The organism is Prosthecobacter sp. (assembly GCF_044222565.1).
Taxonomy (GTDB): Bacteria; Verrucomicrobiota; Verrucomicrobiia; order Verrucomicrobiales; family Verrucomicrobiaceae; genus Prosthecobacter.
Genome location: NZ_JBGANA010000006.1, coordinates 1 through 230,686, shown reverse-complemented (window position 1 = coordinate 230,686; position 230,686 = coordinate 1). Strand labels below are relative to the sequence as shown.

Sequence of the window (230,686 nt, the reverse complement as noted above, 5' to 3'; positions counted from 1 at the left end):
CCTTCATCGCAGGAGCTGTGGTCGCCGCGGTCGCCGGCTCATTCCCTGGTACGGTGGCCGGCGCTGTCGCATTCGCAGGTGCATTTGCTGGCACAGGCGCTGTCGCCGGGGGGGCGGCCGTCATGGTTTTGGCAGGTGCCTCAGGTGGGGGCGGCGGCTTCGTCTCAGGCTCAGGCGTTGGCGGCACCACAACCACCACTTCCGGCTTCTTTTCAGGCTCTTTCTTCTTCTTAGGCTTCGGCTGCTTTTCTGGCACCTCCGCTTCCTGGCCGGCGGTCAGCTGCTCCTTATTCGCAGCTTTTTCTGGAGCCGGCTCAGGCGCCCCCCGGAACATCCCGCTTAGCACCAAGCCTGTGACGAGCACAGCCGCACCCACCAGCACGAGATGCAGCGGCTTCACCCCGGCTCTTGCCTCTGGGGCATCCTCCACCACAGCCACCACGCTCACCGCCTGTGCGGACTGGTTGATCAGCATCGCGATGTGCGCACGAAACTCCCCCACCTCCTGAAAACGCTGGCCCGTGTCCGGATGAGTCGCCTTGTTGATCAGTTCATCCCACCGGGTGGACAACGGCGCAAACTCCGTCACGGATCTCCGCGGCTGCTGCGGCACGCGGCCCGTCAGCATCTCATAAAGCACCACCCCCGCCGCAAAGATGTCCGCACGCTGGTCCACCGCCCCTCTGCCCAGAATCTCCGGTGCTGCATAATCCGGCGTGCCAAAGGGGTTCTCCTCCGCCTCCCCGGTGATGGGGCGGGCCAGGCCAAAGTCCGCCACCTTCACCTGCTCATCCTCATTGATCATGATGTTCCCAGGCTTGATGTCCCGGTGCAAAATCTTGTGCTGATGTGCAAACGCCAGGGCATCACACAGCTGCATCGCCAGGTTCGCCGCCTTCCTCACCGGCACGCTGCCCTTCTGGATCATCGTGTGCAGCGTCTGCCCCTCCACCCATTCCATCACCAGATAGAGGTGCCCTTCCTTCGTGAGGCCAAAGTCATACACCGCCACGATGTGCGTGTGGTTGAGCTTCGCCATCGCGCGCGCTTCACTCTTGAAGCGCTCCGCGAAGTCCGCCTGCATGCCAAACTCCGGCGGCAGAATCTTGATCGCCACCGGCCGGTCCAGGCTCTCCTGCTTCGCTTTGTAAACAGCACCCATGCCGCCATACGCCGCCAGCTTCTCAAACGCGTACTGCGGCAGCAACGCAGCCATCTCTTCCACGCTTGGAACGTCGAACGGCGGCTGCTGCTGGGGGGAGGACTCCTGGGTCATGGGAAAAAGCGGCGGACTGTGACAGATACGTGCCTCAACGGCGAGTAAAATCAGCCTTACCGAGCCGCTCATCCACCAGCAGCCATCCAGCATGCGCGGCGCAAAAAGAGACTTCGCACGAAAAGCGTCGGCCCATTATGCCCCAGTCTGATACTTTTATCCCTCACTCAAATGCGCGAGCTGTTTTGGCGCAGATCATGCATAGGGAAAAAAACAGCGCCAAAATCCCCCCCGGTGCACGCCCGTCGCATATCCCTCACCCCCCGCACTTATGCCTCACTCACCTGTCTCTGAAGAGAAGCTCGTCGGCTTCCCCGCCCGCTGCGTATCGCTGCGTCAGAAGCTCCGCGTCTCCAAGCCCGAACTGGCCCACTGGCTCGGCGTCGGCCGTGGCTACGTCAACGTCATGGAAAAGGGCCGCCAGGCTCCTTCCTGGCCCGTGTTTCAACTCATCGAAAAACTCGAAGCTGCCGCCAATCTCAAACAGCTCGCCATGCACATGCCTCAGCCAGACACCACTCCCGCCTCGACCGCATTGGCAGGCCTTCCGCCCTCGGCCATCGAAGCCCTGGACCGCCTCGTTCAGCCAGAACCGGCACCGGCACCGGCTGCGGAACCAGATGCCACACCACCACCCGCCCTGTCCCTCGAAAAGCCCCTCATGCGCGAAAAAACCGCCTTCGCCCTCCGCGTTGCTTCCCTCCGCGAGAAAATGGGAGTCACCCGTCCAAAACTCGCCCAGCGCCTCGGAGTCTCCCGCCAGTACGTCACCAAGATCGAAAACGGCGCCCACGCCTCCCTCCCCGTCATCAAGCTCATCGAAAAACTTGAGGCCGAAGTCCTCGGCAGCGCCGAAGTCGCCGCCCCGGCCGCAGACACTGCCACCACCCCCGAGCCCGCCGTCCAGGCAGCCGCTGCGGCGCAGGAAGCCCACGCCGCTCCCTCACCGCAACAACCGCACCTTCACTCCATCCCGGTTGCCCCCGCCTCCGGAATGCCCCGCATCAGCGCACTTCCAGTCCTCACCATTCCTGCCGCGCGCGAACTTACAGCGCCGGGCCTCGCCGCGTTCTCTGCCATTGAGCACTTCGCCTTCAGCGTCACCGATCCCGATGCCTTCGCCATGCGCCTCGCCGGAGACGCCATGCTCCCCCAGCATCACGATGGCGAGCTCGCCATCCTCTATCCCAACAGCACCCCTCACACCGGCAACCGTGTCATCGCCCGCCTTAGCGATTCCCTCGGCGGCGATGTGCTTTTCCGCATCTACAGCACCGCGGATCACGGCCACTCCATCGTTCTCTCCAGCCTCAATCCCCTCTACCCACCCGTCACTCTCAGCCCGGACGAAATCGCCTGGATCTACCCCGTCGCCACCACCGTCCGTCAGATGCTCATTTAACTTTCCACCGTTCATCCATTCCGACCTGTCTGGATTCCGTCGCAAAAATCTCTGCCTCTCTGCCCCTCTGGGGCAAAACTGAACGATTCATCATCCTCATTCGCCGGCCCTTGCCCCCAGCATCTTCCTTGCCCTCCTAAGCGCCTAGCGCGAAGGAGTAGGCATGCTTTTCCGGACCACCACCGCCCTGCTCCTCCTATCTGCGGCCTCCCTCTCTCTCGCTACAGACATTCACCTCTCTCCCACCGGCCTCATCACCACCCCGCAGGCCGCGCGCGATGCCGCACGCTCCGCCCTCAAGCCCGTCCGCATCATTATCGATGACGGCATCTATCCCCTCACCGAGACACTCACCCTCGGTAAAGAAGACTCCCTGCTAACCTGGACCGCCAAAAACGCCACCTTCACCGCCGGTCGTCCCATCACCGGCTGGCAGCCCGCCGAAGGCGGCCTCTGGAAAGCCCCCCTGCCAGCCCAGGATAAAGACAAAGCAAGCACCTGGGTCTTCGAGCAGCTCTGGATCAATGGCCGCCGCGCCACTCTCGCTCGCTCGCCGAACAAAGGCTACTACCACATCACCGAAGCTGTCGGCGCAGGCGTGTTCCCCGACCTCAAGGAGAACATGAACTTCCACGCCTTCTCCATCGCGAAGGAGCAGTACGACGTCCTCAAATCCATCCCCCTCCCCGAGCGCGACTCAGTCCTCCTCACCGTCACCCACGCCTGGGCCGTCGCCCAGTGCCGCATCAAGGAGATGAACGACGACACGCTCGCCCTCCGCATCAAAGGCCGCTCCCGCTACCCCTTCGTCGAGTTTGAGCCCGACCAACGCTGGTGGGTCGAAAACTACCGCGCCGCACTCGACTCCCCCGGCGAGTGGTTCCTCGACAAAACCGCTGGCGAAGTCCTCTACTTCCCCCTCCCCGGAGAAGACATGACCAAGGCCACCGTCATTGCTCCCGTCACCGAAAAATTCATCTCCATCAAAGGCGCGCGGGATGTCCGCTTTGAAGGCATCTCCTTTCAGCACAGCCAGCACCTCTACCCTGCAGAGGGCCTCCACGACATGCAGGCCGCCATGACCACCGCCGGCACCATCGAGATCGAAGACTCCAGCAACATCCACTTCGCCAACTGCGACATCGCCCACACCGGCCTCCACGCCATCTGGTTTAAAAACGGCTGCTCAGACTCCACCGTCACCCACTGCCATCTCCACGATCTCGGCGGCGGCGGCGTCTATGTCGGCGAAACCGCACGCCCCGCAGACGAGCGCGTCAATCACCACATCACCATCACCGACTCCATCATCCAGCACGGCGGCCGCCTCCACCCCAGCGCCTGCGGCATCGTCTTCACTCACACACAACACTGCGCCGTCACCCACTGCGACATCGCAGACCTCTACTACACCGGCATCAGCGCCGGATGGAACTGGGGCTACGGCGACACCGCCTCCCGCGAGACCACCGTCGAAAACAACCACATCCACCACCTCGGCTGGGCCTACCTCAGCGACATGGGCGGCTACTACGGCCTCGGCACCTCTCCCGGCACCGTCATCCGTGGCAATCACGTCCACCACGTCGCCAGCCATCGCTACGGCGGCTGGGGTCTCTACAACGACGAAGGCAGCGCCGACACGCTCATGGAAAACAACCTCGTGCACGACACCTGGAACGCCGGCTTCCATCAGCACTACGGCTACTTCAATACCGTCCGGAACAACATCTTCGCCTTCGGCCACACCGCGCAAATCCAGGCCTCCCGCAACGAAGCCCGCCTCCGCTTCCGCTACCTGAACAACATCGTCGTCTGGGACCCCGAATCCCCGCTCCTCGACGGCGGCGAATGGAACTGGAAGTTCTTCGACAAAACCGAGCGTGGCGATCCCAAAGACAGCCTCGTCTTCCGCAAAAATCTTTACTGGCCCACCGACGGAAAAATCCCCGCCACCCTCACCAAAACCCACTTCACCTGGGAAGAATGGCGCAAGATGGGCCGCGACTCAGGAAGCATCTTCGAAGATCCCCTCTTCGAAAATCTCGCCGCCCGCGACTTCCGTCTTAAGACCGGTTCTCCAGCCGAAAAAATCGGCTTCAAGCCCTGGGATCTCACGCTCGCAGGCGTCAAAAAAGAAGACGCCCCATGGCGCACCCTCGCCGCCCAAGGCCACACCTACCCCACTTGGGAAACCGATGCCAAACCCTGGCCCGCCCCCGAGTATAAAGTCGATCAAGACTTCGAACACGCCGCCCTCGGCACCCTCGGCATCCGCGGCGCCAAATACACCCGCGAAGACAAAGGCGAATCCATCTCCGTCACCAACGAAACCTCCTCCCCCTTCCCCTCCATCTCCGCTTCCGGCTCTGGAACAACCACCGTCATCAACAGTCAACCACCGTCAACAACCGTAAACTCCCCCTCCGGCCCAACCACCGCAAACAACAGCAAACAACCGCCAACCACCGCAAACTCCCCCACATCCTTACAGCGCTCCCTCAAAATCCAAGACGCCCCCAACCTCAAACAATCCTACAATCCCGTCCTCGACATCTACCCCACCACCTGGGACGCCGGCACCTTCCACATCCAGTTCGATGTCATGGCCCAGCCCGGCGCCGACTGGTTCTTCGAGATCCGCGGCAAAAACAGCGACTTCGGCAACGGCCCCTACCTCCGCTGGCAGAAAGGCCAGCTCTCCGCCAGCACCGACGGCAAAGTCCAGCTCCTCAAAATCCCCGCCAACGAATGGTTCCGCGTCTCCCTCACCGCCACCACCACCGCAGGCAAATGGAGCCTGGAGATCACCCGCCAAGACGGCACCACACAATCCTTCCCCACTCTCCCCTGCAAACCCGCCTGGACCTCCGCCAGCTACCTCCTCTTCAGCGCCCTCGGCACCACCAAAACCGCCTTCTTCATCGACAACCTGCAACTGGAGCAGCTTAAATAACAGACTTGTTCTCGAACTGAAAAGTTCACATCTGCCGGTGCATGCGCGATCGCGGTCGTAGGACGGGTGTGGCGACAGCCCTCCCGTCCATCAGCGTATGGCAACGCCCATGACGCGCAGCCAACCAGAGTTAGCCCGTCTGGTTCAGCAGTCTACTCCCGACTCGAGGCCTCACGCCCCCGCTCAGTCTGCGGAAACTTCCACCTCAGCTCTAAACCGCAGCGCGTTGAACAACCATCACTTCCCTTTTTTCTTTGAGTTTGGCTGCTGCTGTTTTCCAACTGGCAGAAACTTCAGCACCGTTTTCTTATGCTGAAAGATTGGGATGTAAAGCGTTGGAGGGTACCCCGCCCCGTTGACCGGCATTGGCTTCGAGAACCCATACTCGACAATAAAAACATCCTGGCCCAAAAAATTCCTTCCATGCACTTCAGCGACCCGGACTTCCTCTGGCACTCGAGGTCTGAATACAGCGTTCATGATTGCTTCCGCTCTTTTTAAAGCGACCTCCGCTGTGAATTTTGGATCGGCAGCCTCATCACGGCTGACCTCCTTCAAGGTTATCGCGGCAGTATAATCGCCGCCAGCCGACATCATCGTCAGCAAAGGAATGGTGTCCCCTTCTTTAGCATCCCCCATCCTCTCAAAGAGAGACCGCAAGTCATGCCTTCTAAAGCTCGGCGGTCTAAATGGAAACTCCGGATAATCGTCTTGTGGCAGAGCAGCCACAAACGGTGATAACACCGTTATCAACACGATCAGAACACGAGTCCATTGCTTCGTATGTTCCATAAGCTTCTTCGCTTGTTGTTTGATCACTCTGCACCAATGGCCGCCGATAAAAATTGGTTTCTAGAGCCTCAGTAATGAATCATAACCATCCGTTAAGAAAATCACCAGAACTTTCGCACCCGGCCTGTTCTCATCCGTGGTGCTCTTCCTCTAAAATTCCGGTTTCAGTGTATTCAGTGTTTTCCGTGGTTCAAAAATCCGCCTCTTTCAGCATCCTCCCATTCCACTGCAAAATACCATCTCACCCTTTCGCCCTCCCCTCCCAAAACTTCTCCCCGGCACGCGTGTTATTCGCCCCCAACCCATCGCGCTCCGCATCCCCCCAACTTTAAACCTGAAACTTGAAACTTTAAACCTCCCCTGCCCGATGCTCCGCAAAATCCTCTTCTGGTCCCACCTCATCATCGGCCTCCTCACCGGCGTCTTCATCTTCCTCCTCTGCCTCACCGGCGCCATCCTCGCCTTCGAACTTCAGATCGTCGATTTCGCCGAACGCGACACCCGCGCACAGCCTTCCTCCCCCACCGCTGAACTCCTCTCCCCGCAAACCCTCCTCACCAAACTCGACCCCCAGACCGCCGGCGCCGTCCAATACGCCGAATGGTTCTCCGACCCCAAGATGCCCGTCCGCATCATCACCAAGAACCGCAGCGTCGCCCTCCTCAACCCCTACACCGGCACATCCCTCGGCTACGGCGCCGTCAGTCTCCGCGCCTTCATGCGTTGGGTGACAAATCTCCACACCGACCTTACCAGCGGCACCATCGGTCTCTGGCTCATCGCCATCGCAAACACCGCCTTCGCCTTTCTCATCCTCTCCGGCCTCTGGCTCTGGTGGCCCCGCCAGTGGCGCTGGAAAGCCCTCCGCAACTCCGTCGCCATCCGCTTCGATGTCAAAGGCAAGGCCCGCGACTGGAACTGGCACAACGCCCTCGGCTTCTGGTTCCTCATCCCCCTCCTCTTCATCTGCCTCACCGGCTTCGTCATGTCCTTCCGTTTCGCCGACCAATGGTGGCGCAGCTTCGGCGGCACCCAGGTCCTCGGCCCCTCAATCCCACCCAAAAAGCCCCTCGCCAGCTCAGAACCCGCCACCACCTGGCCCGCCTGGATGCACCGCATCCAGAATCAATACCCCGGCTGGCGTTCCATCCAGCTTCAAAACGGCGGCAGGCCAAACCCAAACGGCATCATCGCCCTCGGCGTCAAATACGGCACCTGGCGTCAGACCACCCGCTCCCTCGACATCAAATTCGACACCCACAGCGGCCAGATCATCGAAGAACGCGGCTGGAGCAGCGGCGACGGCTCAGGCCGCGCCCGCTCCATCGTCCGCCTCGGCCACACCGGCGAATTCTTCGGCAACTGGGGCCAATTAGTTGGCCTCCTCTCCTGCCTCGCCGGCCTCGTCCTCGTTTACACCGGCTTCGCCCTCAGCTGGCGCCGCTTCTTCCCCGCCAAAGCTTAGACCAACTCTCGAAAAGACTGTCAATTTGCCCTGCGGCGGAGCGGCCCCATGGGCTGCGTTGGTCGCTTGCCTGTTATGTTCCAATAGCAGGCGGCGCTCCCGCCTTGCCACTCGGGCCGCTGCGCACGCCGGATCAAAATGACATTTTTCTGAGAACTCTTTTAGCAAGCCGCCGATGAGGTCCCGCCCAAAAAATCATTCATCCCCCGAGCTCAATCCAGGCTCCAGCCCGCTGCCACTCAAGATCATCCGCGTAGCAGGCCGCAGCTCCACCCAACGACAATAATCATCCGCCCTTTCAAAACGAAGGAATACCACATCATAATATACTGCCACATAACGTTCCCCATTTTTTGGAGGCACGGTGGATACTCCTGTTTGCCGCCATCTTACACCCTTCATAAAGCCGTTATGCAGCGCCAGCTTTCGTGATGAACCCACTTCTTCATCCACCTCCAGAAAATTGGCGTCACCACAACCGCTGGGCGGCGTGAGGTTCAGGCAGCCGGGCTTGAGCGCGAACGCGGGCGTGTTTTTTTGCACTTGTTGACGGGCTGGCCTGCGCCACACCCATCCATCTTGCGGCAGAGCGCGGGCTACCTCTCCAAAGGCTTGGCGGCGGGGGCGAGGGCTGGGGCGACGAAGGCGTCGAAGACAAGGACGCCTTTCAGGGAATCAACGGCGCGTTCGAGCTGCTTGTCGCCGAGATTGGCAAGCTCGAGGGCGGCGGCTTCTCCGGTGCCGTGGGAGGCGCGCCATTTGGCGATGCGGAGTTCCTCCTCGGAAGTGAGGGCTGAAATGATGTTGGGCTCGACGCCGGCCTCGTGGATGGTGCGGTGGCTGGGGGTGTAGTATTTGGCGGTGGTGAGACGCATGGCGGCGCCGTTTTTCATGGGCAGGATGGTCTGCACGCTGCCTTTGCCGAAGCTGGTGGTGCCGACAATGATGGCGCGCTTCAGGTCCTGCAGGGCGCCGGCAGTGATCTCGGAGGCGCTGGCGCTGGCGTGATTGATGAGAACGGCGATGGGGTATTTGCGGGGTTCGCGGCCGTTGCGTGCAGGGGTGCGGAAAGGAGGAGGATTCTGCGAGGCCACGCGGCCCTCGGTGGTGACTACGACGGTGCCTTCGGGAAGGAACTCGCCGCAGACGGCGACGGCGCTGTCAACGAGTCCGCCGGGATTGTTGCGGAGGTCGAGGACGAAGGCCTGAATGCCCTGCTTTTCGAGTTCATCGAGCGCCTTGCTGAGTTCGCGGGCGGTGGGCTGGTTGTACTGGGAAATGCGGGCGTAGCCGATCTTGTAGCTGCCGGTCATTTTTGAGGACAGGAGCATGGGGTCATGCAGGGAAGTCTCGGCCAGGGTTTCGTGCTTCACTTTGAACTCCAGAAACTGCCGGGTGCCGGGACGGTGAACGGTGAGGGTGACCTCATCTCCGGTCTTGCCTTTGAGCAGCTGCATGGCCTCCACGATGCCGACAGAGTCTGTCAGCACGTCGTTGATACGGACGAGCTGATCGCCTGCCAGTACGCCTGCTGCTGCGGCGGGGCCGTCCTCCCGGACTGTGATGATGGTGAGATTGTTCTGACGTAGAGCGATGGTGATGCCGATGCCTTCGGAGGTGTCCTGCTGCTCCCGCTGCATGTCTTCAAAAACCGACTTGCCCATGTACTCGCAGTGGGGGTCCAGCTTGTGGAGCATGCCTTCGAGTGCGCCTTCGACGAGCTCCGCGTAGGTGATTTTGGATTCATCCACGTAGTTCTGCCGGACCATTTCCATGGCGCGGGTCAGCATCTCCATCTGCACGTAGGCGTCCTCAGGCGGTGGCTTCACTGGAGGTGAGGCGGGAGTTTTGGGCTCGGGCTTCGGAGCAGGCTTTGGCTCAGCGGGTTTGACCGCAGGCTTGGGTGTGGGCGTGGCCGCTGGAGCCGAAGGTGGCGAAACTGGGGGCGTGACAGGAGCAGGGGAGGGCGGTGCGGCGTGAAGACTCACGCTGAGGGCCAGAAAGGAAAGGAGTGCGGGGGCGCAACGCATGGCGGCATCCTGCATGATTTCGGGCGCTTGCGACAGAAGAAAATCCCTGCGGTGGATCACTCCAGCGTGATCCCACCCCAGTAGGCGAATTCCATATTCCAGCCGTTGGCGTGGGATTCGAGGCGCAGGGTGATTTCCTGGCCGGCGAATTTGGAGAGATCGACCTCGATGGTTTTCCAGCGGGGTTTTTCGTGGTCCACGGTGAGCTCTTTGATGACCTGGCCATTGACCACGGCTTTGGCGGTCCAGTCACCACGATCATCGGCGGCGACGGTGGCGGTGAGTTTGGTTTTGCCGGGCTCGACTTTGAATTTGCGCTCGAAACCGGCAGGCGTTTTTTTGTCGGGGAAGGGGTGGATGAGGAGGACGTTTTTGCGGCCGTAGTACTCGCTGAGTTTCATGGGGGTGCGCTCGAAGTCGGGGGCGGCGACTTTCCAGTCGGGGTTCCAGAGGCTGACGCTTTCCCAGTCGATGGCGCGGGAGCTGGGGCCTTTGGGTTTGGCGTTGGTGGGTTCTTCGACGCCTTTGATGAGGAGTTCTTTTTTCTCCTTGGTGAGGGGGCCTTCTTCGGGTGGGGCCAGGACATACCAGATGAGGTCGCGGAAGGCGGCGTCGGGGAGATTGCCGAAGCCCATGGGCATGAGGCTTTGCTTGGTGTTGGTGAGGGTGGCGACTTGATCGCGCGGGACGATTTGCGCGGCGCCGCCTGCGCCGAGGAGTTTGACGTGGCTGGGGGTGTCTTCGACGACGCGACCGGCGAGGGTGCGGCCGTCCTTGGTGCTGACGGTGAAGTTTTCGTAGCCGTTGCCGATGATCTGATTGGGGTCGATGACATTGGCGAGGATGGCGTCGAGATTGCTGCGACCGCTGCCGATGAGATCGGGGCCGACTTTTTGGCCGCCGCCGTGGAATTCGTGGCAGACCATGCAGGTGGCGGTGAAGAGGAGCTTGCCGTTGGCGAGATCGGGCTCGCCAGTGAGGCAGGCTTGTTTCTTTTGGGCGATGAGGGACTTCACGTCATCGGAGGAATCCTGCCAGGCGCCGAGGACTTTGAAGGCTTGATCGCGGATGGCCTTGTCTTTGCTGGTAGCAAGGGCGCGGCGGACGGGGGCTGGGAAGCCGGTGGCGCTGACTTTGCCTTCAGCGATGGCGCTGAGCATGGCCTGGGTCCAAGTGGTGCGGGTGCTGAGGGCTTCGATGGATGCGTTGTAAAGCAAGCCTCTGGCTTGCGGGCCGGACTGCAAGCCGGAGGCTTGCGCTACGGTCAGGAGCGGGGCGATGAAGTCATCGCCGCCGAGGTCTGCGGCGGCGCGGATGGCGGCGACGGCGAGGGCGGTAGAGGTTTGCGGTGTGAGGAGGGGCTTGAGGCCTTCCTTCACGGTGTCGGTCTTCACTTTGCGCAGGGATTGCAGGATGGCGATGCGCTCCTTTTCGGGCTTCTTGGTGTCGTGCAAGGCGGTGAGCATTTCCTTCACGGCGGCTTCATTGCCCCAGAGGACGGCGAGGGTTTGGGCGTGCTTGCGGACGTCGGCGTTGGAGTGAGAGCGCCATTTAGAGAGGCTGGCGGAGACGTCTGTCGTTGGCTTGATGACGCCGCCTTCCTGGCCTTTGACGAGGCCTTCGAGGGCGTGGGCGAGGAGGATGTCGTGGGTGGGAATTTTATCGCAGAATGCAACGGCGAGGTTGAGGTTTTCGGCCTTGCGGGTGTCGCAAAGACGGCGCATGGCTTTATGAGCAAGAATGCGTGAGAGAGGCTGAGTGGAGGGGGTAATATCGGCGAGCCATGGAGTCCAACGTGCGGGATTGCTGGCAAGTTTGGGCTCAAATGCAGACCAGATCATGAATGGTAGCAAGGTGTCTTCAGGGGCAGATGATGATTTGAACAAGTTTTGGAGCTCGACTTCCATCTCCACCGCAATTTGGGGGGCTTGGTCTACCGTCAGGCTTTCTGAAGAGTACTCTCGCAGCAATGTGGCCATCGCGAGCCTCACACTGGGATCAGCATCGCTTGCAAGGCGTTGCGAGGCGAGCAACCCGACTTCGGCTGGATCATTCTTGTCTGACCCCATCATTGAAGTCATGAAGCTGCCGGAAGCTTGGCGAATGATCCATGAACGAATTGCAGGATCTGAGGATCGACCTAGTGAATCGATCACTTGATGTGATAAGATCGACCAATCTTTGAGAGTGCGTCCGTCTTTTTCCACATCGGCTCGCACATCAATGAGTGTCCACAGACTTTCCATGCGTGTGGAAAGCGGCTTGTCGTTATGCAGGACCAGTTCCTCCAAAGGTTTTTGTGCGGCGACATCTTTCTTCTCCACCAGCATCCTTCTCGCCATTCGGCGCATCCAGTTGTTGGGATGCTCCAGGGTTTTGACGAGGTCGGAAGTGGGCAGCTTTTTGAGGTTGAGGTCGGTGCGCTCGCGGGTGGTTTTTGATTTGGCGTCGGTGGTGACAACGCGCCAGATGCGGCCGCGTTCGCGGTCCACGCCTTCGGGGTTGGCTTTGGCGTTTTGGTAGCAGGGGTATTTGTCGCACCAGTCCATGATCCAGAGGAAGCCGTCGGGGCCGGTCTGGGTGCTGACGGGGCGGAACCAGCCGTTGTTGGCGCGGAGGAAGTCGCGGCGGGGCTCGCATTTGAAGGTGGCGCCGACGGGGGTGAGGACTTCTTCGTGGATGGCGTTGTCGTGGATGTTGCCGATGAAGGCGTGGCCGTGGGTGTCGGCGGGGTAGCGGCCGCCTTGATATATTTGGATGCCGGCGTAGGCGGCGCGGAAATGTTTATGTTTTACGATACTGGGGAGGAGTTCGTAGGCGTAGGGGTTCTCAGGCGCGCCGCCCTGGCGCGTGTAGATGCCGCCGGGGGCCATGTGGAAGAAGTGGTCGATGACACAGGCGCTGACGAAGAAGTTGCCGGCGGCGTCGTAGTCGCAGCCCCAGGGATTGCTGGTGCCGTCGGCGAAGACTTCGAATTCCCACTGACCTTCTTTTTCACGAGATGTAGAGCGGGCGCGGCCGATGCCGGCGTCGAATTTGAAGCCTTCTTTTTCGGGCTGGCCGGGGCGGCGGACTTTGCTGTTGGTGAAGACGCCGTGGGTCATGTAGAGCCAGCCGTCGGGGCCCCAGGTGAAACTGTTGACGAGTTCGTGGGTGTCCTCGCGGCCGAAGCCGGTGAGGACGACGCGCCAGGCGTCGGGTTTGTCGTCGCCGTCGTCATCGCGGAAGTGGATGAGGTGGGGCTGCTGGCCGACGTAGATGCCGTTGTCTCCGCAGATGATGGCGCTGGCGAGGTTCAGGCCTTCGACGAAGACGGTGCGCTTGTCGGCGGTGCCGTCGTTGTCGGTGTCTTCGAGGATGATGACGCGGTCGCGGGGGATCTTTTCGCCGAGCTTCGGCATGGGGTGGTACTTATCGTCCTTGGCCTCGCCGCCGAAGGGGCGCTGGTCTTCGGGGAGGGGAGTACCTTCGGGGTATTCGTAGGCTTCGACGATCCAGAGGCGGCCGCGATGATCCCAGGTCATGGCGACGGGATTTTGCACCATGGGTTCATGGGCAAAGCAGCGGACCTCGTAGCCGTCCGGCACGGACATTTTGGCGCGGGCTTCTTCGGGCGTGGGGCAGATGGTGGAGGCGGCGGCGCGTTCGCCTTCGAGCTCTTTGCCGGCGGCGAAGAGATTGGAGGTGAGGAGAAGCAGAGGAAGGAAAAGGAACGGGCGCATGGTTGGTTGCGGTTGTAGCAGAAGCTACGGAGAAAGGACAACAGGGATGTCGGACGTGATTTGGGTGGAATCGGACGGGAGACTGATTTCGCAAGCGGGGCGACAGGGGATTCGTTTCGGCCGCCTAGGGGGCAGAGTTTAACCACGGAATACACTGAATACAGGGAGCCAGAATGGAGGGGCCGTGAAGAGAACGGCGGGAAACTGCGAGGACGATTTGACCGGGTGAAATCTGGCCTGTTAATGCGTGTGAATCTTGTTATTCCTATTTACCAATGGCTTCTGAAAATACTCCCACCCGCAAAACTCCTGAACAACTTCGATCCTGGCGCTGGTATGGCCGTGATGAACTGAGATCCTTTGGTCATCGCTCACGGGCGAAGCAGGCGGGGTGGGGGAGCGAGGACATCGTGGGGAAGCCGGTGATCGGGATTCTGAACACATGGAGTGATCTGAACTCCTGCCACATGCATCTGCGGCTGACGGCGGATGCGGTGAAGCGCGGAGTCTTGCAGGCGGGCGGGCATCCGATGGAGATTCCGATCATGTCGGCGGGCGAGATGCTGACGAAGCCGACGGCGATGTTTCATCGCAACTTTTTGGCGATGGAGACGGAGGAGATGCTGCGGGCGAATCCGATCGACGGGGCCGTTTTGCTGGGGGGCTGTGACAAGTCCACACCGGGGCTGCTGATGGGGGCGTTCAGCATGGACATCCCCGTCATCTACATGCCGTGCGGGCCGATGATCAAGGGTAACTGGCGTGGGGACACGCTGGGCAGCGGCAGCGATGTGTGGAAGTATTGGGATGAAAAGCGTGCGGGAAATCTGAGCTGGGAGCAGTGGTGCGAGATCGAAGATGGCATCGCGCGCAGCCCGGGACATTGCATGACGATGGGAACGGCGAGCACGCTGACGGCGCTGGCGGAGACGCTGGGGCTTTGCATTCCCGGTGCCTCATCGATCCCTGCGGTGGACAGCGCGCATACACGCATCGCGGCGGCGGCAGGAAGGCAGATCGTGGAGAATGTGTGGCTGGACCGCAAGCCCTCGGGCATTGTGAGCGAGCGTTCGTTTGAGAATGCGATCGCGGTGGATATGGCGCTGGGTGGCAGCACGAATGCGATCGTGCACCTGGTGGCGATGGCGGGACGGCTGGGGATCAAGCTGCCGCTGGAGAAGTTTGATGAGATCAGCCGGAAGATTCCGCTGCTGGCGAACATGCGGCCTGCGGGCAAATATCTGATGGAAGAGTTCTTCCTGGCGGGTGGTCTGCGTGCGCTGCTGAACGGTATGCGCGAACTGCTGCACACGGATGTGCCGACGATCACGGGCAAGACGCTGGGCGAGGACATCGAGGATGCGATCATTCACAATGAGGATGTGATTCGTACTCCTGCGACGGCGCTGCAGCCGGATGGCGGCACGGCGATCCTGCGTGGGAATCTCTGCCCGGACGGTGCGGTGATCAAGCATGCGGCGGCGACGAAGGAGCTGTGCACACACACCGGGCCGGCGCTGGTGTATGACAGCTATGCCGACCTGAAAAAGAACATTGACGACATGGAGCTGGATGTGACGAAGGACACGGTGCTCATCCTGCGCAATGCGGGGCCGGTGGGCGCGCCGGGGATGCCGGAGTGGGGGCAGCTTCCCATTCCGAAGAAGCTGATCATGCAGGGCATCCGCGACATGGTGCGGCTGAGCGACTGCCGCATGAGCGGCACGAGCTATGGCGCGTGCGTGCTGCACATCGCGCCGGAGAGTGCGATCGGCGGACCGCTGGCGCTGGTGAAGACGGGCGATCTCATTGAACTGGATGTGCCAAACCGGAAGCTGCATTTGCATGTGAGCGATGCGGAGCTGGAGAAGCGGCGCGCGGAGTGGAAGCCTGCGCCGGTGAGGTATCATCGCGGCTATGCGAAGCTTTATGTGGAGCATGTGACGCAGGCGGACCAAGGGGCGGACTTTGACTTCCTGCAGCATGGGCCTGCGGTGCCGGAGCCGGATATTTTTTGAGTTGGAGGCTTGAAGAGCGAATTAGCGGGAGGGACTTGGGCGGCGTTCGGCGGCGGGCCGGGCGCAGCACGCTCTACCGGCGCTGGGCGGCTGAGAAATATGGGCGTTGCCATACGCTGGTGGACGGGCGGGCTTGCGCCACGCCCATCCTACTGATAGCCACAAAAAAACCTCCCGGTTTGCACCGGGAGGTTTTGAAAACCTTGAAGGGTTGAAGCAGTCGTTCAGAGAACGATTGGATTAGAAGCGGACGCTCAGAGACACGCCCCAGTAGGCCACGCTGTGGAAAGCAGTGGCAGGGCCGCCAGGAAGGCCGGCGGCGTAAGGGGTCGTGGAAGAACGAGCGGCGTTGGAGAACGGACCCATTGGCAGGTTGAAAGCCACGTAGGGGGTCAGGGTCGCACGGCTGTTGAGCTTGATGGGGAAATCAAGGCCAACGTTCAGTGCGGTCCAGCCGCTGAAGCCATTACGAACAGCGCTGCTGCCACCAGCGAAGCCGCCGCCACCGATGAGGTTGCGGGTGCCCTGGGTGAAGCCAGCATTGTAGTTCAGGCCATAGCCGAGCCCAGCGTGTGGGACGATGCTGATGGCATCGGTCACAGCGATGGTGGACTTGGCATTGACGTCGAAGTACCAGCCGCCATTGAACAGGTCATAATTGGCGCTGGAGGACAGGACGACCGGGCCGAGGTTGGTGCTGACGCCTGCTGTGACCTGCTGGATGTCATTCATGCCGTAACCACCGGAACCGGGGATGGCGACCGAATTGAAACCGCCGCCGTTGGCGAGCAAGCCCATGTTGTGGATGAAGCTGTAGCCGAGGCTGAAGCTGACAGGTCCCAAGTCATGGGAAATGGCGGCACCGAGCTGCAGGCGCTGGAAGGAGGCGGTTTTGGAGATGGCACCGCCACCAGGAACACCAGTGAAGTTAGGGGAGAAGTGATCCTGGTCGCCAGCGAGGGAGCCGTAGTCCACGTTCCAGAGGAGGGAGGTGCTGCCTGCACCGTCTTCGGCGGCACCGCCGACGAGGAGGAGGGCGCCATTGAGGCCGGCACGGACCCAATGCTGGCCGTAGTTGATGCCACGCCACACGTAGTTGGAATCATAGCCGAGGGAGGCGGTGATGCCGAGGTCGTCGTTCGCGGGAGGTGGAGCGACTGGGTTCTTAACAGGGGCGGACGGGCCAGCCACAGCAGGAGCGGCGGCCAGAGCCAGGAACCCCAGTGTTTTCAGCAATGCGTTCAATTTCATGGTCTGATCAGGTTGGTACTAGGTTGGGTTGAGGTCGGACACTCGCATGGAAATGGAGCAAGACAGGAGTTTTGCGCCACCGTACGTGGGTCTTTCGGCGGCGATGGTAGCAGGTGCGTTGATCCAGCAAAGCTCTTTTTGTGTTATATTTGTTTATATTTAGCTTTACATACTGTAAAAATGGCTCTTTGCCAGAACGCATTTCCGCCCCTTTGAGCGGTGTCAAAACAGCAAAAAACCTCCCGGCCGGAGCCGGGAGGTTTTGCTATTTCAAGCAACCGTTTGAGGAACGATCAGAAGCGGACGCTGAGAGTCACGCCGTAGTAGGCCACGCTGTGGAAGGCGGTGGCCGGACCGCCGCCGATGCCAGGAGCGTAGGGCTGAGTGGAGGAGCGGGCCAGGTTCTGGAAGGGCCCCATGGGCAGGTTGAAGGCCACGTAGGGGGTAAGAGTCGCACGGCTGTTGAGCTTGATGGGGAAATCAATGCCGACGTTCAGAGCGGTCCAACCGGAGATGCCCTTGGTGTAAGCGCTGCCGCCGAAGATGCCGTTGACGCCACCGCCACCGATGAGGTTGCGGGAGGCCTGGGTGAAGCCTGCATTGTAGTTGATGCCATAGCCGAGGCCGGCGTGTGGGACGATGCTGATGGCATCTGTCACAGCGATGGTGGACTTGGCGTTGAGGTCGAAGTACCAGCCACCGTTGACGAGATCATAGTTGGCGCTGGAGGACAGCACGACCGGGCCGAGGTTGCTGCTGACGCCCAGGGTGAGCTGCTGGATGTCGTTCATGCCGTAGCCACCGGTAACGCCGGGAATGGAGTTGAGGCCGCTGCCATTGGCAAGCAATCCCATGTTGTGAATGTAGCTGTAGCCGAAGCTGATGCTGACAGGGCCGAGGTCATGAGAGACAGCGGCACCGAGGGAAAGGCGCTGAAAGGAAGAGGTGGTGGGAACGCCGACGAAGGCGGGAAGGCTGGGTGAGAAGCTGTCCTGGTCACCTGCGAGGGAGCCGTAGTTGACATCCCAAAGGAGGGAAGTGCTGCCAGCGCCGTCTTCCGCGGCACCGCCGGCGAGCAAAATGCCGCCATTGAGGCCCGCGCGGACCCAGTGCTGACCGTAGTTGATGCCACGCCACACGTAGTTGGAGTCATAGCCGATGGAGGCAACAATGCCAAGATCATCGTCCACAGGGGCGGGAGCGATGGGGTTCTTCGGGGCAGGGGCTGTTCCGGCGAGGGCAGGAGTGGAAGCCAGAGCCATGAGGCCCAGCGTTTTCAACAGTGCGGTCAGTTTCATAGTCTGAGTCGTGTGGTCTTGAGGTTGTTTTGTTTGAGGTCGGAGGTTCCAGATGAACTGGGGCAAAAACCGAAGTTTCGGGCCCAAGGCATGAGGGATTTGAGAACGGTTGCAATAGAGAGGGCGGCAATCAGGAGAAAGTGGTTTGTCCGCACCTGATGGGTGGATCAGGTGGCGACCTGATGCCGGCTGAACGGGATCTTCGGGCACAAAAAAACCTCCCGGTTTGCACCGGGAGGTTTTGAAAACCTTGAAGGGTTGAAGCAGTCGTTCAGAGAACGATTGGATTAGAAGCGGACGCTGAGGGTCACGCCGTAGTAGCAGATGCTGCGGAAGGCGTTGGAAGGGCCGCCTACTCCGGTGAAGAAGGAGGACGAGCGGGCCAGATTGGCCATCGGGCCCATCGGCAGATTGGCTGCCACGTAGGGGGTAAGGGTCGCACGGCTATTGAGCTTGATTGGGAAATCAATGCCAACGTTGAGTGCGGTCCAACCCGAGATGCCATTGGTGGTGGTGGAGCTGTTGCTGCCGCCGAAGGTGCCACCACCGAGGATGTTACGGGTGCTTTGGGTGAAGCCAGCATTGTAGTGCAGGCCATAGCCAAGACCAGCGTGTGGGACGATGCTGATGGCATCGGTCACAGCGATGGTGGACTTCGCATTGAGGTCGAAGTACCAGCCGCCGTTGAACAGGTCATAGTTGGCGCTGGAGGACACGTTGATGGGTCCCAGGTTGGTGCTGAAGCCCAGCGTGAGCTGCTGGATGTCGTTCATGCCAAAGCCGCCAGGAGCACCAGCGAGCTGGTTGACACCCATGCCATTGGCAAGGGAACCCATGTTGTGGATGAAGCTGTAACCGAAGCTGACGCTGGCAGGACCGAAGTCATGCGAGATGGCGGTGCCGAGCTGCAGGCGCTGGAAGGAGTTGGTGGATTTGATGGCAGCAGCACCAAAAGCGCCGTTGAAGTTGGGAGAGAAAGTGTCGTGGTCACCTGCAAGGGAGCCGTAGTCCACGTTCCAGAGGAGGGAGGTGCTGCCTGCACCGTCTTCGGCGGCACCGCCGACGAGGAGGAGGGCGCCATTGAGGCCGGCACGGACCCAATGCTGGCCGTAGTTGATGCCACGCCAGACGTAGTTGGAATCATAGCCGAGGGAGGCGGTGATGCCGAGGTCGTCGTTTGGCGGAGGAAGCGGGGCCGGGTTCTTAACAGGGGCGGATGGTCCGGCCACAACGGGAGTGGCGGCCAGAGCCAAGAACCCCAGAGTCTTCAGCAATGCGTTCAATTTCATGGTCTTGATCAGGTTGGTATTGGGTTGGTTGGTTTGAGGTCGGACACTCGCATGATCTGGCCCCAAAACCTGCGTTTCGGGCCAAAATACGTGAGCCGTTCAATCAGAAGCCTAGCATTTTAGATTCATGCAATAAAGACTTTTTCGAGATTCGAATAAACTTCTTCTACCTGCGGCACCAAGGTGAGCGCCACGGCGGTCGCAGCGGGAGGCGTGGCCATGTGGTGGCTCGCTCCCCGCCAATGGGCCCTCGGTCTTCGCTGGTTATTCAAAATGAAGTTCTCTTCGAGAACGGGTCCAGAAGGGCAGCCTGGAATCGGTCAGGGCTGCGGGGTCTTCTTGCGGCTGAACAGGGATTTTACTTTCCCGAAGAAGGTCTTTTTGGGTTCGGCGGCAGGGGCGGCAGCGGGGATGGGGGGCGGGAGAAGGTCATTGGGCTTCTGGCTGGCAACCGCAGCGGGACGGGGAACGGTGTTTTCAGGCATGCCGGCAAAAGCGGCGGTTTCATCGAAGTTGCCGCTGTAGTCACCAAAGCGTGCCTGCTCGAGCAGGAGGGAGTCGGCGTCAGAGAGGATGCGGGGCTGCACGAAGATCATCATCTCGCGGCGTTCCTTGGCCTGGTTGGTGCTGCCGACCAGATACTTGATGAGCGGAATACGGACGAGGAAAGGGAGGCCGCTTTTATTGTTGGTGTCCCGCTCAGTGATGAGGCCGCCGAGCATGGCGGTGGCGCGGTCTGCCACGATGAGATTGTTGGAAAGGCCCTGCTCAGAGATGTTGGGCACCTGGTTGCCGCTGATGGTGGTGTAGCTGGCGATGTCGTTTTTCTGCTGCCTGAACTCGAGCATAATCTCGGATTCGTTGAAGATGTGCGGCGTGATGTCGAGCTGAAGGCGGACGGGAATGTACTGCGTGGTGGAGGTGAAGCCGCCGCCGACGACACCGCTGGTGTAGCTCTGCCCGGCGATGGCGACCTGCTGGCCGATGTAAATGCGGGCGGACTGATGATTGAGGGTGGAGAGCGTGGGTTTCTGAAGGACGTGGAAGCGCTTGGTGCTTTCCAGAGTCTGGAGGAAGACGCTGAGGTTTTTGTTGATCTGGCCGTAGGCGGTGAGTCCGCCAAGGGCGGCAGGACCACCGGTGCCGAGGAAGCCTGCGATGTCCTTCAAATTGGAGGGATTGGCAAAGGCGGTGCCCTGAGTGTTGAGCACGCCGCCGACGAGGCCGTCATCGCCGACCTGCTTGAGGCTTTGAATCCAGTCGAGGCCGAAATTGAAGTTATCGGTGAGGGTGAACTCCCCGATGATGGCAGAGAGCAGGATCTGACGGGGACGGACGTCAAGTTCGTCTGCGAGCTCCTCCAGGGCCTTGAGCTGATCCGGCGGACCGCTGGCAAGGAATTTGGAGCTTGCAGGATCTGCAATGACCAGGGTGTTGGCGATGAGAATGCTGATGGGTTTTTTAGTGATCTGCAGGTCCAGGGAGCTGGTGCCGCCGCCGAGGCCCTGGCCGATGCCGGAACTGCCGCCGCCGAGCATCCCGGAGGAACTGCCTCCAAGTCCGTTGTTGAGGCCGGTGCCGAGGCCGCCGCCCAGACCTGAGGACCCCAGCGAGGAGCCGTTGTTGAACCCCTGATTGTTCCCAGTCTGCGATGTTCCGTTCTGCTGATTGCGCTGCTGAGCTGCGAGGGAGTTTTCCTGCCCCTTGAGGTCATTGCGCATGAGAGCTTTCTCGGCGACGCCGAGGAAGGTGGTGAGGTCCAGGTAGTTGAGCTTGCGCGAGAGGTAGCGGTTGGTGGTGGGTGCGGCGTCCAGCTCCTTGACCAAGGACTCGATTTTGAGCATGTCCGCAGGTCTGGCGATGACGATGATGCTGTTGGTGCGGGCCACGGCCTGCATGACCGGTTTGACGGTGTCCGCCGAGGAACCGCCTACCGAAGATGACTGAGAGGCGCCGCCGCCTCCCCCGGGAGGCTGAATGCCGCCGGGGTTGGGGCTGCCACTCGGCGCCGAAGGCCTTCTGCTGGGAGAGGAGCCGCTGGTCCCCAGCCCAAGGAGGGTGCCAAGCTGCTCGACAATTTCATCCGCCTCCGCGCGTTCAATGATGATGGTCTTCTGGACGGTTTCCATCGCCGGCTGGTCGATGCGTCTGGCGAGTTCGAGGTAAGCGCGAATGGTCTGCGAGGCCTCGGTGATGATGATGGAGTGCACATTGGGCACGGCGAGCATCTTGCCATAGGGATGAAGGGGGATGATGTCCTGAAAAGCGGTCTTGGCATCTTCGGAGCCGAGGTGATTGAGCTCCAGGACGAAGGTCACGATCTGGTCGGTGGCTGGAAGGTCCTCGGCACGCAGGATCATGGGCACATTCTGCGCGGAAGGCACGGTGCCCTGCTCCGTGGCGACGAGCTTGTCGAAATTTTCGCCGCTGGGGACCAGGGCGTAGCCGTGCATGAGAAGGCCCTTTTCAATGATGGTGCGGTATTCCTCATCGCTGAATTTTCCCGGCACGTCGATGGTGACGGTGGAGTTTTCCAGACCGCGGTCCTTGAGCACGCGGCGCCCCGTGACGCGGTGGTATTCGGCGATCACTTCCGCGAGCGGGGTGGCGACGAAGGTGATGACGTTTTTGCCGGTGTCCGTGGGGCTGGAAGGTCCGTCCGCGGCCGGGGCAGGAGCAGCAGGGTTGGCAGGGCCCGCAGGGTTCGTGGGGCCTGTGGGATTGGGAGGGCCGCCGGGTGTGGGAGGAAAGCCAGGGCGGCCAGGCTGCGGGGCGGGAAGGACGGCCGGCGGAACGCTCTGTGCAGCGGCCTGGAATGAGAATGCTCCCATGAAAACCATGGAGAAAATGAAATGAGGAAGGAGCTGTTTCATAGTTCTAGGAGCTCAGAGGATCACTGGGTGAATACTGGCGGATTGGTGACGGGGGCCACGACACGAATGCGTGCGGGGACTGCGGGAGCCGGTGCGGCGGGCTGGCCTGTCTGGGCTGGGTTGCCCCCGTTGTTTCTGGGCGGCTGGCCGGGGTTATACGTGGGCTGAGCGAAGGGGGCCTGCCCTCCGCCCTGCATGCCATTAACGCCGGGTGGCTGCCCTCCCGCTCCCTGGTTGGGAACGGGAAGAGCCGGAACAGGCACCACGGGCCGCTGATTCTGGGTTTGCGCGGCGGGATTTACTCCCTGATGCGGGCGTCCCTGCTGACCTGGTATGCCCTGCTGCTGCTGGCCAGCGGGAGGAACTTTGGCGGATTCGGCGGAGGCCAGCTGCTTGGTGTAGCTGTCGTTGAAATGGAGGGTGGCGGTTTCGGAGCCGAGAGTCACGTCGGCGGTGACATCCTTGCGGCTGGGGGCATAGCTGATGGAGTTCAACTTCATGCCGCTGGAATCGACCACGCCTTTCTTGAGGGGAATGCGTTTGTTGGTCTTGGTGTTGACGATGACCACGGTGGGATTCTCCTCATCGCCGTAGTAGGAACCGATGGCAAGATCGACAGCGAATGATGCGGCAGCCACCACCACGGGGGCTGTCTTCAAGGTGAAAGGGTTTTTGTTCCAGCCGGCTTCATAACGGTCCAACGGATAAGCGGCTGGAGGAACAAATGCCGCAGGCTCCTGCGCGAGGGCAGGGGCGCAGGGAAGCAGGAGCAGCAGCCAGCGAGCGAGGCTCATGACTCAGGTGCCTCCTTGGGTGGGGTGGCTGCTGTAGCAGGTGCGTAGAAGCGGCTGAAATGGACCGTGCAGACAACGGCAGACTTGTCTGCTTCATCGGGTATGATTTTCAGAAACGAGATGGCGCGGAATTCCGCGGGGTCGAGCATCTCATGCAGCCAGCGGAACATCGCGGGAAACTGGCCTTTCAAGGTGAGAGAAACGCCCACTTCGCGGTAGAAAGGCCGCGTCACGGGCTCCTGCAGCGCCCTCTTCTGCACCACAAGGTCGTTTTTGGCGGCGGCGGCGACCAAGGTGTCGAGGAGTTCGTTGCTGGCCTGGCTCTCGCTGGTCATCGAAGGCTGTGCGCTCTGCAGCCAGGTCTGACGTGCGTGCCAGAGATCTTTGTCCGCCAGCATGGCATCCGCCTCGACCTGACGGAGGGACAGAGTCTCTTCACGGCGCTCGATAAGGCGCTGCTTGCCGAGCAGGAACTGGCAAAGGATGGCGCTGCCGGCGACGAGGGCCAGCACGACGAGAATCGTCAGGAGTCTGCGTTCACTGGCCTTCATGACCGGGGGCGCCTCCTGTTAAAGTTCCTTGAGCGTTAAATTCAGCCCGATTGTCCTCGTCACGAATGCGAGGCTGGGGGACGCTCCAAGTGTAGCGCTGCAAGGGGACGCAGGCGACCAGCTTGTCCCTGAACATGGTGGCCAGATTGACGGAGGCAGCCTCGCCACTGATGACGACGCGGTCTGCATTAACCTGAAACTCCTTCAGGCGGATGCCTTCATCCGGGAGGAGGGAGACCACCTGATGAAACAGCTCCACGGGATAGAGATCAGGGTTGATGGCGGGCTCGACATCCATCCACTGCTGCTGGGTTTCACGCACGCTGTCGATCTCCGGCTGGGCGGCGGCGAGGGCGGTCTCGTGGCGCAGCAGGCGTGTCTCGCGCAGGCGCAGGCTGGCCCACCAAGCCCCGAAGAAAGCGACGTAGATCATAGCTGCGGCGGCCATCAGCAGCACCTTCTGACGGCGCTGCTGCTTCTGCTGACGGATGTGGACCATTTCCGCTGGAAGCATGCCGGAAGGCTGGTCGGGAAGCACGGGGGCGGGGCGCTGACCTTTGATGATTTCCGCCGCTTCAAAAAGGCAGGCCAGCTGAGGAGCGAAGTCGGGCTCGCTGTGGGTCCAGACATGCACGGTTTCAGCGTCGTCCGCGAAGCCATGGGCCTGGAGGGCTGCATGCAGGTCACGCAATTCAAAGGCAGCATCGGCATCCAGGCTGCGTGAGGTGAGGGTGCTGGCGTGCAGCAGTTTACCACTGCGGGTAAAGGCTGCGACAAAACGCCCCAGCTCCTTCCATACGGTGATGGCGTTTGGCGGAAGGGGCAGCAGGCAGGCGCTGGGCTCAAACCATTCCGGGGAAAGCCGCCGCCAGTCGGAGAGTGTTGATTCGCCGTTCAGCGCGACCGTGGCAATGAGCATGCGTTTGCCCGCCTTTACGACGGTCCAATGGACCCAAGGTTTGGCCTGGCCTTCACTGGCCAGACCGAGACTTTCCCAGCGGAGGGAGACGGCATCGGCCGCATCGGCATGGCCTTCATTCACCAGGAGCCAGAAAGGAGAGCTGTCAAAGGCCAGGGTCTCAATGGCCGTCATGCCACCGGTGGATGGAGGAGCATCCGTTGTGAGCTGAAGCGGCTGCCCGGCAGCTCCGGTCCATGTCTCCCAGGTGTCCTCCCCGGGGAAACGCAGGTGATGCTCCGTCTGGCGTTTCCATTGGAAACCACTCATGAGCGCCTCCTTTCGAGCATGAACTCACGCCATTCAGCGATGCGGGCGCCGCCGCCGCCATCGCGCACGACTGACACTGCGAGGCCGGCGCGTTCATCTCCCGCAGTGCCGATGCTTTCGATGCGCAAGGTGGAGCCGCGCAACGTCAGCAGTGGTAGAATTTGCGCCGCGCCCGGGCCGGCGATGCCAAGCATGGCGACGGCTTCATCAAGGCTGGTCAAGACGCGGTCATCCTGGGTGTGCGGCAGGCCATCGAGTCCATTGCGCAGGCTGACGAGATGCTGAGCATTGATCAAAGAAGCGCCGGTCAGCGCCGCCAGCACTTCTGCGGAGGCTTCATTCACATCCAGCTGGCCATTGCCGCGGAGGGTGAAAAGGGAGCGCCAGTCAGGGCGGACCTGACGCAGTTCTTCGCTGCGTGCCACGAGGTCCACTTCATCGAGGCTGGCCAGCGGACGGTTGGAGGGGCGGTCCTTGAAGCCGAGGAACTCATAGTCGGAGCGCTCAGCACTGTCGGGACGGATTTTGAGATCGTCCGCATCCGTCCAGTCCAGCAGGCTGGCGGCGACACCTTGGGCACCGGCGGGAGAGAGGCCCCAGGAGGTGAACATGCGTTCGAGAATGGGGAGCTGGTCCTGCGTGAGGAGGCGGTTCAGATTCAAACGGGATTCCTCCGTGGTCACCACCGCCGCAAAGGATTCCACCGGGGAGACGCTGGCGGAGAGGGCAGGATCTCCGGGCTGGATCATGGGATTGACCGCCACGGCCACACCCATCTCGGCAAGCTGTCGCGCACGCAGCAGTCCCATGCGGGTCTGCTGCATGCCGGAATGCTGCATGGAGAGGCCCATGGTGGAGATGATGATGAAGGAGAGCACCGTGACCAGGCAAAGCACGGCCAGCAGAGCCGAGCCAGCGGCAATGCGGATATGGCGATAAGCGTGGAGTGGGGGCGCGGGCCTCATCAACTACGTAGATTACCCTGTCTGGCGTTGAAGGCCATATGAATTTCGCCAAGGGAGCGGGGTTCTCCGTGGTAGGATCCGACGGGGGTCTGTGATGCATAACGACCGAGCTGCCTGCGAAGGTGCTGCGCGAGTGAGAGCGCAGGCTGAAAAGCGTGCCAATAATGTTGCATGAGGGAACTCTGTTATGGGAACGGCAGAGGGTGGGAATTTCTGAGAGGCACGAGAAGCTTTTGATCGCAGCTGATTTCTGGGGCGCTCATTAAGCTACGTGCTTAGCATGGTCTCGGGCGCAAGCGGATTTTCACGGGTTAATCAATTGCAGCTTAAGACTTGCTTTGAGCGTGCAATTCCGCGTTTATGAGATGGCGGACGCGCAATGCTTCGCGCCATTTCTGCCTGCGGCATGCCTGAATTTCACAACGATGCATTGGTCCCCCCAAAACATGGGGTGCTCTCCCCGTTTGCCATTTTCGTCTGGTGCGGTCTGATCGCGATCGTGCTGGGAGTGGGCGCCCTGTTTGTGATCAAGTTTGATTTGGAGCGGTTGCGCGGGACGGGGTATTTTATGGACAAAGCGCGCGAGGCGATCGCCCGCAAGGACTGGGTGGTGGCCGCGAACGCCATCCAGCACGTTCAAGGGCGGGACCGGGAGGAACCCGAATTTTTGCGAGTGGTGGCCGACTACCTTGAAGCCACCCGGGCCGAACCCTCGATGCTGCACACCATCCTCGACAAGCTGGAGGCGAAGGGAAAGATGCTGCCGGTGGACTACCTCTGGGTATGCCGTCTGCAGCTTGCCGCCGGCAAAATCGATGCTGCACGCCGGGCGCTGGAGAAGATTCCGCAGGCAGATCGCCGCAGTGCCGATGCGCTCAAGCTGAGCATCACCGTCCTGAACGCAGAGGGATATTCCAAGGAGGCGGCGGTGCAGCAGGCCGAGCTGTTCCGCCTGTTTCCCAAAGATCCTGAGGTGATCTTTCGCACCGCCTCCAGGGATCTGTCGGGAACATTTCCGGAATTCCAAGAGACGGCGCTGCGCCGGTTGTGGGAACTCGCACGCCAGCCCAACGAGTGGGGGCTGAGCGCCTTGCGGGTGCTCAGCCAGCAGCGCAATCTTACAGTGGGCGAGGCGCAGCAGCTGCTGGATCTGGCGGACAAGCTGCCCGGCCTCATGCCTTCGGAGAGGCTGCCCGTGGTAACGGTGCTGCTGAAGCTGGATCCTGCGCGCCGGGAAGAGCTGATCAATGCTGAAATCAAGCGCTATGCCAAAGGGACGAAGCTGGAGAAGGCGCAGCTGGGGCAGTGGCTGGCCGGTGAGAAGGAGTATGACAAGGTCATGGCGCTGGTTCCGGAAGAGGAACTGATGAAATCTCCCGAGCTCTTCCCCATGGTGGCGCAGGGACTGGCGGCGCAGCAGCGCTGGGCCGAGCTGGAGAAGCTGATTTCCAAAGACAAAAGGCTGCCCGTGTCCGATGCGCTGGCCGAGACGTGGCGGGCGATGGTGGCTAGACATTTACGGCCCGATGATGTCCGCGAGCCGCGCGCCCACCTCGAACTGGCGCTGCGCGAGGCTAGGACCGCCAGAGACCGCTTTGTGATCTCGATGGTTGCGCAAATGGCCGCCGAGGCCAACATGACGGAACTTGCATTGCAGGCGTATCTGGAATTGGCGGATCCTTCCTATGGGCAGGAAGCCGAGATGCTGGAGAAGTGCTGGCTGATGGCTCTGATGATGAAGGATTCGGGAGAGTTGATCAAAATTGCGGAGCGTCTGGCAGAGCTTCGCCCGGAGAATCATACGTTTGTCAGGAAGCGCGATTACATGCGTCTGCTGCGAGGCGAGCAGGTGGAGGTTACCCTTCCAAATGCCAAGGCGGCTGCCCCCGAAGGCGAGAAGAGCGATTTTCTTCATTTCCTGCGCGCTTTGAAAGCCTACCGGATGAATGACATGGCTAGCGTGGCCGACGATCTCAAAAAGATCCAATCGCTGGAGGGTTTTACCACGAACGAACTGGCGGTATGCGCTGGCTTGTTAGCCGTCAATGGAGAGCTGGGCCGAGCATTTGTGATTGCGGAGAAGATTCGACCGCAAATGCTGCTGGAAGAAGAGGAAGTGCTGTGGAGGAAGGCGCGGTAAGTGTAGCGAAGGGGGGCTCGGGCAATCCTAATAAATTTGCCGCGGATGGCGAACTGGGACCATTAAACGTGACATCCATTCGGGTGCTGCAAAGGGGGAGTCAGGAAGGGCAAAAGCTGCCGAAGAATGCCGCGAACGAACAAAAAAAACGACCACCCGGTCGGATGGTCGTGTATTTCGAAGAAGCTCGAGTTAAGTCGGCTTAGTTGCGACGGCGGCGACGAACCAGCATCAGTCCCGAGCCTGCGAGAATCAGGAGTATTTTGGAGGGTTCGGGAGCTGCTGATACGGTAGCAAGCTGAAGCGCATGATTGGTAGAGTTAAAGCCTGCACTCGTCAGGGATGCACTGGAGGTAGGAACGTAGGTGCCGGCAATAATCTGGCGGTTGGCATTAGAAAGGCTGGACAAGTCAATAGTGGTAGCTGAAGCGACATCCGAAGCGGGAAAGCGCCAGTTTGCATCGTTTGCGAATGGAACATACCCAATAGCTGTTTGCGTTACAGTGGTTAAGGCATTGGCCAATGAGGTATTATTGGTCGAGTCCAAGGCCCAAAAATAGACCTGGGAATTTGGGCTAAATCCAGGAAGCGATGAGTAGGTCGGGTTAGAAGAGACGTCAAATGCACCAGCGATAGGGATGCCTGTTCCAACCGTAGTATGTGCGAATTCTTTAAAATCCGCATTCAAAAGGGCAATACCTGCCAGGGTCGTGGCGTCAGCGGCAATTTGCGAATCTGTGAGTGTAGCAAAGTAGCCTATTCGAACATAGTTGCCGACGCTCAGCGCTGCTGCACTGGCGTCAATCAAACCAGTATCTGCGGATTGGGTGTTCCAAGCAACAGTAGCCGCGTGTGAAATTCCACTCAGGGAGAGAAATGCGATGAACAACGCTATTTTTTTCATGTAGATAAGGGATTAAAGATTAATTGAAGCTTGCTGGAGTTTGGGGGGAAACCCAGTTAAACGCAGATCCTGTGCGTTTAACAAAGAGTGCAGCTCCAGCAGGAATGGAGGTGGTGCTTGCATCGGTAAAAGGAGCTCCCGACAATCTCCAACCAGTTCCTCCAAAACCCGATGTTTGGTAGTAGTAAACATTGTAGCCTGTTCCATTCCAAAACATCACTTGATCCGCAGTTGAGGAAGTTCCTCCCGCCAAACCAGTATTGGCATCTCCAGTGTATAAATTTGAAGAAGCTAAAGTCATTGCTGCCGCATAAGCATTTCCGAGGAATGTATAACCGCTAGATACGGGGAGGGACGTCTGGCCAGTCTTGACTGCCCCCGAGATCGTTATGTTGACGGAGGACGATTGTTGACGTGCGATCAAAATTCCTTCGTCGGGGTAAAGTACCGTTGAGCTAGCATCTACAAAAGGTGCACCAGATTGCCTCCATCCTGTACCACCAAAACCGGATGTTTGGTAATAGTACACCACAAAACCTCCATTGTTGAATACCTGAATTGTATCTGCCGTGGAGGAGGTTCCGCCACTCAAACCAGCTTGGTTTGTCGCACCGAATACACTGGCCAATGTCCAATGTGGCCGAATCTTGTATGAGTCGCCAGCTGCGACGCCAGCAGAGAGCGGCTGGCTGAGGGTAAGCGCGTGAGTGCCTGCTGTGGTGGCGGTGATGTCGTAGGTGGTTCCGGCAGCAGCCCCAGAAGTGATCTCAACATAACTGGTTATTTGACCACTTGCACCATTGTAAGCATTGTCAGCCCATGTCGAGTTGGCGTCAGTAAGAGTGGTCGATCCACCCGGTGAAGTTGTTGTGGACTGGTAGGCGACTGCGTTCGTCATGCCGATCGACGTGAACGTGTAGGCGGGTTGCCCTGACCCACCATTTCCAGCAACAGTCAAAGTCACGAATCCGACGGGATCAGTCGTCACTTGTGCCTGAGCAAAACTGGCAAGCAGGGGCAGCAGAATCAAGGATGGGCGGAGGAATTTCATGGCAAGGATGGGCGGAGGTTAACAGATTTAGGGAAAGTGGGTAGCAAAAAATTGTCGATATTTGGTCAATTCTTGGGGCGGGGTGCATTTACCTTGCCATTTTCATACCCCGCCAGTGCTTGTTCGTTACAAAAAATATGCGGAATATCCCGGTTTTTCCCAAGGTGGGCGTTCGAGTGGGGCCAAGGCGGGCTGTCTTGGAGGATGCAGGGCAGTGGACGGGCATGGATTCCTAAGAATTGAGTTCGGTCGGACCGGATGTATAATAGATGAGACGTGCCGTATCAGTTGCTTGACGTCAGTTCGGCTTCAGCGTTCAATCATTCCTTTCTCCGCCCCTTTTTTCCACGATGACCACGCTCCTACAATCCAGCGCCCAGGCTGCTGGCGTGGACCCAGCTGACATGCACACCGCACTGGAGCACGCGGCCACTGGCGGGATGTCTCCGGTGCAGGCTCTTATTGAGAGCGGTGCCGTGGACGAGCGGCAGTTCACCCGACACCTGGCGGAGAACCTGCTCTGGGAATGGGTCGAAACTCCGCAGCCAGATCCCGCTGACACGGCAGAGCTGAAAAGGCTGATCCCGGCGCGGTTTGCCGTGCGGCATCAGGTGTTTCCGCTCGGGTTTGCCGGGCAGGCGCAGCAGAACAACCGCAAGCTGCTGCTGGCCTGCCATGACCCGTTTGACCTGACGACCAAGCAGGCAGTGGCGCGTGTCTCGCTGCTGCCAGTGAAATGGTGCCTGACGCCGCGGAGCGAGCTGCTGGGGGCCATTCAGCAGCTGTATGGCGTTGGCGCTGAGACGTTTGACGCTCTGATCGAGGCGCGTGGAGATGCCAGTGCGGACGGGCACCTGCGGGACGAGGCGAATGTGATCGATGATGAGGATGAGGACGCTTCCGTGGTGAAGTTCGTCAATCAGATCATCCGCGAGGCGCTGGCGCAGAAGGCCACGGATATTCATGTGGAGCCGCAACCGGACAGCCTGCGGATCCGCTATCGCATCGATGGTTTCCTGCACGAAATTCCAGTGCCGGAGAACATCAAGTCGCTGCAGGCCTCGGTGATCGCGCGCATCAAGGTGATGAGCAAACTGGACATCGCGGAGAAGCGCCTGCCGCAGGATGGCCGAATCAATCTGATGGCGGAGGGGCAGTCGATCGACGTGCGCGTGGCCTGCATCCCGAGTGTGGAAGGCGAGTCCATCAGCCTGCGTCTGCTGGGGCAGGAGCGGTTCACGCTGGACCGCCTAGGCCTGAGCCCTGAGCACCGCGAGATCATTGAAGGCCTGCTGGCGAAGCCGAACGGCATCGTGCTGGTGACGGGGCCGACGGGTTCGGGCAAATCCACCACGCTTTATACCTTCCTCTCCCAGCTCAACAGCGTGCACCGCCGGATTGTGACCATTGAGGACCCGGTGGAAAACAAGCTACCGGGCATTGTGCAGATTCCTGTGAAGAGCGAGATCGGCCTGACCTTTGCGAGCGGGCTGCGCAGCATTTTGCGCGGAGATCCGAATGTGGTGATGGTGGGGGAAATCCGTGACTTGGAGACGGCGGAGATCGCTGTTCGCGCGTCGCTGACGGGACACTTGGTCTTCTCCACGCTGCACACCAATGATGCGCTCGGAGGCATCACACGACTCATTGAAATGGGCGTGAAGCCCTTCCTGGTCAGCTCGTCCGTGCGTGCGTTCATCGCCCAGCGTCTGGTGCGCTGCCTGTGCTCCGCCTGCAAGTCTCCCTCCCGCTACACGCGTGAGGAGCTGGTGAAGCTGGGCTTCCCCGAGGCGAAGAGCAAAACGCTGTACCATGCCACGCCCGGAGGCTGCCAGCAGTGCCGCGGCACGGGTTATGCGGGCCGTATCGCGCTTTATGAATTTGCCATCATGAGCAATGCGATGCAGGCGCTGGTCTCCAAGCGGGCCTCGGAGGCGGAAATCATGGCGCAGGCACGCAAGGAAGGCTTTACCAACATCCGTGAATACGGGCTGAAAAAGGCGCTGGAGGGGATCACCACCCTGGAAGAAGTGGCGCGTGTGACGACGGATGAACTTTCCTGACCCTGCTCCACGTCATGCCTGCCTTTCAATATCAAGCACTGGCCGCGGACGGCACCGTCAAAACGGGCTCCGTGGAAGCGAATGATCGTGGCGATGCGGTGCGGATGCTCTCGCGTCGCGGCTGGCAGGCACGGTCTGTGCAGCCGGTGACGGGAGAGCGCCCCACCAAGGCTGCTGGGAAGACGGCGGCAGCCGATGCCCCGGCGGAGCTCCGGGTGACCAAGGCGGATGTGATTCGCTTCACCGAAGACATGGGCGACCTGCTATCCTCCGGCCTGCAGGTGGAGCAGGCGCTGCATGCAATGGAGAACCGCACGGCATCGGGCCAGGGCCAGATGGCGAAAAAAATCCGCGAACTCGTGCGCGATGGTGTGCCGCTGTCCGCGGCGCTGCGGCAGGTGTCCACCACCTTTGACGAGCTGTACTGCAATATGATCGCTGCCGGTGAGAACAGCGGATCGCTGCCGGACATCATGGACCGTCAGTCCCGGCACCTGCGGCTAATGGAGACGCTGCATGGGAAGGTGGTGGGAGCCCTTATTTATCCGGCCTTCCTCATCGTGTCCGGCGTGGCGCTGGCCATCGTGATGGTGACCTACCTGCTGCCAAAGCTGGCCGGCCTGCTGGGCGGCGGCGGCAGAGAATTGCCGGCGATGATCAAGGCGAGCCTGTGGCTTTCCGATATTCTCAGACACTGGTGGTGGGCCTTGCTCATCCTCCTTGGTGTGGTGGTGATGGCGCTGTTCGCCGTGCGCAAATCCACGGCTTTTCTTTCGGAGTGGCACAAGCTGCTGCTGACCCTGCCGGGCATCCGGGACATCACGCGCTCGCATTTTGAGCTGCTGTATTTTGAGACGCTGGGCAGCCTGCTGAGCGGCGGCGTGCCGCTGCTGTTTGCGCTCGAGCTGGTGAGAAAGGCGGTGACGAACCTGCACCTGCGGAAGGGGCTTTCCAAAGCTGAAGAACTGGTGCGCGAAGGTGCCTCCCTGAGCACGGCCATGCGCAAAACGGACGTGCTGGGGTCGCAGTCGATCGATGTCGTTCGCATTGGCGAAGACACGGGGCACCTGGCGGAAGTGCTGGGAAAGGCCGCTGGCCGCATGGACGTGCAGCTCACCCGGACCATCGAGCGCGTGACCGCGCTGATCCAGCCCTGCCTGCTGCTGGTGATGGCCGTGCTTGTGGGCGGACTCGTCTGGACGATGGTGAGCATCGTCTTCTCCACGCTCGGCCAGTTGAATCAACGCTAACCATCCATCCTATGAAACACATCCATCGCCAGCCGTTGCGCACCCGTGCGTTCACCCTTCTCGAAATGATGATCGTCCTGCTCATCATCGCCCTGATCATCGGCAGTGTGGCCGTGATGGTGGGCGGCATTGAAAAACAAGCCGAGACCGTCTCCGCCGGGGCCAAGATCAAGCAGCTGCAAAGCGCGCTGATCGCCTACAAGATTGCCAATCTCGTCCCGCCGACCCAGGAGCAGGGCCTCGAAGCACTGGTGACCCGCCCCACCGCAGCCCCGGTGCCGAAGCGCTGGAGCCAGCTAGTGAAGGCGGATGCGCTCGTCGATCCATGGGGGCGCAAATTTGCCTATCGCAATCCGGGCAAGCACAACAATGGCGGCTATGACGTGCTGTCCTTCGGCCAGGATGGTGTCGAAAACACCGACGACGACATCGGCAACTGGTAGCCTGCCACACCGATGGACCGCCGCGCTGGATTCACCCTGCTGGAGATGATCGTGGTGCTGCTCATCGCAGTCCTCATCATCGGCATTGGCGCGGGTGCCGTGCAGCGGATGTCGCAGGAGAATGAGCTGCGGAAGGCGTCTGTGGAAATGGAGGCGGTGTTTATGCAGGCGGCCCAGCGCGCCTACGCCACCTCCATGACACAAACAGTCGTGTTTGCTGAAGGCGGGCTGGAGCTGGCGGGTTCGAATCTCCCGTCCGGCGGCGCCAGCGTGAGTGTGTCCTTTCCCGAGGGCACGCGGTTTCAGGTGCGGCGCATGGGTTCGGACCGCTGGGCGCCTGCCGCAGGTCAGCGTCTGATGCTTCTGCCCGGTGGGTTGTGCGAGCCGCTGGGGCTGCGCCTCGACTGGCAGGGGTCCACCGTGCGTGCCACGCTGGATCCTTTGACCGGCGGAATGATCGATGTGGAGGAGGTGCTGAGATGAGGATTTCGATGACATGCTTTCGGCACCGAGTGCGCTGGCAGGCACCGGCTTTCACGCTGCTGGAAGTGCTGCTGGCCGTGTTTGTCTTTAGCATGGCTGCGGTCGCGCTGGTGGAGGCGGTGCAGCAGGTGGGGAACACCACGGTGCTGCAGCGCCGGGAAGCCATGGTGCAGGATCGCATGAGCTCCCTGCTGGTGGAGTACTCGCGGCTGCTGTGGAAACAGCCCGCGCCTGCGAGTGCCACAAGCGAAAAAGTGCTGGAGGAAGACGGAGTCACCTACACGCTGCAGGTGGCGCCGCTGGAACTGAAAAACAAGGACGGGCAGCCGCTGCCGGAGATGGTGCAGGTGGCGATCGTGGCGACGTGGAAGGAGGGCGCCGCCAAGCAGGAAGCCACCGCCAGCACATGGGTGTTCCGTCCGCTGTTTCGTCCTGTGCAATAACTCTTCCCGTGAACATCACCTCACATCGCTTCAGCCATTCCAAAAGGGGATTCACCCTGCTGGAAATGGTGATCGTGCTGGGGATCACCGCCATGCTTCTCACGGCGATGTACAGCATCTCCCAGGGGACGATCACTCTGGCGGACGACATCGAAAAACATCAGCGCCGCGAGCGCCGCCAGTACTCCTACCTTGATTTCTGCCGGCACCTGCTTTCCAACCTGCCTGCCACGGCCATCATGAATCTCAAGACGACGCAGGACGGCTCCTCCTACCTCAGCACGCTGGAGTTTCAAAACGTGCGCTCGCCATTTGATGGCGCTCCGCAGCAGATCGTGACCATGAAAACGGATACGGTGGCGGGGGGCGGCATCCGGCTGATCCTGACTTCCCAGCGTATGCCAGATCCGCAGGCGCAGGCGCTTCCTGGCGCAAACAAAAATCCGCTGACGCAGGTCGTGCTGCTGGAAAACCTGGCCCAGTACGAGTGGCGCGCGTTTGACACCATCAGCGGTCAATGGACATCGACCTGGCGCGAAGAAATTCCCAACCTCATGACTGCCCCGCCCACCCCGCCGGCAGGAGCGGTCACTGGAAATGTCAATGCCGGGACTGGTGTCGCTGGAGGCGTCACCGCCGGAACGGTCAATGCGGGGAACACCAACGCAGGAAACGTTGCGGCCGTGCCGGCACAGGGCGCGGCCATCCGCTCCATGCACCCGCTCATGCTGGAGCTGACGATGGCGGCCGGCATTGATCCTCCGCGCAGGTGGGTGTTTTGGATTCCGCCATCGGAGCAGCCGGCACGCTGAGACGTCGAATGCTTCAGGCACGGCAGGGGCGACGAATCAGCTTGCCCTCCAGGAGGGGAAACGCATAGTAGCGGGTGTTTGGCGGGCATCGGTGGAAGCCTGCTCCGACTTTTTCAGACTGATGTGAACGCCGGATGGTGGTCCGCGGTTTGTGAAAGTGGAGCTTGCAAAGCCAGTGTTTCCGCGAACTTTTGGGGCCTGCCGGATCCGCTTCAAATTCTTTGAGTAAATGAATGATTCGGGCTGTAGCGCAGTCTGGTAGCGCGCTTCGTTCGGGACGAAGAGGTCGTGGGTTCGAATCCCGCCAGCCCGACCACGGTTCCTGCGCGTAAATGAGTTTCAGAGGCTAGACATGGCGACTCCAACCCAACCGAAAAAAATATTGCTCGCGGAAGACGTGCGCGCGCTCTCCATGCGGCTTTCGCATGCTCTGGAAACCCATGGCTACATCGTGCGTGTGGCGGAGGACGGGGAGGAATGCCTGGAGCAGATGGAGGAGTTCCAGCCGGACCTGCTGGTGCTGGACCTGATCATGCCGAAAATGAACGGGCTGGAGGTGCTTCGGCATCTGCGCTCCCAGCAGGCGACACAGCACATGCCGGTGATCGTCTGCACGGCGAAAGATTATTCGACCGAGCTCAAGCACATCCAGCAGACCGGACCGGTGGATGTGCTGATCAAGCCGTTTGACCCCGAACTTCTGCTGGAAAAGCTGCAGCAGTATTTTCATGAGGCCGCCTCGACCAAGGGGATCACGCATCGGGATCATCTCCCGGTGACCGCGGAGCAGTACGCGCCGGTGCTGGACACCAAGCGTCCGCACGTGAGGCTGTGGGGGACGCGGGGTTCCATTCCTGTGTGCGGAGCGCGGTATGCTCAGCATGGCGGCAACACGACCTGCTTTGAGTACAACACCGGGAAGGAGCGCATCATGTTTGACGCCGGCTCCGGACTGCGGGACGCGGGGCAGTCCTTTCTGGCCGGAGGCCCCTGCCACATTCATCTTTTCATCACGCACACGCACTGGGATCACATCCAGGGCTTCCCCTTTTTCACGCCGATCTATGTGCCGGGATTTGAAATCACCGTGTATGGCGAGCGCGGTTTTGGCAAAAACATCGAGTCGCTCCTATGCGGCCAGATGGACCGGGACTATTTCCCCATCCAGCGCGAGGACCTGCGCGCCAAGATCAACTTTGTGTTTCTGGACGACGCGCCGGTGAAGATCGGAGACGTTTCGGTGACGCGTGAATTCACCCAGCACCCTGGAGCCACGGTGGGGTTCAAGGTGACGCACGACGGCTGGAGCGTGGCCTTCGTGCCTGACAATGAATTTTTGCAGGGCTACATGGGGGCTCCGACCCAGCTGACCCGGGACTCCAACCTCGTGGTGCCCTATGAACCCATGCTGGCCTTCCTGGATGGCGTGGACCTGCTGGTGCATGAGGCCCAGTACCTGCCGGCGGATTATCCAAAACGCATTGGCTGGGGGCACTCCAACCTGGCCACGGCCTGCGCCCTGACCAAGCTGGTGGACGCCAAAAAGTGGATCGTGGTGCATCATGACCCTGATCATGATGACACTGCGCTGCAGGCCAAGCTGAACCTGACGCGGCAGATTCTAAAGGAAGTGGGTCACCCCATCCATGTCGTGCATGGCTATGACGGCATGACGGAGTACCGCTGACTCAGATGCTGGGATCAAACGATGCAGTGAGGGCGTCTCCCAGCAGCGCGCACTCCTTTTTAAGCTGATCGTACATCAGCTGCGCGCCTTTCAAGTCTTCGGCGTGGGAGTACTCGCAGAGCTCGGCGGTGAGGTTGAGCGCCTTTTTGGCGGCATACACTCCCAGCATTCCCTTGAGGGAATGGGCGGCTTCATACAGCGGTTTGGCCTTGCCTGCCGCGAGCGCCTTTTCGGCTTTGCGCAGGTATTTTTGCGAGTCCTCGGAGAAGATGGCCACCAGCTTGCGCATGAGTTTCTCATCGCCGGTGGACTCACGAAACTCGGCGAGATCGAAAGGCGGTTCCTCAGTCTTCCTGCTGCCTGTGGTGGAGGCCTGATCTGCCGCAGCGGAGCCAGGCTCCTGCGCTGAGGCGCGACGGGCAAACTGCTCCACCACCTGGAACAGTTCCGCAGAACGCAGCGGCTTGGAAATGTAGTCGTCCATGCCAGCTGCCAGGCAGAGCTCGCGGTCTCCCTTCATGGCATTGGCCGTCATGGCGATGATGGGGACGTGCCTGCCGGTGTCCTTCTCTCCCTGACGGATTTTCGCTGTGGCCTCGTAGCCATTGATCCCCGGCATGTGCACGTCCATGAGGATGGCGTCAAAGGTCTCCTTTTTGACAAGCTCGATGGATTCCCGGCCCGTGGAAGCCAGGGTGACTGTGTGGCCGCGCTTTTCCAGCATCCGCGCGCCGACGAGCTGATTGATGTGGCCGTCTTCGACGATCAGCACCTTCATGGACGAATGAGCGGTAACGACGGGCTCGATGCGGGGGGATTTCGGTTTGATGGAAATGCCGCTGGTCCGCCCAAAAACGGCGTTGAAGTGGAAGGTGCTGCCGGCGCCGGGCTTGCTCTCCACCCAGATGCGGCCCTGCATGAGCGCAATGAGATCGCGGCAGATGGCCAGCCCGAGACCTGTGCCGCCATAGCGCCGAGAAGTGGAGGTCTCCGCCTGGGTGAACGCCTCAAAAATGCTCTCCTGCATCTCATCGGCGATGCCGATGCCGGTGTCGTTGATCTTGAAGTGCAGGGTGACGAGGTCGGCGGTCTCTGACTCGACGGAGACTTCGATGGTGACGCCGCCCTTGTGAGTGAACTTGATGGCGTTGCCGATGAGATTGATGAGGATCTGCCGCAACCGCCCGTCATCACCGATGAGTCTCGCGGGCACCTCCGGGCTGAGGTTGTGCAACAGCACCAGACGCTTCTGAAAAGCGCGCACGCCCATGGCCTGGGCCACCTCTGTGACGATCTCATTGAGATCAAACTCATGCGAGTCCAGCTCCATCCTGCCGGCCTCGATTTTGGAGAAGTCGAGGATGTCGTTGAGCAGTTCGAGCAGCGAGTCGGCGGAATGCTTGAGCATTTCGAGGTATTCGCGCTGCGTATCGTTCAGACTGGTCTCCAGCAGGAGCTCGCTCATGCCGATGACGCCGTTCATCGGAGTGCGGATTTCATGGCTCATGTTGGCCAGGAAGGCGCTCTTGGCGTGGTTGGCGGACTCGGCGTCGTGGCGCGCCTTGCGCAGCTCCTCCTCGTCGCGCTTGCGTTCGGTCACGTCCGTGTGCGAGCCGGCCATGCGGTAGGGCTTGCCGTTTTCATCCCGCAGCGCGCGGCCGCGGGCGAGGATCCAGCGCCAGCTGCCGTCCTTGTGGTGGAAACGAAATTCCACGTAATATCGGGGAATGCGGCTTTCGAGGTAATCGTTCAAGGTGGCCAGGACGCGGTCGTGATCCTCGGGATGAAGGAGATTTTCAAAGGCGCTGAAGTCGTTGGCTATCTCATCGTCCGCGTATCCGATCATGCTCTTCCAGGGGGGGGAGAAGAAGACCTTGTTGGTGCGGATGTCCCAGTCCCAGATGCCGTCGCTGGTGCCGCGCACGGCGAGAGCGAAGCGTTCTTCGCTCTCCGCGAGTTCTCGCACTGCCTCCGCGGGTGCATTGGGGAGGCGCAGGCGGCAGGCATGCAGCATGCCCTCCAGTTCTCGAATACGCTGCTTCAGCTCCGGTACGGAGTCTGTGGCGGCATGCTCATGAGTCTCTGACATGGGGTTGGAGGTGGCCTCGCCGCGGTTGGGGGACGGACACAGGGGGAGATGAATAGACACAAATCAGCGCAAACAAACTCAAAAGGTGAGGTCAAACACGCAAAGTGTACGCCCTCAATGCCCGCTGAACAGGCGCAAAATCCATCTGCGTGCGTGTTTGGCGCCGGTGGTGACGTTCTTGTCCCCGCATGAACCGCCGCCAACTACTCGCCTCCCTTCCTGCTGCTTTCACCGCCGCCGGCTTTGCCGCCGGGGCCGACTCCAAACTCCGCGTGGCCGTGATCGGCCACACCGGACGCGGAAACTATGGCCATGGGCTCGACACGATGTGGCTGAAAATCCCGGCCGTGGAGATCGTGGCCGTGGCCGATGCAGATGAGAAGGGGCTGGCGGCTGAACTGAAGAAACTGAAGGTGGAAAAAGGCTATGCTGACTACCACGCGATGCTGAAGGAGGTGAAACCGGACATTGTGGCCATCGGTCCGCGCCACCTGGATCAGCACCGCGACATGCTGCTGGCGGCGATCCAGGCCGGTGCCAAGGGAATCTACATCGAAAAACCTTTCTGCCGTAGCGTGGCCGAAGCGGACGAAGTGATCGCCGCGGCGGAAAAGGCGGGCACGAAGATCGCAGTCGCGCACCGCAACCGCTACCACCCGGTGCTGCCGGTGATCGCGAAGCTGATCAAAGAAGACGCGATCGGCCGCGTGCTGGAAATGCGTGGCCGGGGCAAGGAAGACCCGCGCGGAGGCTCGCTGGATCTGTGGGTGCTGGGCACGCACCTCTTCAATCTGGCCACCTATTTCGGCGGAGCGCCGCAGGCTTGCACAGCCACGGTGCTGCAGGATGGCAGGCCGGTGACCAAGGCGGATGTGAAGGAGGGGGATGAAGGCATCGGCGCTCTCGCGGGGAACGAAGTGCATGCGCGGTTTGAACTGGCCGGCGGCGTGCCCGTTTTTTTTGACTCCATTCAGAATGCGGGAACGAAGGAGGCGGGGTTTGGCCTCCAGATCATTGGCACCAAAGGCATCATCGATTTCCGCATCGACAAGGAGCCGGTGGCACACATCTGCGCCGGGAGTCCGTTCAATCCCGCGCTCAAGGAGCCGCGGCAGTGGCTGCCCATCACCACAGCGGGGATCAACCAGCCCGAACCCATCCCCAATCTCGGTGCACAGCTGGCCAGCCACGAAACCGCCGGGCTCGATCTGATCGCCGCCATCAAAGAAAACCGCGCACCCCTGATCGACGCGGTGCAGGGACGGGAGACGATCGAGATGGTGAGCGCGGTATTTGAGTCCCACCGGCTGAACGGCCAGCGGGTGGAATTCCCGCTGAAGACGCGAGTCAATCCGTTCACGCTGCTATGAAAACCGCGCCGCTGATCTTACAAAACGGAACGCTGGTGCTGCCGGACCGGCTGATCGAAGGCGGTGCGGTGCTGTGTGAAGGCGGGAAAATCAGGGCCGTGGGAAAACGTGTCGCGGTGCCGAAGAATGCGGCGGTGGTGGATGCGAAGGGCGGGTACATCAGCCCCGGATTCATCGACATCCACGTGCATGGCGGCGCCGGCGCGGACTTCATGGACGGCACGGTGGCTGCAGTGCGCACGGCGCTGAAGGCGCATGCGCGGCATGGCACGACCTCGATCTTTCCCACCACCACGACGGGTGCGCCGGAGCAGATCATGGCCATGCTCGCGGCCTGTGGCGAGGCGAAACGCACCTGGCAGCCGGCGCATGGCGCGCGCGTCGCGGGAGTGCATCTGTATGGGCCGTATTTTGCTGAGGACAAGGTGGGGTGCCACTCGCGCGAAGGACGGCGCGCTCCGGTGCAGGAGGAATACGCACAATGGTTCAAGGATGATCTGGTGCGCATAGCCACCTGCGCGGCCGAGCTGCCAGGCGCGGAGGATTTCTACCGCATGGCGCGCAAGAAGCGCTGCCTGATCACCTGCGGACATTCGAACTCCAGCTGGGAGGAAATGGCGCGTGCCTTCAAAAACGGCATGCGCCACGTGGATCACTTTTGGTGTGCCATGAGTTCGGTGGCCTCACTGCGCACGCGCTTTGGTACGCCCATGCAGGCGAGCATGGAGCAGTTCGTCCTGGCGAATGCGGAGATGAGCACCGAGGTCATTGCGGATGGCATGCATCTAGCGCCGGAACTGCTGGACTTCGCCTTTCGCATGAAAGGGCCGCGGAGGCTTTGCCTGGTGACGGACTGCAACCGCGCGCTGGACATGCCGCCGGGCAGGTATCGCTTTGGTACCGAAGAGGATGGCGCGTGGTTTGAGAGTGACGGGAAGGTGGGCTTTGTTCCCGGGCAGGGGCTGGCGAGCTCTGTAGTGGGGCTGGACCACATGGTGCGCCACATGAAGAAGAGCACCTCCGCCACGCTGCCGGAGGCCGTGCGCATGGCCAGCCTCACACCCGCGGAGCGAACTGGTGTGGCAAAGAGCTGCGGCAGCCTGGAAAAAGGGAAGCGAGCGGATGTGCTGGTGCTGAATCGCCGGCTTGAAGTTCAGCGCACCTTCATCTCAGGTGTCGAAGTGCCGCATGACTGACCTGACCCGCCGCAGCTTTCTCTTTTCCGCCTGCGCCGCCGCGTGCCACGCGCAGCAGAGCGCCGCCCCCTTTGCGGAGCGGCTGGTGCAGGCGGCGCTGGAACGCGTGAAACACACGGTGCGCTATGATCCTGCCTACGTGGTGCTGGATTATCCCAATGGGGACGTTCCCGCGGACACCGGTGTGTGCACAGACGAAGTCATCCGCAGCTACCGGGCGCTGGGCATCGACCTGCAAAAGCTGGTGCATGAAGACATGAAGCGGGCGTTTGCCGTCTACCCGAAAATCTGGGGGCTGCGCAGCACGGACAAAAATATCGACCATCGCCGCGTGCCGAATTTGCAGGCTTTTTTCAAGCGGCGCGGCGCCGCTCTGCCGGTGACGCAGAAGGCGGAGGACTACCTGCCAGGAGACGTCATCACCTGCACGGTTCCCCAGAACCTGCCGCATATCGCCATCGTGGTGCCCGCACCGGATGGGAGTGCCACGCCGTGGATCGTGCACAACATCGGACGGGGGCCGAAGCACGAGAACCGCCTGTTCGAGTTTCCGCTCACCGGCCACTACCGCTATCACCCGCGCTGAACGGCGGCGGAGGTGCGCACAGCCTCGAGCGTGAGCTGCCACTGCTCCGTGCCACGGAACCAGCCGCGCTGAATGCGCATGGCCACATCCCACGGGGCGGGGGGAAGATTGCCGATGGGCGCATTGAACCAGCGTGCCTCCATGGAGGCGCCATCCTGGGTGAGGATGATGCGCAGATGCTTCTCCTTCATCGTGCGGCCGGGCAGCTTGGGCTTCACATTGCGGCAGAGGAAGAGCGGCTCGGAGTTTTTCTGGCCGAAGGGTTCCAGCAGCTTGTAGCTGTCGAAGAAGCTCAGGGAAAGATCGCGCAGCTTGACCTCCGCATCGAGCTCGAGGACGGCGGTCATGGCCTCCTTGCTCAGGGCCTCGCGTGCCGCCACCTGAAAGGCGGTGCGGAAGGTGTCGATCTTGTCCTCATGCACGGAGATGCCCGCGGCCATGGCGTGGCCGCCGCCGCCGAGAAGGTGGGCGCGGCAGATGTCGATGGCCTCCACCAAAGAGAAACCTGGAATGCTGCGACCGCTGCCTTTGCCGATGCCATTTTCATCGATGGAAACGAGAATGGTAGGACGGTGGCACAAGCGCGAGATGCGGGAGGCGACGATGCCGATGACGCCCGGGTGCCATTTGCGCGAGGCCAGAACAATGGCGGAGACTTTTTCCATGTCGCCAAGGGCATGGAGCATGGCCTCGGCTTCCAGATGCACCTGCTGCTCCACATTCTGGCGGTCTTTGTTGTGGGCTTCGAGCAGTTCGGCCAGGGCCTCCCCTTCGTCCGAATCTGTCGCGAGCAAAAGCTGCAGCGCTGTGGCGGCGGTGTCGAGCCGACCGGCGGCATTGAGGCGAGGTCCAAGGCGGAAACCCACGTGATGGGTCTGCACGAGGCCTTCAACGCCCGCGATCTGCTTCAGGGCCTTCAGGCCATGGCGTCTGGTCTGCGCCAGCGCCTCCAGCCCGCGGCGCACCAGCAGGCGGTTTTCATCGATCAGCGGCACCAGATCTGCCACGGTGCCGAGCGCCACGAGATCAAGAGTCTCCTTCAGATCGTAGCTGCTGAGCATGCGCGTCTTCAGCAGCGCGTGGGAGACTTTGAAGACCAGGCCCGCGGTGCAGAAGTAGTGGTAGTCCTTCCCCAGCTTTGGATTCACCAGCGCCAGGCATTCGGGGCGGCCAAGCGGGGAGAGCTCGTGGTGGTCGATGATGACGCAGTCCACACCGTCGGCGCGCAGCTTGGCCACTTCTTTTAATGAGGTGGTGCCGCAGTCCAGCGCGATGAAGAGGTCCGGCTTGCCAAACTGCTCGTAGCATTTGGCGATGCCATCCATGCTCAGTCCGTAGCCTTCCTCCATGCGGGTGGGCAGGAAGAGATGGGTGGAGAGTCCATAGGCTTTCAGAATGAGATGCATCAGCGCCATGGAAGTGACGCCGTCCACATCGTAGTCGCCGTAGAGCACGACGCTTTGCTTTTCATCGACCGCGCGCAGAATGCGCTCCACTGCGGGTTTCATCTCCGGGAGCACGGTGGGATCTCCCAGAGTCGCGAGCTTTGGTACGAGGAAATCACGTGCAAGCTCCACGGTGCCAAGGCCGCGCTGCACCAGCAGCTGTGCCATGAGAGGGGACAGCCCCATGTCTGCCGCCAGCTCGGCAGCGCCCTCCACCGCAGGCTTCAGAAGCCAGCGTGGCGGACGAATGGAAACGGGGACGGGTTCAGACATGTGGATATTTGCGAGATGGACGCATCTCTGTATGGAACACGCGTGGAGTGTAGTCAAAGCCTGCTTCCCGAACGCATGTCGCAGAATCAAATTGCATCTCAATCAGGACGCTGGTGGCTGGGCACGATGGGAGTGTTCCTCATCGTGGCCGGATCATTTTTTGCGTGGCGCATGTGGCTGTCTTACAAAGAAGCGCAGATCACCCGGCAATGGCTGGAGATTCCATGCCGCATTTTGTCCTCCGCTGTGGTGAGCGAGCGTCCGACACCGCATTCAGATCCTGCTCACCGGGTGGCGGTGCGCTATGAATATGAAGTCAACGGGGTCAAGCACAGCAGCATGCGCGTCCGCAAAGTGGAGGCTGCGCCGACGCTGCATCTGGAAGATGCACGGCAGAAACAGCAAAAGTATCCACCGGGTTCGGAGCAGGTTTGTTTTGTGAATCCGGCGGCTCCGGATGAGGCGGTGCTGGAGCATGCCTCCCGGGCGGCGCTGTACTCCATCTGGTTTCCTCTGCTGTTTGTGCTGGGCGGGTGTGGAATGCTGCTGGGGGCGTTCAGGCAGGAAAAAAAGCCGGTGCAGAGCACTTCATGCAGCGCTTGAAGATCGAGAGGGGCGGGCCAGTTCCCGCGCACATGCCTCCCGGACGCAGTCCCGCAGCCAGCTATGCGCTGGATCTGCATCCAGCCGCGGGTGCCAGAGCAGTGAGACAACAAACGGAGGCGCGGGAAACGGCAGCTTGAAGCTGTGCATGCCTTCGCGCAATACTCCCGTGTGGAGCGCCGGCACGGTGGCAATGAGATCCGTGGCACGGGCCAGGGACAGCGCGGTGGCAAAGCCTCCGACGACCGCCGAAACCTGCCGCTGCAAACCGAACGGCTCCATGGCCTCCTCCACGAGGCCTTTTTCGAAGCCTTTGCGCGAGACTGAGACGTGCCGCCCTTCCGTGTAGAGAGAGCGAGTGATCTTCACCTTGCCCAGGGGATGGCCTTTTCTCACGACTCCTACAAAGCGATCCGCGAAAAGCGCCAGTGTCCGCACCTCAGGCCCGAGTGATTCGTCAACGACACCGGTTTCCAGATCCACCGTGCCTTCGCGCAGAGGGCGGCTGTCCTTGTCTGCCTTCGACATGAAGCACACCCTGGTGCGCGGGGCTTCTTTTTCCATGCGGGAAAGGAGGGCGGCGCCGAAATTTTCGACGAAGCCTTCGCTGGTGCGAATAAAGAAGGTGCGGCTGAGCTGGGAAAGATTGATCTGCCTCGCGGGACGCAGCACGGCTTCAGCCTCCCGCACCACCTGGCAGACTCGTGCGCGCAGTTGCTCCGCCCGCGGGGTGAGAACCAGGCCGCGCCCGGCCCGGACCAGCAGCGGATCTCCGGTGGTCTCGCGCAGTCGTGCCAGCGCCCTGCTCATGGCCGAAGTGCTGAGCCGAAGCCTCCGTGCGGCGCTTGCCACGCTGCCTTCTTCCAGCAGCACATCCAGTGTTGGAAGCAGGTTCAAATCCGCCGTGGGCATGTCGCAATCCTAGCGCATTGGGGCATGGCGTCAAACGCAACCATAAAGTGCAAACGGTGCGTCTTCCGCCATGTTTCAAACCGGCTTTGCTGCCGGCATGTGGAAAACAAATCTTCAATCTGCCAATGCTGCAGCCGTCAGCGTCCCGGCTTCGAAACAATCTCAGCGGGGAGGTCTTGCCGGTCTTTCGCTGGCCATGCTGCTGTCGTCCCTGGGCACCAGCAGCGCCAGCGTCGCACTGCCAGTGCTGACGCGTGAGTTCAGCACCCCCGCAAACCACGCTCAGTGGGTCGTTTTGGCTTATCTTCTTGCCGCCACTGCCCTCAGCGTGAGCGCCGGGCGTTTGGGAGACGTTTTTGGGGGCCGGAGGCTGCTCATGATGGGATTGGCGCTTTTCACCGCAGCGTCCGTTTTGGGAGGCATCTCTGCATCGCTGGGCATGCTTGTGGGGGCCCGGGTGCTGCAGGGAGCGGGAGCGGCCATGATGATGTCTCTTTCGGCCGCGCTGGTGGGAGAAAACTTTCCCAAAGAGAAAACCGGCAGGGCCATGGGCGTGATCGGCACCATGTCTGCAGTGGGGACGGCGCTCGGGCCTTCTCTGGGCGGCATGCTCATAGCGGCGGCCGGTTGGAGGGCAATATTTTTCGTGAACGCTCCGCTGGGTCTGCTGGCCTTTGGCCTCATTGGCTTTCATCTTTCATCAGATCATGCGCAGCCTCGTGCACAGTGGAGTCGCTCCGCCATGGACTTCGCTGGCAACTTCTGGCTGGCTTTGACGCTCGCCGCATATGCGCTGGCTATGACCACGGGGCGCGGACAGTTTGGCATGGGTCATTTTGTTCTGCTGCTGGCTGCGGCAGCGGGCGTGGTGCTTTTTCTGCGGACAGAAGCGGCTGCGCACTCGCCTCTGGTGCCGCCTGCGCTGTTTCGCAGTTTGCCCGGGCTGCCAGGAGCACTGACCGCCGGCGCATTGGTGGCCACGGTGATGATGGCCACGCTGGTAGTGGGACCGTTCTACCTTTCGATCTCGCTGGGACTGAAGGCGGCTGCCGTGGGGGTGGTGATGACCTTTGGTCCGGGAGTGGCCGCACTTGCAGGAGTACCGGCGGGGCGGCTGGTGGATCGCTTCGGCGCTCGGTGGACCGTCGTGACCGGGCTGAAGGGCATGACTGCGGGTTGCATGCTCCTGGCCATCCTGCCGGGGAGTGCCGGCATTGCCGGGTATGTCGCCTCCATCGTGCTGATCACTGCCTCGTACGCACTTTTTCAAACGGCGAACGTGACTGCCGTCCTGAAGAATGTGCCAGCGGAACGGCGTGGTCTTGTTTCTGGCATGCTCAATCTCGCGCGCAATTTTGGCCTGATCACCGGGGCGTCCGTGATGGGAAGCGTGTTCACGTGGGCGGCTGCGGCGGCAGGCGCACCTGCCACGGCGGGACCTGATGCCATCGCGCAGGGCTTGAAGGCGACGTTTGCGGTGGCCTCACTGCTGGCCATCATCGCTCTCGTGGTGATGTCTCAACAGCGGCACACGGAAATCGGAGACAAGCCAGGCGAATCACGGCGCACGCCATGAGGATTGCATGAGCTTTTCCAGCTCAGCCACGATCTGGGGATTTTCTGCGGCGAGGTTTTTTTCCTCGCCGATGTCAGCCTCCAGGTTGTAGAGGAGTTTTTCGAGCGGCTTGGGCTTGCCTTTGGCTTTGGCGCCCTTGGCTATGGCGCCGGTATTGATGTGAATCAGTTTCCACGGCCATTTGAGCACGGCGAGTTTGCCGCCCTGCTCGTCAAAGGCCCAGTAGAGATGGGAGTGCTGCTGCTGGCCCGGCTTGCCGAGGAGGGTGGGGGCAAAGGAGAGGCCGTCGAGCTTGGGGTCGCTGCTTAGTTTTGTGATGCTGACATCCGCCAGGGTGGGGAGAACGTCCTGGAATCCGCAGACGTGTTCGCTCACGCTGCCTGCTTTCACCTTTCCGGGCCACCAGGCGATGAAGGGCTCGCGGATGCCGCCGTCGGTCATGTCGCGCTTGATGCCTTTGAAATCGCCATTGCTGTTGAAGAAATCACTTTGGTGGCCGCCTTCCTGATGGGGTCCGTTGTCGCTGGAAAACATCACCAGGGTGTTTTCTGCGAGGCCGAGTTCCTTGAGGCGGCTCAAGATCTTGCCCACGTCGTTGTCGAGGAAGCGCATGAACTGGGCGAAGCCTTTCTCCGCATCCGGCCAGTCCTTGTCTTTGTATTCGCCGTAGTCGGGAGATTCCATGCCGTGGCCGAGCGGGGAAGACTTGCCGGCCTCGTTGTTGGCGTGGGGGATGTTGAAGGCGTAATAGAGGAAGAAGGGCTCTTTTTCCCTGGCGCGTTCGCCGAGAAAACGTTGCACATCGTCAGAGAGAAGCTGGGGCACCCAGGCTTTGCGGCCGTCCAAGGGAGCGACGCCGGTGCCCACGAGATCGCTGTCGGAGTAGTCCTGCGCATCTTTGAATGAGCCGGGAATGACCGTGTTGGGCAGGTCCACGATCTTGCCGTCTCGAATGAGGGCCTTGGTGTAGAAATTGTGCGCGTGGCTGGTGCCGACGTAGCCGAAGAATTCATCGAAGCCTTTGCGCTTCGGGTCATCCAGCGGCAGCGGCTTGCCCAGGCCGTATTTGCCGATGCAGGCGGTGTGATAGCCGGAGGATTTCAGCAGCTTGGGCAGCGTGAGGTCTTCATCGGGAATGTGGCCTGCGCCATTGCCGCGTACGCGGCAGTGGCCGGTGTGCAGCCCGGTCATGAGCACGCAGCGCGATGGCGCGCACACGGTGCAGCCGGCGTACATGCGTGTGAACTTCATGCCCTCGGCGGCCATCTTGTCGAGATTGGGTGTGGTGAGTGTCTTCTGCCCGAAGCATCCGGCATCGCCATAGCCCATGTCATCCGCCAGGATGAAGATGATGTTTGGCTTTTCCGCAGCATGCGCGAAGGCGCCGAGCAGGAGCAGGGTGAGGATGAAAAGTGACTTCATGAGTGGCATCAAAACGCCGGAACTCGCGGGTTGCTTCAGGAAAAGAGGCTCTTTAGCGTGCCGCACCATGAACCAGATCCTCGTCCTCTATGATTCCCGCAGCGGCAATGTCGCGAAGATGGCCGCGCTCGTCGAGGAAGGTGCAAGGCAGGTGCCCGAGACGGAGGTGCGGTTGAGGCATGTCAATGAAGCCACTGCGGATGACGTGGTGTGGTGCGACGGCCTCGCCGTGGGCAGCCCGACGAACATGGGCATCCTCTCCTGGAAGATGAAGCGTTTCTGGGACGAAACGATGGCCGACAAATGGCTGGAGGTGGATGGCAAAATCGCCTGCGCCTTCAGCAGCGCCGGTGGCTGGGGCGGCGGCATGGAAATGGCCTGCCAGTCCATTCTCACGGTGCTCATGAACTTCGGCTTCCTCGTCTTTGGCGTCACCGATTACTCAGGCAAGAAGATGACACTGCACTACGGCGCAGTGGCTTCCAAAGCACCGCGCGAGGAGGAGACGCAGGAGGCCTGTCGCATTCTAGGCCGTCGTCTCGCCGAATGGACGGCGCTCTATGTGCACGGGCGCAAGGATCAGAACCCGCTGACGAAGAAGGTGAAGCGGTTGTGCCCGAGTGATTTTGTGGAAACCAAACCCGATACGCCATGACCCGCCTCAAGCTCGCCCTCGCGCAAATGCCGGTGATCGGCGGACAGCGTGATGAAAACCTGCGCTGCGCAGCGCAGCAAATCGCCGATGCCGCGCAGGCTGGTGCCGAGATCATTCTGCTGCCGGAGGCGCTGGATTGCGGCTGGTGTCATTCATCGGCCATCAACGATGCTGGCACCATTCCGCATGGCGCTGCCTGTATGCGCCTGCGTGAGGCGGCCCAAACACACGGCATTTACGTCTGCGCCGGATTGATCGAGCGCTCGGGTGACCGGCTCTTCAACAGCGCTGTCCTTATTTCGCCCGAGGGCGAGGTGCTCTTGCATCATCGCAAGATCAACGAACTCGCCATGGCGCATCATCTCTATGATTGTGGCGACCATCTCGCCGTCGCGCACACACCGCTTGGCACCCTCGGGCTCATGATTTGTGCCGATGGTTTTGCGCCTGGGCAGGCCATAAGCCGTTCACTCGGACTCATGGGAGCGCAGATTATCCTTTCCCCCTGCGCATGGGCCGTGCCACCTAATCACGACAATGCCCGGGAGCCGTACGGCGGCCTGTGGCTCGACAACTACGGTGCCGTGGCAAAAGGTTTCGGCCTCTGGATTGCCGGGGCGAGCAACGTCGGTGTCATCACGGAGGGAGAATGGTCGGGGCATCCCTGCATCGGGTGCTCCCTCGTCATGAATCCCACCGGCGAAGCAGCTTTGCGCGGCCCTTATGGAGTGGGAGCCTCGGCCCTCCTCTTCGTCGATGTTGAATTGAACCCGAGACCGAGGATGTCCACGTGTTGAAACCCTCCAGAATGTAAATGTTGCGAAGGCCAGTATTCACTGACGAAGTAGGCACGGTGGTTGTGCCTTGGCGATTTTGTGGAAAATAAACCCCAACAGTCATGAAACCCACACTCTGCATTCTCGGGGGCTGCAATGGGACAGGGAAGACCACCCTCGCCCGCGAACTCCTGCCACGTCTTGGCCTCATGCGTTTTCTCAATGCCGATGAAATCGCGCGCGGCCTTTCTCCGCTTGATCCAAGCCTCACGGCCTTCAAGGCGGGGAGGCTGCTCATTGAGGAAGCGCGAGCCTTGATCTCGGCCAAGTCGAGTTTTGCGATTGAATCGACGCTGAGCGGCAAAACGTATGTGGCCATGATCCGTGAGGCGCAGGCGCAGGGCTACCGCTTTCTACTGCACTACATTCTCGTTGGGTCCGCTGATCAAGCGGTTGGGCGCGTGGGACTAAGGGTGAAGATCGGCGGCCATTATGTGCCGGAGGGGGATGTGCGCCGACGGTTTGAGCGGAGCCGAAAGCATTTTATAGAGGATTATGTGCCGCTTGCCGATGAGTGGGTGCTGTGGGACAATGAATCACCTCCGCATCGGCAGATTGCGGACAGCAGCACTCATAACCTAGAACAACTCCAGTCCATGCTTGCCTCCGCCAAAGTTCAGGAAGTTCCGCCGATGGAAATGTCGGAGATGGTGCGCATTGGCCTCGAAGCGAGCCGCGTGGCCACCGAGAAGATGCTCGACTATTACAAGCGGATGGGCATCAAGGTCACACCGCAGATGACGCTGGCGCCGGAGGAAGATGAAAAGGTCGAGTAGAAGCTGTGCATCGTAACCGCCTTTTCCAAACGATGGCTCTCGTGCTGGTTCTTGGCGCGGGTCTTCTATGGAGGTCTCGCTATCTTCCTCTAGCACCTTTTTTATCCAAATACGGAGGCGATGCACTTTGGGCGCTGGCCGTATTTCTCGGAGCGGGGCTGTGCTCACCGCGGGCTTCCACTTGGCGGGTAGCAGTCATAGCCCTTGCTTTTGCGTGGGGGATTGAGTTTTCGCAACTGTACCATGCTACCCGGCTCGACCAAATCCGCAGCACCCTGCCAGGGCGGCTCGTTCTGGGTTCCACCTTCAATGCTCCGGATCTGCTGGCCTACGTGCTAGGAATAGTCTTGGGCGCCAGCGGGGAATATCTTTGGCTCCGCCGGCGGCGGAAGTCAGGTGTCTGAAGAAAGGCTAAAAACAGAGCGCATCAGACAAGACCACTCATCCAGGGAGAACCGTATCATACCGCATGAGCGCGATAGACGCAGTTCACTCAACGCAGCAAGGAAGAGAGTCCCACATGGACGAATACCTGCCTCTGGCGGTCAGCGTTCTGTTATCCCTGCTGGCAGCGAGTGCCAGGGAGGTGGAGTTGCCCGGAGACACCTGGCAATGGATGGTCTGGATGCACGACTTCATGGGTGTCTTTTTGATCATGTTTGCCATGTTCAAGTTCTTTGACCTCTCGGAATTCGTGCGCCGGTTCCGAAGGTATGATCTACTGGCGAAACGGATGAGGGCTTATGCCTATGCCTATCCCTTCATCGAGCTGTCGTTGGGATTTGCCTACCTTGCGCATTGGCATCCGGGGAGTGTTTATGCAGCCACCATTGGCGTGATGCTCTTCGGAGCCGCAGGGGTGGCAAGGACGCTGATCAAGCATGCGCCACTTTCGAGCGTGGCGCTGCTGGAGAATTTGGGAATCGCGGCGATGGCGGCGGCCATGTTGATCAACGGTTTGTAGAAGCACACACCCTTGCAAAGAGGGGTAGATTTTGATTGTCACGGGTGACCGCTGAACTCATTCTTGCGGCCAAACCAGATGATCGACTTCCACCGATTGCTAGACTTTTACGTTCGCGGAAAACATCGGCTCGAATCACTCACGGCTCTCGCGCTGGGAAGCAAGGTGGCAGAGGCGGCCGAGCTTTATGGAGAGCCTCTGAAGTCGGAGCCTTCGGAGGATTCGCCGGAGATTGTTCAGCATACGTTTGCAGCAGGAGACTACCACGCGATCACCGCCAGTGAGTGGAAAGGCGTGATTCAGTCCATCACTTATTGGTCCACGAAGTCTGATCCCGTGCGGGATCTTCAGTTCATGCTGAACGCCTATCGCGGTGGCAGTGACTGGGAAGTCCTGGAAGAAGGCTACTGGTATCAGCGGCAGGACGGCGTGGTCAGGCTTTGGTGCAGCGCCATGCCGGCCATAGGGGTGGCATACACGGAATTTTTGCGCGCCAAGGGAGACCTCAAAACGGCGCACGAACTTTCCAAGCTGGATCTGCTGCCCGACTTCACGTGGGCTTCGAACAATGTCGTCTTCGAGCTCCAGCGCATGCACGTGGAGGACGGCAGCAGCGCGTTGGCAGGCTTTGCCGCACGTTCGGAATCGATCGCGGCTTCTCCTGATGGACGGACGGTTTTAATTGTCAGAAATCATCACGCATTCGACGAGGGGGAGGGGTTCAGAGAGCTGAACGCACCTCCAGAACAGGGAAATGGCTATGCATCCCAGGTGATCAATTGCTTCTGCTGGAGTGAGGACGGCTCGTCATGGTCCAAGGTCACCCTGCCCAGGGATGCCAGGGTGAAGCGACTGTGTTTTGCGGGGGAGCTTTGTCAGCTGGAGATCCAGCAAGCCGACGGCCCCCAAAGCTTGCGCTTTGAGGGGACACCCCGCGACATCTTACGCTTGGGTGCCTGCACCTCGATGTGTCATCCCCTCACGGACGAAGGTCTCTGGAAGGTGCTCAGGGAGGCAGAGTGCAGAAAGGACTGATGAGTTCACTTCTTCACAAACTCCACCTTACCCTTCTTCATCTCCGCAGTGATGTGATCTCCCTCCTTGAAGCTGCCCTCAAGAACCGCCAGTGACAGCGGATCAAGCAGATGCTTCTGGATGGCCCGCTTGAGCGGCCTAGCTCCGAATACAGGATCAAAACCTGCATCTGCGAGATAGCGGGTGGTATCGTCGGTGACGGTGAGGTGGATGTTCTGCTTCGCGAGGCGGTCGATAACGCGTTGAAGCTGGATCTTGACGATCTTATCAAGCTGGGCGGCATCGAGGCGGTCGAAGGTGACGATCTCATCAATGCGGTTGAGAAACTCGGGGCGGAAGAACTGCTTCAAACTGTCGCGCACCAGGGCATCGCGCTGCTCAGGATTGGTGACGTCCTGGATGGCGCTGCTGCCGATGTTGCTGGTCATGATGAGGACCGTGTTTTTGAAGTCAACCGTGCGGCCCTGGCCGTCGGTGATGCGTCCGTCATCAAGGACCTGGAGCAGCACATTGAAGACATCCGGATGGGCTTTTTCGACTTCATCAAACAGCACGACGCTGTAAGGGCGGCGGCGGACGGTCTCGCTGAGCTGGCCGCCTTCTTCATAGCCGACGTAGCCGGGAGGCGCGCCGATGAGGCGGCTGACGCTGTGCTTCTCCATGTACTCGCTCATGTCGATGCGGGTCATGGCGCTTTCATCGTCGAAGAGGAATTCCGCGAGTGCTTTGCAGAGCTCCGTTTTGCCCACACCAGTAGGTCCGAGGAAGAGGAAGCTGCCGATGGGGCGGTTCTCATCCTGAATTCCTGCACGCGCACGGCGCACGGCATTGCTGACGGCGCTGATGGCATCCTTCTGGCCGATGACGCGCTGGCTGAGGCGCTCCTCCATTTTCACGAGCTTGGAGCGCTCGCCTTCTTGAAGTCGTGAGACGGGAATGCCGGTCCAGTTCGCGACGACGCGGGCGATGTCGTCCTCCGTCACCTCTTCACGCAGCAGTGAATGCGCGGCGCGTGGCTGCGAGGCCTCCACCGGCGCGGCGCTGAGTTTCTTTTCGAGGTCGGGGATAAGACCATACTGAATCTCTCCCGCACGACCGAAATCGCCACGACGCTGGGCCTGCTCGAGCTCGGTGCGGAGACGGTCGATTTCTTCCTTCACCTTGCGACCAGCATCGACGGTTTCCTTCTCCTTCAACCACTGGGCTTTCAGAGCGGCGGAGCTTTCCTTCAGATCGGCGATTTCCTTGTCGAGTTTTTCAAGGCGGGATTTGGAAGCAGCATCCTTTTCTTTTTTCAGAGCTTGGCGTTCCATCTCGCCCTGCATGATCTGGCGTTCGATGACGTCGATCTCCGTGGGCATGGAATCGAGCTCGATCTTGATGCGGCTGGCGGCTTCATCCACAAGGTCGATGGCCTTGTCCGGCAGGAAGCGGTCGGTGATGTAGCGATTGCTCAGGGTGGCGGCGGCAATGATGGCACCGTCTTGAATGCGCACGCCATGGTGCACTTCATAGCGTTCCTTCAAACCGCGCAGAATGGCAATGGTGTCCTCCACGCTTGGCTCACCGACTTTCACGGGCTGGAAGCGGCGCTCCAGCGCGGGATCTTTTTCGATGTATTTGCGGTACTCATCCAGGGTGGTCGCGCCGATGCAGCGGAGTTCTCCACGGGCGAGCTGGGGCTTGAGCAGATTGCCCGCATCCATCGCGCCTTCGCCTTTGCCGGCGCCGACGATGGTGTGAAGCTCATCGATGAAGAGAATAATCTCACCTTCACTGGAGGTGACTTCTTTGAGGAAGGCCTTGAGGCGTTCTTCAAACTCACCACGAAATTTCGCACCGGCCATCATGCCACCGAGGTCCATGCTGATGAGGCGTTTGCCTTTGAGGGAATCCGGCACGTCGCCCGCAACGATGCGTCGAGCGAGCCCTTCCGCGATGGCGGTCTTGCCCACGCCGGGTTCGCCGATGAGCACAGGATTGTTTTTCGTGCGGCGGCTCAGCACCTGCATGACGCGGCGGATTTCTTCATCACGGCCGATGACAGGATCGATCTTGCCCTGCTTGGCGCGGGCAGTCAGATCAGTGCCGTATTTTTCCAGCGTCTGGTATTTGCCTTCGGGGTCCTGGTCCACCACGCGCTGGCTGCCACGAACGGCGGTCAGTGCCTTGGAGACGGTGTCATAGGTGAGGCCGGCCTGCTTCAGGAGATCGGAGAGTTCGGTCTTCGTTTTGAAGAGAGCGAGGATGACGTGCTCGACGCTGAGGTATTCGTCCTTGAGCTTTTTCTGCTCGTCCTCGGCCTTGGTCATCAGCTCACGCATATCATTGGAAAGATGCAGGCCGCTGGTGCCGCCGCTGACCTTGGGCTGGCGGGAGAGGAGGGCTTCGATGTTGGACTTGAGGCCCTGCGCCGCCGCCGGATTGACCGCAGCTTTTTCAAACAGCGGCGTGGCGATGCCTCCTTCCTGCTCGAGCAGGGCGAGAACGAGGTGGGAAGGCTTCAATTCCTGATGTCCATGGCGGGTGGCGATGGACTGAGAGGCATTGAAGGCTTCCTGCAGCTTAACAGTGAATTTTTCGGGAGACATGGTTGTGGGAGAAGGGTTGGTTTCTCTTTTCTCTGTGCTTGAAGCATGCCACAGCCAGGGCAGGGCCTGCTACGCCAGATTTGCCTAGTGTAAGGCCTCTTCTAATACGTTTGGCGTGCACGAATTGAGTGCATCGCTGTCACAGCGAAATGGCCGAAGTGGCACAGGTGTGCTCTGTGCCAAGGCCCTACTTCTCCCGCCCTGGAATCTCTGTGCTGGCCCCGCTGCCAATAGTCTCGTCATCGTTCAATTGCAGGTCATAGCCCGCCATCTCCACCTCGCCGTGGCGCACCTTCTTTTTCGCCATCGCGACGGAGATCCACTGGAACTCCGCGTTGTTGTCCAGCAGGACCTTGAGCACCATGGTCAAAGGCACGGCCAGGAACATGCCCAGCGGGCCCCACAGCCAGCCCCAGAAAATGACGGAAAGAATGACCACCAGCGGGGAAATGCCAAAGCGGTTGCCCAGCATGGTGGGCTGCACAAAATTATCGAGGAAGAAATTGATGCCGCCGTAGCCTATGGCGACAAAGACGGCGGTGGCAGGCCCGTGCTGCACCAGCGCCTCCACAATGGCGGGCACCGAGGCCGCCGTGCTACCCACGGCCGGGATGTAATTGAAAAGGAATGCCAGCAGCGCCCACAGCAGCGGGTAGTGCAGATCAAAGAACCAGCACCAAAATCCCGCCAGCAGTCCCGTCAGCGCACTGATGAGAGTTTTGACGCCGAGGTACTTTTGGATGTCATCCGCGCTGCGCAGCAGGCCGTTTAAATCAGGACCGCCGGAAAGCTGCACTGCCTGCAGTCGGCTCTGCGTCCCGTGCGCTTCCATGAGGATGAACATCATCACAATGATGACCATGATGAGGCTGGCAAGGAAGGTGGCCAGAGTGCCGAAGGTGCTGATCCCCAGCGAGCCGAGATTGCTCATGACATCCTGCTGGGTGGCCCAGCCGATGAGGTTGTTCCAGTCAAACAGCCCGCTCACGGTCGTTTTGGCATCTGGCACACCGTTTGCCTCCAGCCAGGTGGCGGCTTCATTGGAGTAGCGCTCCAGGCCGCGCAGGTAGTGGGGGAGGTCCCGCCAGAAGCTGATCAGCAGCCGCACACCGACGGTCACCAGACCCGCCAGCACGCTCAGATTGACCGCCATGGTGATGCCCAGCGCCAGACCTGCCGGCACCTTGCGGCGTCTCAGCCAGCGCACCATCGGGTAGCTCAGCACCGCGAGGAAAAAGGCGTACACAATAGGCACCAGCACATTCGCGGCGATCTTCATGCCCGTGAGCACCACAAACAGACACGCGAGCGTCACCACCGCCTGCGAGCCTTTGCGCCCCCAATCCACGGTCTGGTCCTGATCCTGAAACAATGACATGACCTGCAATGCCGCAAAATAGCTGCTGGCTCAAGATTTTTCCATGAAGTATAAGATCACACCATGATTTCCGTGATCTGCCGTCTGTCGAATCTCAATCGAAAATCCGCCTTCGGAGATGATCGCGGACGTGGTGGATTCGGCCTGAGTCCCCGCATCGTCATCGGCCTGCTCATCATGGCCGGCACGCTGCTCTACTACCAGTTTGGCACCACCAGCTACCACAACGAGTTTACCGGGCGGGATCAAAAGCTCGCGCTGCCCACCCCGGAGGATGAAATCGCCATGGGGCTGGAATCCGCGCCGCAGATGATTCACCAGAGCGGCGGCCTCTCCCGTGACTCCGCCGGACGTGCCATGGTGGAACGGGTCGGCGCGCGCCTGATCGCCTCCACCGCTGCGCGGGAGACTGCGTATCAGTTCAAGTTTCATCTGCTGGCCGATACTCAAACCGTGAACGCCTTCGCCCTGCCCGGCGGTCAGATCTTCATCACCGAAGCCCTGTTTCGCCGCCTGAAATCGGAGGATCAACTCGCAGGTGTGCTGGGCCACGAGATGGGGCACGTGGTGGGTCGCCACTCCAATGAGCAGATGGCAAATTCCCAAAAGTGGAGCGGTCTGGCGCAGGGATTCAGCGTGATGACCTCAGACGGCCACAACAACAGCGGCGCTTACCTCGCCAACTGGGTGGCCCAGTGGCGTTTGATGTCCTTCAGCCGCTCTGACGAATCAGAATCCGACGCCCTCGGTGTGCGCTTCATGTTGCAGGCTGGTTACAATCCGGAGGCTCTCATAGGCGTGATGGAAATCCTCGCCCAGGTGAGCGGCGGCGGGGGCAGGTCGGACTTCATGAGTTCTCATCCGAATCCAGACAATCGCATGGAGCACATTCGGCAGGTGATCGCGCAGGAGCGGGCGGCGCTCGGCGGCCGTTGAAGGCAGGCGAGACTCGCTACTACCTCACGGCGCCATTCCCAGCGGGCGGTTTTCGGAACCTTTGATTTTTAGCAGGCTGTCTCCCAGTTCTTTGCGGATGGGCTCAGCAAGTTTTTGCAGGCGCTCCACGATCTCGGGATGCTCCTTCGCCACATCCTGTGTTTCACCGGGATCATCCGCCAGATTGAAGAGCGAAAGACCAATGTTCTCCACGCGATAACCGTGACGCGAGGCGATGCCAGCGATGCCGCTCTGCGTGATGGCTTTCGGCTTCATCTGGCCAAAGCGCGCCGGTTTGCCGTCACGCCCCGGCTCGCCATCCACGGTGATGTAAGGATGAGGAAAGTGCAGCTTCCACGCGCCGCTGCGCACGGCCTGTAGTTCATCGCCACCGTAGAATATCAGCGCCTCATGCGGAGACTTTGCGCCGGGTTTTCCTTCCAGCAGCGGGAGGATGTTGCCGCCATCGATTTTGCGTTCGGAGAGCTTGCCTCCGATCAAGGCGGCGATTGTTGGCAGGAGATCGATTTCCATCACGGGCTCGTCGCACACTTTCGCGGCAGGCACGCGGCCCGGCCAGCGGGCGATGAAGGGGCTGCGCACGCCGCCGTCAAAGGTGGTCAGCTTGCCCTCGCGCAAAGGCTTCGCGCTGCCCGCGTGATTGCCATAGCTGAGGAAGGGGCCGTTGTCGGAAAACAGGATGACCAGGGTGTTGTCCTCGATGCCGCTGCGCTTCACTGTTTCGAGGATCTGGCCCACCGACCAGTCAAGCTCCTGCACGACGTCCGCATACACGCCTTCGCCTGATTTTCCACGAAAGGCGGGATTGGCAAAAATGGGCACGTGAGGCATCACATGCGGCACGTAGAGAAAGAAGGGCCGGTCCTTGTTCCGCTCGATGAAGCTCGTCGCACCCTTCGTAAAGCGCTGGGTAAACTGGCTCTGGTCGGGATCCGTCTCGATGACCTTCAGACCCTCGTAAAAGGGCAGGGGCGGCATCTCCTGCGCCAGCGAGGGGTGGTACTTGCTGTTGTCATTGGAATACGGGATGCCGAGGAATTCATCGAAACCGTTGTGCAGGGGATTGAAAAGCAGATCGGTGCCCAGGTGCCATTTGCCGAAAGCGGCGGTGGCATAGCCGCGCGCCTTGCACATTTCCGGCAGTAGGAATTCATCAGGATGGATGCCCTCCTTGCTGGTGTGGTTCAGCGCACCCTGCATGCCCACGCGATTGGCGTAGCCCCCGGTCATCAGCGATGCACGCGAGGCGCTGCACACCGCCTGCGACACATAGAAGCTGGTAAACTTCATGCCCTCCGCCGCCATGCGGTCGATGTTTGGCGTTTTGATTTTCTCGGCACCAAAGCAGCCCAGATCAGCATAGCCCAGATCATCCAGCAGAATGATCACCACATTGGGAGGCCGCTGATCCGCGGCGGAAAGAGAGAGTGTGGCGAGAAGGAAGGCTAGCAGCAGGCGCATGGGTGCATCGTGGCAAAGGCGGGCGGAAGTGGCGAGATTTTTTGAAGCAAAATGCTGTGGCGCTTGCCAGCACGCGCGTTTCCTGGCTACTATTCAAGCAATGTTCTGGCGTGTGGCGGCAGTTTTGGCGGTGCTTTTCTGGGCGGTGATGTCCGGACTGCTGGTGCGTGACATCTATTTCCCCGAAGCCTCGCGCTTTGCCGTCGTCCCGCCCAAGGTGGTGATGAACCTTTTTTTGCGGCAGTCGGAAACCTTTGGCACCACGCTGCATCTCTACCATCACAATGAAAAAATCGGTCATGCAGATCTTCAGGTGAGCCGCCGCGGCAAGGCGGATGGCCAGGTCATGTATGATCTGATCGCCCATGGTGTGGTGGAGCAGCTGGAGCCGGGAGGTCAGCTGCGCAGCATCGCTGCCACCTGGAGCATGGGTTCCACCCTGGCAGATGCCGAGCGCTGGAAGCACCTGACTCTCAAGGCCAGTCTGCCTCATCAGGATGCGAGCATGCACCTGAACTGGAATGAAAACCAGCCCACGCCCGAAGTGCAGGTGAAGCAGGGAGATCGTGTGGTGATGAATTCTCAGGATGTGAAGGCGCTCATGGGCATGGTGGCAGGCAAAGACGGTGACCTGGCCCTGCTGTCCATGGTGGGTGGAGGCCTGCCAAAAGCGGGCGGGGGCGGCACGCAGACGGAGGCTATGATACTGCAGGCGCGTGAGGGCCTTCTGGCACTCGCGGGCAGGCAGAGGAAGTGCTTTGTGCTCACGCTGCCCATTCTGGGAATGTATGAGGTGAAGATGATCTTTACCGAGGCCGGTGAGCTCGCGCGCATCGATCTGCCAGACGACTACGTCCTCTTGGAGCCCACCATTCATGGCCTGCAGGACGCAGCCAAATGACCTGAACTTTTTTTGACGCATGATCGAGATCGAAGACCTCACGATGAACTACGGCGAACTGCGGGCGCTCGATCGCCTGAATCTCACCATCAAGCCCGGTGAGCTGTTTGCCTTCCTCGGCCCGAACGGTGCGGGCAAAACCACCGCGATGAAACTCCTCACCGGGCTGATGAAGCCAGATGCAGGACGTGTGCGCTTGTGCGGGCATGACATCCAGGTGGAGTCCCTGCAGGCCAAGTCGCTTCTCGGGTATGTGCCGGACGTGGCGGTTTTTTATGAGAAGCTCACCCCGGTCGAGTTCATGGAATTCATCGCCGAGCTGTTTGAGATGGATCCCGCTCATGCGCAGGCGCAGACGGCGGCGCTGTTCACCAAATTTGCCCTGCATGAGTACTCCCGCCAGCGCATTGAAAACCTCAGCCATGGCACGCGGCAGCGTCTCGCCATTGCCAGCGCGCTGCTGCATGATCCGAAGGTTTTTGTCATCGATGAGCCAATGGTGGGGCTGGACCCCATCCACGCCCGTACCGTAAAGCGGGAGATCAAGGAGCGCAGCCAGGCCGGCACCACGGTGCTCATGAGCACGCACCTGCTGAACATCGCCGAAGAGCTGGCGGACCGCATTGGCATCATTCATCATGGCAAGCTCGTGGCTCTCGGCACGCTGGAGGAGCTGCGGCGCGACCATGAGCAGCGCGGCAGCAGGCTGGAGGACATCTTTTTGAGCATGGTCGAATGACCTGAAACCCTCGCGCCGGTCCGCGCGTTCCTTCCCACCATGAAAACACTGCTCCTCTCCCTGCTCATGACCTCGATCGCCATCGCCGCAGACACCAATGTCCAGGACATCGCGGTGAAAACTATCGATGGCAAGGACACCGCGCTGAAGGCCTACGCCGGCAAGGTGCTCTTGATCGTGAATGTGGCCTCCGAGTGTGGTTACACGCCGCAGTACGCGGGCCTGCAGGCCCTGTCTGAAAAGATGAGCGCCAAAGGGCTGGTGGTCATGGGCTTTCCTTGCAACGACTTCGGCGGCCAGGAGCCCGGCAGCGAGGAGCAGATCAAGACCTTCTGCACGCAGAACTACAAGGTGACCTTCCCCATGTTTGCCAAAGTCAGCATCAAAGGAGATGGCAAACACCCGCTATATGCCGCGCTGCAATCCGCCACGGGAAGTGAAGTGGGCTGGAACTTTGAAAAATTCCTCATCGGCAAGGATGGCAAGGTATTGCAAAAGTTTGGCTCGGATGTGGAGCCGGATTCTCCAGAGCTCATGGCGGCAATCGAGGCCGCGCTGAAGTAGATTTTCAATGCTTCGCCATCCAGTCTGCAAGCTGTCGCCGCTGCACGGGTAACTTCCTGTGAAAGCTGTCCTCAATCGCCGCCGCCGCCATGCCACTCTCCCCTTCGGGAATGATTCCCAGCATCTCAGCCAGGCGCTGCTCAAAACGCGTGATCAGGGCGGGCACGGGGTCTTTCGCGGCAAGATAGTCGAGCGCCTTCACCAGCAGTTCATGAATCTCGGGAATGGGCGAATCGGTTTCAGCCACTAGTGTCACGAGCTTGACCACGTAGGTGGCTGCTAAGACACGGCCATAACTTTCCCGCAGGCCCAGGCGGGGATTCGTCCAGCGGGCCTCCGCCAGGGTGTGGAGATCGCTGGATTTGCTGCGCACGAAGCGCAGCTCGGCAGACACAAAGAGGTCCAGCACGCCGGAGAGCGGGGATTTGGGCCGCAGTGCACCTTTGGCGATGGTCTTGAAAAGACCAATGTCCGGGGAGCACCACTGCACAATGAGGCTCGCTTCCGAATAGCGTGTGCGCCCGATGAGGATGGCCTCGGTTTTTTCCATGATGACAAAAGGCGTTGAACTCGTGTGCCGAGCCGTTATCTACGCTGCATCATGGAAAAGACCAGCAAGACCATCCTCACCGACCTCCAAGCCCTCGACACCACCGCCCTCAAGGCCAAGTTGGGGGAGCTCCGGAGGTATCTTTGACGTACCGAAATTAAAAGACGAACTGGCCATGCTGGAGGACCGTCTGGCGGCCCCTGGCTTCTGGGATGACGCAAACGCGGCGCGCAAGCTGATCGACCGCACCAACGTCATCAAAAAGAAAATCGGACCTCTCCAAGATTTGGAGGCGCGCGCCGCCGATTTCGACGGGCTCATCGAACTGGCGAAAGAAGCCGGTGACGTCGATACCTGGCGCGAGGTGGAGCAGGAGCACAAGAAGCTCACGGAAGACGTGGGAACTTTTGAACTCAGCCAGCTTCTCAAAGGCCCCTTTGACCGTGGCAATGCCTTCATCAACATCCACTCCGGCGCCGGTGGCACGGAGGCCTGTGACTGGGCGGACATGCTCATGCGCATGTACCAGCGCTGGTGCGTGCGCCGTGGCTACAAGGTGGAATTGATCGACCACGAACCCGGCGATGACGTGGGCACACGCTCTGCCACGCTTGAAGTGATTGGCGAAAACGCCTTCGGTTTTCTGCAGGCCGAACGCGGCGTGCATCGCCTGGTGCGCATCTCCCCCTTCGATGCTGCGAAAAAGCGGCACACGAGCTTTGCCTCCATCGACGTGACGCCCGACTCCGAAGAGGACATCGACATCGTCGTGCGGGATGAAGACCTGCGCGTGGACACCTATCGTGCTGGCGGCAAAGGCGGCCAGAACGTGAACAAGGTGGAAACCGCCGTGCGTTTGACGCATATCCCCAGCGGAGTCATTGTGGCCTGCCAGATCGAGCGCAGCCAGCCGAAGAACCGGGCCAAAGCCATGGCCATGCTCAAGGCCAAGCTCTACCAGATCGAGGAAGACAAGCGCAAGGCCGAGATCGACCGCCAGTATGGCGAAAAGAGCGAAATCGGCTTCGGCTCCCAGATTCGCAGCTACGTTTTCCAGCCCTATCAGATGGTCAAAGACCTCCGCACCGGCGTGAAGACCAGCAGCATTTCCGACGTCATGGACGGCGAACTCGACCCCTTCATGGAAGCCATGCTCCGCGGCCAGAAGGCGGGGGATGGAGACAGGGACGACGACGAGTAAAAACCCGTTTGCAGTTGTTGGCAGTGGTTTGCTGTTGTTTGCGATGGTTCAACAATCGCAAACCATTGCAATCCATCGCCAACCATTGCAAACTACCGCCCCATGAAGCCTGTCTTTGAAAAAGTGCCCAAGCGTCAGTGGGAATCGTTTCACTGTGAGGTGGTGCGTGCGCTGGATTATGGGACGCGCTGGCATTTTCATCCGGAGTATCAGCTCACGCTGGCGATTGAAAGTCGCGGCCACCGGGTGGTGGGGGACAACATCGGGCCACTAACGGATGGCGACATTGTACTCATCGGGTCCAATCTGCCGCATGTGTGGCATCAGGACACGAGCGCGAAGTCACGTCGGGTGAATGCCATCATCGTGCGGTTTGATGAGTCCTTCCTCGGTCGGGATTTCATGGCGCTACCAGAGATGGAGCCGGTGAAGCGGCTGCTGCAGCGTGCGGCGCGCGGACTGGAAGTGCGCGGGCCGGCTCGTGCGGCTGTGACCGAGCACATGAAGCGTCTCGCGGACAGCGAAGGATTGGCGCGGGTGATCGAACTGCTGGCGATTCTTAATGCGCTGGCAAAGTCCGAAGATCTGAAAGCGCTGGCCAGCTCCAACTTTGAGCCCAAGCTCGAATCCGCCGACCAGGGCCGCATGGAGCGGGTGATCGATTTCATCCACACGCATCTGACGGAGGAAATTGACCGCGAGCGTCTGGCCAAGCTGGCGCATCTCAGCCTCGGCGCCTTCAGCCGCTTCTTCCATTCACGCACGGGAAAAACCGTGCCACAATACGTGAACGAAGTGCGCATCGGCCGCGCCTGCGGCATGCTGGCGGAGGACGTGTCAAACATCACGGACATCGCCATGGACTGCGGCTACCGGAATCTGGCGAACTTCAACCGCCGCTTCCGCGAGGTGATGGGCAGCACGCCGAGCGCTTACCGGCAGAAATTCCGCGGCATGGCCGGGAAGTGACGTCTGCGCCACTTGCGCCGCCTTTCATCCGGTGAGATAACAGGGGCATGAGCCAGATGCTTGAACCGGATCTTTCCGTGGTGGACCTACGCTCCTGCTTCGTGCGGAAGCGCAATGCGCTGCTTGTGCGCGGGCGGTTCAGCCCGCTCTACCTCGACTACTACCTGCACCTGATGCAGCACGGTCTCCAAAATGCGGAGCCGCTGGACCAGATGCTGAAAGATGCGCTGGCCGCGCTGGCACTGCACCTGTGCTCGCGCCCGCAGGACGAGGGCTGCGCGTGGACCATTCACGTCAAGGAGCCGCAGCGGGCGAATGTGTTCGTCACAGGCAGCACGCGTCCCGGCCGGGTGGCCGGGCGGGTTTTTACCGAAGACGTGCGCCAGGAGGGCGAGGCCATGTTCATCGCGCAGACAACCCGGCCCGATCAGGCGCCGAGGCAGAGCATGATCGAATTCTTCGGCAGCGACATGCTGAAAGCCGTGGAAACTTTTTACACCACCAGCGAGCAGCGCCTCACGCGCTTTTTCCGTCTGGAGGACGAGGAGTTTGTCCAGATCTCCGCAGAACCGGACTGCGATGAACAGTGGCTCTCCGAACTCACGCTCGAACAGGTGCTGGAAATCGAAACCACCGAACACCTGACCCTGCTGGAAACACGGGGCTACGTGTTTGAGTGTGGCTGCTCCATCGAGCGGCTGATGCCCATCATCATGCGTCTGCCGCAGGATGACCTGGACCACATCTTTGCCGATGGCGTGGCGCAGATCACCTGCCCGCGCTGCGGTGCGGTGTTTCGCACGCCAAAGGAAAGCTTTGAGCAGTGGCGTTCCGCGAATTCTTAGAACAAGCGTCCCGCTTGCATTTTCCAGCCGCAAACAGGACGTTCGCACAACCACCAGCCGCAAAAGGGACCTTTGCGCCATACCCATGAAACTCGCCCTCATCCGCCGCCAGTTTTCCGCCACCGGCGGGGCCGAGCTGTATGTGCAGCGGCTGCTGGGTGCGCTGACCGCAGCTGGGCACGAGACGCACCTGTTTGCTGAAAAGTGGCAGGGCCAGGCCCAGGGCGTGCAGTTTCACAGCATCAACGTCCATGGCTCGCGTGCGGAGCGTCCGAGGAATTTTGCGGAAGCTGTGAGCTCGGAGTTGCAGCATCTGCGGTTTGACTGCGTGTTCAGCCTGGAGCGCACGCTGAGGCAGGATGTCTATCGCGCTGGAGACGGCCTCCACCGCGTATGGCTGGAGCGGCGCAGACAGTTTGCCCCCTGGTGGAAGCGCCCGTTCGTCGGTCTTGGAGCTTTTCATCGCAACATGATGGAACTGGAGGCCCGCACCTTTGACCCGGCGAACACCGGGCGCATCATCGTGAATTCCGAAATGGTGCGTGATGAGATCGCGCAGCATTTTCCCGGCTTTCCCCAGGAGCGCGTGCACACGATCCGCAACGGTGTCGAAATCAGACGGTTCACGGGCGTCTCAAAGGCCAAAGCTCGCAAACGCTTCGGGCTGGAGGAGAACGATTTTGTGCTCGTCTTCGTCGGTTCCGGCTGGGAGCGCAAAGGCCTGCCCTGGCTGCTGAAATTCATGGCAGGTCATTGCGATGACCCCCACTTGAAGCTCCTCGTCGTAACGCGCGACCGCATGCGCGGAAAGATTCCGCCGAATGTCATTCTCACAGGGCCGATGCCAGACGTGGAGGCAGCCTACGCCGCTGCAGATGTGCTCACGTTTTTGCCCATCTATGAACCCTGCTCCAATGTGGTGAGCGAGGCGCTCGCCACCGGCATTCCAGTCATCACCACAAGTTTCAATGGCGCCAGCGAATTGATCGACCCCGGCATCAACGGCCACGTTCTGCACGATCCGCGTGACATGGCCACCCTCGGCATGTGCATCAATCACTGGCGCGCACGCGGCAACGCGGGCCCCGTCAAAACACGCCTGCCGCTCGATCTGGATCTGAATGTCATGCTTACTTTGCAGGTGCTGGAGCTGGCTGGGAGAGGGGCTTGAGGAGGGCTTCGGGAAGTGTGCAGACACTTGAATCTTTTCATCCAGTTCACCGCGCAGCTGCGCTCATGCACAGGATGGGCAAGGCATTCAGGGGGCGAGTCACTTCGACCAATTTTGACTAGCTTGAGTTCATCGGTGACGACTTTGATTCCGCCCGTGTTCTGCTTCGCGGCCCAGTCGTCCCGTTCACGGTGTTCCTGCGGTCCCATAGGCATCCTCAGGCTCGAACTGGCGGCGTAGTAAACGTTCCAGATCGACCGCCTCCGCAGCCTGGCTGCTGCTCATCAGCTGGGCAATCTCCACGGAGGCTACCTGAACACGACCACGTGAACACGACCACGGCACGGTTCATTCAGTTCCGTTGTACTCCATGCTCTTCCGCATCACGCAGTTGGAACAGGGGTGCGAAACAAGCCAGATCTCCTACAGCCTGGTCTGCATGCTCAATCTTTTGCAACGCCGGGAACGTGATGGCAAAAGCATGCAAAATCGCGCCGGCAGATTCTTTGCGCACCTGGGCAAACTGCGCTGAGCAGCGGACGAGGCTTTCATTTTTGCCGGCATCAGGCACGCCGATCAGGGCTGCCAGCAGAACACTGCCAAAAGCAGCGTCTTTTTTCTGCGCCAAAAGCTGGGCGACCCGTTGACGCAGGGGGGCATTTAGCGTGGAAAGCTTCCGGACCGTTATCTCTAGGAAGCTGTCATGATTAAAGTTCGGCAACAGCACGGGGTCAAACTCCACAGCGCTGACGCAAAATCCCATCCGGCTTAGCGTATCCACAGCCTTTTCAGCGTCTGCAAGGGTTGCGGCGGGAAGCGCAAGATCAATCAAAGTCTCTTTCCTCCATGGTTCTCTGAATGGAACTGCTGGCTTGCCACCATTCGGACGTATTGTGTCTGCAAGCCTGAATGCCGTGGCAGCCAAAGGAGGTGAAGCGAGCACTTTTTTTAACAGCGTGTCCAACTGACTTTGGTGGAGAAGAGCGCCATTTTCTGTCTGAAACTGCGAGCGATAGATGCTGACGACGTGCCGCAGACCCTCCCGCGCTTTGTCAGGATTGTGGAAGGCAAGCTGGTGCAACTGTAACGCGAGGTGGTCAAAGGCTGGATCTGACTGTCCTGGATGCCGATATATTCCCGGGATGGATTGAAGAGGCATCCCGTTCGGCGGCGTTATCTGGGCGGCCGGTTGCTGTGTGTTGTAATACAGGTATTCGATCTCCTCCCAGGTCTTGGTAAAGAGCAGGTCAACGATGAATGCATGTGATTTGGCGGCTTGCTTTTTCGAGACTCCCTGCCGGTCGGTCTTCATTTTGTTCACCGCTGGGGTCAGCTTGTCACTCAGCGCGGGAACGTTTGCGGCAAAGATCTCGGCCCATTGCAGGCGTTGAATGCATCCGGCGATTAGCTCCTGTTGTGCGATTGTGCACGCACTGATTTCATCCGCGTACAGCCTGGCAAAGGCTGCGGGGTCGCCATGGTATGAGCTGATGATCAGCAGGATGAGGTCGCGGCCGAAGGTGCGTGGCTGGCGTTTGTGCAGTTCCATGGCGAGGCTTGGAAGTGTGTGCCAGTCTCGCATTTCATGCTTCCAGCTTTCGAGCAGTGTGAACGGCACGGTGGAAAAGGTCTGCTGATCTGGCGTGACGTGCAGATGCTTGGGCAGATTCGCCTGGATCTTTTCATGCTTCTCCAATGCACGTGGCATCGGCCACGGGTTAAAGGTGGCCGCAGGATCAAGCATGCCGGCGGTTTCCAATAGGGCAAGGAACCGCTGCGGTTTGCCGCGGAAGTGGGACAGGAATTTGATGGGCTCTATCGCCTGGTCCATCCACACATCATTTTGGGCCGCACCGCTTTTCTCAGCGCGCTGCATCACCTCGGCAAACAGTTCTGGCACGTGGGCGGCCTGTTTCAGCCATTCGCCTACCTGGCTGTCATGCGGCGGCTTTTTCGGGTTGCCACGGTAGTTCTGGCTTTCCTGCTGCGCCAGCAGCCTGCTGATTTGATCCAGCAGCGTGATGGCACGCGCCTTGTCTGTCTGGGCCAGGCGGTCAAGCAAAGGTGCGCAGCGCCGGATGGCGTCGCTGTCTTCCTGGTTGGGATCGCCCGAAGAGGTCATTTGCATCCAGCGGCTGACGTCGGTTTCAAATTGAGCCGCTTCTGCGGTGTACAAAGGTTGCAGGGCTTGTTTCAGCGTGGCGTCCTTCTTTTCCTTCTCCTCCAGGTCCGGGATGCGGGCCTTGAGCAGCGCCAGGAGGCAGGAGGCGGAATCTGTGCGCAGTTTGGAGAAATCTGAGTGGCGCTTTTGAATGAAGGCGCGGATGGCGGAATCATCGGGACGCCGGGAGTTGCCGAAGCTGTTCAATAAAAGGCTCTCTTCTGGAGTGCGATGAAGGAAGGCCAGAAGCAAATCGGTGCCAAAGGTGGATGGCTGCTGCGAAAGGCGGGAAAGGACGGCAGTTCTGAAGGCAGGTCTGAGGGAGCCCTCATGCTCGATGTTGGTGATGAGCCTGGCTGTAAGCGTGGGCTGATTGACATTTTCGCAGTGCAGATCTCGATAATTTTGGGCATCGGCGACCCAGGGAGTTGCCGATAAAAGGAGGAGGATTTGTGTCGGATTCTGCAATAACTGCTCCAGGTGGCCGGTCACATTGGAGGTCCAGCTGGGTGATTGCATGAGACCTTCCTTGTCCGCGAGGTCAAAGGTGGTGCTTAGCAAGTGCGGCACCCTGGCGAGATTCTGGATGAGGCGGGCAAGGGGAGGCTCTCTGTGCTTTTGGAGCACGGACTCCCGCTGCTCCGCGCTGTTACGCAGAAGCTCGATGGTGTGATGCAGGGCGGCATCTGCCCTGGCTCTGTCGAGCCGGGCAAGGCTGTCCAACAAAAGTGGGAACCGCTCAATGAAGAGGTCACCCGACCGGCTGAGTTCGTCCCATGCTTTTGCGGCGATCACCTGATCGGCTCTGCGAATGAGGGCGGCGTTCTCCAGGCTGATGAGAGGAGCGAGGATGGTGGCGAGCTCCGGGCCAAGCTGGTCCGGCCTGGGGTAGCCCTTCAATTCGGCGCGGAGGAGGGCAGAAAGGTCGCTCTGGCCGGTGGCGGACAAGGCGGCGATGTCCCGCGCATGACGTTTGAGGACAATGTGGAGGGCGGCGCTTCTGGGGGAGGGAGTTGCATCAATGGGTACCGGTTTGCCATCGAGCTGCAAGGGAATGCGGCTGTTTTTGAGGAGGAGGGCCTGCATCAAATGTGAGCCCAAGGTGTTGCTCCTTCCGAGCTGGATGAGAGCAGAGCTGAGCGTTTCGTCATTCCAATGTTCGCGGTAATGCCACGCAAGGGTGCCGAACCAAGTGACGCTCTTTTCTTCTTCGCCGAGAACATAGACACGGAATGAAGTGGGATCACCAAAGAAGCCGATGGCCTCCGCCGTTTGCATGAAGTCTTCGACGGAGCTGGAATCGGACTTCCATGTGTAGCGACTGGCGATCTCGCTCAGCCACTCTGGCGAGGAGCCCAGATCGTCTTCCATGATGAGAGTGAGCAGCGGAAGTCCCCGGCGATCCTGAAGCAGGGTTTGCAGCCATTGCACGTAAGCTTGAACCGTCTGCTGAGCCGGTGAGACCTGAACCTGCACACGGCTTCTGCGGCGTTGCTGAGATTCACGCCAGGCGGTGATGTTTTGAGCGCGCAGTTCAGCGGTGGCACCGATCCAATGATCTCGCAGGCTGCGGACGAAAGTGCGCATGGCCTCGGGATCGCGCTGACCGAGAGCAAAGGCGTAGTTTTTGAGGTCCTCGGGGATGTAACCGTATTGAACGGCGACATCTTTGGGGGCGCGATCGAGGAAGAGCTGGTCAAGAGGGGCCTTGATGCCCCGGGTCTGCCAGAGACGGATGATCTCGCCCATGCGGCCGCCCTGCTGCTGGCCGCTGTAGCGGACTGTCCTGCCACCAGGATTCAACCAGGCTGATGCGGCGGAGACGAAATGCGAATCGTCAGCTGTCAGCACCGCGGCGTAGGCGCGGCAGTAGTCCGCGACGCCCTTGCCCTCGGCTTTGAGGATGGCGGGAAAGACAACCTCCTCGAGCATGCGCTGATCTCCGCGCAGGGTGACACTGTAAGTGGCGAAGACGGAAGGCAAAGGCATGGCGATGCGTTCCGGTGTTAGAAACAAGGAGTTGAATGGCGAGACGAGATCATCGCCCGCAGTATTTTGGAGAAGGTAACCCTGCGCCATCAGCAGCCGCCTGACCTTGGGCATGGAGTGCCGGCTGAGAAGATCGAGCGCGATTTTTTCGATCTCATCCAGCCTGCGATTTTCGAACATGGCAAAACCCGCGAGAGGAGCGAAACCCATGTGGGCAAGCTCAGGGTGCCGTAGCATGGCCATGCAGAGCTCGTCATGAGCCGTGCGGCGCAGGTCACGGGCTTTCTGGCTTTCGGGGCTTAGCTTGAGAGAGCCATCCTCATGGAAAGTCCAGCGGCTGCCATTGCGAGAGAGGTCCTTTGAGACAGGGGTCCAGAGAGCCGGGAAGGAGAGGTTCTGGCCGGAGTCGCTGCGCTGGATGTTTTGCAGGGCCTGATTGAACTGCTGGGCAAGACCGGCGGGCAAGGGGCGGTCGTCAGGCAAGGAGCGCAGCCATGCGGAGAGCAGGCCGGCAAGAGCTGCGGGACGAGGGACGGAGATTTCATTGCGTTGGCTGAACTCCTGAATGAGGGCCGGAAGATACAAGGCCCGGGAGACTGCGGGCATGGCCTGCCAATGCTTCAGAGCTGCTGGGAAGTCTCCCTCGACGGCCAGCAGGCTGGCCAGGCGCTCATGGGAAGCGTAGGCACGAGGATAAGCGGAGATGACTGCGCGATGGGCCTCAATGGCCGGCTTGGTTTCGAGGCCGGTGTGCTCGAGAAACACGGCATACTCCTGCTGGGTTCTCCAGCCTGAAGCGGCGGCGGCCTGCATGGCCTGCGTGACATCGTCAACGAGCTTATGCTTTTCAAAGACCTTGATGACCGTGTGCAGCTGGTGATGATGGGCGCTGGAGCTGTTCTGCGGATTCAGGCAGCCCTGAACGGCCGTGCGCAGCTGTTTGACGATTTCACGAACAGCGGCCGGTTTGTCGCCTTTTTTGATAAGATCCTCCACGGACACCCGCTTCTGCTGTCTCTGGCGGTAGGAGAAGCTGCTGGAATAAGGATTGCTGATGGTGGCGGTGTTTGCGTGGACCGGGCTGGCGGCGACGCCACGCGCGGCCTGGCCCATCTTCAGCGCCTCCTCCTGCAAGCCCATGCTGTTCAAGATCCGGGAAAGCTGGAATTTCTCTTCGGGTGTGGAAGCCGCCTGAGACAGGCGCTCGAGAACGAGCTGCACCGAGGCGGTGAGGTTTTTGAAGTCCGTTTTGCCGGACTTGCGCTGCAGTTTTTGGGTGTGAAAAAGCATCGCGAGATCAAGCTTGTGGATCATGTCCGGATCCGTGGCGAGCACCTGGGCGAGCTGGAAATGGGCGAGAGCCTTGTCAGACTGGTCAAGCTGCTGGCAGAGCCAGCCAGCGAAGAGATGTTCGTCCAAAGAAGGCATGGCGGCGAGGCGTGGGGCGAGTTCGTCGAGCAGTGCTTTTTCATCTCCCAGCATGAGGCGGAGGATGAACTTCAGCCTTGGATCTTCCGCCTTGTCCGCGAAGGGCCGCATGCCGGCCTGAAATTCTTTCTGCCACGTCACCTGCTCGGCCGTGAGGCGAGCTTCCGCGGAAGAATGCCCCTGAGATAACATGGCAACCCAGCGCAGGACTTCGGGAGGCAGCCCGAGCGCAGTGCGGGGCATCGGAAGGGGAGAGGGCTGAAAGGGAGCGGAACTGCTGGAGTAGCGTCCAGTGGAGGGTGAGTTCAGAGCGGAGGGGGCCTGAGCACGAGACTTCTCCGGGAGGCTGAGCTGGTACTGAATGACCTCGACGACGCCTTCCCAGTCCCTGACCGCGGCGAAGGCGTTGATCTCCTCATTGATGTAAGAGCTGTTTTGATCCTCGGAGGTGCGCACCCAGCGTTTGAGTATGTCCTTGATGGCGCGAAGCTGTGCGGCGTCGAGCTTCAGCATGGAGGAGTTTGCATTCTGCTGGGGAAAGAGGTCAGACTGGCTGCGCAGCATGCTGAGAAGAGTCTGGCGCTCGGCGAAGCCTCTCTTTGGCATGGCCTGACAGGTGTCGATGATGCGCCGGGCCCAGGTGGGGGATTGATTTCCGGAGATGCGCCAGGCGAAGGCTGAAGCGCGCAATGCCAGAGAGGGATAGGTTTTCTCAAAGAGCTGGAACATGTGCTCGTAAACGGGCAGCACCTCCTCGGGATCGCCTTTGCGCGTAAGCAGGAGCCATGCTGCATGGAGTGAGGTGTTTTGCGGATTTTCCGACAGAAGCTCCGGCGTGATGGCAAGCTGAGGTGAAGCCTCCGCGGCTGCGAGAAGAAGCGCCGCGTCATTGACACCTGCTCGTTTAAGACTGCGCAAGACGGGATCGCGCTCAGGGAGATCCCAGGTGGCAATCATCTGCAACACGTGGGCGAGAGCCAGCACGGGAGAATCTGTGACGCCGGGCGCCTGCTGCACAAAACCATTGGAAAGGAGGCCGTTGGTGGCGGTGCCGCCAGAGGTATTGAACGAGCCGTAGCCACCACGGCCGCCCATTTTCTGCCGATGAACGTAGGCGGCCTGCACCATATTAGGAAGAACCAGCCAGTCCTCCGTGCCGGGGGGCAGAGACATGCTGCCATAACCGCGGCGCAGCCCGATGCTGCGGCCGGTGCCCTGCACTCCGGGAAGCTCCTCGTGCATGCCCATGATTTCGATGAAGGCGCGCACGGCTTCCTTTTCGCGGCCGGCTTCTTCCAGGGCCACCGCATTGAGGTAATGCAGACGATAGTCCTTGGGGTGTTTTTCCAGCACGGGTTCGAGGAAGGCGATCACGCGGTCCCACTCGCCCTTTTCGGCAATGGCGTCCGCCATCTGCTCCAATCCGCGGGCATCCATCTGACTCCCTCCCGCCAGTTCAAACAGCATGCGGTAGCCGAGATCGGCATCACCGCTTTCGATTTGCAGGCGCGCGATGCTTTCGCGGGTCTTGGAGGTTTTGTCGAGCTTGGCGGCGCTCTCCAGCGTGCGGAGGGCCTCGGTGGTGAGGCCGATCTCCTCTTCGCTGCGCGCGATGTCCAGCAGCAACGCGAGATCCTGCGGGCGGAGACGTGAGGCTTCGTAGAGGCAGCGGCGGCGCTCCTCGTCGTTGCTGGTGGCACGGTAGATCTCTGCCAGGGCCAGCCAGGGCTGGGCGCTGGCGCGGTTCTGCTTCTGGCGCTGCTGAAAATTTTCGATGAGACGCGGCAGGGTGTTGTGCTGCTGGGCTGCGAGAGCGAGCGGGCCGATGAGGCGGAGGCGCGCATTGGCATCGGTGGTTTTTTCGTAGAGCGAAAGGTAGGTCTGCTCGGCTTCATCGGGCATGCCGTTTTCGAGGCAGCGGGTGGCGTAGCTGGAGGCGAGTTCGATGTTGTCCGGGAACTTGCGCATGGCGGTGCGCAGGAGATTGAGGGCGTCCTTGGTGCGGTTGAGCGTGAGCAGCAAGCGTGATTCATCCAGCCATGGCTGCACGGCAGAGGGCGAGAGCTTTTTCCATTCGTCGATCCAGGTGAGCGCCTGTTCCGGTTTCTCGGCGCGGCGGAAAAAGTCCACCATGCGCTGCACACGCGCGGTGTTGCGCGCACCAGGGAGCTCGATGACGTGCTGAAGTGTCTGCGCGGCTTTGTCCCAATCCTTACGGATTTGGAATATCTGCGCGAGCTGGGAAAGGGCGACGAGTTTGTCCTCTGGAGCAGCGTCATTGAGGGCCTTTTCTGCGTCGGCTTTTTTGCCGGCTGTTTCGAGCAGGGTGGCGAGGAGGCAGCGGTTTTGAATGGTGAGAGTGGTGGAGCTTTGAAGCTCCTTGAGGAGGGGAGGGAAGAGTTTGGCTTCTTCATCGCTGCGCAGCACGAGGAGGATGTCCTTCACGGCGGTGTCGATGGCTTCGGCATCCTGCGCCAGGCGCAGGCGGGTGCGTGCCCAGGGGAGTGTGCGGGCGAGTTCTTTGTTGGCGAGGCCAAGCTGAACAAGCAGCGCGAAGAACCGTGGTTCATTGGCGAAGTCTTTTTCGCGCGGCAGCAGGAGATCCAGCGCGGTGCGTGACTCCTGGCGTGCCTGCAAGGCTTGAGAGATGCGGAGGAGATCTTCAAGGGAGGCGGACTTGGCAGGGCCGGTCCAGATGGCGAGGGCGGCATCGCGCTGGCCGGCGCGGTGGAGGAAATGGGCCTGAGCCTCCTGGGCGCCGATGCTGGCGGGGAATTTTTCAACGACAGCGGCGTAAGCAAGCGCAGCAGGACTGCCGGGCTGGACGGGGGACTCCTCCCAGCTTTCCAGCAGGCGCGCGACGCGGACGTAGTCGGCCTCTCCCGTACCTGCCGCCTGCAGGAAACGCTGCAGGGTGGACTGCGCGGCGGCATCGTCTTTCGCGAGATGCTGGAAGCTGGCAAGGCGGGCGAGGATTTCTTTGTCCGCGGTGTTTTGTTGCGAGAGGGCCTGGGCTTGTTCGACGGCTTCTTTGATGAGGTCGAGAGATTCGAGGAGATCGAGAAATCCTTCCTGGAGATCGCGCCGGCCAGGGTTGGATTGGAGGAGGGAGCGGGCCTGGGTGAGTGCGGCGTCCTTCTGGCCGTACTCGGCGAGGAGCCTGGTATGCTGCCAGGCGAGGGTGACGCGCTGGGGGTTCTCTTTGACCAAAGAGGCGAAGAACTTTTCAAGACCATCCACGTCGTCGCCCATGCGGAAGACGCGGCTGATGCGGCCGAGGACATCGCCTTCGATCCAGGTGTCCGACCCGGTGGCGGCGAGGGTGACGCGGAGGGTTTTGAGCGCTTCGTCGCGGCGCTCTGCTAGCAGGAAAATGTCGGCAAGGCGGAGCTGGCGCAGGGCTTTGGAGACGTGATCGCGGGTGCGCTTGATCAAAGTCTGAGTGGCATCGAGGGCGGAATCGTACTGGCCTTCGTCTGTGAGGAGATCGATGACTTCCTCGGCGAGGTCTTCGTCATCGGGGTGGGAGGTGGCGAGGTTATTCCAGGTGAGCAGGGCAGCGACGTTCTGACCAAGGCGGAGAAGTGCGCGGCCGCGGAGCTTGCCGATCTCGATGGAGCTGGCGGCATCGGGTTTGGCCTTCAGGGCTTCATCGAGAGACTTCAGAGCAGAGGAGAAATCGAGGGCGCGTGCTTCGATGCGGGAGCGCTCGATCCAGGCGGGGGCCATGGAGGGGTTCATTTCCAGTGCCGCCTTGTAGGAGGAGAGAGCAGCCGGGTCATCGCCGCGGTGGGAATGGTGGATGGCGAGCAGGAGATGATCGGCCGCAGTGGCGGCTGGGAGCCTGGCTTTGGAGTCAAGGTACTGTCCAAGCTCCTCAGCAGAGGCTTCCTCAAGCCATGCGGCGTAGAAGCGCTCGAAGAGGGTGCCGGGCTGAGGGCGTTTGACCAGGATGTCGAGGTAGCGCTGGGCTGGCGCGGGCACCGCGGGCACAGGGGACTGTGCACGGGCAGCGGCGCCTAGAAGCATGAGGAGCAGGACGATGCGCGGGTGCATGGAATGGAAGTCTTAGCGTTCTGACGGAGGCGCAGGCAGGAGCGGAGCAATGACTTTGCCCCAGGGCTGGCGCTCAAAGAAGGCGGCGAGGATTTTCTGCTGAGCGGGCGGTGCGGCAGCGATTTCCACCGCGTAGGTTCTGGCGAAGTCGGTGACGGCTTGGTCGGAGGGCTGGCCGCAAAGGAGGAGGAGCAGATCGACACCGAAGGTGTGCGGCTGATGCGCGGTGAGCGCAGGGACGAGGCTGGTGCGGCTCTGCAGCTTTGGCTGCCACAGTTCGAGCAAGGTCTCGTGGTCGTTGACCTGAGGGAGGGGCCATGGATTGAAGGTGGCGGCGGAGTCCAGCATGTGGGCGGCGCGGAGAAGCGGGATGAAGCGCGCGGGCTTGCTGCGCAGGTAGTGGATGTCCATGATGTGGGTGAGCGCGCGCTGCACCCAGATGGGATGGCTGGCGGCGCCGCATTCGGCAGCGCGCTGCATGATGTCATCGAAGAGTTCTGGCGTGACGGCGGCAAACTGGAGCCACTGGGCGACGGCGGTGAGATGGGGCGCATTCGATTTGCCCCGGGTCTGCGCGAGGATTTCCTCGGTGGCCATGAGTTTGCTGACGTGATCGAGCACTTCCACGGCGCGCGGCTTGTCCACAGGAGCGAGGCGATCGAGAAGCTGCTGGGCGCGCTGCATGAGCTCAAAAGCGCTGCAGCGTGCCTGTTTGAGATTGATGATCTGAAGGAAGTCTGTGACCGCCGACGCTAGCTGACGTGAGTCTGCTTCATACAGCGGCTGAAGGGAAGCCTGGAGCCGTGGTTCCGCCGCGATGCGAGACTGCAGGTCTGGCAGGCGGGCCTGGAACAGGGCGAGCAATGCGGGTGCGCTCTGCGGAGAGAGGAGCGTGAAGTCGTGCTGGTGCTGGCGGATGAAGTCGAGAATGGTGGAATCATTCGGCCGACCGCGCTCGTCATAAAAACTCAGGACGTCCGGCGCATCCGCTGGAGCACGGTGGAGCAGCGCCTGCAGCAAACGCGTGCCGAAGGTGGCAGGCTGACGGGCGAGCCAGCGTTTTATTTTTTCCGAGCTGGCGCGGTCGTTGTCCAAACTGTTGATGATGCGGGCGAGGATGGTGGGCTCGCAAGGATCTTCCACGCGAAGATCGCGGAAGGCGGGGGCCTCGGCGGTGAAGGGGGTGTCCTGAAACACACAGAACAGAGTGTCCGAATTCTTGAGCGCCTCATGAAAATGGAAGCTGAGCATGCTGCTCCAGCCGAGGGACTGACCGAGCCCGTCGTCTTCGGCAATGGAGAGGGATGTGCCGAGCAGGGGAGGCACCTGAGCGAGAGCTAGGATGAGATTGCCAGTGGGTGTGTCATGCTGGCCCGCTGCGATGGCGGCGCGCTGCGACTTGGTGGCGCGCATCAAATCCAAGGCGTGATGCGCCACCGCGGTGGAGCGGGGCGGATCAACGGCGGAGTATTTAAGCAGGAACTGAATGAGGGTGAAAGGCTGGCTCTGCTCGCGATCAAACTCCTCCCAGGTTTTGCAGGCGAGCATGGCATCGGCCTGGCGTCTGAGACCGTCTGCCTGGGCCTGGAGGATGGGAGCGACGGCACGCGTGAAGGCTTCATCGGCGATTTCGATTTTGGGAAAGCCGGGCAAATGGGTGGAGAGAAAGCTGCCGAGGTTTTGCCGCTCTTCCGGAGACAGCGCGGCGATGGCGGCGGCATGGCGCACGACCACGAGATGAAATGCGGAAAGGCTGAGCTCGCGTGAGGAGTCGGGAGTCGCAGCCGGAATCTGAACCGGGCTGCCATCGAGATGCAGCGTGGTGACGTCGGTGCGCACCAGCATGGCCTGCAGCAGGTCCGCTGGCAGACTTGAAGGCTCTGCGCCGAGCTGAGCGAGTGTGGCTTGGACGACCTCGTCCTTCTGCTCATCGCGGAAATAGGTGGCGAGGCTGGTCATCAACGACTGCTGCCTGAAGCGGGCGGTGCCAAAGGGGTGGGGCACTTCCGGATGGGGAAGGAAGCCCAGCACGCGGGAGAAGCGGGTGAAGTCCGAGGGCGTCTGGATGCGGTCCAAAAATTCGGAGGAACCAGCACGGTCCAGCCAGTCGAGGGAGTCGACCATGCCATCGTCCAAGGCAAGCTCGAGTGCGGCGAAGCAGCCACGGCCGTCGTCGATGAGGCGCTGCAGCCAGGCCTTGTACTGGAAGGCAGTGCGCTCCGCGGAGGAAAAATGGTAGGAACTGCCGCGCTGCGACTTCTGGTGAACTTTGGCCATGAGCTGCCTGCGGACAGAGGCGTCCGGGCTGACAAGCACCTCGCGCATGCGGCGAATGAACCGGGGCAGGGCCTCAGGCTCTCGGTGAACGAGTGCGCGGACGTAGTCGTCCAAGGCATTCTTTTCGGATGAGGATGCACTCGTGAGGATGTTGGGCAGGGCGAGCGCGCGGTGCTCGATGAACAGGTCATCCAGCGGAGCGCTGATGCGACGGGCCCGCCACAAGCGGACGATCTCGCGGCAGATGCCACGGTCACCGAATGCGAGAGGGTGACGGCTCCAGGAACGAAGCCAGGCGGAGGAGGTGGATGGGAAATCCTGATCCGGGGCCATGATCACGGCGGCATAACCACGGCAGAAGTCGAGCATGGTCTGGCCTTCCGCTTTGAGGATGGCAGGAAAGACCTCCTCATCAAGAGCGCGGGAGTCACCACGCTGGGCGGCGCTCCAGGTGGCGAAGATGGCGGGAGTCGGCGAGGCGATCTGATCACTGCTTTGAAAGCGAGAGTTGATTTCAGCGATCTGGGCAGCTGAAGTCTGTGGAGCGTTGAACTGGCGGCGCAGCTGAGGGCTGGCCTGAGAGGCAAGGATGTGCAGGGCAATTTTTTCGACTTCTTCAACATTGCGGCCTTCCAGCATGGAAAGACCTGCGAGGGGGGCGAAGCCCTCCCGGGCAAATGCGGGGATGGATACCATGGCGTGGCACAAGGTGTCATGCGCTAGGCGGCGCTCGTGGCGGGACCTGCGGTCCTCCTCGCTGAGTATTAGCATGCCGACATCGTCGAACTCCCAATCCGGATGGCTGGATTTTGAAACGGTATCTTTGGAGATGATCTCCCACAGGCCGGGGTAGTCCTGCCCGCCTCTCTGAACCTGAAAAAGAATTTCACTGATGGCGTCAGGGCTTCTGGCAAAGGAGGGATTTGTGGGATCGATGTTTTTGAGCCATTGAGAAACAAGGCGTGCATGGGCGACGGCTTTGACCATGGTTTCTTTGCCATCGACACTGGCTGGCTGATCGTTGAGGTCGTAGAGCACATCTGGCTGCTGAGCCGGAGGCAAAGCCAGCCAGTGCTTCAAGGCGGCAGCGGGATCCGATCCGACCAGGAGCAGGATCAGGCGATGACGGGCTACATAGACCTGAGGATTGGCGGCGAGGACGGCGGTGTATTCCGTGATGGCATGGGAGAGAAGTTCCTCCGCGGAGAGCGTGCGGTCGCCATCGTTGTTGGGAAAGACAAGGTGGTCGGCATGCAGCAGGCAGAGCGTGGCGGCGTAGTCCATGCGCTGCTGCCAGCTGGAGGTGGCGGCGTTTTTGATGGCAAGAAGCAGAGGTGCGCGCAGGTGCTGGACTTCCAGTCTTTCGAGTAGCAGGCGCAGATCTCCGACCGTCTGGGCTGAGCGCTGCTGGGCGGGCTTGTGCCATTCGGCGACGTAGAGACGCATGAGGCGGCGGGCCTCATGGAGAGCGCCGGATGGATTGCTCTGCATGAAAAGGCGCTCTAGAGCATCGAAGGCATCGCCGGATCTTTGCTGCAGCAAAGCGCGTGCGTAGGGATTGAGGATGGCGGCGGTGGACTGCGCCTTGAGAGGGACGGCGGCATTGGGAAGGGACTGGACGAGCTTGGCCGACTCGGCCTCCATGCCGTGTTCTGCCATCAGCCCTGCGAGACTTTCTTTTTCCTGACGATTGGTGGCAAAAGGCAGGGCGAATTCAAGGGCGGAGCGGAGGATGGTGTGGCCCTTGGCGGCCAACGATGCCTCGTTTGACTGCAAGAGCTTCTGCGCATTGAAGAGAACGGCGTTCACCGTCCGCAGTCGCAGGTCATTGGAGGTGATGAGCTTTTGCGCCTGCTGGAAGTGGGCGACGGCGGCGGCATGCTGACGGGTTTCCTGGCAGATCCAGCCTGCGATGAGAAAATCTTCTGCGGTGGCAGCAGGGGAGTTCAAGCGAGGCTGCAAGTCTGCGAGAAGCTCGTCCCCTTTTCCGCATATCATGGTCAGCATGAATTTAAGCGGGGGGTCGGAGATGGTGGCAAGCCGGGGCTGCATGGCGGCCTGGAAGCTGGCGATGAAGCGAATTTGCTCTTCATCGCTGTTGTCGAAGCTGCGCTGTATTCTCTCGATAAAATCAGTCAGGATAGGGGAGAGGAGCAGAGGCAGATGAACGGAAGTGGCAGGCAGGGCCAATGGCAGCGCACTGAAGGTGTTTTGCTGATTGAATGAGATCTGCTGCCGCAGGGAGGTGGGCGCATTGGGCTGTCGTGCCAGGGCGTACATGTGCTGCAAACATTCAAAGGCAGCATCCCAGGCATGGAAATCGATAAACGCGATGCAGAGGCTGTCCAGATCCTGCAACTGGCTGATGTCCATGGCGAGCGCCCAGCGGTGCAGGATGGTCATGATGGCCTGTGACTGTTCCGGACTGAGGGAGACCATGGGCGGAGTGCTTCCAGAGGGGGGATTTTCATCCAGGCTGGAAAGCAGGTTTTTCAGAATGAACCATTCGGTGCCAGCGGACCTCGGCACAGGCTGGCAACAAGCAATGATGCGCTGCACCCATGCAGCGGCGTCGGCTTCTGTTTGTGCGGCCCTGAGTGCGTCATACGCGGCCTGAAGAGCGAGAGAGATGTGGGCGGCCTTGAACATCTCAAAGCAGCGATGGTTTGTTGTGGTATGAAGTATGGGGTCTTCTCCCGGCGGGTGGCCCAGCAGCCAGGCGGCGTGCAATGCAGCATCCTGAGGATGGGCGGCGAGGATCTCCTCGGTGACCTGAAAGTCTGAGCTCTGGAGGGCAAGCTCCATGAGCAGCGGGGCGTGAGAGACTCCCTCACGCTGCAACTGGCGCAGCAGGCGCTGCTGCTCTTCCTCCTGCCAGGCGCTGCTGATCTGGAGCACGTGTGCGAGAGCATAGGTGGGGGATAGGATGACATTGGCAGGGAGGCTGACCTGGAAGGTGACACCGGGAGTGTGGAGGGAGCGAATGCGCTCCGTGCGGTGTTGGTAAGCGGCCCGTGCGATGTCTGGCAGCAAGAGCCAGTCCATGGTGCCGGGAGGGGCGTCCTGCACGTTGATGGACAATGTCAGGGTGTTGGAGCTTTGCTGCGGGACGGGAGCCGGAGCCGGCGGAGGCACGGGCAGCTCTTCGTGCATTGCCAGCACCTTCATGAAAGCCTGCACGGCGGCTGCTTCGCGGCCGATTTCTTCCAAGGCCACGGCGTGGAGATAGTGGAGGCGGTAGTCCGTTGGATATTTTTCGAGCAGGGGATCGAGAAACTCGATGACGTGCTCCCAGTCGTCCTTTCCAGCGAGGACGTTGGCGATCTGCTCGATCTCGCGCGGGTCCATGGTGCTGCTGGAGGCGAGCTCGAAAAGCATGCGGTAGCCGGCTTCGGAATCGCCGTGCTCCATTTGCAGACGTGCGATGCGCTCGCGAGTGCGGGTGGTTTTGTCGAGCTTTGCGGCGGTCTCCAGCGTGCGGAGTGCTTCGGGGAAGAGGCGGACATCTTCCTCGCTGCGGGCGATCTCGAGGAGGAGGGTGAGATCCTGCGGGCGGAGCCGGGAGGCTTCGTAGAGGCAGCGGCGGCGCTCTTCGTCGTTGTCGGTGGCGCGGTGGATTTCCGCGAGAGCGAGCCAGGGGAAGGCGGAGACGCGGTTCTGCTTTTGACGTTTTGTGAAGTTTTCGATGAGCTTGGGAAGCGCATCGTGACTGCGCGCCGCGTGGGCGAGAGGGCCGAGCTGGCGGATGCGGGAGGCGGGGTCGGTGGTCTTTTCGTAAATGGCGAGGTAGATGCGTTCCGCCTCCGCGGCATCGCCGACATTGAGGCAGGCGGCGGCACAGGCGGTGGCGACTTCCGTGGCGTCGGGGAATTTGCGCTGGGCCTGACGCAGGACTTTGAGAGATTCAGCGGGATGAAAAGTTTCCTCCAAAATGCGGGCCTCGGTGAGCCAGGGCTGGACGGCAGTGGGGGAGAAGATTTTCCATTCGGCGAGGTACTTGAGCGCCTGAGTGTGTTGAAGAGCGCGGCGGTGGAGATCGACGAGTTTTTGGAGAGTGGTGCTGGTGCGGCCACCGGGGAGATCGAGCGTACGCTGCAGCGCCTGGGCAGCCTTGGGCCAGTTGGTGTGCGACTGATAAATCTGGGAGAGGTGAGCGAGGGCGATGAGTGAGTGCTCGGCCGGTGCGCCGTTGAGAAGTTTTTCTGCTTCCGAGGTCTGGCCGTCGAGATCGAGAAGCGCGGCGAGGAGGCTGCGGTCCTGCAATGTGAGTGAGGCCTGCTTTTTCAGCTCGCTGATGAGGGGCTTGGTGTGCCTCTGGTTTTCAATAAGCGCGATGGAGCGGATGTCCTTCAGCGCGAGCTCAATGCCATCGTAGTCCTGCATGAGGCGCAGGCGGGCGCGTGCCCAGGGGAGTGCGCGGTCGAATTCTTTGTTGGCAATGGCGTGCTGGACGAGGACGGCGAGATAGCGTGGCTGAGATGCGAACTCTGACTCGCGGGAGAGAAGGAGATCGAATGCGGGGCGATATTCGAGACGTGCCTGCAAGGTCTGGGCGATGCGCAGAAGGTCATCGAGCGAGCCGTCTTTGGCGAGGCGCGGCGGAGATAGGCTTTTGCGGCAGGTGACTCGGGCTTTGATGGTGGCTCCTCCCAGCTTTCAAGAAGGCGTGCGACGCGGAGGTGGGATGATTCATCTGTACCCGCAGCGGCCAGAAAAGTATCGAGCGTGGTGAGGGCTGCTGGATCGGCCTTGGCAAGATGCTGCAAGGTGGCGAGGCGGATGAGCAGCTCTTTGTCTCCAGCATTTTGCGAGATGATGAACTGGGCCTGCTGCACGGCCTCCTGAGTGAGGCCGACGGATTCGAGGAGACCGAGAAAGCCCTCGCGGAGATCGCGGCGGCCAGGATTGGCCTGAAGGAGGGCTCGGGCGCTTTGCAGGGCCTCGTCTTTTTGGCCGAGGGCGGAAAGCAGCAAGGTGTGCTGCCAGGCGAGGGTGACGCGCTGTGGATGAGACTTGAGCAAGTTGGCAAGATGCTGCTCAAGGCCGCTGAGGTCATCGCTCATGCGGAAGAGGCGGTCATAGCGGGCAAGGATGTCGCCCTCGATCCACGTGTCTGCGCCGGTGGAGGCAAAGGCGGTGTTGAGCGTGGCGAGAGCTTCGTCGCGGCGCTCAGCGAGCAACAGAATGTCCGTGAGACGGAGCTGGCGCATGATCTTGGCGATGGGATCGCGCGTGCGCAGCACAAGGGCGCTGGCGGATTCCAGCGCGGCATCGAACTGTCCTTCATCCACGAAGAGGTCGATGATCTCCTCGTGGAGGTCGTCGTCATCGGCATGGGCGGAGGCGAGATTTTTCCAGAGGGCGAGAGCTTCATCGCTTTGGCCTAGGCGGAGCAGAGCGCGGCCGCGCAGCTTGGTGATTTCAAGAGAGAGCGAAGCTTCGGGTTTGGCAGCTGCGGCCTGGTCGAGAGAAGTGAGAGCAGCGGTGAAGTCGAGCGCGCGGGCCTCGATGCGAGAGCGCTCGATCCAGGCGCTGGCATTGGAGGGATCCAGCCGCAGGGCGGTGGTGTAGGCTGAGAGGGCGGCGGAGTCATTGCCGCTGTGAGCAAGGAAGACGGCGAGCAGGAGATGGTCGGCAGGGCGAGCGTCCGCCTTGTCCGCCCGGGACTGAAGGAACTGCTGCAACTCCGCAGCGGTGCCCTCCTCCATCCAGGCAGTGTAGAAGCGCTCAAAGAGCGTGCCGGGCTGCGGGCGCTTGGCGATGACGTCGAGGTAGCGCTGGGCGGAAGAGGGAACCGCGATGGCAGGAGTCTGCGCGCACGCAACAGACCCGAGAAGCAGAAGGAAAAGCAGAATGCGTGTACGCATGGCGTGGGCTTAGTGGTCTGAAGGAAGGGCTGGCAAATTCTTCATCTCAAAGGTCGTCGAGGGATGGAATTTGCGGTGAAAATACTTTTGGCCATCCGAGACGATGCAGCAAAGAGGCGATCATTATTTGCTGTTCCGGTGTGGCGGCGGCGAGAGCAGGCTGATGTTTTTTGGCAAAGGCCAAAGTTTGCTCCTCTTTCAGATCTAAGCAGAGGATCAAGCCGAGCAGGTCGGTGCCGAATGAACCAGGGTGATGTTTGGCGATCAAAGGAGGCATTTCCGGCCATTGGGCGATGACTGGGAGCCATGCCTCCAGCAGAGTAGGCGTAGCCTGTTCCATCGGAATGCGCTGCGGATTGAAAGTGGCGGCGGGATCCAGGAGATGGGCGGCATCCAGGAGAGCAATAAGACGCTCCGGCTGCCTGCGAAGGTGGCGGATGTCCTGAACCTGTGTCAGAACGGCCTGCAGCCAGGGGGGATTGGCGGTGGCACCGCATTCATGGGCGTGCTGCATGACTTCAGCAAACAGTTCGGGGATGGCGACGGCCTGCTGCAGCCAGCGAGCCAGGAGGGTGTGGTGGGGCTGAACCTGCGCCTGTGAGCCGCTCTTTTTTTTGTCGTCCTCCTGTGCCAGGAGACGCGTGATGTGATCCAGCAAAGCAACCGCGCGCGGCTTGTCTGACTGCGCGAGTCTTTCCAGCAGGCGCACATTGTATTGAAGGGTGCTATTGACGTCGATGCTGAAAATTCCAAGCTCTTTGAGGCCCAGCCAGCGGGAGACTTCGTCATCAAAGCCGCGGGCCTCGACTTCAAGCAGCGGCTTCAGGGCGGCGACCAGTGGAGAGCCTTTGTTTTCCGGCAGCCAGAGGTCGGGCATGAGAGTCTTGAGCAGTGCGACCAGGCTGGAGGCGGAGTGCGGCTTGAGTTGGTGAAATTCGCCGCTGTGTCTGAGAACGAAATTTTCAAGCGAAGGTGAGCCAGGGGGACTCTCCGAGTCGAACTGAAACAATGCCTGCAACAGATCCACGCCGAATGTGGCAGGCTGTCTTTCCAAGTGGGCAACGACGGCAGCCTTGGTGTCAGGGTGGCTTTCGACATATCCCACGAGATGGAAAAGCAGGCTCGGGCAGAGTTCGTTGATCACCAGCAAGCCCTGAAAATCTTTAACATCCGCCACGAAGGGAGTGGCGGTGAACCAGGAAACTGCCATGGCCGGGTCATGGACTTCTTTTTCGAAGCGACGGAGCATCCCGCCTGACCCGGTGTGCAGGTGGGGAATGCCGGCGTCGTCAGCAAGTCCGGCGACTGTGGTGAATATCTGAGGTATGTCGCCCAAGGAGTTGATGAGATCATAAACGAGACCTCCTTCATGGCTCCCCGATGGAGCCTGATTTTGGGAGGCGGCAGCGCGCGTGAGAGCAACAACGTGCCGTGCCGCGCTGTCTGCCTTCCCGGGCGCCACGCGGGCGACTTCACGCAGCAATACCTGCAGTTTTTGACCAAACTCATGCTCCAGCCGGGAGATGTCATCCCGCGATGTCGCCGTCAGCAGCAGGCCGGCCTTGCGGAAGAGTTCGTCGTTTTCCGCTTCGATCAACGGCGCGAGTGCAGGGGCAAGGACCTTGCCCATGCGTTCAGGCAGGGGATAACCCTGCAGTTCAATCCGGAGAAGCGCCGACAGTTCCCGGCGTGCTGCCGCCGACAGCGTGCTGATCTCAGGCGCGTGCCGTTGCAATACGAGCCGCAGAGCGGCGCTGCGAAGGGCACTGCCGAAGCCGTTTGAGCCAGGCCGGAGCGGGCCGATGGCGACGGACACGGGCCTGCCGTCCAGGTGCAACGGGGTTCTGCCGCTTTTCAGCAGCAGCGCCTGCAACAAATGAGAGCCCAACGAGGGCTTGCATTTGCGGAGGTATTCGAGAGCGATATTGACTCCCACTTCGTCCGAGCGTTCGCGAAATGTGCGCGCCAAATCTTCGAGCCATGTGGAATGGAAGGTATAATCTGCGATATAAGGACGGAAAGATGGGGCGCGCCGACGAAGCCGACGCACTCGACGATGTGCAGAAAATCGTATGGCGTGCGAATCTCTCTGCGTTGCGAGTGAAAGCTGATGACGGGAGCCAGCCAGTCGGGGGAATCATCCAGTCCATCCTCCACAGCGAGGTCGAACAGGCAGAGCCCGAGGTGGCTTTGAAGGAGGGTCTGCAGCCACAAGGCATAAGACTGGGTGGTGTTTTCTGACGGGGATGGCTGACCTTGGGGCCTGTTGCTCGGCTTGTATTGCAGTGCCACCCACCGGGCCAAGGCCTCGCGGCGCGCAGTGCGATCATGACCGAGCCATTGATCACGCAGCTTTCTGACAAAAAGGCGCATGAGTTCGGGGCTGCGCTCTCCCAGGGCCTGCATGTAGGCGGAAGTGACGAGCGGTATGGTGTAGCCCGAGGAGGCGGAAGTTCCGGGCAGGAAAAGTTCATCGATCGGCAGGCGAATCTCGCGCTTTATCCACAGGCGCAGGACTTCCTGGTGAGCGCCGCCTTCGTTGTTGATGTCGTCGCGGGGATGCAGTCTGAGCCATTCTGCGGCGGTGGCGGGGAATTCATTTTTCGGCACCATGATGAGCATGGCATAGCCCTTCATCAGGGCGGCCTGCTTTGGCCCCAGCGCACGAATGATCAGCGGCATTACTTTCTCATTCAGTGCCTGAGAATCGTGACGAAGAGCCGTGCTCAACACAAGAAATGATGAGGCGTCCGGCATGGGGATGCGGTCGGAATTGTCAAATGCCATGGATGCGACCTTATTCCAAACGCCCCCTTCTCCATCTGAACCCAGTGCCGCAAGCCTGTGTCTGACACCCGGGCTGTCAAGGCGGGTGAGGAGGTCAATGGCCGTGGCCTCGAGGGCTTCCATCTGTTTTTTATCACCGTCTTTCACGATAAGGCCCGCGAGAGGGCCGAAAGCCAGCGCCGCGAGCTCCGGCACCTGGAGCATGGCACGGCAGAGGTCGTCATGCGCCCGGCGTCGTTCGGTGAGCTCTGCAGTGACTTCAGATTCAGTATTTCCGGAGTCCTCTGCCTGGCTTCCGGAACCGGTTCTCCATTGCAGCTGCGCGAGGGTCAAGTGGTTCACATCCCAAGGGTCGTAGAGCGGAGGAAGAGAGCCTTGGCCGGAAGACTGGATTTGATTCAGCGCCCGGCCCATCTGCTGAATGATGCCGACGGAGAGCACCTGGCGAGGTTCAAGGCCCTTCAACCACGCGCACAACAGGCCGGAGAGCATGGTGGAAAATCCTTTTCTGGCGGAGAATTCCTGAATGAAGCCCTGCATCATGAATTCCTGATGAGCGGCGGAAAGGCGGCGCCAGTGCTCCGCGGCCTGCGCATAGTGACCGTCGAAAGCGAGCAGGGCGGCGAGACGAGCATGCGAATAGAACAAATGTGGATTTGCTGCAAGAACCGCGCGGTGCTCCGCCATCGCGGCGGCAGAGTCTTTCGGGTCAGCTTCCAAAACGAAGGCATTTTCGAGATGTGAGCGCCAGCCGCTGTTTGCAGAGCTGCGGACAACCTCCACCATTTTATTCCGAAGGCCCAGTTCTGCGGCCTGGGCGATGATCTGACGGATCTGCTGGTCGTGCGATGTGGTGCTGTGCATCGAAACCGCCTCCCAGATGGCATAGCGGAGCTGTCGTACAAGTTCGTTAATCACGAACGGTCCTTTGCCCTCCTTCACAAGCTGCGCGGAAGTTTTCAGCGCCCGCGGCTGAAGCTGGCGATAGGCGCGACTGACGGAGGTGGAATACGGATTGGTGACCTGAGAGGAGGTTCCGAATGTGACGCTGCGGTGGCGGCGCGCACTGGCCTCGGCCGCCGTCGCCTCTCCTTGCAGGCCGATGACTCTCATGACGTGCACAATCAGGTTCTGCTCGTCCTGGGTTTGAGCAATTTGCAGCCGGGCGTGAAGGAGCGAGGAACATCGGGCGAGCGCAGGGGCCGTTCCCGCCCCGCCGGGTTCCTGCCGGAGAAGGCGCTGAGTGTGGTAGAAAATAGCCGTTTCTATTTGAAGGTGATCCTGCGGGTCGGACGTCAGCTCCAGTGCGCGGGCAAGGCGCTCAATAGCGTCCGCAGATTTACGGGTGCGCTGGGCGAGCCAGGCGGCGGTGAGGAGATCGTCCGCGGTGACATCCTGCCGCTGCAATTTTGCCGCGCTTTCTTTCTCGAGGGCGGCATCTTCGCCGCAAAGGATGCGGAGGATGAACTTCAGCGGATCATTGTCCTCTTTTGCAACGTGGGGGAGCAAGCTGGCGCGCATCTCCAGCATGCGCTGTGCTGCCATCTCAGGCAGGTCCGAGACTCCATGTGCATCTTCGCGGTAGGAAGTGAGGCCGTTGATGAAGGCTGTGAAATCAGGGAACCTGGCGCTTAGCCAGGAAGGTGCGCCGAGAGGCTGCGGCTGGAACGGCACGCCGTGGATCAGAGGAATGCCCCTGGTGCCACGAGAGCCTCTGCCTGCTGGCGCGGTGGGCGCGGTGAACTGGGTGGGAGGAAACTCGGACGGACTGACCGCGACTCGCAGCGCCATCACCACTCCATCCCAGTTTTTAACCGCCACCAGCGCTCCAACCAGAGCTGCGGGATCCAGGCCCTCCGGATGTTTGCTGTACCATTCGAGCAGCCGGCTGGAGATCCGGGCGATTTCATCAGGAGCAAGGGGGGGCTTGGCGGACCCATCCGCCGGAGCGACGTGACTCTGCAGCAGGCCAATGGTGGAGGAGAAAGTCTCCGCGTCCGCCTGCGGCATGGATGAAATGAGGTCGAGGAAGCGGTTCAGCCACAAGGCGGACTTTTCGCCAGCGATGGCCCTGGCGCGCAGGGCCGTGCTGCAGGCGAGATCAGGGAAGGCCTCCCGGAAGAGGTTCCAGGCGTTCTCATACAACGGCAGCATTTCCTCCGGCATGCCCTGCTGCTGCTGCATGAGCCAGACCGAATACAGCCTGGTATTCTGCGGATGCTGCATCAGCGTTTCCGGTGAGGGGAAGAGGCGTGGTGATATTGCCGCCGCCTCCAGCAGCGGAGTGGCGTCCTCGACTCCAGCCTGCGTCAGCTGCTGCGCCAGCCATGCCTGCTCCTGGGCGTTCCATCCAGCGACCATCTGCAGAAGATGAGCCAGGGAAAGCATGGGAGATTCCGAAACCTTGAGAGGCTGTTCGACAAAGCCGGATGGGGCACCACTGCCCACGGACTGACTCGCGGGTGAACGGCGCCCGTTTTTATGGCGGTGTGCGTAGGCATGCTGCCTGATACCAGGAAGCACCAGCCAGTCTTCCGCCCCTGGAGGCAGGCGGCGGGCGGCAGGCTGCTTCGAAAGGCCGGTGCTCTGCACGCCGGGGAGTTCCTCGGCCATGCCGATGATTCTGAGGAAGGCGTCTGCGGCCCTCTTTTCGTACCCGGCCTCCTCCAGAGCCACGGCATTTAAGTAATGGAGGCGGTAATCCTGGGGATGCTTTTCCAGCACGGGTTCCAGAAACGTCATGACGCGATCCCAATCGCCTCTCTCGGCGATGGTGTCGGCCATCTGCTCCAGGGCGCGGGCGTCCGTCTGACTGCCGCCGATGACTTCGTAAAGCATGCGGTAGCCGAGGTCGGCATCGCCGCTTTCGATTTGGAGACGGGCGATGTTTTCGCGGGTCCTGGTAGTTTTGTCGAACTTGGCGGCGCTTTCGAGAGTGCGGAGAGCTTCAGCGGTGAGGCCGATCTCCTCTTCGCTGCGGGCGATGTCGAGGAGCAGGGCGAGATCCTGCGGGCGGAGGCGGGAGGCTTCGTAGAGGCAGCGGCGGCGTTCTTCATCGTTGTTGGTGGCGCGGTGGATCTCTGCCAAAGCCAGCCAAGGCTGGGCGCTGGCGCGGTTTTGCTTCTGGCGCTGCTGGAAGTTTTCGATGAGACGAGGCAGGGTGTGATGCTGCTGGGCAGCCAGTGCGAGGGGACCGATGAGACGCAGGCGTGCGGTGGCATCAGTGGTTTTTTCGTACAGCGAAAGGTAGGTCTGCTCGGCTTCATCAGGCTGGCCGTTTTTCAGGCAGTGGGTGGCGTAGCTGGAGGCGAGTTCGATGTTGTCGGGGAACCTGCGCATGGCGCTTCGCAGGAGGGCGAGGGCGTCCTTGGTGCGCCTGAGTCCCATCAAGAGGCGCGATTCTTCGAGCCATGGCTGCGCGGCGGAGGGGGAGAGCTTCTTCCATTCGGCGATCCATGTGAGGGCCTGCTCGGGCTTTTTGGCGCGGTGATAACAATCCACGATGCGCTGGACGCGGGCGGAGGAACGGGCGCCGGGCAGATCAATGACTTGCTGGAGTGTTTGCGCGGCTTTGTCCCAGTCCTGACGGATTTGGAATATCTGCGCGAGCTGGGAGAGGGCGATGAGCCTTTCCTCTGCGGGTGCGTCGTTAAGGGTCTTTTCGGCGTCGGCTTTTTTGCCGACAGTTTCGAGCAGGGCGGCGAGGAGGCAGCGGTGCTGGATGGTGAGTGCGGAAGAGCTTTGAAGTTCCTGAAACAGGGGAGAGGAGAGCTTGTTTTTTTCATCGCTGCGCAGCACGAGCAGGATGTCTTTGATGGCGGTTTCGATGGTTTCGGCTTCGTGTGCGAGATCCAGGCGGGTGCGTGCCCAGGGAAGAGTGCGGTTGAGTTCTTTGCTGGCGAGGCCGAGCTGAACGAGGAGGGCGAAGAAGCGTGGCTCATTGACGAAGTCTTTTTCGCGCGGCAGCAGGAGATCCAGCGCGGTGCGTGACTCCTGACGTGCCTGCAAGGCCTGGGTGATGCGGAGGAGATCCTCCAATGGGGCGGACTTGGCGAGGCGAGCCCAGATGGCGAGAGCGGCATCGCGCTGGCCGACACGGTGGAAGTAATGGGCCTGGGCCTCCTGGGCACCGATGCTGGCGGGGAATTTTTCAACGACACTGGCGTAGGCTGAAGCAGCGGGACTGCCGGGCTGCACGGGAGGGTCTTCCCAGTTTTCGAGCAAGCGGGCGACGCGGAGGTAGTCGGCTTCTCCGGTACCATTTGCCTGGAGGAAGCGCTGCAGGGTGGACTGCGCGGAGGCATCGTCTTTGGCGCGGTGCTGGAGGCTGGCGAGGCGGACGAGGAGCTCTTTGTCTGAGGCGTTTTGCTGAATGAGTGTTTGAGCTTGCTCGACGGCGTCTTTGATGAGGTCGAGGTATTCGAGAAGATCAAGGAAGCCTTCCTGGAGATCGCGCCGGCCGGGATTGGATTGAAGGAGGGAGCGGGCTTGCGTGAGTGCGGCGTCTTTTTGGCCGGACTCGGCGAAGAGCCTGGTGTGCTGCCAGGCGAGAGTGACGCGTTGTGGGTTTTCCTTCACCAAAGAGGCGAGGAATTTTTCAAAACCTTGCACGTCATCGCGCATGCGGAAGATGCGGCTGATGCGGCCGAGGACGTCGCCTTCGATCCAGGTGCCTGAGCCTGTGGCGGCGAGAGAATCGCGCAGGGTTTTGAGGGCATCATCGCGGCGCTCTGCGAGGAGGAGGATGTCGGTGAGCCGAAGCTGGCGCAAAGTTTTGGAGACGGGATCGCGGGTGCGCTTGATCAGAGTCTGCGCGGCATCGAGTGCGGAGTCGTACTGGCCTTCATCGGTGAGGAGATCGATGACCTCTTCGGCGAGGTCCTCGTCATCTGCATTGGAAGTGATGAGTTCGTGCCAGGTGCGGAGTGCGTCTGCGTGGTGGCCGAGGCGGAGAAGAGCGTGGCCGCGGAGCCTGCCGATTTCGATGGAGCTTGCGGCATCCGGTTTTGCCTTGGCGGCTTCATCGAGAGAGCGAAGGGCGCCGGCAAAATCAAGAGCTCGTGATTCAAGGCGTGAGCGCTCTATCCAAGCGGAGGCATTGGCGGGGTTCAACTCAAGCGCCTTCTCGTAGGAGGAGAGGGCTGCCGGGTCATTGCCAAGATGGGCATGGTAGGTGGCGAGCAGGAGATGATCGGCGGGGGTGGCGTCCGCCTTGTCCGCCCGGGACTGTAGAAACTGCTGCAGCTCGGCGGCGCTGCTCTCCTCCAGCCAGGCGGTGTAGAAGCGCTCAAAGAGTGTACCGGGCTGGGGGCGCTTGCGCACGACATCAAGGTAGCGCTGCACTGCGGGAGGCACTGCCGGTGCAGGCTGCTGCGCCAGGGCAGGGGAGCAGAACAGCAGCAGACAGAACGCGGCACGAAGGAGCATCCGTGGTTTTTAGCGGATCGGGCGTTTGTTTGGCAATAGCGGAGGTTGATTTGATGGGTGAAAAGCATTTACCAGTTAGGGATGATTCCCGAAGGATTTCCTGAAACCGCCGCGCGCCTGTGCGCAGCGTGCGGGATGTGCTGTGACGGGACCATGTTTCAGATCGTGCGCATGCAGCCGGGAGAGGTGCCGGCGGAGCTGGGGAGGCTGGGGCTCAAAATCCGCTGCCGGGAGGGCGAGTACTTCATGGAGCAGCCGTGCAGTGCGCTGGTGGAAAAACGGTGCACGGTTTATGAAAAGCGACCGGTGCGGTGCCGCCTGTTCAACTGCCAGCAGCTGGCACGAGTGGAGCGTGGTGAAATCGCGGAAACCGAGGCGATGACAATGATCGTGGAGACGCGCGCGATGGTTGAGCGGGCGAGAGCATTGATCGAGCAATGCGGACTGCGCGAAGACGGGCAGGACCTGGTGACGCGCTATGAGCGGGTGATGTCCACGCCCGTAAATGAAACGTTGGAGCCAGAGCTGGTGAAGCCGCGTGAGGAGCTGGATGAAACGATGCGAAAACTGAAGCTGAGATTGAACCGCGAGTTCCGGGTGCCGCCGAATTCTCATTGACGGAATGATTCGACGTGCGAGTGTAACTTGATTAGATAGTTAAGAATAAGATGGAAAAGAAACTACTGAGGTTGCTCGGCAGTGAGGATTACATACCCTCCAATGTGCCAGAGCTTCTCTCCCAAATGGGCATGAAGCCCAATCAACAGCAGGTGCTGCAAAGCCTGCTCAAAAGCCTGGAGAAACAGGGTAAAATCGTACGGACGAAAGGCAATCGCTACATTGTGGCGATAGAAGCCGACTTGGTGCCCGGGGTTATTCAGATCACACGTGGGGGCCGGGGTTTTGTACAGCCGGAGGAATCTGGCATTGGCGAAATCAGCATTGCTGAAAGCAATACAAGCACCGCCATGCATGGCGACCGTGTGCTGGTGCGCCTGGATGTGAAGCCGGGCCAGCAGGAAAAAAGCGGCAGTGTGGTGAAGGTGCTGGAGCGCAAGCGAACCCAGTTCGTTGGCACGCTGCAGCGCTCAAAGCAGTTCCTGCACGTGACGCCGGATGATCCGCGTCTGCCCGGAGCGATCTATGTCGGAGAACCACGCGATGTGGGCCGCAAGCCGAACATTGGCGACAAAGTCGTCGTGGAGATCACCCAATGGGAATCGAAGAAGACAGCGCCTGAGGGCGAGATCATCGAAGTGCTCGGTTCGCCGGATGAAGAAGGCGTCGATATGCTCTCGGTGCTGAGGCACTACGATCTTCCGCTGCATTTTCCGAAGAACGTGCTGCATGAGGCGAACACGATCGCGAAGTCGCGTCCGGACAATCAGCCGAGCGCGCAGGAATGTGCGGGGCGTGTGGACTGCCGGCCGCACAATGTCATCACGATCGATCCTGATGACGCGAAGGATTTTGATGATGCCATCTGCCTTCAGAAGCATGGCGACCAGTGGAAGCTGTGGGTGCACATCGCGGATGTGTCCCACTACGTGCTGCCAGGCAGCGCGCTGGATGTGGAGGCGAAGAAGCGCGGCAACTCGACCTACCTGGTGGACCGGGTGATCCCGATGCTGCCTGAGGCGCTGAGCAACGAGCTCTGCTCGCTGAAGCCGAACGTGGACCGTTTGACGAAGTGCGTGGAGTTCGTGCTGACCAAGGACGGGCATGTGGAGAGCTCAAAGTTCTATCCTTCCGTGATCCGCTCGAAGCGCCGCTTTACCTACAAGGAGGCGTTTGCCGTGATCCAGGTGCCGCCGAACAATGAGACCGAGCAGATGCTGCATGATGCGCATGCGATGGCTCAAAAGATCCGCCATCTGCGTTTCAAAAACGGCTCGCTGGACATGGACTTCCCGGAGAACAAGATCCGGCTGGATGAGCACGGCAAGGTGCTGCGCATTGAGCGCATTGAGAACGATGAATCGCATCAACTGATCGAGGAATACATGCTGCTGGCCAACGAGGCCGTGGCAGGACGTCTCATGGGACTGGACCGGCCTTCGGTGTATCGTGTGCATGAGTCGCCGAAGGAGAAGAAGCTCAATGATTATCGCGAGGAAGTGCTGAGCCATCGCGTGCCCTGCGGAAATCTCACGCAACGCGCGGAGGTGCAGAAGCTTCTCAGCCGTCTCAACACACTGCCAATTGGTCCGGCGCTGAAAATCGGCTTTCTGCGCTCGATGATGCGTGCGCGCTATGCCGTGGAACCCCTCGGCCATTACGGCCTCGCCAAGCCCAAGTACACGCACTTCACCTCACCGATCCGCCGCTATGCGGACCTGGTGGTGCACCGCTCCTTGTTCGACAAGGTGGAGCTGAATGCAGGAGTGGCGAAGCAGATCGCGGAGCACATCAGCATCACGGAAAAGAATTCGTCTGATGCCGAGCGGGACAGCAAGGAGGTCAAACTCTATGCCTATCTCAAGGCGCAGATCGCCTCCAAGAAGCCGCAGCCCTATGCGGCGCTGGTCACGGATGTGCGAAATTTTGGCTTCTTTGTGGATGTGCCGGATCTGGGCCTGAGCGGAGGAGTGCCGCTCTCCGCCATCCGCGATGACTTCTATGTCTTCGATCCCGTCGCCCGTCAGATCACGGGTCGCCACACGCGCCGTGTGATCCGCCTCGGCGACAACGTCGTCGTGCAGATCTACAAGGTGGACAGCGTGAAGAAGCAGGTGGATTTCATGCTGGTGGTGCCGAAGGACGAGGGTCCACGCTCGCGCAAACCGGAGCGGCCCGAGCAGCGCCGCGAAAGAGACCGCAGCGAGATCAAGAGCGCGCCTCCGCGCAAGCCTGGACATGGCCACAAGCGTGCTCAGCAGAACAATAAGAAGCGGAGACGGTGAAATGGCGTGGTGGACAGATTGAGGATTGATGAGCAGTCGATTTTTGATTTTCGAAGTCCAGATGGATGACCCACGTATGCGATGATTTTGCAGGCGTGGGTCTTCGAAGGCAGACGATAACTATTCAGGTCCGCGGGAGAGAGTTTTGTAACGCCCCTCACCCGGCCTCTCCCCGAAGTGGCTTCTAACCAAATCACGCCCTCGACGGGGAGAGGAGTAATACCACAGACAGTTGAAAACAGGTCTCGGCCTGTCCAGCAGGCGCTTGCACCAACACAAGACGCCGGGTGATCGCGCAGCGTTGAGGGATCAAGATGATCCCTCTCCTCCAAGGCATTCGCGTTGCGAAGCTCTGGCAGGAGCGGGACCATCCTAGTCCCGCAACGCTTCGCAAAGCCCGCCATTTTCATTCATACCCGCAGCCTTGGCGGCAAGTTGAACGTCCAGACCCATTTTCACCTGTTCGTGGTATAATGCGTAACGACCTCGATCGAGTTTTCAAGCGTTCCAAAGCGAATCTCCTCTCCCCGCCCCGGTTTTTTAGCTGTATGGCTGCTTCGGGGAGAGGTCGGGTGAGGGGCACAGCAAAGCTCACGTGAGCTATTCCCACGGACCTGAATAGTTATGGCATACGAATGGTTAGCCCAAGCCCACCGCATCGCGCACACGGCTCAGCGTTTTCCGCGCGACCGCCCGTGCCTTCTCCGCACCTTCAGCCAGCACCTTGTCCACGTAGCCCTTGTCCGCCACGATTTCATCGCGACGGGCGCGGAAGGGGGCAAAGTAGTCGGTCACGCCTTGCAGCAGACGCTTCTTGAAGTCGCCGTAGCCGACGCCCCCTTTGAGATGATCGGCCACCATGGTGTTATAGTCCGCCTGTGAAGCGACCAGCTTGTACAAAGCCAGGATGCTGCTGCCTTCGATGGATTTGGGGGCTTCGACGGGGGTGGAGTCGGTCTTGATGCCCATGATTTTCTTCTTGAGCGGGCCTGGCTCTTCAAACAGCGGGATGGTGTTGTCGTAGCTCTTGCTCATTTTCTGACCGTCGAGACCGAGGACGACGGCGGTGGATTCTTGAATGCGTGGCTGCGGCAGCTTGAAGAGGCCTTCGCCAAAGGTTTCATTCATCTTGATGGCGATGTCGCGGGTGACTTCGACATGCTGTTTCTGATCTTTGCCCACGGGCACGACATCGCTGTCATAGATGAGGATGTCCGCGGCCATGAGCACGGGGTAGGCGAAGAGGCCATGCGAAGCCTGGATGCCACGGGCCACTTTGTCTTTGTAGCTGGTGCAGCGCTCCAGCAGGCCCATGGGGGTGATGGTGCTGAGGATCCAGGAGAGCTCACAGTGCTCGGGCACATCGCTCTGGCGGAAGAAGACGCATTTGTCCGGATCGAGGCCGCAGGCCAGGAAATCGATGGCGAGCTCGCGGACATAACTGCGCAGCGCCTTGCCGTCGTGCACGGAGGTCAGGGAGTGGTAGTCGGCGATGAAGTAGTAGGCGTCGCCTTCGTGCTGCAGCTTGAGCGCAGGCTCCATCATGCCAAAGAAATTGCCGATGTGGAGTCTGCCGCTGGGTTGAAGGCCGGAAAGGATGCGCATGGTCTTGAAAAGAAAAAGGAGGAGGGGGATTTTGAAGGGCGAATGCGGAATGTCGAATGCCGAATGAGGGGGGGGGAAGGGACGTTCAGTTTGGCCGACGAGGGGCGTAGAGGCAGAGGGGGCGGATTTTTAAACTGCGAACTGCCCTGTATGTGCGTAATGCGAGGGGGATTTCGAACGCGAACGCCACGGCATGGCGGATGGCGTGGCTCAGGGTTTCCAGATCAGGGGATGCTCCCAGGCTTGGTGGGCGGAATTCCATTCGTTGTGCCATTTGGCATACTCGGACGCGGGATGTTCGCCGGGGTGGGAATCGAATTCGAAATGAACGGAGAGGCCGGCTTTTTCCTGCGAGGTGGAGAGCTTCCAATGGGTGAAGGTGCCGGTTCCGGAAGTGTTCATGGACTGCAATGCGGCGGGGGCTGCGTCGTGAATTTTTTCAACGAGCATCTGGGAGCGAAGGCCCAGAGGATACTGCACGACGAAGGGATTCTGGCGGTTCTTCACGAAGGTGGTGACGAGATACTCCGTCTCCCACAGGGCGGGCAGAGTGGCGCGCTGCTGGCCTCCCTCGCTGCGAAGACGACCCGGGACGTCGTAGCTGAGGGTGATCGCGGCAGGCTGTGAAATGTCCTCAAGATTGGCGAAGGAGCAGGCATGCACCCGGGCATGGGTGCCGAGCATGGACTGGGCTTTGCGCAGCTGTTCGGGGACGTCCAGACCGGCGAAGGAATCGCGCATCCAGGAGCCATAATAACCGTGGATGGTGAGCGTCTCTTCCACGTGCCAGCCGTCGTCCTCGGGGTGGACGACTCGCCGGCTTTCGACGAGGGCGCTGCCGGCGGCAGGTCCGGCCTGAGGAGCCTGAAGATTGACGTGACCGGGGTGCAAAATGAGGGCGTGCGAGTGCCAGAGATTGTCGGCACGCCAGAGAACGGGAGGCAGAGATTTGTTCGTGGTATCGATGAGCCAGCCGGCACCGAGGGAGGGAACGTGCACGACCATGTGATTGAACTGATCCATGGTGGGAAGGGAGGGCTGGATGCGCCAGGTGGAGTTCACCAGAGCGAGGTGGCTTTCGATGCCCGCGGCCTGGAGCAGCTGATGCATGAGGAGGGCCTGGTCTTTGCAGTCCCCATACTGCTGCTGAAGAGTCTGCGAGGCGGGATTGGGCCGGCGCGCACGGGTGCCAAACTCGATGGCGGTGTAGCTGATTTGCTTCTGCACGTGAGAGGCGAGGGCGGCGATTTTCTCCGGGCCGGTTTTTAAACCTGCGGTGAGAGTGGCGGCGAGCTCCACGGCTTTGGGATCCGGCTTGAGTCGGTCCGCGATGTCTTTGAGGAAGTCCGCGCCGATTTTTTCCCAGCTGCCTTCAGCGTCGGCGATGAAGACGCAGGGGACGCGGTCTTCGTAATAACCGCTCATGGGTTCGTTCCGGTCGTAGGGCTGGTTGAAGCCCATCCACGCGAGAATGTTCTTCTGTTTAAGCTCCACGAGCGGGCCGGTGTGGGCGGTGGAGGTTCTGATCTTGGAGAGGTCTCCAGTGACGAAGACGATTTCAGCGGCTGTGTCGCCAAAGAGGTGGCGCTCAAACGAGAAGCTGGAGGTGGCGCTGAGGTCCTGCATGGAGACTTCGTACTCGACGGTGCAGCCGGGGCGGAGGCCGGGGATCTGGAAGTGAATTTTTTTGCGGTGGGTGGCGCTGGAGCCGCTGTTGTCCATCACATAGGCGTCTCCGGGCTTGGAGGCGATGACCTTGCCGGTTTCATCCCGGACTTCGAGGCGGTTGATATAGATCCGCTCGCCCAGGGGATCGAAACCATACTCGATGCTGCTGAGGCTGCTGGCACCTTCCGCAGTCTGAATTCGAAAGCGGCGGAGCCAGGTGCGTCGCATGGGTTTGCCGGCCTCGATGGAGTAGCCTTTGGCCGCGAGCAAAACCACGTAGGGCTGGCCGGCTCCGTAGTCTTTTTCAATGGGGTGTGCTTCAAGGGCCTTGCTCAGCACCTCAGGGAGTGCGACGGCTTCGATGGGAGTCTTGATGTCAGAGTTGTTCCCCTGGCCGAGCATGGCGGAGGCGCGGCGCAGGGCGTCCTGCACCGCATCGGTGTCGGGCTGCTTTTTGTCCGCTCGTTCAAAGGTTTCCTTGGCATCGCGGTACCATTTCCGTCCCATCTGGCTCCAGCCGAGAATCATGAGGGCTCGGGGTGATTCCTTCCCATCGGCAAGAAGCTTCTCGGCGATGTCCGCGGCGCGGGCGCATTCATCCATTTCATTGAGAGCTTCGCCGAGATCGTAAAGAACACGCCGGTCTTCGGGATACTCGGTGAGGAGATCTTCCAGAAGCTGCAGGCCGCGTTTGGCATCGCCACCCAGGCTGACGGTCTCGGCGTGCCAGCGGCGGGAATTGACGCCGGGGAACTTCTTCATCCACTTTTCAGCGGACTGAGTGGAGAGACCATACGCCTCCTTTCCATTCAGGTGCTTAAGCCATTCGAGGGCCTGGTTTTCATCCTTGAGGCCGGTGTCCACGGCAAGGCAGAAGGCTTTGACGGCGGCGTCGTCATCGCCGGTTTCGGAGAGGAGCCAGGCGTGGTCGAGGTGGAGAGAGGCGTTTTTTGGAAAATTGCCAAGACGTGGGGCGAGGTACTCCAGAGCGGCCTTGGAGTCTCCGGCCTGGCGCAGCGCATCGGCGACGTTGGAGAGGATGGCGGTATCCTGCTTTGTCTGCTCGAATGCCACCTTGAACCAGGTGGCCGCCTGTTTGTACTCGTTGCGGGCATAGAGGGCGAGACCGAGGTCATTGCAGACGAGGCCGAAGTCGAGCCGATGATCCTGCGGGAGCGTGGGAGGCGGCTGCTGCGGCGAAAACATGCTGATGGCATCCAGCGCGGTGCGCACCAGGGCGAGATCACCGTCCTTTGTCTCCGCCCAGCCCGCGCGCAACTGGGCATAACGCCCTTTGATGGCGACGCGAAGAATGTAGGTGTACTCCGTGCCATCGACCGTCTGGCTGCCGGTGATTTCAAGTCCCTCACCCCAAGGGCAGCGCCAGGGCTTGGAGGTCCAGCCCTCGTCGGCCGAGTAGGTGATGCCGATGCGTTTTAACAGAGCGAAGGCGGCGACCTCGGCATCAGGGACGGTCTGCACGCAATCGACGGGGATGACCAGGATGGCTTCTTTGTCGCGCACGGCGGCGAAGTCTGAGAGCGCGTTTCGGGAGCCCTGCCACGCACGCCAGGTGGAGGTGGAAAGGGCGGTTTTGTAACCCCAGAAAGAGCGGTCCACATTGACGAGCTGGTTTACCTGGGAGACCTGGTGCTCGACCAAATTCATCAGCACACTGACGGCGCTGATGGACAAGAACAGCAGGGAGAGGACGAGGCTCCATACAGCCTGGGCAAAGCCCTGCCGATGAATCTTGCGGTCATTCGTGGCGAGCGCGACTACGGCGAGAACGAGCGAAGTGAGGGTGATGAAAAGCGTGGCAACAGGAGACCAGAGAGCGACTGCCTCCTTGATGGGGGGCTGGAGCATCGCCACTGCAGCCAGCAGCATGACAAGGAAAAGGCCCAGCAGCAAAAAGGACAGGGATGCGATGCCGACCCGGTTTACAGCCGGGCGCCGCAGGAGGGTGAGGCATTTGATGAGTCCGAGAAGGAAAACGAAGGCGGGCAGGAAAGTGCCGACGACGTATGCTTGCGTTTCGGTGACTCGTTCTACTGCGGCAATGACAAGCGACAGGAGCTTCATGGTTGAGCGGTTGGGAAAGCGTGGGCGGCAGGCGGAATGACGACAGGATCCGTGGCTGGAGGCGAAGCAGTCCAGGCTCGGCAGAGGCGGACCTGATGAATGAGATTGCGGAGAATGAAGCAGCCTAGGAGGCTGGCCACGATGAAGCCGAAGAGATTGCTGGCGAGATTGATGGATCTGGCGAGCGGAGAGGTTTCCGAGAACTCGGCTGCGCCGCTGGTTGAGGCGAGCACAGCGACCAGCCTGTCACCCATGTTGAGAAGGACGTTCGTGATGGTGCCGGCCAGGATCAGCCAGGCGAGAATGCCGGCAGAGATTTTGCGGTCCGTCTTGGCGCGCTGCTGGCGGGAAGCCCAGTGGAGTTCGCGCAGACAATGGAACGGCATGAAGAGATTGGCCACCGGCGTGATCCACCAGAAGCCGGAGCCTCGTCCGTGCTGAAGCCTGCCTGCGCCGTAGAGCCTGATCAGTGAGCCGAAGGCGCAGCCCTGCCAAAGGATGAGAAAGAAAAACATGCCAAAGCGTGGCCAGACCAGGATAGCGTCGAGCGCACTGATGCACTTTTCATACCAGTCCGGCAGGCCGCTGACGCCCGCTAGTGCGAAGACGGCGTAGATCGTAAACATGAAATTCATGAAGCCGAGAACCGCCAGATTCAGAAGAATGAGGATGGCGGAAATCCAAAGCCAGCCCGTCGGGCCGGAGAAAGATATGACCTCAGGCGCGCTAGGTGTTGGCGCAGCCAGTGCAGCACGCGCGGCGGGTGGAGAGACCCGGATGGAGGGCGGCAGCGGCGGAGGAAGTGAGGGCGGTCCTGGATTGGCGGGTGGCTCGGGCGCTGCAGAATGCACCTGCTCTGCGGCGGGCGGACTCAGACTGGCGACTTGCGCTGCAGGAAGCTCCTGCGGTAGAACGAGCTGGGGCGTTGCGTCCGTGGTGGTGCCGAACTCCAAATCCTCCCGCTGGTGATGCCGTTCTTCCATTTGGCCCCGGTTTAGCCGAAGTTTCGAAATCAGGGAAGGGTTTTTTCCCGGGGTGAAGTTTTTATCGTCACGAAATGCTGGTCCTCGCGCGGCGGGTGCGCCGTGCACGAATGCCTTTCGCGCTCAACGGGGTGAGCGTGCCGGTGAAAAACGCTGGCTGCGCTTCCCTCTTCGGTAAAGCGGCGGAGGACAATCTGCGCCCCGCTGCACGACCGCACTCCCAATCAGCCCGGGCGCTTTGGCGGCACCACAAACAGCGGCACGGTGGCCTTATGCCTCACTGCGTCGATGGTGCTGCCGTGGATGATGTCGCCGATCAAACGATGTCCATGGGAGGCGAGGGCGATGAGATCGATGCGCTCTTCGGCGGCGACTTTGAGAATCTGGTCGGGCGGCTCGCCGAGCACGAGGCGGATGTTCACGGTGAGGCTGGAGTCCGCGCGCAGTCTGGCGGCGGTGGCTTCGAGGTAGCTGAGGTCCTGCTTCATCTCTTCGGATTCGGCGAGCTTGAGCTGGTCGAAATTGCGTGCGGCCCAGCCGTCGGCCACATGGACGAGCAGAAGCTCGCTGTGCATGAGGGTGGCGAGGGCGGTGACGGCGGGCAGGAGTTCCTGATCGGAAGCACCGGTGTCGAGAGCGACGAGGATTTTGCGGTACATGGCGTTAAATTCCGAGCGCGTTGACCCACGATTCGGGAGCGAAGAAATCGAAGAGCAGTTTGAAGTTGAGAACGATGATCACCACGGCGCTGGCCCAGGCGAGGACCTTGATCCACGCAGGATTGGCAAAGCGGCCCATCTTCGCTTTTTCGTCGGTAAAGCGGAGCAGCGGCACCACGGCAAAGCTGAGCTGCATGGAGAGGATGACTTGGCTCCAGATGAGGAGATTGGTGGTTTCACCTTCACCAAAGTAACCGATGACGCAGACGGCGGGCACCACGGCGATGAGACGCGTGATCAGCCGGCGCAGCCAGGGCTTGAGGCGGATGTTGAGAAACCCCTCCATCACAATCTGCCCCGCAAGGGTTCCGGTGAGGGTGGAGTTCTGCCCGCTTGCGAGGAGTGCCACGGCAAACAGCGTGCTGGCCACGCCGACTCCGAGCACGGGGCTGAGGAGCTTGTAGGCCTCCTGGATCTCCGCCACATCGCTGTGGCCGGTCGTGTGGAAGGCGGCTGCGGCGACGATGAGAATGCCGCCATTGATGAAGAGCGCGAACATGAGCGCGAAGGTGGAGTCGAAGGTGGCAAACTTGATCGCCTCGGCCTTGCCTTCTTCATTCCGTTCGAAGTTGCGCGTCTGCACGATGGAGCTGTGCAGGTACAAATTGTGCGGCATGACCGTGGCGCCGAGAATGCCGATGGCGACGAAGAGCATCTCGCGGTTTTTCAAGACCGCTGTTGAAGGCACAAAGCCGGCGGCGATGCCTGCGAGGTCCGGTTTGGCAAAAAACATCTCAGCAGCGAAGCAGCCGCCGATCGTGAGGATGAGCGTGATCACCAGCGCCTCCACGTAGCGGAAGCCGCGGTTTTGCAGCAGCAGCACGATCATCACATCCAGCGTCGTGATGACGCATCCCCACACCAGCGGAATGCCAAACAACAGCTGCAATCCGATGGCTGAGCCCACGACTTCCGCGAGATCGCACGCGGCGATGGCGGCCTCGCACAGAAACCACAGGAACCAGACGACGGGCCGGGGGTAGTGATCGCGGCAGGCCTGGGCGAGATCGCGGCCGGTGACCACGCCGAGCTTCACGCAAAGGTGCTGCAGCAGGATGGCGATGAGGTTTGAAATCAGAATGACCGAGAGCAGCGTGTAGCCGTAACGCGCGCCGCCCGCGAGGTCAGTGGCCCAGTTGCCTGGGTCCATGTAGCCGACGGAGACGAGGAAGCCGGGGCCGGCGTAGGCCAGCATTTTGCGCCAGAACGAGCCGTCCTTCGGCACCGCGATTGAGCGGAAGACTTCAGGCAAAGAGTCACCTCCGCGGGAGCGCCAGCCAGTGTCAGGAGTGTTTTCCATGGGGATGGGTGCCTAATTAGAAGCGAAACGAGACGCCGACAAAGGGATTAATGGCCTCCTGCGCGTTGTAGTACCAGTTGATTCCGGCATCGAACTTCAGGTTCGGAGTCACAAGGTAGGTGATGCCGCCATCGAGGGAGGACTGCCAGTAGCGCCGTTCGTCATTGAGGTACCCTTGGTAGGTTTCCACATAAAAGCCGATTTTTTCTGTCAGGTCCCGCCCGATCGCGATGGTGAAGGCGGGCTCGAAATAGCGTGTCTGATGGTCGGTAACCGCCGCCGCGAGGAAGATGCTGGAGCCGAGCTCCCAGCCGCCGCCGATGTCGAGCTCCTGATTGATGGTGAGTCCGTATTCCCAGCATTGATTGCCGAGTCCCTCCTTCGCGGTGGGCGCTTTGAACCAGGGAAGCAGGGCGAGAGCATAAGGGCCTTCGTCGTTGCCTATGAGATTGGTTTTCGTGCGGAAGTACAAATCACCACTGCCGGAGGTTTTGCCGATGAGCACGCTGCCCGCATCCTGACTGCGGTGAAGGATGCGCGGCGCCCAGCCAACCTGCAGGTCGGTGTTATGAGTGATGCCGTACTTAAAAATGAAATCGCAGAAGGAGGTGTCGTCAGATCTCTCGCCCGCCTGACGGGACCGCGTGAAGGAGACCAGATTGCTTTCGACCTGGAACCAGCCTTTGGGGACGGTCTGCGCGGATTCGGTCTGGTCGGGACGGTCGGTGCTCAGGGGGCGGACGTTTTTCCGCTCCACTTCCAGCCAGTCGTCGGCAGCCCCCAGGGGGCTGATGGCAGCGGCAATGAATGAAAGGATTTGTTTTGTCATTGCTACAAGTGTTAGTCATGGCTAACATTGTTTGCAAGGACGAATATGCTTTCGTCGTTGATCACAGGACAGGGCGCTCCATTTTCGCGGGGTACATGTCCGCCAAACGCAAGGAACACACCAGCCATCTCGGTTCTCCCGCCATTGAGGATTACCTGGAGCAGATCCATAATCTCATCGCCACCAAGGGCTACGCCCGGGTGGTGGACATCGCCAAAAATCTGGACATCTCCCAGGCAAGCGTGACGAACATGATCCAGAAGCTGGATGCGGAGGGCTTCGTGGTCTACGAGCGCTACCGCGGGGTGGTTTTGACGGAGGAAGGCAGCAAGGTGGGAGCGGCGATCGCGCGTCGGCATGAGGTGCTGACGCGCCTCCTGGCCGGCTTTGGCCTGGACCCAAAAACGGTGCACGAAGACGTGGAGGGGATGGAGCACCACATCAGCCGGCAGACGCTCGATGTGCTCACGCTGCTGATGGAGGAGCTGGAGGGCAATGCGGTGCTGATGCGGAAGCTCAAACGCAAGCTGGCCGCCCTCGCTTGAGATTTAGATGGGTTAAAGGTTTGGCGAAGAATGATTGAAGAACTTGAAAAGGCCGTGATAGTCCCAATGACCACCCTTCGTTAAGACACACGGCCGATACTGACCATGCGCTGGTGCCTGTCCATCATCCCCTGCCTCCTCATCCTGCTCGTGCTGGGGGCGGAGTGGTGCACAGCTCCCGGGGCTGTCATAGTGAAGGATCCGTCGCATCTGGCCTGCCTGCTGGATGACGACAGTTCTGAAGACACAGAGGTGAAGGATGGCTTCTCACGCGAAGATCTGGGGTTCGACCTGGACATCGATTTTACAGGACTGTTTGTGATGATCCAGTGTGCCAAAACCGAACTGGTTTTGTCACTGGAGGGAACTGAAGTGCCGAAACTCCTCACGGGAGTCCGGCGGCACAGGTGGTTGTGCAGGGAGAGTTGCTGAAGAGCGGAACGAATTCTGCTCAGTGCTTTTAAACGGCTCAGTCTGCTGAGGCCTCGCCCAGACCGTGCCGTACATCTCTTCCCACGCGAGGCCGATCGTACCCACTCAGTTCTCATGAACATTCGTCTCACCCTTCTTTGCAGTCTCCTTCTTACCAGCGCGGCATCCGCCGGCTCTGTCATGCTCACGGTCAAAGCTGACAGTGAAAACAAAACCGCGGACAAGAAAAAAGCGGAGGTCACCCGTGCCACCTGGCTCAACGTTCGCCTGACCAACACCACCAACACCAAACTGGAGGGCGTCACTTTGAAATGGACCCTCTATGCCGCAAACCTGCGCCGCGGGTCGGATGACATCGTCGTGGAGAAATCCGGCGAGATGAAGGTGTCCGTTGACGCGAACGGCCGGTATGCGGACGTGGCCACGCCGAAGGTGGCGTTTGTGTACACTCCCATGCATACGGAAAGCTCGGGAAGCGGCCGCAGAATGCGCTCCAAGACCGTTGAAGAATCCGGGCACCGCTATCATGGTTTTCATGTCCAGGTGATCAATGGCGACACGGTTCTCGGGGAAGTCTTCAGCAACGAGTCATTGAAGAAACAGCTGAAATAACCCTGCATTCTCCTGTGCTGCAGACTGAAAATCGTTGGCTCGAGGAGGCTGGCGCAAGCCGGTCATCCTCGGCTGCCTCACTGCCGTGGCCTCCTGCCATGCGCAGCAGGCATGGCACGGCCGCCTTCGTATGAGCACGCACTGCGGGGTGGGAGCAGGGAGAGTAGAGCTTCCATCTCATGCCCCAGTCTGCCCGGAGACAAGCCATTCCTAACTCAGCTCACACCTCACATTCCGTTCCGTCATTCACCCCAGCTTCCCTGCTCTGAAGTGATCGGACGACGCGCTCACGCATAGTCTTCCGGACCACAAACAGATTCCTTCCCACGCCCCTCCACAAAGTTTTGCGCGCTTGCAGATTCATCCGTATTACATTTAGCTAGTCGTCGTGGTTTCCGCTACAAGTTCATGAAAACATTCTCTTATTTTTTGCTGTTCGCGCTTTGTCTGAAACTCCAGTCGCACGCGGAGACAGCACCCGCTGCACCTGCGCCTACGCAAGGACCGTCTCCCGAACGTCTGGCCGAGCTGACGAAACGGGTCACTCAGAAAAAGACGATCAAGCTGGAGGACTACCTCGCCAAGGTGGCGGCCTCAAACCTGGGCTATGCCTCGCAGAAGTACAATGTGTCTGTGGCTGATGCCGCGATCATGGCGGCCAGGGTTTTTAAGAACCCTGAGCTGCAAATCGGCACCATGAAAGATGTGACCAATTACGGGTCGAGCCAGCAGCTTCCCGGCTTTTACAGCGCGTACATCAATCAGACCTTTGAGCTGGGTGGCAAACGCCGCGAGCGCCAGCTGGTGGCGCGGAAAAATCATGCGGCCGTGTCCACCTCGCTGCAGGGCTTTCTGCAGAACCTTCGTCTGGATGCTGCGGAAGCCTACGCGGATGCCATTGCTGCGGGGCGGGTGGCCGCGCAGTATCAGCGTACCGCCGGTCTGCTGAAGGACCTGCTGAAGGCTCAGGAGGAGCGCCAGAAAGCCGGGGACATCAGCGATGTGGACTTGCTTCAGACCCGGGTGGAAGTACGCCAGTATGAGGCCGAACTGCTCAATGCAGAGGGGCTGGCCACCACTGCAGAGCTGGCTCTCAACGGCTTTCTGGGGCCGCAGTTTTCCTCCACCCACTGGGTGCCGGTGGGTGCTCTGGATGTCACACCGCAAAGTACCGACCTGCTGAACCTGCTTTCCAGCGCCATCCGGAACCGTCCAGACCTCATCGCCATGCGCTACCGCCGCGATGCAGCCGCGGAAAACATCAATCTGGAAAAGGCCAACCGGGTGCCTGACCTGACGGTAGGCGTTGGTTGGAGCAACAGCACTTACTCGGGCAATGTCACTTCTCCGCAGCCGAACTACAACATGGCTGGGATTCAGCTCAGCCTGCCGCTTCCTATCTGGAACCGGAACAAGGCCGGGATAGCCTCCGCAAAGGCGCAGGCAGAGCAGGCGCAGCTGGACCTCGACGCCGCAGAGGTGAAGGCCGGCGTGGACGTGCGCCAGGCGCTGTCCCTTTATGGCGTTGCCCGCGAGCGCGTGGAGCTTTATCAGGCCGGCGTGCTCAAGGATGTGGATTCCGCTCTGGAAAAACGCGTGGTGAGCTACAAGCGTGGCGGCTCCTCGTTGCTGGAGCTGCTGGATGCCCAGCGCAAGGCCAATGAAGTCTGGCAGAGTTTCTACAGCGCGCAGAGCGACTACGCGCGGGCGGTCATCGAACTGCACCGTGCCGCAGGCATCTGGATCGTCCGCTTCTGATCCTCCCTCCCCCTTTTTCATCATCATGCATATCTTTAAATTCTCGTGGCCCCTGCCCCTGCTTCTTCTGCTCGCGGCCTGCAAGCCCGCCGCCGTCGTCGAGCCGGACCCTTACCCTATGAAGGTTGAAAAGAATCATCTCATCTTCACCGCGGGAGATCCCCAGATCAAAGCGGTCGGGGTGCAGAAAACCAAGGAAAGAGATGAGGTGGTGCTGCACCTCACGGGAAAACTGGTCTGGAACGAGGACGTCACCACCAACATCTTCTCGCCGCTCGCCGGCCGGGTGGCGAGCATCAAAGGCGCGCGTGGCCAGAAGGTGAAAGTCGGAGATGAGCTGGCGCGCATCACCTCGCCGGATTTCGGCCAGGCGCAGGCAGACGCGGTGAAGGCGGAGGCGGATCTGGCGCTCGCAAAGCAGGTGCTGGATCGTACCAAGGAGCTGCTCAAGCAAGGCGTGTTGCCGCAGAAGGAACTCGACACCGCGGACAACGCCTTTCGGGACGCCCAGTCAGAGCGCGACCGCGCCGTGGAGCGTCTGGCCGTCTGGGGCGGGCGCGGCAGTGATGTAAACGGCTCCTTTGCCCTGAAGGCGCCGATGGCCGGAGTGATCGTGGACCGCAATGTGCAGCCCGGTCAGGAAGTGAGATCGGACGCCATGCTGGCGGGCATGGCCGTCGTGGCGGCGCCGATGTTTGTGATCTCGGATCCGGAGTCCCTCTGGGTGCATCTGGACGTGAGCGAGCAGGACCTCTCAAACCTGCAGGTGGGTCAGAAGCTGGAAATCCGCTCACGTGCCTATGGTGGCAAAGTTTTCCCTGGCGAGCTGACCGTGATCGGCCAGTCGCTGAATCCCGATACAAGGACGGTGGTGGCCAAGGGCACCGTGTCCAATCCGGAAAGGCTGCTCAAGGCGCAGATGTATGTGGACGTGAACGTCATCACCCATGTGCCGAAGATGCCGCAGGTGCCGGTGAAGGCGGTGTTTCTGCGCGAGGGCAAGGCCTGCGTGTTTGTCCGGCTTTCGGAGACCACCTTTGAAATGCGGCAGGTCGTGACGGCGGCGGAGGACGCTGGGAATGTGTTTGTCAGCCAGGGGCTCAAGGCCGACGAAGAAGTGGTCAATGAAGGCGCCCTCGTGCTCGAGAGCCTGCTGGATGCCAACACCAGCACCGCAAACGCCGGCGCTGAGAAGAGCACGGAGAAGAAGGCCGAACACTAACTTCCATGGGCACGCTTACCAAATACGTTCTCAAGCATCGGCCCATCGCCTTTGCTTTGATGATTCTTTTCGTGCTCGCAGGAGCACTCGCTTTCAACCGCCTGCCGGTGGAGGCCTATCCGGATGTCACAAATGTCTCGGTTCAAATCATCACCCTGCTGCCGGGACGCGCGGCAGAGGAGGTGGAGCGCCTGGTGACGGTGCCGATCGAAAACTCGATGAACAGCATCCCGAAGCGGTCGTCCATCCGCTCGGTTTCCCTGTTTGGCCTCTCGCAGGTCACCATTGTTTTCGAGGATGATGCCGACCGCGCCTACTGCCGGAACATGGCCTTCCAGCTCCTCTCCAGCGTCAGCCTGCCGCCGGATGCGGAGACGCGCCTTTCTCCGGACACAACGCCGGTGGGGGAGATCTACCGCTACACGCTGGATGCGCCGAAGAGCATGCCTTCCACTGAGCTGCGCGCCATCCAGGACTGGATCGTCGAGCGCCAGCTGCGCACGGTGTCCGGCGTGGTGGACGTGATCGGCTTTGGCGGCGCCACCAAGCAGTACCAGGTGCTGATCGACCCCATGAAGCTGCTGTCGTATGACATCTCTCTGCGGCAGGTGCTGGATGCGCTTTCCGCCGGGAACAAGAACGCGGGCGGCGCCTACATCGAGCACGGTCCGGAAATGTTCATCGTGCGCGGACTGGGCTTTGTGCAGTCGCTTGAGGACATCGGGTTGATCGCGGTGGAGACACGTGGCGGTACGCCGATCCGCGTGAAGGATCTGGGACGGGTGCTCATCGGCGAGCAGCTGCGCCTCGGTCGCGTGGGCCGCAACATTCCGGCAGAGCATTTCGAGCTGGATGACGCCATCGAAGGCATTGTGATGCTGCGCAAAGGTGAAAACGCCATGGAAGTGCTGGAGCGCGTGCGGGACAAGATCGAGATCATCAACACCAAGTTCCTGCCGCCCGCGGTGCACATCCACATGCACTATGACCGCACAAACCTGATCAACCGCACGCTGCACACGGTGCACAAAAACATGGCGGATGGCATCGGCCTTGTGCTGCTGGTGCTCATCATGTTCCTGGGGCTGGGAAACATCCGCTCCGCGCTGGTGGTGGCGGCCGTGGTGCCCCTGTCGCTCCTGGGGGCCTTCTTCATGCTGGATCTGCGGGGCATTCCCGCGAACCTCATCTCAATGGGCGCCATCGACTTCGGCATCATCGTGGACTCCGCGGTGGTGGTGATCGAGGACCTCCTGCGCATGATGCATGAGCGGCGGGAGAAAAAGGAGTCCTTGTTCAAGCTGCTGCCAAAAGCCGTGGGCCAGATGGGGCGGCCTATTTTGTTCTCAAAGGCGATCCTGCTCACGGCATTCCTGCCTCTGTACACCATGCAGCGGGTGGAGGGGAAAATCTTCAAGCCGATGGCGCTGACGCTGACGTTTGCACTGATCGCCGGCACCATTCTGGCGCTGACCATCGTGCCGCTGCTGGCGAGCTATGCGCTGAAAAAAGGACCGGGTCCGCACGAATCGTGGCTCGTGCGCATCCTGCTGAAACTGTATCGTCCATCGCTCGGATGGGCGCTGAACCACGGCAGGACGATCGTCATCAGCGGCGTGGCCATGCTGGCGGTGGCGGGTGTCGTCTCCACGCACACAGGCACGGAATTCCTGCCGAAGCTGGACGAGGGATCACTCTACATCCGTTCCTTCCTCCCGCAGACGATCTCACCTTCGGAGTCGGCGCAGATCATGCGGAAAATGCGCGCGGTCATCGCCTCCTTTCCAGAATCGAAGTCGATCATCACCCAGAACGGAAGACCGGATGACGGCACGGACGTGAACGGCTTCGACGTCAGCGAAACCTCGGTGGACCTGATCCCGCGCGAGGAATGGACCTCCGCGCCGGATCGTGACGGCCTGGTCAAAAAGATGAAGGCAAAGCTGAACATGGAAGTGCCTGGCGTGCAGTATCAGTTCAGCCAGATCATCGAGGACAACGTCAATGAGGCCATCTCCGGCGTGAAGTCCGAGCTCAGTGTGAAGATCTTCGGTGACGAGCCTGACAAGCTGCAGCAAATCGCCGATCAGATAGTAGACATCCTGAACACGGTTCCCGGCGCCGCGGATGTGGGCACGGACCGGCTGATGGGACAGCCGCAGGTGCAGATCGCGGTGGACCGTTCCGCCATCTCGCGCGCGGGCCTTTCGATGATGGACGTGCAGTCCGTGATTGAAACCTCCATGGGCGGCTCCGTGGCCACAAAGGTTTTGGAAGGCGAGCGCACCTTTGACCTCGTCGTGAAAATGATCCCACGCTCGGTGGCCAGCATCGATGGCATCCGTCGCATTCCGGTTTCGGGTTCGGATGGCGAGCGTCTCACGCTCGGAGCGCTGGCCTCCGTGGAGGTGAAGCCGGGCTTTGCCCGCATCTACCGCGAAGAAAACGCCCGGCTCACCGCCGTGAAGCTCGCCGTGCGCGGCCGGGATCTCGGCACTCTGGTGGCCGAAGCTCAGGACAAGGTGAACGCGCAGGTCGTGCTGCCCAAAGGGTTCCGGCTTGAGTGGACGGGTGCGTTTGAAAACCAGCAGCGCGCTGTGAAGCGGCTGATCCTCGTGGTGCCCATCACGCTGGTGGCCATCTTCTTCCTCCTCTTCACCGCGTTTGATTCGGCAAAACTCGCCACGCTCATCCTGCTGAATGTACCGTTTGCCGCGGTCGGAGGGATATTAGTCCTGCCCCTCGCCGGCCTGGCGATGTCCGTTTCGGCTCTGGTCGGCTTCATCGCGCTGTTTGGTGTCTCGGTGCAAAACGGGGTGCTGCTGGTGGAGCGAATACGCGAGCTGCGCAAAGAAGGCATGCGCATGGCCGAGGCGGTGCGTGAGGGCTCGATCAGCCGTGTGCGCCCGGTGGTGATGACTGCCGCCATGGCCGCGCTGGGCCTGCTGCCCGCCGCCTTGTCCCATGCCGTGGGTGCCGAAACCGCGCGCCCGTTCGCCTGCGTGATCATCGGCGGTCTGGTCACCGCCACCTTGCTGACGCTATTCATCCTTCCGGTCCTCTACCCATTCTTTGACGCGGGAGAAGAAGGCCTGCACAGCCAGTATGTGCTCATCGAAGGCCCGGGTCATCAGCCCTTCCTGTCCCTGCACAAAAAGAAAAAGAAGCCCTCGGACCCCGGGCCTCCCGCGGATCAAGCCGGGGGCCACGGCCCCGGCTGAGATTTCATGCTGGAAAGCGGCCGCAGCCGTGATAGCGTCTCAAATTGCCGCCATGAACAACCGCCGCCATGATCCCAAGCCTCTGGCCAGGCTCGTGCATTTGCTGCTGCTGATCGGGATGCTGTTCTCCTCCCAGGGAGTGGCTCCTGCCATCTGCATGGTGGCGGCGCTGATCGATGGCGACCATCTGGTGAAGGTGGGCGTCTCCCATGAAGGGGCAATGACGGTGGTGCTCTCCCATGCGGGCAAGTCCGCCGCCGAACTGACCTCCCATGAGCATGATGCCCTCTGCCGGGTGCTGATGACTTTTGCCGAAGCGCCTGCCTCGGGTGCTTCGGACCATGTGCTCGCCTTCAAGCGTGTGGAGGATGTGGCGCGTGCCCAGCGTCTGATCTCCAGCGCGCAGGGCGTGGCCAAACAGGCGGTGCCCTTGCTTGTTTTAGATCTTCAAAAATTCCACGCTCCCGCCGCAGACAGCGCGGACAGCGCGGACAGGCATTTCCGGAGACATGTGTGGACGCCGGGGCTGGCGCTGAAGGCCTGCAGGACAGTCATGCGTTGTTGAGAGCGGAAGGATGAATCGTCTGGGTCTGTGCCCATTTACGCACGGACATGGCGGGCAAAGGATGCGGCTGAAAGCCGTGTCCGCCCGTTTCGCGCCAACCTTTTTCCGTTCCTGTTCCCATGAAACTTTCTGCCCGTATTTTCTGCCCCTTTGTCTTTTCGCTGCTGCCAGCATTCAGCATGGCGGAGCCTGTCTCCGTCAATTCCCTTGTCCTCAAAGCCCTCGTTACCCACCCGGAGCTGGGTTTTTATGAAGCCCAGATAGATGTCGCCAAAGGCGGAAAAACAAAGGCGGGCGAGATCAAGAATCCCGACATGATGATCGGCGTGGGAAACTGGCGGCTGCGAGATCTGGCCACCAATTACGTCACCGACGGCCCCACCTGGGCGGTCCAGCTCACGCAGACCTTTGACTGGCCCGGACGGCTGACTCTTCGCAAAGCCATCGCGCAAAAGGACATCGAGCTGGCACAGCTGGGATTCAACCAGTTCAGGGCGGCGCTGGCCGGCCGCGTGCGCAGCATCGCGTGGAAGCTTCTCGCGGCGCAGGAGCAGACCCGCGCGGCGGATGAAGTGGCCAAACGTTTTCAATCCCTCGCGGATGTACTCCTGCAGCGGGATCCTGCCGGGGCCGCGCCGCGGCTGGAAGCACGCATCATCCAGGCCAGTGCCCTCACCCTGGGTGCGGAGGCCACGCTGGCGCGCAACGAGCTCGCGGCGGCACGCTTCGAGCTGAATCAGCTGCTCGGCCTGAAAGCCGACAATCCGCTCGAGATCAGCATGGAAACTCTGTCGCTGACTCCCCCTCCGCCCCTGGAAAGTTTGATGGCCGAGGCGCGGCGTAAAAACTTCGCGCTGCGGGCGCGCTTTCTGGACGTGGAGCAGCAGGGCTACCATGTGGCTCTCGCCAAAAACGAGCGCTGGCCCAGCATCACCGTGCAGCCCTACATCCAGAAGCAGACAACACTGACACGCGAAACACAGGTGGGTATCGGCGTGTCCATTCCTCTGCCCTTGTGGAACCGGAACAAGGGCGCGATCGATGCTGCCCAGGCCAAGCAGGTGCAGGCGGAGGTGATGCTCACCGCGCAGATGCGCCAGCTTGAGCGAGACGTGGCGGCCCAGGCCAGCCACTACCGCATTCATGTGGAAGAGCTGGCGAAGTGGCCGGCGGACACCTTGGACAGCTTTCGCAAAGCCGCTGCCGAAGCGGACGAACACTATCGTCTCGGCGCCCTTCCGCTGTCCACCTACACGGAGCTGCAGCGCCAGTACATTTCCTCCGTCAAAGCGGTGCTCACATCACAGATGGGGGCCGTGGAGGCGCGCCTGCAACTGGAGCAGCTGACGGGCACGGCGTTGGCTCAGTAAGGGCTCGCTACTTAACGAACCTGAGTCCCAAGCGGCCATGCTCAACTTCATTCTCGAATTCTCCGTACGCCAGCGTGCTCTCGTGCTGCTTGGCGCATTCGGCCTGCTGGGTGCGGGTCTGTATTCTCTCATGCATCTGCCCATCGATGCGGTGCCGGATCTCACCGGCCCTCAGGTGCAGGTAAACGTGGCCGTGCCCGCGCTCGCTCCCGAGGAGTCCGAGCGTGCCGTGACCCGCCCCATCGAAATGGCACTTTCTGGTATGCCCGGCGTGCTGGACTCACGCTCGCTCACCAAGTTCGGCCTCAGCCAGGTGACGATCCAATTTGAAGACGACGCGGACATCTTCCGCGCCCGGCAGCTAGTCACCGAACGTCTCACGGCAGTGATGCGCGATCTGCCACCGGGCAGCTCGCTCAGCCTCGCCCCCATCAGCACCGGCCTCGGTGAAATCTTTTATTACACGCTGCACTGGAAGAAGGGTGCGAAGGAGAAGCCGGCGGACGAGCGCGAAGGGCTGATGCGCCTTTGGGAGACGCATGAATACGTCGTGAAACCGCACCTTCGCGTGGTACAGGGAGTGGCGGAGATCAACAGCAACGGCGGCCATCAACGGCAGGTCACGGTGGAGCCCATGCTCGATAAATTGAAGGCGGCTAATATGACCGTGGGCGAGCTCGCCGCCATCATCCGCGGCAATGTCGAAAACGCAGGCGGTGGTGTCATCAATCGCGATGGCGAGCAGCTCACCATTCGCAGTGTGGGACGTGTGAGCACTGCCGAGGAAATTGCGAAGCTTCCGATCAAATTTGGCGCCGCCATTGAGCCGCTGCGGGTGCAGGATGTGGCCAAAGTGCAATGGGGTGCGGGATTCCGCGGAGGTGCGGCGACGATGGACGGCGAGGAAGTCGTGCTGGGAACGGTGATGATGCTCATGGGACAGAATGCGCGCGTGGTCTGCCATCGTGTGGCGCCCAAACTGGAAGAACTGCGCGAGAAACTTCCCCCGGGAATGGATGTGACGGTCGTGTATGAACGCTCCGACCTCGTCGAGGCCACCGTGGGCACCGTGGAGAAAAATCTCGTCGAAGGTGCCGTGCTCGTCATTGTCGTCCTTCTCGTGCTGCTGGGAAACTGGCGCGCGGCTTTGATCGTGGCGCTGGCCATTCCGCTGTCCTTCCTGTTTGCCATCTGCGGCATGGTGCAGGGTGGCTGGTCGGGCAATTTGATGAGTCTTGGCGCCGTGGATTTCGGCCTCATCATCGATGGCGCCGTGGTCATGGTGGAAAACATCATCCGCAGGCTCGGCCTCAAGCAGCATCATCTGGGCCGCAGGCTCACCAACGAGGAGCGTTCGCGCGAGGTGCTCGCAGGCAGCAAGCAGATGGCCAGCCCGATGTTCTTTGGGGTGCTCATCATCACCATTGTCTATCTGCCGATCCTCACGCTTACCGGCGTTGAAGGCAAAATGTTCCGCCCCATGGCCGTGACGGTGATTTTTGCGCTGGCAGGCGCCCTGCTGCTGGCGCTCACGCTCATGCCGGCGATGAGCTCGTTCTTCCTCGGTGGTGACATTGCTGAAAAGGAAAACTGGATCATCGCGGGACTAAACCGCGTGTTTCAGCCCATGCTGCGTGCGGCCATCAGGCTGCGCTGGCTGGTCGTGCTGGTGGCTGTGGGGTTCTTTGCGTTCTGCGGCTGGCGATTCACCACTCTGGGGGCGGAGTTCACGCCCAAGCTGGATGAAGGCTCCATCGCGGGGATGATCTACCGCAAAGTCGGCATGAGCCTCAAGGAGTCGCTGCATGAGGATCTCGTGCTCGGTCAGATGGTGCGCGAAAAGTTTCCGCAGGTCACCCGCTTCTTCTCCCGCAGCGGCACCAGCGAGGTGGCCACGGATCCGATGCCTCCCAATGAGACGGATTTCTACATCTTCTACACCCCTGTCTCGGAATGGCCCAAAGGCCCCGGCCTCCCAACCAACAAGGCCGAACTCTGCGAGGCCATCGAGAAGGAGGCGCTCAGCGAGCATGAGGACCAGACCATTGAGTTTGGCCAGCCAATTGAGACACGCTTCAATGAAATGACTGAAGGTTCCAAGGCAGAACTCACGCTGCGTATTTACGGCATTGAATTCGATGTGCTGGAAAAACTTGCCGAGCAGGTTCGGGACATCATCCGAGACACACCCGGGGGTGGCGCCGAACTCGAAACAAACGGCCGCACCAGCACCGTCGTGATGCAGGTGAAACGTGACGTTCTTACCAAATACAATGTCCCGCTCGCTGAACTCAATCATGCTGTCTCAGCCGGACTCGGCGGCGAGGTCGCAGGTCAGGTCGTGGAAGGCAATCGCAAGCGCGACATCGTTGTGCGTCTGCCCGAGGAGGAGCGTGCCAAGGAGGAGATCATGAAGAGCCTGCCTCTGCGGGTCGGAGATTTTGGCATGCTTGCCCTTGGGGACGCTGTCGATATCCGCACGGAGAAAACAGTCGAACCCATCCGGCACAGCCGCACCCAGCGGCGCGTGGCCTTGCTGGTCAGCGTGGGCGATGGCAGGGACATGGAAGGCTTCGTCAACGAAGCCTCGGCGCGCATCAAAAAAGAGGTGACCTTTCCCGAAGGCTACAGCTTTGAATTTGGCGGCACCTTCGAAAATTTGCAGGAGGCCCGCGCGCGCCTGTTCATCGTGGTGCCCACGGCCCTGGCGCTGATCCTGATGCTCATCTTCTTCGCCTTCGGCAGCATCCGCCAGACCATGCTGGTAGCCACTGGTATCCCTCTGGCTCTCACCGGCGGCATCATCGCTCTTGGCCTGCGTGGCATGCCCTTCAGCATCACCGCTGCGGTGGGCTTCATCGCGCTGAGTGGCGTTGCCGTGCTGAACGGCCTCGTGCTGGTGAACTACTTCAACGAACTGCGAGAGGAAGGCATGAGCGTGCGCGATGCCGTGCTGACCGGCGTGTCCACGCGATTGCGGCCCGTCATGATGACCGCTCTCGTCGCCGCCCTCGGCTTTGTCCCCATGGCCCTCGCCCACGGTGCCGGTGCAGAGGTCCAGCGCCCCCTCGCCACCGTCGTCATCGGCGGCATCATCAGCTCCACCCTTCTCACCCTCCTCCTCCTCCCCATGCTCTACGACTGGATCGAGCGACCGCTGAAGAAAGAGTGATCTGCCTTCATTTCTCGCCCTCACAGTGAATTCGCGGACAGCGTGTGGTGCGCGTTTTTGTAGCTCGGTATTCCGATACCGAGTCGGCACCGTCGCGGAATCGGAATTCCGCGCTACATCGCCGCCTGATCAAACCAGCGCCGCAATCGGCACCCCACGTTTCGCACCCGTTCCGCCATAAATGCTAAAGCTGCCGCCCCCGCCTGAAATGGTTTCCTGTGCGGGGATGCCCAGCAGCGCGCCAATCGTGGCGTGGAAATCGAGCACGGTAACAGGATTTTCAATCACATGCGTGCCAGTCTCATCCGTCTTGCCATACGCCTGCCCACCTTTCACACCACCTCCCGCAATAAACGATGAAAACGCGATCGGATGATGCCCGCGCCCAGTTTTTTCGATCTTCGGCGTGCGGCCAAACTCCGTGGTCAGCACCACCAGCGTGCTCTCCAGCAGACCGCGTGCTTCCAGATCCGCCAGCAGCGTGCTGACGCCGTAGTCCACGCGGCTCGCGTTGTATTCCACCTTGGCAAAATTATCCTCATGCGTGTCCCAGCCGCCGAGTTCGATCTCGACGAATTTGGTGCCGTGCTCGACCAGCCTGCGGGCCAGCAGCAGGCCCTGGCCGAAGTAGTCGCCGCCGTATTCCTCCAGCGTGCGGCTTTTTTCCTGCGTGAGGTCAAAGGCTTCGAGGTCCTTGCTCGTCATGAGCTTGATGGCGTCCGCATACACATCCGCATGCGCCTTCACGTCGGCCATGGGATAGCGGCTGAGGAAGTCGCTGTTGAGTTTTTCGGCCAGGCCGCTGCGCTTGCGCAGATTCGTCATGGAGTCGCCGTTTTGCAGCTGGGTGTGCTCCAGCCCTTTGGCCGCATCCAGCACGGGCACCGGCGCATAACGTGCATCCATGAAGCCGGCGCCGGGATGACCGGCAAGACCCGCCAGGCGGATGTACGGAGGCAGCGTGCCGTGCCCTTGCGTGACCTGCCGCGCCACCCAGGCGCCGAGGGCCGGATGACGCATCGATGCGGACATCTCGAAGCCGGTCAGCACTTTATACACGCCCGGCTCATGGGCGCCCTGCGTGTGGTGCATGGACCGCACCACGGCGATCTTCTTCGCGTGCTCCGCCAGCATCGGGAAATAGCCCGAGAATTGCAGCCCATCCGCCTTCGTCTTGATCGTGCGCACAGGCCCCTGATGTCCGTCAGGAGCATCGGGCTTCGTGTCAAAGGTGTCGATGTGGCTCATGCCGCCGCGCATGTAGAGATAGATCACGTGGCTCGCGTGCGTGGGGACGCTCGTTTCCAGAGCACGCGCCAGCCCCACCGGCGGCACCAGACTGACGCCGAGGCAGGTGCGTGCCATGCGCGTGATCAGCTCACGGCGGGAGAGGTCATCGAGGCGGTTGAGCGGGTTTTTCATGGGGGGAAGGGGATTACTGTTGAAACAGAAATTCAGCGGTGGAGAGCAGCGTGCGGGCGAGCGCCTTGGCATTGCGCGTCTCTCCCAGCGTCTCCTTGCAGGCATCGAGTTCCTTCTGCGTCGGCGCACGCGTCAGCACCGCCAGGAAGGAGCCACGCGCGACTTCACTGATGTTGTTGAGTCCGCGCAGGCTGTCAGAGAGCGGGCTGCCGGAACGCGCCACGTGGTCAAAGAAATCGCTGTTCAGCATGAGCAGCGCCTGAGGCACCGTGGAGGCGCTCCATCCATCGCCGATGAAGTCACGGTTGCCCTGCCCAAACATGCGCAGGAAATGGCCGTCCGGCGTTGGCTGCGGGAGTTCGGAGGCGCGCTCCAGCCCGCCACCGGCAAATTCCTGCGCCATGTCTTTGCGCAGGCGTGCGCGCCGCTCCTCGGCCTGCAGGGCGCGTTCCTCCTGAGCCGCGATCTTGCGCGCCATCGCGGTGACTTCGCTGACTTTTTTAGCGGCGACCGCCGCCTCCAGCGCCGCCACTCCTGGCGCTTCAAAGTTGAGCTTGGAGTCGAGATCCTTCACCGCCAGCGCCATCATGGAATCCCACACCTGCTCTGCTGACAAACGCCGCACCACCGGCCCGGGAAAGCGATACGCTTCATTGGCATCCTGTGGCGGCAGTCCGGCTTGGCGTTGATAGGCCCGCGTGAGGCAGATGATGTGCAGGATCTGCCGCACATCGTATTTGGATTCGCGCACCACATTCACCAGGTACTGCGCGAGGTCAGGGTTGGCGCAGTCCGCCACTTCGCGCACCTGATCCACACGACCGGCAAACGGCAGGCCGAAGAGCTTGGCCCACAGACGGTTGGCCAGCGTGAGGCTGAAGCGCGTGTTGTTCGGCCCTGTGACCCACGAGGCCAGCGTGTCCGCAGGCCGCGCAGTGGCAGGCGGCTGTGCGCCATACAGCACGGCGGCAGGGATGACCTCGCCGGGCTTGCCATCGTTGTACTGGTAATCGTCAGGAAGCTTGGCCGGTGTGCCCTCGCCATTGACCACACCTGCGCCACCCGCGGCGCGCTGCAGGGCCAGCAGGGCATCGCGGATGCGTTTGTACTTCTCCTTCCGCTCGTAATCATAGTCCATCTTGGCGTTCGCCAGTTTGTTGTAGTGCTCCACGGCCTCGCGGATCTCCTTTTCATCCACCGCGCCCACGGCCTCTTCCTTGCTCGCGGTTCGGATGCCGGAGGTCCACGCAAGGAACTGATGGTAGTCTTTGCGCGTCCAGCGGTTGTAAGGGTGGTCATGGCACTGGGCGCAGGAAATCTGCGTCCCGAGAAAAAGCGTCGCGGTGCTCTCGATGTTCGCCGCACGGTTCTCGCCATCCCGCAGGTAGTAGCCCGCCGCGGGTGCACGCCAGCCGTAGCCTTCCGGGCTGAGCAATTCGCGTGTCCATTGATCAAACGGCTTGTTGTCACGCACACTCTGCTTGATCCACGCGAGGTAAAAATCTCCCTGCACCTCTTCCGCGAGGCGGTCCTTGGCACGCAGCAAATCGCACCAGAAGTTGAACATGTGGCTGATGTGGCCGTTGGAGGCCAGCAGCTCACTCACAAGGCGGCCGCGTTTGTCCTTCTCCTTCGCGGCGATGAATCGTTTGGTTTCATCGCTGGTGGGAATGCGGCCCACCAGATCGAGATACACGCGGCGCAGCCAGGTGTGTTCATTCGCCATCGGGCGGGGTTCTTCCGCGTGCTTGCTGAGATCCTGCTCGATGAGCTGGTCAATGCGCGCTGCCACGGATTGCAGATGCGCCAGGTCAACGGTCTCGTTCAGCGTAGTGATCGTGACTTCCTTGGAGCGCGCCGAGGTCCATGCACCAAAGTTCGCGCCTTCCTCCACCCAGCGGCGGATGAGCGCGATCTCCTCGGCGCTCAGCGGCTTGCCATCGTTGGCCGGCGGCATGAGCTCGTCATCTCCAGCCTTGCGGGAGATGGATTTCACCAGTGTGCTCTTGGAAGCCTTGTGCGGCAGCACGAGATTGTCCGTCTGGCTCTTTTCGCGAATCGCTTCCAGATCATCCAGGCGGATGCCGCCCTTCGGCTTCTTCATCTCGCTGTTGTGGCATTCAAAGCAGGAGCGTTCCAAAATCGGCAGCACCTGCTTTTCAAAATTGACCTTGCCGGAAGTGTCCGCCATTTCCGCTGTCATGTCCTGCACAGGTTTCGAAGCGAAGCTCTTGGAGGGGACCTTGCCAGTCTCTCGTTTCTCCGGTGCCGGAGCGGGAGGCTCGGAGGCAGGGATGGGTGGCGCGGGGGCTGGCTCCGGCATTTTCTCTGCAACTGCCATGGCCGGTGCCACAGGTGGCGATGTCGGCGGCGTGGGTGCAACTTCAGGGATCTTTTCCACCATCTGCACAGACGGCATCGGTGGAGTTGGCGCAGGCAAGGCGGTTGGCGTGGGTGGAGCCTGCACGGGCTCGATCTTCACCACGACAGGCGGTGCCGGTGGATTTGCGATCACGTGGCCGTCCATGATCACGCGCTTGCCGGTACGCTGGGCCACCGTCGGCCCGAGGTCCAGCCACAGAAACGCCCGCGGCCACATCACTGTGCCGCCGAGAAGGCCGATCAGCAATGCCGCAGCCGCAGTGGTCCATCGCGGCAGCGCGTGGAACCAGCGGCGCTGGCGACGGCCGATTGTCGCCGCCTCGATGCTGCGCATCAGGTCATCGATGGGGGCCACATTCACACTGGCCTCGATGGCGCTCTGCAATGCCGCGGGTGTCTCGCTCTTTTCCAGTTCCAGGCGCAGCAGCGCGTCCATGCCGAGCTGCAGTTCCAGCTCCTTGAGCGTGTCCGGGTCGCTCATCAGCACCCGCCACTCCTGCTCGGAGAGCACCCCTTCCAGGGCTTTGTCGATGGCTTCGTCGGAGTTCATGCGGGGCGTTGCTCCAGTTGGGATTCAATGCACTTGCGCAGCTGCTGGCGCACACGCATCAGCAGCGTGCGCACCGCCAGCGTGCTGCGCCCGGTGCGCTGTGCGATCTCCTCGCTGCTGAGCTGCTTCTCGTAGCGGAGGTCAACGATCGTGCGCTGATGATGGCGGAGCTTTTCCAGGCAGACCGCGAGGTGGTCCGACTCCGCACTCACGGGTTTGTCGGAAGCCTCCAGCGCCATCTCCCAGCGCACCTGTTCGGAATACCGCTCGTGTTTGACGCACTCGCGCGCATAGGCCTTGAGGCGGTCGCGCAGGATATTGTGCGCGATGCTGCGCAGCCATGGCTGCAGCGAGCCTTCGCTGAAGTCGCAGATGTTTTGATACGCAAACACAAAGGCGTCATGCGCCACTTCATCAATCAGGTCCGGCACGGGAGCACGCAGGGCGAGGAATCCGCGCAGCGGCTGCAGATGCCGCTGCATGAGCGTGCGAAAGGCGGCATCATCTCCGCTCTCCACCTTGCGGGCCAGGTCGGAGTCATTGGGGGCTTCAGAGTCGGAGGTAAGTGCCATGCACCGTGGATATGGACGCCCGCAGCCGGAGTGTGGCAGAAAAAAATACTTTCTGCCTGCCCCTAGGCTTATCTCCCGCCATACCCGGGTGGCGGAGGCGGCAGGCCGGCCGGAGGCGCCATGGTGCCTGAGCCCGCAGGGGGAATGGTCGTGGGATTGCTGCGGTAGGTTGGAGCTGGAGCCGGGCGGTAGGTTTGGGGTGCCGGTGCCGTGTAGCTGTTCGTCCGGGCTTTGGGTCTGGCCGGTGTCGGAGTCCTGTAGCTGGTGGGCGGGGGCGTGTTGTACGAAGCCGGAGCGCCATAGCTGGAGGACGGTGCCGCCGCATATCCCTGGGCCGGCGCTGCACCCGAGGGAAGGGTGTCGGCTGTAACCGTCACATCGCTCAGCTGATGATACGGGATCTGAATGTACTCAGCGGCCCTGCGGGAGAGATTGATGACCCGGTTTGGATAATAGGGGAAGCGGTCGTTGACGGTCACGTTCACGCTGCGGCCGTTGTAGTTGTTCTTCACTTTGACCACCGTGCCAAAGGGCAGGGTGTTATGCGCCGCAGTCCAGCCCTGCGGCTGATAAATCTCACCGGAAGTGGTGTAGTGGCCGGCATACTGGTCCGCGATGTAGGAGGCATAACCCCGTGCCTGATAGGCGGGCTTGGCGCAGGCCGCCAGCAGGACGGGCAGTGCGATGACGAAAAATCGAAGAAGCGCTGAATAGGTCATGATTTTCAGGCGCCGATCATAACCTGATTGGCACCTCGCACAATCCCGCTCATCATCCGCCCGTGAAAAGAAAACGATTCGTGCTGGGGGCTGTGCTGCTGCTGGTGCCACCTCTGGCCGCATGGCTGGCGGCGGATCAGCTCGCGCATCCGACTCGCCGCCCCTTGCAGGATTACCATCATGAATTCCTCGCCAATCCCGCGGCCCATGGTGTCCTGCTGAAATCCTTCGCCTGCTCAGATGGCACGCCCTGCCTGATGTGCGAGCCTCTCCCGGACGGGCAGGTGGGAAAACGTGGGCAGGTGATCCGCGAGCAGCTTCAAAAGAAAAACATCGCGCTGCCCCCGCCCGCAAAGATCCTCGGCACTCTCGTCCTCGTGCACGGTCGTCGCGGGCGGAAGGAAGATTACCTCCTTATCGCGGAGCGATTCTGCGCCATTGGTTTTCGCTGCGTTCTGCTCGATCTCCCCGCGCATGGAGACCACCCCGGCACCACCGCCTGTTATGGTGTGAAGGAGTTCCACCTCCCCGCCATGGCCTTGCGCGAAGCCGCCGCAAAGTTCGGCTTTGATCCCCAGCCCGCGGGCATCATGGGCATGTCCATGGGCGGCGCGGTCAGCATCCAGGCCGTGGTGAAGCATGAAGTGCCATGGCGTGCCATGGTGCTCGTCTCCACCTTTGATAATCTGGACAACGCAGTGCGCAATCAGGCCGCGAGCATGCTCGGTGCCTGGGCCGGTGCGGGTCTGCGCAGCCTCACCGGTCCGTTGTTTGAATGGAAGACGGGCATGAAAATCGAGGCCGCCAATTCCATCGCGCTGGTTCCTCAGCTCAAATGTCCCGTGCTGGTCGCGCATGGCACCGCAGACCGTGTGATCCCCATCGAGTGCGGACGCCGCCTCTACGCGGCCCTGCCCGCAGACATCGAAAAACGCTGGATCGAAATACCCGGCGCGGATCATGACAACGTCCTGGTCACCGATTTCCCGATCTACGCAGAAATGGCCGGGTGGATGCTGCGCCATGTGCCGTGAAACAGGACTTATGCATGAACAGTGCCCAAATATTTGGCTCTCGTGGTGCGCTGCGTCCTTTGGGTCCTTTCAGTCCTTTGGGTCCTTTCAGTCCTTTGGGTCCTTTGGGTCCTTTGGGTCCTTTGGGTCCTTTGGGTCCTTTCCGTCCTTTCGAATGAGCCTTCGCCCTCGCTTAACACCAACTCACGCGGGAGCCCGTCGATTCTAGGAATTTGCCAGATTCGTAATTGGCAGCGGAAGTCCGAGGCGGCATGTTTGCAGGTTGTTGCAAACTCCTCTCATCGCATGTCTGAACCAAATCCAGCACCTGCTCCCCGCCGCCGTCTGGGTTGTTTTGGCCTGTTGGGCCTGACGTTCATCGCGCTCGTCATCGTTGGCGGCATCGTGGTATGGAAGGCCATGGACTCGGGATTGGGTTTGAAGTGGCTTGCGGAGCACTTTCAGAAGCACACCATCGCCCACACCTTCCGTGAAAACGTGAGACGCATCGTCTCCACCCACGGGGACGTGCTGGAACTGGCCACGCTGGACTCGGAGGAGACCGTCACCAAGTACGACACGAAGACACTCTTCAACGACGCCGTTTACCTCGGCACCTCCGTGGCGGAGATCCGGGCCATGGTGGTCTTTCGCTACCATCTCAAGCTATCTGACGAATGGGACATGCACATCGAGAACGGTCGCTGCACGGTCATCGCTCCAAACATCCGGCCCTCCCTTCCTCCTGCGGTGCGCTCTGACACGATGGAAAAAAAATCCGAGGCAGGCTGGTTCCGCTTCAATGCGGCGGAGAACCTGGCCGCACTGGAGAAAGGCCTGACCTCGATCTTGGAGGCGCGTGCCGCCGCTCCAGGAAAGATCCACCATGTGCGTGAAGCGAGCCGCCTTTCTGTGGCGAAGTTTGTGCAAAACTGGGTGCTGAAGGAGCAGAAGGCGCACGAACTCGGCGGCATCCGTGAAATCGTGGTGATCTTTGCCGATGAGCCTGCGGCGAATCATCCTGTGGACGCCTCAAAGCTGCCCGCCACCATCACCTTGGAAGTGCGCGCCGACTGACCAAAATCAGGGCTGCTTCCCTTCAGGATCGTAGAGCAGCAGATCAGCCTCAAATTTCACAAAGGTCAGCGCCTGCGGCAGATCAGCGGCCCTCAGGTTGTTGAGGCGGAAAATTTTGTCCTTCCACATGCCCTGCTGCCCCGTGACACCCACGACGAGGTTGACGGCCGTGGCATGCTTGTCTCCGGGCACAATGAATTCCGCCCCGCCCATCGTGGCGCAAACGCCCAGGGAAACGATCTCCTGCGCGTTGCGCTGGCTGATCACGCGTTCCATCGCCTCCTGATTGTTGCCGCCATACCACCCGAGCGCCACGCTGCTGAGAATCCCCACCAGACAGATGACGGTGAGCATTTCCACAATGGAAAAGCCGGCCGCCGTCTGGTTCTTCAGGCGTAAGCAAAGACGATGGCGGAAAGGGGGTGACACCGTTCTATAAATACCATAAACATCTTTTTGCCGCAATCTCTCGTTTTGACGGATGCCTGTCTGCTATTAGGACAGCTTTAAGCACAGCTTTACATGAAACCCGACCCCATCGCAGAACTCCCACGATCGCAGCGCAAAGCGGTCGAGTCTGCCGGTTATCGCGTGCTGCGCTGGATCGCGGCGCGCAAGGTGCTGCAGGCCCGCGTGACCAAGGGCCGCATCGCCGGAGAGCTGGGGGACTTTTTAAACCACTGGCTGTCTCTCGCGCCCGCCCCTGCGGCAACAGACGACTTATGGCTGTCGTTTGATCACTCGCCTGATTCCATGAAGCTGGAGCTTGGCGGCGGCAGCGCAGCGCTGGCTGCATCTCCGCTGGAGCATGCGCTGCTGCATCTCCCGGCCTTGCGTGCGTTCTGGCGGCAGGAACTGCGGCAGCGGCACTTCACAGCCCTGCAGGCGCTGGTGCCTCGCGCGTGGCTGCTCGATCCCGCCACCGTCCCTCCCGGTGCTATCATTGCAGGCCTCGGCACCGGCTCCTGGGAGAAAGCCAGCCCGCTTGGCGATGTCCAAAACCTAAAGGGACACTTACCCGCGGACAGGCCTCTCGCTCTCACGGCTCGGGACAGTGTCTGGGTCCCGCAAAAGTTCTTTGGAGTAAAACTCAACGCGCGGTATGGACGTAATGACAAACAACAGGTTGTTTTGCGCTCGGTGGAAGCACCTTGACGTGCCTCCCGCTTCCGTGCGACATTACAACATCCCCAAAAATCATGGCACGCGGTTCCAACGTCACTCTCTGCTCCTTCTGCGGCAAAAGCCATGCAGAGGTCAAAAAACTCATTGCAGGTCCGGGGGTGTATATTTGTGACAACTGCATTCACGTCTGCAAAAACATCCTCGACAAGGAAACCTCCATCGATTCCGAAAGCGGCCCCTCGCTGCTCGTGCCGCGCCCTGCGGACATCGCGGCCCTGCTTGATCAGCACGTGATCGGCCAGCCCCAGGCGAAGAAAGTCCTCAGCGTCGCGGTGCACAATCACTACAAACGCATTCTCCACACGCAGCAGCAGGCCACCCGTGCCAGCAGCGGCGCCCGCAAGGTGGCGACGCCTCTGCCAGACCCGAATGACGTCGAGATCGAGAAGAGCAATGTGCTGCTCATGGGCCCCACCGGCTGCGGCAAAACACTGCTCGCCAAGACCCTCGCCCGCATTCTCAATGTCCCCTTCAGCATCGCAGATGCCACCACCCTCACAGAAGCCGGCTACGTCGGCGAGGACGTGGAAAACATCGTCCTCCGCCTCCTCCAGGCCGCCGACTACGATGTCGCGCGCGCCGAGATGGGCATCGTTTACATCGATGAAATCGACAAGATCGGCCGCAAGACCGAAAACGTCAGCATCACCCGCGACGTCTCCGGCGAAGGCGTCCAGCAGGCCCTCCTCAAAATCATCGAAGGCACTGTCTGCAACGTTCCACCCCAGGGCGGTCGCAAGCACCCGCAGCAGGAGTACATCCAGGTCAATACCGAGAACATCCTCTTCATCTGCGGCGGCGCCTTTGTGGGCCTCGACAAGATGATGGAGCGCCGCCGCGGCGGCAAGACCATGGGCTTTGGCAATGCGCACCTGGCGAAACCCGAGGCTGGCAAGCTCGCGTCTCAGGTCGAGCCCGAGGACCTCCTCTCCTTCGGCCTCATCCCAGAATTCATCGGTCGTCTCCCTGTCATTTGCTCGCTCGAATCACTCACCGAGCAGGAGCTTATGCGCGTGCTGACCGAGCCAAAAAACGCCCTGATCAAGCAGTACGCCAAGCTCATGAACATGGACGGCGTCGAGCTTTCCATCACCCGCGATGCCATGCTCGCCATGTCCAAGGAGGCCGTCACCCGCGGCACCGGCGCTCGCGGCCTGCGCAGCATTTTCGAGCGCATCATGCTCGACGTCATGTATGACGTCCCCAGCCGCATGGACGTTCGCGGCGTCACCATCAACGAAGGTGTCGTCAAAGGCGAGCGCGCCGCCATGCTCCGTAAGCGCGTGGAGCGCAAAGCCGCTTAAGGCCCCGCCCAAAAGGCCTCCGCGTCTCCGGTCATTCTCTTCCAGCCCAGCGCCATTCGCGCTTGGTTCGCGGTCATTCGTGCCCATTCGTGCCCATTCATACCTCCGGTAAAAATCTTTTTGCCCCTAATTTTTTTGCCCGAACTCTGAACCGCCAAAAACTCAGCGCCACTTCATCGTCCCAGGCTAGCTCCGCCTTCCGCGTATTCCGTAGGCCCTCAAATCTGGAATCTCTGCGTTTATCAAATCTCTTGCGGTGTAAATCTCCGGCCATCCCCAGCCTCAAATCCCGCCTCATTTTTTCCCCTCTTTTCCCTTTTTCGGCCATCCACTCCGGCGTGTTAACCATCGCTACCTCACGCCCTCCCGTTACAAACCAGCCCCAAAAATTCCGCTGGAGCTTTCACATCACCCCACGTCATAGTGCGGCACATCATACCCATGAGTTCCCGCACCTCCTCCCGCCGCCACTTTCTCCAGCTCGTCTCCGCCGCCGTCGCCACCGCAGGCTCCCGCCCCCTTCTCGCCGCTGACAAAAAAGAGCCCTTCAAAATCTCCCTCGCCGAGTGGTCCCTCAACAAAGGCATCTTCGGCAAAGGCAGCGCCGAGCGCCACCAGCACCTCGACTTCTGCAAAATCGCCCGCAGCCTCGGCATCGACGGCGTCGAGTACGTGAACCAGATGTTCTTCGACAAAGCCACCGATGCCGCATACCTCGCCGAAATGAAAAAGCGCCAGGACGGCGAAGGCGTCCAGGGCCTCCTCATCATGTGCGACCGCGAAGGCAATCTCGGCGACCCCGATGAAGCCAAGCGCGCCAAGACCGTCGAAAACCACCTCAAGTGGCTCGACGCCGCCAAGACCCTCGGCTGCCACAGCATCCGCGTGAACGCCGCCAGCGATCCCAAGCTCAGCTGGGACGAGCAGATGAAACTCGCCGCCGACGGCCTCCATCGCCTCTGCGTCGAAGGCGACAAACGCGGCCTCTTCGTCGTCGTTGAAAATCACGGCGGCCTCTCCAGCAACGGCCTCTGGCTCACCGGCGTCATGAAAGCCGCGGACCACGCCCGCGTCGGCATCCTCCCCGACTTCGGCAACTTCTACACCGACCGCGTCAAAGGCGAGCTCTACAACCCCTACAAGGGCCTGCGCGAGTTCATGCCCTGGGTCAAAAAAGGCATGAGCGCCAAAGCCTATGACTGGGACACCGGTGCCGGCAAATTCTACACCGAAGACCGCCGCGAAGGCCGTGAGATGACACTCGACTTCGAGCGCCTCATCAACATCGTCGTCAAAGCCGGCTACAACGGCTACATCGGCATCGAATACGAAGGCGACAAGCACACCGAAATCGAAGGCATTAAGCGCACCAAGCAGGCGCTGGACGATATCAAGGCGCTGCTCTGATTTTTCCCGACCGCATCCGTCAACTCCAACACCCCGCACATCATGTCCCCCGTAGATCCCCCCATTCCCGCCGCTCCGGCAGAAGTCAGTCTCTGGTCAGGTCACACCTCGCAGTGGGTGCACTTCTGGTACTACTTCTTCTGCATCCTTCTCGCCGCCGGCATCGGCGTGGCGGCCACCATGTTCGGCATGGTCACAGGTGGCATCGGCGCCATAAGCTACGTCGCCCTCGTCATCCCCCTCTTCATGTGGCTCTTCCGCTGGTGGGCCACCAAGTGCACCACCTATGAGCTCACCAGCCAGCGCCTGCGCATCCGCTCCGGCATCCTCAACAAAAAGACCGATGAAATGGAGCTCTTCCGGGTGCGTGACTACACCATGGACCAGCCCTTCCTGCTGCGCCTCGTCGGTCTGGGAAACATGACCCTCATCACCTCGGACGCCACCACCCCAACCCTCGCCATGCGCGCCATCCCTCACGTGGAAGACGTCCGCGAAAAACTCCGCACCGCCGTGCAAAACGAGCGCGACCGCAAACGCGTCCGCCAGATGGACGTCGACAACGTCGAAGACGGCGCCTCCCACCACAACTGACCCGCCTCCGGAAGTACGATAGACACTCCTGTCTGTCGCCCAGCGCTCCGCAAACGCCCTTCTCCCGCGCTATCCCCATATCGGCTTGCTCGGCAGCGGATAGCATTCTCACACTCGCAGAGAGTTCTCGTATAGCGCATGGCACGCCTTTTTGTAGCTCGGTATTCCGATACCGAGTCGTTACCGTCGCGGAATCAAAATCCCGCTTTATCTCACCGCCTGTGTATATCGGGAGCGTGAAAAGTGCAGTCTAGCAGCTTCGGCAGCACCCCGCTCCACAAGCTTGCCCACGACGCAGTCTCCGGAAGTACGATAGACACTCCTGTCTGTCGCTCAGCGCACCGCAAACACCCATCACCCACACTCCTCCCTAACCCGCTGCATCGCACCTGTGCCATCAGCTCCCAAAAAGAGAAAAAGACGGCCACTCTGCCCACCACCTTTTTTCCCCTCTTTTCCCTCGTTCGGCTACCCCCTCTGGAAAACTCTGCCCCTCTCCGGCAAACCGAACGCTCCTTCCTCCGCTACTTCGCGGACCCCTCCAGCTTCTCCGCCTTCACCACACTCGTCTTCCCATCCTTCACCTCCAGGCTCAGCTTCAGCCGCTCAAATTCCTTCTTGTAGCTCCACCCCGCCTCAGCCTCCCACGTGCTCGCACTCGTCGGCTGCAGCTTGCGCAGTTGAAGCACAAACGCCGGCAGCCGCGTCTCAGGATCCGCGATCGTATGGTTCGGCTCGATGTCCTTCAGATTCTGAGCGTTCACAAACTTCAGCTTCAGATCCTCAAATCGTTTCGTGAAGGCATCGCTCGCCGGCGTCATCCCATCCCGGTTGATCTCCCCCAGCACGATCGAATAGCTCTTCGCCACCCCCGGATTCAAATCCGGCAGCGCACCGATCACATGCCGCACTGCCGCCTCCCCCGCATCGCACTCATACAAATTCAGCGGCAGCGGCGCCGTGTCCGAAGAATCGCAGGCGGCGAGACCAAGAAGGCATAGGCAGAGGGTCAGAAGAAAAAAGCGGCGGCGGCAGATCATGTCCCGCCTCCATGCCATGGAATCCGCACCTTGGCAATGGGGCGAGGCGTTCTGCCACCCTTCGTCTGTCGCCGAACTCCATGTCCTTTCCGTCCTTTCTGTCCTTTCTGTCCTTTCGAATAGCCCTCCGCCTTCGCTGCCCCCTCCGCTCAGAAAGCACCGAATAAACCAAGACCGCAAGCCATGCAAAACCGCCCCTTCACCATCCAGAAACTCTTCTCTGCGGTCTTCTAAACTCTGCGTTGCAAAATCAGTATCCCCCCTCACTCCCCCAGCCCGCGCCCCACCTCGCCCTTGGCAATCCCCCACCCCTCTCCATACTCCCACCCCCATGTTCGACATCCGCGAAAAACCCAACCAAGTCGAAAACGCCTTCCTCATCGCCGCCTACTTCGACCGCCGCCAGAAGCAGGAGGCCACCGATCTCCTCCAGGAGCTCTGCGAGCTCGTCGGCACCCTCGGCATCAACATCATCGGCAAAGAACTCGTCTTCGCCCGCGAGCACACCGCCCGCTACCTCATCGGCAGCGGCAAATCCGCCGAGCTCATGAAGCAGGCCAAAGACCTCGGCGCCGACTGCATCGTCTGGGACAATGAACTCAGCCCCGGCCAGCAGCGCGCCTGGGAAAGCGAAGGAGACATCTGCGTCATCGACCGCCACGAAGTCATCCTCGACATCTTCAACATGCGCGCCAAGACCCGCGAAGCACGCCTCCAGGTCGAGCTCGCGAAATTGGAGTACTCCATCCCCCGCCTCACCCGCATGTGGGCCCACTTGGACCGCCAGGGCGGCGGAGCCGGTGGCGGCGTCGGCGGCGCAGGTGCCGCACGTGGGGAAGGGGAGACCCAGCTCGAAGTGGACCGCCGCCTCGCCAGCAAACGTCTCGATAAACTCCGCGCCGACCTCGAAGAAGTCAAAAAGCAGCGTGATACCATGCGCAAAGAGCGCAGCCGCGTCCCCGTCCCCCACGCCGCCATCGTCGGCTACACAAACGCCGGCAAATCCTCCCTCCTCAACAAGCTCACCGCCGCAGACTCCTACGTCGAAGACAAGCTCTTCGCCACCCTCGACACCACCACCCGCCGCATGGAGCTCCCAGACGGCCAGCCCCTCCTCGTCACAGACACCGTCGGCTTCATTCGCAATCTCCCCCACGACCTCGTCCAGTCCTTCCGCGCCACCCTTGAAGAAGCCATCCAGGCAGACTTCCTCATCCACGTCATCGACTCCAGCTCACTCCAGGCCATGGAGTTTTATCAGACCACCACCAAGGTCCTCAGCGAGCTCGGCGCCGGAGACAAAAAAGTCCTCCTCGTCCTCAACAAAGCCGACCTCATCGACGACGCCCGCCTCCTCGAGCTCCGCCGCGAATTCCCCGAAGCCGTCCTCATCTCCGTCCACACCGGCCAGGGCCTCGACGATCTCCTCCATCGCCTCCACGACTTCATGATCGACCGCGTCGTGCGCCTCACCCTCAGCCTCCCCCTCGATCGCATGGACCTCGTCGCCCTCGTCCATCAGGAAGGCAAGATGCTCAGCGAAGACTACGAAACCGGCCGCGCCGAAATCCAATGCGTCATCCCCAAACGCTTCGAATCCCGCTTCGCCTCCTTCCTCCCCGCCAACCCCGAAGGAGAAACCCGCAAAAAAGGAAAGAAGTAAAAAGAGGAGCAGAGTTTACAGTCGCTGAACAGTTGTTGACCGTGGTTCACGATTGTTAAGCAAACAATGATTGATACCAAAGTTCATTGAAAACAGGTCTGTATCTCAGTTCAGGAAGCCTGCGTAGCGGGCTGGTAGGGATGCGCTGCGCGCGTCCGTGGAATTCTTCGTCCCGTCGCCCTCTCCCTTCCTTCAAGCTCCGCACCCTATCTAGCGCCGTTCATCTTTCTGCGCATAGCATGAATCTAGACAGGAATGGCACCTAGTTAATGCCGGAATCCATAGACCTCGAAATTCGTGATGCCATCGCGGGCCAACGGCCCGCAGGAGTCAGCCCAGGGCGCAAGCCCTGGGTCTCGCGACAGGTCCTCTTTTTCCATCAAGGCTGCGCTCTGAAGGAGCGCGGGAGCACATGCACATTCATCGACGGTGGCATTGGCACCAGCGCCTCCCTCATCGACCCAGCCACAAATCCGCTCCGGCCTCTGTGTTGCATCGTGCCTCTGTGGTGAAGCTCAGGGTCAGGTAATTCTTGCGTTGCCCGAAAAGCAGTAAACACGTAAAAACTCCCCTCCAACTCCAGTTTTCTCTCCCTCCACCACCGCCGACCGTTCACAGCCTGCAGCCCACCGCCGACTGCTAACCGCCCACCGCCCCCTCTCCCCCCTCATGTTCTCCCTCACCAATAAAACCGTCATCATCACCGGAGCCGGCTCCGGCATCGGCCAGGCCATCGCCATCCTCTTCGCCAAACAGGGCGCCCATGTCGAAGTCCTCGATCTCAAACAAGAAGCCGCCCAGTCCACCGTCGATGCCATCACCGCCGCCGGCGCATCAGGCACCGCCCGCGCCTCCGCCTGCGATGTCGGCAGCTACACCGAAGTCAAAGCCCTCTTCGACTCAGTCGCCGCCACCCACGGCAAGATCGACATCCTCGTCAACAACGCCGGCATCGCCCACATCGGCAATGCCCTCACCACCACCGAGGACGACATGGACCGCCTCCACCGCGTCAACATCAAAGGCGTCCACGCCTGCGCCCAGGCCGCCCTCGCCCACATGACCGAAAAGAAAAACGGCGTCATCCTCAACATGTGCTCCATCGCCGCCCAGATGGGCCTCGCCGACCGCTTCGCCTACTCCATGACCAAAGGCGCCGTCCTCATGATGACCTACTCCATCGCCAAAGACTTCATCAAGCAAGGCATCCGCTGCAACTGCATCGCCCCCGCCCGCGTCCACACCCCCTTTGTCGACGGCTACCTCGCCAAAACCTACCCCGGCCAGGAAGCCGAAATGTTCCAAAAGCTCAGCGAAGCCCAGCCCATCGGCCGCATGGCCAAGCCCGAAGAAATCGCCGCCCTCGCCCTCTACCTCTGCAGCGACGAAGCCTCCTTCGTCACCGGCAGCTCCTACCCCATCGACGGCGGCGCCGTCAATCTCCGCTAGGCCCCCGGAGCGCGGGCCTCCGAGCCCGCAGCACTCCGCCAAACACAAAACGCACCGCCTCGGTCCTAACAGAATCACCCACTCGCCGCTCCCCGCACGGGAGCAGCCTACGTCTTTGCAGTTAAGTCTCGCCAGCATAGTAGTCCGCTCAGTCCCTGAGCGGCATCTGGCCTTTCGTGCACCCTCGCAACCGCACAAAGGACGGTACGAACCACTTTTTGCGCCAGCCTTCAGCCAGCGAAATGCGGGAGCGCCGCCTGCTATTGAAGAATACCAGGCAAGCGACTAACGCTGCCAATGGGGCCGCTCCGCCGTCCGGGCAATGTGACAAGGTTTTTGAGAGTTGGTCAAAACGCTCCAAGCGCGTTCGTCGCTCGATCTCCAGCCCCAAAGGGGCGGCATAATAGAGCCCAGGGCAAAACGAGCCTCGGCGAGTGCCGCCCTGGGGTTACCACCAGCAAATCAGGTAGCAAACCCAGCACTTCGCCCCATCCACCACTCACCAGCAGCGTCTGCAAAAAGCCCCGCCGCACTTTGGGGGCTTCTTCCTGCCCTCACACTCTGCCAAGGGAGCAGCCCCCTGGGAGCGCGGCACTCCGATGCCGCAGCACTCCGCCCTCGCACAAAACAAAACGCCCCGCACCTCCCAGCCCTGCCTTGATGCGCCACGCCCCCTGAGGGCACATCGTGCCCTTCGAAGCTTCAGCGAAGAATGCGCACTCTGGCCGTAGGTTGGTCGTGTTTGGCGTCGAAGACATGGCCATGCTCCAAGACCTCCCCCGCCAAACCGCCCGACTGCGAGGACTTCCGTACGCCACAAAGCCAGCCTCACACCGACAGACGCCCCCCCGGGAGCGCGGCACTCCGATGCCGCAGCACTCCGCACAAAACAAAACGCCCCGCACCTCCCAGCCCTGCCTTGATGCGCCACGCCCCCTGAGGGCACATCGTGCCCTTCGTAGCGTCCGCACCACGCAGCACTCTGGCCGTAGGTTGGTCGTGTTTGGCGTCGAAGACATGGCCATGCTCCAAGACATCCTCCGCCAAACCGCCCGACTGCGAGGACTTCCGTACGCCACAAAGCCAGCCTCACACCGACAGACGCCCCCCCTGGGACCGCGGCACTCCGATGCCGCCCAGCTCCGCCCTCGCACGCCGCCCCGCACCTCCCCACCCCCATCCTCACGCCCCCATCCTCACGCCCCAAGCCTCCCCCCTGGGAGCGTCGCATTGATTCGCTGCGCTCACCCTACGGGCTCACTTCGTTCGTCTGTCTCGCTTCGCACAGCCCCGCCCCCGCACCAACTCCGTGCACTTTGAGGAGCAGAGTCCGCCATGGACGTCAGGTGGATTCCACCGCGCTCGTGAGTGAAACTGGCGCTGCCGCTCCTCTTCTCAGAGCTCGTAGATCACCCGGGCGGCACTGCTCGCCCCAGGTGGGATGTCCGCAATAGCCTCGAACCCAAGGCCAGGGATTTCTGCCGCTTCCGCTTGCACAGACTCAGTGACGAGGATTTCCCAGGGCCCGGCGATGTCTTCGCCGAGTTTGCTCGCCGCGTTGACCTCCCGGCCAAAGACATCGTCGTCGCCGATGCGGAGGACCTGGCCGTAGCCCAGACCGATGCATTGCAAAACATGCTCCTCCTGCGGCTTGCCAGCATTGTAGCGTTTGGCGGCACGCTGCATGTCGACCGCGCACTGGAGGGCACTGGCCACCGTGCGAAAAATGATGAGCATGCTGTCGCCTTCCACCTTCAACAGAATGCCATCGTTTCTGTCCACGCAGGGCGTGAAGATCCGTTTCGCCTCATGGATGACCTGCAGAAAGTGCACGATCCCGAATTCAGCCACATGGCGCGAGAACCCGGACAAATCCGTGAACATCACCGCCCACGTCTCGCCAAACAGATTCCAGATGCGTGCGTCAATGGCAGCCCGGTCAGCACCCGGAGTCAGCCTCTCGGCCAGCAATTTTTCCAGCCGTTCCTGGGAAGCGTGGATTCCGACTTCGTGGACAGAGGACATAAGAGGTTCCATGCAGATCAAGGGGGGGAGGGGGCGCTGGACGCTAGCCTTCGAAGTGTGGAAGCCAAGGCATTCTTGGGGTGAATGGATGATCACCTGCTGTCGCTTTCCCGGCTCCGATCCAAGATGCTCGCAAAGAGCCGGCGAACCTCCCTGTCCGAACCCGCCCCCGTAGGCTCCACTATAGGATTGACGTCCTCGACGGAATTGTTTTCCATCCCGCAGCCCGTCCAGTTTAATACACCACGAAACATAATGAGTGAATCGCCCAAGCCTCCACATCCCCTCGCTTCCATTGGAGGCCTCGCAGGAGCCGCCGCAGGCTGGATGTTTGCTGAATATACAGGTGCATTTGGCTGGATACCCATCGGAGCAGCGATTTTTTTGCTGATCGTTTTCGCCAAGACACCCCTGAAGCCCAGATGGTTTATGGGAGCGATCATCATGACCCTCGCTCACGTCATCTGGTTCGCCGTGGGCGGCGTCATCGCAGGCGAGTGGGCCGCTGTTATCGGCGACATTGCGCTCCTGCTCGTTCTATCAGTCCTGCTCTGGCTCCGTCCCGGCTGGTTTTCAGCCAGCCTGCTTGGATTGGGGCAGCTTGGCTCCCTGGCCTATAACGTCTATTTGATCATGGAGGTCCCGTTCGGTGATCCGGTTCACAGAGCCCTCACGGCCCATATTGTTCTTCGCTCGCTCGCCATCATTGCGCTCGTGATGGGCTTCATCAAGTATCGCAGAGAGGCAGCCCAGCCGCAGGCAGAGCTAGTTTCAGCGCAGACATAGACCAGTTCTCGAAAAGAGGGTCATTTTGACCGGCGAGCGCAGCGGCCCCAGTGGCAAGGCGGGAGCGCTGCCTGCTATTGGAACATAACAGGCAAGCGACCAACGCAGCCAATGGGGCTGCTCAGCCGTCCGGGCAATGTGACAAGATTTTTGAGAGCTGGTCAAAGCCCATGCGATTTGCAGTCCCGATGCTGCACCGCCAGCGGAAAAAACACCACCGTCGTATCACTCAGCAAAATCTTCACATTGGCCCCCTGGCTCGCCAGCGTCTGCTGAAGCAGTTCCGGATGGATGATTTCATAGCACGGCTGAAAGCCGAGCCTAGCCTGTCAAAATCCTCCCCAAACCGGCAACTAAAATGGGAGTATGTGGCACGCCTGGATGTAGCTCGATATTCCAATATCGAGTCCGCCCCGTCGCGGAATCCAAAGACCGCATCACTCCACCGCCTGCCAACGTAGGTAACGTGAGAATTGGCCGCTAAAGCACGGAAAGACAGAAACGACAATGAGCGCGTATTCCACGATCCAGAAACCCCGCGTGTTTTAGCTGAAATACCATTCTCTTGGCTCCTTCGCTCCGCCACACATCAGCCCCAAAGGGGCGGCATAAGGCAGCCCAGGGCAAACGAGCCTCGGCGAGTGCCGCCCTGGGTTTACCACCAGCCAATCGGAAAGCAAACCCACCACTTCGCCACATCCACCGCTCACCAGCAGCGTCTGCAAAACGCTCCGCCGCACTTGGGGAACTTTTTTCCTGCCCTCATACTCTGCCAAGGAAACAGCCCCCTGGGAGCGCGGCACTCCGATGCCGCCAAGCTCCGCCCCCGCACGCTGCCCCGCACCTCTCACGCCTGCCCTTAAAGCCCTGTTCCCGCACCACCCAGCACTCCGCAAAACACCAAACACCCCGCCCCGCCCCGCCCCGCCCCGACTCCGTAAACTTTCGTTATCTCCATTCTGTTTCTGAACACGTGCACGTGATCTTCGGGTGCTCTGCCAGTTTCAATCCTCTCTTAGCGCAGTCATTGGCGAACATCCGGTACATCGCCTGGTGCACCGGATAAAAGTCAAAGAACCGAGGCATCTGACAGCGGTCATAAATCGTGATCACACTGCCAGACGGCAGCTCTCCAAGGGCCTTCACAAAATCCGAATAATCACCGAACTCACGAACAGAATTTTTGCCTCTGTCCCCCAGCACAAACGTCGCTCCTTTTTCTCTGCTCCTGTAGAGCACCACTCCATAATCAGTCGTCAGCCGTGCCACATTCGGATTCCTCATGCCCGGACTGAAAACATGCAGAACCAGCGCACCCGAAGCATCGGCTGAACCAATGACCGGATCAGCAGGCTGCTTCTCCCGAAAGCTCCACACCAGCCCCGCCGCCAGAAGCGACAGCAATGCAGGAAGAAGGATCCGTCTTTTGTGTGTCATGGATCGAACAGGGAGGAGTGAGTGAGTCAGAACACCAGACAAGCATGACACTCCGTGAAGACCATGCATCCCCGAATTTTCATCACCGGCCTCACCGCAAATTCACAGACGGTTCGGCACCCCTGTAACAAGATCCCGCTCCGCTGTAACAGAATCCCGCCCCAACATAACAGAATCGCTTTCGCTCCTCCCCCAGCCCCAAAGGGGCGACATAAGGCAGCCCAGGGCAAACGAGCCTCGGCGAGTGCCGCCCTGGGTTATCGCAAGCAAATCGGGGAAGCAAACCCAGCACTTCGCAGCATCCACCAGTCACCAGCAGCGTCTGCAAAAAGCTCCGCCTCATCTGGGGGGCATTCTGCGCTCTCCCTCTCGGCTACCCCGCCTATCAGCATTGCCCCCTCACGCTAGCAGCCACCGCCCCTGATAGCTCACTCTTCCCAGCCGCCCATCCGCAAACTCCGGCAGCCCTCGCAGCCGCGACCAGATGGATCGAACCCGCTCATCAGAGTAAGCCTGGTGATACCGAATCTGCGCCCCTTCAGGAGTCACCAGCCCCGCCAGCGCATTCCCCTTGTAATCGTCCTCATAGCTAAGGCCTTGGGATTTGCATCCCGAACCCACCTTCTCTAGCGGCTTTGTAATTAAAACTTCAATGCTCGGCTCCGCTTTGAGTAATCAGTTTCAGACGCTTCTCGATTTGATCATAAAATAGTTCTGCCGCGGGCCGAACTTCGGGAGGGTAATTGAGCAGCAGCTGCTTGTCACCGGCCTTATGTGCTTCTAAAGCGGCAAACCATGGCATCATCCGGGTTTTGCCTCCTTGTTCCTCCAAAAGTGAAAGGAGTTTGGAGACAAAGCCGAGTTTGATCATCACCGCACTGGCGCGGAACCAGTCATCTTCCGAGTTTTTGGGGAAAGCTCCAAAGTCAATGACTGCCAAGGCTTCCAGCAGGGCCGCGCTTGCTAAGCCCCAGTTGTCGTCGTAGCACGCAAAGAGCGCCCGATGAAGAGCTTGCGAATCTTTCCACTGGTCCGGCTGCCGCAATTCCGCAAAGAGGCTTTTGGCACGATCCATGTCTCCAAGTGAGTCGCGAATGAGAAAGAGGTAATTGTGCCGAGCCTGATCAGTGTCAGGCTCGGCTTCCATTGCTGCTTCAAAATATTTTGTTGCTTCGTCAACATTGCCGAACACATCGTATTCGAGATTGCCTAGTGAATTCAACGCATTGGCACACTTTGGTTTAATCTCCAAAATTTTCAGCAGCTTCTTCTTTCCTTCCCCAATCCGCCCAAAATGCATGATGTCCGCCAATGCAAGCTGGTACCACGCTGATTCATTCTTGGGTTCCAATACAAGCACCTTTTCAAAGGCTTGAACCGCTTCTTCAGGACGTTGCAGCCGATGTAGAAGCAAAATGCCTAATGCTAACCAGGTTGCGATGTCATTTTCGTCAATTTCAATTGCCTTCCGGTATTGCTCCTCGGCGGCAGGGTAGTCATGCCTGCATTCGTGCAGCAGAAGCGCCAGATGGAATCGCGCGTCACCGGATCGGTTGTTGATCGAGATTGCTGTTCGGTAGCTAGTTTCAGCTCTGGCATAGTCCTTCAACTTATTTTGGTAAATGCTTCCGATGTTTATGTGAAACTTAGGGTCAAAGAGATCCAACGCAGCAGCCCTGCGAAACTCTTGAATGGCTTCCTTCCACTTTTCTTCACCTTCTTGGAACCACAAGCATGCAGCAAGGTTATTGGCAATAACTGAACTCCTTGGGTCGAGCTTCGCAGCTTTGCGGAGCCAAGTTACAGCATCAGGGAGCTGATTAAATCGTATTGCAAGCAACTGCCCATAATTCGAGCACATGTCAGCAGAATCGTCATTGATCGCCAGCGCTTTGGCATACGCATCCCTGGCTTCTTCAAACCGATCTGATTTATGATAAATTATAGCTAGCCCTTCCCATGCATAGCCAGTGCTCGCATCCTCATCCACGGCTGAGCGGTAAGCCTTTTCAGCAAGATCAAAGCTTTTGCACTCCTGAGCAACCGCTCCAATGCAAGCCCTAGCTCGGGCGTTTGGAGCTTGATCCAAGGAAGCCTCAATGCTTTTGACATCATCTGCATGTAGTTGTCCGTTGCGAAGTCTCTGGCTTAACCATGACAAAGCTTCATCGCCGACAGCCACAGCAAACTCATCCTTTTCCTCAAGCATTTCAACCAGTCGATCTACTGCAAGTGGTCGAGGATCATCCAACTGCGCGATAATGCTTCTACTCAGTCCTTTCTTTGAGAGAATTGAGGGTGATCCTAAAACCAGATCGGCAAACTTTTCCGGAGTCACTTTGGCCCTAGGCCCGACACTCTGCATCAGGCGTTCTCGCAGTGCGACAAAATTTAAGGCGCGACTATCCAATTTCTTTTCGTCTATCACACCTTCAAGATTTCCCTCGCCCTTTTTGACACGTGAAAGGAGGCTGATGTCGGCCAATAGAAGCAGATCGTCAAAAGCGCCGCCTTTGCCATCACCTACGCATTCGGCGAGAGCCCTGGCGACAACTGCTTGGTCCCAAGAAAGCGCATCCTTACACGAATACTGTCTGGCATGATGCTCCAGCTCTTCAGGCGTGTAGAGGCACTCCAGCCAGCGGGAGAGGCAGCGGATGCCTTCCCGCTCGCGTCGGCTGGAGGAACGCATGATAAGCCACATGCTGAAAAAGCGTTCGGTGATTTGGTAGCCTAGGCGCTTGCTGAAGCCTCCTGGTTTGTCTTTGGGCTTGTCGCGGCGATTGGGATCGAAGAGCTGCACCTTTTCGATGATGCCCTCCTGCTCCAGCCGCCCTAGCAGAGGGGAGACGGTGCCGCGGGGGAATCCGGTGATTTCAGTGATCTTATCTGCGGTGGCGGGAAACCAATGTCTGGCGAGACGTGCCACTAGTTTCTGACCCTGGTCAGAAAGCTGATCAAAGCGGGTTTGGAACAGAGGCGTGGTCTCGTCTAGCAGCGTTTCAAGATCGCGATAGATGCTTTCGGCAAATCCTTGAACACAGAGATGGTAAATGAGCAGGCAGGTGCGTGGATTGCCACCTGAGAGGTCACGCAGCGCAGCGATGCGCGGTAGTTCGCGCCACATGGCGCTGACGGCCTGCTGCTCTTGGTCGATTTCGGCCAGTCGCTTGATCATGTCCTGCACTTCTTCCATCGAAAGACGGTGCAGCAGTGTGGTCTGAAAGCCGTCATAAAAGGCCGCGTCGTAGTCGGAGATTTCATCAGGCGGTGTGACGCCTGCTCCGACAATGATCGGAGCGCCGTGGCGGGTGAAAAATCCGCGAAGTACATGGTCATGCTCTTTCAGGCGAGCAATCAGCAGATTGAAGTTGTCGATGAATAGCACGAGTCTCTTTCCTCCGCGCGTGATGGCTTCAGCAAAGCATTGCGCGGCTTCGCGCGCCCGCTCCTCTTCACTGGAGATTTTCTCCAAACGCCTGACTTCAAGGTCTATCTGCTCGACAGCACCGGTTTCTTGCATGGCCTCAAACGAGTCGGCCATGGAATCAAGGCAGTTCAGCCAGAACACTGATAGCCGGTCCACCTCGACGTACTGCTCCTCCCAGAAGGTCAGCGGGAGGAAATCGGGGTTTTTTTGTTTGAGTTCAAGCGCCAGCCTCATCAATAGAGTGGTCTTGCCCATCCCACGCTGGCCGATGATCAAATGATGGCGCGGGGCGGACGTCGTGCCCTGCTCGGCAATCTGTGCGTGTAGGCGTGCCAGGAGCGGTTTGCGCGCCACGTACAAGCGCTCAAGTTCATTCGGTTCCTGCCAGCGTGGATTGTAGCGGAAATGACGCATGGGGCTTTTGTCTGAGTCAGTCATGGTCGGGTGCAGGGTGAAGGCTCAATAAACGACGTGATTTTTCCAAAAGTCCCGCAGCAGGAAGGAGCGGAAGACCCATCGAGTGCCATCCTCACTATGCAGGTAGCCATCCCGCTGAAGGATGCTTAACAGCAAGACCAGTTCACGCTCCAGGGTCTCCACATCCCCCTCTGGCTGGCGTTTGATCATCAACTGCCGCAAGCGAGATTTGGACATGCCAGCAGGCTTCTGGCAGCAAGCTTTGAGGATTACATGTACTCTCTGGGTGACGGCTATGCCAAACTGTAGTTCCAATCGGCTGACCCAATGCCGAAACTGCACCTGCTTGTCTGACGATACCAGCACCGCAAAAGCAGCCTCCACATCGGCAGATGAAGGGAAATTCTTCGACCTCTGCCTAGGCGGGATGGCCTGCATTTCGTCCACCATCAACTTCAGATAGAACGGAAGCGCCCAGCCGACGCGACCCACCACTTCTGCGGCCACGTCATCCGGCATCGCAAACGCCTCCACTCCGAGTCTGGCACGCAGTTTCACAAACTCGATCGCTATGGGACCTTCAAAAGGTCCAAGCTTTTCAGGCTTTAGATCATTGATGGTGCCTGCAAGTCCACGCTGCTCTACAAAGGTGTCTAACCCGATGGAGCCGCAGAGCAGCCAACGGACATGCCTCAAATTTGGAGCGTTCCGGAGCTTCCTGAACCAGTGAAGAATATGCGCTGCACGGGCTTCACCATTTGTTTCCTTGCAGAGCTTCGACAGGAAAATCGGCATTTCATCAAGACATAGCATGAACTTTTCAGCCTTCTCTGTGAGGGAGGTAATCAGCAGATCAAAACAGCGTTCTACTTCTGAAAGCGCGTCCTCCACTTCTGGATTGAACTTCAACTCTACGCTCTGCCCCTCCGCCGTGTATTTCAAACCAGGTAACAACCTGCGTAAAGCCGTGCCAGCCTCCATGAGGGTGTTAACAGCACCTTTGCTCGCACCGACTTTTGTCAGCATCTTGGCCAGTTCATTGAGGAAATCAGCTTCGTCTTTGGCGTCCTGGACATCTCCATAAGCTGTCCTCCACCCCTGTGAATGCGCCCAGTCCAGAAGCATGTAGGCCAGTTCCGTTTTTCCGACACGGCGTGGGGCTGAAATCAGGATGTTCTGGCCTCGTGAAAGCAGGTCCTGAAAGTGTCGCTGCTCCCACTGGCGGTCATAGAAATCGCGTGACGAATAAATTCTATCCATAGTTTATTATGGACCGATTCAAAAGAGAATCAATTCAAAAAAGAATCAAATTATAAAATTAAGGTCTTCTCCTTCACTTGCTCAGAACATGCCAAATCCCAGAAAATGGGGCTATAAAATCGGTGGAAGGAGAGGCCAAGGTGCAAATAATCGAATGCTTCTTTGCTGATAATCCAGCCTGAAAAATGCCGAGTGATTTCGCACATGGCCCAAACCTTTGGCTTCTCTGAGACCTGCCCGCGCGCCCACTCAAATATTGGAGACACGAGATCTCCCCGCCCCATCGTCTCCCAAACGCCCCCTCAGCTCAACCAACACAGCTCACCCGCTCCCACTAGCGGCCAGATTTCTCGCAACCCAGAGTCGTTTCAGCCTAAAAACGAGAATAGATGGCCTGCCGACCACTCGGAATACTCGGGATAGTGCTTTCCCAGCCGACCACTCCAAAGGTAAGCAATCAAGGTTTGGGGCTTTGTCTGATTTTCCGTTTGTTCCGTGTATTCCGTAGGCTGCCATCTCCGTTCCTAGGTTCAGTCGCCTGTCTCGTCTCTTCCCGGCTCCGCAGCCCTACAATCTCATAGCAGGCTCAGACGTCCCACCCTCGTCCCTCCATCGGCCTCAACCCAAAGCCCACCAGAACCCCATTCCCCGGACACACCGAAGCCGAGCGCCACTTTTTAGATGGCAGGCCATTCACCCACGCTTTAGCTTTCCTTTCGCGCGACGACCACCCTCAAAAGGAAAGGTGCCACCCCAATGAAACACATTCCCGTTGTTTTCTTTCTCCTGCTGGGGGCCAGTCCGGCCTTCGCTGCCGATCCACCGACCGCCTTCGCGACCATCCAGTTCGATTCCGATTTCAAATACCCCGCCTACGCCTCAAGCCTGATCTACAAAGGCCGCGAAGTCGAGGAGCTCACCTTGCAATTCATCGCCAGCAAACCACCCCTCTTCAAACTCCAGGCCTGGCGCCCCGGCGACCCCAAACGCACCGATCTCGTCACCGAAGTCGGCAAAAAATTCGGCGGTCTCCGCAGTTTCACCCTCTTAAAACACACCGCCATTCAAGGCTTCTCCCAAGGACAGCCCGCCGATCTGTCCGAACTCGAGCTGCGCGAAGAAGGCACCGGCAAACGCATCGTCCTCCGCAAAGGCGCCGCCACCACCCTCCCAGCTTCATTTGCCCGCTTCGCCCCCACTGCCACTACCGCCAACTCCTCAGCCCTGAGGATCAAGGAGGGTACGACCTTCCTTTTCCCAAACCACCCCGAAGCCCCCGCAGAGCTCATAGCCGTTCTGCATGACCGCGTGCGTGTCAGATGCGAAGAGAAAGACTTCGATCTCGTCCTGGATGTCGAAGGCTGTGAAAACCTGCGTGTCTATGGCGGCGTCCAGAAGAAGGCAGGAGAGTGGACTCTGCGATCCGTCTACGCCGATGTCCCCAAAGATCTCCTCTTGGATCGCTCCGGCAAAAAGAGCCCTTTCCCATTGGGAGTCCCTTCCAACCTCCAATACAAAAGCTCCGGCTTCGACATCATCGTCGGCAAGGTGATTGCAGGTCCAAAATGCATCACGGAATAGGCGGAAAGAATCGGGCCAGGCAAAAAAAATGAATCAGGGCATCCTCCGTCCCCCCACTTTTGCCGAATCCGACACACAACTCCGCCAAAAGCGTTCCCCAAAACTCACCAAAATCGACCCCTCAAACGGCCCCTTTTTTGCCGAATCCGACACACAACTCCCCTCCAAACCACGCCCCCAGTCACCCAAACACAGCGTCCGCACTTCCCCTCAACAGCCCCCAAAGTGCCGCACGAACCCAAAAAGCGGCAGCAGGTCGCCCTGCTGCCGCTGAAGTAGTTAAAGGTGCCAAAAGGTCCGATCAGGACTTCCACCCAGCCCGATAGGACGGACGGGTGATGAACTTGTTCGGAGCCTCCACATTCGTCACCTTCATCGCCGACTTGTCCCACTGCACCGTCTGCTGCGCCCGGATCGCCAGATTCCCCAGCAGCACGAACTCCGTCAGAGGAGCCGAGTAGTCAAAGTTGGAGGAGGGCAGCCCCCCGTTCACGATGTGGTGCGCCCACTCACCCTGCGGATTGTCCGGCATCACACTCCGGGTCTCCGTCTGCTTGATCTTGCCCGCCTTCATGTCCTCCCGCACCTGCTTGTACTTCTCCAGCGGGTAGATGACCGGGCTCTTGCAATACGCATCTCCTTCAAACACAACGCCATCCGTGCCGATGAACATCATCCCGCTCGTCGCCTTTTTGAACGTCTCTTCCGGAATGTCCGGATGACGCTCCGGCTTGTTCGGCACACCATCCTTCTCCCCATCGTGCCACGAAACCGTCAGGGCAGGGTGCTTGCCCGCAGGCATATGATAAACCAGCTTGCTCCACATCGGCGCATTCAGGTCCGTAATGGGACCACTTTCCGCCTCGATCTTCTCCGGAATCAACTGACCCAGAATGCTAAAGGAAGAGTCCATGATGTGGCAACCCATGTCTCCCAGCGCGCCCGAGCCAAACTGCCACCACCCACGCCAGTTAAACGGAGCCGGCCCCGGGCTGCGCTGCTTCTTCTTGGCCGTCACCGGGTCCAGATCGAACTCAAAGTAGGGCTCAGAAGGCTCACAGGACAGCCAGAGATCCCAGTCCAGGTTGGCCGGGCACTCCACCAGCTTCTTTTTAATAGGCCCCTGAGGCCAGATCGGCCGGTTCGTCCACAGGCGGATTTCCTTCAAAGTTCCAATGGCACCCTGCTCGATCCACTCCTTCGCCATGCGCTGTCCTTCCATTGTACGCCCTTGGTTGCCCATCTGCGTCACGATTTTCGCCTCTTTGGCAGCCCTGTGGAGGTCTCTCACTTCTGAGATGTAGTTGCACAGCGGTTTCTGCACACAGACATGCTTGCCATGCTTGATGGCATGCATGGCAGCCAGATAGTGGGTGTGGTCCGGCGTGGAGACGATGACCCCGTCGATCTGGTTGCTCATCTCATCGAACATCTTGCGGAAGTCCTGGTACAGCTTCGGCGCCGGCGGGGCGGGTTGGGACGAGTCAAGATGGTGCTTTTCGCGCTTTTTCGCAGCCTCTTCGAGTCGTTTGGTGTCCACATCCACCATGGCCACGATGTTGTGGTTCAGCGTCACCATGCCCGTGTCGGCCAGCCCCTTACCGTTGGCCCCGATCTGGACCAGGTTCAGGCGCTTGGCCGAGGCGTCCTGGCCGCGGAGGAGAAGGTTGGGACCAGTGAAGGCGCCTGCGGCAAAGCCTGCGGTGGTGGAGAGAAAGCGGCGGCGGGAGAAGGCTGGGGTGCTCATGAAGGGCGGTTGGGTAGAGTGCGGGAGCGGGTAACGCCAAAGCAAAGAAGATGTTGCAACCCCTTGCAAGCTTCATTCCGCTGTTGAATGCTGCCCCGGTCCGGTCAAAACGTGCCGGTATCCGTTTGTCCCCGTAGTTCAATGGATAGAACGAGGGTTTCCTAAACTCTAGATACAGGTTCGATTCCTGTCGGGGATACGGCAGAGGGGTGGTTAAAGAAAGATCTAGCCGAATCTGATTTTTCTTTGATAGAAAACCAGTCGCTCGAAAGCCTCTAGACAAACGTCCCTATTTTGCGCCTCAATACTAGGTTATTATTTGATGTCGCTCGTTTGCCTATTTGAAATGTAACTTACTTATTCACAATGGGTTACATTTTTTTTGCGAAAGAACAAAAAACTTTTGTGCGTAAGGGGTCCCTGTGTTTTGATACAAAGACTACCTTTAGATGCCACCAATCACTGACTGCTCTCGATATGAGAAAGCATTAGACGCGTCCTTCTTCCCGAAGGGACGCGCTGATGCTTCGCTGCATTTTTTGACCTGAGAGCACCCGTGTTGACCACCCATTTTTGACCTATGAAGACGTTACGCCACCACCGCCAACTTATCGGATGGTTCATGATTTGCCTCCTGGCAACATGGCTGCCAATCTCCGCCCGAGGTGCTGTGGTATTTTACGATGGATACGATGGTCCATGGGACACCACGACGACCCAGTGGAACAGCAGCTCCACCACGTGGACCAATGGCAATAACATTGCCAGTTTCACAACTCCGGCGGCGGGACTTGTGAGCTTGAGCGAGGCGATCACCGCAGGCGGGCTGATCTTTGGGCTGGATGGCTTTCGGATTGATGGTGGCGCGGACCCGGTGAACAACACACTCACGCTCGTCGCACCCTCTGGACTGAATGCCGCGACGATCAATGTCTCGAGCTTTGCCCGGGCGACGATGGATGTGCTTCTTGCGGGCACCTCCGGCTTCACGAAGACTGGCAACGGCACGCTGCGGCTCTCCAACAACAACAACACGATTTCAGGAGATATTGTGATCAACGGGGGCAATCTGGTCATCACGAATTCTGCCCAGCTTGGAACGGGCACCACGACGATCTCCGTCAATGGGGTGGCCCAGACGGGGAATCCTGGTTTCAGTGGTGGCAGCCTCGTCCTGATGGGAAATACCTCTGGTGCGGGGATGACTCTCAACCGCGACATCAGCATAACTGGACGTGGTCCCGGCGCGGTCAACTCCAGCGGCGGACTGGTCAGTGTGGGCAACAACACCATTGCAGGTGACCTCGTAGTGGGCAGCACAGGCTCCGAAGGCCGAGTGCTGGCGACGCCGGGCATCACGGTGGTGACGGGCAATGTTCAACTTGCGACGGGCGCTGGCAGCGGGTTTTATGGCAATGGCAACTGGATCATTTCCGGGCAGGTGACCGGCTTTGACTCCGGGCAGGACCGCTTCTTCAAGACGGGCAACGTTCTTGGCACCACCCTGTGGCTGCAAAACAACAGCAACAATTTCGCGCAGACCCTGCGTCTGGATTCAGGAACGATCCGTGTTTCAGCGAACGGAGCCCTGGGAACAAACATCACCAACATCGCGCTGGACTTCAACAACGGCGCCCTGGAAGTGCACAGCGATGCGCCGGATTTTAACACCCGCAATCTCAGGGTGCGTGACAACACAGGCGGCACCATTTTTGTGGACCATGCGCTTGGCGGTTCGACGGTGCTGAATCAAACAGTGGCCTTCAACAACGCCATCGGCAGCGGCAACGTGACCTTCACGATCAACGGCCGCAATGGCTATGGCGCGAGTTTTGCCAGTGAGGGCATCACCGGTGCGGGCATTGGAAACGGGACAACGACCATCAACAACAACGGCAACGGCCTTGTGAGCATTCTCGGTGCCACTATGTGGAATGACACGGACACTGGTGGGGCGCGGACTCTGAACCTTCAAGGCAACGGAGACATGCTCGTCGCCGGCAACATCATCGCCCCGGGCAATGCTTCGTTCCAGCATGTGGTGACAAAGGCAGGGACCGGCATCCTGACCCTGCAGGGGACGGCTTCAAATTTTACAGGTTCGGCAAACCTGAATGCCGGCACCACTTCCATCAACTCCATCGGGGCCCTCAATGCGGCAGCCTCCAGCGGCCGCGTCGTCTTCAGCGGCGGTGCGTTGAACTATCTTGGCACTGCGGGAACAGGCGCCGGGGAGACGTGGAACAAGATTTTGCTGATGAATGCGACCAACAGCATTCTCACGGCCAACCAGACGGGCACAACGCCATCTGCGCTGGCCATCGCCAGCAACATTGGAACGAATGGCACTGGTGCCAGAAACCTGGTGCTTGGTGGTGCAAGCAACCTGACCAACGAGATCCAGGGAATTGTGGTCAACAACAATGCTGCGGCCGCCGTTTTCAAATTTGACTCAGGCACATGGCAGATCAAAACCCCCTCGACGAGCGCCGCAACCATTGGCACGGCCAATTCGAGCTTCGCCATCAACGCGAATGCGACGGCATCCCAGGTGGTCACCACGACCAGCACTGCGGGGTTGGTTGTTGGCCAGCCGATTTCGGGTGGCAGCATTCCTGTCGGCACGGTCATTTCCCAGATCATCAGCAGCACCCAGTTCGCCATCAGCCAGTCAACGGCGGTTCCTGCAACGGTCAGCATCGGCACCGTGACAGGGGCCACGGCTCCGCTGAGCGTGACGGCCAACACTGCCAACTTGCTCACCGTCGCCACCACGGCCGGTCTGGTGATTGGTCAGTCCATCTCCGGACCGGGCATGCCAGCGGGCTCCGGCTGGTATATCAGCGCCGTCAATTCTGGCACCACTTTCACTGTAGCCAACACCACCGGCGCAGCCAGTCTGGCCAACAGCGCTGCGGTGGGAACCCAGACGCCTATTGCGAGCCCCAGCTTCGCCGGAACGTTGACCATCGGAGGTGGCACGGTGGCCATCAATCCGACTTCGGGCACTGCCGATACGGTCAACAACAGCTCCGGGGTGACGTTTGCGGCCGATACGATCCGTAACAACGGGTATGCGGGTGGCACGCTGAATTACAAGGCATTCAGCACAGGCAGTTCTGAGACTCTGGGCATTCTTTCCGTCACGGCGGGTGCCGGCACGGTTCAGATCACCCCGACGGCGGGCACCAACAACCTGACGTTTGGATCGATCGTGGCACCTTCGCTGGGGACGGGATTGAATTTTGTGGTGCCAACCACTCCTGGCAGCAGCAGTGTGACCTTGCTGGCGGCCCCCGCTGTTGGATTGCTCAATGCCCACGCCTACTACAATGGTTCGGACTTCGCCTACAATCCCGCGACCACGAACTCCGTTCTCCGCGCACCGATTTACGGTTCGGATGCCAATTTCGTAACTTCCTCCACGGCTCTGACCATAGGTGCTGCTCAGAACAATGAGATCACCGGCAGCATCAGCAGTGCTGGAGGTTCCATCAGTTCGTTGAAAATCAATGGTTCGCAGGTGCTGACTCTCACCGGCCTGCTGACGGTCGGAGGGGCTACGGGCGGTGGCATCCTTCAGGCTGGTGGTTCAGGCACCATTGCTGGCACCGGAGTGACGACGGCATCAGCCGGAGATCTGGTGGTCCGGGTCGATGGCAGTGGCAATACTCTGACCCTGTCCGCTCCCATCAATGCGAGCACCACCGGCGGTCTGACCAAAAATGGCAACGGTACTCTGACGCTCAGCGGTGCCAATGCGCAGACGGGCACCACGACGATCAATGAAGGCACGATTCAGCTTTCTGGAACTGGAACCTTGAGCGGTGCCAACCGCCCGCTGACGATCCGCCAGGCGGGTGTGTTTGACCTGAACGGGGTCAATTCCGGGCTGGCGATTGGTGCTCTCAACGGTGCTGGTGTCATCACCAACTCTGCCGCAACGACAGCCGCCACGGTGACGGTTGGGAATGGCGTCACCGCCAACACAAACAGCGTCTTTTCCGGCACCATTCAGAACCCTAACGGGGCCGGTGGGGCATTGACGAACGTCACGGTAACGGGAGCACCCACATCTGGGCAGGTCGTCAACCAAGCCCTGACCGGACTCAACACCTACACTGGCGTCACCACCATTTCGAACACGGGTGCCGGGAGTGTGGTGCTGCAGGCGACGAGCCTGGCCAATGGTGGAGTGGCCAGCAGCATTGGTGCATCCAGCAGCGCGGCCGGCAACCTTGTCTTCAATGGTGGTATTCTGCAGTACACCGGAGCGAACGGACAGATTTACCAGGTCACCCAGACGCCTTCCGTCAGCACCAACCGACTTTTTACCCTGGCTGGCAATGGCACGATCCAATCCTCCGGCCAGTATGGCAATGCTGCACTTGCAGGTGGAGCGCAGAACAATGCGACGCTCATCTTCAGCAACACGGGCGACGTGGGCTTCAGCGGTGCTGGCGCACGCACGCTGACCCTGGGCGGGAACTCCACAGGCGACAACACCTTCAGCATTCATCTCGTCAACAACCCCAACGCCAGTGAGGCTTTGAGCCTGACCAAGGCGGACGGCGGACTTTGGATCCTCGCTCCTTCCTCGGCCAACTCCTACAGCGGACCGACGACCATCCTCAGTGGTCAGCTCCAGGCGGCTGACGGCACCGGGCTTTCCAGCAGCAGCGCGCTGCGTCTTGCCGGCGGGGTGTTCCAGAGTTCAGGCACGTTTACACGTGACATCGGAACGGGTGCGGGGCAGGTGGCCTGGACGGATGCCGCGGGCACGGCCACCAATCAAAACGGTGGATTTGCGGCGAGCAACTCCAAGCTCACGGTCAATCTTGGCGGTAATCTGACTCCTTCGACGATTCAGTGGGGGACAGGCGGCATTGGAAATGGTACTGGCACGCTCATTCTTAGTTCGGCCACTGCCTGGGCTGACGTCGAAATCGTCAACGGCATCGATCTCAACAATGGCAATCGCTCCATTCAGGTGGACGACAATGGCAACACCGGTTTGGATTTTGCCACCATTTCCGGCGTTATCAGCAACAGCACGGGCACGGGCCAGCTAACCAAGACCGGCAGCGGCACCCTGATTATCGGCAATGACAACACGTACAACGGCAACACCAACCTGACGAATGGCTCACTCGTGGTGACTTCGATCGGAAGCAGCAGCGGCACCGTCTCCAGCAGCCTTGGAGCCAGCGGTGGCACCCTCAATCTGGGAAGCGGCACAAACACCGTGAACCTGTTCTACGTGGGGGCCGGTGAAACTTCCGATCGTCCGATCGCATTCACCTCTGCCGCGGCCACCTTGCGCATCGACTCCTCCGGCGGTGGTGCGCTGGTGCTGGGCAACATCACCAACTCGGCCACCGGCGCGGTCACACTGGAACTTCGTGGTACCAACACGGAGGGCAACATGGTCACCTCCCAGCTGACCAACAGCGGCTCGAATGTGCTTACGGTGACCAAGGCTGACGGTGGTGTGTGGATTCTCAACCCCACGTTTGGGCCGAACTCTTTCACGGGCAACCTCAACGTCACCAGCGGATTGATGGGAGTGACCTCGGACGGCATTGGAACCGCGGCGGGGATTGGCCTCAACAACGGCGGTATTTTTGCCTATGGAGGCGATCTTACCACGACCACCCCTGTCTTCGGGAACAACTCGACGGGTGTTTTTGCGGGGCAGAATGCGATCACCGTCAATGCCAACGTCACCAAGACGGCAGGGAACAACCAGTGGACTTTGAGCAACAATCTGGAAGGCGGAAAATTGCTGACGATCAATGGCAATTTTGTGAATGCTGAGGCCGGCACCACGGCTGCAACCCAGACCATCAGCATCCGCGGTTACGGTTCGACGTTCTGGAACGGAGCCATCACTGAGAATGCGGCCGCTGGCGGCAAAATCGCTTGGAACATCGCCATTGACTCCAATGCGATATTTACGACATCGGGAGCTCCAAACGCCTACTCCGGGGGCACCACTCTGACGGACGGCATCCTCGTCATCGACAAATCCGGGGCTTCCTCGGGTGCGCTGGGGACGGGAGCCTTTGCGTTCAACGGAGGCACGCTGCGCACCACCTTTAGCGGTGGTCTCGTGGGTGCGGATGCGATCACGAATGCGATCCAGCTTAACAACTCACCGCCCAAGGTGGACGGCACGGAGTCGATCCAGTTTAGCGGGGCAGTCACGATGGCGGCCAGCCGCAACCTGCAAAACGAAATGACCGGTGGAGCGCAACTGATCCTTTCGGGGACCGTCACCAACTCCGCAGCGGCTACGCTGACGATTTTCGGAGCGGGGGACACTCTGATCAGCGGGGCGGTCACCACGGGCACCGGTGCACAGGGACTGCAGTACGCGGGCACTGGCACGCTGACCTTGACCGGTGTGAACAATGCGGCGGGTGCCCTGACCGTCAGCCGTGGACTCACCACGGTTTCAGGCGCCAATGGTGCCTGGACGGCCGGCACATTCGCCCTGAATGCAGGGGGAACGCTCGCGCTCGACAACAGCGTGACGAACAACAACAACCGTATGTTTGACACCGGTACCGTCACCTTCAACGGCGGCACGCTCCAGCTCATCGGCAACGGCACGACGGAGACCGCGGGTGCGGTGACGGTCAACACGATCATGGGAACGATCCAGATGTCGGGAACGGGCGTCAACACGTTGACCTTTGCTTCGATCAACCTTGCCAACACCGGTTCCTCGCTGGATCTCAGCAGCATCACCGGCCTGGGCAGCAGCAACAAGGTGCTCTTTACGACGAGCACAGGACTCAACGTGACCAGCAACATCGTTCCCCGTGTCTTCATCGGCGGAACGGATTTTGCCACCTATGGCGCCAATGGTCTGACGGCCCTCGCCGCCGGCTCTTACAACAGTGGCAACAATCTGAACAGTGCGGCGGCGGCGGACACGCTGAACCTGACGGCAAATGCGACCATCAGCAACAACCGTACGGTCAACGCCATCAAGATCAACGGCACCGGCCTGGTGCTGGGCAGCGCGAACGGCAATACGCTGACGCTGACCAGCGGGGGGCTGCTCAACACGGGTGGCAACAACACCCTGGCCCAGTCGAACATCGCCCTCGCGGCCAACACGGGTTACTTCCAGGTGCAATCCGGCACGACGCTCGAGGTGACCGGCTCGATCACCGGCACCGGCAGCTTTGCCTCTGCGCTGGGAGGCACGCTGGTGTTATCGGCTCCGCAGTATTTCAGCGGCACGACCAACATCCTGGGTGGTACGCTGAAACTTAACGGTGGAACGAACACCATCTTCCCGAGCGTCGGTGTGTTGAACATCGGAGTGGGAGCCACGCTGGACTTGAATGGCAACACTCAGTATGTGGGACAGCTGCAGGGCGCAGGCACGCTTCCCGGCACTGCGGGGACTGTGAACAGCAGCACTGGAACTGGCACGCTGGTGACCAACATGAACGCTGCCAACACAAACTTCGCGGGCGTGATCGACGGCGCCAATGTCAATCTCGTGCGTATCGGCGGCAACACGCTGACTCTGGCCGCCGCACAGACCTATGGTGGTGCGACGATCATGATGGGTGGGGCGCTGGCCCTGGAAAACGACGCGACACTGCTCAACACCTCGAGTGTCGTCCTGAACTACGCCACGCTTTCCCTGAACAACAACTCCAACCTGCAAACCCAGATCAATGATCGTGTTGGCAACTCCATCCCCATTACGCTCCGTGGCGGCAATGTCACGGTGAACGGCCGCCTGACCACAAACGCCACGGAAACGATGGGCGCAGTGACGGCGGCGCAGGGTGCCAACACCATCGCCGCCAATACCGGGGGTGGCACGATCACCGGGCTGGACGTCACTTTTGCGAGCCTGACTCGTTCCCCAGGTGCCACGATCAACTTTACCGGCACCAATCTGGGCAACGAAGGCAACAGCGCGCGCATCTATTTCACCAACCCGCCGACCACCTATGCCTCGGGGGTTCTTGGCGGATGGGCGATCGCCAATACGACTGACTATGCCGCCTACAATACGGCCAATGGCATCGGAGTGGTGGGCAACGGTGGCTACGCTGGTTACAGCGCAGGCTTTGGCAGTGGCAATGTCACGGACCTGGGAACGCTCGCGACTGCACCGCTCAACACCACGCTCTCCAGCCCCACCACCACGGCGGCGCTGCTGCGCCTCAGCGGAAACTTCACCAACAACATCACTTTCTCCAACGGCAACAATGTGCTGAACCTGGAGCTGGGCGGCATTCTGCGCAGCAACAACGTCTTTGACTCCAGCATCGGCACCAGCGCCGTTCGCGGGGTGGTCACCGCAGGCGGCACTGAGACGAGCGGTGTGCGCGAGCTGGTCATCTACAACAACTCGACCGGCAGCCCGACCTTTACCACGCCGAACTCCACCGGAGTCGGCATCAATGCAGGTACGAACATCATCACGATGAATTCGACCATCGGCATCCAGCCCGGCATGACGCTGACGAACGCCAACCTGCCGGCAGGGACGACGGTTCTTTCCGTGGACAGCTTTACGCAGATAACGGTCAGCCAGAACGCGACCGGCACTGCCACCAACCAAACACTGACTGGTGGTGCCTTTGTCAGTGGAACGACCACCCTGGGTTCGACGGCCATCACGATGAATTCCACCGTGGGAATCGCCCCCGGAATGACTTTGACCGGCACCAATATTCCTTCGGGCGTTTATGTGGTTTCCGTGGACAGCCCCACACAGGTCACGCTCAGCCAGCCGGCCACAGCCACGGGATCTGCCATCACATTCACCGCCGGTGTCAGCAACCTGATCGTCAATTCCGTGATTGCGGACAATGGCGCGGGGAACTCGGTCATGCTGGTGAAGTCTGGGGCGGGTGTCTTGAATCTCTCCGCCAACAACACCTACACGGGCGGCACGGTCATCAACCAGGGAACGCTCAACCTCGTTGGCACTGGCACGGTGCTGCCGGCGGGTGGCGTCACACTGAGCGGTGCCACGCTGGTGGTGAACACGGCGGTCAATCAGATCAACTCGAGCAACACGGTGACGCTGAACGGCAGCTCGACCCTCACCTTCAACACCGCCTTTGCGGTGGCCAACACACTCAACAGCCTGGTCTTTAACAACAACGGCGGCACCAGCAACCCCGTGGTGAACATTCCATCCGGTGGCATTCTGGCCCTGACAAGCTCGACGCCGATCACGGTGACCACCAGCAATGCGCTGACCGTGCCGACCGTCTCCGGCGGCTTCCTTTCTCTCAGCAGCGGGGCCAACACGATCAATGTGGGGGCGATCCAGTCTGCCGGGCAGACCTACACGAACATCGGTTCGGCGCTGAACATCAGTTCCGCCATCATCGGATCTGGAAGCATTTCGAAGACCGGCAATGGCGTGCTGCAGCTCAGCGGCCAGAATACTTTCACGGGTGGTGTGAACCTGATGGGAGGCGGCCTTCTGCTCGCGGCCAGCAGCAATCCCGCACCAAGCGCCACCGGGGTGTTCTCAGGCCCGCTCGGCCAGGGCACGCTGACCGCTGCTGACGGCACCTGGATCGTGGCCACGGGAACCCAGACCGTTCAGAACGCGGTGAACTTCGCGGCCGTCACCAGCGGCCTCCAGTTCTACAACCAAAGCAACGCGGCATCGACCCTGACCCTGAACGGAGCGATCACCCTGCCGAACGGTGCGGTGGTCATCAACGTCAATCACCCATTGCTGACGGTGAACCTGGGATCGGCGACCAACGCCGGCTCCATCACCTCCATCACGAAAAACGGCCTGGGCGCGCTCAACATCGGTCTTGATGGCTACACCGGCTCCCTGACCATGAACGGCAGCAACACCTTTGGCCTGCTGATGGACGGCAACGGTTCAGGAGTTGCGGACACGCTGACCTACAGCGGGTCGATCACATTTACCGGCTTCCCGAACATCACGGTGGGCCGCTCAGGCGCGTTGGTGCCGTATTCCCAGGCCGCAAACAAGATCATCAATGCGACCAATTTTGCCACGCCTTCAGCGCTGGGCGACGGCTTGAACCTCACCCCGGTGAATGGTTACGGATTGCAGATTTCCCAGGCGTTCACGGTCAACTCTGGCGCGATCTTCAACGTCGGCGGCGCCGCCACAGCCTCCAACGTTACGCAGGGATTGAATCTCAGCGGTGAGTTGACGGGTTCCACAGGATTTACCAAGACAGGGAACGGCACCCTCGTTCTGAGCGGAGACAACAGCGCGACTTTGACCGGGACGGTCACGATTGGGCAAGGGGTACTCTCCGTGAGCGCCAACAACCAGCTGGGCAACGCCGCCAACCAGGTGACGATCAATGCCACGACAGGCACCGCCACGCTGCGCGCGACAGGAAGCTTCAGCACCGGCCGCACGCTGAATTTCAACAACGCCACCGCGACCAACAACATTCTTGAAGTATCGGACGGCAGCACCCTCACCATCAGCGGCACCAACACCCTGGTGAACGCTGTCGGCTTCGTGAAGCAGGAAAACGGCATCCTCGACATCACGGGCAATCAGAATTTCGTGGGTTCCATCACGGTGAATGCTGGTGCTGTCAGACTCAGCACCGCCAGCGCGCTGGGAACTGGTTCCATCACTGTGGCTCCGCAGATCGGTGCGGCCATTCAGCTCAACGGCGTGAGCGTATCGAATGCACTGAACCTTAACACCTCTACAACAACGAACGTAGCAAGAGGGGGCATCAACTTTGGCGGGCAGCTGCAGGCGATTGCAGGCACCAATACCACCACGGGTGTGGTGCGGATGGACGCCGACTCTGCGATTGGAGCTGACGCCGGGGCCACTCTCAACATCAACGGCACGATCAACAACACCACCACCACTGCGCGCGCGCTGGTGTTCAACGCGGCCGGCACGATCAACCTCAACAGCAACGCCACGGCGGCCACGACCACGGCCAACCAGTATTTTAGCATTGAAAAGTGGGGCGCGGGAACCCTGAACATCACCACGGCAAACTCGATTGTTTTCACCAACAATCTGACTGTCTTCCAGGGGACGCTGAGCCTGAATGGAGCCGGCAGGCTGACGGGAGGAAACACGATTGCCGCCACCGTGAATCCGAATGCGATTCTCAACATCGACAACAGCGGGACCAACACCAACAGCCGCCTAGGCGGGCGCCCTGTCACGCTCCAAGGGGGCAGCTTCACCCTGACGCCATCGGCTTCGGCAGCCGTGGCAGAAACCATTGGTGCTCTGACCGTGGTGCGTGGCAACAGCATCATCACTGAAACCGCCAATGCGGGCTTCCAGTCCAACTTGGTCGCGGCCAGCCTGGCGCGCACCAATCAGGGCACCGCGCTCATCCGTGGCAGCGGCCTTGGCACTGTGGCGGGCAATGGTGTGGCGACCGTGGCATTCACGGCGGCACCGACGTTTGTGGGTGCCGGGGCCGCAGGCACGACGACCAAGGGCATTCTTCAGTACATCATTGTGGACAACAGCGCCACAGGTCTGGGCACCAGCTTTGCCACCACGGATGGTGCAGCCTCGAACATTCTGCGTCCGCTGAACACCAGCACAGAAATGGTCACCAATGCCTTCACGAGCGGCACCAACGTGCTTCTGACCAGCACACCGGCGGCGTTGGTGACTGGAACCGCGATCAACTCGCTCACCGTCAACACGGGTGGCGGCGTGAACATCAACCCTCTCATCACACTGACCAATACGAGCGGTGGTTTCCTGGCTACAGACAATGCGACGATCAGCGGTGGTGTGGTGACATCGGCGGGTGCTGATTCGATCTTCCACGTGATTGGTGCAGCGAAGACGGTGACGGTATCGAGCGTCCTGGCAGGAACGGGAGGCCTCACCAAAGCGGGTGACGGCACCTTGCTGCTGAGCAATTCCACCAGCGCTTACGCAGGTTTCTCCGGCAACGTGATCAGCGGCAACACCAACCTCGGCCAGGGGACGATTCAGCTCGGCGCTAATAATGCGCTGTTCCCCAACAGTTTCCTGGTGCTTAACGGCGGGACTTTTGACCTTAATGGCAAAACACAGTTCATCAGCGGCCTGCTGAGTGACACTGTGGCCCCGGGAGCCGGGGGCAGGGTGCTGGGCACATCTGCCGCGGGAACGCTGGTGGCCAACCAGGACGCGCGTACCTTTGCGGGCACCTTTGAAGGGGCCTTCACCTTTGCCCGAAGCGGCTCGGGCGCGTTGGTGTTTACCAATACCAGTGCGCTGTTCACCGGCAATCTGCTGCTGAACAACAACACCACCACTCTGCAGGATTTGGGTGCATTCACGGGTCTGACCGGCACTTCCACCATCGACATCAATTATGCCACCCTGAACATCAACAACCAGGGGCTCTATGACATGACGAACCGTGTGAGTGACTCCGCAGGCATCTCACTGCGGGGTGCCACGCTGGCCTTCCTGGGGCGTGCACAGACGAACTCGACTGAAACTCTGGGCACAGTGACCATCGCCCAAGGTGCCAGCTCGATCACCGTCACCCAAGGTGGCACGGGAGTGAATTCCGCGCAGCTGACCCTGTCTGGCCTGAACCGCACCGCAGGTGCGACGGTCAACTTCACCGCAGCGGGCCAGCTTGGCAGCAGCACACGCCTGCTGATCGGCGGAGTGTCCAACAACGCGGTGCTGGCGCCGTGGGCCATCGCCAACAGCGGTGATTTCACGACCTACAACACCACTCTGGGCGTTGGTTCCGTCGGCAGCGTGGGCTTCCGCAGCTATGATGGATCCTTTGCCAGCGGCAACATCACCAACGTCAGCTCCACTTATTACATGCTGGGGAACACCACGACGGGGATGCTTCGCCTCAGTGGCGCTGCCACGACGGATGTGGGCTTCCTGGGATCGAACTACGTGCTGAACCTTGAGCAGGGCGGCCTGCTGCGCAGCAACAACAACAACGCATCCACCATCGGTGTGGCTGGTCTGGGGCTGTTCCCGGGTGTTCTGACTGTCGGTGGTACGGCAACGAGCGGCACGACAGAACTGATCACTTACAACAATCAGAATACGATTACGATCAATTCGGTGATCGCCGACAACGGTCTTGGCAACTTCCTGGCGCTGGTCAAGTCCGGTGCCAGCGTGCTGACCTTGCAGCCTTCCTGGATCGTCACCAACGTCGTCAACAGCGCTGGCAGCACGACTGTGACGGTGCCAGATGCCACCGGGCTGACGCCTGGCATGCTGGTGGGTGGCGCGGGGATCCCGGCCGGAACCACGATTGCTTCGATTTCTGGCAATGTCGTCACGCTCTCCGCGCCGACCACCGCCATCATCACGCAGCTTCAAATTGGCCTTTCAAACACCTACACTGGTGGAACGACGGTGGACCAGGGCACCCTCAACCTGAGCGCCACCAGCGCAACGACGGTCCTTCCCGGCGGCGGCCTGACCATCAGTGGTGCGACGGTGACGATGAACAACGTCTCCGGCCAGATTGCTGCGAGCAACGTGGTCTCCATCAACGGTGGCGGTACCTTGAACCTTCTCGGCACCAACTCGCTGGCGGGCTTCATCTTCAACAACAACGGCGGTGCTGCGCCGACCCTGAACTCCAGTGGCACCATTGGCGGTCTGCTCACCCTGACGGGTGACATCTCGGCAAGCTCGTCGAACGTCACCACTTCCAGCACCATCGCCGGGGGGCTCAGCCTGGGCTCCAGCTCGCGCACCTTCACGGTGAACCCGGTCACGGTGAATGGCGCCGAAGTGGCTCCGTTTGTTTCCGCGCTGACCATCACGGGTGCCATCCGCGGTTCTGGAGTGGGTGTGACCAAGCTTGGGAACGGAGTGCTGCAGTATAACACCATGAACTCCTACACCGGCGCTACCGTGGTGAACGCGGGCACCCTGCAGTCCGGGGCAGCCTCGTCAGGCGACGTTTATTCCGCCCTGACCATTGGAGCCAGCGGCCGGGTGAACCTGAACGGAAACTCACTGCTCTTCGGCAGCCTCGCGGGATCAGGGCAGGTGACCAATGCCTCGGGAACGGGCGCGGCGCTTGGCGTCGGTTTTGACAATACCAGCACCACATTCTCCGGAACGTTCGCACGTTTTAGCGATGGCCTGACCAACACTTTGAACATCACCAAGTTTGGTACGGGGACCCTGACGTTCACCGGATCGGGGACTTCGCTTGGCACCCTTCTTGTCAATCAAGGTGCGGTTGTTTACAGCGGCAGCGCCAGCAGCGCGTTCCTGGGCAACACCATCAGCGAAGGCGGCACGCTCACGCTCGACAATACGGTGACCAATGTGAACAGCCGCCTTGCTGGCGGTGCCATCCCTGGTGCCGGTACGGGTGCCACGCTCACTCTCGGAGGCGGCAACTTTAACATTCTCGGCAACGCCGCAGCCAGCACCACGGAATCTCTCGGCAATGTGGTCAGCCTGGGCAGCGTCACCACGACGGCCAGCACCACAGTGACTGTCGCCAGCACCGCCGGTCTTGTTGCGGGCATGGTGGTTTCCGGTCCTAACATCACGTCAGGCACCACGATTGCCTCCATCACCAATGGAACTCAATTTGTGCTGAGCGCCGCGGCCGCCGCCGGCACTGGCGCACTGACCGCCGCATCGGGTGGCACCACGACTCTGGCAGTGGGAGGAAGCACCATGACGCTCACTCCGAATGCAGCCAGGCCGCTCGTTTTCAACACGGGTTCTATTTCTGCAGTGACTGCGGGTGCATCGCTGCTGCTGCGGGGCACCAATCTTGGTGGCACCCTTGGCACGGCCAACACGACCAACTTTGTGGCGCTGACCACGCTCCCTGCGGGCATCGGTGGTGCAGGTGCGGTGGGATCTCTGACGATGAGCATCCGTCCGGACATCCTTGTGGACATTTCGCTGACCGGCAATGGCACCTCATTTGCCACCTACGTTGGTGCCACGGGCGCCAACACCATTGGCGGAAATGGCTACCGTGCTTTGGCGGCCAATGAAATCTCTCCGGCGGTGACTTATGCCGCCACCAACAACGTCGGCCTGGTGCATTCGAGCGTCGGCGGTCTGATCGCCGGCGCGCAAAGCACCAACAGCATCACCTTGAATGCGAATGGCGGCTTCACGGCGGTCGGACCTCTGCTCGGCGCGGATGTTCTGACCATCACCTCTGGCGGTATTCTTGCGCTGGCGGGCAACACCGGATTGAACGGTGGCGTGCTCGCCGCCCCGGCCACCTCCATGTTCATCTGGACTCCGGGTGCTGCAACGAACTTGAATCTGAACAGCGCCATCACCGGCTCGGGCGGCATCACCAAGGATGGAGCGGGGACCGTGGTCGTTGGCACGCGCCAGCTCTACACAGGCACCACCAACGTCAACAACGGCACCTTGAAGCTGTCGGGCGGAAACAACACAATTTTCGTGAGTGGCGTCGGCGGTGTGCAGGCGGTGAACGTCAACAATGGCGGCACGCTGGATTTGAATGGCAACAACCAGGCCATCGGCACTCTTGCCAGCAGCAACACGACTGTCCAAAACACCGGCGGCACGGTGACCAACAGCTCTGGAACGACGGCGACTTTCACTTCAGCCTCGGCTGCGGCGACTTTTGCAGGAACCATTAACGGCAACCTGAATTTCACCCGTTCGGGCAATGCCACCACGGTCTTCCTCAGCAACAACACTTACACCGGCGCGACGATCCTGCGCGGCGGCAATCTGACACTGCAGCAAGGTGGCGCGCTCTCCGGCACCTCATCGCTGACCAATTACTTCGGCACGCTGGTGCTGGACAGCACCAACAATCCGCTGGCGGACGTCAGCCGCATCAATGCCGCGGCTCCGATCACCCTGCAGGGGGGCACGCTGCAATACCTGGGTTACAGTGGCACGGATTCCACGCAGAGCCTGGGAGCGGTGTCGCTCCTGGCCGGTGCGTCCACCATCACCGCCACGCGCGGTGTCGGAGGTTCGGCGGCTCTCACCCTGGCCAGCCTCACCTCCAGTGCCAATTCCACGCTGAACTTCACCGCTGGCGCCGGCACGCTCGGACTTGGTGGCCAGCTGGCCGTGGGCAACAGCCAGATCCTCATCACCAGCGCTCCGACGCTTACCAACGGCATCATCGGCGGCTGGGCCATCGTCAATGGCACGGACTTTGCATCCTATCGCTCCACCATGGACTCAAACACGGGTGCAATCGGAATTGGCGCTCTGGGAACCAACCCCATCGGCACCTTCCCGAACCCCTTTGGTGCCTATTCCACCGCCGCTTTGACCGCGGGCGCGGGTGCAGATAACATCAGCGTCGGAGCCAGTGTTGCTGGTGTGACTACCCGGACGATCAACAGTCTGCGCATCAGCGCCGCTTCAACGGTGACGATGACTCCGGCGAACACGCTGACGATTGGCACGGGCGGTCTGCTCACCTCCTCAGGCACGAGCATCATCACCCTGGGGCAGCTGACTGCAGGAGCGACCGCTAACACAGCGTCCACCTTGTATTCCTACAACAACTCGGCTCTGACGATCAACAGCCAGATCGTTAACAATGCCAACCAGATCATTGCCACAAGCACCTCGATTGGATCGAACGTTGTCACCGTGAGCAGCACATCTGGAATGTATGTCGGTGAAACTGTGAGCGGCACGGGGATTCCAGCCGGTGCCACAATCGCCAGCATCGTGAATGGCACCACCTACACGCTGTCTGCTCCCGCCACAGCGCTTGGTACAGTGGCAGCAACCTATGGCAATGGCACGAGCGGTGCCCTGAGCCTGGTGAAATCGGGCGGAAGCACGCTGACGCTGACTCCCGCCAACCAGCAGGTCGCCACGACGACGGCTGGCAGCAATGCGGTGACTGCCATGAACAACACTGCGGGGCTCATTGTCGGTCAGGCCATCTTTGGCAATGCCAGCATTCCGGCAGGCACCACCATCTCCTCGATCACGGCTGGTACGACCATCAACCTGTCCTCGGGCGTGGGCGTGCTGGCGGGAACCACCCTTGCCACGACATTTGGTCCGGTGCCTGTCACTGGAGCTCTCACCGTCGGCTCCAACGTTATTACGGTGGCCAGCACCAATGGTCTGACTGTCGGCTCCGCCGTCAGCGGAGTCGGTGGCTCCCTTGCCCTCACGGGTGGTGTGACAGCGACTGGCAGCAACACCGTGACCGTGGCCGCCACCGCGGGTCTGGGCGTCGGCATGGTGGTCACAGGTGTGGGCATCCCAGCCGGAACCACGATCACAGGCGTGACGGACGCGACTCACTTCACCATGAGCAACAACGCCACGGCGAACATCGCCTCCGGCGGCACCTTCACGGCGAACTCGGCCATCCCAGCAGGTGCGGTCATCACGGGCTTGACTGCCACCACAATCACCATCTCCCTGCCGGTGACGGCCAGCGGTTCGGCCGCACTTTTTGTGGCTCCGCTCCAGCTGAATACGACCACCACAGCCGGCAGCGCCGTGGTCACCGTCGGCAGCAATGCAAACCTCGTCGTCGGCCAGGCTGTGACGGGTTCGGGAATCCCGGCCGGCACGACCATCGCCTCCATCTCAGGCACTAACATCACGCTTTCGGCAGCAGCGACCGCATCGGGCCCCACGAGTTTGACGTATTCCTCCTCGCTTTCGAATACTTACACCGGCCCGACGATCGTGGACCAGGGTACGTTGAATCTCAGCGGCATTGCGGGAACGATCGTCATCCCCGGGGATCTGACGCTCAACAACGCCGTAGTGACGATGAACTCGGTGGCAGGACAGATTGCCGCTTCGGCGAACATCTCCATCAATGGTGGCAGCACCCTGACTTATGTGGGCAACAACGTTCTCGGCGGCACCCTTGCCTTCACCAATGACGGTGGCAACGCCAACCCCACCCTTGCGGTCGGCACGGGCATTCTGACGCTGGGCGGCAACATCACCAGCAGCAACAACAGCCTGAGCTTTATCCCCACGATTTCCGCCTCCGCCCCTGGCTACGTGAACGTGACCGCACAGCGGACCATCACGACCTCCGGCCTCGCCCCGATCAGCCTCGACATCACGGCGCCTGTTCAGGGTGCAGGTGGCCTGACGATCGCCGGAACCGGCGGAGTGCGCCTGAGCTCGGCTGGCAACGGCTACAGTGGTGCTACGACTCTGAGCGGCGGCACCTTGTTCCTCGGGGTGGCCAACACCATTCCAGACTCCTCGTTGTTCACGATGGCAGCGGGATCAACTCTGGACCTGAACGGAGTCGGCGAAGCGATCAGCCAGCTTTCCGGTGGTGGCACGATCACCAACAACGGTGCTTCCGCAACACTGACCTTCGGTGCGAACAATGCGAGCACGACCTTCAACGGCAGCATCAATGCCTACAGCCTCGCCACGCTGGGCAATGCGAACATCGCCAAGATCGGTTCCGGTGCCTTTGGTCTGACCGGCGGCACCAGCACCTCCACCGGCGCCTTCACCATCAACGGTGGTGTGGTGACCTACTCCGGCAACGCCAATACTGCATTCACGACCAACGTGGTGAACCAGTCGGGCTCGCTCATTCTGGATGACAGCACCACCAACGTGAACAACCGCCTTGGTGGTCTGCTCAAGAGCCTCACGATTGCAGGTGGCGAATTCAAAATCATCGGCAGTTCGGGTGGCAGCTACGAGTCGTTCAATGCGCTCAACCCAGGTTCTGGCGCCGGATTCCTCACCGTCGTGCCGGGCACTGGTTCCACCACGGTGAACTTTGCATCGGTGGCGACGCTAGCCGCCAATGGCGCACATCTGGTTGTCCGTGGCGACAATCTGGGTTCGGCACCCGGTGCAGGCGTGGCGAATGTTTTTGCCTCAACAGTGAACAACCTCACAGGTGGTGGCAACCTGCCAGGTCTCGCCAACCGCAGCATCCGCACGGACATGCTTGCAGACACGTCCGCCACAGGCACAGGGACTTCCTTTGCGACTTATCTTCCCGGCCGCGGCTTCCAGGCCCTCGGTGCAGGTGAACTCCTTGGCAGCATCACGAGCATGAACACCGCCTCGGCCAACCTGAGCCTCACCGGCGGCCAGTCGTTCACCACGGACACCATCAACACGCTGACTCTTGAAAGTGGCGGCGGAGTCACCGGCTTCAATAACGGCAGTATTCTGACACTGGGCGGCCTGGCATTCCTGGCCAAGAGCGGCAACACGGGCTTCAGTGGCGGCCAGATCACCAACGGCGGCTCGCACTTCTGGGCCTACACTCCTGGCGATGTCACGGTCAACAGCTACATCATCAACACCGCGAACGGCTTCACCAAGGCCGGCGCTGGCACGATGACACTGCAGAAGCCGATGTTCACCATCGGAACTCATTTCGTCAATGAGGGCACGCTGATGCTCAACGGCGCGGCGGACAATACCCTGGTGGTCAATCCGACCGCCACTGGCGTGGGTCTCCAGGCCCTTACCGTCAATGGAGGCACTCTGGACCTGAATGGCCGCAGCCAGGCCGTGGGTGTGCTTGCCAGCACCAACACGCTGCCAGGAGCCGGCGGCACCGTTACCAACAGCAGCGGCACACTGGCCACCTTCACCACCAGCGGCACGGGCACCTTCGGCGGCAGCATCACCGGCAACCTCGCCTTCACCCGCTCGGGCAACTCCACCACCACGCTTACCAGCGGCAGCACCTACACTGGCGCGACGACGATCCGCGGCGGTGTCCTGCAACTTCTGAACGCCGGTGCCATTGCACCTGCCAGCGGAACGCCAGCGATCAACAACTACTTCGGCACGCTGAACATGGATTTCAGTGGTCTCACGACCTACAATTCCACCAACCGCGTGGCGGACACTCTGCCGATCGCTCTCCAGGGAGCAACCCTGACACTGACCGGCGCCCCCGGCCTGCTCACGACAGAATCCGTCGGTGCCGTGACGCTTCTTGGCGGTGCGAATTCCGGCGGTTTCAACGCCATCAACGCCACCGTCGGCACCACCGGCACGGCTAATTTGACTCTGGCAAGCTTGACGCGCCAAACGGGTGCCACCGTGAACTTTACGGGAACCAATCTGGGCCTCAACAACTACACCAACACCGGAGTTGAGGGCAATTCGAACATCTTCATCACCACCAATCCAACCCTGACCAACAACCTGGTCGGCGGCTGGGCCGTGGTGAACGGTCTTGAATTTGCCACCTACAATGTGAATGCAGGTGTCGGTGCTCTTGGCTCCGGTGGCTATTTTGCCAACTATGATGGCGTTATTCTGCCCGCCGCAACCCAGCCAACCTACAACATCAAGCTCTCTGCTGCAGGTGCGGTTCCGGCCATTCCTTATCAGCTCAATTCCTTGAACCTGGTGGGGGCGGCCAATCTGACCTTCACATCGGATTCAGCGGCCAACGCCTTGAACCTCGTCAGCGGCGGTCTGCTTCACAGCGGTGCCACCGCTACGATCGGCGCTACGGCAGCAAATACGCGTGGTGTCCTGACCTCCGGCGGCACGACCGCATCCCTGGCTTCCGAACTGCTCGTTTACAATGCTGCCAACACCCTGACGATCAGCTCGCAGATCGTCAACAATGGTGCCTCTGGAGCAACCACGGCGCTGGTGGTGACCAATGCAGGCACCGTCACCTTGGCGCCTCAGGTCGCCAACACCTACACGGGCGGCACTGTCTTCAACGGTGGCACGGTCAACACCACCGGTGCTGCCGCAGTCATTGTGATTCCTTCTGCGGGCGGCCTGACCATCAACAATGCGGCCGTCACCATCAGCACAGCGGCCCAGATCGATCCTGCCACCGCGATCAGCATCAATGGTGGGGGAACGCTGACCCTGACGGGTGCGAATACTTTCAATGGCGGCGTCACCTTCAACAACACCGGCGGTGTCGGCACTCCGACACTGACCACCGGTGGCACTCTGACTCTCGGCAGCAACATCACGGCCAATAACGACAGCTTCAGCACCTTCCCAACGCTGGCTGGCACCATCGACTTTGGCGGAGCGGCCCGCACCTTCACTACGAACGGCCTGTCCAGTGTGGGGCTTGTCAGCTCGGCGGTTCTGCAGAATGGCTCCTTGATCAAGGCAGGCAGCGGACTGCTCTCGCTCAATGCGCAGAACACCCTGACCGGCGGAGTGACCTTGAACGCAGGCATCCTCATGCTGGGCGTCACTGACACGCTGGTGGCCGGTGTGAAGACGACCGGACCTCTGGGCACCGGCACTCTCACCATCGCCAATGACGGTGTGAAAGTCACCGGTGTAGGCACCACGGTGTACAACGCGGTCACTGTGGCCAACGCCAGCAACGCCCTGATTTTTGACGGCGTCAGCTCCAACAATCTGGCCCTTAACGGTCTTGTGACCTTTGGTGCTGGCACCAGGACGATCAATGTGGACACTCCTGCCATCGTTGGCACTCTGGGGGCCGCTTACACAGGTGCGTTTGCCTTCACCAAGACCGGTCCGGGCGTGCTCTCGCTGGCGAACATTGGCAACAACTACAACGGTGTCACCACCGTCAGCGATGGCACCCTGCGTGTGGGAAATACCAATGCGTTCTCCAGGTTCTCCAGCATCGCGCTGGCCACTGGCGGCACCATCGATCTCAACGGGGTTTCCACGGCGAGCGGCTCCATCACTGGCACCGGCCTGATCACCAACAACTCGGGCACTGGCGCCACCCTCAGCACAGGTTTTGACAATTCCAACTTCACCTTCTCAGGCGTCTTTGCATCCAGCAACCAGACGGGAACATCCTTCAACCTGCTGAAGCTCGGCACCGGCACCATGACTCTGAATTCCGCCGCCGGGCTGAACACCATGAGCAACGGCACCTTCACGACCTCGCAGGGCACTTCGACCCTGAGTGGCACCGGCAGCACGAAGTTCACCACCTACACGGTGAACCGCGGAGGCGTGCTGATTCTCGACAACAGCGGCACCAATGTTAACAACCGCCTTGGTGGCACTGACTATGCCGTAGGCTCAGGCTTGGTGCGCAACCTGACCCTGGTGGGTGGTGAGTTCAAGATCATTGGAAACAGCGGGGCCAGCACCACGGAGTCCCTGAACCTCGGCACAGTTGGAGCTCTTGGGGTGAATGTCAGTGGCAGCATCATCACTTTGGATGCTGACCCGAGCCAGTCGCTCACGCTCAACCTGGGCAACATTGCCGCGATCACTGCGGGTGGCTCGCTGATCGTGCGTGGTGACAATCTTGGCGCTGCCCCTGGCGCGGGCGTCGCCAATTTGATCGCCCCGAGCATTGTGAACTTTATCGGTGGTGCGACCGGTGACGGCAGCAACACCATGAGCATCCGCAATGACATCATTGCCAGCGCGGACATGACCGATGCCATCGGTTCAGCGGGCTTTGCAGCCAGCGTGAACTTTGCCACCTATTCTTCGATCGGTGGTCTTCGTGCGCTGACTGCATCCGAGCTTGCGCCGGGACTGTTCCGCGCGGTCGCGACTACTTCCAATGTTTCCATGACTGGTTCTCAGCTCTTTGGAACCGCCACGGTGAACAGCCTCACCCTGACGAGCGGCTCTGCCCTGACAGCCATTGGCAATGCCGCTGCCTTGACTCTGGGTGCCAGCGCCATCCTGGTGAAGGATGCCAGCGGTGCTGATTTCAGCGGTGGTATCGTCGGAGCGGGCGGTGCCCAGCTTTATGTGCATCAGTTCGACACGGCGAACATGTTCACCTTCGGCAGCTACGGCCAGTTCTCCAACAGCTTCGTCAAGGCAGGACCGGGCGCGATGGAGTTCACGAAGCCTCAGTTCTACTTCAACTCCGGAAACTTCACGACGATCAACGATGGCCTCCTGAGACTCAACAGCGGTCAGGACAACACGCTGCCAGTGTTTGTCACAGCGACTGGCGTTGCGATCAACAACGTGGCGGTCAACGGTGGCTCGCTCGACCTGTTCGGCAGGAACCAGGCTGTCGGGACGCTGGCCAGCCAGAGCGTGCTGGCGGGAACCGGCGGTATCATCACCAACGGCAGTGCGACTGCGGTGACTCTGACTTCCGTCGCGGCAGGCAACTCCACCTTTGCTGGCGTCATCCAAAACGGCACTGGCGTGATGAACTTCACACGTTCTGGCAACAACACGACCACACTGGTCAGCAACAACACCTACACGGGTGCCACGATCATCCGCGGCGGCGGCATCACCCTGCGTGATCAGGGACGTCTCTCAGGCACCAGCGGAGTCGCCAACTACTTTGGCACGCTGACGCTGGATGACACCGGCCTCTACACAGCTGCGGATCTGGCTGCGAACCGCGTGGCCAGCAGCATCGACCTTTACGGCGGCACGCTGACCTATCTCGGTGTTCAGGGCAGTGCCTCGACTGGCACGGTCAACCTCCAACCCGGTCAAAGCACCATCACGGTGACACCTGCCACGGGCACCGTGCTGCCCACCTCCTTCACCATTGGCAACCTGGTGCGGAACGCCGGCTCCGCCGTGAACTTCACCGGAACCAATCCTGGTCTCGGCGGCACCAGCAACAGCCAGATCATTCTGACCCAGGTCAACGGCGTTGCGCCAGCGGTCAGCAACGGCATTCTGGGTGGCTGGGCCACTGTCAACGGCACTGATTTCGCCGGCTACATTGCCCCAAGCGGAACAAGTGGCGGCGTCGGTGCTTTGGGAACGACAGGCTATCCTGCTTATTCGGGCAATGCACTGACAGCAGGCGGCGCGGCAGACAACATCACGGTGGCCGCTAATGTGACGGACACGGGCTCCCGCACGATCAATTCGCTGCGCATCAGCGCGGTTTCCACCATCACCCTTGCAGGCGGGGAAACTCTGACCTTGGGCAGCGGAGGTTTGCTGGCCAACGGCGCGGCGAGCGTCATCACCGGTGGTACGGCGCTTACCTCGGGCGGCAGTGAACTCTTTGTGTATGCCAACAACACGCTGACCATTTCGACGGCGATCACCGGTGCGAACATGACGCTGGTCAAGAACGGCGGAAGCACGCTCACGCTCACGGCGGCGAACACCTACGGCACCACCAGCGGTGGCACGGTGGTCAATGGCGGCACGCTGACGCTCAACGGCACGGGCACGACGATTCCCGCGGGAACCACCGGCCTGACGCTCAACAACGCGGCGGTCACCGAGACGACCACGGCCAATCAGATCGCAGCGGCCACGAACATCGTGCTCAACGGCGGCAGCACGCTCACTTACACCGGCACCAATGCGGTGAGCGGAAACATCACCTTCAACAACACCGGCGGAACGGTGACTCCCACCATCACTGGCGGCACGATCACGTTCACCGGTGGCAGCATCACTTCGACGAATGACAACTTCAGCTTCACTCCCACCATCGCCAGCATCATCGATCTGGGCAGTGCACAGCGCACGGTCAATGTGGGCGGGCTTTCCCCTGTGGGGCTGATCCTCAGCGCGATCAACATTGGAACGGGTTCGATCCTGAAGACCGGTACGGGCGGCCTTGTCCTGAGCGGAGCCAACACCTTCTCCGGAGGCGTGACTCTCTCCGCTGGTTCGATCATCCTCGGCAACGCTGCGGGCTTGGGCACGGGCACCCTCACCATCTCGGGTGACAACACACGGTTGCTGGCAGGCGGCGGTGCGATCACCGCGACGAACGCCATCAGTGTCACGAACCCTTCCAACACGCTGAACTTTGGCGTCACCCAGCAGAATCTGACCCTCACCGGTGCCATCACCTTCAACACGGCGACGCCGACGATCACCGTCGAAAACGCCTTCCAGGCCAACACTGCCGTCACCTCCACCATCGGCACCGCCTTCGGTGGCAGCACGATGACTGGCTTCATCAAGAATGGCCCGGGCGTGCTGTCCATCACCGCCGCCTCAAACGCGCGCCTCACAGCGGGTGGCAGCGGCATCGCCGTCAATGATGGCACCTTGTCCGCCGGCGCCCAGTATGCCCTCGGCGGATCGGTTTACACTCCGGGTTCGACCATCACGCTGGCCACCGGTACTTACAACGCCGGCCTCGCAAACACCTACTTCCTCAATCCGGTCAGCATCACTTCCTCCGGCATTCTCAGCGCCACAACCGCCGGCACCGCCGTGGGTGCCGTAACGATGGGAGCAGGAAGCACTTCTCTGGGTGTCCAGGGTGGCAATACGAACACCATCTTTGGTGCGCTCACCATGAACGGCACCGCGCCTACCACGGTCTTCACCACCAATCAGCTGAATGTTCTTGGTACGTTCACGGGCTCCACGCCTTCCATCACCAAGGTGGGGACCTCGAGCCTCGTTCTCGGCGGAGCGTCCACCTACGCTGGCAATATCATCGTGGATCAGGGCGCGCTTGAATCGCGCGTAGGCAGCACAACGGCTGCCAACGAAAAGCTCACCTCCGCGGGAACGATCACCGTTAATCCTGGTGCCGCCCTTCGCGTGCTCAGCGCCGCAAACATCGGCACCACGGTCACCACCATCAACACGAACAATGACGGTATCGGCGCCTTTGGCATGGGATACAACGGCACGGTTCCTGGCAGCATAGCGTTCTCGTCCACGAATCCAAATGTTGACGGCACGCTTGCCATCGACGTTCTCGGTTTTAGCACTGCGCTGACCCAGGCTGGCACGAAGCTCTACCTTGGCTCCACCACTGGCGGCAACTACACCGCCACCACTCTGGGTGCAGGCTCCGGCAGCAGCTACCGCCTCGGTACGGGTGGTAGCACCCTGCAGATCAACAGCGCGGTGCTCAGCGGTGCGAATGCAGTGATCGTCGGCGCGGTTTCCGGAACCCCGGGCGCCAATTTGATCGGCAACGGCGGCACGGTGATCCTGAATACAGCGAACAGCTACACCCTTGGCACGACCATCAATGGCAACGCCACGGTTCGTCTCGGCAATGCTAGCGCGTTGGGCAGCGGCACGATCTCCTTCAACAGCGGCACGCTTGAAGTCAACCAGACGGGTCTTGGTGTCACCACCACCATTGGGCTGCTTCGTCCGATGACGATCGCCAATAACATCAACTTCACCACCACGGGAGTCATCGGCGCCCTGGCCGGTCCTACCACCACTATTGGAGCCTTCGGCGCTGACGCATTCATCGGCGGTGGTGCGCAGGGTCAGATCGATGTGACTCTGAGCGGAGCGGTGGATCTTGGCAGCACGACATACCGTGCTTTGAGCATCGCGGATGCCACCCGCATCGTCACCCTCTCCGGCGTGGTCAGCGGCTCCTCCACTCTGATCAAGACGGGTGCCGGCATCCTGCGCCTTACCAACGCTGGCAATGCTTACACGAGCACCGCCATCAGCCAGGGTACGCTCGCGCTGAGCTCCACAGGAGTGCTTCCAGGCAGCATCATCCTTAATTCCGGCACACTGGCGGGCTGGGACCAGAATTTCACGGTCACCAACAACATGCAGCTGGTCCAGAACAGCACGATTGATGTCGGTGCGGCGACCACGCTGACAGCCAGCGGCATCATCAGCGGTGACTTCACCTACGTTGGCGCGCAGACCGGCTTTACCAAGACCGGCCTTGGCACACTGGTTCTCACGGGCAGCAACACCTACCTCGGCACGACCACCATCACAGCCGGTGTTCTGAGCATCAGCAGCGATGCCAACCTCGGCAATGTCGGCGGGCTGAATGTGCTGCCGGGCGCCATTGCGATGAACGGCGGCCAGCTTTTGGTCACGGACAACATCACCACCAACCGTGTGATCACGATGAGTGCCGCGGGCAGCATCAACGTGGCTGCGGGCAAGACATTTACCGTCAACGGGCTCACCGCCGCCAGCACCGGCCTGCTGACCGTCAATGGTCCTGGCACTTTGATCCTCAATGGCAACCAGACGGGCGTCAACGGGCACGACAACACTGCCATCAGCAACGGAGCCACCTTGATGACCCAGAACACGCAGGGTACGCCGTTCGGAGACACTATTGTCACCATCAATGGCGGTTCGCTGCGAGTGAACACCAGCGGCCCGGGTGCTGCCTTCACCATCCCGACCTTGAACTTTGCAGGCGGCTCCTACCTGCGTCTGGATGCCCAGATGGGCAATGACATCCAGGTCACCGCCACCACGCTTGCGCGCGTCGGTGCAGGTGTCCTGGCGATCGTTCCGGGTGTGGAAGGCAGTCTGGGGAATACCGCAGGTTCTGACGCCCGTGTGCTGGGCACCACCATTCTGGGCCAGACCACGGCCTCCCCAGGCGCCGGCCTGCTGACCCTCAACAATCTGGGTGTCGGCTCCAATTCTGGAGTCGTCGCAGGCAGCATCCTCCGCTTTGCCTCCGCGACGGATGCAACCGCTGACTTCGTCAACTATGACCCTGCGGTGGGTTTTGTCTCTGCCACGCCTATCTCCGCACTGACGAACACCTTTGCAGGTTCCAGCAGTGCCAGCGTGGTGACCATTAACAGCAGCACTTCGGTGGGCGTGGGCGGCATCGCAGACGTCTTTGGTCTGAAGATCACAGGCAACGTCACTGACGGCACCATCAGGCTGCGCAGCGTGAACCTGAATGACATGGGCGCGGTTCTGTTCAATGCGGGCAGCACTCTTTCATCCAACCTTCTGGTCAATGGCCAGGCTCCGGCGATTGCCATCACGAATGCTTCCACCAACGCCACGACAACGGTGACGGTGCCAAGCACCGCCGGTCTGGTTGTCGGTATGCCCATCACAGGCCCTGGCATCCCTGCCGGTGCGACGATCGCCACCATCGCCAGCGCCACCACCATCACCATCAGTGCTGCGGCCACCACCACCGCGAGCGGCATTACGCTCTCGGTTGTCCCCGCCACCAGCGGTGCGGCGGAAGGCATCGTCTATGTCAGCGGCACGGCTGGCGCTCCCGCCACCATCAGTGGCAACATCGAGGCCAGAACGCTCACCAAGGCTGGTGCGGGCTCGCTGGTCCTCTCTGGTCGCAACAGCATCTATGGCGCTCTCAACGTCAACAACGGCACACTGAGTCTCGGCAGTTCTACGGCGACGACCCGCCAGACAACCGCACTGGTCCTCACCGACACGGGCACGCTCGACGTGAACGGTGGCAATGCCACCTTCGCCAGCCTGGCCGGCACCGGCGGCGGCATCGTGGGCAACTCCTCCAGCACCGCCAACGGCACTTTGACCATCAGCGGCATCACCGGTACCACCTTCCTCGGCAACATTGTCGATGCGATCGGTGCTGGCACCAAAAAGACCGGACTGATCAAAAACGGCTCCAGCACGCTGGTGCTTGGCAACATCACCGCCAACAACACGTTTGCCGGGCAGAACAGCTTCACGGGTGGCGTGCTCATCAATCTCGGCCAGCTCACGGTTCAAGATCCGCTCGGGCTTGGTGGTGCGAATGGTACAACGCCCGGCACGGTCACGCTCAATGGTGGCACCCTGGCTCTGAACAGCAACGGTGGCGGCCCGAACGGCGTCATCATCTATGGCAACCAGTCCTCCAGCGGCATCTCGCTGGCAGTGACCGGTTATGGCACGGTCAATGTGGACCGCCAGTCTGCCAACACTGGCAATCAGATCCAGATCGGCTCGCTGTCTGTGGCCAACAACACCCTGACGCTCTCGGGCGGGAACAGCTACTCGCTTAAAGTCGCCGGAACGACGACGCTTGGCGGCGCTTATGCCAACGTAAACACCACCACTGGTGGTGCCAGCTTCCTCGAACTGGCCGGCCCGATCACCGGTGCAGGAGCTCTCAACAAGTTCGGCGGTGGCACCACCACCTACGGCACGCTGCGCATCTCCAGCTCAGGCAACACCTACAGCGGTGGCACCTTTGTGCAGGCCGGTGCGGTGCAGGTGACCACGACGGCAAGCGGTGCTCTCGGCACCGGTCCGGTCAGTGTGCTGCCCGGAGCGGCGCTCCGCATCGCTGGCAACGGCAGCCTTGGCGGTGTCTCCGCACTCTACCTCGACAGCCAGATCAACAGCCTCTCCGCCGTCGTTCTCGACACGGATTACAATCCCGGCACGGGCCTGAATTCGATCATCAAGGCGAGCGGCGGCTTTGGTGCGGCCCTTCAATTGGCGGTTCCTGAATGGAACACGCCGCTGAACATGGCCAGCTACGGTGACGGCACCTGGTTCCTCGGCGGCTACGGCTCCACGGAAATCCAGTATGTGGCGCCTACGCTCGGCGTTGGTGCGGGCAATGTTTACCGCATTGGTGCCAATACTGGCCCCAGCCTCGCGTTCACCGGTTCAGACAATGTCCTGGGTTCCGCCAGTGGTGCCACCACGGCCCGAGTCATCGTTGGCTCAATGCTCGGAAACATCAACGGCCTGACCACTGGCAGCGGCAGTGTCATCTTCCGCAACTCCAACGACTACACCGGCGGCACCACCATCTACAGAGGCTCCACCGTAACCCTGGACACCGGCTCCACAGCCACACCTCTCGGCACTGGTACCGTTGAAGTCTATGGCACGCTGCAGCTGGGCGGACCTGGCGGCCTCAACAGCCCCTCGTTCTACAACTCCATCCTGAATGCCAACAGCAATGCCATTCAGCTGCGTCCGAGCGGTACCCTCATCATCACTGACCAGATTGGTTCAGTGGCGGATGGCCAGGGCCGCTGGGCGGATGCCACCGGCCTGGATCTGAATGGCGGCACCTTCCGTTTCAACAGCGCTGCCAACGCCCAGTCCTATGAAAAGGTGGGAACACTCACCGTGAGCAAGGGGTCCACCATTACGGTGGTCCGCACCGCTGGCGCTGGTTCCGCTGCCTTTGAGGCCCAGGATTTCTCACGTGTCTCCAATGGCACGCTGAGCCTCACTCACACGGCACTCACGCTCGGAGTTCCGACCGGGGTGGCCACCGCGTTTGAGCGCATCATTCTGACCAACGGCCTTGCCGGCATCGGCGCGCGTGGCGGAAACACCAGCAACGGTACAGGAGTGACCAACGGCGGCATGGTGGCCCCATGGATCGTTGATGCGACTGAAAACAGCTACGTGGGCTATGATCCGATGGGCATCGGCTCGGGCTTCCAGGCGTTGCTTAGCACCGGCACTGCGGCAGCAGGCCAGATCGAATACAGCGCTCGAATGACAGGCACCGGCACTTTCACCACCGGCCTTGCCTCATCCTCGACTGTCGATGTCAGCGGCGGCGCACAGACTCTGGGCGACAATCCGAACGTATACGCCCTGCGCACCAACCAGAACATCACTGGCACAAGCACGTTTAACACGCTGACGATCAGCAGCGGCGGCCTGCTCTTTAACAACACCTCCGGCACTGCAACGATCAGCGTGCTGCAGACGGCATCCACTTCCGTGTCGGCGATCACCTTGCCGATGACCCTCGCCTTCCCGGGTGAAGCAGTTATCTTCACGGCAAGCGGCGGCACCGCCCAGATCAACGCCCAGATCACGGCGACAGGCCTGACCAAATTTGGTGCCGGCACTCTCCTGCTGGCTGGTGCCAACACCATCACCGGGCCGGTCACCTTGAACCAAGGCACACTGTCCCTGGCCACCGCGGTGTCCAACTCCGGCTCCGCCCCCCTCAAGACCCCGACCAACGGCCAGGCTCTGATCGTCAACGGCGGCACGCTCATTCTTGACAGCCTCATCTCCAATGATGCAGGTCGTGACTCCCAGCTCGCCAGCGGTTACCGCCTCACCGGCGACATCCTCAGTGCTGTCACTGTCAATGCTGACGCTACGATCACGAACAACAACCAAGGGGTGATGCAGCGGATCGGCTCGCTGACGATTGCCGACCTCGGCCCTAATTCCCCCATCTTCCTGAACTTCTCCCAGAATGGCGTCACCGTCACCGGCACCACCAGCCTGGGGGCCAACAGCACGATCATCGGAAGCTCCTTTGGCGTTTCTAATCAGACCATCTTCGAAGGTGTGGTCACTGGCGGAGCGAACGGCAAGCTCATCAAGGTGGGCAACGGCGGGCTGATGTTTGCCAATGCCGCCAACACCTTTGGCACTGCCGGCCAGACCGGCCTGGAAGTCTGGGCTTCCACTCAGAACACCGCGACCAGCCTCATTGGCAGCACAAGCCTCTCGGGCACTCCATTCGGAGTGGGCGACATCAATCTCCTTCCAGGTACGCTGATCCGCCTTGCCAGCGCGACGAACATCGCCGCCCAGAAAGTCACCGCGACCAGTGACAGCTATGGCTACACCGGGGTGTCCTTTGGTTTCAACAACAACGGCACGAAGCTGACGCAGGCCAATATCCTGAGCCTGCTGACCACCAGTGGAGCCGCCAATGGCAAGGTCCAGCTGAACTCCACGGGGCCAGCCCTCGGTGTGATCTCACTCGACAATTCATGGCAGTATGGCTCTCTCGATCTGGGTGCCATGGAACTGGCGCTCAATGGCAGCTCCAGCGGACCGAAGCTGTGGCTCGGCACCTCGATGAGCGGGGTCAACAACCAGCTTTACTTCAACCCGACACTGGGCGCTTCCACGGATGGTGTTTACCGTTTCGGCGGCGGCGGCAACCAGGGGACTCTGCAAGTCGGCGCGGGTGCGTTTGAAAACGTGCTTACCGGGGCCACCTCTGTGCAAGTCGGCGCAACGGTGGGCGGGATTGGTTACAACAGTCAGTCGGTCATCAATGGCAACTTCAACCTGACGCTCACCAACCGCAACAACCTCACCGGAGATACCTGGGCCAATCGCGGAACCACCCTCGGCCTTACCAACAACTTTGCTCTCGGTACGGGCAGCCTGGTGGTCAACGAAACCAGCAACAGCGGTGTGAACATTGGCCAGGCATCCGAAGGCGCGGTCAGCGCAGCCGGCATCAGCATCTACAACACGGTGAATCTGGTGGGCGATTTCCGCACGGCGGGCAACAACTTCGTCCTGCGTGGCAATGTGAATCTTGCCCCGAACGGTGTCGCAGCCACCCGGACGATTGAAAACACGGGGGAAATGAGCATCCTCGGTGTCATCAGCGGCGCGGGCAGCAACCTGATCAAGACGGGGGCCTCCGCCTTGGTGCTGAACGGTATGAACACCTACACCGGCACCACCACGCTGAATGGCACTGGCGGACTTTTCGTCGGCAACGACGTGCTGCCCAACACCAACGGCGCTTTGGGCAACAGCGACACTCCGCTGGCGGTCACCACCGCGGGCTCGACGCTCGGACTCAGCGGTCAGGTGAACTTTGGACGTGACCTGGTCCTCAACACGACATCGCTGACGCTTCTGGGCAACTCCATGTACACCGCGAGATTCACCGGTGGCACCAGCATCATCAGCGGCAGCACGCTCACCATCCAGGCGCTTACCACAGGCCGTATTGAAATGGCGGGCGCGATCACCGGCCCTGGAGTTCTGGCCGTGGGCAGCGCTGCGGCCACCGCTTCCGGTGTCGTCTATTTCGGTGCGGATGCCAGCGGCTATTCGGCCAACACCTACACGGGCGGCACGACTCTGAACAATGCGCGCGTCATCATCGGTGCGGACAGCTATTACACCGGCACCGCTGCCATCCCGACCGTCGTCAGCAGCCCCTTTGGCACTGGTGCCCTGACCTTTGGTACTGGCAACGCAAACGCGGGCACCCTGATCGGATCCAATGGCGTCAACCGCACGATCGTGAATGCCCTCGGAGCTCTTTCCTCAGGGGCCGCCTTGCTGATCACCTTTGAAGGACGTGGCAGCCAGGTGTACAGCAACGCGATCAACAGCTGGGACCTCAACTCCAATGCCGCCCTGCAGAGCCGCCAGTTCGTGGTCAACACCACCCAGGGCGTCATCCAATTTGATGCCAGCTTCACCTCCAGTGGTGCTGGCGGTGTCAATCTGGTCAAGCAGGGCCCGGGCGTCCTGGTGATCACCGGCAACAACGTCGTGGCCTACAACAAGACCACCGCAGACACAAACTATGGCTCGTCCTGGTTCATTGACGCTGGTCAGCTGCGTGTGACTGCGGACGCCCAGCTGGGTGATCCGACCCTGACTCTGGCAGTGGGCAGCACTGCCCACACAGTGGCTGGCCTGGCCGCCGATGTCCGCCTGCGTGGCGGTGTGCTCTCCATTGGCAGTTCCTTCACCACCTCGCATCAGTTGATCCAGACGGTCGCCAGCGCGATCGAAGTTTCGAGCGGCAGCACCTTTGGTGAAGCACTTCCGATTACCGGTGCCTTTGCCCTTACAAAACTTGGCGGTGGCACACTGGTGCTCAATGCCTCTACCAACGCCTTCACCGGCCTGACCATCGGCAGCTTCGTCGGTGGTGGTGGCACAGTCACGACGGCCATGGGCGCCATCGCGGGCCAGCAGCCGTTCGGCCCTGGTACAGTGACGCTGGGTGGCGGCACGCTGCAGATCACTGGCGTGACCGGTACGGCACCCGCAGGGGTGACGGTGGGCACGACGCAGGGCGCGGCCAGCTACATCCTCAATGTGAGCAATGCCTCGAGCATCGTTCCAGGCATGACGATCACGGGCACAAACATCGCCGCGAACACGGTGGTGACGGCGGTGAACGGCTCCAACATCACTCTGAGCCTGCCCACCACTGCGGCGGCCACGAATGGCACAGCCCTGACCTTTGGCATTGCCAACCAGGCTCTGACCGTTGCCGGGCTGACCTACAATGGTGGCAGCGTGCAGGCGCTCAAGGGACTCTCCGGCGGCGTGACCACGGTGACTTCGGCCCTCACGGCCACGGCGCTCACACGCGGAACCAACGGCATGCTGACTGTCATCAGCTCCAACCTGACCTCTGACCTCGGAACGAACGAAAAATTCATCCCGGGTGCCGCGGTGGGCAACACCAGTGGCATTCTTACAACGCCATCGATCGTGGGTCTCGGCCTGAACGACGGAAATCTGAACTTCCTGCGTTATGTGGATGCGACGAGCGGCCTGGCATTGAACAATGCCACCACGGTGGGCACGCTGGTTGCCTCCGCGGCGACCTCTCTGGCGGACATCAGCAGCGTGCAGTCTGTGGCTGGCAGCACCATCGACGTGCTGGCCCTGCGCACGAACAGCAACATCACCTCCGGCGGCGCCTCCTCGCTGCTGCGCATCGCCAGCGGCGGATTGATCATGAACGGCGCGGGCACGGCTGGTCCAAACATCAGCAGCAATCTGCGCTTCGGCACGGGCGCGACAGCGCAGGAAGCCCTGGTCTTTGTCAGCGGCGGCCAGACAAGCAGTTCCATCCTCTCCGGCAGCTATGAAGCCACCGACTTCACCAAGGCTGGCCTTGGCACCCTTCTGCTTTCGGGCACCGGAAACGTGATGGCTTCCACCACCACGGCGCTGCGCAACCTGACCATCCAGGAAGGCACTCTCATGTTTGGATCCCAGAGCGCCGTGGCCTCCGGCGGTCTGATCAACCTCGTCGTCAACAATGCGGGTGTGTTTGACCTCAACGGCCAGAACATCACCATCGGCGGACTCGCGGGAACGGGAACAGTCACTGGCACCTCGGGCTCTCTGACGGTGAACGCCGGTCTCGGCCAGGCCACCACCTTCTCCGGGGTCATCACCGGCAGCGCCAGTCTGACCAAGACAGGAAACGGCACCCTGACGCTGGGGCAGCCGGTTAACAAGGATGGCGCACCCCTGGCCAGCACCTACACCGGCGGCACGACCATTGGGGTCGGTCGCATCACCAGCGCAGTGGCGGCGAACTCGCTGCTGACCACAGGGACCTCCAGCAGCTTGATCGTTCGCAACACGCTTGCACTTGGCACCGGCGGTGTCTCGCTGCAGGGCGGCTCCCTCGACCTCGCGGCGGTCACGGGCAACGGCTACGTGACCGGCGAGCTTGTTGACGGCATCAACGTGATGCAGTTTGGGGCCGGCAGCGGCTTGAACATCACTGTGGCCGCTCTCAACAGCTGGGGCCAGGCGAACACCACCTCCGCGCTCTCCACCAGCACCGCGCCGGTCGCCTGGAGCATGGTCAACAACGTCATTCTGAATGCACCTGCGCTGACTTGGACAGGTGGCCAGACAACGAACGTCCTGATCGCCGGCACGCTTGATTTGAGCGCCAATGCCAATTCGAACGTCATCCTGAACACGCCCGCCGTGTCCGGCACCGTCGGCGGCAATGGGGTCATCTCCGGCCAGATTTTGGCTGCAGGCCAGACTTTGACCAAGGTGGGTGGCAGCACTCTGTTCCTGACCAATGGCCGCACCAGCATGCTGCCGGACGGCAGTGCTGATCCTCTGGGCCAGGGGGCCAACAAAGTGGGAGCGTGGCAGGTCATGGCAGGGACTTTGGAAGTGCGCACTTCGGGCAATGCTCTCGATCCTCTCGGCGGCACCAATGCCAGCCCTGTGGTGGGCAGCCTCAACGGCCTGGCTTACAGCAATGCGTCCGTCACCCTCAATGGCGCCACCCTTAACATCCGTAACGATGGAGACAACACCGCTGACATGCAGGTGCTGACCTCCTTTGCCAACAACAGCCTGAACATTGGCTCCTCGGCGGGCATCGGCAGCAGCTATATCGGCAGCACCAACTCCACCGTCAGCCTGGACCGCCTTGCAACGGCAACAAGCAACAAGACCGTCCGCTTTGGCGATCTGAACTTCGGCGGCCCGCTGGGAACCGCCTTCCTGACGGTGAACAACGGCAATGCGTTCAGCATCGCGTTCAACAACCTCACCATGGTGAAGGATGCCTATCTGGCATTGAGTACGAACGCGACGGTCTATGGAACGATCAGCGGCAACGGAACGCTCTACAGGCAGAATGGCAGCAGCCTCTTCATCAACAGCGACAACAGCGCTGGCTGGCAGGGCGGCACCGTCCTCAACGGCGGCACCACCTTCTTCGGCGTGTTTGAAGGCAACATGACTGCTTTGAGCGACACGGCGGCGGGCCTGGTCCCCGGACTTGTGGCCAATTCAAACCTCGGCCGCGGCAACATTCTGATCCAGCCGGGCATCGCCCTGCAGTTCAACAGCCTGAACAACATCGTCTCCGGCTGGACCGGCACCGTCGATCTGCGCAGCAACCTCATGGCAAACTATGGCATCCTGCGCATGGCCGCAAACGCACCACTCTCGGCGTTCAACCTCCGGATTGGCAGCCTCGGCGGACCGCAGAGCACCTCATGGTATGGCCTCGCGGGTGGCAACGGCCTCAATGGCGGCGGCAAGGATCCTGGCGGTGCCATCATTGCTTTGAACACGGTTTACAACCAGGTCATCAACCTGATGAACATCGGTGACGGAACAGCTTTCCTGGGTTCGACCACCAACGGTGTGGGCCTGAACGGCAGCTACAACGCCGCCACACTCGGCTACGGCCTTGGCACCACCTACCGTCTCGGCAGCGGTGGCAGCACTCTCTACGTCAGCAGCGACATGGCCAGCAACAACATCCTGACCAATGGCCAGGTTCGTGACGCCAGCCTCATCGTTGGCATGATCCACAGCGCGCTGAACGTCGATACCCTCACGGGTGGCAATGGTCGCGGCACGGTGGTGCTGCTGACCAATAACGACTATCGTGGCTCCACCACGGTCAATCGTGGCAGCGTGCTGGACTTCCGCGGCTCCCTGGCTTCGAAGAACTACGATGTCTGGGGCACCATCATCGCCGGTGGCCTGGGTGGCACATTCCTCAATGCCGCAGGAACGGACAGCCTCTTCAATGCATCGGGTGGCAGCTTTGTCCTGCGCCCAAGTTCCGAACTGCGGTTTGACTATGCCACCGGCCTGCTGGCAAACAGCAGTCTGGAAAACTCCGGCGGCCAGGGCCGCTGGCTGAACACCCAGGCCCTGACGCTGGACTCCGCCACACTGCGCCTGCTGGGCAATCGCGACATCGAAGTGACTGAAACCGTCGGGGACGTCACGGTGAAGGGCTTCGGCCAGCTCGTTGTGCAGCGTGATCTGCTGGATCGCACCGTCACCCTCGTCGTGGGTGGTGGCGCGGGCGCTGACATCAGCCGCACGCTCGACCGCATGGTCAATGGTCTGGCTATCACCGGCAACAACGCCACCCTGCAGATCAATGACATCAATGGCAGCCAGCTTGGCAGCGACGAGCGTATCAAGCTCACGAGCGGTCTCGGCGCCAATGGCATTACGGCTCTTGGTGGCATCACCAACGGCATGCTGGCACCTTGGATGGTCAACGCCACCGACGGCCAGTTCCTCACTTATACTTCCGCCAACGGCTTCGTGAACGCCGGCTTCGACTCCATCCGCTCAGGCGCCATTGCCAACGGCACTGCGGTGCCCACCGAGCGCACCTATGTCAATGCTGCAGCCAGCATCACCGGCGGCGGAGGTCTCGTCCTCGACACTTATGCGATGCGCGCAGATGCCAGCATCACCTTCGCCAACAACACGACCGCGGCAGCAACTGACGTCATCCGCCTTCAGAGTGGTGGCCTCATCGCCATCAATGCGATTACCATTGTGCCCGGTCTGAATGCAGGACCTACGGCCAAGGAACTCGACATCTACAATAACAGCACCCTCGCCATCGGTACCATCACGACGCAGGCTGCGTCCAGCAGCCAGCCAGGGATGAGTCCGACGACCACCGGCCAGATTCTTAACGCCACCACGGTCGTCAAGCAGGGCGCCGGCACACTGCAGATCGACTCGCCGCAGAATTCCTTCAGCGGCAACTGGATCATCAATCAGGGGAATCTGACACTGCGTGCTCCGTCCATCACCACAGGAGCCCTTGCGTCGGCAAACCTGGGCGGCACCGCCACTCTGGCGCAGATGAACGCAGGCACCGGCGGGGTGGTCGCATTGAACAACTACAACGCCACCTTGAACCTCGCGTCTGACGTCGGTGCGGTCGTCACCAGCACCTTCACCAGCACCTCGGGTTCCAGCAGCATCGTAGTCTCCAGCGCCACGGGCTTGGCGGTTGGCCAGCCGATCGCTGGCAACGGCATCCCTGCGGGAACCTACATTGGTTCGATTGCCACCAACACGATTGGTCTGGTGTCTGCCACGGGAACAGCGGTGACTGCCACCGTCACTCAAGGCACCGCCACCAACAACAACTTCGTCGCCAATGCAGGCGGTGTGGTGAATCTCACCGGTGTCACGACCGTTGCGAGCAGCACCACGGTCACGGTGGCCAGCACGGCCGGCCTTGTTCCTGGCATGGTCATCTATGGTCTGGGTTCGGCCGCTCTGACGGTCTCCCAGATCACCAGCCCGACCACCTTCACCATCAGTGCCGCGCCTGCCGCGACCATGACGGGCGGGCAGCTCACAGCGGTGGTTGGTACCACCACCTTCAATGTCGGACTCAACATCGGCGAAGGTGTGGCCCAGGCCATTCTGACCTCCAACCGTGTTGGCGCCCTGACCACGGCCATCACTGCGGGCAACCTGGTCATGGCGGGTGGCATCCGCTTTGGTGGCTCTTCGGGTGAGCAGGGACAGACCCTGTATTTCAACAACCCGACTGGCAGCACCACCTTCAACGTCCTTGCTCGCGGCGGACTGGACCTCGGACCTGGAACCATCGATGGCAGTCAGGCCTATGCCTTCATCAACACGGGTGCCAACGGCAACCCCACCACGCTCAGAATTGACGGTCAGGTGACCGGCGGCGCCACTCTGGTGAAGACCGGCGGGCAGACTCTGGATCTGGACAACGTCAGCACCGGCCTTCTGAACACGAACTCGGGCGGCATCCAGGTGCAGCAGGGCACGCTGAACCTGCGCGGCACCAGCGTGGGCGTGCCGATGACCGGCGCCACCGTCGCGGCGGGCACCACCGTCACCGTTCCTTCGACGACCGGCCTGGCGGTGGGTATGCTTGTGTCTGGTCCTGGCATCCCAGCAAACTCCACCATCCTGACCATTCCAAACGGTACGACGTTCACGATCGGCTCGGCAGCCACCGCTCAGACGGGCCCGCAGACGCTGTTCTTCTTCGCTGCCGCCTCCCTGAACTCCTTCGCCAGCGGCAATCCGAACGTGCTTGGCAACTCCAGCACGATTGTCGCGGGAGTGACCACATCCGCCCTGTTTAACGGCGGCATGGGCACTGGTGCTCTGACCCTCTGGGGCGGAACCACCAACATCCGCCTGGATGTCGGCACCAATGACTCGACCCGCCAGCGCTTCTGGATCGGTAACAGCGCCACTGGCAACAGCCTCATCGTCAACGGCGCGTCCACGATCTCCATTGACCGTAACTCCGGTTCATACTCGGCCAAACATCTGGCATTCAGCGACATGACGATTGGCTCGACCACGCTCAACGCCAGCAGTGGCAACTATGTGCTGGAAATCAACGGTGGAACCAATCTCACCGGCACACCTGTGCTGAACATCACTGGCGGCCAGATGCTCCTCAACGGGGCCATCACCGACGGCGGTGCCGGTCAGGCGATCATCAAGAACGGTGGAAGCGAACTGTGGATCAACAGCAACGCCAGCCTCTTCGGCGGCCTGTATGCCGGCACCATCGGCACCAAGGGCCTCGGCATCGTGGTCAATGGCGGCCTGCTCCGCTTTGGCGACGTCAGCGGCGAAAATCCGACGCTCAATTTGAACACCATCCTGCGTGGCAGCCAGATTCGCATCAATCCGACGGGGAATATTCTGATCTCCGCCACTGGTGGTGCGTCGCCGAACCTGACCTTCGCAGCCGGGCAGATCGCTCAATACAGCGTGAATCCGCAGATGTCTCTGTTCCGCGTCAACAACAACTCCATCACGAGCGCCAACCTGCAGAACTGGCTGTCCAGTGACTCCAGCGGCGTGATCGCCCTGAACGTGAGCAACGCCAACAGCCTGGATCTGAGCCTCATCGGCAACGGCCAGTATTATCTGGGCGCGGTCGCAGGAGTCAGCTACACCGGCACGACGCTGGGCGTGGGCGCCGGCAGCCTCTACCGCATCGGCGGAGGCACCAACACACTGACCGTCACCAATGGTGTGCTTGCCGGCTCCAATTCTGTGATCATCGGCAGCCAGGGAGGCAATGGCAACAGCACGGTGATCCTCAATGCCGTGAACACCTACACCGGCACCACGGTTGTGAGCCGCAACAACACGCTGCGTTTCACTCCTGCCCCAACCGGTGCCAACAGCGCACTCGGCACTGGCGGTCAGGTGGATGTGTTTGGCCAGCTGCAGGCGGAAAACGCCGGCACGTTCCGCAACTCCGGCGGCACCGCCAACCAGAACGCGATTGTGCTGCATCCTGGTTCGATCCTGCGCTTTGAAAACAACGTCACGGCCTCGAATTACAACCGCTGGGATGACGCCACGGCCATCAACCTTGATGGTGCCCAGTTGCAGATCAACTCGCTCAATAACGTCGCTGCGGCGGGTAACGTCGAGGACGTCGGTGCCATCACATTTGGACGTGCTGCGGTGATCAGTGTTGCCAACACAGGCACTGGATCTGTCGCCTTGCGCACACCTTCTCTCATTCGTGCCAACGGTGGCACTCTCCAAATCTTGGCTGGTGATGCGGACAACGGAACAAGCGTTGGTCTTGGACGAGGTGCGCTTGGCACGACCAATGTGGACCAGCTTTTGGTCACCGGCAGTCTTCCTAGCGCGGTCACGGGCGGAAGCCTCGTGAACGGCATGTTGCCAGCCTACTATATCAACGGCACGGACAATCGCTTCGTGACTTATGGAGCCAATGGTATTGTGAATGCGGCATTCACTGCAGGCTTCTCGCTCACCGGAGGCGTGTTTACCACCAATGGCACCGGCACGCAGATCGTTGACATCGGCTCTGGCACCATGACGCTGACGCAGGATCAGAGTATTTACGCCCTGCGCACCAGCCAGAACATCAACCCCGGATTTGGCCAGTTCAACACCATCACTTTTGCAGATGGCGCCACGGATGCGGATCGCGGCGGTTTGATCAACACCGGCACACCGACGATCTCCGTCAATCTGAAGTTCGGCACTAACGGCGACAAGGAAGCCATCTTCTACAATGCTGGCAACCTGACGATGAGCGGTGACATCTTTGCCGGCAGCATCACCAAGTTCGGTGGCAGCTCTCTCATCATTGCCAAGGACCAGACCACGGCCGCTCGCGGCACCGGCAACGGATTCGGCGGCAACTGGGTGGTGAACCAGGGCACCCTGCAGTTCAACACCTTCGGTGGTGGCGGCGACGGCGGAACAATCACGCTCAATGCGAGCGGCATCACCTCCGCTGCAGGGACCATACTTCAGCTCAGCGCGACAAGCGGCAGCACGCTGACGGGCCAATACAGCTTCGGCCGGATCATCGTTGTGGACAATGCGCTGATCAATGTGGATCAGGGCGCGGACGACCGCACGGTGAACATCAACGACGTGGAAATCAACTCCACAGACACCACCGGGCTGTCTCCTGCACGTGTGCGCTTCACCCTGAACCGCAGCCGCAGCATGGTAAATGCCGGAGTGCTTTCTCTTACCGGCACCGGTGCCTCCATCCTGGACGTCAACGCCACCGGCACGAACAACCAGATCACCTCGGGTGCCAGCACAGGCATCTCCTTCACCGGACTCACGGGCAGCCAGAACCTCATCAAGTGGGGCAACGGCTACGCCTTCATCGGCGGCGACAACACCGGCTACACCGGCAACACCATCATCGAGCAGGGTGCGCTGGCCGTGACAAGCGCCAACGCCCTGGGGGCGGGTTCGCTGACAGTGCGCCGTTACGGCGTCCTGGACATCATGACCACTGGCTTTACGAAGTCGGCCACGTATGAAGCAGGCTCCATCGAGCGCTGGAGCGTGGACAATGCCCGCAGCGGCGCGATCAACCTGGGCGGTGCCACCCTCCAGGTGAACGCCGACCAGTTCAGCACCAATGCCACAGTCACCCTGAACGGCGGATCCATTGAAGGCTTCCTCCGCTCGGATGATCTGGTCAGTGGCAACTCGGGCACCGTTTTCCGCACGCTGGGTGCGGGTGTGAGCATCGTGCTCGGCGGCAATTCCTTCGTGGGCCAGAACTACCTGACCGATGGACCGAACGGAACGGACAATGGCCGGTCAACGGATGGCAACACCAATCCGTCGCAGGGCACCATTCCAGACATCAACAACAACAGTGTCCAGAACGACACGGCACGTGGCGTCATCCTGGACATCAAAGGCAGCATCAGTGGTTCTGGCAGCCTTACCAAGCAGGGCGGTGACACGGTGATTCTGTCTGGCAACAACACCTACAGCGGCGGCACCAACATCGCTGACGGCACCGTGCGCCTGAACTCCGCCACGGCGCTCGCGCAAGGCGGCAATCTGAGCACCACAGGACGCGGTATTCTGGACCTGGGCGGCTTTGACGCCAATGTGAAGCACCTTACTGCCACGGCGACCACAGGGGCCTTCGTGAGCAGTTCTGGTTTCATCACCAACTCGGCCACCACGGTGAACACCCTGACCGTGGGAACAGGATCCACGGCTGATTACACCTACGGCGGTGTCATCCAGAACAACGTGGCTGTCACCAAGACGGGAACGAACAACATGACGCTCACCAATGTGAACACCTATCTGGGGAACACTCAGATCAACGCGGGTGGAGTCATCCTGGGAGCCAGCGCCACCATCGACGACACTCCTTGGGTTGGCATGAACACCGCGACCACGCTGGATGTGAGCTCGAAGGGTGGAGTAGGCTACACCTACGACGGCGTCATCAGCGGCGGTGGTGTGGGAGCGCAGAAGACTGACAATACCAATCGCGCGACGATTTTGGGCAACTTTGTGGTGGGAGACAACACCGGCAACGTGGGCTCGGTCGGCAGCATGGCTCCCGGCAATTCAAGCCTGAACAGCCTGGCCACTGCGGGAGATCAGGTGGGTCACATCAATGTCACCGGCAATCTGACTTTGAGCGGGGCCATCACCGGAACCACGACGAACACGACCCGCCTGACGTTGCAGGCCAATGTGCCGACCACGAATCTCGGCGCCCTGGGCTGGGATGGAAGCACCGACATCAGCACCTTCATCAACGGTCTCCCCACCGGCACGGCCGATCAGCAGGGTGCGCTGAATGGAACCTTTGGCAACCTCAGTGGCCATGACTACGTCAATGTTGGTGGCACGCTGAACGTTGCATCTCTTGGAAACATCGTCGTGACCCATACGGCAGGCTCCATTGGAGGCGGGGATGTGTTCAACCTCATCGACTGGAGCTCAGTGACCGGATTCGGAGCTTACGGCACTGGTTTCTTCGTTGGCGGCAGAATTCAGGACGGCACCGCGTTGCCATCCGTTCAGGATCTCCAGCTCGCAACGCTTGACCCGGGTCTCTTCTGGGACACCAGCCTCTTCGCCAGCTACGGTGTCCTGGTGGTCGTGCCTGAGCCTTCGAAGGCGTTGTTCCTCATGTTTGGTCTGCTGGGCCTCATGCTGCGCCGTCGCCGCCGCTCCGGCATTTGCTGAAGCCTCTGTGCAAATTCAAAAGCCCGATCTGCCGCCAAGGCTAGACCAACTCTCAAAAATCTTGTCACATTGCCCGGACGGCGGAGCGGCCCCATTGGCTGCGTTAGTCGCTTGCCTGTTATTCTTCAATAGCAGACGGCGCTCCCGCCTTGCCACTGGGGCCGCTGCGCTCGCCGGTCAAAATGACAATCTTTTCGAGAACTGGTCTATATCGGGCTTTTTATTGGTCAGGCCGGCTCTTCACAACTCTGCCCTACTGCGGTGAGGCGGAGCGCTTTGGCCATTCGCGCCACCCCGCGCTGGCCGTTCTCTCCAAACGGCCGGCGAGATTGCCGCCCGGCATGCCGGAAATACTTTCGGGTCAGCAGGGGGCATCAACCAGCCTCGTGCCGTGATTGCAGGGCTTTGCTTGGACGCGTGGAAATCAGCCGGGCAGCAGCCGCGCTGCGATCTGGCGGCCCGTGTTCATCAGGCGGTCTTTCTCCTCCTCGGTGAAATCATAGGGCACCAGTTTGCCGATGCCCAGCGTGCCGCACAGGCGCGCTCCGTCCATCACGGGCACGGCCAGCGTGCCTTGAACCTGCGTTTGCTTCGCGCCAGGTTTGGCAACGCCTGAGGTGTCGGTTTGCAGATTGCACATCTCCACAGCCTCCTGCCGCTCGGCTGCCACTCCCGCGATGCCTTTGCCCACGGGAATCGACTGGATGATCGGCATCAGCGCCTCCGGGATGCCTTGATGCGCCACGAGCTTCAGGTGGCGGTCCGCAGGGTCCAGACGGTGCAGGGTGCCCGTCGTGCAGCCGAATGCCGAGATCGTCTGGGAAAGGAATTCTGCCCATGTAGGAGGGGTGGGGGAAATCATGGAAAATGAGGACGGATGAAGTCGGGATTTGTCGTTGTCGCGGCGGGGGCGGGGCCTTACTCTGCTGCAATCTTCGTTTCTGTCATGAAATCCTGCTCTGCTTTTTTTGTCCTTCTTTGGCTGACACCTGCCGCTGCACAGCCGGCCGTGCAGTCGAATGCCCCCATCGTGGCCAAGAGTACCTACCACAAGGACAACTCCCACTCCGAGACCATCCTCGACAAGACCACCAACGAACTCATCGAGTCCACCTACAACGCTAACAACGTTCTCGTCGCCAAGAAACACTACCTCCTCAACGAGCGTGGTCTGCCCACCCAGGGGCACATTTACGACGGTCGCGGCAATCTCGTCGCCCGCTCCCAGGTCTATTTTGACGACTTTGGCCGTGCGAAGGAGATGCGCTCCTTCAACCTCAATGGCCAGTGCTACCAGCAGATCCTCTACGAATACGATCCCTCCACGGGGGCTGCCAAGAAGCCCATCGTCAACAATGTGGATCCCCGGGCGGCCCCCACCATCAGGCCTGACGTGATGGACTTCACTCAGACCACGGCTCCTCCCGGCCAGGTTCCCCCCAGTCAGATGACCCCGCAGATGCAAATGCAGTACCAACAACAGCAGCAGCAACTGCAGTTGCAGTATCAACAACAGCAGCGGGCTGCTCCGCCTCCCGAGGCGCCAAAACCCAAAGGCTTCTTCAAACGCTTGTTTGGCAAGTAACTGGCCCCTTTACGGATGGAAGTCCCCGCACCCGGCCAGCGCTGGATCAGCCAAAGCGAACCCGAACTCGGTCTCGGCATCGTCACCAGCATCGAAGGTAGCTTCATCGACCTGCGCTTTCCCGCAGCAGGTGAGAAACGCCGCTATGCCCGCAATGGAGCGCCCCTGCGTCGTGCCAGTTTCCAGGCGGGCGACAAAATCACCCTGCGCGATGGGGCGGAGCATCTAATCGACTCCGTCAGCTCCAGCGCCGGGGTCCTGCTTTACCACTGTGGCGCTCACCGCATTCCCGAGGGCGACCTGGCGGACACCCTCAGTCTTGGCGGCCCGCAGGAGCGCCTCCTCGCCGCCAGCGTGGACGATCTCCAGTCCTTCGCCCTCCGTGCCGAGGCCGTCGAGTGGCGCTGCCGCATGCAGGCCTCCCCAGTGCGCGGTTTCATCGGCGGCCGGGTCGATCCCATCCCGCACCAGATGTCCATCGCGGCGGATGTCACCGGACGCCTCCTGCCGCGCGTGCTGCTGGCCGATGAAGTTGGCCTCGGCAAGACGATTGAGGCGGGGCTCATCCTCCACCGCCTGCACCTCACCGGCCGTGCCTCCCGCATCCTCGTGCTCGTCCCCGATGCGCTGCCGCACCAGTGGTTCGTGGAGCTGCTGCGCCGCTTCAATCTGATGTTCAGCCTCTTCGATGAAGAGCGCTGCGCTGCCATCGAAGCCGGAGACCCCGAGGGCAATCCCTTTCTCGACAGCCAGCTCGTGCTCTGCCCGCTGTCCCTTCTGAGTGGTTCGCCAAAGCGCGCCCTGCAGGCCGCAGAGGCCGCCTGGGATCTTCTGATCGTCGATGAGGCTCATCACCTTGAGTGGGCCGTTGAAGCGCCAGGAACGGCCTATCAGGTAGTGGAGGCCATCGCCCGGCGTGTGCCCGGCGTCCTGTTGCTCACCGCCACGCCACAGCAGCTCGGTGCGGAGGGCCATTTCGCCCGTCTGCGTCTCCTCGATCCCGACCGCTACGGCGATCTGAACGAATTCCTGGCCGAATCCAGCCGCTACGAGCAGGTCGCCCAGGTCGTGGATCGCATCCTTCAAGGGGGCCTCATGAGCGATGCGGATTGCGAGATCTTCGCCAGCCACTCACCGCGTGTCCAGCAGCATGCCGCCCAGCTCAATGCAGGCGATGAAACCGCCCGCCAGCGCCTTGTTGCCGATCTCCTGGATGAGTTCGGCACTGGCCGCGTCATGTTTCGCAACACGCGCGCCGTCATCCAGGGCTTCCCTCCTCGCCGCTGCCATCTCCGGCCTCTTGTCGTGGAGGAAACTTCCACACCGGAGGACACTCGCATCCGCTGGCTTGCCGCCACCCTGCGGGAGCTGGGCGAGGCCAAAGTCCTGCTCATCTGCCGCACCCGCAGGCTGGCCGAAGACGTTCATGAGCGCCTGCTGCGCGAGATCAATGTCCATGCGGTGCTCTTCCACGAAGGGCTCACCCTCATGCAGCGGGACCGCCATGCCGCTGCCTTCGCCGACCCCGAAGGTGCGCGCATTTTGATCTGCTCTGAGATCGGCAGCGAAGGCCGCAACTTCCAGTTCGCCCAGCACCTCGTGCTCTACGATCTTCCGCGCGATCCCGAACTGCTGGAGCAGCGCATCGGCCGCCTTGACCGCATCGGTCAAAAAGGGGCCATCAACATCCATGTGCCTTTCGTCACCGGCGGGGAAGGGGAGGTGCTGGCCCGTTGGTACCACGAAGGTCTGGATGCCTTCGAGCACAGTCTCCAGGGCGCCACGCAGCTTCTGCATTCTTTCGCCGCTGAAATCGAAGCGCTGTGCGCGGAGTTCGACGCCAAAAAACTCGCTGCCTGCATCCGCCGCAGCGAGGCGCTGCGTCTCGAAGTGCGGCAGAAGCTCGAGCGCGGGCACAACCGCCTCCTTGAGCTCAACTCCTGCAAGCCACGCCTCGCCGCCCGTATGATCGAGCGCATTCGCGATGTGGATGCGGGGCTCGATTTTGAGCGCTTCTTCATCCGTCTGCTGGATCACTTCGGCATGCATGTGGAGGAGATGACCGACCGCACCTGGTACATTCGTCCGGACAATCTCATCACCGATGCGCTGCCTTCCCTGCCCGAGGAAGGCCTCACCTTTTCCTTTGATCGTGAACGCGCCCTTTCCCGCGATCATGAAGCCTTCATGAGCTGGGATCACCCGCTGGTTTGTGCCGCTCTCGATGTGCTGCTCGGCTCGCCTGCGGGCAATGCGGGCTTTGCCTTCTGGAAAGCCTCCGGTGGCGAAGGGCTGGTCCTTCAGACCTGCTTCATCGCCGAGTGCATCGCTCCTCCCGCTCTGCACGTTGCGCGCTTCATGCCTGCCACGCCCTTGCGCGTCGCGGTCGATCATCAGGGCCGCGACCTCAGCGCAGATCCTGCCTTCACCCGTGCCAGACTCACGGCCGGAGATCCCACCCGCACTGTGGAAAACGAAGCCGTGCGTCACAAGCTCCTTCCCGCCATGCTTGCCAAGGCCCAGAAGCTTGCCGAGGCCCAGCTCAAAACTCAGCAGCAGCGCGCCAGCACCGCCATGAGCAAGCAGATGGACGAAGAGATCGCGCGGCTGGAGGACCTGCAGGCACGCAATCCCCACGTGCGTCCGGAAGAGATCACCGCCCTGCGGGCTCAGCGGGATGCTCTTGCTGCTGCCATCGCCTCCACCGCTCTGCGTCTCGATGCCGTGCGTCTGGTGCTGCGGCTGAAATAACAAAAAAAAGCCGGAGTCTTTCGACTCCGGCTTCAAATCATACTCAACTCAGCGCCTTACGCAGGCACTCCGGTCAGCCCGGGAGCCAGACCGCCTTCGTCCTCGTCCTCACGCTTCACCGGACGTGAATCCGTTGCCTTGGGCAGTGGCGGTGGGGGCGGGGGCTTGCTCCGGCTTTCCGGTGGGTTGATCAGGCGGCCATGCTCCATCAGTTCCTTGATGTGCGAGCCGTCGAGAGTTTCGTATTCCAGCAAGGCCAGGGCGATGGCGTCGAGCTTGTCTTTGTATTTAAGCAGGATGTCCTTGGCCTGGGCGTAGGCTTCATCGATGAGGCGTTTCACTTCCTCGTCGATCTTCTGCGCCGTGTCCGGGCTGTAGTTGCTGGTGCCGCGGCCCATGTAGGCGGTGCTTTCGTTTTCACCGTATTCCACCATGCCGAGCTTGTTGCTCATGCCCCAGGAGCACACCATGCTGCGGGCGATGCGGGAGGCCATGCGGATGTCTCCGCTGGCACCGTTGGTCACGTCGCCAAACTGGATTTCTTCGGCCACGCGGCCGCCCATGGCCACGACGAGGTCGTCCACCAGCTCGCTCTTGCGGTCGTTGTGCTTGTCCTCTTCCGGCAGCCACATGGTGGAGCCGAGCGAAGGACCGCGCGGAATGATGGTCACCTTGTGCAGCGGGTCCGTGTGTTCCAGCACCTCGATGAGGATGGCATGCCCGGCCTCATGGTAGGCGGTGTTTTCCTTTTCCTTCTCGGTGAGGGCCATGCTGCGGCGCTCACGGCCCCAGCGCACCTTGTCACGAGCTTCTTCCAGCTCCGGATTGGTGATGGACTTCATGTTTTTGCGGGCGGCCAGCAGGGCTGCTTCATTGAGCAGATTTGCCAGTTCCGCACCCGAGAATCCGGGCGTGCCGCGGGCGATTTTGGAAAGGTCCGCGCTGTCAGCCAGCTTCACCTTCTTGGCATGCACGCGCAGGATTTCCTCGCGGCCCTTCACATCAGGCAGATTCACGGTCACCTGACGGTCAAAGCGGCCCGGACGCAGCAGCGCGGGATCCAGCACATCCGCACGGTTTGTGGCAGCGATGATGATAATGCCTTCCTGGGTGTCAAAGCCGTCCATTTCGACGAGCAGGGCGTTCAGCGTCTGCTCACGTTCGTCGTGACCACCGCCCATGCCATGGCCGCGATGACGGCCCACGGCGTCGATTTCATCGATGAAGATCAGGCAAGGGGCGTTTTTCTTGCCCTGCTCAAACATGTCACGCACACGGCTGGCACCGACGCCGACGAACATCTCGACGAAATCAGAACCGCTGATGCTGAAGAAGGGCACATCGGCCTCGCCAGCGATGGCTTTGGCCAGCAGGGTCTTGCCAGTGCCGGGAGGGCCGGTCATGAGAACACCCTTGGGGATCTTGCCGCCCAGGCGCTGGAACTTCTTCGGGTCCTTGAGGAACTCGACGATTTCCTGCACTTCCTCTTTCGCCTCTTCCACACCGGCAACGTCCTTGAAGGTGACCTTGTTGCGGTCCTGGGCCAGCATCTTGGCCTTGCTCTTGCCAAAGCTCATGGCTCCGCGGCCAGCGCTGCGAAGCTGCTGACGCACAAGGAAGTAGAAGAATGCCAGGATCACCAGCAGCGGCAGCAGGAAGCCGACTACGGAAGACAGCATTTTGTCGTCAAATTTTGGGATCAGGACCAATCCGTGAGCTTTGAGAAGATCGCGAAGTTCTTCCTTCTGGAAGGACACATTCACCTGCACGATGAACTCCTTCGAATCCGTTTTTGGTGTGCTGATCGTCGGCAGTTTTTCGGGAGTGCTCTTTTCTGGGGCGCTCTTTTCCGATTCAGGAGAAAGGGGTTTGCTCAGGTCTGGAGCAGGCACCGGCTCTGCCGCCTTTGCGACTGCCGAGGCGCTAGCTGTAGGCACCGGGAAGTAATACCCCTTGATGGTTTGCATCGAGGTGGCGTCAGAACTGATCAGATTCAGCTTCTTGGACTTGTCGATCCGGTCGTTTTCGACGTGAGTCTTAAATTCATCATAGTCCAGTTCCTTGACGCCCCCGCCCAGCCCCTTGTTCATCACGAAGGCCGAGATCAGCAGCATGATCGCGAGCGCAAAGAGCATGAAACCACGCCAATTGAACTGAGGGTCCTGGTTGCGGCGGTTGGGGCCCTCGGGGCGGTTGTTGAAGGGGTCGTCTGACATGAGCTGGGGGTGTTACATCTTAGTAACGCGAGGCCCAGCATACACGCCGGTAATTTTTTTGCAAAAAGCGATTCTTTCCCGAGGGCTAAAGTGACCTTTATGGCGGATACGGGGATTTCAGCGCCCGAACGGCACCTTCTTGAACTCCCGCGTCAGGTTCGTCAGAGACTCCTCCACCCCCATGCGCTCCAGGCTGCTGGCCCCGACAAAGCCGTCCGCTGTGGTCTTGCTGAGGATGAATTCCACATCCTTCGGGGTGTTGATGGGACCGCCGTGGGTCAGTGTGAAGACATTCGGATTCACGCTCTTCGCGGCATCGATGATGTCCTGCGTCACTTTCACCGTGTGGTCCCAGCTTACCACCGCATTGGTCACACCAATGCTGCCACCCACGGTGGTGCCCACGTGGGCTATGATCGCATCTGCGCCGTTTTTGGCCATTTTGATCGCCTCCTCCGGCGTCGCCACATAGACGATGCTGAACATGTCCATCCGCGTGGCCAGGCCCACCATTTCGAATTCTTTCTCCACGCTCATGCCCGTCTCCTCCAGTACGCCGCGGAAGTGACCGTCCACGATGGTGTGGGTGGGGAAGTTGTTCACTCCGGAGAATCCCATCTCCTTCACTTTGCCCAGCCAGTGCCACATGCGGCGGCGCGGGTCCGTGGCGTGCACGCCACACACCACCGGGATCTCTTTGACCACCGGGAGCACTTCATATTCGCCGATCTCCATGGCGATCGCATTGGCATCCCCATACGCCATCAGGCCGCAGGTGCTGCCATGGCCCATCATGCGGAAGCGGCCGCTGTTATAAATGATGATCAGGTCCGCTCCGCCTTTTTCGATAAACTTCGCGCTGATGCCCGTGCCCGCCCCGGCCGCGATGATCGGCTCGCCCTTCGCACGGGTGGCTTTGAGACGGTCCACGACTTCTTGTTTCGTGTAGGGATTTCCGATTCCGGTCCAGGGATTGGGCATAGAGGGGTGAGGTTGACGGTTGTTGACGATGGTTGACGGTAGTTGACAGTGGTTTTGAAAACAACGGTCAACCATCGTCAACGACCGTAAACAACCGTAAACGGCCATACATGCACGCACGAACTGCCATCACGGAGCTATCCGAAACGCACACCCACGGACCCGATACCGTGTATCGCATGGTGCGCGGTTCCGAGCGCGACACCCGGACCTGGCTGCGCAGCGCACCCCTCTGCCCCACGCTGGCCACCCACCGCATCGCGCATGCGGGCGTCATGACCGCGCGCGCACCGTACCGCATCGTGCGCATGCACCAGGGGGGGCTCTACTTCCTCGCCTGCCTGGAGGGGGAGGGCCGCGTGCTGGTGGATGGAGCATGGAAAAAATGCAGCGCGGGAATGGCCGTGGCGCTGCCCCCCTTCATGGTCAATGCCTTCCATGCCGTCCCCGGCAAGACCTGGCGCTGCTGCTGGGTGCGCTACGAGCAGCAGCCGGAGCAGACGCCAATCCTAAGCAGCAGTTCTCCCTTGATGGCCCCTTTTGATGGAGCCGCCTTGTGGCATGCCATCGAAGGCGTCATTGAGGAGGCTGCAAACGCCGCCCAGCCTGCTGCCATGTTTCATTGGGTGGAGCTCATCCAGCACTACATTGAGCGCTTCGCCCAGCCCTGGCAGGTGGACGACCGCCTGCACCGCATCTGGGAAAAAGTCTCCGCCAATGTGGGCTATGACTGGACGCTGGATGAGCTGGCGCATCAGGCCCACGTCAGCGCCGAGCACCTCCGCCGTCTGTGCCGGAAGGCGCTGGGCAGGACGCCGATGCATCACGTGACGTGGCTGAGGATGCGCAAGGCGGCGGAGCTGCTAAGTACGACGAATTTGAAGATCGAAACGATCTCGCACGAGGTGGGGTATCAGAACCCGTTTGTGTTCAGCAACACCTTCAAGAAATGGATCGGCTGGCGGCCGAGCGAGCATCGGAGCCGGATGGGCGGGTAGGTGAAGCGTTGTTCATGGCCATAGTTATGTGAACAACGTGTCGCGCATAAGGCGAATAAAGTAATTCAACAGGATGGAGAAGAAGCGTTTCTTCAGTCCAAAGATCCAACGATGGTAGTGTTATTTATCCATACAAAACCCGCTGTGTGAAAAACACACGATCCTAGTTCACGTGTGCTGCTCTCTGAGCTTTCGACCCAAACGTTTGGGTCGAAGGATGCTGCAAATTTGATATGGAATGGCCCGGCTTAAAACTGCGGCACAGAACCCTTGCGCTTCTGCTCTTTGGCGGAAGCTGCCTGGCGGGCTGCCTCAAGACCCTCCTTGGAATAAAGCACCAAGCTCAAACCCACGGGTGTGAGCGTAGCGTAAGCCCCATCGCTGCGCATCCAGTGCTGCCCTCCCATGAAGGCGTTGGCAATGATGGAAGATGGTTGAGAGCTTTGGAGCGGATGTGTCAGAGTTTGGCTCCAGGTGTTTCCGGCTGATTCAGCTTCCAAGATTGCGGTTCGCTCATCGGTCTTGATGTTTTGACCGGAAGGATGCGGCAGTTTCTTCTGATACTCTTCTGCAATGACAATCCCTCCAGCAAACACGACGCGAATGTTCCATCCCTGATAGTGGTATGTGGCATGAGGCAGCCCGGGTATCAGATCCGGCTGAGCCACTAGCTGTTTTTTATCTGGCAGGGCGCTGCCATAACGTTCCACACACCGACGTTCGGTGTCTCCCAAGCGGGCATGCGCAAAGCAGGGAAAGGCCCCCACAATAAGAAGGTAAAACCATGAGGCTGCTTTCATCGGGCGGGCGTCAATCATCCCCATCTTCTCTCGAAATCCCGGCATACAGCTCCGGAAAGCGGCGCTCCAGGGACTTCGGTGTGATGTAGCCGATCAACTGCGCTTCGTTCCAGTCTGCCAGGCCCCAGAACTCGTGGGGGAAGGCCATGATGATGGCCGTGCAGGTGGGCACTTTCGGAATGTTCGCACGAGCAAGGATGTGCTCGGCAAAGTCGTGCAGGCCGGGATTGTGGCCAAAGATCATCACGTGGTGCCAGTTCTCTTCAAAACCACGCATCACCTCCAGAATGGTTTCGGGATCCGCGAGGTAGAGCCTGGATTGCAGCAGCAGGCTTTCCACCGGCATGGCAAAGGTCTCCCGCATGATCTGTGCGGTGCTCAGCGCGCGCAGGGCGGTGCTGGTCACCAGACGGTCTGGCCGCGGCAGCAGGGCGGGGGAGCCGTTCCCCCCGAAGTAGGTGCGGTGCAGAAACGTGGCCACCGCGGGCGCCGCGCGCTGTCCTCGTTCGTTGAGCGGCCGGTCATGATCCGCGAGTCCAGGCTGTCCCCAGCTGGATTTGGCGTGGCGCACGATCGTGAGGTACTTCATGAATGGGAACTGGCGGGGCGGATAAAGGGAATATGGACAAAGCCTAAATGGCCGAACCTTGCTGCTGCGCAATCATGAAAATGAGGCTGCGGGCTTACACCCCCACTTTTTCAAGCTTGATCGGGTAGGTTTGGAAAGCGTTCCACTGGCAGACGATGAGGTCACCGTTGTCGAGCACGCACACATCGTGCCCATGATCAAAAATGCGCTCGGCCTGCATCAGCGGCTTGAGCCTGCCCTCTTCATACACGGGTTCAGTGCCGCCAGGGGCGCTCACCACTTTGCCGCTGGCGTCCAGCACCACCGTGAATCCGCTGGGGTTCTGCGGCAGCTTGTTGATCTCCGGGGTTTTGGACCAGCACACACCGGCATAAAGTTCCTGGCCCGCAATGACCGGGCGGCAAACCATGGCCCCGGGCACCGCGAGCGTTTCGAGGTATTTGCCATCCAGCGTGAAGCGCCGGAAGCAGTTGTCCGCGCGCGAGGTGACGATGACCGTGGCCTTGTCCGCTCCTGCGCGTGTGTCAATGGCGATGCCATGCGCGTTGTTCAGGCGCTGCTCCTCTGGCACGCCTTCCTTGCCGCCAAAGCGCTGGATGAATTTCCCGCGCGCATCGTAGCGCAGCACAAACTGCGAGCCGTAGCCGTCCACCACATAAATGTCTCCATTCGGAGCGATGGCGGTTTCCGTGGGATTGAATACCATGTCCGGCTCATACGCACCCACACTCATGGGATGGCTGATCGAAAAAATTTCTTTGCCGCCCAGGTCGGTCTTGGTGACGCGCCCCGTCTGGCGATAGCCTCCGCTCCCAGACTTCCACAAACCGCTGTCAGTCACGAAAAGAAACTCCGAGCCGTTCTCATTCGAGAGCGTCAGCCCATGGCCGCCCGGCCACACGCTGCCCCAGGAATCGAGAATCGTGCCGTCCGGTTTGAAGACGAGCATCTGGTTGTCCCAATGGTCGCCGATCATGAAGAGGCGCCCGTCTTTTACCTGCACCATCTCGTGGCAGTTGAGAACAGGGTGATGGCGTCCCTGGCCTGCGGGCACCCATTCTTTGTTCACCTTGTACCGATGAGCGCCATGGCCGATGATCACATCTTTTTTCGGATCAGGCGCGGCGCGCAGTGTCTCGGTAAAAGTGGCTGCGGCTGCGGTGGCCAGGCCGGAGAGGAAGTGGCGGCGTGTTTTCATGCAAAGCGGAAACGGTCACTCAAGCACGCCTGCGGCCTCCGCTCAATGGCGTTTCATCATCGTGGCCACCTGGTGCACCACCTGCGTCAGCTCGCCGGCTTCGTAGGGCTTGGGCAGCACGCCCACAAAGCCCCGCTCGAGGAAGACCATCTGCACTTCTTCGGTCACGCTGCCGCTGGTGCAGACAATGCGTGCGTCAGGATCCAGGTGCAGGATTTCGCTCGCGGTTTCGGTGCCGTTCATGCCGCCACGCAGAGTGAGATCCATCAGCACCACGTCAGGCGGCGTACCCGTTCGGAACAGGCTCTGGTAAATGCGCACGGCATCCTGGCCATTGTCGCACTGCACCACTTCATAGCCGCAGCGGCCCAGGATCATCTGCGCGACTTTGCGCAGATCATCTTCGTCATCCACGATGAGCACCATCCCCTTGCCATGTTTCAGCGGCACCGGCGCCGTGTCGGCGGGCACCAGCGGGCGTGTGCCATCCGCACCCGCCGCAGCCGGGAGAATGACGGTGAATTCCGTGCCGATATTCGGAGTGGAGGCCACGCGAATGTCCCCCCCCATTTCATCGATGAAGCGCTTGCACGTGGTCAGGCCGATGCCGTTGCCGTCCGGCTTTGTGGTGAATGATTCGCGGAACAGCCGGCCCAGGTTTTCCGGTGCGATGCCGCAGCCACGGTCACGCACGATGATCTTCACGTGCTTGCCCGGCTTCAGTTTGCCATCTCCTTCGGCGCCCACGATGTGATTGAGCGCCTGCACGTCCATGTAGCCGCCGTGGGGCATGGCCTGGATGCCGTTCATCACCAGGTTTTGCAGGACCTGGCTCAGCTTCACCGGATCTGCCACGGCCTGACGCAGATTTTCATCGTTGCGCACGCACACATGCACATTGGATCCAGCTCCTGCAAATTCTACCGTGTCTCTGATCACGGACACAATGTCAGTTGCCTCCAGCTTGCGCGGCGTGGACCTGGAAGCCGTGACCACCTGGGAGGTGAACGTTCTCGCCCGCTTCAGGCCCGCAAAAACCAGCTGCAGCTCATGCGCCAGCGCCGGGTGCTCCTGCACCTGCTGAATCAAGGCCGAGAGGCGCACCGTTGCCGGGCCCAGCAGATTGTTCACGTCATGCGCGATCCCCTGTGCCAGGGCCGCCAGGTTTTCTTTCCTCAGCTGGGCGGACTGGGCGTCCAGATCGTCCACGGCAGGCTTCATTTCGGCCCGGGCGCTGCCTGCTGCGGGGGCGCTCTGCCCTGCCGGACTGATGAGAATTGTAAAGTTCAGCAGCTTGCGCATGCCGTTGAAGACTGCCCGCACCCGCCATTTGCTGGGCACCGGCGCCTGGGTGCGCAGGCTCTGCAGTGCGCATTCGCACTCGTGGCAGCCGCCGTGGTCCACCGCCAGCCGCAGGCTTTGCCGGAGGATTGTCGCATCTTTTTCCCCAGCCACGAGATCATTCAGGCCCAGGCCGCGCAGGCCAGATTCCGGATCCGCGCCCGCCAGCATGGCCGCCGCGGCGTTGCTAAAGAGCACTTTCGGCCCGCTCTTGGCATCGCTGGCTTCACTTTCCACGATCACCACCCCGTCCGCCACCTGGTCCAAGGCCACGCGCAGATAATAATTCGCCACCTTCAGGTGCTCCAGCCCCTGCTCCAGCTCAGCGATCGCTGCTGGGGTTGCGGAGGAAGTAGAGGGAGAAGAAGTCATGAATTATCCGCGTGATTCCAGTTCATTTAGCAATCTTAGATTATTAAGACAACTTTAATTTTTGATATTCTGGAGTTTTTTGACTCCCATAATTGAGAGGAGACGTATGGGGTTCCCTGCCACAGACTTCTGTACACTGTGAAAAACACCTTGCCGAAACCCGCTTCTACTCTACCATCGCCGCCCCTATGTCCAAAAATGCCGGTATCGCCAAGACGAGGAAAGCTTACGCCAAGCGGTTCAAAATAACTGCCACGGGTAAGGTGCTGCGCCGTAAACAAGGCAAGCGCCACATCCTGCAGAACAAGAGCCGCAAGCGTAAACGCAACCTCGGTAAAGTCGCCCTCGTGGCGGAAGTGGATGTCAAAGCAATCAAGGCGAACATGCCGTTCTCCCATCGCTAAGACTCCCACGGTCTCTCAATAGAGACCACGATGAACTTGCCTGGCTTCCCACGGGAGGCCTTCGACCAGGTGAGGCAAGCCATCGCTACCCAAACAACAGCCTGATCATAGAGAAAGATACATGTCCAGAGCCACCAACTCCCCCGCCAGCCGGAAGCGCCGCAAGCGCGTGCTGGCAAAAGCCAAAGGTTACCGCGGCTTCCGTTCCACGCATTTCCGTTATGCGAAGGACGCCGTCCGCAAGGCCGAAACCTACGCAACCCGCGACCGCAAGGCCAAGAAGCGCAGCTTCCGCAACCTCTGGGTGCAGCGCATCAACGCCGCCACCCGTCCTCTCGGCTTGAGCTACTCCCGTTTCATGGAAGGCCTCAAGTTTGCCGGTATCGAACTTGACCGCAAAGTCCTCGCCGACCTCGCCGTCAAAGATATTGCCGCCATCGAAGCCCTCGTTCAGCAGGCCAAGGCCGCGCTGGGCAAGAAAGCCGAGGAAGCGCCGAAGGCCGCAGCAGTCTGAGTTCTGCTGCACAAACCAAAACCATTCATCCAAACAGCCGGGGCTCATGCTCCGGCTGTTTTGTTTTTCCGCGAGGCGCACACGCGTTCACTGCTCTTGTGGCGGCTAAGAATCCCGATTGAATTTCGAGCATTTGGGGTGCATGCTTGTCAGCATAAAGGAGATGCCGCCCTCCTGCTGCGTCGTTCCTTCACGCGCCTTCGTATTATGTCATGCGCGCACACGCTCTCGCCGAGCCAGCCCCTTGATCATCCATCATGCCCGTAACTTATTCACGCCGCAATCTCCTGCGCCAGCTCACGGCTTTGGCTGCCGTTGGTGCTTCTTCACCCGCCGTTGCGCGTGAGCGTAAACAAAAGCTCATCGTGGAGCGCGTCGAAGTCCAGGTGCCCGGACTTCCCCCGGCCATGGATGGCTTTCGCATCGCCCAGCTCAGCGATCTGCACCTCGAGCCCTTCACCACGGAGGAGGACATCCTTCAGAGCGTCACCGCCTGCAATGCCCTCCAGCCGGATATGATCGTCCTCACCGGCGACTTCGTCACTCACACCGCCCGGCCGGCGCCCAAGGTGGCGGAGATTCTCTCCCAGCTCCACGCGCCCTATGGCGTCTATGCCAGCCTCGGCAATCACGATTTCCAAAGCGGCGCACCGGAAGTCATACGTTCCCTCACCGAGCGCGGCATCCCCGTGCTGCGAAATGAAGCACGCCGCATCCGCACGGACAAAGGCATGCTCGTTCTCGGCGGATTCGACTCCTGCTACGTGAGCAAGCCGGACGTCCGCAAAGCCTTGCAGGACTGGAAGCAAACTCAGCCGCTCGTGCTCATGATGCATGAGCCGGATGCCGCGGACATCATCGCAGCCGCAGGCGTGAAAGCCCTGCAGCTCTCCGGCCACACGCACGGCGGCCAGCTCGTCTTCCGTGGCAAGACCCCCATGTCCCTCCGCCGCGCCAAGTTTGGCAAAAAATACCTCGCCGGCCAGTACACTGTGGGCGGCCTGCAGATGTATGTGAACCGCGGCATTGGCTGCGTCGGCATCCCACTGCGAATCGGCTGCCCGCCGGAAGTCACCGAGCTGACCCTGCGCAGTCCGGAACTGGCGCGTGCCTGAGCGGGTCGGCGAGGCCGGCTTGTTCCAAAGGTTGCATGCAGCCCGGGTCGCAGCTAAGTGACCGGTTCCATGCTTTCCGAACTCGACACCCTCAAAACCGCCGCCCTGGCCGCACTCGAAGCCGCGCAGGATGAATCCGCCCTCGAAGCCGTACGGGTGAATTTCCTTGGCAAAAAAGGCAGCGTCACCGCCCTCAGCCAGGGCATGAAGGACGTGCCCGTCGATCAGAAAAAGGAAGTCGGTGCCAAGCTCAACGAAGTCCGCACCGCCATCACTGAAGGCATCGACACCAAAAAACTCGCCCTTCAGGCCGCGCAGGATGCCAAGGCCGTCGAAGGCATCGACATCACGCTTCCTGGCCGCCCCGGCGCTGGCATCGGTGCTTTGCATCCGCTCACGCAGATCCGCGATCTCGCCATCCGCACGCTACGCCGCATGGGCTTCGCCCTCGCCGAAGGACCCGAGATCGAAACCGAGTGGCATTGCTTTGACGCGCTGAACACACCGGCCGATCATCCCGCCCGCAACGAGAAGGACACCTTCTACCTCCCAGACGGCCGCCTGCTGCGCACCCACACCTCCAGCGTGCAGATCCGCACCATGGAGGCCGCAAAAACGCTGCCCATCCGCATCATCGCTCCAGGTGCCGCTTATCGCCGCGATGAGATCGACGCCACCCACCTCAGTGTTTTCAATCAGCTCGAAGGCCTCTACGTCAATCAGGACGTCAGCCTCGGCGATCTCAAAGGCACACTCGAATACTTCTTCCGCGAGATCTTCGGCGCTGGCACCGCCGTGCGTTTCCGCCCGCACTTCTTCCCCTTCACGGAGCCAAGCTTCGAGATCGACGTGAAACTCGAGGCCAAGGGCAAGGACGCCCGCTGGATCGAAATCGCCGGCTGCGGCATGGTTGATCCCGCCGTTTTTGCTGAGGTCAATAAAGCCCGTGGCGACACCCTCTTCGATCCCGCCACCACCACAGGTTTCGCTTTCGGCCTCGGCCTTGACCGCCTCGCCATGATCATGCACGGCATCACCGACATCCGTCACCTCATCGAGAACGACGTCCGCTTCCTGCAGCAGTTCGCCGCTTAATTCAGCGCGCCCGTCTTGACCATTCCTTGACCCTTTGACCCGTACCGCATCATGCAAGTTTCCCTCTCCTGGCTCAGCACTCACCTCGACCTGAGTTCCTACACCGTCCCGCAGCTTTCTGATCTCCTCACCTTCGCCGGTGTCGAAGTCGAAGGCATCGAAGAGCGTGGCGTTTCCACAGACAAAGTCGTCGTCGCGCAGATCAAATCTTTCGAGCAGCACCCCAAAGCGGACAAGCTCAGCGTCTGTCAGGTGGACGATGGCAGCGGCAAGCCGCGCCAGATCGTGTGTGGCGCGAAGAATTTCAAAGCCGGAGACAAGGTCCCTCTCGCACTTCCTGGGGCCGTTCTTCCCGGCGGCTTCGCCATCAAGGAAGGCAATCTGCGCGGCGTCGATTCTCTCGGCATGATGTGCAGCGGCAAGGAGCTCGGCCTTGGCGAAGACCATGGCGGCCTTCTCATCCTCTCGCCAGATGCCCCCGTCGGCACCGTCTTTAACAAGCTCTATCCCGCGGATGTGCTGTTCGATCTTGAGATCACGCCGAACCGCCCGGACCTCCTCAGCCACCTCGGCCTTGCCCGCGAACTCGCGGCCCTCACCGGCCTGCCCCTCAAAGGCCAGCGCGACTACGCCAAGGCCGCAACTCCGGTCAAGCCAGCCACTTCAAACATCACGCTTGAAGCTCCGGCCTCCTGCCCGCTTTACACCGCCCGCATCATCAAAGGCGTCAAAGTCGGCCCCAGCCCCGAGTGGCTGCGTCTTCGTCTGGAGAGCATCGGCCTTCGTCCCATCAACAGCATCGTGGACATCACGAACTACGTCATGATGGAGATGGGCCAGTCGCTCCATTGCTTCGATCAGGACAAACTGAATGGCGGCATCACCGTCCGCATGGCGGCTGAGGGCGAAAAATTCCTGGCGCTCGATGGCCAGACCTACGAACTCAAATCCGAAGACCTCGTCATCGCCGACAGCCAGCGCCCCGTCGCCATCGCCGGCGTCATGGGTGGTGAAGAAACCGGCGTCACTGAAGTCACCGTGAATGTGCTCCTGGAAGCCGCCTACTTTGCACCCAGCGGCATCCGCCGCACCTCACGCCGCCTCGGCCTCAGCAGCGACAGCAGCTACCGCTTCGAGCGTGGCATCGATCCCCAGCAGGTGCAGGGCGGTTCCGAACTCGCCACCAAGCTCATCCTCGAAATCGCTGGAGGCACCGCCGAAGACGTCGTTCACGTTGCAGGCGAAGCACCCGCTCTTGTCGGTGAAGTCACACTCGATGAAAAGCGCGCTCGCAGCCTGCTCGGCACGCCCGACATGAGCAGCGATGAAATCCACGCCATCCTCACCAAGCTCGGCCTCACGCTGAAATCTTCCGGGACGGACGAAAGCCTCTGGACCATCCCAACCTATCGCCTCGATCTGCAGCGCTCTGTCGATCTGGTGGAAGAAGTCGCCCGCGTCATCGGCCTTGATCGCGTACCTTCGCGCCAGGCCGCCGTCGCATCGCCCGTCGAGGCCGCGGACCGCACCTATGATTTCGCCATGGGCCTGCGCCAGACCCTCGCCAGCCGTGGCTTCTTCGAAGCCCAAACACTGCGCCTCATCGCCGATGCCCAGCTCGCCGACAGCCTCGGCGGCGGACAAGGCGTGGCTGTGAAAAACCCGCTCAGCGAAGACCACACCACCCTGCGCCCCAGCATCGTTCCTGGTCTCATCGCCACCGCTGCTCTCAACATCCGCCAAGGCCTCCATCGCCTGCGCTTCTTCGAGCTTGGCCGCGTCTTCCTCGCCCTGCCCAAAGGTGGCAGCCGTGAAGAAGAGCGACTCGCTGTCCTCCTGAGCGGCCCTGTGGCACCCTCGAGCTGGCACGGTCGCGAGACATCGCCTGCGGACATTCACGAACTCGTCGGCCAGATCCAGAATCTCACCCGCACTCCTATTGAAGTTCGCCCCGCCAAGGAGAATCCCGCGAACTTCCTCCTCACCAGCGAACTCCGCTCCGGCAATCGCATCCTCGGCTGGATCGCGCAGCTGCATCCTGCCCGTGCGCGCGAAATCAGCGCCCGTCACCCCGTCTATGTCGCCGAGCTTCTCCTCAGCGCCCTGCGCCAGGGCAGCACCGGACCCACCAAATTCGAAGAGCTTCCCCGCTTCCCCGGCATGACCCGCGACGTCGCCATGGAAGTCCCCGCCGACCTCCCTCACGCCAAAGTCGCCGCCTTCTTCGCCACGCAGAAGCACCCGCTCTTCGTCTGCGCCGAAGTCTTCGACGTCTTCAGCGACCCTTCCGGCACCAAGATCGCCAAAGACCGCAAATCCATCGCCTGGACCCTCACCTACCGCTCCCCTGACAAGACCCTCGAAACTCCCGAAGTCGATGCAGCTCACACGGCCATCCTCTCGGCGCTGGAGAAGTCGTTGCCTGCGACGGTGAGGCGCTGATCCGCTTCAATTCTTCAATGAAAACAGCGACGACATTTCTGGCGCGATTCGCCTGCATGTTGCTGCTGTCTTCCTGTGCTTCAGATACAAAACCCAAGGCTACCCAACGCCTGGATTTTGAAACTTGGTGCCTCCAGTCCAAGCTGGAGTATGTCAGCCCGCCGGAGCTGTCTGCAGCGAAAGCTTCAGAAGTCCCTGTCCAAAAACTTGCGGCTCAGCTTGGCGGCGGACTCACGGTGAAGCTTCAATGTGGGATCAAAATCAAAAGCGAATCTTCCTTTTCCACGACCTCCTATTACGAGCTTCGCGATGCCAAGGGCAGCTCACTCGCGAAATTCCCCAGTCGGATATCTCCGCCAGGATTCGAGGGAAACTTTCGCCTCTGGTCTTCCCCAGACTCTTCCCTCATCCTCATCTACGAATGGATCGTGACGGGCGTCGATTCCCACGAAATGTACTTCGTCTTTCACAAAGAAGAGTCCTGGTGGAGCGCCCGTGGCGTCAAAATTCCGCTGTTCCCAGGATCAGGCAACGCCCCGTCCTTGGATGACCCCAATGAAAGACCCGGAAACACCGGCCCTTACGGCCCTCACGTTCTCGGTGTCTCAGGCCGCTCCCTCATCATCATTCCCAAGTACGGAAAACATCGCCGTGCCCGCTTCGAGGACATGGAAGCAGCCCACCCTTTCCCATTCATCGTAGGGTGATGCATGATCGAGGCCTCCATCAAGCGTGACAGGTCTGCGGGCAGGTGCTCAGTCTCCCCATCGCTTAGGCAGTTCCTGGCTTTGGCACCTGGAAGGAGCAGAGAGATATAGCCGGTGGTGAAGCGAAACCGCGAAGCGGTGCAGCGGGAACCACCGGACTTGTCGCACAATCATTCCCACCTCCAGAGTTGCATGCCGAAGGTATGCGAGAAGCCTGCGAACTGGAACATGACTTGAATTAAACATGGAATTCCATGCGAATCCAGCGCCTATCGTATATGACGTCCTCCAGCCCACCCGCAGCTTCATCCGGGCAAACTCCAGCCTTGAGGTCCCTCGACCTTCCTGCATCTTTGGTGCATGATCGCCGCTTTTGAATCCACGGCCCTGGAACGCATGTTGCGTCCAATGAGCGAGCTCATGAGCCACGAACTGGCGCGTGAGCTTGTCGCTTTGAAGGTCGATGATGATACGCAGGAGCGTTACGACTGCCTCGCGGCGGGAAGGCGTGAAGGCACGTTGTCTGCGGATGAAGAAGCAGAGCTGCATGACTTTGTGCAGGTGAATTCCATGCTCAGCATTCTCAAAGCCGAGGCGAGACGGCTGCTGGCTGGTCTGTCTCATCCGGTCACGCCGTCATGAACAATCTAATCAGCCTGCTTATCGCCGGAGTCATGGGGATCAGCCTGACCCTCGGCTTCATCGTGGCGCTTCGTGCGAAGCGGCAATTTGGATTTCTCGCGCCATTGGGATTCATGGTTTCAGCCCTGCTTCAAATGATTGTCCGCGCAGCCATGCTGCCGCTGTTTTCCCAAGATGCTGCAAGATTAAGCCATGAGTCCGTCCGTGACATCACCTCAAAACTGAGTGCCGATGACGCGATCTTCTATCTTAGTCTGGGCGGACATGCTAATGGCATCTGGCATTTGGGTGCCATTGCTTTCCTGATCTGCGGCTTGATCGATTTGAGAGCCGCAGGCGGTGCTTCAACAGGAAAGCTCCGCTATCCGCTCATCATCTTGGGAATTTTGCTGATGATGATCTCTGTATTTTATCCCAGCCTGATGGTTGTAAGGTGGTGGTAATTACCCCACCTCCCCCATCACCCTCGCCACCCGCTCCATCTCCCCCTCCGTATTATAAAAATGCGGGCTGAACCGCAGCAGCATTTCACCCGCGCGGTTGTGCCTCAGCGACGTCGCGATGTTACTCGCCGTAAGCTTCTGCGACACCTCTTCCAGCGAACGCTGCGGATGCTGCACCGTCGTAATTGCCGAAGCGTTGATGCTGTTGTGCGGGTCAGGCCCCAGGAAGGTAAATCCCTGCGGCTGCAATCCTGCATGCAGTCTCGCTTTGAGCTTCAAAAGCTGTGCGCTGATGTCTGGAATTCCAATCTCCAAAATCAAATCAATGCCCGCCTTCATGCCGAGAATTCCGGAGATGTTTAGCGCGCCCGGTTCATAGCGTCGGCCACCGCGTTCAAAGGCGATCTCCTCCTGCGCGATGAAATTCGGGCTGCGCACGTTCCAGGAGCCCAGCAGGCTCGGCCGTAGCAGGTCCTGCAGCTCTTCGCGCACATAAAAGATCCCCGCGCTCATCGGTCCCAGCATCCACTTGTGTGAATCCGCGGAGAGGAAATCCACATGATCCACCCGCGTCTCAAACGCACCCACTGTTTGAATCGCATCAAGGCAGAACAATATCCCGCGTTCTCGCAGCATGCGGCCGATGCGGTCGATCTCGATGCGGTAGCCGCTCTGGAAATGGCAGGACGCCAGGGCCACGAGCTTCGTCTTCGGCGTCAGCGCGGCTTCCACCAGTTCCGGCGTTATCTCTCCGGGGGCTGCTGGCTTCAGATGCTTCAGCACCACCCCATGGCGCTGCAAATCCGTCCACGGATACACATTGGCAGGATAGTCATCCAGATAGCTCACTACCTCATCGCCCGCCTGCCACGACAGACCGTTGGCCACCAGGCTGAGGCCCACCGAGGTCGGTCCGATCAGCGCGATCTCGCTCGCCTTGGCGCCGATCAACTCCGCAGCCACCACTCGTGTTTCATTCACGGCCTTCCACGCCTCGGGATACTCCTGCATGCGCAGGCTGCAGTGCTCCAGGTAGTCCTGCATTGTCTTCGCCACACGGCGTGGCAAAATGGTGACACCGGCATGGCCGAGGAACAGGCTGTCTTTGATCACCGGAAACTCCTGCTGCCGCAGGGTTTCATCGGACAAAAGGGCATCGAGAGTGAGCATGGCTGAAATAACGAACGATCAAAGCGCAACGCGACGAAATTCGTCTTTCTGCATTCGTCGTTCCTCTACGCCACCTTCAACGTCTTCGCGCCTTCATCAATAAGGTGCCAGAAGCTCTTCGACTGGCTTAGCGCCTCGTCTTCGCCGCCACCCGGCAGGTTGCTGCGGAAAAGGAAATCCGTGAGGGTGTTCTTGTGCAGCACCCGGTGCACGCGCACATTGCCTTCCACGATGGCGAAGTAGATGCGGTGGTCTCCCGCACGGCAGCGGTAGAGTTTTTTGCCACTGCGCTCCAGCACGCCGTAGCGCCTGGCCAGGATCGTCTCTTCAATGTCCGCGGGCTGAATGTTCAGCGCCTCCAGCAGGTGAAACTGCACCTGTGTGGGCAGGTGCGAGAGTTCGGCAGCGCTGATGTCATTGAATACGATCTGGATCATTGGGCTGTGGCGGATGATGTTGGAGTGGTTGGCACGAAACGTCTGATCACATGCTTTTTGCGCACGCTCTCCATCCAGCGGTCGATGTTTGCCTTGGATTTTTCGGCGTTGATCATTCGCTCGATTTCCGCGCGATACTGCTCCAGGGGCGGCGCTGCTCCGAGCTTCTTAGCATCGCACGAGACAATGACGTAGCTGGTTTCCATGTCCAGCACGGGGCTGATGCCGCCTGTCTTCAGGTTCATGGCGGCATCGGCGATCGCGGGCAGCAGGTCCGTCTTGTACATCCACTCCCATGCGCCATTGCTCTCGGCGTGGCTGTCTTTGGAGAAAGTCTTTGCCATCAGCCCGAAATCCGCGCCCTGCAGAATCTTGGTGCGCAGCTCATCCGCTATTTTCCGCTGCTTTTCGGGGGTGGATCCCGTCTCGTATTTCAAAATCGTAATGGTGGAGATTTTGATCTGGTCGCCTTCACGCCACTTGTCCACGTTCTTGTCGTAGTACTCCTGCACTTCGCGCGGCGTGGCCGGCGGGTGCTCGCCTGAGTGGCGCTGGCGCATCACGGTCATGATAAACATCTTCTCCTGCTCCTCGCGGTACTTTTTCATCGAGGTTCCCACCTTGGCCAGCTCATCCACCAGTGCGTCCCGGTTTCCTTTGAACACGTCGCGGATGATGGTGTTGATCTGCTCGTCGATGTACTGCGGCTTGATCACGCCGCCCATTTTGCGAAACTCAGCCAGCAAGATCTCGCGGTCGATCAGGTTTTCCAGCGAGCCCGCGCGCACGGCGGCCAGTTCCTTTTTCAGACGGGCCGGATCATTTTGGAGCTGAAACATCAGCATCTGCTCACGCTCCCGGATGCTTTGCGCCACCTCGGACGACATGATCGGCACCCCGTCCACGCTGGCCACAACGCCAAACGAGGTCTGCTGGGCTGGGGCGCGGGTGCAGACGATGGCCGCGAGGAGAAGGATCAGGCTGTGACGCAGGGGGTTCATGGCGAAAGAGGCATCTATCGTAGTTCTTGGGCACGTTGTGGCAAGACGAACTTCGCCCCTTCATGGCCGGCGGATGCAGCTTCGCCTTGCGCACGGGCGGCTCCGGCTTCTAGTCAGCGCCTCCTTACCGCCGACCCCACCCAGCCATGAGCAAGAAAGCCGCCGCTAAACCCTCCCCCAAAAAAGCCGCCAAACCCGCCGCCAAGTCCGGCGGCAGCTCCCAGTCCCTGATGACCGAAAGCCGCGTCTTCAAACCGAGCGCCGAGTTCTCCAAAAAGGCCCGCATCAGCTCGATGGCGCAGTATAAAAAAATGCACGAGGAGTCCGTGAAGCAGCCTGAGAAATTCTTTGGCCGTGAGGCCAGGGAACTGCACTGGACCAAGCCTTTCACCAAGGTGCTCGACTGGAAGTGCCCGAACGCCAAATGGTTCCTCGGCGGCAAGCTCAACGTCAGCGAGAACTGCCTCGACCGTCATCTCGCCGGCCCGCGCAAGACCAAGGCCGCTCTCATCTGGGAGGGCGAGCCCGGGGAGAAGCGCGTCCTCACCTATCAGCAGCTCCACCGTGAAGTCTGCCGCTTCGCCAATGTGCTCAAGCGCAACAAGGTGAAGAAAGGCGACCGGGTCATCATCTACATGCCCATGGTTCCCGAGGCCGCCATCGCCATGCTCGCCTGCACCCGCATCGGCGCCATGCACAGCGTCATCTTCGGCGGCTTCAGCGCGGAGTCCATCAAGGACCGTGTGCTCGACTGCGGCGCCAAAATCGTCATCACTGCGGACGGCGGTTACCGTCGTGGCGCCGTCGTTCCTCTGAAGAAGAACGTGGACGATGCCCTCAAAGCCAAGGACACCCCGGTCGAAACCGTCATCGTTTTCAAGCGCACCGGCCAGGATGTGCACATCGAGGAAGGCCGCGATGTCTGGTGGCACCGTGAGCTGGAATACGTGGACTCCCATTGCGCCCCTGTCGCCATGGACTCCGAGTCCCCCCTCTTCATCCTTTACACCAGCGGCAGCACCGGCAAGCCCAAGGGCATCCTCCACACCACCGGCGGCTACCTCCTGCATGCGCAGATGACCTGCAAATACGTCTTCGATCTGCGCGACGACGACGTGTACTGGTGCACCGCGGACATCGGCTGGGTCACCGGCCACACCTACATGGTCTATGGCCCGCTCGCTCTCGGCGCCACCTCGCTCATGTTTGAAGGCGCGCCAAACTGGCCTGAAAACGACCGCTTCTGGAAGATCATCGAAGAATACGCCGTCACTGTGTTCTACACCGCGCCCACCGCCATCCGCGCCTTCATGAAGTGGGGAGATGAGTGGCTCAAGAAGCACGACCTCAGCAGCCTCCGTCTCCTCGGCACTGTCGGCGAGCCGATCAATCCGGAAGCCTGGATGTGGTATCACAACAAAGTCGGCGGCGGCAAATGCCCCATCGTCGATACCTGGTGGCAGACCGAAACCGGCGGCCACATGATCACCCCGCTCCCCGGTGCCACACCCACCACCCCCGGCACCGCCACGCTGCCCTTCTTCGGGGTCGATGCCGCCATCGTCGATGACCTCGGCAAGGAAGTCGGCGTCAATGAGCAGGGCAAGCTCGTCATCCGCAAGCCATGGCCTTCCATGCTTCGCGGCATCTGGGGAGACAAGAAGCGCTACCAGGACGCCTACTGGGGCGACTTCAAAGGCTGGTACTTCGCAGGCGACGGAGCACGCCGCGACAAGCAGGGGAATTTCTGGATCATCGGCCGCATCGACGACGTGCTCAACGTCGCCGGTCACCGCCTCGGCACCGCCGAAGTGGAGAGCGCCCTCGTCTCCCACCCCGCCGTGGCAGAAGCCGCCGTCGTTGGTCGTCCGGATGAAATGAAAGGTCAGGGTGTTGTCTGCTTCGTCACCGTGAAGGAAGGCATCACCTCCAACCGCGACCTCGGCGAAGAGCTGAAGAAGCACGTCCGCAAAGTCATCGGCCCGGTCGCCACTCCGGATGAAGTCCGCTTCGCCGCCGCCCTGCCCAAGACCCGCTCCGGCAAAATCATGCGCCGCCTCCTCAAGCAGATCGCCGCCGGCGAACTCATCAAAGGCGACACCACCACCCTCGAAGACATCAACGTCATCGCCCAGCTCGCCGCTGGCGGCGAAGACTGATCTGCGTCTGTCACCTCCTGGCTGCGGCATTTTCAAAGAACGAAAATGCCCGCAGTCAGGCGGTTCTGCTTGAAGCAGAGCATTGACAGGTGCCCCGGCACCTCCGCTATCCTGAGGTTCATCATGAAAATGAACCTCGTGCTGCTCCTGCTGTTCGGTGTCTGCATGCCCTTGTTTGCCGAGGACCCGCTGCCGCTGGATCGGTCCTGGCCGTCGAAGGAAAGGGTTCCGCCCAATGTGCGGCTCACCCTCCGCCTTCCAGAGACTGTCATTCTCGGTCAGGAAATCCCGGCCGCGCTCGTCGTGCACAATGACGGCAAGAAACCCGTCGAGATCCATCCCGGAGGTGACTACCGCAGCACCGGCTACCCGCAGCGCTTGAAGGTGCGTGTGCATGATGCTGAAGGCACATTGCTCATGGAACTGCCTCGTGAGGCCTATGGCTTTGGCGGGGGCGGCATCTCGGTTCCAGTCACCATCGCTCCCGGTGCCAGTGCGGAGGTCGCGTTTCCCCTCGACTGCTACGTCAGCTTTCAGCAGGCGGGAGTTTACACCATCACTGCCGGGCACGATCTCGGCTGGAAGTTCGATCCGCTGCATCCTCACCCCGTCGCGAAGGCGCCGGTGAAAGTCGTGCTGCCAACCGAGGACGAAGCAAAGCGATACATCGATGCCGCTTTTGCACGCCAGCCCGCCATCCCACCCCGAGACACTTCGGACGCTCTGAAACTCGAGATGGAGCTGGACAAGACGCTCTGCGTACTGCGCCATCCGCTTTTCCTGCCTCTCCTCATTCCACATGCCAGAGCCGGAGCAAAGTCTGCCGTGAAGGGCATCGGCCAGATCACCACACCGAACGCCTCTCAAGCTCTGCTGGACTTGCTCGATCATGCTTCTGCGGACGTCGTTGAAACCAGTGCCATTCAGATACTACGCCGCCTGCCTTCTCTTGAAGACGGCAGCGAACCCGCGCAAGGCTTCAGTTGGGGATCGCAATATCAGATCGACCCGCTGCTTCCAGCCTCTTGGGACGACCGTTTTGAAAAGCCGCTGCTCCAATCTGCCCTCAAACTTCTATGGCACGAATCAACGGCTGTTGTGCGCATCGCCGCCCAGATTCTGCAATCGCGCGCACGCCCCGAGCACGCGCAGCAGGTGCTGGACGTTCTTGAGCAATCCATGGTATCACAATACAAGCTGCCTGCGGGGTGGAAGGCGAATTCCCTGGACCTCCCCGGGCCACAAGGGGTTCTGCTGCAAATTCTCGATGGCATGCGCAAACGCGGCTGGCGGCTGGAAAGCGGCGATGGAGGCAACGCGCGCCAGGTGGCTTGGCTGCGCCAGCTCGCGGACCAAGAGGTGCCAAAGCCAAAGGGTGAACAGTGGAAGAACAGCATGCTAGAGTCTGTGGCGTACGGTCCTCCCGCTCTGAAGGTCTGCGCCTTGCAGGCCATTCCGCAGCCGCTGAATGATGCTGCTGCCAAGGTGGTGCTCAAGGCCCTCGATGATGACGACCTGCGGGTGCTCCGCGTTGCTTGTGAAACCGCAGGCGCATCCAAGCGAGCGGAGTTCATCCGCCCTCTGTCTCAGATCGTCGAACTCGAGCACGAAAGCTTCCTGCAAGGTGCGGCCCATCATGCTGCTCTCGCTTGCGGCGGCAGACTGCCTCTTTGGCAGGCCTGGGCCGGCGCCATTCCCGACAAGGAATGCATGCACACCGCCATCAGCTCCCTGATTCGCGGCACCGTCAGCCTTCCTGCTTCTTCCGGCAGCGGTGGCAGCACCAACTACACCCGCGAACAGCGCTTCTCCATCCGCGATGCATGGCTCGCCTTCCTGCAGCAGCATCAGAAGACGCTCGCCGCAGGGGAGAAGGTGCCTCCTCCCGATGCCGCGACGGCTGCCCGGCTGAGCGGCGCCAATTTTCAACCCAACCACCCGGCCGCCGAGATCAACCTAACCGACGGCACGCGCTGGCCTCCGCGCTCCAAAAAATAACAGGGTCGTCCAGATCACCAGTGCAACCAGCGCCACCCATGGAGTCAGCCAGCCCAGCCTGGTATAAAATGTCAGCTCCGTCCGCCGCTCAATCGTTCCGCCAAGGCTTCCCGTTTTCATCGCACCCAGCGACTTCAAGGCCCTGCCGTGAGAGTCGATGATCTGCGATACTCCGGACGAAGCCGCCACCACCATGCCGCGCTGGTTCTCCGCGGCACGCACCCGGAAAAGCTGCGAGTGCATGATGTGCTGCCGCTCCGACCAGCTTGCGGCATCCATGGAAGGCACAGCAAAAAACTCCGCTCCCTCCAGCGTCATCCGCCTCACCACATCCTGAAAGTCGCAGTCGAAACAAATCGGTGTGCCGATCCTCCCCAGCGACGTCACCACCGGCAGCGCGGTCTTGCCGTGCTCGCCATCGTTGAAGAAATGCACCGTATGGTTCTTGCCATGCTCTCCCAGCACGCTCGTGCCGTCGATCGTCAGCGCCGTGTTCTGCCACTTAGGCCCTTCGAGCCGCGTCTGCGTGCCAAATACCAGCAGTGCCCTGCGCTCCTTGGCAAACGCCTGTACTTTCTCCAGCTCGCTCCTGGCCACGTTGCGAACATCGATGGGAATCGTGTACTCCGGCCACACGATGAGTTCCGTGTCATCAGCAGCCGCCTCTTTGGCCAGCGACATGTAAGTCCCCGTGGCAGCTCCTTCGGCCTGAACGGCGACGACCTTGACCTGCGACGGTCCCGGAACGCGCTCCGAAACCACCAACGCATCAAATTGCACGATCATCAGCCCTCCGAACGCCACCCAGCCTGCCTTCGCTCTGAAAAGCGCGGCAGCCAGAGTCAGCATGCAGACAAACCCCAGGCCGTACACGCCCACCGTTGACACCAGTGGCCACGGTTCCAGCGCCAGTCCCAGATGCATCCAGGGAAATTTCAACGGCATCACCTCGCAGCGCACAAACTCCGTTCCCGTCCACGCCACGGCGATGAAAAATGCCAGCCGCCACCCTGCGGTCACCCCGCGCTGCTGCGCCATGCAGACCAGCCAGCCAAATGCCGCTGGGAACACCGCCAGAATGCCCCAGAGCAAAAGGCTAAACGGCCCGAAGAGCTGCCACAGCCATGACAGGCCCGTGCCGAAAGCGATCATGCCCCACCAGTAGCCGGTCATCAGCCCGTGCACCGGACGCGCTCCATGCAGCAGGCCCGCCAGCACTCCCACGCTGAGCAGCGCCAGCGGCCACCAGCCATAGGGAGGAAAGGCAAACGCATAGGCCACGGCGCTGGCCACTAGAAGAAGGATTCGGTTCGCGTGCTCCATGGTGCGGGTGAAATTACAAAGTTGCTGCCTTCATGTGCAAGCCCGCATGATCAAGAACATCTGTTTTGCATCGACGTCAGCACCAAACAGACCGAAGCATGCGCTGCCTTCCCCTCTCATCACCTCCATGATCACGCCGCGTTCCCTTTTTATGCTGCTGTCTCTCTTTGCCTTGTTCGGTTGCTCCAAAAAGCAGCCGCAGGAGGAGACTGTGGCAACCCCAGGCCTTCCCGCATGGGTCGTGGGCGATACCGAATCTCTGCCCGTCAAAAGATCCACTTCACCCGCCTACCTCCAGGTCGAAAAGACCGTCTCGGTCCTTCGCCCTCGGCCACTGACGAAAATCGAAGCACTCGAAAAGCTCAACCCCGGCCTCTCTTCAGCCCTCCCGCAGCTGGCCGGACTCCTCAGCAGCGCAGAAGTCTCTCCCAAGTTTAAATCTTTCTATGATGCCAAGATCAGCGCCATCAAGGACGGCGACATCATGAGCACAGATGACTACTTCGACTGCGCCACTGTGCTCCATCTCACCTCTCCGGCCACCGGTCGCAAAGCAGTCCTGTTTCAGTCAGACATGGACGTGGACACAGACGGCACCGACCCCGTGCGCCTCTCCCGTTTGCAGGACTACGATGATGCGCGCATCTCCCGCAGCTTTCAGCCCCTCCTCGCCTACTCCTGGGCTCAGTCGGCCGGCCAGCGTGCTGCCAATCCCTTCGTGCAGTATTATGCAGACACCCTTTCAAAGTTGCGCGGCTTCCGTCAGCAGGTCTCCCAGGAGGCCGCTCAGGATCATGGCTACATCTGGCAGTCCTTGCAAAAGCAGCTTGATGAAACGATCTCCAGCCTCGACCGCCGCGCCAAATACTACGACGAAGACCTCCGCACGCGCCGCTCCCTCGTCGGTTCTCTTGATCCCTTCATCGTCGTCCCGCAGACCTGGCCGGACCGCCTGAAGCAGCCCTTCAGCGTGCAGGTGGGGGACTTCGTCGCCGTCATCGCCGGTGGCAAAGTGTATCCCTGTGTCGTTGGAGACACCGGGGGCGATGCCAAAATGGGCGAGGCTTCGCAAAGAGTCGCGCAGGCCATCAACCCCAAAGCTTCCGGGCGAAACAGCGCGGCCGATGATGTCTCTGTGACCTACGTGATATTTCCACAAACAAGGCTTGCCATGACCGCGCCGGACCTGTCAGTCTTCCAGGCCGAGGTGGCCCGCCTGCTGCAGGAAATGGGCGGCCTCGGCGCAGAGACCCTTTTGCACCACTGGCAGTAACACGACCCCATCCACGATTCGACATCCCATGAGCAACGACGTGACGCCCTCGCCATCCCCCTCGCCTGCGCCGCAGCCCCCACCTGCCGTTCTTCCTCCGCCCTCGGGAGTGCGTGTCAAAAACAAGCGTCTCACTGAGCTCATCCAGCGCCTGCGCGTTCTCCTCGCGCCCGGCACCTTCAATCCCAAGTTCAGCTTCCTCGCCCTCATCACCGTCCCGCTGCTCGTCTTTTGCCTTCATGCCTTGTTTAACAGCGGCATGATCATCATCAAGCCCCTCGGCGAAATCGTCGTGCCCGTGGGACCCGATGTTCCCTCTCAGGTCGTCTTTGCCGCCCGCCTCGGCGAATGCGCGGACAAAGGCGAGCAGATGGACGGCGCGCGCGGCGTGTTCATGCCGCCCATGCTCACCGTCTGGGTGCGCAACTTTGACGGCTGGCTCATGGACCGCGCGGAGGGAAACGAAGCCCTCCTCAAAGACTCCGGCTTCACTCCTGCCACCTACCGCACCTACCTCTCTTTGCGCGCCAACAAGGGCCGCGTCCAGAGCGCAGCCCAGGAGGCTGGCTTCCGCAAATGGCTGCGCGAGATCATCGTTGATCCCCGCCTCATCGGCAAGCCGGGCGTGCCCGAACCCGCCTCGCTGGAGCAGATGTTCAATGATGCGGATGTGCACGGCCAGACGGACAAGCGCCCTGAGCTCGCTCCCGTCACCGTCACCGCCAGCATGCTCACCTTTCAGGGCAGGCTTCTCGAATATGTGCAGCAGAAGCCCGAGCTCCTCGGCAGCTTTAAAATCACCGAAACCCTTTCTCACAATCTGGACACCTTCACCCGCTTCCTGGCGGAACGCGGCATGCGCTGGGAGCAGAAGCTCCGGGATGACAAGCTCAAGTTCCAGTCATGGCTCGAGTCCAGCCGGCGCAATCTCTGCCTCACCATCGGCGGGCGCGAGTTCACCAGCATGAAGCCGGATGCCAAAGGCCACAGCACCCTTGCCTCCGGCACGCTCAAAGGCCAGACCGAGGACGACACCCTCAATATCCTGCTCTTCCGCCGCCTCACACCCTCCAGCACGGAGCAGGAGCAGTGGCGCGATCTCGTGTCCACATATGGCGTGGACAGCAAGGCCGCCATCACCGTCGCCATGCGTACATCGGACGACAATGGCAAAGTCACTTCCCTCAAAATGGCCACCGTGGTCAATGGCGGCACGCTCGAGCACGACAGCGTCGTCACGCTCCCGTTGCGTCCCGTGCTCATGCGCTCCATCGCCTGGGCCGCACTGGCCGGCGTGCTCTGGCTCATCATCCTCGTCTCCATGCAGACCGGCACTCTCCGCGCCGCCCTTCCGGAAAATGATCCCGTCATCACCGACTGGACGAAAAGCCCCTGGAGCGCCTCCCGCGTCGTCTTCGCCTGGTGGCTTGCCATCTGCACCGGCTGCTACCTCTTCCTTTGGGCCATGAAAGCCCAGATGGATGTGCTCTCCGGCTCCGCGCCTCTCCTCCTCGGCATCAATGGCGGCACCCTGCTCGCCTCTTCCTTTGTCGGTGGCAGTGCCCCTGCTCCCCATCGCAGTTTCCTGGAGGACATCGTGTCCGAAGGTGGCCAGGCGGAAATCTCACGCCTGCAGCTGCTCGTGTGGAATGCCGTTCTCGGTCTCGTCTTCATCTGGCAAAGTCTCGCCGACTGGCAGATGCCCACTTTCGATCCTTATCTGACCACCCTCCTCGGCATCAGCTCCACCGCTTATGTCGGTTACAAGGTCGCCTCCAAATAGCACCGCCATTTATTCCAACCTCTCCCTCCCATGAAACTCGTCCTTCTGCTGAGTCTCGCCCTGGGTCCGCTCACCACATTGCATGCCGAAAACTGGCCCATGTGGCGCGGCCCCAATGGAGACGGCACCACCACTGAGTCCAGCCTGCCAGAAAAATGGAGCCAGACGGAAAATGTCGTGTGGAAAGTGGCGCTGCCAGACCGTGGCAACTCCACCCCAGTCGTCTGGGGAGACAAGGTGCTGATCACCCAGGCCATCGAAAAGGAGGGAAAGCGCCTCCTGCTCTGCTTTGACAAAAAGACCGGCAGGCAAGTGTGGGAGGCGGGCATCACTTATAAGGAGCCCGAGCTCACCCACGGCACCAATCCCTACTGCTCCGCCTCGCCCGCCACCGATGGCGAGCGAATCATCGTCTTCTTTGCCTCCGCCGGCGTCTATTGCTACGACATGGAAGGGAAGGAACTCTGGAAGCGCACCGATCTCGGCAAGCAGCACCACATCTGGGGCAATGGCACCTCCCCAGTCCTCGCGGGCGACCGCGTGTTTCTGAACTTCGGACCTGGCGAAAACACCGTCCTTTACGCCTTTGACAAAAAGACCGGCAAAACCCTCTGGCAGCACAAAGAACCCGGCGGAGCATCCGGGGAAGGGGAGGGCAAAAAATGGCTCGGTTCCTGGGCCGATCCCCTCCTGCGCAAAGTCGGCGCACGCAATGAGCTGCTCATGTGCTTTCCACGCCGAGCCTGCGCGTTCGATCCCCTCACCGGCAAAGAACTCTGGACCTCCGCCGGGCTCACCGACCTCGTCTATAACTCACCTCTGTATGCCGATGGCGTCATGATCGCCATGAGCGGCTACAACGGCGCCGCCCTCGCCGTCAAAGCTGGTGGCTCTGGCGATGTGACGGAAAAAAACCGCGTCTGGCAGCTTCCCAAAGTCAGCCAGCGCATCGGCAGCGGCGTCGTGCATGCCGGCTACCACTACATCCTCAGCGACGGCGGCATCGCCGAATGCCGCAACCTCAAGACCGGCGAGATGGTTTTTCAGGAGCGCCTCAAAGGCAACAACTGGTCTTCCCTCGTCCTCAGCTCCGACGGCAAATGCTACGCCGCCAATCAGATCGGCGACTGCTTCGTTTTCAAAGCCGCCCCCAAGTTCGAACTCCTCTCCACCAACTCCCTCGGCGAAAAAATCATCGGCTCCATCGCTGTCAGCGACGGCCAGCTCTTCATCCGCGGTTACAAGAACCTCTGGTGCATCGGCAAGAAGTAAGGCCGCATCAGACCACCGCTGAATCAGACGCCCTGCATCCTCTTACAGCACGCTCCTTTGAAAACGGGTCTGTGCTTCGCCCGCAGAAAGCTCTCAGTGCAGCGGCTCCGGCAGGAGTGGGATCATCCTGATCCCACACGCTCTCACCTCGCCCACAACGCTGAGTTTAAGAAAACAGACGCGGAGACCATCGAGTTTCGCGTCACTCTCAAGCCCGGCGAGGAACGTGTGATCAACCACACCGCGCATTACATCCGGGAGGCAATAGGGCAGCCAGGTCTCCCTGCCACGAGTGACGATCCGTCTCGCTTGCCTGCGATGGGTACTGACCCATTTGGCCCGCCTATGCCTCCCACAAAAGGCGCTACAAAGGGACCACCACCCTGATCTGCGAAGGTGCCGCACCAACAGGGTGGGCCGTCCCTAGCCCAAAGACGGGACACCCGCCCCTGCATTTCCCTTTGACCCTGCCGGGGCACGACGCTAACGAACACGCTTCCCAGCCTATGGCCGCCTCTGACCGACAGCACACTCTCGCCAAGCCCGTCTCGATGAAGGGCACCTCGCTGCATACCGGCGAACAGGTCACCCTCACCCTCCAGCCCGCCCCGGAAAACTTCGGTTTCAAATTCCGTCGCATCGACTTGGAGGACAAACCCTTCATCCCGGCCCTCGTCGAAAAAGTCCAGAAGGTCGAGCGCGCCACCACCATCTCCGAAGGCGGCGTCAATGTGCACACCGTCGAGCACGTCATCTCCGCCCTCGCGGGCATGGGCGTGGACAATGCCATCATCGAGATGGACGCCAACGAGCCACCCATCGCCGACGGCAGCTCCATGCCCTTCGTGGAGCTGATCAAATCCGCCGGACTGCAGGAGCAGAAGGAGGCCCGCAAGTTCTTCGAAGTGCGCGAGCCCATCTACCAGGAGACCCGCGACGGCACCATCCTCACGATCGTTCCCGACAAAAAATTCCGCATCTCCTGCACCAACGTCGGCCCCGGCGGACGCTTCACGCAGTACTTCAGCACCGAGATCACCCCCGAGACCTACGAAAAGGAAATCGCCGCCGCGCGCACCTTCGTGTACTACGAGGACATCGCCCCGCTCATGGAGAAGGGCCTCATCAAAGGCGGCACGCTCGAAGCCGCCGTCGTTATCCGCGGCGACACGCTCCTCTCCAAGCAGCCCCTGCGCTTTGCCGATGAATTCGTGCGCCACAAGATCCTCGACATCGTCGGCGACCTCATGCTCTCCGGCAAGCGCATCCTCGGCCACGTCATCGCCGTGCGTCCCGGCCACGGCCCGAATACGGAACTGGCCCGCGCCATCGTCGCGCAGTACAATCAGATGCGCAGCATGGTGCCCGCCCCGGTGAACATCCCCGGCGGCGAAGCCGTCCTCGATATCAACGAGGTCATGAGCATCCTGCCTCACCGCTATCCCTTCCTGCTGGTGGACCGCATCATCGGTTTCGAAGGCGAGTCGAAGTGCACCGGCATGAAGAACGTCACCATCAATGAGCCCTTCTTCCAGGGCCATTTCCCCGGCCACCCCATCATGCCCGGCGTGCTGCAGCTTGAGGCCATGGCCCAGGTGGCCAGCATCGTTCTCCTTCGCATGCCCGGCAATCAGGGCAAGATCGGCTACTTCATGAGCGCCAACAACGTCAAGTGGCGCCGCCCCGTCCTTCCCGGAGACACCCTCATCATCGAAACTGAAATTCTCAAGACCAAGCGCAGCATCGCGAGCGGCATCGGCCGCTGCAGCGTCAATGGCCAGGTCGTTTCTGAAGCCGAGCTGATGTTCAGCGTGGTGGACCGCTAAAAGACAGACGACTCACGCATGCCAGCCTCGATTCATCCGACCGCCATCATTGATCCCTCCGCCAAGATCGGAGCAGACGTCCACATCGGACCTTACTGCATCATCGGCGCGGACGTGGAGCTTGGAGACGGCTGCTGGCTGCAGCACCACGTCACCGTCATGGGGCCGTCCAAGATCGGGAAGAACAACAAGTTCTTCGCCTACGGCTCCATCGGCCAGCAGACCCAGGACCTGAAGTACAAGGCCGAGCCCACCTGGCTCGAAGTGGGAGACAACAACACCTTCCGCGAGTTCTGCTCCGTCCATCGCGCCACCTCTCCTGGCGACAAAACGATCATCGGCAGCCACAACAATTTCCTCTCCTACGTCCACATCGCGCACGACTGCATCGTGGGAAATCACGTCATCTTTTCCAACAACGGCACCCTCGCAGGCCATGTCGTGGTGGAGGATCACGTCATCATCGGCGGCCTCACCGCCGTGCATCAGTTCTGCCGCATCGGCACCCGCTCCATCATTGGCGGCTGCGCCAAAGTCGTGCAGGACATCCCGCCTTATTGCACCGCCGATGGCAACCCTGCCCGCGCGCGCGGCCTGAATATCGTCGGCCTCCAGCGCGCTGGTTTCTCCCGCGACCAGATGCGCTCCCTTCGCGAGGCCTTCCGCAAGGTCTATCGCTCCGGCTTGAACAACGCCCAGGCCGTCGAAGAACTCCGCACCGGCGACCTCTCCCCCGAAGCCGCCGCCTTCACCGATTTCGTGGCCTCCACCAAACGCGGTATCATCCTTGGTGGCAAAGCCGCCGAAGACGAAGAGTAGCTCTTTTCCTGCGGAACAGGGGAGCGCGTGGCAGACACCTTTCACTGCATCCGTGCTTTCACGTGCCTGCTGAATGGTGCTAAGTTGTGTGTCTTTGATGCAAATCCTTCTAGTCACTGAGCCTGGAGTGGACGGCGTGTTTCGGCACGTCGAAGCCCTCGCGTCGTTTCTGCTCTCTCACGGCCATCGCGTCCACCTCGCCTACTCAGACGTCCGCGGCTCCGACCGCCTCACTCAACTGGTCGCCAAAGTCTCCGCTGCCGGCGGCATGACCACCAACCTCGCCGTCAGCAACGCCCCCGGCCCCGGCGATGTGGGAGCCATCCTCCGGCTGCGCAAACTCGTGCAGCAGGCCCGGCCAGACGTCATCCACGCCCACAGCTCCAAAGCCGGCGCCCTCGCCCGCGCGCTGCCCTTCCTCGGCATTCGCCAGCCCATCTTCTACACCCCGCATGCCTACTACGGCCTCTCTGGCAAAGGCGGAATGAAAGCCAGGGTCTTCAACTCTGTCGAAACCCTCCTGGGCCGCGTCGGCACCACCATCAATCTCTCCGAAGGCGAAAAAGCATTCGCCTCAGACACCCTCCACATTCCCAAGTCCCGCCTCCGCCTCATCCCCAACCCCGTGGACTGCGTCCGCTTCCAGCCCGCCGATTCGGCCAAGCGGCAGCAGATCCGCACCTCCCTTGGCGTGCCAGAAAACGCCATCCTGCTCGGCTCCGTGGGCCGTCTGGCATTCCAAAAAGACCCCCTGACCCTTTACCGGGCATTCGCCAAGGCCTCCCAAGCCCGCCCCGATTTGTGGCTATATCATCTCGGCGATGGGGAACTTTTTGCCGAATCCGACACACTTGCTGGCGAATTGGGCATCCGTTCCCGCATCGTCCGCCAGACCTATTTGTCCGAGCCTTTGTCGTTTTATCAGGCCTTGGACGGCATGATCCTCACTTCCCGCTACGAAGGCCTCTCCTTCGCCGTCCTGGAGGCCCTGGCCTGCGACCTGCCCGTCATCCTCAGCCAGGTGCCGGGAAACCTCGACTTCACCGAGATGGGCCTCTCTCACTGCTGGTCCGCACCCAAGGAGAACCCCGACGCATTTGCCAGCGCCATCGCGCAATGGGCGGCAGATTGTGGCAAAGGACGCCCCTCAAACCACCGCCAAATCGCCGAATCCCGCTTCAGCCAGGAGGCCTGTTTCGGGGCCATCGTGCGCGAATACGAAAGTAGTTAAGAGCTTCAGCTCGTTCTGAAAAGCCCCCAAACCACCCAGAACGAGCTAAAGCTCTGGACTACTTTATTGCCGCACCGCCGCTTGATCTCCCGAGCGCTGGAGCTTAGCTTTTGGGTTGTAATGCCACCTTTTCGATATTTTCTAGGTTTTTTGTGCTTTTCCACCCTGTGGATGCATGCGGAAGAGGTGCCCTGGGAGCCTGCGAAGCGTGACGCCACGCCCTACTGGGAAGGCGTCGTCAAACAGCAGGCCGAGACTATGAAGCAATCCCAGGCCAAGATACTCTTCCTCGGCGACTCCCTCACCGAAAGCTGGGACAAAACCATCTGGGAAACCCGCATCGCCCCGGCCAAAGCCCTCAACTTCGGCATCGGCGGCGAAGGCCCCCAGCACGTCCTCTGGCGTATCGACCACGGCATCTTGGAAGGCCCGGCGCCTGAAACGGTGGTCCTCATGATCGGCATCAACAATTACTGGCGACACTTCTCCGCATCCGATACCGCCAAAGGCATCGAAACCATCGTGGACCGCATCCATTTGCGTCATCCTGCCACGCACATCGTGCTGCTGGGCCTGCTGCCAGTGTATGAGGCTGATTCGCCCATCCGCCCATGGATCAAGGAAATCAATGCCCGGCTCAAAGAGGTCAAGCAGGTGGAATATCACGACCTTTCCACCGCTTTCCTGGAAGCCGATGGCAACCAGCGCCTGCAGCTCTTCCAGGAGGATCATTTGCATCTCTCCAAGGCGGGCTACGTCGTGCTCACGCGCGAGCTCACCCCTGTGCTGAAGCTCTCAGCCGCCCTGCCATGAAGTCCATCAATCCCACGCTGCGAATCTCCGAACTGGACGCCCTGCGTGGCATCGCCGCCATGGCGGTGCTGCTGTTTCACTTCACCAGCGGCATCGCAAAAAACTGGACCTTTCATCTCTACGACCCTCCATTCCAGTTCGCGCATGGCGGGGCAGGGGTGGACCTGTTTTTCATGATCAGCGGCTTCGTCATTTTCATGACGCTGGATCGCGCCCGCTCGGCCACACATTTTGCCATCGGGCGCTTTTCACGTCTTTATCCCACCTTCTGGGCCTGTGCTGCCATCACGCTGCTTATCACTGCAAACTGGGGCCTGCCGGGCATGGAGGTGACGCCACGCGATGCGCTCTGGAACATCACCATGCTGCCGCGATTTGTGCGGGCGCAGATGATCGATGGTGCCTACTGGTCGCTGGAGTTCGAACTGCTCTTTTACATCGCCATGCTCATTCTGCATCAGCTTGGTGCTTTCAAAAAGGTCACCATTCCCGTGCTGCTGCTCTGGCTGGCGGCGGCTGCGGCAGCGCATGGCATCCTGACGCATGGGAGCGCAGATTCGACGCTCTACCGCCTCACCGGAAAGATCAAAGCCGTCACCAGCCTCGACTACATACACCTGTTCGGCATCGGGATGATCTTGTATGATTCCCACCGCCGTCGTGCGTGGAGCGTGGGCCACACGCTGGTGCTGCTGGCCTGCGCGGCCATCGCGTATTGGAAGGCGGCCTTTCCGCTGCATTTCCCGCTCGTGGCGGGCTTTGCGCTCATCTTACACCTCGCCACCACAGGCTGGCTGCCGTTCCTCAATATGAAGCCGCTCGTTTTTCTCGGAGCCATTTCGTATCCACTTTATCTCATTCATCAAAACATCGGTCTGGTGCTCTTGAATGCGCTGGGTGCCGTGACGACGAATGCGTGGATGAGACTTGGGGTTACCATCGGTGCCATGGTGCTGCTCGCATGGCTGATCTCAGTGGGCATCGAGCGGCCGTCGATGCGGTGGGTGCGTAACAAGCTGAAGAGGTTTACATGAACTCAGGAGAGGGATCATCCTGAGCCCCTTCATTCAAACCGAGGACGGACCAGAGGGGCCCTCTTTTAGTTTACACCTCAAACACTCCCGTCGCTCCGGAGAGAAACATCTCCCAGTCGCGCACGCGGTGGTGGTTTTTGATGAGGTGGGTCACGGGGATTTCACGGGGCACGGCGGGACGGCGCAGAAGTTTCAGGCCGGCTTCCTCCGGCAGCTTGTTGCCTTTGCGGCTGTTGATTTTGCGGTCCGCCAGCACGCAGTTTTCCCAGTTGCTCAGGCCGCCGCGGGAGACGGGGATGATGTGGTCGATGTTCCCCTCATGCGGTCGCAGCTTGCGGCCCGTGTACTGGCACATGCCGCCGTCGCGTTCCCAGATGGCCTTGGCGCAGAATTTCGGGCGGCGCTTGGGCACTTTGTCAAAACGGGCCAGCACGAGTACGGAGGGCACACGCACCGGCCCATGAACGGTGCCGATGCTGTTGTCTCCTTCGCGCACTTCGAGCTTCAGCCAGTCCTCCCAGGTGACGGGTCTCATGTCTCCGGCAGCGTGGATATCGAGCGCTGTGGCATTGCCCGCCGCCATCATGCTGAAGGACTCAATGGGCGTTTTCGAGTCGATGGCCTGCCAGTGCCGATTCAGCACCAGTACGGTCGTTTTGGTCAACGTTTCATTCATGCATAGCTCCTAATTTGGAATTTCGGCACGAAGGAACTCACACTCGGGGTGTTCGTTCCTTGATGTTGGACCAGCATGCTGGCGAGTCCTGGCCGTTTGCCAAGTGCCAAGATTGTTTCCCCGCGCGGTTTCTACGCCAGCATAGGCAAAAAGCCGCCGGGGTGGAGGCACCCCGGCGGCAGTGGTTATTTGCCCAGAAACATCTCCCAGTCGCGCACCTGGTGCGTGTTGCGGATCAGGTTCGTGACGGGCAGTTCGCGTGGCACGGCTGGTTTTCGCAGCAGCTTCAGGCCGGCTTCTTCAGGGAGCTTGTTGCCTTTGCGGCTGTTCACGCGCTTGTCCGCCAGCACGCAGTTTTCCCAGGACGTGGGTCCGCCACGGGAGAGCGGCACGATGTGGTCGATGTTGCCTTCGTGCGGGCGCAGCTTGCGGCCGGTGTACTGGCACAGGCCGCCATCGCGCTCCCAGATGCCACGCACGCCAAACTTGGGCCGCTTTTTCGGCACCTTGTCATAGCGGGCCAGCACCAGCACGGAGGGCACACGCACCAGACCGTTCACGGTGCCGATGGAGTTGTCCCCTTCACGCACGGGAAGGGTGAGCCACTCCTTCCATGTCACCGGACGGATGTTTCCGTCAGTTTCGATGTCGAGAGCTGTCGCAGCGCCGGTGGCTATCATGCCAAAGGCCTCCAGCGGCGTTTTGACGCCGATGGCCTGCCAGTTGCGGTTGAGCACGAGGACGGTGGATTTGCTGAGGAGTTCGCTCATGGGATGCGGGGTGGAGTTGGATGGTGTGCATGACATCCCGGCACGTACTTCCCGGCAGCGGTGTTCGTTCTTGAAGTGAAAATGGCAGCCTGGAAGGAGGAACGCTCCCCCCAGGCTGCGAGTGCAGGCATGCGTGCCCTGCTAGTTCTTCAGCGCGTATCGCCTGAAGAAGAGGTCGAGTTCATCAAGATCGCCGAGGCTGTCTTCGGGATCGCTCAGCGCCTTGAGCCTCTGCAGTTCCGCGGTGATGAAACGCGAGAGCACAGCATCGGGCGCGGACTTGCCGAGCTCTTTGCCTGCGCGCTTGCGGGCAACGAGGGCCTCAAGCGCCACGCGGATTTCGCGTTCCTCGAGCACGGCATCCACCAGCTCCTGAAAGAGCATGGGCACCTGACCGAGCGAACGCTCGATCCAGCGGCAGGCCAGCAGAGGACGGAAGACGTAGAGGTATTTTTTCAGGCTGACCTGATCGCGTCCCTCCAAATAATCCTTCCAGTTGCCGTAGGCCATGTGCAGGTAGTGCGCGAAGCAGCGCCGCGGAGAATAGAACATCTCCGTCAGCTCGCCGAACTCATGGGTGAAGACCGGGTCGTGATGATAGACCGTAGGCGACTTCATCCATTCGAGGAGCGGCGGATTGCTTTTGCGCAAGAGACGAAGCGCCTTGCGCAGCTCCCAGCCGCTCACGTCGAGTTCATCGCTCAGGGGCTGCTCGATCACATCGCGGCCCAGTTCGATGGACATGTACCATTCACGACGGTGCACGTACAGGAAGCGCACATCGTAGTCGCTGTCTTGGGATTCAAAACCCCAGGCGCGGCTGCCGCTTTCGCAGGCATAGAGCACACGGACATTCTTTTCTTTTTCGAGGCGGGTGAGCGCATGACGGACGCGCTCGGATACGTCATTGTTTTTCATGGGAGGAGTTTCTTTTGTGTGGGAGTTGGGATTGAGGGTGGGAATGAAATGGAGCGGCCCCGGTTAAAGGGCCGCTCCCAGCAGCACGGACGATGATGCGAGATCACCGTGGTGCAGCCGTCTCCAGCAGCGGGGGCAAGCCCGCAGGGCATGGTGCTGGTTCAAGGCACGGTCATGGCCTGTGCTGCACGCCGGAATAAAATTGGTCGCCCGTGAAGGTGCTGCCCCCTCGATTTCTGGATGTAAGCCAGATGTGATGCTGTTTCACCAACAGGCGTGGAAATGGTGGTCGGTCCACAGGGACATGCACCCTG

At 60.6% G+C, this 230,686-nt stretch carries 132 protein-coding genes and 2 tRNA genes (1 of these 134 cut by a window edge); 76 read left to right on the top strand and 58 right to left on the bottom strand.

The genetic code is table 11. The annotated features are described in order from the left end of the window. Window positions 1-1,276 carry the 5' portion of a serine/threonine-protein kinase gene (locus ACILSR_RS11035; RefSeq protein WP_395749822.1) on the bottom strand. It extends 611 nt beyond the left edge of the window, so 1,276 of the gene's 1,887 nt are visible here — the first part of the coding sequence; it begins with the start codon at window positions 1,274-1,276; its stop codon lies beyond the left edge, outside the window. Between the two features lie 271 nt (window positions 1,277-1,547). Here ACILSR_RS11035 and ACILSR_RS11030 point away from each other — a divergent pair, with 271 nt between their 5' ends. Next, window positions 1,548-2,678, top strand: coding sequence for a helix-turn-helix domain-containing protein (locus tag ACILSR_RS11030; RefSeq protein WP_395749821.1), 1,131 nt, complete (start codon window positions 1,548-1,550; stop codon window positions 2,676-2,678). 163 nt (window positions 2,679-2,841) lie between these two features. Next, window positions 2,842-5,634, top strand: coding sequence for a right-handed parallel beta-helix repeat-containing protein (locus ACILSR_RS11025; RefSeq protein WP_395749820.1), 2,793 nt, complete (start codon window positions 2,842-2,844; stop codon window positions 5,632-5,634). A gap of 237 nt (window positions 5,635-5,871) precedes the next feature. On the opposite strand, the gene ACILSR_RS11020 is transcribed toward ACILSR_RS11025, so the two are convergent. Further along, the gene (locus ACILSR_RS11020; protein WP_395749819.1) at window positions 5,872-6,453 is read right to left on the bottom strand and encodes a hypothetical protein; all 582 of its coding nucleotides are present in this window, start codon (window positions 6,451-6,453) and stop codon (window positions 5,872-5,874) included. A gap of 340 nt (window positions 6,454-6,793) precedes the next feature. Here ACILSR_RS11020 and ACILSR_RS11015 point away from each other — a divergent pair, with 340 nt between their 5' ends. After that, window positions 6,794-7,891 carry a PepSY-associated TM helix domain-containing protein gene (locus ACILSR_RS11015; protein ID WP_395749818.1) on the top strand — a complete coding sequence of 366 codons (1,098 nt, stop codon included), beginning with the start codon at window positions 6,794-6,796 and terminating at the stop codon, window positions 7,889-7,891. 195 nt (window positions 7,892-8,086) lie between these two features. On the opposite strand, the gene ACILSR_RS11010 is transcribed toward ACILSR_RS11015, so the two are convergent. Genes ACILSR_RS11010 through ACILSR_RS11000 form a run of 3 tightly spaced genes read right to left on the bottom strand, consistent with a single transcriptional unit; the run spans window position 8,087 to window position 13,643 of the window. Then, entirely contained in the window at window positions 8,087-8,434 is a 348-nt protein-coding gene (locus tag ACILSR_RS11010; protein WP_395749817.1) for a hypothetical protein, read from the bottom strand. Between the two features lie 53 nt (window positions 8,435-8,487). Continuing rightward, window positions 8,488-9,921, bottom strand: a complete 1,434-nt coding sequence (locus ACILSR_RS11005; protein ID WP_395749816.1) for a S41 family peptidase — start codon at window positions 9,919-9,921, stop codon at window positions 8,488-8,490. A gap of 56 nt (window positions 9,922-9,977) precedes the next feature. Then, window positions 9,978-13,643 carry a PVC-type heme-binding CxxCH protein gene (locus tag ACILSR_RS11000; RefSeq protein WP_395749815.1) on the bottom strand — a complete coding sequence of 1,222 codons (3,666 nt, stop codon included), beginning with the start codon at window positions 13,641-13,643 and terminating at the stop codon, window positions 9,978-9,980. 275 nt (window positions 13,644-13,918) lie between these two features. Between ACILSR_RS11000 and araD the strand changes: the two genes are divergently transcribed. Continuing rightward, complete coding sequence (araD, locus tag ACILSR_RS10995) at window positions 13,919-15,661, top strand: L-arabinonate dehydratase (protein ID WP_395749814.1); 1,743 nt, start codon at window positions 13,919-13,921, stop codon at window positions 15,659-15,661. Between the two features lie 240 nt (window positions 15,662-15,901). Here araD and ACILSR_RS10990 read toward each other — a convergent pair whose 3' ends face one another. From ACILSR_RS10990 to ACILSR_RS10955, 8 genes are all read right to left on the bottom strand, one after another. Continuing rightward, the gene (locus ACILSR_RS10990; protein WP_395749813.1) at window positions 15,902-16,912 is read right to left on the bottom strand and encodes a hypothetical protein; all 1,011 of its coding nucleotides are present in this window, start codon (window positions 16,910-16,912) and stop codon (window positions 15,902-15,904) included. Window positions 16,913-17,205: 293 nt separating this feature from the next. Continuing rightward, window positions 17,206-18,210, bottom strand: coding sequence for a hypothetical protein (locus tag ACILSR_RS10985; RefSeq protein WP_395749812.1), 1,005 nt, complete (start codon window positions 18,208-18,210; stop codon window positions 17,206-17,208). Window positions 18,211-18,497: 287 nt separating this feature from the next. Continuing rightward, window positions 18,498-19,499, bottom strand: coding sequence for a hypothetical protein (locus tag ACILSR_RS10980; protein WP_395749811.1), 1,002 nt, complete (start codon window positions 19,497-19,499; stop codon window positions 18,498-18,500). A gap of 320 nt (window positions 19,500-19,819) precedes the next feature. Continuing rightward, window positions 19,820-22,372 carry a secretin N-terminal domain-containing protein gene (locus tag ACILSR_RS10975; protein ID WP_395749810.1) on the bottom strand — a complete coding sequence of 851 codons (2,553 nt, stop codon included), beginning with the start codon at window positions 22,370-22,372 and terminating at the stop codon, window positions 19,820-19,822. Window positions 22,373-22,392: 20 nt separating this feature from the next. Then, entirely contained in the window at window positions 22,393-23,166 is a 774-nt protein-coding gene (locus ACILSR_RS10970; protein ID WP_395749809.1) for a hypothetical protein, read from the bottom strand. Further along, window positions 23,163-23,717: a hypothetical protein gene (locus tag ACILSR_RS10965; RefSeq protein WP_395749808.1), complete on the bottom strand. Its 555-nt coding sequence runs from the start codon at window positions 23,715-23,717 to the stop codon at window positions 23,163-23,165. Before ACILSR_RS10965 ends, ACILSR_RS10970 begins: the two co-directional genes overlap by 4 nt. Then, on the bottom strand, window positions 23,704-24,945 hold the full coding sequence (locus ACILSR_RS10960) for a hypothetical protein (RefSeq protein WP_395749807.1): 1,242 nt from the start codon (window positions 24,943-24,945) through the stop codon (window positions 23,704-23,706). The genes ACILSR_RS10965 and ACILSR_RS10960 overlap by 14 nt, the downstream gene beginning before the upstream one ends. Then, on the bottom strand, window positions 24,942-25,910 hold the full coding sequence (locus ACILSR_RS10955) for a general secretion pathway protein GspK (RefSeq protein WP_395749806.1): 969 nt from the start codon (window positions 25,908-25,910) through the stop codon (window positions 24,942-24,944). Before ACILSR_RS10955 ends, ACILSR_RS10960 begins: the two co-directional genes overlap by 4 nt. Before the next feature lie 406 nt (window positions 25,911-26,316). Here ACILSR_RS10955 and ACILSR_RS10950 point away from each other — a divergent pair, with 406 nt between their 5' ends. After that, window positions 26,317-28,050 (top strand): hypothetical protein, encoded by a 1,734-nt coding sequence (locus ACILSR_RS10950; RefSeq protein WP_395749805.1) that lies wholly within the window; start codon window positions 26,317-26,319, stop codon window positions 28,048-28,050. A 202-nt stretch (window positions 28,051-28,252) separates the two neighbouring features. Here ACILSR_RS10950 and ACILSR_RS10945 read toward each other — a convergent pair whose 3' ends face one another. Beyond that, entirely contained in the window at window positions 28,253-28,954 is a 702-nt protein-coding gene (locus ACILSR_RS10945; protein WP_395749804.1) for a PEP-CTERM sorting domain-containing protein, read from the bottom strand. A 19-nt stretch (window positions 28,955-28,973) separates the two neighbouring features. After that, window positions 28,974-30,005, bottom strand: a complete 1,032-nt coding sequence (locus ACILSR_RS10940; protein WP_395749803.1) for a TIGR02597 family protein — start codon at window positions 30,003-30,005, stop codon at window positions 28,974-28,976. A gap of 350 nt (window positions 30,006-30,355) precedes the next feature. On the opposite strand from ACILSR_RS10940, the gene ACILSR_RS10935 reads away from it, so the two are divergent. The 8 genes from ACILSR_RS10935 (at window position 30,356) to ACILSR_RS10900 (ending at window position 37,186) form a co-directional block, all read left to right on the top strand. After that, window positions 30,356-32,068 (top strand): GspE/PulE family protein, encoded by a 1,713-nt coding sequence (locus ACILSR_RS10935; protein ID WP_395749802.1) that lies wholly within the window; start codon window positions 30,356-30,358, stop codon window positions 32,066-32,068. Between the two features lie 14 nt (window positions 32,069-32,082). Then, entirely contained in the window at window positions 32,083-33,318 is a 1,236-nt protein-coding gene (locus ACILSR_RS10930; RefSeq protein ID WP_395749801.1) for a type II secretion system F family protein, read from the top strand. A gap of 11 nt (window positions 33,319-33,329) precedes the next feature. Then, a complete protein-coding gene (gene gspG / locus ACILSR_RS10925) occupies window positions 33,330-33,761 on the top strand; it encodes a type II secretion system major pseudopilin GspG (protein WP_395749800.1) in 432 nt (143 codons plus the stop codon). Window positions 33,762-33,773: 12 nt separating this feature from the next. Further along, a complete protein-coding gene (locus ACILSR_RS10920; RefSeq protein WP_395749799.1) occupies window positions 33,774-34,244 on the top strand; it encodes a Tfp pilus assembly protein FimT/FimU in 471 nt (156 codons plus the stop codon). A gap of 8 nt (window positions 34,245-34,252) precedes the next feature. Further along, window positions 34,253-34,687, top strand: coding sequence for a type II secretion system protein J (locus ACILSR_RS10915; RefSeq protein ID WP_395749798.1), 435 nt, complete (start codon window positions 34,253-34,255; stop codon window positions 34,685-34,687). Between the two features lie 8 nt (window positions 34,688-34,695). Then, window positions 34,696-35,499 (top strand): type II secretion system protein J, encoded by an 804-nt coding sequence (locus ACILSR_RS10910; protein ID WP_395749797.1) that lies wholly within the window; start codon window positions 34,696-34,698, stop codon window positions 35,497-35,499. Between the two features lie 239 nt (window positions 35,500-35,738). Beyond that, window positions 35,739-35,815, top strand: a tRNA-Pro gene (locus ACILSR_RS10905). 36 nt (window positions 35,816-35,851) lie between these two features. Further along, the gene (locus ACILSR_RS10900; protein WP_395749796.1) at window positions 35,852-37,186 is read left to right on the top strand and encodes a response regulator; all 1,335 of its coding nucleotides are present in this window, start codon (window positions 35,852-35,854) and stop codon (window positions 37,184-37,186) included. Between the two features lies 1 nt (window position 37,187). Here the strand turns inward: ACILSR_RS10900 and ACILSR_RS10895 are convergent, their stop codons facing one another. Continuing rightward, complete coding sequence (locus tag ACILSR_RS10895) at window positions 37,188-39,275, bottom strand: ATP-binding protein (RefSeq protein WP_395749795.1); 2,088 nt, start codon at window positions 39,273-39,275, stop codon at window positions 37,188-37,190. Window positions 39,276-39,463: 188 nt separating this feature from the next. Between ACILSR_RS10895 and ACILSR_RS10890 the strand changes: the two genes are divergently transcribed. From ACILSR_RS10890 to ACILSR_RS10880, 3 genes are read left to right on the top strand one after another with little or no spacing between them, the layout of a single operon-like run. Further along, window positions 39,464-40,645, top strand: coding sequence for a Gfo/Idh/MocA family protein (locus ACILSR_RS10890; protein WP_395749794.1), 1,182 nt, complete (start codon window positions 39,464-39,466; stop codon window positions 40,643-40,645). Next, window positions 40,642-41,841 (top strand): N-acetylglucosamine-6-phosphate deacetylase, encoded by a 1,200-nt coding sequence (locus tag ACILSR_RS10885; protein WP_395749793.1) that lies wholly within the window; start codon window positions 40,642-40,644, stop codon window positions 41,839-41,841. Before ACILSR_RS10890 ends, ACILSR_RS10885 begins: the two co-directional genes overlap by 4 nt. Then, a complete protein-coding gene (locus ACILSR_RS10880) occupies window positions 41,834-42,427 on the top strand; it encodes a DUF1287 domain-containing protein (RefSeq protein WP_395749792.1) in 594 nt (197 codons plus the stop codon). The genes ACILSR_RS10885 and ACILSR_RS10880 overlap by 8 nt, the downstream gene beginning before the upstream one ends. Here the strand turns inward: ACILSR_RS10880 and recJ are convergent. Then, window positions 42,415-44,145 (bottom strand): single-stranded-DNA-specific exonuclease RecJ, encoded by a 1,731-nt coding sequence (recJ, locus tag ACILSR_RS10875; RefSeq protein ID WP_395749791.1) that lies wholly within the window; start codon window positions 44,143-44,145, stop codon window positions 42,415-42,417. The two genes, ACILSR_RS10880 and recJ, sit on opposite strands and share 13 nt — an antisense overlap. 75 nt (window positions 44,146-44,220) lie before the next feature. On the opposite strand from recJ, the gene ACILSR_RS10870 reads away from it, so the two are divergent. Further along, complete coding sequence (locus ACILSR_RS10870; RefSeq protein ID WP_395749790.1) at window positions 44,221-44,748, top strand: DUF3592 domain-containing protein; 528 nt, start codon at window positions 44,221-44,223, stop codon at window positions 44,746-44,748. Here the strand turns inward: ACILSR_RS10870 and ACILSR_RS10865 are convergent. Beyond that, window positions 44,734-45,660 carry a LysR family transcriptional regulator gene (locus ACILSR_RS10865; protein WP_395749789.1) on the bottom strand — a complete coding sequence of 309 codons (927 nt, stop codon included), beginning with the start codon at window positions 45,658-45,660 and terminating at the stop codon, window positions 44,734-44,736. The two genes, ACILSR_RS10870 and ACILSR_RS10865, sit on opposite strands and share 15 nt — an antisense overlap. A gap of 70 nt (window positions 45,661-45,730) precedes the next feature. On the opposite strand from ACILSR_RS10865, the gene ACILSR_RS10860 reads away from it, so the two are divergent. Next, a complete protein-coding gene (locus ACILSR_RS10860; RefSeq protein WP_395749788.1) occupies window positions 45,731-47,236 on the top strand; it encodes an MFS transporter in 1,506 nt (501 codons plus the stop codon). On the opposite strand, the gene ACILSR_RS10855 is transcribed toward ACILSR_RS10860, so the two are convergent. Continuing rightward, window positions 47,219-48,658, bottom strand: coding sequence for an arylsulfatase (locus ACILSR_RS10855; protein WP_395749787.1), 1,440 nt, complete (start codon window positions 48,656-48,658; stop codon window positions 47,219-47,221). The genes ACILSR_RS10860 and ACILSR_RS10855 overlap by 18 nt on opposite strands. Window positions 48,659-48,725: 67 nt before the next feature. Here ACILSR_RS10855 and ACILSR_RS10850 point away from each other — a divergent pair, with 67 nt between their 5' ends. The 6 genes from ACILSR_RS10850 to ACILSR_RS10825 all read left to right on the top strand — a co-directional run bounded on the left by ACILSR_RS10850 (window position 48,726) and on the right by ACILSR_RS10825 (window position 52,924). Continuing rightward, entirely contained in the window at window positions 48,726-49,313 is a 588-nt protein-coding gene (locus ACILSR_RS10850; protein WP_395749786.1) for a flavodoxin family protein, read from the top strand. Next, complete coding sequence (locus ACILSR_RS10845; RefSeq protein ID WP_395749785.1) at window positions 49,310-50,110, top strand: carbon-nitrogen hydrolase family protein; 801 nt, start codon at window positions 49,310-49,312, stop codon at window positions 50,108-50,110. Before ACILSR_RS10850 ends, ACILSR_RS10845 begins: the two co-directional genes overlap by 4 nt. A gap of 101 nt (window positions 50,111-50,211) precedes the next feature. Next, window positions 50,212-50,925, top strand: coding sequence for an AAA family ATPase (locus ACILSR_RS10840; RefSeq protein ID WP_395749784.1), 714 nt, complete (start codon window positions 50,212-50,214; stop codon window positions 50,923-50,925). Between the two features lie 32 nt (window positions 50,926-50,957). Then, entirely contained in the window at window positions 50,958-51,329 is a 372-nt protein-coding gene (locus tag ACILSR_RS10835) for a DUF2809 domain-containing protein (protein ID WP_395749783.1), read from the top strand. A 116-nt stretch (window positions 51,330-51,445) separates the two neighbouring features. Then, window positions 51,446-51,889, top strand: a complete 444-nt coding sequence (locus ACILSR_RS10830; RefSeq protein ID WP_395749782.1) for a MauE/DoxX family redox-associated membrane protein — start codon at window positions 51,446-51,448, stop codon at window positions 51,887-51,889. 78 nt (window positions 51,890-51,967) lie between these two features. Next, window positions 51,968-52,924 carry a hypothetical protein gene (locus ACILSR_RS10825; protein ID WP_395749781.1) on the top strand — a complete coding sequence of 319 codons (957 nt, stop codon included), beginning with the start codon at window positions 51,968-51,970 and terminating at the stop codon, window positions 52,922-52,924. Between the two features lie 5 nt (window positions 52,925-52,929). Here ACILSR_RS10825 and clpB read toward each other — a convergent pair whose 3' ends face one another. Further along, window positions 52,930-55,515, bottom strand: a complete 2,586-nt coding sequence (gene clpB / locus ACILSR_RS10820; RefSeq protein ID WP_395749780.1) for an ATP-dependent chaperone ClpB — start codon at window positions 55,513-55,515, stop codon at window positions 52,930-52,932. A gap of 187 nt (window positions 55,516-55,702) precedes the next feature. Continuing rightward, window positions 55,703-56,893, bottom strand: coding sequence for an AI-2E family transporter (locus ACILSR_RS10815; RefSeq protein WP_395749779.1), 1,191 nt, complete (start codon window positions 56,891-56,893; stop codon window positions 55,703-55,705). A gap of 63 nt (window positions 56,894-56,956) precedes the next feature. Here ACILSR_RS10815 and ACILSR_RS10810 point away from each other — a divergent pair, with 63 nt between their 5' ends. Then, a complete protein-coding gene (locus ACILSR_RS10810) occupies window positions 56,957-57,829 on the top strand; it encodes a M48 family metalloprotease (RefSeq protein WP_395749778.1) in 873 nt (290 codons plus the stop codon). A gap of 24 nt (window positions 57,830-57,853) precedes the next feature. Here the strand turns inward: ACILSR_RS10810 and ACILSR_RS10805 are convergent, their stop codons facing one another. Further along, window positions 57,854-59,311 (bottom strand): sulfatase, encoded by a 1,458-nt coding sequence (locus ACILSR_RS10805; protein ID WP_395749777.1) that lies wholly within the window; start codon window positions 59,309-59,311, stop codon window positions 57,854-57,856. Window positions 59,312-59,411: 100 nt separating this feature from the next. Here ACILSR_RS10805 and ACILSR_RS10800 point away from each other — a divergent pair, with 100 nt between their 5' ends. Genes ACILSR_RS10800 through ACILSR_RS10790 form a run of 3 tightly spaced genes read left to right on the top strand, consistent with a single transcriptional unit; the run spans window position 59,412 to window position 61,515 of the window. Continuing rightward, entirely contained in the window at window positions 59,412-60,212 is an 801-nt protein-coding gene (locus ACILSR_RS10800) for a hypothetical protein (RefSeq protein ID WP_395749776.1), read from the top strand. A 19-nt stretch (window positions 60,213-60,231) separates the two neighbouring features. Continuing rightward, complete coding sequence (locus tag ACILSR_RS10795; RefSeq protein WP_395749775.1) at window positions 60,232-60,951, top strand: ABC transporter ATP-binding protein; 720 nt, start codon at window positions 60,232-60,234, stop codon at window positions 60,949-60,951. A gap of 39 nt (window positions 60,952-60,990) precedes the next feature. Further along, entirely contained in the window at window positions 60,991-61,515 is a 525-nt protein-coding gene (locus tag ACILSR_RS10790; RefSeq protein WP_395749774.1) for a glutathione peroxidase, read from the top strand. A 4-nt stretch (window positions 61,516-61,519) separates the two neighbouring features. Here ACILSR_RS10790 and recO read toward each other — a convergent pair whose 3' ends face one another. Further along, window positions 61,520-62,065 (bottom strand): DNA repair protein RecO, encoded by a 546-nt coding sequence (gene recO, locus ACILSR_RS10785; RefSeq protein WP_395749773.1) that lies wholly within the window; start codon window positions 62,063-62,065, stop codon window positions 61,520-61,522. 51 nt (window positions 62,066-62,116) lie between these two features. Between recO and prfB the strand changes: the two genes are divergently transcribed. The 4 genes from prfB (at window position 62,117) to ACILSR_RS10765 (ending at window position 66,251) form a co-directional block, all read left to right on the top strand. Next, window positions 62,117-63,266, top strand: a protein-coding gene (gene prfB / locus ACILSR_RS10780) for a peptide chain release factor 2 (RefSeq protein WP_395749772.1) whose coding sequence is annotated in 2 segments (ribosomal slippage) — window positions 62,117-62,203 and window positions 62,205-63,266 — 1,149 coding nt in all. Because the reading frame shifts where the segments join, the coding sequence is not laid out codon by codon here. A 102-nt stretch (window positions 63,267-63,368) separates the two neighbouring features. Further along, entirely contained in the window at window positions 63,369-64,235 is an 867-nt protein-coding gene (locus ACILSR_RS10775; protein WP_395749771.1) for a helix-turn-helix domain-containing protein, read from the top strand. Window positions 64,236-64,282: 47 nt separating this feature from the next. Beyond that, on the top strand, window positions 64,283-65,080 hold the full coding sequence (locus ACILSR_RS10770; RefSeq protein WP_395749770.1) for an Hsp33 family molecular chaperone HslO: 798 nt from the start codon (window positions 64,283-64,285) through the stop codon (window positions 65,078-65,080). An 85-nt stretch (window positions 65,081-65,165) separates the two neighbouring features. Next, entirely contained in the window at window positions 65,166-66,251 is a 1,086-nt protein-coding gene (locus tag ACILSR_RS10765; RefSeq protein ID WP_395749769.1) for a glycosyltransferase family 4 protein, read from the top strand. Between the two features lie 352 nt (window positions 66,252-66,603). Here the strand turns inward: ACILSR_RS10765 and ACILSR_RS10760 are convergent, their stop codons facing one another. The 4 genes from ACILSR_RS10760 to ACILSR_RS10745 form a co-directional block, all read right to left on the bottom strand. Then, entirely contained in the window at window positions 66,604-75,885 is a 9,282-nt protein-coding gene (locus ACILSR_RS10760; RefSeq protein WP_395749768.1) for a hypothetical protein, read from the bottom strand. A gap of 12 nt (window positions 75,886-75,897) precedes the next feature. Beyond that, window positions 75,898-82,707 carry a hypothetical protein gene (locus ACILSR_RS10755; protein WP_395749767.1) on the bottom strand — a complete coding sequence of 2,270 codons (6,810 nt, stop codon included), beginning with the start codon at window positions 82,705-82,707 and terminating at the stop codon, window positions 75,898-75,900. A 1,368-nt stretch (window positions 82,708-84,075) separates the two neighbouring features. After that, entirely contained in the window at window positions 84,076-85,659 is a 1,584-nt protein-coding gene (locus ACILSR_RS10750; RefSeq protein WP_395749766.1) for a hypothetical protein, read from the bottom strand. Window positions 85,660-85,883: 224 nt separating this feature from the next. Beyond that, entirely contained in the window at window positions 85,884-92,243 is a 6,360-nt protein-coding gene (locus ACILSR_RS10745; protein WP_395749765.1) for a tetratricopeptide repeat protein, read from the bottom strand. 81 nt (window positions 92,244-92,324) lie between these two features. Between ACILSR_RS10745 and ACILSR_RS10740 the strand changes: the two genes are divergently transcribed. Then, window positions 92,325-92,861, top strand: coding sequence for a YkgJ family cysteine cluster protein (locus ACILSR_RS10740; protein WP_395749764.1), 537 nt, complete (start codon window positions 92,325-92,327; stop codon window positions 92,859-92,861). A gap of 50 nt (window positions 92,862-92,911) precedes the next feature. Next, the gene (gene rnr / locus ACILSR_RS10735; protein ID WP_395749763.1) at window positions 92,912-95,146 is read left to right on the top strand and encodes a ribonuclease R; all 2,235 of its coding nucleotides are present in this window, start codon (window positions 92,912-92,914) and stop codon (window positions 95,144-95,146) included. Window positions 95,147-95,785: 639 nt separating this feature from the next. On the opposite strand, the gene trpS is transcribed toward rnr, so the two are convergent. The 6 genes from trpS to ACILSR_RS10705 form a co-directional block, all read right to left on the bottom strand. Beyond that, entirely contained in the window at window positions 95,786-96,751 is a 966-nt protein-coding gene (gene trpS, locus ACILSR_RS10730; protein WP_395749762.1) for a tryptophan--tRNA ligase, read from the bottom strand. Between the two features lie 210 nt (window positions 96,752-96,961). Further along, window positions 96,962-100,504: a DUF3857 domain-containing protein gene (locus tag ACILSR_RS10725; RefSeq protein WP_395749761.1), complete on the bottom strand. Its 3,543-nt coding sequence runs from the start codon at window positions 100,502-100,504 to the stop codon at window positions 96,962-96,964. Next, window positions 100,501-101,487: a hypothetical protein gene (locus ACILSR_RS10720; RefSeq protein ID WP_395749760.1), complete on the bottom strand. Its 987-nt coding sequence runs from the start codon at window positions 101,485-101,487 to the stop codon at window positions 100,501-100,503. Before ACILSR_RS10720 ends, ACILSR_RS10725 begins: the two co-directional genes overlap by 4 nt. 224 nt (window positions 101,488-101,711) lie before the next feature. Then, the gene (locus tag ACILSR_RS10715; protein ID WP_395749759.1) at window positions 101,712-102,146 is read right to left on the bottom strand and encodes a universal stress protein; all 435 of its coding nucleotides are present in this window, start codon (window positions 102,144-102,146) and stop codon (window positions 101,712-101,714) included. Between the two features lie 4 nt (window positions 102,147-102,150). Next, on the bottom strand, window positions 102,151-103,506 hold the full coding sequence (locus ACILSR_RS10710) for an Nramp family divalent metal transporter (RefSeq protein ID WP_395749758.1): 1,356 nt from the start codon (window positions 103,504-103,506) through the stop codon (window positions 102,151-102,153). A 16-nt stretch (window positions 103,507-103,522) separates the two neighbouring features. Then, a complete protein-coding gene (locus ACILSR_RS10705; RefSeq protein ID WP_395749757.1) occupies window positions 103,523-104,335 on the bottom strand; it encodes a transporter in 813 nt (270 codons plus the stop codon). Between the two features lie 95 nt (window positions 104,336-104,430). On the opposite strand from ACILSR_RS10705, the gene mntR reads away from it, so the two are divergent. The 9 genes from mntR to ACILSR_RS10660 all read left to right on the top strand — a co-directional run bounded on the left by mntR (window position 104,431) and on the right by ACILSR_RS10660 (window position 117,232). Beyond that, window positions 104,431-104,880: a transcriptional regulator MntR gene (mntR, locus tag ACILSR_RS10700; RefSeq protein ID WP_395749756.1), complete on the top strand. Its 450-nt coding sequence runs from the start codon at window positions 104,431-104,433 to the stop codon at window positions 104,878-104,880. A gap of 105 nt (window positions 104,881-104,985) precedes the next feature. Next, entirely contained in the window at window positions 104,986-105,312 is a 327-nt protein-coding gene (locus tag ACILSR_RS10695; protein WP_395749755.1) for a hypothetical protein, read from the top strand. 114 nt (window positions 105,313-105,426) lie between these two features. Next, the gene (locus ACILSR_RS10690; protein ID WP_395749754.1) at window positions 105,427-105,924 is read left to right on the top strand and encodes a hypothetical protein; all 498 of its coding nucleotides are present in this window, start codon (window positions 105,427-105,429) and stop codon (window positions 105,922-105,924) included. Between the two features lie 408 nt (window positions 105,925-106,332). Beyond that, complete coding sequence (locus tag ACILSR_RS10685; RefSeq protein ID WP_395749753.1) at window positions 106,333-107,682, top strand: TolC family protein; 1,350 nt, start codon at window positions 106,333-106,335, stop codon at window positions 107,680-107,682. 25 nt (window positions 107,683-107,707) lie between these two features. Then, window positions 107,708-108,904, top strand: a complete 1,197-nt coding sequence (locus ACILSR_RS10680; RefSeq protein WP_395749752.1) for an efflux RND transporter periplasmic adaptor subunit — start codon at window positions 107,708-107,710, stop codon at window positions 108,902-108,904. Window positions 108,905-108,909: 5 nt separating this feature from the next. Beyond that, on the top strand, window positions 108,910-112,125 hold the full coding sequence (locus tag ACILSR_RS10675) for an efflux RND transporter permease subunit (protein WP_395749751.1): 3,216 nt from the start codon (window positions 108,910-108,912) through the stop codon (window positions 112,123-112,125). Window positions 112,126-112,177: 52 nt separating this feature from the next. Next, window positions 112,178-112,690 carry a hypothetical protein gene (locus ACILSR_RS10670; protein ID WP_395749750.1) on the top strand — a complete coding sequence of 171 codons (513 nt, stop codon included), beginning with the start codon at window positions 112,178-112,180 and terminating at the stop codon, window positions 112,688-112,690. A gap of 119 nt (window positions 112,691-112,809) precedes the next feature. Further along, complete coding sequence (locus tag ACILSR_RS10665; protein ID WP_395749749.1) at window positions 112,810-114,060, top strand: TolC family protein; 1,251 nt, start codon at window positions 112,810-112,812, stop codon at window positions 114,058-114,060. A 37-nt stretch (window positions 114,061-114,097) separates the two neighbouring features. Then, window positions 114,098-117,232 (top strand): efflux RND transporter permease subunit, encoded by a 3,135-nt coding sequence (locus ACILSR_RS10660; RefSeq protein WP_395749748.1) that lies wholly within the window; start codon window positions 114,098-114,100, stop codon window positions 117,230-117,232. Window positions 117,233-117,361: 129 nt separating this feature from the next. Here ACILSR_RS10660 and ACILSR_RS10655 read toward each other — a convergent pair whose 3' ends face one another. From ACILSR_RS10655 to ACILSR_RS10640, 4 genes are all read right to left on the bottom strand, one after another. After that, window positions 117,362-118,654 (bottom strand): DUF1501 domain-containing protein, encoded by a 1,293-nt coding sequence (locus ACILSR_RS10655; RefSeq protein ID WP_395749747.1) that lies wholly within the window; start codon window positions 118,652-118,654, stop codon window positions 117,362-117,364. Between the two features lie 13 nt (window positions 118,655-118,667). After that, window positions 118,668-121,586, bottom strand: coding sequence for a DUF1549 domain-containing protein (locus ACILSR_RS10650; RefSeq protein ID WP_395749746.1), 2,919 nt, complete (start codon window positions 121,584-121,586; stop codon window positions 118,668-118,670). Further along, window positions 121,583-122,158 carry an RNA polymerase sigma factor gene (locus ACILSR_RS10645; RefSeq protein ID WP_395749745.1) on the bottom strand — a complete coding sequence of 192 codons (576 nt, stop codon included), beginning with the start codon at window positions 122,156-122,158 and terminating at the stop codon, window positions 121,583-121,585. Before ACILSR_RS10645 ends, ACILSR_RS10650 begins: the two co-directional genes overlap by 4 nt. Before the next feature lie 68 nt (window positions 122,159-122,226). After that, window positions 122,227-122,877 carry a septal ring lytic transglycosylase RlpA family protein gene (locus ACILSR_RS10640; RefSeq protein WP_395749744.1) on the bottom strand — a complete coding sequence of 217 codons (651 nt, stop codon included), beginning with the start codon at window positions 122,875-122,877 and terminating at the stop codon, window positions 122,227-122,229. 62 nt (window positions 122,878-122,939) lie between these two features. Here ACILSR_RS10640 and ACILSR_RS10635 point away from each other — a divergent pair, with 62 nt between their 5' ends. Both ACILSR_RS10635 and ACILSR_RS10630 read left to right on the top strand, forming a co-directional pair. Further along, window positions 122,940-123,911 (top strand): alpha/beta hydrolase family protein, encoded by a 972-nt coding sequence (locus ACILSR_RS10635; RefSeq protein ID WP_395749743.1) that lies wholly within the window; start codon window positions 122,940-122,942, stop codon window positions 123,909-123,911. A 285-nt stretch (window positions 123,912-124,196) separates the two neighbouring features. Further along, window positions 124,197-124,967: a hypothetical protein gene (locus ACILSR_RS10630; protein ID WP_395749742.1), complete on the top strand. Its 771-nt coding sequence runs from the start codon at window positions 124,197-124,199 to the stop codon at window positions 124,965-124,967. 6 nt (window positions 124,968-124,973) lie between these two features. Here the strand turns inward: ACILSR_RS10630 and ACILSR_RS10625 are convergent, their stop codons facing one another. Continuing rightward, window positions 124,974-125,321, bottom strand: coding sequence for a hypothetical protein (locus ACILSR_RS10625; protein ID WP_395749741.1), 348 nt, complete (start codon window positions 125,319-125,321; stop codon window positions 124,974-124,976). Window positions 125,322-125,489: 168 nt separating this feature from the next. Here ACILSR_RS10625 and ACILSR_RS10620 point away from each other — a divergent pair, with 168 nt between their 5' ends. From ACILSR_RS10620 to ACILSR_RS10605, 4 genes are all read left to right on the top strand, one after another. Further along, the gene (locus ACILSR_RS10620; protein ID WP_395749740.1) at window positions 125,490-126,122 is read left to right on the top strand and encodes a hypothetical protein; all 633 of its coding nucleotides are present in this window, start codon (window positions 125,490-125,492) and stop codon (window positions 126,120-126,122) included. A gap of 44 nt (window positions 126,123-126,166) precedes the next feature. Then, window positions 126,167-127,456 (top strand): ATP-dependent Clp protease ATP-binding subunit ClpX, encoded by a 1,290-nt coding sequence (clpX, locus tag ACILSR_RS10615; RefSeq protein ID WP_395749739.1) that lies wholly within the window; start codon window positions 126,167-126,169, stop codon window positions 127,454-127,456. Window positions 127,457-127,897: 441 nt separating this feature from the next. Then, window positions 127,898-128,863 (top strand): sugar phosphate isomerase/epimerase family protein, encoded by a 966-nt coding sequence (locus ACILSR_RS10610; RefSeq protein WP_395749738.1) that lies wholly within the window; start codon window positions 127,898-127,900, stop codon window positions 128,861-128,863. Window positions 128,864-128,905: 42 nt separating this feature from the next. After that, on the top strand, window positions 128,906-129,457 hold the full coding sequence (locus tag ACILSR_RS10605; RefSeq protein WP_395749737.1) for a PH domain-containing protein: 552 nt from the start codon (window positions 128,906-128,908) through the stop codon (window positions 129,455-129,457). 524 nt (window positions 129,458-129,981) lie between these two features. On the opposite strand, the gene ACILSR_RS10600 is transcribed toward ACILSR_RS10605, so the two are convergent. Then, window positions 129,982-130,497 (bottom strand): hypothetical protein, encoded by a 516-nt coding sequence (locus tag ACILSR_RS10600; RefSeq protein WP_395749736.1) that lies wholly within the window; start codon window positions 130,495-130,497, stop codon window positions 129,982-129,984. Between the two features lie 331 nt (window positions 130,498-130,828). Here ACILSR_RS10600 and hflX point away from each other — a divergent pair, with 331 nt between their 5' ends. Next, entirely contained in the window at window positions 130,829-132,160 is a 1,332-nt protein-coding gene (hflX, locus tag ACILSR_RS10595; RefSeq protein ID WP_395749735.1) for a GTPase HflX, read from the top strand. A 669-nt stretch (window positions 132,161-132,829) separates the two neighbouring features. Then, entirely contained in the window at window positions 132,830-133,609 is a 780-nt protein-coding gene (locus tag ACILSR_RS10590) for an SDR family NAD(P)-dependent oxidoreductase (protein ID WP_395749734.1), read from the top strand. A gap of 1,395 nt (window positions 133,610-135,004) precedes the next feature. On the opposite strand, the gene ACILSR_RS10585 is transcribed toward ACILSR_RS10590, so the two are convergent. Beyond that, entirely contained in the window at window positions 135,005-135,634 is a 630-nt protein-coding gene (locus tag ACILSR_RS10585; protein ID WP_395749970.1) for an adenylate/guanylate cyclase domain-containing protein, read from the bottom strand. Window positions 135,635-135,961: 327 nt separating this feature from the next. On the opposite strand from ACILSR_RS10585, the gene ACILSR_RS10580 reads away from it, so the two are divergent. Beyond that, on the top strand, window positions 135,962-136,420 hold the full coding sequence (locus ACILSR_RS10580) for a hypothetical protein (protein ID WP_395749733.1): 459 nt from the start codon (window positions 135,962-135,964) through the stop codon (window positions 136,418-136,420). Window positions 136,421-137,368: 948 nt separating this feature from the next. Here the strand turns inward: ACILSR_RS10580 and ACILSR_RS10575 are convergent. From ACILSR_RS10575 to ACILSR_RS10565, 3 genes are all read right to left on the bottom strand, one after another. Then, complete coding sequence (locus tag ACILSR_RS10575) at window positions 137,369-137,824, bottom strand: hypothetical protein (protein ID WP_395749732.1); 456 nt, start codon at window positions 137,822-137,824, stop codon at window positions 137,369-137,371. Between the two features lie 682 nt (window positions 137,825-138,506). Beyond that, complete coding sequence (locus ACILSR_RS10570; protein WP_395749731.1) at window positions 138,507-141,725, bottom strand: tetratricopeptide repeat protein; 3,219 nt, start codon at window positions 141,723-141,725, stop codon at window positions 138,507-138,509. 21 nt (window positions 141,726-141,746) lie between these two features. Continuing rightward, a complete protein-coding gene (locus ACILSR_RS10565; protein ID WP_395749730.1) occupies window positions 141,747-142,964 on the bottom strand; it encodes an AAA-like domain-containing protein in 1,218 nt (405 codons plus the stop codon). Window positions 142,965-143,720: 756 nt separating this feature from the next. On the opposite strand from ACILSR_RS10565, the gene ACILSR_RS10560 reads away from it, so the two are divergent. Further along, window positions 143,721-144,545: a hypothetical protein gene (locus tag ACILSR_RS10560; RefSeq protein ID WP_395749729.1), complete on the top strand. Its 825-nt coding sequence runs from the start codon at window positions 143,721-143,723 to the stop codon at window positions 144,543-144,545. Window positions 144,546-144,846: 301 nt separating this feature from the next. Here ACILSR_RS10560 and ACILSR_RS10555 read toward each other — a convergent pair whose 3' ends face one another. Further along, the gene (locus ACILSR_RS10555; RefSeq protein WP_395749728.1) at window positions 144,847-146,292 is read right to left on the bottom strand and encodes a Gfo/Idh/MocA family protein; all 1,446 of its coding nucleotides are present in this window, start codon (window positions 146,290-146,292) and stop codon (window positions 144,847-144,849) included. 127 nt (window positions 146,293-146,419) lie between these two features. On the opposite strand from ACILSR_RS10555, the gene ACILSR_RS10550 reads away from it, so the two are divergent. After that, window positions 146,420-146,491, top strand: a tRNA-Arg gene (locus ACILSR_RS10550). Between the two features lie 423 nt (window positions 146,492-146,914). Beyond that, a complete protein-coding gene (locus tag ACILSR_RS10545) occupies window positions 146,915-189,676 on the top strand; it encodes an autotransporter-associated beta strand repeat-containing protein (protein ID WP_395749727.1) in 42,762 nt (14,253 codons plus the stop codon). Window positions 189,677-190,100: 424 nt separating this feature from the next. On the opposite strand, the gene ACILSR_RS10540 is transcribed toward ACILSR_RS10545, so the two are convergent. Further along, a complete protein-coding gene (locus tag ACILSR_RS10540) occupies window positions 190,101-190,538 on the bottom strand; it encodes a GAF domain-containing protein (protein ID WP_395749726.1) in 438 nt (145 codons plus the stop codon). A gap of 84 nt (window positions 190,539-190,622) precedes the next feature. Between ACILSR_RS10540 and ACILSR_RS10535 the strand changes: the two genes are divergently transcribed. Both ACILSR_RS10535 and ACILSR_RS10530 read left to right on the top strand, forming a co-directional pair. Then, on the top strand, window positions 190,623-191,261 hold the full coding sequence (locus tag ACILSR_RS10535; RefSeq protein ID WP_395749725.1) for a hypothetical protein: 639 nt from the start codon (window positions 190,623-190,625) through the stop codon (window positions 191,259-191,261). A gap of 15 nt (window positions 191,262-191,276) precedes the next feature. Beyond that, a complete protein-coding gene (locus ACILSR_RS10530) occupies window positions 191,277-194,012 on the top strand; it encodes a helicase-related protein (protein WP_395749724.1) in 2,736 nt (911 codons plus the stop codon). Between the two features lie 56 nt (window positions 194,013-194,068). Here the strand turns inward: ACILSR_RS10530 and ftsH are convergent, their stop codons facing one another. Together ftsH and ACILSR_RS10520 are read right to left on the bottom strand one after the other, a co-directional pair. After that, window positions 194,069-196,228: an ATP-dependent zinc metalloprotease FtsH gene (gene ftsH, locus ACILSR_RS10525; protein WP_395749723.1), complete on the bottom strand. Its 2,160-nt coding sequence runs from the start codon at window positions 196,226-196,228 to the stop codon at window positions 194,069-194,071. A 117-nt stretch (window positions 196,229-196,345) separates the two neighbouring features. After that, the gene (locus tag ACILSR_RS10520; RefSeq protein ID WP_395749722.1) at window positions 196,346-197,209 is read right to left on the bottom strand and encodes a phosphoenolpyruvate hydrolase family protein; all 864 of its coding nucleotides are present in this window, start codon (window positions 197,207-197,209) and stop codon (window positions 196,346-196,348) included. 110 nt (window positions 197,210-197,319) lie between these two features. On the opposite strand from ACILSR_RS10520, the gene ACILSR_RS10515 reads away from it, so the two are divergent. After that, window positions 197,320-198,207: a helix-turn-helix transcriptional regulator gene (locus tag ACILSR_RS10515; RefSeq protein WP_395749721.1), complete on the top strand. Its 888-nt coding sequence runs from the start codon at window positions 197,320-197,322 to the stop codon at window positions 198,205-198,207. Window positions 198,208-198,455: 248 nt separating this feature from the next. Here the strand turns inward: ACILSR_RS10515 and ACILSR_RS10510 are convergent, their stop codons facing one another. From ACILSR_RS10510 to ACILSR_RS10495, 4 genes are all read right to left on the bottom strand, one after another. Beyond that, the gene (locus tag ACILSR_RS10510) at window positions 198,456-199,025 is read right to left on the bottom strand and encodes a hypothetical protein (RefSeq protein WP_395749720.1); all 570 of its coding nucleotides are present in this window, start codon (window positions 199,023-199,025) and stop codon (window positions 198,456-198,458) included. Continuing rightward, a complete protein-coding gene (locus ACILSR_RS10505; RefSeq protein WP_395749719.1) occupies window positions 199,018-199,596 on the bottom strand; it encodes a SixA phosphatase family protein in 579 nt (192 codons plus the stop codon). The genes ACILSR_RS10510 and ACILSR_RS10505 overlap by 8 nt, the downstream gene beginning before the upstream one ends. A 94-nt stretch (window positions 199,597-199,690) precedes the next feature. Next, on the bottom strand, window positions 199,691-200,794 hold the full coding sequence (locus ACILSR_RS10500) for a hypothetical protein (protein ID WP_395749718.1): 1,104 nt from the start codon (window positions 200,792-200,794) through the stop codon (window positions 199,691-199,693). A 42-nt stretch (window positions 200,795-200,836) separates the two neighbouring features. After that, window positions 200,837-202,507 (bottom strand): ATP-binding protein, encoded by a 1,671-nt coding sequence (locus ACILSR_RS10495; RefSeq protein ID WP_395749717.1) that lies wholly within the window; start codon window positions 202,505-202,507, stop codon window positions 200,837-200,839. Between the two features lie 188 nt (window positions 202,508-202,695). On the opposite strand from ACILSR_RS10495, the gene rpmI reads away from it, so the two are divergent. The 8 genes from rpmI to ACILSR_RS10455 all read left to right on the top strand — a co-directional run bounded on the left by rpmI (window position 202,696) and on the right by ACILSR_RS10455 (window position 209,869). Further along, window positions 202,696-202,911 carry a 50S ribosomal protein L35 gene (gene rpmI, locus ACILSR_RS10490; protein ID WP_377164684.1) on the top strand — a complete coding sequence of 72 codons (216 nt, stop codon included), beginning with the start codon at window positions 202,696-202,698 and terminating at the stop codon, window positions 202,909-202,911. Window positions 202,912-203,032: 121 nt separating this feature from the next. Then, entirely contained in the window at window positions 203,033-203,425 is a 393-nt protein-coding gene (gene rplT / locus ACILSR_RS10485; RefSeq protein WP_395749716.1) for a 50S ribosomal protein L20, read from the top strand. A 257-nt stretch (window positions 203,426-203,682) separates the two neighbouring features. Then, window positions 203,683-204,540 carry a metallophosphoesterase gene (locus ACILSR_RS10480; RefSeq protein ID WP_395749715.1) on the top strand — a complete coding sequence of 286 codons (858 nt, stop codon included), beginning with the start codon at window positions 203,683-203,685 and terminating at the stop codon, window positions 204,538-204,540. A gap of 69 nt (window positions 204,541-204,609) precedes the next feature. Next, window positions 204,610-205,635 (top strand): phenylalanine--tRNA ligase subunit alpha, encoded by a 1,026-nt coding sequence (locus tag ACILSR_RS10475; protein WP_395749714.1) that lies wholly within the window; start codon window positions 204,610-204,612, stop codon window positions 205,633-205,635. A 51-nt stretch (window positions 205,636-205,686) separates the two neighbouring features. Further along, entirely contained in the window at window positions 205,687-208,077 is a 2,391-nt protein-coding gene (gene pheT, locus ACILSR_RS10470) for a phenylalanine--tRNA ligase subunit beta (protein ID WP_395749713.1), read from the top strand. A 56-nt stretch (window positions 208,078-208,133) separates the two neighbouring features. Then, window positions 208,134-208,784, top strand: a complete 651-nt coding sequence (locus tag ACILSR_RS10465; protein WP_395749712.1) for a hypothetical protein — start codon at window positions 208,134-208,136, stop codon at window positions 208,782-208,784. 360 nt (window positions 208,785-209,144) lie between these two features. Continuing rightward, on the top strand, window positions 209,145-209,426 hold the full coding sequence (locus ACILSR_RS10460) for a hypothetical protein (protein ID WP_395749711.1): 282 nt from the start codon (window positions 209,145-209,147) through the stop codon (window positions 209,424-209,426). Further along, on the top strand, window positions 209,423-209,869 hold the full coding sequence (locus tag ACILSR_RS10455; protein ID WP_395749710.1) for a hypothetical protein: 447 nt from the start codon (window positions 209,423-209,425) through the stop codon (window positions 209,867-209,869). The genes ACILSR_RS10460 and ACILSR_RS10455 overlap by 4 nt, the downstream gene beginning before the upstream one ends. On the opposite strand, the gene ACILSR_RS10450 is transcribed toward ACILSR_RS10455, so the two are convergent. From ACILSR_RS10450 to ACILSR_RS10440, 3 genes are all read right to left on the bottom strand, one after another. After that, the gene (locus ACILSR_RS10450; protein WP_395749709.1) at window positions 209,870-211,039 is read right to left on the bottom strand and encodes an aminotransferase class V-fold PLP-dependent enzyme; all 1,170 of its coding nucleotides are present in this window, start codon (window positions 211,037-211,039) and stop codon (window positions 209,870-209,872) included. It abuts the gene before it with no gap. A gap of 65 nt (window positions 211,040-211,104) precedes the next feature. Next, window positions 211,105-211,476 carry a type II toxin-antitoxin system RelE/ParE family toxin gene (locus tag ACILSR_RS10445; RefSeq protein WP_395749708.1) on the bottom strand — a complete coding sequence of 124 codons (372 nt, stop codon included), beginning with the start codon at window positions 211,474-211,476 and terminating at the stop codon, window positions 211,105-211,107. Beyond that, window positions 211,473-212,477, bottom strand: coding sequence for a peptidylprolyl isomerase (locus tag ACILSR_RS10440; RefSeq protein WP_395749707.1), 1,005 nt, complete (start codon window positions 212,475-212,477; stop codon window positions 211,473-211,475). The genes ACILSR_RS10445 and ACILSR_RS10440 overlap by 4 nt, the downstream gene beginning before the upstream one ends. 230 nt (window positions 212,478-212,707) lie before the next feature. Here ACILSR_RS10440 and acs point away from each other — a divergent pair, with 230 nt between their 5' ends. Then, window positions 212,708-214,636 (top strand): acetate--CoA ligase, encoded by a 1,929-nt coding sequence (gene acs / locus ACILSR_RS10435; protein WP_395749969.1) that lies wholly within the window; start codon window positions 212,708-212,710, stop codon window positions 214,634-214,636. Between the two features lie 123 nt (window positions 214,637-214,759). Next, a complete protein-coding gene (locus ACILSR_RS10430; protein WP_395749706.1) occupies window positions 214,760-216,634 on the top strand; it encodes a hypothetical protein in 1,875 nt (624 codons plus the stop codon). On the opposite strand, the gene ACILSR_RS10425 is transcribed toward ACILSR_RS10430, so the two are convergent. Next, window positions 216,593-217,957 (bottom strand): apolipoprotein N-acyltransferase, encoded by a 1,365-nt coding sequence (locus tag ACILSR_RS10425; RefSeq protein WP_395749705.1) that lies wholly within the window; start codon window positions 217,955-217,957, stop codon window positions 216,593-216,595. The two genes, ACILSR_RS10430 and ACILSR_RS10425, sit on opposite strands and share 42 nt — an antisense overlap. Before the next feature lie 127 nt (window positions 217,958-218,084). On the opposite strand from ACILSR_RS10425, the gene ACILSR_RS10420 reads away from it, so the two are divergent. The 8 genes from ACILSR_RS10420 to ACILSR_RS10385 all read left to right on the top strand — a co-directional run bounded on the left by ACILSR_RS10420 (window position 218,085) and on the right by ACILSR_RS10385 (window position 228,008). Further along, on the top strand, window positions 218,085-219,230 hold the full coding sequence (locus tag ACILSR_RS10420) for a glycoside hydrolase family 75 protein (protein WP_395749704.1): 1,146 nt from the start codon (window positions 218,085-218,087) through the stop codon (window positions 219,228-219,230). A 28-nt stretch (window positions 219,231-219,258) separates the two neighbouring features. Beyond that, window positions 219,259-221,013, top strand: coding sequence for a hypothetical protein (locus ACILSR_RS10415; protein WP_395749703.1), 1,755 nt, complete (start codon window positions 219,259-219,261; stop codon window positions 221,011-221,013). 30 nt (window positions 221,014-221,043) lie between these two features. Then, complete coding sequence (locus ACILSR_RS10410; protein ID WP_395749702.1) at window positions 221,044-222,285, top strand: PQQ-binding-like beta-propeller repeat protein; 1,242 nt, start codon at window positions 221,044-221,046, stop codon at window positions 222,283-222,285. A 506-nt stretch (window positions 222,286-222,791) separates the two neighbouring features. Then, a complete protein-coding gene (locus ACILSR_RS10405) occupies window positions 222,792-224,111 on the top strand; it encodes a bifunctional UDP-3-O-[3-hydroxymyristoyl] N-acetylglucosamine deacetylase/3-hydroxyacyl-ACP dehydratase (protein WP_395749701.1) in 1,320 nt (439 codons plus the stop codon). Window positions 224,112-224,129: 18 nt separating this feature from the next. Then, window positions 224,130-224,930 carry an acyl-ACP--UDP-N-acetylglucosamine O-acyltransferase gene (gene lpxA, locus ACILSR_RS10400; protein WP_395749700.1) on the top strand — a complete coding sequence of 267 codons (801 nt, stop codon included), beginning with the start codon at window positions 224,130-224,132 and terminating at the stop codon, window positions 224,928-224,930. Between the two features lie 97 nt (window positions 224,931-225,027). Then, the gene (locus ACILSR_RS10395; RefSeq protein ID WP_395749699.1) at window positions 225,028-226,161 is read left to right on the top strand and encodes a glycosyltransferase; all 1,134 of its coding nucleotides are present in this window, start codon (window positions 225,028-225,030) and stop codon (window positions 226,159-226,161) included. A gap of 171 nt (window positions 226,162-226,332) precedes the next feature. Beyond that, entirely contained in the window at window positions 226,333-226,974 is a 642-nt protein-coding gene (locus ACILSR_RS10390) for a GDSL-type esterase/lipase family protein (protein WP_395749698.1), read from the top strand. Further along, window positions 226,971-228,008, top strand: a complete 1,038-nt coding sequence (locus ACILSR_RS10385; protein WP_395749697.1) for an acyltransferase family protein — start codon at window positions 226,971-226,973, stop codon at window positions 228,006-228,008. The genes ACILSR_RS10390 and ACILSR_RS10385 overlap by 4 nt, the downstream gene beginning before the upstream one ends. Window positions 228,009-228,078: 70 nt before the next feature. Here the strand turns inward: ACILSR_RS10385 and ACILSR_RS10380 are convergent, their stop codons facing one another. The 3 genes from ACILSR_RS10380 to ACILSR_RS10370 all read right to left on the bottom strand — a co-directional run bounded on the left by ACILSR_RS10380 (window position 228,079) and on the right by ACILSR_RS10370 (window position 230,372). Beyond that, window positions 228,079-228,684, bottom strand: a complete 606-nt coding sequence (locus ACILSR_RS10380) for an HNH endonuclease (protein ID WP_395749696.1) — start codon at window positions 228,682-228,684, stop codon at window positions 228,079-228,081. A 185-nt stretch (window positions 228,685-228,869) separates the two neighbouring features. Next, entirely contained in the window at window positions 228,870-229,454 is a 585-nt protein-coding gene (locus tag ACILSR_RS10375; protein WP_395749695.1) for an HNH endonuclease, read from the bottom strand. A 141-nt stretch (window positions 229,455-229,595) separates the two neighbouring features. Further along, entirely contained in the window at window positions 229,596-230,372 is a 777-nt protein-coding gene (locus ACILSR_RS10370; RefSeq protein ID WP_395749694.1) for a nucleotidyltransferase domain-containing protein, read from the bottom strand. Window positions 230,373-230,686 lie beyond the last annotated feature (314 nt).

Coding starts and splice junctions, on each gene's coding strand:
- ACILSR_RS10955 (WP_395749806.1), bottom strand. CDS start 25,910: ATGAGGCCCGCGCCCCCACTCCACGCTTATCGCCATATCCGCATTGCC.
- ACILSR_RS11015 (WP_395749818.1), top strand. CDS start 6,794: ATGCTCCGCAAAATCCTCTTCTGGTCCCACCTCATCATCGGCCTCCTC.
- ACILSR_RS10450 (WP_395749709.1), bottom strand. CDS start 211,039: ATGCTCACTCTCGATGCCCTTTTGTCCGATGAAACCCTGCGGCAGCAG.
- ACILSR_RS10740 (WP_395749764.1), top strand. CDS start 92,325: ATGATTCCCGAAGGATTTCCTGAAACCGCCGCGCGCCTGTGCGCAGCG.
- gspG (WP_395749800.1), top strand. CDS start 33,330: ATGAAACACATCCATCGCCAGCCGTTGCGCACCCGTGCGTTCACCCTT.
- ACILSR_RS10555 (WP_395749728.1), bottom strand. CDS start 146,292: ATGAGCACCCCAGCCTTCTCCCGCCGCCGCTTTCTCTCCACCACCGCA.
- ACILSR_RS10720 (WP_395749760.1), bottom strand. CDS start 101,487: ATGGAAGAACGGCATCACCAGCGGGAGGATTTGGAGTTCGGCACCACC.
- ACILSR_RS10660 (WP_395749748.1), top strand. CDS start 114,098: ATGCTCAACTTCATTCTCGAATTCTCCGTACGCCAGCGTGCTCTCGTG.
- ACILSR_RS10515 (WP_395749721.1), top strand. CDS start 197,320: ATGCACGCACGAACTGCCATCACGGAGCTATCCGAAACGCACACCCAC.
- ACILSR_RS10495 (WP_395749717.1), bottom strand. CDS start 202,507: ATGACTTCTTCTCCCTCTACTTCCTCCGCAACCCCAGCAGCGATCGCT.
- ACILSR_RS10715 (WP_395749759.1), bottom strand. CDS start 102,146: ATGTACCGCAAAATCCTCGTCGCTCTCGACACCGGTGCTTCCGATCAG.
- ACILSR_RS10620 (WP_395749740.1), top strand. CDS start 125,490: ATGAAACCCGACCCCATCGCAGAACTCCCACGATCGCAGCGCAAAGCG.
- clpB (WP_395749780.1), bottom strand. CDS start 55,515: ATGTCTCCCGAAAAATTCACTGTTAAGCTGCAGGAAGCCTTCAATGCC.
- ACILSR_RS10970 (WP_395749809.1), bottom strand. CDS start 23,166: ATGAGCCTCGCTCGCTGGCTGCTGCTCCTGCTTCCCTGCGCCCCTGCC.
- ACILSR_RS10510 (WP_395749720.1), bottom strand. CDS start 199,025: ATGATTGACGCCCGCCCGATGAAAGCAGCCTCATGGTTTTACCTTCTT.
- ACILSR_RS10665 (WP_395749749.1), top strand. CDS start 112,810: ATGAAACTTTCTGCCCGTATTTTCTGCCCCTTTGTCTTTTCGCTGCTG.
- ACILSR_RS10375 (WP_395749695.1), bottom strand. CDS start 229,454: ATGAGCGAACTCCTCAGCAAATCCACCGTCCTCGTGCTCAACCGCAAC.
- ACILSR_RS10585 (WP_395749970.1), bottom strand. CDS start 135,634: ATGTCCTCTGTCCACGAAGTCGGAATCCACGCTTCCCAGGAACGGCTG.
- ACILSR_RS10865 (WP_395749789.1), bottom strand. CDS start 45,660: ATGCCCACGGCGGATTTGAACCTGCTTCCAACACTGGATGTGCTGCTG.
- ACILSR_RS10900 (WP_395749796.1), top strand. CDS start 35,852: ATGGCGACTCCAACCCAACCGAAAAAAATATTGCTCGCGGAAGACGTG.
- ACILSR_RS10430 (WP_395749706.1), top strand. CDS start 214,760: ATGAAAATGAACCTCGTGCTGCTCCTGCTGTTCGGTGTCTGCATGCCC.
- rpmI (WP_377164684.1), top strand. CDS start 202,696: ATGTCCAAAAATGCCGGTATCGCCAAGACGAGGAAAGCTTACGCCAAG.
- ACILSR_RS10765 (WP_395749769.1), top strand. CDS start 65,166: ATGAAACTCGCCCTCATCCGCCGCCAGTTTTCCGCCACCGGCGGGGCC.
- ACILSR_RS10500 (WP_395749718.1), bottom strand. CDS start 200,794: ATGAAAACACGCCGCCACTTCCTCTCCGGCCTGGCCACCGCAGCCGCA.
- ACILSR_RS10390 (WP_395749698.1), top strand. CDS start 226,333: ATGCATGCGGAAGAGGTGCCCTGGGAGCCTGCGAAGCGTGACGCCACG.
- ACILSR_RS10815 (WP_395749779.1), bottom strand. CDS start 56,893: ATGTCATTGTTTCAGGATCAGGACCAGACCGTGGATTGGGGGCGCAAA.
- ACILSR_RS11030 (WP_395749821.1), top strand. CDS start 1,548: ATGCCTCACTCACCTGTCTCTGAAGAGAAGCTCGTCGGCTTCCCCGCC.
- ACILSR_RS10650 (WP_395749746.1), bottom strand. CDS start 121,586: ATGAACTCCGACGAAGCCATCGACAAAGCCCTGGAAGGGGTGCTCTCC.
- ACILSR_RS10670 (WP_395749750.1), top strand. CDS start 112,178: ATGAACAACCGCCGCCATGATCCCAAGCCTCTGGCCAGGCTCGTGCAT.
- ACILSR_RS10930 (WP_395749801.1), top strand. CDS start 32,083: ATGCCTGCCTTTCAATATCAAGCACTGGCCGCGGACGGCACCGTCAAA.
- ACILSR_RS10545 (WP_395749727.1), top strand. CDS start 146,915: ATGATTTGCCTCCTGGCAACATGGCTGCCAATCTCCGCCCGAGGTGCT.
- ACILSR_RS10870 (WP_395749790.1), top strand. CDS start 44,221: ATGTCGCAGAATCAAATTGCATCTCAATCAGGACGCTGGTGGCTGGGC.
- mntR (WP_395749756.1), top strand. CDS start 104,431: ATGTCCGCCAAACGCAAGGAACACACCAGCCATCTCGGTTCTCCCGCC.
- ACILSR_RS10895 (WP_395749795.1), bottom strand. CDS start 39,275: ATGTCAGAGACTCATGAGCATGCCGCCACAGACTCCGTACCGGAGCTG.
- ACILSR_RS10980 (WP_395749811.1), bottom strand. CDS start 19,499: ATGAAATTGAACGCATTGCTGAAGACTCTGGGGTTCTTGGCTCTGGCC.
- araD (WP_395749814.1), top strand. CDS start 13,919: ATGGCTTCTGAAAATACTCCCACCCGCAAAACTCCTGAACAACTTCGA.
- trpS (WP_395749762.1), bottom strand. CDS start 96,751: ATGCGCATCCTTTCCGGCCTTCAACCCAGCGGCAGACTCCACATCGGC.
- ACILSR_RS10750 (WP_395749766.1), bottom strand. CDS start 85,659: ATGGGCAAGGTCCTTGCCCCTGCACTCGCGCCGTTGATCGAAGCGGAA.
- ACILSR_RS10640 (WP_395749744.1), bottom strand. CDS start 122,877: ATGACCTATTCAGCGCTTCTTCGATTTTTCGTCATCGCACTGCCCGTC.
- ACILSR_RS10775 (WP_395749771.1), top strand. CDS start 63,369: ATGAAGCCTGTCTTTGAAAAAGTGCCCAAGCGTCAGTGGGAATCGTTT.
- ACILSR_RS10835 (WP_395749783.1), top strand. CDS start 50,958: ATGGCTCTCGTGCTGGTTCTTGGCGCGGGTCTTCTATGGAGGTCTCGC.
- ACILSR_RS10830 (WP_395749782.1), top strand. CDS start 51,446: ATGGACGAATACCTGCCTCTGGCGGTCAGCGTTCTGTTATCCCTGCTG.
- ACILSR_RS10560 (WP_395749729.1), top strand. CDS start 143,721: ATGAAACACATTCCCGTTGTTTTCTTTCTCCTGCTGGGGGCCAGTCCG.
- ACILSR_RS10790 (WP_395749774.1), top strand. CDS start 60,991: ATGAAAACACTGCTCCTCTCCCTGCTCATGACCTCGATCGCCATCGCC.
- ACILSR_RS10795 (WP_395749775.1), top strand. CDS start 60,232: ATGATCGAGATCGAAGACCTCACGATGAACTACGGCGAACTGCGGGCG.
- ACILSR_RS10745 (WP_395749765.1), bottom strand. CDS start 92,243: ATGCTCCTTCGTGCCGCGTTCTGTCTGCTGCTGTTCTGCTCCCCTGCC.
- ACILSR_RS10760 (WP_395749768.1), bottom strand. CDS start 75,885: ATGCACCCGCGCATCGTCCTGCTCCTCATGCTTCTAGGCGCCGCTGCC.
- ACILSR_RS10855 (WP_395749787.1), bottom strand. CDS start 48,658: ATGAAGTCACTTTTCATCCTCACCCTGCTCCTGCTCGGCGCCTTCGCG.
- ACILSR_RS10965 (WP_395749808.1), bottom strand. CDS start 23,717: ATGAAGGCCAGTGAACGCAGACTCCTGACGATTCTCGTCGTGCTGGCC.
- ACILSR_RS10580 (WP_395749733.1), top strand. CDS start 135,962: ATGTTTGCTGAATATACAGGTGCATTTGGCTGGATACCCATCGGAGCA.
- ACILSR_RS10860 (WP_395749788.1), top strand. CDS start 45,731: ATGTTTCAAACCGGCTTTGCTGCCGGCATGTGGAAAACAAATCTTCAA.
- ACILSR_RS10985 (WP_395749812.1), bottom strand. CDS start 18,210: ATGAAACTGACCGCACTGTTGAAAACGCTGGGCCTCATGGCTCTGGCT.
- ACILSR_RS10600 (WP_395749736.1), bottom strand. CDS start 130,497: ATGATCTGCCGCCGCCGCTTTTTTCTTCTGACCCTCTGCCTATGCCTT.
- ACILSR_RS10605 (WP_395749737.1), top strand. CDS start 128,906: ATGTCCCCCGTAGATCCCCCCATTCCCGCCGCTCCGGCAGAAGTCAGT.
- ACILSR_RS10805 (WP_395749777.1), bottom strand. CDS start 59,311: ATGCGCCTGCTGCTAGCCTTCCTTCTCGCCACACTCTCTCTTTCCGCC.
- ACILSR_RS11000 (WP_395749815.1), bottom strand. CDS start 13,643: ATGCGCCCGTTCCTTTTCCTTCCTCTGCTTCTCCTCACCTCCAATCTC.
- ACILSR_RS10445 (WP_395749708.1), bottom strand. CDS start 211,476: ATGATCCAGATCGTATTCAATGACATCAGCGCTGCCGAACTCTCGCAC.
- ACILSR_RS10455 (WP_395749710.1), top strand. CDS start 209,423: ATGAACAATCTAATCAGCCTGCTTATCGCCGGAGTCATGGGGATCAGC.
- ACILSR_RS10625 (WP_395749741.1), bottom strand. CDS start 125,321: ATGCTCACCGTCATCTGTCTGGTGGGGATTCTCAGCAGCGTGGCGCTC.
- ACILSR_RS10940 (WP_395749803.1), bottom strand. CDS start 30,005: ATGAAATTCCTCCGCCCATCCTTGATTCTGCTGCCCCTGCTTGCCAGT.
- ACILSR_RS10440 (WP_395749707.1), bottom strand. CDS start 212,477: ATGAACCCCCTGCGTCACAGCCTGATCCTTCTCCTCGCGGCCATCGTC.
- ACILSR_RS10530 (WP_395749724.1), top strand. CDS start 191,277: ATGGAAGTCCCCGCACCCGGCCAGCGCTGGATCAGCCAAAGCGAACCC.
- rnr (WP_395749763.1), top strand. CDS start 92,912: ATGGAAAAGAAACTACTGAGGTTGCTCGGCAGTGAGGATTACATACCC.
- ACILSR_RS10480 (WP_395749715.1), top strand. CDS start 203,683: ATGCCCGTAACTTATTCACGCCGCAATCTCCTGCGCCAGCTCACGGCT.
- ACILSR_RS10975 (WP_395749810.1), bottom strand. CDS start 22,372: ATGAAACAGCTCCTTCCTCATTTCATTTTCTCCATGGTTTTCATGGGA.
- ACILSR_RS10825 (WP_395749781.1), top strand. CDS start 51,968: ATGATCGACTTCCACCGATTGCTAGACTTTTACGTTCGCGGAAAACAT.
- ACILSR_RS10655 (WP_395749747.1), bottom strand. CDS start 118,654: ATGAAAAACCCGCTCAACCGCCTCGATGACCTCTCCCGCCGTGAGCTG.
- pheT (WP_395749713.1), top strand. CDS start 205,687: ATGCAAGTTTCCCTCTCCTGGCTCAGCACTCACCTCGACCTGAGTTCC.
- ACILSR_RS10630 (WP_395749742.1), top strand. CDS start 124,197: ATGTCTGAACCAAATCCAGCACCTGCTCCCCGCCGCCGTCTGGGTTGT.
- ACILSR_RS11025 (WP_395749820.1), top strand. CDS start 2,842: ATGCTTTTCCGGACCACCACCGCCCTGCTCCTCCTATCTGCGGCCTCC.
- ACILSR_RS10395 (WP_395749699.1), top strand. CDS start 225,028: ATGCAAATCCTTCTAGTCACTGAGCCTGGAGTGGACGGCGTGTTTCGG.
- ACILSR_RS10690 (WP_395749754.1), top strand. CDS start 105,427: ATGAACATTCGTCTCACCCTTCTTTGCAGTCTCCTTCTTACCAGCGCG.
- ACILSR_RS10685 (WP_395749753.1), top strand. CDS start 106,333: ATGAAAACATTCTCTTATTTTTTGCTGTTCGCGCTTTGTCTGAAACTC.
- ACILSR_RS10680 (WP_395749752.1), top strand. CDS start 107,708: ATGCATATCTTTAAATTCTCGTGGCCCCTGCCCCTGCTTCTTCTGCTC.
- ACILSR_RS10410 (WP_395749702.1), top strand. CDS start 221,044: ATGAAACTCGTCCTTCTGCTGAGTCTCGCCCTGGGTCCGCTCACCACA.
- ACILSR_RS10460 (WP_395749711.1), top strand. CDS start 209,145: ATGATCGCCGCTTTTGAATCCACGGCCCTGGAACGCATGTTGCGTCCA.
- rplT (WP_395749716.1), top strand. CDS start 203,033: ATGTCCAGAGCCACCAACTCCCCCGCCAGCCGGAAGCGCCGCAAGCGC.
- ACILSR_RS10475 (WP_395749714.1), top strand. CDS start 204,610: ATGCTTTCCGAACTCGACACCCTCAAAACCGCCGCCCTGGCCGCACTC.
- ACILSR_RS11005 (WP_395749816.1), bottom strand. CDS start 9,921: ATGCGTTGCGCCCCCGCACTCCTTTCCTTTCTGGCCCTCAGCGTGAGT.
- ACILSR_RS10880 (WP_395749792.1), top strand. CDS start 41,834: ATGACTGACCTGACCCGCCGCAGCTTTCTCTTTTCCGCCTGCGCCGCC.
- ACILSR_RS10415 (WP_395749703.1), top strand. CDS start 219,259: ATGAGCAACGACGTGACGCCCTCGCCATCCCCCTCGCCTGCGCCGCAG.
- acs (WP_395749969.1), top strand. CDS start 212,708: ATGACCGAAAGCCGCGTCTTCAAACCGAGCGCCGAGTTCTCCAAAAAG.
- ACILSR_RS10520 (WP_395749722.1), bottom strand. CDS start 197,209: ATGCCCAATCCCTGGACCGGAATCGGAAATCCCTACACGAAACAAGAA.
- ACILSR_RS10505 (WP_395749719.1), bottom strand. CDS start 199,596: ATGAAGTACCTCACGATCGTGCGCCACGCCAAATCCAGCTGGGGACAG.
- hflX (WP_395749735.1), top strand. CDS start 130,829: ATGTTCGACATCCGCGAAAAACCCAACCAAGTCGAAAACGCCTTCCTC.
- ACILSR_RS10845 (WP_395749785.1), top strand. CDS start 49,310: ATGACCCGCCTCAAGCTCGCCCTCGCGCAAATGCCGGTGATCGGCGGA.
- ACILSR_RS10950 (WP_395749805.1), top strand. CDS start 26,317: ATGCCTGAATTTCACAACGATGCATTGGTCCCCCCAAAACATGGGGTG.
- ACILSR_RS10565 (WP_395749730.1), bottom strand. CDS start 142,964: ATGGATAGAATTTATTCGTCACGCGATTTCTATGACCGCCAGTGGGAG.
- ACILSR_RS10810 (WP_395749778.1), top strand. CDS start 56,957: ATGATTTCCGTGATCTGCCGTCTGTCGAATCTCAATCGAAAATCCGCC.
- ACILSR_RS10590 (WP_395749734.1), top strand. CDS start 132,830: ATGTTCTCCCTCACCAATAAAACCGTCATCATCACCGGAGCCGGCTCC.
- ACILSR_RS10890 (WP_395749794.1), top strand. CDS start 39,464: ATGAACCGCCGCCAACTACTCGCCTCCCTTCCTGCTGCTTTCACCGCC.
- ACILSR_RS10370 (WP_395749694.1), bottom strand. CDS start 230,372: ATGAAAAACAATGACGTATCCGAGCGCGTCCGTCATGCGCTCACCCGC.
- ACILSR_RS10770 (WP_395749770.1), top strand. CDS start 64,283: ATGAGCCAGATGCTTGAACCGGATCTTTCCGTGGTGGACCTACGCTCC.
- ACILSR_RS10535 (WP_395749725.1), top strand. CDS start 190,623: ATGAAATCCTGCTCTGCTTTTTTTGTCCTTCTTTGGCTGACACCTGCC.
- recJ (WP_395749791.1), bottom strand. CDS start 44,145: ATGTCTGAACCCGTCCCCGTTTCCATTCGTCCGCCACGCTGGCTTCTG.
- ACILSR_RS10945 (WP_395749804.1), bottom strand. CDS start 28,954: ATGAAAAAAATAGCGTTGTTCATCGCATTTCTCTCCCTGAGTGGAATT.
- ACILSR_RS10705 (WP_395749757.1), bottom strand. CDS start 104,335: ATGACAAAACAAATCCTTTCATTCATTGCCGCTGCCATCAGCCCCCTG.
- ACILSR_RS10800 (WP_395749776.1), top strand. CDS start 59,412: ATGTTCTGGCGTGTGGCGGCAGTTTTGGCGGTGCTTTTCTGGGCGGTG.
- ACILSR_RS10405 (WP_395749701.1), top strand. CDS start 222,792: ATGGCCGCCTCTGACCGACAGCACACTCTCGCCAAGCCCGTCTCGATG.
- ACILSR_RS10725 (WP_395749761.1), bottom strand. CDS start 100,504: ATGAAGCTCCTGTCGCTTGTCATTGCCGCAGTAGAACGAGTCACCGAA.
- ACILSR_RS10420 (WP_395749704.1), top strand. CDS start 218,085: ATGATCACGCCGCGTTCCCTTTTTATGCTGCTGTCTCTCTTTGCCTTG.
- ACILSR_RS10960 (WP_395749807.1), bottom strand. CDS start 24,945: ATGAGTGGTTTCCAATGGAAACGCCAGACGGAGCATCACCTGCGTTTC.
- ACILSR_RS10465 (WP_395749712.1), top strand. CDS start 208,134: ATGTTGCTGCTGTCTTCCTGTGCTTCAGATACAAAACCCAAGGCTACC.
- ACILSR_RS10425 (WP_395749705.1), bottom strand. CDS start 217,957: ATGGAGCACGCGAACCGAATCCTTCTTCTAGTGGCCAGCGCCGTGGCC.
- ACILSR_RS10675 (WP_395749751.1), top strand. CDS start 108,910: ATGGGCACGCTTACCAAATACGTTCTCAAGCATCGGCCCATCGCCTTT.
- ACILSR_RS10990 (WP_395749813.1), bottom strand. CDS start 16,912: ATGAAATTGAACGCATTGCTGAAAACACTGGGGTTCCTGGCTCTGGCC.
- ACILSR_RS10920 (WP_395749799.1), top strand. CDS start 33,774: ATGGACCGCCGCGCTGGATTCACCCTGCTGGAGATGATCGTGGTGCTG.
- ACILSR_RS10710 (WP_395749758.1), bottom strand. CDS start 103,506: ATGGAAAACACTCCTGACACTGGCTGGCGCTCCCGCGGAGGTGACTCT.
- ACILSR_RS10695 (WP_395749755.1), top strand. CDS start 104,986: ATGCGCTGGTGCCTGTCCATCATCCCCTGCCTCCTCATCCTGCTCGTG.
- ACILSR_RS10610 (WP_395749738.1), top strand. CDS start 127,898: ATGAGTTCCCGCACCTCCTCCCGCCGCCACTTTCTCCAGCTCGTCTCC.
- ACILSR_RS10840 (WP_395749784.1), top strand. CDS start 50,212: ATGAAACCCACACTCTGCATTCTCGGGGGCTGCAATGGGACAGGGAAG.
- ACILSR_RS10850 (WP_395749786.1), top strand. CDS start 48,726: ATGAACCAGATCCTCGTCCTCTATGATTCCCGCAGCGGCAATGTCGCG.
- ftsH (WP_395749723.1), bottom strand. CDS start 196,228: ATGTCAGACGACCCCTTCAACAACCGCCCCGAGGGCCCCAACCGCCGC.
- ACILSR_RS10915 (WP_395749798.1), top strand. CDS start 34,253: ATGACATGCTTTCGGCACCGAGTGCGCTGGCAGGCACCGGCTTTCACG.
- lpxA (WP_395749700.1), top strand. CDS start 224,130: ATGCCAGCCTCGATTCATCCGACCGCCATCATTGATCCCTCCGCCAAG.
- ACILSR_RS10645 (WP_395749745.1), bottom strand. CDS start 122,158: ATGGCACTTACCTCCGACTCTGAAGCCCCCAATGACTCCGACCTGGCC.
- ACILSR_RS10570 (WP_395749731.1), bottom strand. CDS start 141,725: ATGACTGACTCAGACAAAAGCCCCATGCGTCATTTCCGCTACAATCCA.
- clpX (WP_395749739.1), top strand. CDS start 126,167: ATGGCACGCGGTTCCAACGTCACTCTCTGCTCCTTCTGCGGCAAAAGC.
- ACILSR_RS10540 (WP_395749726.1), bottom strand. CDS start 190,538: ATGATTTCCCCCACCCCTCCTACATGGGCAGAATTCCTTTCCCAGACG.
- ACILSR_RS10935 (WP_395749802.1), top strand. CDS start 30,356: ATGACCACGCTCCTACAATCCAGCGCCCAGGCTGCTGGCGTGGACCCA.
- ACILSR_RS10885 (WP_395749793.1), top strand. CDS start 40,642: ATGAAAACCGCGCCGCTGATCTTACAAAACGGAACGCTGGTGCTGCCG.
- ACILSR_RS10380 (WP_395749696.1), bottom strand. CDS start 228,684: ATGAATGAAACGTTGACCAAAACGACCGTACTGGTGCTGAATCGGCAC.
- ACILSR_RS10385 (WP_395749697.1), top strand. CDS start 226,971: ATGAAGTCCATCAATCCCACGCTGCGAATCTCCGAACTGGACGCCCTG.
- recO (WP_395749773.1), bottom strand. CDS start 62,065: ATGGAAAAAACCGAGGCCATCCTCATCGGGCGCACACGCTATTCGGAA.